Source organism: Bifidobacterium asteroides (assembly GCF_009683175.1).
In the GTDB taxonomy this organism is placed as follows: Bacteria; Actinomycetota; Actinomycetes; order Actinomycetales; family Bifidobacteriaceae; genus Bombiscardovia; species Bombiscardovia asteroides_H.
The window spans coordinates 748979-973652 of sequence record NZ_WKKW01000001.1 but is presented as its reverse complement, the minus strand read 5'-3'; the positions used below and the strand labels follow the sequence as shown (position 1 = coordinate 973652).

Annotated in this window: 163 protein-coding genes, 2 tRNA genes, 1 other RNA gene, 4 pseudogenes and 1 riboswitch (1 of these 171 only partly in view); of the genes and pseudogenes, 95 read left to right on the top strand and 75 right to left on the bottom strand. The window is 58.9% G+C overall.

Translation table 11 applies throughout. The features are described from left to right. Nucleotides 1-376: 376 nt before the first annotated feature. On the bottom strand, nt 377-1273 hold the full coding sequence (locus GKC41_RS04100) for an alpha/beta fold hydrolase (RefSeq protein WP_195760139.1): 897 nt from the start codon (nt 1271-1273) through the stop codon (nt 377-379). Nucleotides 1274-1492: 219 nt separating this feature from the next. After that, nucleotides 1493-4570 (bottom strand): glycoside hydrolase family 3 N-terminal domain-containing protein, encoded by a 3078-nt coding sequence (locus GKC41_RS04095; protein WP_154313022.1) that lies wholly within the window; start codon nt 4568-4570, stop codon nt 1493-1495. Between the two features lie 422 nt (nt 4571-4992). Between GKC41_RS04095 and GKC41_RS04090 the strand changes: the two genes are divergently transcribed. From GKC41_RS04090 to GKC41_RS04080, 3 genes are all read left to right on the top strand, one after another. Further along, nucleotides 4993-7422: a glycoside hydrolase family 3 C-terminal domain-containing protein gene (locus GKC41_RS04090; protein WP_154313021.1), complete on the top strand. Its 2430-nt coding sequence runs from the start codon at nt 4993-4995 to the stop codon at nt 7420-7422. After that, nucleotides 7415-8086, top strand: coding sequence for a GtrA family protein (locus tag GKC41_RS04085; protein WP_229281580.1), 672 nt, complete (start codon nt 7415-7417; stop codon nt 8084-8086). The genes GKC41_RS04090 and GKC41_RS04085 overlap by 8 nt, the downstream gene beginning before the upstream one ends. A 171-nt stretch (nt 8087-8257) precedes the next feature. Next, the gene (locus GKC41_RS04080; protein WP_154313020.1) at nt 8258-9307 is read left to right on the top strand and encodes a glycosyltransferase family 2 protein; all 1050 of its coding nucleotides are present in this window, start codon (nt 8258-8260) and stop codon (nt 9305-9307) included. On the opposite strand, the gene GKC41_RS04075 is transcribed toward GKC41_RS04080, so the two are convergent. Continuing rightward, nucleotides 9271-10638 (bottom strand): sensor histidine kinase, encoded by a 1368-nt coding sequence (locus GKC41_RS04075; protein ID WP_154313019.1) that lies wholly within the window; start codon nt 10636-10638, stop codon nt 9271-9273. The genes GKC41_RS04080 and GKC41_RS04075 overlap by 37 nt on opposite strands. After that, a complete protein-coding gene (locus GKC41_RS04070) occupies nt 10635-11345 on the bottom strand; it encodes a LytR/AlgR family response regulator transcription factor (protein WP_154313018.1) in 711 nt (236 codons plus the stop codon). Before GKC41_RS04070 ends, GKC41_RS04075 begins: the two co-directional genes overlap by 4 nt. Nucleotides 11346-11518: 173 nt before the next feature. Between GKC41_RS04070 and GKC41_RS04065 the strand changes: the two genes are divergently transcribed. Beyond that, on the top strand, nt 11519-12472 hold the full coding sequence (locus GKC41_RS04065; protein WP_154313017.1) for a DMT family transporter: 954 nt from the start codon (nt 11519-11521) through the stop codon (nt 12470-12472). Here GKC41_RS04065 and GKC41_RS04060 read toward each other — a convergent pair. The 8 genes from GKC41_RS04060 to dnaA form a co-directional block, all read right to left on the bottom strand. Continuing rightward, nucleotides 12418-13533 carry a VanZ family protein gene (locus tag GKC41_RS04060; protein WP_154313016.1) on the bottom strand — a complete coding sequence of 372 codons (1116 nt, stop codon included), beginning with the start codon at nt 13531-13533 and terminating at the stop codon, nt 12418-12420. The genes GKC41_RS04065 and GKC41_RS04060 overlap by 55 nt on opposite strands. A 58-nt stretch (nt 13534-13591) precedes the next feature. Then, a complete protein-coding gene (locus GKC41_RS04055) occupies nt 13592-14218 on the bottom strand; it encodes a DUF3566 domain-containing protein (protein ID WP_154313015.1) in 627 nt (208 codons plus the stop codon). A gap of 104 nt (nt 14219-14322) precedes the next feature. Further along, entirely contained in the window at nt 14323-16950 is a 2628-nt protein-coding gene (gene gyrA, locus GKC41_RS04050) for a DNA gyrase subunit A (RefSeq protein ID WP_229281616.1), read from the bottom strand. A 134-nt stretch (nt 16951-17084) separates the two neighbouring features. Next, on the bottom strand, nt 17085-19133 hold the full coding sequence (gene gyrB / locus GKC41_RS04045; RefSeq protein ID WP_154313095.1) for a DNA topoisomerase (ATP-hydrolyzing) subunit B: 2049 nt from the start codon (nt 19131-19133) through the stop codon (nt 17085-17087). Between the two features lie 292 nt (nt 19134-19425). After that, entirely contained in the window at nt 19426-19923 is a 498-nt protein-coding gene (locus GKC41_RS04040; RefSeq protein ID WP_154313013.1) for a DUF721 domain-containing protein, read from the bottom strand. Next, nucleotides 19920-21173, bottom strand: a complete 1254-nt coding sequence (gene recF / locus GKC41_RS04035; RefSeq protein ID WP_324612023.1) for a DNA replication/repair protein RecF — start codon at nt 21171-21173, stop codon at nt 19920-19922. The genes GKC41_RS04040 and recF overlap by 4 nt, the downstream gene beginning before the upstream one ends. A gap of 28 nt (nt 21174-21201) precedes the next feature. Beyond that, nucleotides 21202-22326, bottom strand: coding sequence for a DNA polymerase III subunit beta (dnaN, locus tag GKC41_RS04030; protein ID WP_154313012.1), 1125 nt, complete (start codon nt 22324-22326; stop codon nt 21202-21204). 414 nt (nt 22327-22740) lie between these two features. Then, entirely contained in the window at nt 22741-24483 is a 1743-nt protein-coding gene (gene dnaA, locus GKC41_RS04025) for a chromosomal replication initiator protein DnaA (RefSeq protein ID WP_154313011.1), read from the bottom strand. Nucleotides 24484-24814: 331 nt separating this feature from the next. Between dnaA and rpmH the strand changes: the two genes are divergently transcribed. From rpmH to GKC41_RS03985, 8 genes and pseudogenes are all read left to right on the top strand, one after another. Further along, nucleotides 24815-24949 carry a 50S ribosomal protein L34 gene (rpmH, locus tag GKC41_RS04020; protein WP_015022700.1) on the top strand — a complete coding sequence of 45 codons (135 nt, stop codon included), beginning with the start codon at nt 24815-24817 and terminating at the stop codon, nt 24947-24949. 26 nt (nt 24950-24975) lie between these two features. Next, nucleotides 24976-25368 (top strand): annotated as a pseudogene (gene rnpA, locus GKC41_RS04015) (ribonuclease P protein component); the annotation flags it as partial. A gap of 110 nt (nt 25369-25478) precedes the next feature. Further along, complete coding sequence (yidD, locus tag GKC41_RS04010; protein WP_154313009.1) at nt 25479-25790, top strand: membrane protein insertion efficiency factor YidD; 312 nt, start codon at nt 25479-25481, stop codon at nt 25788-25790. Nucleotides 25791-25792: 2 nt separating this feature from the next. Then, nucleotides 25793-26815: a membrane protein insertase YidC gene (yidC, locus tag GKC41_RS04005; protein WP_029678379.1), complete on the top strand. Its 1023-nt coding sequence runs from the start codon at nt 25793-25795 to the stop codon at nt 26813-26815. A gap of 189 nt (nt 26816-27004) precedes the next feature. Next, nucleotides 27005-27607, top strand: a complete 603-nt coding sequence (locus GKC41_RS04000; RefSeq protein WP_154313008.1) for a protein jag — start codon at nt 27005-27007, stop codon at nt 27605-27607. A gap of 490 nt (nt 27608-28097) precedes the next feature. After that, entirely contained in the window at nt 28098-28982 is an 885-nt protein-coding gene (locus GKC41_RS03995) for a 16S rRNA (guanine(527)-N(7))-methyltransferase RsmG (protein ID WP_154313007.1), read from the top strand. A 2036-nt stretch (nt 28983-31018) separates the two neighbouring features. Beyond that, on the top strand, nt 31019-31966 hold the full coding sequence (locus GKC41_RS03990) for a ParA family protein (RefSeq protein ID WP_154313093.1): 948 nt from the start codon (nt 31019-31021) through the stop codon (nt 31964-31966). Nucleotides 31967-31970: 4 nt separating this feature from the next. After that, nucleotides 31971-33566, top strand: coding sequence for a ParB/RepB/Spo0J family partition protein (locus GKC41_RS03985; RefSeq protein ID WP_154313006.1), 1596 nt, complete (start codon nt 31971-31973; stop codon nt 33564-33566). Nucleotides 33567-33728: 162 nt separating this feature from the next. Here the strand turns inward: GKC41_RS03985 and trxB are convergent, their stop codons facing one another. After that, nucleotides 33729-34673, bottom strand: coding sequence for a thioredoxin-disulfide reductase (trxB, locus tag GKC41_RS03980; protein ID WP_154313005.1), 945 nt, complete (start codon nt 34671-34673; stop codon nt 33729-33731). 109 nt (nt 34674-34782) lie between these two features. Here trxB and GKC41_RS03975 point away from each other — a divergent pair, with 109 nt between their 5' ends. Further along, nucleotides 34783-35133, top strand: coding sequence for a hypothetical protein (locus GKC41_RS03975; protein WP_154313004.1), 351 nt, complete (start codon nt 34783-34785; stop codon nt 35131-35133). Between the two features lie 1277 nt (nt 35134-36410). Here the strand turns inward: GKC41_RS03975 and GKC41_RS03970 are convergent. The 5 genes from GKC41_RS03970 to GKC41_RS03950 form a co-directional block, all read right to left on the bottom strand. Next, the gene (locus GKC41_RS03970) at nt 36411-37625 is read right to left on the bottom strand and encodes a D-alanine--D-alanine ligase family protein (RefSeq protein ID WP_154313003.1); all 1215 of its coding nucleotides are present in this window, start codon (nt 37623-37625) and stop codon (nt 36411-36413) included. Nucleotides 37626-37628: 3 nt separating this feature from the next. Then, complete coding sequence (locus GKC41_RS03965) at nt 37629-38912, bottom strand: PLP-dependent aminotransferase family protein (protein WP_154313002.1); 1284 nt, start codon at nt 38910-38912, stop codon at nt 37629-37631. Between the two features lie 243 nt (nt 38913-39155). Then, entirely contained in the window at nt 39156-43385 is a 4230-nt protein-coding gene (locus GKC41_RS03960; protein WP_154313001.1) for a lipid II flippase MurJ, read from the bottom strand. Next, nucleotides 43382-45586, bottom strand: a complete 2205-nt coding sequence (locus GKC41_RS03955; RefSeq protein WP_154313000.1) for a DUF6049 family protein — start codon at nt 45584-45586, stop codon at nt 43382-43384. The genes GKC41_RS03960 and GKC41_RS03955 overlap by 4 nt, the downstream gene beginning before the upstream one ends. After that, the gene (locus tag GKC41_RS03950; RefSeq protein ID WP_418904375.1) at nt 45583-46224 is read right to left on the bottom strand and encodes an NUDIX hydrolase; all 642 of its coding nucleotides are present in this window, start codon (nt 46222-46224) and stop codon (nt 45583-45585) included. Before GKC41_RS03950 ends, GKC41_RS03955 begins: the two co-directional genes overlap by 4 nt. Before the next feature lie 108 nt (nt 46225-46332). On the opposite strand from GKC41_RS03950, the gene GKC41_RS03945 reads away from it, so the two are divergent. Further along, complete coding sequence (locus GKC41_RS03945; protein ID WP_324612022.1) at nt 46333-47757, top strand: CCA tRNA nucleotidyltransferase; 1425 nt, start codon at nt 46333-46335, stop codon at nt 47755-47757. Between the two features lie 112 nt (nt 47758-47869). Here GKC41_RS03945 and GKC41_RS03940 read toward each other — a convergent pair whose 3' ends face one another. The 7 genes from GKC41_RS03940 to GKC41_RS03910 form a co-directional block, all read right to left on the bottom strand. Continuing rightward, nucleotides 47870-48481, bottom strand: a complete 612-nt coding sequence (locus GKC41_RS03940) for a LytR C-terminal domain-containing protein (RefSeq protein ID WP_195760138.1) — start codon at nt 48479-48481, stop codon at nt 47870-47872. Nucleotides 48482-48491: 10 nt separating this feature from the next. Further along, complete coding sequence (locus GKC41_RS03935; RefSeq protein WP_324612021.1) at nt 48492-49412, bottom strand: 4-(cytidine 5'-diphospho)-2-C-methyl-D-erythritol kinase; 921 nt, start codon at nt 49410-49412, stop codon at nt 48492-48494. Continuing rightward, nucleotides 49409-50290: a 16S rRNA (adenine(1518)-N(6)/adenine(1519)-N(6))-dimethyltransferase RsmA gene (gene rsmA / locus GKC41_RS03930; protein WP_154312997.1), complete on the bottom strand. Its 882-nt coding sequence runs from the start codon at nt 50288-50290 to the stop codon at nt 49409-49411. The genes GKC41_RS03935 and rsmA overlap by 4 nt, the downstream gene beginning before the upstream one ends. 33 nt (nt 50291-50323) lie before the next feature. Beyond that, nucleotides 50324-51748 (bottom strand): G5 domain-containing protein, encoded by a 1425-nt coding sequence (locus GKC41_RS03925; RefSeq protein WP_154312996.1) that lies wholly within the window; start codon nt 51746-51748, stop codon nt 50324-50326. A gap of 403 nt (nt 51749-52151) precedes the next feature. Continuing rightward, nucleotides 52152-52225, bottom strand: a tRNA-Thr gene (locus GKC41_RS03920). A 110-nt stretch (nt 52226-52335) separates the two neighbouring features. Then, nucleotides 52336-53259 (bottom strand): DsbA family protein, encoded by a 924-nt coding sequence (locus GKC41_RS03915; RefSeq protein WP_154312995.1) that lies wholly within the window; start codon nt 53257-53259, stop codon nt 52336-52338. Between the two features lie 62 nt (nt 53260-53321). Further along, nucleotides 53322-55310 (bottom strand): serine/threonine-protein kinase, encoded by a 1989-nt coding sequence (locus tag GKC41_RS03910; protein WP_154312994.1) that lies wholly within the window; start codon nt 55308-55310, stop codon nt 53322-53324. A gap of 171 nt (nt 55311-55481) precedes the next feature. Between GKC41_RS03910 and GKC41_RS03905 the strand changes: the two genes are divergently transcribed. From GKC41_RS03905 to GKC41_RS03895, 3 genes are all read left to right on the top strand, one after another. After that, nucleotides 55482-55880: a carboxymuconolactone decarboxylase family protein gene (locus tag GKC41_RS03905; RefSeq protein ID WP_154312993.1), complete on the top strand. Its 399-nt coding sequence runs from the start codon at nt 55482-55484 to the stop codon at nt 55878-55880. A gap of 202 nt (nt 55881-56082) precedes the next feature. Then, nucleotides 56083-57210 carry an ABC transporter ATP-binding protein gene (locus GKC41_RS03900; RefSeq protein ID WP_154312992.1) on the top strand — a complete coding sequence of 376 codons (1128 nt, stop codon included), beginning with the start codon at nt 56083-56085 and terminating at the stop codon, nt 57208-57210. Nucleotides 57211-57381: 171 nt separating this feature from the next. Further along, nucleotides 57382-59031 (top strand): DUF4032 domain-containing protein, encoded by a 1650-nt coding sequence (locus GKC41_RS03895; RefSeq protein WP_154312991.1) that lies wholly within the window; start codon nt 57382-57384, stop codon nt 59029-59031. Nucleotides 59032-59136: 105 nt separating this feature from the next. Here GKC41_RS03895 and rlmB read toward each other — a convergent pair whose 3' ends face one another. The 8 genes from rlmB to GKC41_RS03855 all read right to left on the bottom strand — a co-directional run bounded on the left by rlmB (nt 59137) and on the right by GKC41_RS03855 (nt 71704). Continuing rightward, the gene (rlmB, locus tag GKC41_RS03890; RefSeq protein WP_154312990.1) at nt 59137-60129 is read right to left on the bottom strand and encodes a 23S rRNA (guanosine(2251)-2'-O)-methyltransferase RlmB; all 993 of its coding nucleotides are present in this window, start codon (nt 60127-60129) and stop codon (nt 59137-59139) included. Nucleotides 60130-60243: 114 nt separating this feature from the next. Further along, a complete protein-coding gene (locus GKC41_RS03885; RefSeq protein ID WP_154312989.1) occupies nt 60244-60996 on the bottom strand; it encodes a carboxymuconolactone decarboxylase family protein in 753 nt (250 codons plus the stop codon). 50 nt (nt 60997-61046) lie between these two features. Further along, entirely contained in the window at nt 61047-62096 is a 1050-nt protein-coding gene (locus GKC41_RS03880) for a LacI family DNA-binding transcriptional regulator (protein ID WP_229281615.1), read from the bottom strand. Further along, complete coding sequence (locus GKC41_RS03875; protein WP_195760136.1) at nt 62093-63541, bottom strand: MFS transporter; 1449 nt, start codon at nt 63539-63541, stop codon at nt 62093-62095. The genes GKC41_RS03880 and GKC41_RS03875 overlap by 4 nt, the downstream gene beginning before the upstream one ends. After that, nucleotides 63531-67589, bottom strand: coding sequence for a fibronectin type III domain-containing protein (locus GKC41_RS03870; RefSeq protein ID WP_154312986.1), 4059 nt, complete (start codon nt 67587-67589; stop codon nt 63531-63533). The genes GKC41_RS03875 and GKC41_RS03870 overlap by 11 nt, the downstream gene beginning before the upstream one ends. A gap of 250 nt (nt 67590-67839) precedes the next feature. Further along, nucleotides 67840-68421, bottom strand: a complete 582-nt coding sequence (gene dcd / locus GKC41_RS03865; RefSeq protein WP_154312985.1) for a dCTP deaminase — start codon at nt 68419-68421, stop codon at nt 67840-67842. A gap of 873 nt (nt 68422-69294) precedes the next feature. Continuing rightward, the gene (locus tag GKC41_RS03860; RefSeq protein ID WP_154312984.1) at nt 69295-70698 is read right to left on the bottom strand and encodes an MFS transporter; all 1404 of its coding nucleotides are present in this window, start codon (nt 70696-70698) and stop codon (nt 69295-69297) included. Between the two features lie 13 nt (nt 70699-70711). Beyond that, on the bottom strand, nt 70712-71704 hold the full coding sequence (locus tag GKC41_RS03855) for a nucleoside hydrolase (RefSeq protein ID WP_324612020.1): 993 nt from the start codon (nt 71702-71704) through the stop codon (nt 70712-70714). A gap of 273 nt (nt 71705-71977) precedes the next feature. Here GKC41_RS03855 and fbaA point away from each other — a divergent pair, with 273 nt between their 5' ends. The 9 genes from fbaA to GKC41_RS03810 all read left to right on the top strand — a co-directional run bounded on the left by fbaA (nt 71978) and on the right by GKC41_RS03810 (nt 88548). Next, the gene (gene fbaA, locus GKC41_RS03850) at nt 71978-73042 is read left to right on the top strand and encodes a class II fructose-bisphosphate aldolase (RefSeq protein ID WP_154312983.1); all 1065 of its coding nucleotides are present in this window, start codon (nt 71978-71980) and stop codon (nt 73040-73042) included. Between the two features lie 194 nt (nt 73043-73236). Beyond that, complete coding sequence (locus GKC41_RS03845; RefSeq protein ID WP_029678349.1) at nt 73237-74538, top strand: adenylosuccinate synthase; 1302 nt, start codon at nt 73237-73239, stop codon at nt 74536-74538. Nucleotides 74539-74547: 9 nt separating this feature from the next. After that, entirely contained in the window at nt 74548-75516 is a 969-nt protein-coding gene (locus tag GKC41_RS03840) for an FAD:protein FMN transferase (protein WP_154312982.1), read from the top strand. Between the two features lie 399 nt (nt 75517-75915). Then, a complete protein-coding gene (locus GKC41_RS03835; RefSeq protein WP_195760154.1) occupies nt 75916-77172 on the top strand; it encodes an MFS transporter in 1257 nt (418 codons plus the stop codon). Nucleotides 77173-77436: 264 nt separating this feature from the next. Then, nucleotides 77437-78486 (top strand): ketol-acid reductoisomerase, encoded by a 1050-nt coding sequence (ilvC, locus tag GKC41_RS03830; RefSeq protein ID WP_015022635.1) that lies wholly within the window; start codon nt 77437-77439, stop codon nt 78484-78486. A gap of 167 nt (nt 78487-78653) precedes the next feature. Then, complete coding sequence (locus GKC41_RS03825; protein WP_154312981.1) at nt 78654-80000, top strand: gluconate:H+ symporter; 1347 nt, start codon at nt 78654-78656, stop codon at nt 79998-80000. A 55-nt stretch (nt 80001-80055) separates the two neighbouring features. Further along, nucleotides 80056-81405: a D-serine ammonia-lyase gene (locus tag GKC41_RS03820; protein ID WP_154312980.1), complete on the top strand. Its 1350-nt coding sequence runs from the start codon at nt 80056-80058 to the stop codon at nt 81403-81405. A gap of 111 nt (nt 81406-81516) precedes the next feature. Then, nucleotides 81517-82209 carry a helix-turn-helix transcriptional regulator gene (locus GKC41_RS03815; protein WP_154312979.1) on the top strand — a complete coding sequence of 231 codons (693 nt, stop codon included), beginning with the start codon at nt 81517-81519 and terminating at the stop codon, nt 82207-82209. A gap of 537 nt (nt 82210-82746) precedes the next feature. Then, nucleotides 82747-88548, top strand: coding sequence for an Ig-like domain-containing protein (locus GKC41_RS03810; protein ID WP_195760135.1), 5802 nt, complete (start codon nt 82747-82749; stop codon nt 88546-88548). 203 nt (nt 88549-88751) lie between these two features. Here the strand turns inward: GKC41_RS03810 and GKC41_RS03805 are convergent, their stop codons facing one another. Further along, the gene (locus GKC41_RS03805; protein WP_154312977.1) at nt 88752-90257 is read right to left on the bottom strand and encodes an amino acid permease; all 1506 of its coding nucleotides are present in this window, start codon (nt 90255-90257) and stop codon (nt 88752-88754) included. A 204-nt stretch (nt 90258-90461) separates the two neighbouring features. Continuing rightward, entirely contained in the window at nt 90462-91937 is a 1476-nt protein-coding gene (locus tag GKC41_RS03800; RefSeq protein ID WP_154312976.1) for an amino acid permease, read from the bottom strand. Nucleotides 91938-92033: 96 nt separating this feature from the next. Continuing rightward, nucleotides 92034-92212: riboswitch (Lysine riboswitch) on the bottom strand. A 174-nt stretch (nt 92213-92386) separates the two neighbouring features. Between GKC41_RS03800 and GKC41_RS03795 the strand changes: the two genes are divergently transcribed. Further along, nucleotides 92387-93343, top strand: coding sequence for a 3-hydroxyacyl-CoA dehydrogenase family protein (locus GKC41_RS03795; protein WP_154312975.1), 957 nt, complete (start codon nt 92387-92389; stop codon nt 93341-93343). Between the two features lie 18 nt (nt 93344-93361). On the opposite strand, the gene GKC41_RS03790 is transcribed toward GKC41_RS03795, so the two are convergent. Beyond that, nucleotides 93362-94822: an amino acid permease gene (locus GKC41_RS03790; RefSeq protein WP_154312974.1), complete on the bottom strand. Its 1461-nt coding sequence runs from the start codon at nt 94820-94822 to the stop codon at nt 93362-93364. 328 nt (nt 94823-95150) lie between these two features. On the opposite strand from GKC41_RS03790, the gene GKC41_RS03785 reads away from it, so the two are divergent. The 8 genes from GKC41_RS03785 (at nt 95151) to GKC41_RS03750 (ending at nt 104433) form a co-directional block, all read left to right on the top strand. After that, nucleotides 95151-96617 carry an amino acid permease gene (locus GKC41_RS03785; protein ID WP_418904388.1) on the top strand — a complete coding sequence of 489 codons (1467 nt, stop codon included), beginning with the start codon at nt 95151-95153 and terminating at the stop codon, nt 96615-96617. 159 nt (nt 96618-96776) lie between these two features. Continuing rightward, on the top strand, nt 96777-98591 hold the full coding sequence (locus GKC41_RS03780) for an FTR1 family iron permease (protein ID WP_154312972.1): 1815 nt from the start codon (nt 96777-96779) through the stop codon (nt 98589-98591). After that, the gene (locus GKC41_RS03775; RefSeq protein ID WP_045925021.1) at nt 98588-99211 is read left to right on the top strand and encodes an iron transporter; all 624 of its coding nucleotides are present in this window, start codon (nt 98588-98590) and stop codon (nt 99209-99211) included. The genes GKC41_RS03780 and GKC41_RS03775 overlap by 4 nt, the downstream gene beginning before the upstream one ends. Nucleotides 99212-99224: 13 nt before the next feature. Further along, nucleotides 99225-100499: a DUF2318 domain-containing protein gene (locus GKC41_RS03770; RefSeq protein ID WP_154312971.1), complete on the top strand. Its 1275-nt coding sequence runs from the start codon at nt 99225-99227 to the stop codon at nt 100497-100499. 21 nt (nt 100500-100520) lie between these two features. Continuing rightward, the gene (locus GKC41_RS03765) at nt 100521-101831 is read left to right on the top strand and encodes an ABC transporter permease (RefSeq protein WP_154312970.1); all 1311 of its coding nucleotides are present in this window, start codon (nt 100521-100523) and stop codon (nt 101829-101831) included. A gap of 16 nt (nt 101832-101847) precedes the next feature. Then, nucleotides 101848-103014, top strand: a complete 1167-nt coding sequence (locus tag GKC41_RS03760; protein ID WP_195760153.1) for an ABC transporter permease — start codon at nt 101848-101850, stop codon at nt 103012-103014. A gap of 44 nt (nt 103015-103058) precedes the next feature. Further along, on the top strand, nt 103059-103886 hold the full coding sequence (locus tag GKC41_RS03755; protein WP_045936245.1) for an ABC transporter ATP-binding protein: 828 nt from the start codon (nt 103059-103061) through the stop codon (nt 103884-103886). 1 nt (nt 103887) lies between these two features. Then, nucleotides 103888-104433, top strand: coding sequence for an FMN-binding protein (locus GKC41_RS03750; RefSeq protein WP_154312968.1), 546 nt, complete (start codon nt 103888-103890; stop codon nt 104431-104433). Between the two features lie 113 nt (nt 104434-104546). Here GKC41_RS03750 and GKC41_RS03745 read toward each other — a convergent pair whose 3' ends face one another. After that, nucleotides 104547-105836, bottom strand: a complete 1290-nt coding sequence (locus GKC41_RS03745) for a class I SAM-dependent methyltransferase (RefSeq protein WP_154312967.1) — start codon at nt 105834-105836, stop codon at nt 104547-104549. 189 nt (nt 105837-106025) lie between these two features. Between GKC41_RS03745 and GKC41_RS03740 the strand changes: the two genes are divergently transcribed. Beyond that, nucleotides 106026-106445 carry a DUF4186 domain-containing protein gene (locus tag GKC41_RS03740; protein ID WP_154312966.1) on the top strand — a complete coding sequence of 140 codons (420 nt, stop codon included), beginning with the start codon at nt 106026-106028 and terminating at the stop codon, nt 106443-106445. Between the two features lie 115 nt (nt 106446-106560). On the opposite strand, the gene GKC41_RS03735 is transcribed toward GKC41_RS03740, so the two are convergent. Then, nucleotides 106561-107607 carry a LacI family DNA-binding transcriptional regulator gene (locus GKC41_RS03735; protein WP_154312965.1) on the bottom strand — a complete coding sequence of 349 codons (1047 nt, stop codon included), beginning with the start codon at nt 107605-107607 and terminating at the stop codon, nt 106561-106563. 260 nt (nt 107608-107867) lie between these two features. Here GKC41_RS03735 and GKC41_RS03730 point away from each other — a divergent pair, with 260 nt between their 5' ends. From GKC41_RS03730 to GKC41_RS03715, 4 genes and pseudogenes are all read left to right on the top strand, one after another. Further along, nucleotides 107868-109271, top strand: a complete 1404-nt coding sequence (locus GKC41_RS03730; RefSeq protein WP_154312964.1) for an extracellular solute-binding protein — start codon at nt 107868-107870, stop codon at nt 109269-109271. Nucleotides 109272-109300: 29 nt separating this feature from the next. Further along, complete coding sequence (locus GKC41_RS03725) at nt 109301-110224, top strand: carbohydrate ABC transporter permease (protein WP_154312963.1); 924 nt, start codon at nt 109301-109303, stop codon at nt 110222-110224. Continuing rightward, nucleotides 110221-111042, top strand: coding sequence for a carbohydrate ABC transporter permease (locus tag GKC41_RS03720; protein WP_045935920.1), 822 nt, complete (start codon nt 110221-110223; stop codon nt 111040-111042). Before GKC41_RS03725 ends, GKC41_RS03720 begins: the two co-directional genes overlap by 4 nt. Nucleotides 111043-111148: 106 nt before the next feature. Next, nucleotides 111149-113218: pseudogene (locus GKC41_RS03715) on the top strand (TIM-barrel domain-containing protein); the annotation flags it as partial. 637 nt (nt 113219-113855) lie between these two features. Here GKC41_RS03715 and GKC41_RS03710 read toward each other — a convergent pair. From GKC41_RS03710 to GKC41_RS03665, 10 genes are all read right to left on the bottom strand, one after another. Further along, complete coding sequence (locus GKC41_RS03710; protein WP_154312962.1) at nt 113856-115511, bottom strand: MFS transporter; 1656 nt, start codon at nt 115509-115511, stop codon at nt 113856-113858. A gap of 179 nt (nt 115512-115690) precedes the next feature. After that, a complete protein-coding gene (locus GKC41_RS03705; RefSeq protein WP_154312961.1) occupies nt 115691-116584 on the bottom strand; it encodes a 3-hydroxyacyl-CoA dehydrogenase in 894 nt (297 codons plus the stop codon). Nucleotides 116585-116799: 215 nt separating this feature from the next. Beyond that, nucleotides 116800-117693: a 3-hydroxyacyl-CoA dehydrogenase gene (locus GKC41_RS03700; RefSeq protein ID WP_154312960.1), complete on the bottom strand. Its 894-nt coding sequence runs from the start codon at nt 117691-117693 to the stop codon at nt 116800-116802. Between the two features lie 302 nt (nt 117694-117995). Further along, nucleotides 117996-118391 (bottom strand): VOC family protein, encoded by a 396-nt coding sequence (locus GKC41_RS03695; protein WP_154312959.1) that lies wholly within the window; start codon nt 118389-118391, stop codon nt 117996-117998. A gap of 241 nt (nt 118392-118632) precedes the next feature. Continuing rightward, nucleotides 118633-120705, bottom strand: coding sequence for a TIM-barrel domain-containing protein (locus tag GKC41_RS03690; RefSeq protein WP_154312958.1), 2073 nt, complete (start codon nt 120703-120705; stop codon nt 118633-118635). Nucleotides 120706-120745: 40 nt separating this feature from the next. Beyond that, nucleotides 120746-121561: a carbohydrate ABC transporter permease gene (locus tag GKC41_RS03685; protein WP_154312957.1), complete on the bottom strand. Its 816-nt coding sequence runs from the start codon at nt 121559-121561 to the stop codon at nt 120746-120748. Beyond that, on the bottom strand, nt 121561-122511 hold the full coding sequence (locus tag GKC41_RS03680) for a carbohydrate ABC transporter permease (protein WP_154312956.1): 951 nt from the start codon (nt 122509-122511) through the stop codon (nt 121561-121563). The genes GKC41_RS03685 and GKC41_RS03680 overlap by 1 nt, the downstream gene beginning before the upstream one ends. 97 nt (nt 122512-122608) lie before the next feature. Further along, on the bottom strand, nt 122609-123778 hold the full coding sequence (locus GKC41_RS03675) for an ABC transporter substrate-binding protein (RefSeq protein ID WP_154312955.1): 1170 nt from the start codon (nt 123776-123778) through the stop codon (nt 122609-122611). Nucleotides 123779-123997: 219 nt separating this feature from the next. Beyond that, nucleotides 123998-125002 carry a LacI family DNA-binding transcriptional regulator gene (locus GKC41_RS03670; RefSeq protein ID WP_324612019.1) on the bottom strand — a complete coding sequence of 335 codons (1005 nt, stop codon included), beginning with the start codon at nt 125000-125002 and terminating at the stop codon, nt 123998-124000. A gap of 357 nt (nt 125003-125359) precedes the next feature. Then, nucleotides 125360-127231, bottom strand: a complete 1872-nt coding sequence (locus tag GKC41_RS03665; RefSeq protein ID WP_154312954.1) for a PfkB family carbohydrate kinase — start codon at nt 127229-127231, stop codon at nt 125360-125362. A gap of 251 nt (nt 127232-127482) precedes the next feature. On the opposite strand from GKC41_RS03665, the pseudogene GKC41_RS03660 reads away from it, so the two are divergent. From GKC41_RS03660 to GKC41_RS03635, 6 genes and pseudogenes are all read left to right on the top strand, one after another. Further along, nucleotides 127483-128133 (top strand): annotated as a pseudogene (locus tag GKC41_RS03660) (ECF transporter S component); the annotation flags it as partial. A 146-nt stretch (nt 128134-128279) separates the two neighbouring features. Next, entirely contained in the window at nt 128280-129098 is an 819-nt protein-coding gene (locus tag GKC41_RS03655; RefSeq protein WP_154312952.1) for an energy-coupling factor transporter transmembrane component T, read from the top strand. Beyond that, nucleotides 129095-129943: an energy-coupling factor ABC transporter ATP-binding protein gene (locus tag GKC41_RS03650; protein ID WP_154312951.1), complete on the top strand. Its 849-nt coding sequence runs from the start codon at nt 129095-129097 to the stop codon at nt 129941-129943. Before GKC41_RS03655 ends, GKC41_RS03650 begins: the two co-directional genes overlap by 4 nt. Next, nucleotides 129940-130758, top strand: a complete 819-nt coding sequence (locus tag GKC41_RS03645) for an energy-coupling factor ABC transporter ATP-binding protein (protein WP_154312950.1) — start codon at nt 129940-129942, stop codon at nt 130756-130758. Before GKC41_RS03650 ends, GKC41_RS03645 begins: the two co-directional genes overlap by 4 nt. A gap of 34 nt (nt 130759-130792) precedes the next feature. After that, entirely contained in the window at nt 130793-131716 is a 924-nt protein-coding gene (locus GKC41_RS03640) for a nucleoside hydrolase (protein ID WP_154312949.1), read from the top strand. A gap of 40 nt (nt 131717-131756) precedes the next feature. After that, entirely contained in the window at nt 131757-133205 is a 1449-nt protein-coding gene (locus tag GKC41_RS03635) for an MFS transporter (protein ID WP_154312948.1), read from the top strand. Nucleotides 133206-133360: 155 nt separating this feature from the next. Here the strand turns inward: GKC41_RS03635 and GKC41_RS03630 are convergent, their stop codons facing one another. From GKC41_RS03630 to GKC41_RS03610, 5 genes are all read right to left on the bottom strand, one after another. Next, nucleotides 133361-134335 carry a siderophore-interacting protein gene (locus tag GKC41_RS03630; RefSeq protein WP_154312947.1) on the bottom strand — a complete coding sequence of 325 codons (975 nt, stop codon included), beginning with the start codon at nt 134333-134335 and terminating at the stop codon, nt 133361-133363. 185 nt (nt 134336-134520) lie between these two features. Continuing rightward, on the bottom strand, nt 134521-135402 hold the full coding sequence (locus GKC41_RS03625; RefSeq protein WP_154312946.1) for an ABC transporter ATP-binding protein: 882 nt from the start codon (nt 135400-135402) through the stop codon (nt 134521-134523). 5 nt (nt 135403-135407) lie between these two features. Continuing rightward, on the bottom strand, nt 135408-136424 hold the full coding sequence (locus GKC41_RS03620; protein WP_195760134.1) for a FecCD family ABC transporter permease: 1017 nt from the start codon (nt 136422-136424) through the stop codon (nt 135408-135410). A 44-nt stretch (nt 136425-136468) separates the two neighbouring features. Beyond that, on the bottom strand, nt 136469-137518 hold the full coding sequence (locus GKC41_RS03615; protein WP_154312944.1) for a FecCD family ABC transporter permease: 1050 nt from the start codon (nt 137516-137518) through the stop codon (nt 136469-136471). A gap of 19 nt (nt 137519-137537) precedes the next feature. Beyond that, entirely contained in the window at nt 137538-138608 is a 1071-nt protein-coding gene (locus GKC41_RS03610; protein ID WP_195760132.1) for an iron-siderophore ABC transporter substrate-binding protein, read from the bottom strand. 428 nt (nt 138609-139036) lie between these two features. Here GKC41_RS03610 and GKC41_RS03605 point away from each other — a divergent pair, with 428 nt between their 5' ends. The 6 genes from GKC41_RS03605 (at nt 139037) to GKC41_RS03580 (ending at nt 145515) form a co-directional block, all read left to right on the top strand. After that, complete coding sequence (locus GKC41_RS03605) at nt 139037-139732, top strand: lantibiotic protection ABC transporter ATP-binding protein (protein WP_154312942.1); 696 nt, start codon at nt 139037-139039, stop codon at nt 139730-139732. Then, the gene (locus GKC41_RS03600; protein WP_154312941.1) at nt 139729-140565 is read left to right on the top strand and encodes a hypothetical protein; all 837 of its coding nucleotides are present in this window, start codon (nt 139729-139731) and stop codon (nt 140563-140565) included. Before GKC41_RS03605 ends, GKC41_RS03600 begins: the two co-directional genes overlap by 4 nt. Before the next feature lies 1 nt (nt 140566). Next, entirely contained in the window at nt 140567-141391 is an 825-nt protein-coding gene (locus GKC41_RS03595) for an ABC transporter permease (RefSeq protein WP_110413571.1), read from the top strand. Nucleotides 141392-141541: 150 nt separating this feature from the next. Further along, nucleotides 141542-142273 carry a response regulator transcription factor gene (locus tag GKC41_RS03590; RefSeq protein ID WP_110413570.1) on the top strand — a complete coding sequence of 244 codons (732 nt, stop codon included), beginning with the start codon at nt 141542-141544 and terminating at the stop codon, nt 142271-142273. Beyond that, complete coding sequence (locus tag GKC41_RS03585; RefSeq protein ID WP_110413569.1) at nt 142261-143769, top strand: sensor histidine kinase; 1509 nt, start codon at nt 142261-142263, stop codon at nt 143767-143769. Before GKC41_RS03590 ends, GKC41_RS03585 begins: the two co-directional genes overlap by 13 nt. Nucleotides 143770-143982: 213 nt before the next feature. Further along, the gene (locus tag GKC41_RS03580; RefSeq protein WP_110413568.1) at nt 143983-145515 is read left to right on the top strand and encodes an ATP-binding protein; all 1533 of its coding nucleotides are present in this window, start codon (nt 143983-143985) and stop codon (nt 145513-145515) included. Nucleotides 145516-145596: 81 nt separating this feature from the next. On the opposite strand, the gene GKC41_RS03575 is transcribed toward GKC41_RS03580, so the two are convergent. After that, complete coding sequence (locus tag GKC41_RS03575; RefSeq protein ID WP_045924975.1) at nt 145597-146649, bottom strand: LacI family DNA-binding transcriptional regulator; 1053 nt, start codon at nt 146647-146649, stop codon at nt 145597-145599. 243 nt (nt 146650-146892) lie between these two features. On the opposite strand from GKC41_RS03575, the gene GKC41_RS03570 reads away from it, so the two are divergent. The 3 genes from GKC41_RS03570 to GKC41_RS03560 all read left to right on the top strand — a co-directional run bounded on the left by GKC41_RS03570 (nt 146893) and on the right by GKC41_RS03560 (nt 152400). Beyond that, entirely contained in the window at nt 146893-148191 is a 1299-nt protein-coding gene (locus GKC41_RS03570; protein WP_045924974.1) for an MFS transporter, read from the top strand. A gap of 32 nt (nt 148192-148223) precedes the next feature. Further along, on the top strand, nt 148224-150890 hold the full coding sequence (locus GKC41_RS03565) for an alpha-L-rhamnosidase (RefSeq protein WP_045924973.1): 2667 nt from the start codon (nt 148224-148226) through the stop codon (nt 150888-150890). Nucleotides 150891-151074: 184 nt separating this feature from the next. Next, nucleotides 151075-152400, top strand: coding sequence for an MFS transporter (locus GKC41_RS03560; protein WP_045924972.1), 1326 nt, complete (start codon nt 151075-151077; stop codon nt 152398-152400). A 946-nt stretch (nt 152401-153346) separates the two neighbouring features. Here GKC41_RS03560 and GKC41_RS03550 read toward each other — a convergent pair. From GKC41_RS03550 to GKC41_RS03530, 4 genes are all read right to left on the bottom strand, one after another. Further along, a complete protein-coding gene (locus GKC41_RS03550) occupies nt 153347-153658 on the bottom strand; it encodes an ATP-binding cassette domain-containing protein (RefSeq protein WP_144177823.1) in 312 nt (103 codons plus the stop codon). Between the two features lie 382 nt (nt 153659-154040). After that, nucleotides 154041-154334 carry an ABC transporter transmembrane domain-containing protein gene (locus GKC41_RS03545; RefSeq protein ID WP_045924970.1) on the bottom strand — a complete coding sequence of 98 codons (294 nt, stop codon included), beginning with the start codon at nt 154332-154334 and terminating at the stop codon, nt 154041-154043. A 433-nt stretch (nt 154335-154767) separates the two neighbouring features. Next, nucleotides 154768-156198, bottom strand: coding sequence for an ABC transporter permease (locus tag GKC41_RS03535; protein WP_024627010.1), 1431 nt, complete (start codon nt 156196-156198; stop codon nt 154768-154770). After that, the gene (locus GKC41_RS03530) at nt 156195-156860 is read right to left on the bottom strand and encodes an ABC transporter ATP-binding protein (RefSeq protein ID WP_229281577.1); all 666 of its coding nucleotides are present in this window, start codon (nt 156858-156860) and stop codon (nt 156195-156197) included. Before GKC41_RS03530 ends, GKC41_RS03535 begins: the two co-directional genes overlap by 4 nt. 111 nt (nt 156861-156971) lie before the next feature. Between GKC41_RS03530 and GKC41_RS03525 the strand changes: the two genes are divergently transcribed. From GKC41_RS03525 to GKC41_RS03510, 4 genes are all read left to right on the top strand, one after another. After that, nucleotides 156972-157358, top strand: a complete 387-nt coding sequence (locus GKC41_RS03525; protein ID WP_146210942.1) for a hypothetical protein — start codon at nt 156972-156974, stop codon at nt 157356-157358. 454 nt (nt 157359-157812) lie between these two features. Further along, nucleotides 157813-160851, top strand: a complete 3039-nt coding sequence (locus tag GKC41_RS03520; RefSeq protein WP_418904387.1) for a cation-translocating P-type ATPase — start codon at nt 157813-157815, stop codon at nt 160849-160851. A gap of 121 nt (nt 160852-160972) precedes the next feature. Next, nucleotides 160973-164809 (top strand): AAA domain-containing protein, encoded by a 3837-nt coding sequence (locus GKC41_RS03515; protein WP_154312938.1) that lies wholly within the window; start codon nt 160973-160975, stop codon nt 164807-164809. A 537-nt stretch (nt 164810-165346) separates the two neighbouring features. Next, nucleotides 165347-165637, top strand: a complete 291-nt coding sequence (locus tag GKC41_RS03510; protein WP_154312937.1) for a type II toxin-antitoxin system RelB/DinJ family antitoxin — start codon at nt 165347-165349, stop codon at nt 165635-165637. A 759-nt stretch (nt 165638-166396) separates the two neighbouring features. On the opposite strand, the gene GKC41_RS03505 is transcribed toward GKC41_RS03510, so the two are convergent. The 3 genes from GKC41_RS03505 to GKC41_RS03495 all read right to left on the bottom strand — a co-directional run bounded on the left by GKC41_RS03505 (nt 166397) and on the right by GKC41_RS03495 (nt 169079). Next, a complete protein-coding gene (locus GKC41_RS03505) occupies nt 166397-167389 on the bottom strand; it encodes a hypothetical protein (RefSeq protein WP_154312936.1) in 993 nt (330 codons plus the stop codon). Further along, nucleotides 167389-167946 (bottom strand): DUF6932 family protein, encoded by a 558-nt coding sequence (locus GKC41_RS03500; protein WP_154312935.1) that lies wholly within the window; start codon nt 167944-167946, stop codon nt 167389-167391. Before GKC41_RS03500 ends, GKC41_RS03505 begins: the two co-directional genes overlap by 1 nt. A 1057-nt stretch (nt 167947-169003) precedes the next feature. Continuing rightward, a tRNA-Lys gene (locus GKC41_RS03495) sits at nt 169004-169079 on the bottom strand. A 297-nt stretch (nt 169080-169376) separates the two neighbouring features. Here GKC41_RS03495 and GKC41_RS03490 point away from each other — a divergent pair. The 3 genes from GKC41_RS03490 (at nt 169377) to GKC41_RS03480 (ending at nt 171969) form a co-directional block, all read left to right on the top strand. Next, nucleotides 169377-169625 (top strand): hypothetical protein, encoded by a 249-nt coding sequence (locus GKC41_RS03490; RefSeq protein WP_154312934.1) that lies wholly within the window; start codon nt 169377-169379, stop codon nt 169623-169625. A gap of 112 nt (nt 169626-169737) precedes the next feature. Further along, entirely contained in the window at nt 169738-170163 is a 426-nt protein-coding gene (locus GKC41_RS03485; protein ID WP_154312933.1) for a hypothetical protein, read from the top strand. Between the two features lie 372 nt (nt 170164-170535). Then, complete coding sequence (locus tag GKC41_RS03480) at nt 170536-171969, top strand: alpha-L-fucosidase (RefSeq protein ID WP_154312932.1); 1434 nt, start codon at nt 170536-170538, stop codon at nt 171967-171969. Nucleotides 171970-172338: 369 nt separating this feature from the next. On the opposite strand, the gene GKC41_RS03475 is transcribed toward GKC41_RS03480, so the two are convergent. Then, nucleotides 172339-172662: a hypothetical protein gene (locus tag GKC41_RS03475; protein WP_154312931.1), complete on the bottom strand. Its 324-nt coding sequence runs from the start codon at nt 172660-172662 to the stop codon at nt 172339-172341. Between the two features lie 515 nt (nt 172663-173177). Between GKC41_RS03475 and GKC41_RS03470 the strand changes: the two genes are divergently transcribed. The 9 genes from GKC41_RS03470 (at nt 173178) to GKC41_RS03435 (ending at nt 180970) form a co-directional block, all read left to right on the top strand. Continuing rightward, complete coding sequence (locus tag GKC41_RS03470) at nt 173178-173519, top strand: response regulator transcription factor (RefSeq protein WP_229281576.1); 342 nt, start codon at nt 173178-173180, stop codon at nt 173517-173519. A gap of 299 nt (nt 173520-173818) precedes the next feature. Further along, nucleotides 173819-174382 (top strand): GNAT family N-acetyltransferase, encoded by a 564-nt coding sequence (locus GKC41_RS03465; RefSeq protein WP_154312930.1) that lies wholly within the window; start codon nt 173819-173821, stop codon nt 174380-174382. A 1061-nt stretch (nt 174383-175443) separates the two neighbouring features. Further along, nucleotides 175444-176352, top strand: a complete 909-nt coding sequence (locus tag GKC41_RS03460; RefSeq protein WP_154312929.1) for an ABC transporter ATP-binding protein — start codon at nt 175444-175446, stop codon at nt 176350-176352. Continuing rightward, complete coding sequence (locus tag GKC41_RS08790) at nt 176349-176720, top strand: ABC transporter permease (protein ID WP_229281575.1); 372 nt, start codon at nt 176349-176351, stop codon at nt 176718-176720. Before GKC41_RS03460 ends, GKC41_RS08790 begins: the two co-directional genes overlap by 4 nt. Continuing rightward, nucleotides 176717-177079 (top strand): ABC transporter permease, encoded by a 363-nt coding sequence (locus GKC41_RS08785; protein WP_229281574.1) that lies wholly within the window; start codon nt 176717-176719, stop codon nt 177077-177079. The genes GKC41_RS08790 and GKC41_RS08785 overlap by 4 nt, the downstream gene beginning before the upstream one ends. 248 nt (nt 177080-177327) lie before the next feature. Then, nucleotides 177328-177891, top strand: coding sequence for a hypothetical protein (locus GKC41_RS03450; RefSeq protein WP_154312928.1), 564 nt, complete (start codon nt 177328-177330; stop codon nt 177889-177891). A gap of 49 nt (nt 177892-177940) precedes the next feature. After that, on the top strand, nt 177941-179158 hold the full coding sequence (gene ftsY, locus GKC41_RS03445) for a signal recognition particle-docking protein FtsY (RefSeq protein ID WP_154312927.1): 1218 nt from the start codon (nt 177941-177943) through the stop codon (nt 179156-179158). Between the two features lie 190 nt (nt 179159-179348). Then, entirely contained in the window at nt 179349-180614 is a 1266-nt protein-coding gene (locus GKC41_RS03440; RefSeq protein ID WP_154312926.1) for an ammonium transporter, read from the top strand. A gap of 17 nt (nt 180615-180631) precedes the next feature. Next, the gene (locus tag GKC41_RS03435; RefSeq protein WP_015022571.1) at nt 180632-180970 is read left to right on the top strand and encodes a P-II family nitrogen regulator; all 339 of its coding nucleotides are present in this window, start codon (nt 180632-180634) and stop codon (nt 180968-180970) included. 90 nt (nt 180971-181060) lie between these two features. On the opposite strand, the gene GKC41_RS03430 is transcribed toward GKC41_RS03435, so the two are convergent. After that, on the bottom strand, nt 181061-182452 hold the full coding sequence (locus GKC41_RS03430; RefSeq protein ID WP_418904386.1) for an MATE family efflux transporter: 1392 nt from the start codon (nt 182450-182452) through the stop codon (nt 181061-181063). Nucleotides 182453-182867: 415 nt separating this feature from the next. Between GKC41_RS03430 and dnaB the strand changes: the two genes are divergently transcribed. The 5 genes and pseudogenes from dnaB to GKC41_RS03405 all read left to right on the top strand — a co-directional run bounded on the left by dnaB (nt 182868) and on the right by GKC41_RS03405 (nt 188828). After that, on the top strand, nt 182868-184208 hold the full coding sequence (gene dnaB / locus GKC41_RS03425) for a replicative DNA helicase (RefSeq protein ID WP_033510868.1): 1341 nt from the start codon (nt 182868-182870) through the stop codon (nt 184206-184208). Then, nucleotides 184208-185602 carry a MurT ligase domain-containing protein gene (locus GKC41_RS03420; RefSeq protein WP_418904385.1) on the top strand — a complete coding sequence of 465 codons (1395 nt, stop codon included), beginning with the start codon at nt 184208-184210 and terminating at the stop codon, nt 185600-185602. The genes dnaB and GKC41_RS03420 overlap by 1 nt, the downstream gene beginning before the upstream one ends. A 26-nt stretch (nt 185603-185628) precedes the next feature. Then, nucleotides 185629-186429, top strand: a complete 801-nt coding sequence (locus tag GKC41_RS03415; protein WP_154312923.1) for a type 1 glutamine amidotransferase — start codon at nt 185629-185631, stop codon at nt 186427-186429. A 225-nt stretch (nt 186430-186654) separates the two neighbouring features. Next, nucleotides 186655-186906 (top strand): annotated as a pseudogene (locus GKC41_RS03410) (hypothetical protein); the annotation flags it as partial. Between the two features lie 212 nt (nt 186907-187118). Continuing rightward, entirely contained in the window at nt 187119-188828 is a 1710-nt protein-coding gene (locus tag GKC41_RS03405) for an ABC1 kinase family protein (RefSeq protein ID WP_154313088.1), read from the top strand. 50 nt (nt 188829-188878) lie between these two features. Here the strand turns inward: GKC41_RS03405 and GKC41_RS03400 are convergent, their stop codons facing one another. Then, on the bottom strand, nt 188879-189739 hold the full coding sequence (locus GKC41_RS03400) for an aldo/keto reductase (RefSeq protein WP_154312921.1): 861 nt from the start codon (nt 189737-189739) through the stop codon (nt 188879-188881). 181 nt (nt 189740-189920) lie between these two features. Here GKC41_RS03400 and GKC41_RS03395 point away from each other — a divergent pair, with 181 nt between their 5' ends. After that, nucleotides 189921-191003, top strand: coding sequence for a glycerophosphodiester phosphodiesterase family protein (locus tag GKC41_RS03395; protein WP_195760131.1), 1083 nt, complete (start codon nt 189921-189923; stop codon nt 191001-191003). Here the strand turns inward: GKC41_RS03395 and GKC41_RS03390 are convergent. The 5 genes from GKC41_RS03390 to GKC41_RS03370 all read right to left on the bottom strand — a co-directional run bounded on the left by GKC41_RS03390 (nt 190972) and on the right by GKC41_RS03370 (nt 198291). Next, nucleotides 190972-193047 (bottom strand): ABC transporter permease, encoded by a 2076-nt coding sequence (locus GKC41_RS03390; RefSeq protein ID WP_154312919.1) that lies wholly within the window; start codon nt 193045-193047, stop codon nt 190972-190974. The genes GKC41_RS03395 and GKC41_RS03390 overlap by 32 nt on opposite strands. Before the next feature lie 260 nt (nt 193048-193307). After that, a complete protein-coding gene (upp, locus tag GKC41_RS03385) occupies nt 193308-193946 on the bottom strand; it encodes a uracil phosphoribosyltransferase (RefSeq protein ID WP_015022561.1) in 639 nt (212 codons plus the stop codon). A gap of 248 nt (nt 193947-194194) precedes the next feature. Then, the gene (locus GKC41_RS03380; RefSeq protein WP_324612031.1) at nt 194195-194890 is read right to left on the bottom strand and encodes a thymidine phosphorylase; all 696 of its coding nucleotides are present in this window, start codon (nt 194888-194890) and stop codon (nt 194195-194197) included. A gap of 13 nt (nt 194891-194903) precedes the next feature. Next, entirely contained in the window at nt 194904-195983 is a 1080-nt protein-coding gene (locus GKC41_RS03375; RefSeq protein ID WP_154312917.1) for an NUDIX hydrolase, read from the bottom strand. Between the two features lie 61 nt (nt 195984-196044). Further along, on the bottom strand, nt 196045-198291 hold the full coding sequence (locus GKC41_RS03370; protein ID WP_154312916.1) for an RNA degradosome polyphosphate kinase: 2247 nt from the start codon (nt 198289-198291) through the stop codon (nt 196045-196047). A gap of 794 nt (nt 198292-199085) precedes the next feature. Here GKC41_RS03370 and GKC41_RS03365 point away from each other — a divergent pair. The 14 genes from GKC41_RS03365 (at nt 199086) to leuA (ending at nt 212512) form a co-directional block, all read left to right on the top strand. After that, nucleotides 199086-199844: an ATPase gene (locus tag GKC41_RS03365; RefSeq protein WP_229281573.1), complete on the top strand. Its 759-nt coding sequence runs from the start codon at nt 199086-199088 to the stop codon at nt 199842-199844. Further along, nucleotides 199841-200929: a CpaF family protein gene (locus GKC41_RS03360; protein ID WP_154312914.1), complete on the top strand. Its 1089-nt coding sequence runs from the start codon at nt 199841-199843 to the stop codon at nt 200927-200929. The genes GKC41_RS03365 and GKC41_RS03360 overlap by 4 nt, the downstream gene beginning before the upstream one ends. A gap of 114 nt (nt 200930-201043) precedes the next feature. Continuing rightward, nucleotides 201044-201604 carry a hypothetical protein gene (locus GKC41_RS03355; protein WP_229281572.1) on the top strand — a complete coding sequence of 187 codons (561 nt, stop codon included), beginning with the start codon at nt 201044-201046 and terminating at the stop codon, nt 201602-201604. Then, nucleotides 201595-202137 carry a type II secretion system F family protein gene (locus GKC41_RS03350; RefSeq protein WP_154312912.1) on the top strand — a complete coding sequence of 181 codons (543 nt, stop codon included), beginning with the start codon at nt 201595-201597 and terminating at the stop codon, nt 202135-202137. The genes GKC41_RS03355 and GKC41_RS03350 overlap by 10 nt, the downstream gene beginning before the upstream one ends. A gap of 186 nt (nt 202138-202323) precedes the next feature. Next, entirely contained in the window at nt 202324-202704 is a 381-nt protein-coding gene (locus GKC41_RS08780; RefSeq protein ID WP_229281611.1) for a DUF4244 domain-containing protein, read from the top strand. Next, nucleotides 202691-203068, top strand: a complete 378-nt coding sequence (locus tag GKC41_RS03340; protein ID WP_154312911.1) for a TadE/TadG family type IV pilus assembly protein — start codon at nt 202691-202693, stop codon at nt 203066-203068. The genes GKC41_RS08780 and GKC41_RS03340 overlap by 14 nt, the downstream gene beginning before the upstream one ends. A gap of 3 nt (nt 203069-203071) precedes the next feature. Continuing rightward, complete coding sequence (locus tag GKC41_RS03335; protein WP_154312910.1) at nt 203072-203467, top strand: Rv3654c family TadE-like protein; 396 nt, start codon at nt 203072-203074, stop codon at nt 203465-203467. Nucleotides 203468-203537: 70 nt separating this feature from the next. Further along, the gene (gene dnaX, locus GKC41_RS03330) at nt 203538-206447 is read left to right on the top strand and encodes a DNA polymerase III subunit gamma/tau (protein WP_154312909.1); all 2910 of its coding nucleotides are present in this window, start codon (nt 203538-203540) and stop codon (nt 206445-206447) included. Beyond that, nucleotides 206447-207049, top strand: coding sequence for a recombination mediator RecR (recR, locus tag GKC41_RS03325; protein WP_015022549.1), 603 nt, complete (start codon nt 206447-206449; stop codon nt 207047-207049). The genes dnaX and recR overlap by 1 nt, the downstream gene beginning before the upstream one ends. Before the next feature lie 128 nt (nt 207050-207177). Beyond that, entirely contained in the window at nt 207178-207993 is an 816-nt protein-coding gene (locus GKC41_RS03320) for an aspartate kinase (protein ID WP_324612018.1), read from the top strand. A gap of 13 nt (nt 207994-208006) precedes the next feature. Continuing rightward, nucleotides 208007-208570, top strand: coding sequence for an ACT domain-containing protein (locus GKC41_RS03315; protein ID WP_015022547.1), 564 nt, complete (start codon nt 208007-208009; stop codon nt 208568-208570). Between the two features lie 17 nt (nt 208571-208587). After that, nucleotides 208588-209676 carry an aspartate-semialdehyde dehydrogenase gene (locus GKC41_RS03310; RefSeq protein WP_154312908.1) on the top strand — a complete coding sequence of 363 codons (1089 nt, stop codon included), beginning with the start codon at nt 208588-208590 and terminating at the stop codon, nt 209674-209676. Between the two features lie 42 nt (nt 209677-209718). Further along, entirely contained in the window at nt 209719-210339 is a 621-nt protein-coding gene (locus tag GKC41_RS03305) for a DUF5701 family protein (RefSeq protein ID WP_024626962.1), read from the top strand. A gap of 262 nt (nt 210340-210601) precedes the next feature. After that, a complete protein-coding gene (gene leuA / locus GKC41_RS03300) occupies nt 210602-212512 on the top strand; it encodes a 2-isopropylmalate synthase (protein ID WP_154312907.1) in 1911 nt (636 codons plus the stop codon). A gap of 99 nt (nt 212513-212611) precedes the next feature. Here the strand turns inward: leuA and GKC41_RS03295 are convergent, their stop codons facing one another. Then, nucleotides 212612-214864: a transglycosylase domain-containing protein gene (locus GKC41_RS03295; protein ID WP_154312906.1), complete on the bottom strand. Its 2253-nt coding sequence runs from the start codon at nt 214862-214864 to the stop codon at nt 212612-212614. Between the two features lie 171 nt (nt 214865-215035). Here GKC41_RS03295 and GKC41_RS03290 point away from each other — a divergent pair, with 171 nt between their 5' ends. Next, nucleotides 215036-216178, top strand: a complete 1143-nt coding sequence (locus GKC41_RS03290) for an inositol-3-phosphate synthase (protein ID WP_154312905.1) — start codon at nt 215036-215038, stop codon at nt 216176-216178. A gap of 172 nt (nt 216179-216350) precedes the next feature. On the opposite strand, the gene GKC41_RS03285 is transcribed toward GKC41_RS03290, so the two are convergent. Together GKC41_RS03285 and GKC41_RS03280 are read right to left on the bottom strand one after the other, a co-directional pair. Continuing rightward, nucleotides 216351-217874, bottom strand: coding sequence for an alpha-N-arabinofuranosidase (locus tag GKC41_RS03285; RefSeq protein WP_324612017.1), 1524 nt, complete (start codon nt 217872-217874; stop codon nt 216351-216353). Between the two features lie 12 nt (nt 217875-217886). Beyond that, nucleotides 217887-219137, bottom strand: a complete 1251-nt coding sequence (locus GKC41_RS03280; RefSeq protein WP_154312904.1) for an MFS transporter — start codon at nt 219135-219137, stop codon at nt 217887-217889. A gap of 194 nt (nt 219138-219331) precedes the next feature. On the opposite strand from GKC41_RS03280, the gene GKC41_RS03275 reads away from it, so the two are divergent. Continuing rightward, nucleotides 219332-220042, top strand: a complete 711-nt coding sequence (locus GKC41_RS03275) for a TetR/AcrR family transcriptional regulator (protein WP_154312903.1) — start codon at nt 219332-219334, stop codon at nt 220040-220042. A 26-nt stretch (nt 220043-220068) separates the two neighbouring features. On the opposite strand, the gene glf is transcribed toward GKC41_RS03275, so the two are convergent. Further along, entirely contained in the window at nt 220069-221247 is a 1179-nt protein-coding gene (glf, locus tag GKC41_RS03270; RefSeq protein WP_154312902.1) for a UDP-galactopyranose mutase, read from the bottom strand. 236 nt (nt 221248-221483) lie between these two features. On the opposite strand from glf, the gene ffs reads away from it, so the two are divergent. Both ffs and GKC41_RS03260 read left to right on the top strand, forming a co-directional pair. Beyond that, nucleotides 221484-221574, top strand: an RNA gene (gene ffs / locus GKC41_RS03265) — signal recognition particle sRNA small type. An 85-nt stretch (nt 221575-221659) separates the two neighbouring features. Then, nucleotides 221660-222955 carry a glycoside hydrolase family 125 protein gene (locus GKC41_RS03260; protein WP_154312901.1) on the top strand — a complete coding sequence of 432 codons (1296 nt, stop codon included), beginning with the start codon at nt 221660-221662 and terminating at the stop codon, nt 222953-222955. 18 nt (nt 222956-222973) lie between these two features. Here the strand turns inward: GKC41_RS03260 and GKC41_RS03255 are convergent, their stop codons facing one another. Both GKC41_RS03255 and GKC41_RS03250 read right to left on the bottom strand, forming a co-directional pair. Next, on the bottom strand, nt 222974-224233 hold the full coding sequence (locus tag GKC41_RS03255; protein WP_154312900.1) for a glycoside hydrolase 5 family protein: 1260 nt from the start codon (nt 224231-224233) through the stop codon (nt 222974-222976). Nucleotides 224234-224239: 6 nt separating this feature from the next. Next, a protein-coding gene (locus GKC41_RS03250; RefSeq protein ID WP_154312899.1) for a carbohydrate ABC transporter permease crosses the window boundary here: on the bottom strand, nt 224240-224674 show its 3' portion. It continues 399 nt past the right edge of the window; 435 of the gene's 834 nt are visible here — the last part of the coding sequence; its start codon lies off the right edge, out of view — the gene reads right to left on this strand; it ends in the stop codon at nt 224240-224242.

Below are 224674 nucleotides of genomic sequence, written 5' to 3'. Positions count from 1 at the left end.
AGCTATAAGTAGCACAAACACGCTCTTGAGTTCTCAAACCACCACCACACCAACAGCTCCAAGCCCTCCGAAGAGTTCTCATCACTGCCGGGCAGCAAGATGTAAACTTACACGAAGTTGGGTTATCCCGCAAATCGGCATAGAAGAATATCGAAGGAACCCAATGATTCCGGGGATTCTACGGCGTGTCGATTTTCATCGACATAGTCCCCGTTTCATCGACCTTCGTCAATCCAGGAACCCCGCGCACTCTTCAGCGAGGCTCAAACCAATATCTTCAATGACTCATATTAGTAGATTTCGTCGTGTGCAGCATGTATTTACACCAAGCGAATGGGCCCGAGCGGCAAGGCAGCCTTTGCTTATCAATAGAGCGCTACAGGCAGAGGGATTTAACCGTCGCCGCGAACCGTTCTGGCTCATCCCACTGCGGACAGTGTCCAGAACAATCAAAGCGGATGAACCGATGTGGGCTCTTCAACCTATCTGCAAACCGCTCAACCAGGATACCTGGCAGATGACGGTCGTACCTGCCGCTGATGAAATATACCGGCGCCCCAAAAGAAGTCTGCCCGCTGAAATCGACCTGCTCCAGCTCTGCATTCAAGCGAGCGCGGGATTGAGCCACCCCTTTGGCATGGTTGAGCAGACGCGACCAGTTGTAGTAGGGCGAGCGTAGATAGGTCATGATCCGTTTCCAGGATCTGAACAGCATGGCAACCCCGCCACGAGACAGCAGCTCATTGATCAGCAGCACCATATCAGCAGTGCCACTCTCCCTGCTGACGATCGAAGCAAGCCGAGGACCCAGATTCTTTTGCGCCCAATGTCGTCTTAGCTGAAGGGCGGCGCGCATGCTGACAACCTGTCCAAGGCCGATGTAGCAGCGGACAAGCGACGGATAGCGCTTCACCATCTCCAAACCTAGGACGCTGCCCCAGGAATGACCGATAAGAATCAGGGAATCCTGCCCGTAGGCTCGAAGCAGTTTTAGCACGAACTGGTGAACATCTTCGACCATCGAATCGATGGTCACCACCTCGCCAGGGGCAAAGGGATGGTAGGACAGCCCGCTGCCCCGCTGGTCCAGGTTGATGAAGCGGAAATCGCGCTCCAAGGCCGCGTTGTAGCGCATGGTCAGCGGAATGCAGGCATCGCCTGGACCCCCATGCAGATAGAGCACTATGGGAGCACCCGGCGATGCTGGGTTCATGGAGAAGATCATGCGGGCACCGTTGATATGCACGGCGTAGAGCCGAGAATGTGTGGACACCTTTGACGACCCTTCTGAACGGGATGACATCTGATTATTCTCATCCCCACTGCTCATAGCCTACCGACGCCATGGCCGCTTGTCATGCACAGCGCATGAAATTCGATTCGAGGGCAGATAACCGAGGAACAGAGCGGCGATGACACTCCGCGCGATATGGCCGTTTAAGGAAACGGCTAGGCATTAGTGCCTAGACTCTGAATGCCCAGCCGTACCCGGTCAGATGGCTTTGTCTGACTTCTGTGCCTGGCGCTTCTGCATCCTGGCAGTCCGTTTGGCCTCTTTGCGGGCAATCACTGTTTTGCTGTGCCTGCGGAAAGTGAACCAGGCCAACAGCAGGATAATGACTGCGACAGCTACATTAAGGCTGTACCGGACCACGTTCATGACGTTGAAGTAGCGGAATCGACTTCCTGGCATAGCCCCATTCATGGCTTTGGAGTTGGCCACGGCATAGAGCATGTGGTGAGCTGCCTGGCGCGCGTACTGGTAGGTGGCAGGATCCTTGAAGTCCAACTTCTCACCAGTCGGATCCTTATCCACATTCAGTAGCTTTGCATCCGCACCGGCCTCAATCATCTGATAAGGACTCATAAACACACCGGTGTTGGCATTGTCCGTGATAACCAATCCGTTGAAGCCCCACTCTTGACGCAGAAGCTTGGTCATCAACTGGTAGGATCCACCGGTCCAGGTTGCTCCGATGCGGTTAAAGGAGCTCATGACCCCCATAGCCGCGGGAACTTTGGCAACAGCCGGCTTATATGAACCATCAGGCAGTTTTTTCATATACTTCATGGGGAGTTCCGGTGCTTTGATGCAGGCTTCGAATGGCGACAGGTAAATCTGCCGGATGGACTGCTCGTTGGCCCAAGTGGCCACGCTGAAGTTGCCTGGCCGGTCCCCGCGATGATCCTCCTGATCATTGAGCGCAAAGTGCTTGATATAGGAGTAGACGCCCTTGGATGCGGCTCCGCTAACTTCCGCTGAAGCGGTACTACCTGACAGGAATGGATCCTCTGAATAGTACTCGCCGTTACGGCCGCTGAAAGGTGTACGGTGGATGTCCATTGATGGGGCATACCATCCACTGGCACCACCCAGCAGGGCCTCGTTGCCGATCATTTTGCCGAACTGCTCAGCCAAATCATGATTGAAGGACTGGGCCAGCATCATTACATTGGGGAAGGTCTTGCCGGTCCCGCCATAGAATAAGCCGTTGGCGGCATCAGCATCCATGGTATAAGGCTTTCCGACTGACTTAATGAAGTCCAAACCGTAGCCAGCGTCAATAGTGACTTTCCAATAGTCATCCTCAGTCATCTGATCAAGCAAGGAATCCCACTCCTTGCTCTCATATGGAAGGCCGCGCATCTCAATCAGACTGCGCTTGTTGTCCTTGCCGAAAACCGGACGGGTGTGTATGGACCGTCGTGCAACTGGTGTGCCTGAGTCATGACCATCTAGCTTGGCGATCAAACTATCATCAGCGGTCTTCTTCCACGTGTAAGCCTTGGGATGACCGTCTTTCTCACCGTTAATCTCACCGCCCCAAGTGCTGATCTGGTCGGACGGAACGCCATCATGCTTAGGGAAAGTTCCTGTCCAATCGGCACGGCTCAGATAAGTGGTGTCAGCCCGGGCAAAATCGAATAGATTCGTGATTTTTTTACCCGTCTTGGCATCTTTGGAGAAGGTCGTGACATCCACCTGAGCGTTGGTCGGAGTATACGAGGCAACTAGCGAAGGATTGCCGGGAGCTGTCATGCCATTATTAATGGTGCGGCCTTTCTGGGCCAGGATGTTGTTAACTGCATCATGAGCATCATGGGCCGCAGTGAAGCGGTATTCGCCTGCGTCAAATATAAAAGTCTTCGCCGTTTTAGCATCATAAGCTTTAAGTTGGCTTCGGTCGAAAGTGACCTTAACGCTTGTATGGGCTCCAGGCTGCAGCTGCGGGGTCTTTGCATATCCGACAAGGTCGACTGCAGACTTTTCCACGCCGTTGGCTTTGTCATATTCGGTATAGGGACTCTGTGCATAAAGTTCTACCACGTCACGTCCTGGACGATTACCGGTATTCTCGACCACCAGAGAAGCCACGAACCGATCACCCTCCTGGTTGATGTGAAAGTCTCGCCAGTCAAAGGTGGTGTAGCTCAGACCGTAACCAAAGGGATAGATGACTTCGCGAGCATGGTCGAAGTCACCGGCATTCCCTTGACCGAGGACCTTGTCCTCATAACGTGTTTCATAGTAGCGGTAGCCAACGTAAATGCCTTCCGCATAGGTCAGATAGTTGTACTTCGTAGGCTTGCCCTGCTTGTTGTAATACTGGTAATCTCCGAAATTGTGCGCAGCAGGGGAGTCGAGCGCATGCCGTGCGAAAGTGTCGACCGTTCTGCCTGATGGATTCAGTCGGCCAGAAAGAACGCCTGCCAGTTGGCGGGTGATGTTCTCTGAGTAGACTACCGATCTGATGTGAGGGAACTGATCCAGCCAGCCTAGGTCTAGGGCTGCATTGGACTTGATGACTAGGACGACATTGTCAAAATTCTGGTTCAGATAGTTTAGAACAGAAAGCTCGTTGGAATCTGGCTCTAGATACGTCTTTCGCTTGTCCTGGTCCGAGCTTGCATGGTTATACATCGAGCGAGGCATATCACGGCCTTCGCCGGCTACACGGCTCAGTAAATAGACCGGAACTGTGCCCTTAACTGAATCCAGCAATCCAGGCTCACGCTTGAGGACATCAATAGAAGCCTCGTTGATGCGGAAGTCTTCACCATCGCCAAAGTTGACGGATCCCGCAGCCAATCCGTATTTCTTGCCTGCACCTTTGCTATAAAACTGCCAAAGTTTGTCATTGACCCTGAACCCTTCCTGCTCAAGTACATCTTTGGCAGTAACACCCTTAGACTTAGTCAGCATGTTGGCACCGTCTGCCTTCACACTATTGGCGCTGAAAAGACTCAAATGGGCACCTGACTTGAGGGGCAGGGCCTCGTCCTGATTTTTCAGCAGAATTGTACCTTGTTCAGCGATATTCGAAGCCAGCCTGTTTTCGGCAGCTTTGATGGTATCGACATTGTAATCGGCTTTGTAATAATTCAGGTCGAGATTTTTATCCTTGATTTGGGAATTATCGATACTCTGCCTGTTGTAGTTCATAATGTTTGACAGAATCTTGTTGGTTTTTAGCTGGGGGTTTGCAAGCATTAAACCAACAATGAGTGCCACAGCGAATATAATGGAGACAATCGTTTTGATTATCCTCACTATTCTTGCCTTCTTCATTGAATTCCTTTCTCTGGCATTGACGCGGTAATCCCTGCATCACCTCCGAGAACCGGGTATTCCGATCGCCAATTCAAATGAATGATAAAAAACTACAGAATCCGATGGTCCATAAAATGACTGAATTGTTCTTTCTCCCACTTAAATTGTCGGAATTGCTTTGTCTACGCCGCAAAAAGCACAGCGAATATTCATGATTGCCGTTCAGCTTTTCAACCATTTATGCCAGGAAAATGACAATTTATGGAGTTCTTCCTTGGCGCCACTGGTTTTCACTGAATAATGAACAGCGGAATGCGGCAAAACAATTGATGCGAAATCATCGTTGCCGCAACCGGAATACGTCTGACGATATTCATATCCAAACAGAGCAAGATTGAAATTGCGGCGTACCGGCGGAAGTTGTTTGGAGAAGGAACACTATGGAAGTCAAGGATCTGACAGTTCTGGAACGGGCATCGCTGCTCTCCGGAAAATCCACCTGGGCAACCCGTGCCTTGAAGAGGGCGGGCATCCCGAGCATGGTCCTAAGCGACGGCCCGCACGGCCTGCGCCGCCAGACCGGATCAGGGGACAACCTGGGTATGGGCAAGTCCAAGCCCGCCACCTGCTTCCCCACAGCGGGCACCGTGGCCTGCTCATGGGACCCGGAACTGGCCAAGACCATGGGCCAGGCGCTGGGTAGCGAGGCCAGAAGCCTGGGCGTCAACATGGTTCTGGGTCCGGGCATGAACATCAAGCGCAACCCACTGTGCGGCAGAAACTTTGAATACTATTCCGAAGACCCCCAGGTGGCCGGTCGTATGGCTGCAGGCCTGATCGAAGGCATCCAGTCCCAGGGCGTGGCCGCCACCCCCAAACACTTCGCCATGAACAACCAGGAGCTGCGGCGCCAGGCATCCGATTCCGTGGTGGACGAGCGCACCATGCGCGAGCTCTATCTGACCGGATTCGAGATCGCCGTGCGCCAGGCCCATCCCTGGGCCATCATGACCTCATACAACATGGTCAACGGCACCTATGCCAACGAGAATGCCCACCTGCTCAAGGACATCCTGCGCAAGGAGTGGGGCTTCGACGGAATGGTGGTCTCGGATTGGGGTGGCTCCAACAGTGCGGTCGCCGCAGCCGCCAATGGCTCCTCCCTGGAGATGCCCCAGGCAGGGTATGACTCCGTGCGACAGGTTGCCAAGGCCGTGCAGGAGGGTCGCCTGGACGAAGCCGACCTGAACGCACGGGCCGAAGAGGTGGCGCGGCTGGCCAAACTGACCTACCACTCTGGCATGGATCCTGATGGGAACCTGACCGCGGACCAGATACGGGACCATCATCAGGTGGCACGGAGCATCGCCGAGGGATCCGCTGTCCTCCTGGTCAATCGGGAGGGACGTCTGCCACTGGCCGCCGGCACCCGGGTCGCCCTGGTCGGGGATATGGCCGAAACCCCACGGTTCCAGGGGTCCGGGTCCTCAAAGGTCAACGCAGCCAAGCAGGAGAGCATGCTGGACCTGCTCAGGCAGGGCAACGGCGACGGCCTGGAGCTGGCCTCCTACAGCCAGGGTTACGAACGCCATGGCGAGAAGAACCAGTCTTTGATCGACCAGGCCGTGGCTGCGGCTGGGCAGGCAGACGTGATTGTCGCCTGCGTGGGCCTGGATGAACGCAGCGAATCCGAGGGCCTGGATCGCTCCCACATGGACATTCCCAGCAACCAGGTCGACCTGATAAAAGCCCTTGGCGCGACAGACAAGCCCCTGGTGGTCGTCCTGGTGGCGGGCTCCCCCGTCACCACCGATTGGATTGACCAGTGCGATGCCGTCCTCTACATAGGGCTGTCCGGGCAGGCTGGAGCCTCAGCCACCCTGGACATCCTGACCGGCCGGGTCAACCCCTCCGGCCACCTGGCGGAAACCTGGCCCAAGTCCTATGCCGACTGCCCCAGCGCCGATTGGTACCCCGACCCCGCACACGAATCCATCTACCGGGAGGGCCCCTTCGTCGGCTACCGCTACTACCTGACTGCCGACGTGGAGGAACGCTTCCCCTTCGGCTACGGCCTGTCTTATGCACACTTCACCTACGCCAATCTGTCCGTGGACGACAAGGGAGCCACCTTCACCCTGACCAACGATTCGGACAGACAGGGGGCCACCGTTCCCCAGCTCTACGTCCAGGCGCCCAAGGGTGGCGTTCTCAGGCCGCTCCGCGAACTGAAGGGCTTCAAGAAGGTCAGTCTGGAGGCCGGCCAGTCAACCCAGGTCCGTATCGACTTCGACCAGATGACCTTCCGGCACTTCGATACGGCCAGCAATTCCTGGCAGGTTGAGTCCGGCGACTGGACCATCATGATCGGTTCCGACGCCCGCAAGATGGAGCTGAGTGGACGTCTGTCCGTCCAGGGCACCGTCGACCCGCAGAGTCCCGACCCTGCTCTGGGTGCCTACCTGACCGGCCGGGTCAAGGAGGTCGACGATGCCGCTGTGACAGAGCTCTTCGGCCACCCGGTGGTCCGACAGGGCGCCGTCAGCACCTTCGGTGTCAACGATCCGCTCTCATCCTGGAAGGACTCCAGAAGCGCCCTGGCCAGGTTCGTGGCCAACTTCCTGGCAAAGAGCGAGAGCCGCCACGAGACCAAGACCGGCAACCCCGACCTGAACACCCTCTTCCTGCTCAACATGCCCCCCCGGGCCATGGCCAAGATGACCAACGGACTGATTGACACGGCCATGGTCGAGGCCATCGTGCGCATCCCCAATGGCCACCTATGGCGGGGACTGGGCGGATTCATCGCCGGATTCTTCAGAAACATGTCCGCCAACCGCAGAACCGGAAAGGAGCTCAATCATGAGTGATCAGCACAGCCAGCAGGCCGAACAGCCGGCCCAGGGGAAGGCGACGACGGCCTCACAGTGGGCGATTGTCCGCTGGTGGCGGCGGTTCAGCGACCGGCACACCACTCTGGCCCAGTTCATCGTCTTCTTCATCCTGTCCAACGGGGTCACCGTCCTGCAGCTGGTGCTCATGCCCGTGCTCAAGGCCATCTTCAACGGCACCTCCCTGGTGGGCACCAACTTCCAAGTCTGGCGCATGGGAACCGTCGGCGGCAAGCCCTACTACCTGTTCGACTACGCGGCCGGATCAATCGGCCACGGCGGCGGGGGCGGCTTGGCCTACTTCCTCGCGGTGGAGATCACCCTGCTGATCGCCCAGGTCATCAACTTCTTCCTCCAGCGCAACATCACCTTCAAATCCAACTCCTCGGTCTGGAAGGCGGCCTTCTGGTACCTGGTGGCCTATGTGATCATCACCATCATCGCGGCGGCGCTGCAGGGCTGGTACAAGGACCCCATCTACGGCTTCTTCCAGCACACCCTGAACTGGGGCGGCCTGGGGACCACCATTGCTGATCTGGTCACCATGATCATCAACTCGGCCATCTCCTTCTGGGTCTTCTTCCCCATCTTCAAGGTCATCTTCCGTCAGGAGCCCACCGAATCCGAGGCGAGCGCCCAGTAAAATTCCGGCCCCACTCCCCCGGCCGTCAATGAACCGGCATGCATCGGCGGCCAGAGGGGTGGGGCCTTTCCCTCAAACCCATCATGTACAGTGGTCGCAACGGCCGCCGGCGGGATTACGGCAACCCCGCCGACATACCCGCCGACCCATTCTTTTGCGAAGTGATCGTTCATGACAGCTGACCGCCCGGCCTCCACGAGCCCGCTCGTTCTCACTTTCATCGTCCCTGCCTATAACATGGCCCAGCATCTGCCGACCTGCCTGGATTCGCTTCTGAGCCGGGAGGGGGACGATCTGGAGGTCATCGTGGTCGATGACGGTTCCACCGATGACACAGCGCAGGTGGTGCGGTCATACCGGGAACGCCACCCGCACACTCTCCGTCTGATCAGCCAGACCAACAAGGGCCACGGCGGCGCAGTCAACACGGGTCTGGCAGCTGCCAGGGGCCGCTATGTCAAGGTGGTCGATGCCGACGACTGGGTGGACCCGACTTCCCTGGGCCTGGTTCTAGATCAGCTGCGCGACCAGTCGCGACGTACGAATCCGGTGGACATGGTGGTCACCAACTACGTCTACGAGAAGGAAGGCCGCAAGCATAAGCGGGTCATCAACTTCCGCAGCGTCATGGATCCGGGGCGGGTGCTGGGCTGGAACCACCTGCGACGGTTCGGACTGGCCCAGTACATGATCATGCACGCCCTGATCCTGCGCACCGAGGTGCTCCGACAGGCCCACACCCGCCTGCCCGAACACACCTACTACGTGGACTTCATCTACTCCTATCAGCCCCTGCCCTGGGTACACACCCTGCTCTACCTGGACACGAATTTCTACCGCTATCACACCGGTCGACAGGGCCAGTCGGTGCAGACCTCGATCATGATCGCCCGTGTTTCACAACTGCTGCTGGTCAACGGGCTCATGGCGGATTCAACTCCTGACCCGGGGACGGTTCCCCGTGGACTCTATCGTTATATGATCCACTATTTGTCCATCAACTGCGTAGTGACCTCGGTCTTCCTGATCCTCTCTCGCAAACCCAGCAACTACCGGAACAAGGACATGCTCTGGCGAAGGCTGGAGCACCGCTCCCCCGTCATCGCCTCCGACGTGCGCTCCACCCTGCTCTGTCGGATAATCAACATGCCGGGCCGGCCGGGCCGCCTGGCCATCCGTCTGGGCTATAAGGTCGCCGATGCCGCCATGGGCTTCAACTGATCGCCCTCCCTCGGCAGGAGCACACAGAGGCTGAACCAGTGATGCTCGGTACGTAGGGTTATCTCGCCCTGGTAGCGATGGGCTATGTGCCGGATGGACTTGACCCCGTATCCATGCAGGCCACCGTCGGTCCTGGTCTTGGTGGTGGCCAATTCGCCGTTGCCCTTCCAATTCAGAGGCGAGGCGAAATAATTTTCAATGCGAATCACCACGAATTGTCCCCGGGCGTACAGGGCCACCTTGATTAGACGGCGGTCGGGTTCCTTGACCTTCCTCAAAGCCTCAATGGCATTGTCCAAGGCGTTGCCGAAGAGGGTGGAGACATCCATGGGCGCCATCCCCTCCAAGAGCGAACCGTCAGCCACCATGGTCAGGGTGATCCCCTCTTCGGAACAAATGCGCTCCTTGGTCGACATGACCACGTCAAGGATGGGATTGCCGGTGTGCTGCTGCGCTCCATACCGTCCGACCGCAGCCTCCAGCTCCTCGAAGTCCTGGGACTTGCGCTCAGGGTCCATCTGCGAGCGCAGGGCCGCAATCTGATGCTTGAGGTCGTGGGCAAGCCTTCCCATGGCCTCCAGATTCTCCTTGGAGCGCATGTACTCCCGATGCTGGCTGTAAGCCCGGGCGTTGATGGAGGCCAGCTCGGCGCTGGTATGGCTCTCCCGCAGCTGCTCCTGCTGGGCATAGAGCATTGCGAACCCGCACAGGTCCACCAGGGTGCGGATGTAGAAGATCTCCAGACCGACCCGACCGGAGAATGGGGTGTTCGTGGAGACGAAGCTCAGGTTGGACATGGCGAAGGTGACCACCGCAATGACCGCAGCCATGAAGACGCTGCGTCCAGGCACGGAGGGCTGGGCGTCGGCGAAGTTGCGCCGCTCCGCCACCCAGGCCAACAGCCCGACACCGCCATAGATCAGGACCAGCAGGATCAGGGAGGCCGGGTCGTACAGGCCGTGGCCGGCAGGCCGCATGAAGGAGTCCAACTGCCAGTGCAGGGAGGCAACCAGTTCAGCCAGGACGAAGGCACGGGCCAGCAGATAGGCCCCATCCAACGCCCCCAACCCTGAAGCCAGCATGATGATGGCGTACATGCAGGCCACGGCCAGACACATACTGATGATCCAGAAGGCGATAGGCAGGGTGCCGGCCCAGTATTGGACCACAACCAGCACGGCCAGACCAGGCAGAAGGACTGCCGCCATCCGCAGGCGGGAGGTCCTCGAACCGATGGCCAACAGGTAGACCAGGCAACCCAGCCATTCGCTGATGGCCGTATAGAGCCGGGGGATGTCGGGCAGGGCGTTGAGGATGTGGGTGGTGGTCATGGCCGACCTGCCACGTAGGCGGTAAGAGCCGTCATAAAAGACTTCTTACGGGGTCGACTGACCCGCAGCCGCTGACCGGTGGACATAATGCAGTCCTGGTCCTCCATGCCTGTCACGTGGGCAAGATTGACCAGGTAACAGGAGTTGGAGCGGAAGAATCCCCGCTGGTCCAACTGGCCCTCCAGACTCTTCAGCGTGCTGTTCGTGGTCAGCGAGGAGTCCAAGGTGTGGATGACGCTGCTGTGGCGGACGGACTCGATGAAGACGATGTCCTTGAGGGGAATCCGGGTGAATCGTGCACCCTCGGTAATCAGGATGGACAGGTCCACGCGGCCACGCACCTGGGCGATGGACCGGTCCAGCTCCTGGGAGAAGGCGAACCAGGGCAGGGGCTTGAGCAGGTAGGAGAGTGCACCAACCTCATAGCCGTTGATGGCGTACTGGGGGGCGGAAGTGATGAAGACGATGACCACCGACTCATCACGAGCGCGCACCCTGCGGGCCACCTCGATTCCGTCCATGGGGGTCATCTGAATGTCCAGAAGAAGGATGTCATACACGGGTCGATAGCCGTCTGCAAAGGCCTTGCCATCGGTGAAGACGCTGACCGACAGTTCTTCATGACGTTCCTTGCGGTAGCGGCTCAGGTAATTGACCATAGTCCGGCAGCTGATGGAATCATCATCCACCACTGCGATTCTGATCATCCTGGCGCACACTCCTTACCCCGGCGGCCGAGGACCCATGGCCGCCGTTATCACCGTTCTTCCATGATATCGGAGATGTCCGCATGGCAGACCTCGCTTGTCTGAAGCCGAACTCGGGCAAACATGGTGCGAATCAATTCTCACTTGTGGACGGGCACGGTTAGAGTCGAAACATGTCTACCTTCGCACCCTCTTCGTCCTGGAAACCCTCCACCTGGCTGGCCCGCCTGATGCTGCTGATGGCCGCGGCCGCCTGGGGAGCCGGATACACCTTCGAAAAGGTTGCCATGGAGACCCTGACCGTGCGCTGGTTGATGGGCATTCGGATCCTGTGCGCCATCGTCATCATGACGCCCTTTTTGCTTCCACGGTTGCGCAGGACCGGGGCCATACACACCCTGGTGCCGGGGCTGATTCTGGGAGTCAGCTACTGGGCGGCCTTCAGCCTGCAGATGATGGGACTGACCACCATCGCTCCGGGCCGCAACTCCTTCCTGACGGCCACCTACTGCATCTTTGTGCCCTTCCTGGTCTGGATCATGGCCCGTCGACGGCCGGCCCTACGCCACTTCGTCGCGGCTGCCATCTGCATCCTGGGCGTGGCTCTGATCTCGCTGCCTGCCCAGGGCGGGGGACAGGGGCTGGCCTTGAGCACCGGTGACCTGCTGACCCTGGCCGGCGCGCTACTCTATGGAGTCAACCTGGTGATCACCGGTTTCCTGACCAAGAAGTTCGATGCCCCCACGCTGACCTACCTGGAGCTGCTCTTCGGCGGCATCCTCTTCCTGATCTGCGCGCTGATCTTCGATCCCTTTCCCACTGTGGCCGACTTCACGCCCTCGACCCTGGGCTCCATGATTTATCTGACGCTGATCTCGACCCTGATGGCCCAGAACTTCCAGAACATCGCCTTTTCCAGGGTCCCCGCCGCCCAGGGTTCGCTGATCCTGTGCTCGGAGAGCCTGTTCGGCATGCTGGTCTCGGTCCTGGTCCTGCACGAGGAGCTGACGGCCACCCATCTGCTGGGCTTCGCCATCATCTTCGCCGCCATCATCCTGTCCGAGGTCAGGCTTCACCCCCGCCGGTCGTCGGGGGATTCCTCCGCACCTGTGTCCTCCTCCCGGTAGGCTGTCCCGGGCAAGAGGTCGTAGGGCATCTGCCGCTTGATCAGATAGAAGATCAGCAGGAGCAGGGCCAGGATGCGCGTTGCAATCTGAACGTTGCCGGTCCAGGGGCCGAAAACGGCCAGGATGATTGCGGTCCGGAACAGATAGAAGAGGAAGCGGGACCAGCCATGCCGTTGCTTGGTCTCGATAGTCATGTGGGTGAAGGTGGCACCCAGCGTCCGTCCCCGGCGGGGCAGGGGGATAAGCAATTCGAAGATCAGCAGCATAGCCAGATCCACCACAGTCCCGAACACATCCAGAGCGGATGGGGCGATCAGCAGCCCGCCAAAGCGGTAGTGGCCGTCCAGCTGATAGGTGCCCAGGCGATGGACCGCATAGGTCATGCCCATCCCCAGGGACATGGACAGGATAGTGGCCAGAAGCAGATCCAGAGCCAGGGAGACGGCACGGTGTATGAACCCGGGGTTGGTGACCAGCTGGGCGGCGTCAGCCTGACGGGTGGGAACGAGTTTGTTGGCTGCCAGGGCCACCAGGTAGCCGATTATGGCGCCCGAGGTATTCCAGATCAGGTCGTCCACGTCGAAGAGGCGGTAGGCGCAGCCCACGATGCCGAAGACCCCGGTAAGCTGGGCCGTCTCGATGAAGAGGGAGACCAGGATGGCGACCGGCAAAGCCAGGATGAAGCGCCAACGGAAGACCCGCCCCATGATGAAGCCCAGGGGCAGGAAGAAGGCCACATTGAGCAGGATCTGCAGCACGGCCATCCGCCCGCCCGTGCTCAGGTCGGTCAGGAACTGCAGGGGGTTGAGCTGGGGGGTCAGATGATGGGTGGCGCAGAAGGCGGCCCGGTCGTCGGGCATGGGCCAGAGGGTGAAGAAGACCAAGGCCAGCAGGTACAGGACGGTCAGATAGGCCGCCATGGCTGCGGTCAGCCGGAGCCGGTGGTAGCGGTTGTAGATCAGGGCAAGAATGGGCAGGGTCAGGATCAGCGAGGCCAGGGGCCAAAAGACCAGAGATATGCCGAAGGAGCCGCTGAAGTAGTCCAAGTACGTCGAGAGCATAATCCCAGTCTAAATCGCTCCCGGCCCTATCGGCCGATTGACTGCGCCGACCAGGGGCTCAGTCGTCGCCCAAGGTCACGTGGATGCCCCCCACCAGGGAACTGACCAGGTTGTAGAGGAAGGCGAAAATGGTGACCAGAACCACTACGATGACAATCTCGAAAATGGAGAAGATGGTCACCGAACTCAGGACCGTCCCCAGGCTCAGCACCTGGCCCAGGTCGAAACCGCCCGCGTCCAGGCCCGTCTTGGAAATGACCTGGGTCAGGTTGTCGAAGAGCCCCATGGCGTTGAGCAGGAACCAGAGCAGGGCAGCGGCCACCACCTGAATGATGCCCCCGGCGATGGCCAGCAGGAAGGTGACCTTGGCCACCGACCAGGGCTCCAGCCGGGTCAGGGACAGCTGCATGCGCCGGGCCCGAGGCACGTGGGGACGCGCCGCCGAAGCCGAAGCTGCAGGCCGGACAGGACGGGATGAGGATACCTTGACCGGACCGGCAGCCGAGGCTGTGGTTCTTGCGGAACGTCCCGATGCCGTCCTGCCAGCTGCAGGAGCCGGGGGAGTGACCGACGATGACCGACGGGACTCGCCCTGTGCGGATTCATCAGTCTTGGTCTTCCCCTTTTGGGGCTTATCAGCACCCTGCTTGCCGGCCTTGACCTGCTCCCGATCATCCTGGCTCATCGGCACTCCTTGATCCTTGCTTTCAATGGCCCGCGCATACCGCCACTGGGCCTGCATGACTTCTTATGAGGCTACCAGTCTTATCAGACTGGTAGCGGACCAACTCAGTCCTCCTGGGTCAGGCTCTGGCCGTCGCCGGTTCCGGTGGTGGCAATGGGCTGATCCTTGGCTGCCAGGGGAGCGGCAGGAGCCAAGTCACTCTGACCGGCGTCCTCTTCCTGGTCATCACGCTCGGCATTGCGGGCAATGGAGAGAATCTCGTCACCCTTGTCGGGCTTGGCCAGGGTGACCCCCTGGGTGTTGCGACCGGTCCGCTTGACCTCAGCCACATCGGAGCGGATGACCTTGCCGGACTTCATGATGGCCATGATCTGGTCGTCCTCGTTCACCACCAGGGCGCCGACCAGGGATCCCCGGCCCTCCACCATGGCGATGGCCTTGACGCCGTATCCGTTGCGGCCCTGCAGGCGGTACTCACTCAACGCAGTTCGCTTGGCAAAGCCCTCGTCGGTGACCACCAGCAGGTCATCGCTGGACTCACTGGCGATCACGTCCATGCTCAGCAATTCGTCGTCGGGGCGGAACCGCATGCCCTGGACACCGGCGGTCTGCCGACCCATGGGCCGCAGGGTGGAGTCGTCGGCAGGGAAGCGCACGCTCATGCCCTTGCGGGAGACCAGGATGATTTCGTCATCGGCATTGCATAGGGCAGCACCCACCAGCTCATCGCTCTGGGGCACCTCCTGTCCCTCCTCGTTGGTGACGGTGCCCAGCTCCATCAGCCGCACGGCGATCAGACCGCCCTGGCGGGGCGAATCATACTCAGCCAGGCGGGTCTTCTTGACCCGTCCGGTCCGGGTGGCCAGAACCAGATAGTCGGCATCGTCGTAGCCGTGCAGTGAAAGCACCTGTTCAATCCGCTCGCCTTGACCCAGCTGGAGCAGATTGGCCACATGCTGTCCCTTGGAGTCGCGGGATCCCTCGGGCAGCTCATAGGCCTTGAGCCGGTACACCCGACCCTTGTTGGTGAAGAAGAGCAGCCAGTTATGGGTGCTGGTCAGGAAGAAGTGGTCCACCACGTCGTCCTCGCGCAGCCTGGCCCCGCGGATGCCCTTGCCGCCGCGGTGCTGGGCACGGTACTCGTCAGCCTTGGTCCGCTTGACGAAACCGGAATGGGTGACGGTGACCACCACCTGCTCATCGGCAATCAGGTCCTCCACGTTCATCTCGCCCGAGTAGGGAACGATCCGGGTACGCCGCTCGTCGCCGTACTTGTCGACGATCTCGTCCAACTCGTCGCCCACGATGGTGCGCTGGCGTTCGGGGTGGGCCAGGATGTCGTTGTAGTCGGCGATCTTGCGCATGAGATCCTCGTGCTCGTCCAGGATCTTCTGCCGTTCCAGAGCAGCCAGACGGCGCAGCTGCATGGCCAGGATGGCATCAGCCTGGACCTCGTCCACGTCCAGCAGCTCCATCAGGCCGGTGCGGGCCGTCTCCACGTCCTTGGAGGCTCGAATCAGTGCGATGACCTGGTCGATCATGTCCAGGGCCTTCAGATACCCCTGCAGGATATGGTCGCGATCCTCGGCCTCACGCTTCAGATAGCGGGTGCGACGCTCGACCACGTCCAGCTGGTGGTCCACCCAGTGACGGATGAAGGCATCCAGGCTCAGGGTCCTGGGGACACCATCCACCAGGGCCAGCATGTTGGCCCCGAAGGTCTGCTGAAGCTGGGTGTGCTTGTAAAGGTTGTTGAGGACCACCTTGGGCACGGCATCGCGTTTGAGTACCAGAACCAGGCGCTGGCCGGTGCGGCCCGAGGTCTCGTCGCGCATGTCGGCGATGCCCTGAATCTTGCCGTCGCGCACGGCCTCGCGGATGGAGGAGGCCAGGCGGTCGGGGTTGACCTGGTAGGGCAGCTCGGTGACCACCAGGCACATCCTTCCGCGGATTTCCTCGGTGTTGACCACGGCCCGCATGGTAATCAGGCCGCGTCCGGTCCGGTAGGCCTGCTCGATGCCCTTGTGCCCCAGAATGGTGGCGCCGGTGGGGAAGTCAGGCCCCTTGATGATGGCGATCAGGGCGTTGAGCAGCTCCTCCTTGGAGGCCTCGGGATGCTCCAGGGCCCAGTGCACGCCCTTGGATACCTCGCGCAGGTTGTGCGGAGGAATGTTGGTGGCCATGCCCACGGCGATGCCGGCTGATCCGTTGACCAGCAGGTTGGGGAAGCGGGAGGGCAGAACCGTGGGTTCCTGGGTCTTGCCGTCGTAGTTGGGGATGAAGTCGACCGTGTCCTTGTCGATGTCGCGCACCATCTCCATGGCCAGGGGGGCCATGCGGCACTCGGTGTACCTCATGGCGGCCGCCGGGTCGTCGCCGGGGGAGCCGAAGTTGCCCTGGCCGTCCACCAGCGGATAACGCATGGACCAGGACTGGGCCAGGCGCACGATGGTGTCGTAGATGGCCGCATCGCCGTGGGGGTGGTACTTGCCCATGACGTCGCCCACCACGCGCGAGCACTTGTTGTAGCCGCGGTCGGGCCGGTATCCACCGTCGTACATGGCATAGATGACCCTGCGGTGGACTGGCTTCATGCCGTCGCGGACGTCGGGCAGGGCTCGCTCTACGATCACGGACAGGGCATAGGACAGGTAGGATTCCCGCATCTCCTGCTGGAGGTCAATGGGCTGAATCCGCTCACCCTTAAGGAGGCCGTAATCGGTGTTGTCCATCTCCTGGGGGCTGAGCGGCTCTCGAGACCCGTCGGGCAGGTTGAGGCCGTCCTGATCCGGGCTGTTGTCGTTGTTGTTATCGTCTGCCAAAATCGATCCTTAGCTCAAATGGTGAAAAGGGAAGTGCGTCCGTCTCAGGCGTCGATGAAGCGGGCGTCGTGGGCGTTGCGCTGGATGAACAGACGCCGGGGTTCGACCTCGTCGCCCATGAGCATGGTGAAGGTCTCGTCGGCCTGCTCGGCGTCATCGATGCGGATCTTCTTGAGGATGCGGTGTTCCGGGTCCATGGTGGTCTCCCAGAGCTCCTGGTAGCTCATCTCGCCCAGACCCTTGTAGCGCTGGATGCCTTCGCCCTTGGGCAGCTGCCGGCCAGCGGCCTTGCCCTCGGCCAGGACCCTGTCGCGCTCGGCATCGGTGTAGACGAAGCTGTGGGGCCCCTTGGTCCACTTGAGCCGGTAGAGCGGGGGCATGGCCACGTAGACGTAGCCCGCCTCGATCATGGGTCGCATGTAGCGGAAGAAGAGGGTCAGATTCAGGGTGGCGATGTGGGCGCCGTCCACATCAGCGTCGGCCATGATGATGACCTTGTGGTAGCGCACCTTGTCGATGTTGAAGTCCTCGCCGTATCCACCGCCCACGGCCGTGATCAGGGATTCGATGGTGTCGGACTTCATCATGCGGTCCAGGCTGGCCCGCTCCGTGTTGAGGATCTTGCCGCGCAGAGGCAGGATGGCCTGGGTCATGGGGTTGCGCCCCTGGATGGCCGAGCCGCCTGCGGAGTCGCCCTCCACGATGAACAGCTCGCACTCCTCGGGGTCGCTGGACTGGCAGTCCTTGAGCTTGTCGGGCATGCCGGCGGTCTCGAAGATGGACTTGCGACGGGTGTTCTCGCGGGCCTTCTTGGCTGCGATCCGGGCCCGGGAGGCCTCCATGGCCTTCTGGATGATGGCCTTGGCCTCGCCTGGGTGGGCATCGAACCAGTCACTCAGTCTCTCGGTCATGACCCGCTGGACGAAGGTCTTGGCCTCGGAGTTGCCCAACTTGGTCTTGGTCTGGCCCTCGAACTGGGGGTTGGTCAGCTTTACGGAGACCACAGCGGTCAGCCCCTCGCGCACGTCGTCGCCAGATAGGTTATCGTCCTTGTCCTTGAGGATGTTCTTGTCCCTGGCGTAGCGGTTGATCATGCTGGTCAGAGCCGCGCGGAACCCCTCTTCGTGGGTGCCGCCCTCGGTGGTCGCGATGGTGTTGGCGAAGGTGTGGACCGACTCCGAGTAGGCGGTGGTCCACTGCATGGCCACCTCGGCGGAGATGCCCAGCTTCAGGTCCTCTGCCTCGAAGTCGATGACCTCGGCTTCCACTGGCGTGGCCTTCCTGACCTTGACCAGGTAGTCCACATAGTCCTTGATGCCGTTGGCGTACTGGTAGCTGACGGACTGGCCCTTCTGCTCCGGGGTCTGCTCCTCGCCCGCCACCTCGTCGCCGGCCTGGTCATTGGGACGCAGGTCGGTCAGGGTGATCCGCAGGCCCTTGTTGAGGAAGGCCATCTGCTGGAAACGGCTGCGCAGGGTCTCGAAGTCGTAGACCGTGGTCTCGAAGATTTTGGGATCGGCCCAGAAGGTCACCGAGGTCCCGGTGCTCTCGTCCGGCCCCATGGCCTGGTCCCTGGACAGTGGAGCGGTGGGCTTCTGGTTGCGGAAGTTCTGATGCCAGTGGTAGCCCTGACGGCGCACCTGGACGTCGATTCTGGTGGACAGGGCGTTGACCACGGAGATGCCCACGCCGTGCAGACCGCCCGAGACCGCGTAACCGCCGCCTCCGAACTTGCCGCCGGCATGCAGCTTGGTCATCACCACCTCGACGCCGCTCTTGCCCTCGCCCGGCACCTCGTCGACAGGAATGCCACGGCCGTTGTCGTCCACGCGGATGCCGTTGTCGGGCAGGATGGTGACTTCAATATGGTCGGCGTACCCGGCCAGGGCCTCGTCGACCGAGTTGTCGACGATCTCGTAGACCAGGTGATGCAGGCCCCTGGGACCCGTCGAGCCGATGTACATGCCGGGACGGACGCGGACTGCCTCCAGCCCCTCCAGCACCTTCAGATCGCTGGCGTCATAATGCTCAGGGGAGAGCGAGTCATCCAGCTGTGCGTCGTCCAGCTGATCCAGCTGATCCTGGCCCGTCATGCCGTCATCCTGAGGCTTGTCCTCCTCATGCTCCCGGCCCTCTTGCGGGGTCCGGGACGGGTCAGTGTTGAGATCTGCCACGGATAGTCCTTTCTGCACCCCCATCGTCGGCCACTGACGACAAAGCAGCTTCCGTTCGTGGTCGAGCGGGGGATCGAGTCATGGTCACCAGGTTCCAAATCGTCCATAAAGGGGCCTTGGAAGCGTTTGACCCTATAACCTATAGATTACCAGCGCTAGGGGACTTTAGGCTTACAGAAAGCTGGCAAGACGGTATTCGCAGATTATGGGTTCACCCATAGGTGTCACGCACGCCTCGGCCCGGCGGATCGAACCGTGAACGGCGGAAGCTGTAGTTGTGGGGGCCGGTCACCCGGATCTGCTTGACCGGCATGCCCAGTCGCTTGACAATGGTCGCCTTGAGCTGGGGGACCAGGTAGGTCAGCTGGGTGGCCCAGACAGTGGTCTGCGCCTGGATAATCAGTACGCCCTCCTGGTAGGAGACCACTCTCGAATGGGCGGCGATGCCGGGTCCCACCACACTGTCCCACTGGTTGCGCAGCCGGGCCACCTTGAGATGACTGGTCCACCCGCTTCCGGCAGCAAGGCTGGTCATCACGCCCCCTAGCTTTGCTGGGTCGCGGCCTGGCTTGCCGAATGCATACCAGGCCTTGCGGGAGTTGTCCTCCCGCTGCCGACGAGTGGCTGCCCGTCGGGTGCAACCCTCGAAGACCAGGGCCGGCAGTCGACGCTGGTCCAGGTGCAGGGTCTCAACAATGGGCGCCTTCATGACTGGTCGTTCCCCTCCGGCCCATCCGAGTCGTCATGCGCTGTCCCTCTGGTTCGACGCAGGTCCTGCATGGCACTGGCTATGGCCGGATCCTGGGCAGCCGGATCAGATGGCTGCACAGGCCTCAGTCCGGACACATCCACCAATCTGGCGCCCTGCAGGGATGGGATATCGCTGTCGGCGGCCACGGTGATCAGCACCTGATCCTGCTGACGGGCGAAGTCCAGAATCTGATCCCTGCGGCCCCGATCCAACTGGGCGAAGACATCATCCAGAATGACGATGGGCTCCAGGCAGCGACGATCCTTGACCACCTGCAGCAGAGCCAGCCTCAGAGCCAGGGCCAGGGTCCACATCTCACCATTGGAGGCGAACTCCCTGGCAGGCATGCCATTGAGGGTGAAGGCCAGATCGTCACGCTGGGGACCGATCAGATTGGTGCCCCGGGCCACTTCTCCCGGGTATATCCGCTGAAAGTGGCGGCTGACGGCCTCGGCGACCTCGGGACCGGTCTGCCTGTCAGGTCCGATCTCCTCCAGGGAGGGCCGGTAGGTCAATCTAGCATCCTGATCAGGGCCTGCCAACCGGCCATATAAATCACTGAAGGGCTGGCCCAGGGCCTCTACCAGAGCCGCTCGTCGTCGGCTCAGATCCAGTCCGGTTTGAATAAACTGCCCGGTCCAGACCTCAAGGCCGGACAGGGCGGCGTCACGCCCGTCACCGGAGATGTCGTGGCCCGCCTGGGAGAGCTGCTTAAGTAGGGCGGCGCGCTGCCTGGCCACATGGCGAAAATCCTGCCGGACCTGGAAGTAGTCGTCATCGAGCTGGCTGCCGGCCTGGTCCAGCACGGCCCGCCTGGCTGCCGGCTCTCCGGAGACCATCAGCTGATCCTCGGGGCTGAAGGTCACGCTGGGCACCCGGCCTACCAGGTCACGCTGATAGAGGGAAGGCCCGCCGTTGATTCTTCCCCGGTTGGCTCCCTTGGCGGCAATGGTCAGCTCATAGTCGGTGGTGGTCCCGTCCTGCTCCAGCCTGGCCCTGATGGTGGCCTTGGACTGCCCACGCTCTACCAGGGGCAGTGAGGACGAGGTCCTATGGCTGCCGCCCGTGGACAGGACCTCGATGGCCTCGACCAGGTTGGTCTTACCCAGGCCATTGCGCCCCTCTAGAATGGTCACCCCGGGCTCCAGATCGAGGACACAGTGCTCCCAGGAACGGAAGTGATCCAGAACCAGACGGGAGATGTGCACGGCGATTGTTCCTCGAACCTGCCCGGCGTCAGTTGTTGAAACGCATGGGCACCAGCAGGTAGCGGTAGTCCATGGACTCCTCGGAATCCTGCTCCTGCTGACCGTTGAACTCCACAGCCTTGACTGCCGAGGTCATCTTGATGCGGACAAAGGGCTCAGCGATGGCGCCCAACCCGTCGATCAGATAGCTGGGGTTGAAGGCCACCGTGATGTCCTCACCGTCCAGATCCGCCTGCAGAACCTCGTGGGCCTGTGCCTCGTCGGCCGTGCCTGCGCTCAGGGTCACCTCGTTGCCGGAGAAGACCATACGGATAGGGGCGTTGCGCTCGGCTACCAGGGCCACACGCTTGATGGCATCAATCAGATCCTGCCGGGCGATGACCGCCTGGATGGGGTATTCGTCCGAAAAGAGACGATCCACGGCCGGGAATTCCCCGTCAATCAGCTGGGTGGTGGATATCTTGCCAGCGTTTTCCACGCCCATGATGGTGGGGTTGTCGGCCTCGTAATCCATGGTCACATTCTGGTGCTCGTCAAGGGAACGGGCGATGTCCCGTAACAAAGAGCCACGGATCAGCATGGAGGTGGAAAAGTCGGCGTCGCGAGGAGTCCAGGTGAAGCTCGAACGGGACAACCTGAAACGGTCGGTGGCGGTCATGACCACCTTGTCCCCGGTGATCTCGGTCTTGACGCTGGTCAGGACCGGACGGCTCTCTTCCCTGGAAACAGCGACGATGGACTGGGAGATGGACTGGATAAAGGTCTCAGCATCCACCTGGCCCATGGACTCGGGAACGGCAGGGAGGTCGGGATATTCACTGTCAGGCATCAGTTGCAGGGAAAAAGTCGATTTGCCCGAGGTTATGGTCATCTTGGATCCTTCGGTTGACAGGTAGGTCTTCTCCGATGGCAGGGATTTGGTGATATCCGCCAGCAGTTTGCCCAGCACCAATGCCGTTCCGGATTCATCGATCCCTGCCTCGATGTGGTTTCTTGCCGAAACCTCGTAATCGAAAGCAGAAAGCTTCAAAGTTCCGTCAGAGGCTTCCATCCTGATGCCCGCCAGAATCGGCGAAGCCGGTCGGGAGGGAATGATGCGGGTGGTCCAGGCCACTGCATCCGAGAGTGCGGATGAATTCACTTCTACTTTCATGGGAGCCTTCTTGTCGATGAATGAACTGGACTCATTCTATCGAATAGGTGGGGTGATGTGGTTGGAGCGAGCAGATGTGCTTGAATATGACGACGATTATTGCATAAATATACATAGAGTCATCGTAATAAGCCCGGTGGATGGTGTGGATAAGTTTTCAAATCCCTGCAATGCGGTGGATAGACTTCATTCAAGAGGTGTGGATAAGTGGTGAAATCGATGTGACTAAAAAGGCAAGTTATCCACAAGAGCGGATTTTCACCGAGTTATCCACAAAAGTCTGGTGGTTATTCGCTACAAATTCACCACTTATCCCCGAAGAATCGGTGGGTTATTCCCAGGGTTTGCCCACATCCGAGGATAAGTAAGTGGATAACTTTTTCTGTAGGTTCACACCTCTATCTGCGTGTCGTATCAATTCTGAGGTTGCTTAAGACGGACGGTCAGCTCCATGACGTAGTTATAAATCTCCCGCTTCTCCTGCATCTCATTGGAGATACGCGTGTAGGCGTGCATGACTGTGGTGTGATCACGGCCGCCGAAGACCTCGCCGATGTCCACCAGGGACATGCTGGTCATTTCCCGGGCCAGGTACATGGCGATCTGCCGGGCCAGGGCGATGTTCTTGGTGCGTGTGCGACCGACGATATCATCGAAGGTCAGATGGAAGTACTTGGCCACCTGGGAGATGATGTCAGTGGGCTTGATCTCCACATCCGTAGAGAAGAAGTCCTGCAGTGTCTGTTCGGCCAGGGCCGTGGTGACCGGCTGATTGTTGAGGCTGGCCACGGCGGTGACACGGGTCAGGGCCCCCTCAAGCTCTCGGATGTTCTCGGTGAAGCGTTCCGCAATCAGATCCAGAACCTCGTTGGGAATGCTGACTCCGTTCATGGAAGCCATCATTCTGAGGATGGCCACCCGAGTCTCCCGGTCTGGTGGCTTGACATCCACGGTCAGACCTGAATCGAAGCGTGAGATCAGTCGGGATTCGAAGCCCTTCAGATTCTTGGGGGCCACGTCCGAGGCAATGACGATGCGCTTGTTGGCATCATGCAGGGCATTAAAGGTGTGGAAGAACTGGTCCAGGGTGGCTTCCTTGCCCCCCAGAAACTGGATGTCATCGATAAGGAGCACATCCACCTGCCGGTAGCGGCGATTGAATTCCGCGATCTGGCCCGACCCTTGGGTGGAGTTCTGCAGGGCATCGATGAATTCGTTGGTGAATTCCTCCGAGTTGACGTATCGGACCTTGAGCGAGGGATCCTTGACCAGAGCATAGTTGCCGATGGCGTTGAGCAGATGGGTCTTGCCCAGGCCCGAGCTGCCGTAGATGCACAAGGGATTGAAGTCCTGGCCTGATCCTTCGGCCACGGCCAGGGCCACGGTCCGCGCAAAGCGGTTGGAGTCACCCGGGACGAAAGTATCGAAAGTGGCGTTCTTGTTCAGATGGGTCTGCGGGTCGCGCTCCACCCGGTTCTGGCTCATGGGGAAGCGAGGCACGGTGAAGGCGGGCCGGGATGCGGTCCTCTCTGTCTCACTCTGTTGGTCGGCATCAGCGCCTGCCCTTGGCCCCATAGCGGGGGAGGGCTCGGACAGCTCGGCCTGCATATCCAGGGTCATGGGCACATAGGTGCCTTCGTGGAAGTCATTGACGGAAACAATCGGGGACTTGGAAGTTCCAGCATTCTCGGCCCGCCAGTTTGAGCGGACCTCTGAACTGGGTGATCGATCGGCACCGACCCGGCGCTGGTAGTCGCCATAGGGATCCTGAGCAGGACCGGGAACCTGACGGAACTCCCCGCTGCCCGGGGTGGAGCCAGTCATGGCGGATGCGCGTTGGTCGCTCTGCTGATCGGCAGCCTTCTGCTTGGCCATCTGTTCTGGGTAGACGATTTTGATGGCCGGGAACATTTCCTGGTTGGTGACCAGCTGCAGTGCATTGAGGAGGGGTTGGCTGAGCGGTCCCTGCACAGCCTCCTGGGTGGCCTTGGAAGAGACCCGAAGAACGATGGTGGTGCCGAAAACCGCCTCGGGGGTGATGTCCTCCAGCCAGCCCTTGTCCCTGGAGGTCAGTGAGCTGCTGTAGCGGAGCACCTGCAGGACCGAATCCCAGATTCTCTTGGCCTGGGCAGCGGCATCCAGCGGATCCTGCGCCATCAGTGTGCTCCTCTCTTCTCGACGACGGATTTCCCGGTCTTCCTGCTTCTCTCAAAGTAGACAGTAGCCCATTGTTACACCGACTTTGCGCGGTTATCCACAGGATAGCGTGTTGTATCTGCGCCGAATGTGAATAACAGTGATGTAATTTGTGGATAAGTAAAGATGCTCTTTCTCCCTCTATGACAGGGTTTGCACAGGGTATGGAGCGGTTCTCGCCAGCTGGATGGCGGGGGCTCGTTTGACTCCGTCCCGGCTCATGTGTACCGTGATATAGCTTGACTCATAACGAGCCGTACTCGAGTATGTCTACACACGGGAGCAACGAATTATGAAGAGGACATTCCAGCCCAACAATCGCCGTCGTCACATGAAGCACGGATTCCGCGCTCGCATGCGCACCCGCTCCGGTCGCGCCCTGATCAACCGCCGCCGGGCCAAGGGCCGTCGGACCCTTTCTGCCTGAGTCGGATCCCAATCCCTTTTCAGAAGGTGGAACGGCTGAGGAGCCACCGGGAGTTCACGGCGGTGCTCAGGCGACGCCATCGGGTCAGCAGCAGGGATCTGGTCATACATTATTCGATACCCGGATCTGACCGGACGGCGACCCCGCTGCCGGTGACATCGGCTGTGCGCGAAGGGCGGCATGACATCCTGCCTGCAGGCAGACGCCGCATGGGGCTCGCTGTATCCAAAAATGTGGGCAAGGCCGTGACCAGGAACAAGGTCAAGCGCAGATTCAGGCAACTTGCCGGATTCAAGGAGGACTTGCTGCCATCTTCCTGTGATTTGGTCATGCGCGCCAAACCCAGCGCCGCCACAGCCACCTACAAGCAGTTGGAGGAGCAAGTGGACAGGCTCTTCCGTGACCTCATGCGCAAGACCGGGAAGACTGCCGGCGGTCTCGATGCACAGGGACAGTCAGGGTTACAGCTTGCCGCCGGGTCCAAACGTCAACCCGTTCAACGGTTGGAAACCAGTGAAGGATGCAGGGCATGAGCGGCCTGGCCTCCCGGGCTCTGCAGGGTGCAGTCCGCTGGTATCAGCGCCACATCTCACCCCTTTCGCCGCCGGGGTGCCGTTACTATCCGACCTGTTCCCAGTATGCTTTGACCGCTCTGAGGCGGTTCGGGGCCTTGCGTGGAACCATCCTGGCCGTTCTTCGGCTATTGCGTTGCACGCCCTTCAACAACGGCGGAATCGATGACGTGCCCCAAAGATTTTCCATCTTCTATCGATTCTCGTGGTCCAAGGCCCATGAGGAGGCCCGGCTGACCCCCATGGCCCCAGACAAGGAGACGGCCTGACAATGTTCCAGAATAACGACACTTTCACTTTCGATACGGGCATATACGGCTTCTTCTACAAGATCCTGTACCCGATCGAGTGGCTCATGACCTACATCATGACTTACTGCCACAAGTTCCTGACTCTAATCGGGTTCCATAAGGGTCCCGGTGTGGCCTGGGCGCTCTCGGTAGTGATGCTGGTGCTGGTCGTCAACCTGTGCGTCCTGCCGCTCTTCATCAAGCAGTTGCGATCCATGCAAAAGATGCAGGCCCTGCAGCCCAAGCTGATGAAGATCCAGAACAAGTACCGTAACAAGAAGGATCCGGCTAGCCGAGAGGCCATGAGCCGGGAGACCATGAAGGTCTATCAGGACAACCACGCCAACCCCATGGGATCCTGTCTGCCCGCGCTGGTCCAGGGCCCGGTCTTCATGACCATGTTCTACGTGCTTTCGGCTGTGCCCTTCATTGCCCGGGGCAAGCGTGCACCCCTGGGAGCCTTCAATCGACAGGTGGCGCGAGAATTCGAGGAGACCACCTTCTTCGGGCTGCGGATTTCTGACAACTTCATGTCCGCCCAGGGTGCGGGCCGCATAGTCATTGTGGTCTTCATCGTGCTCATGTGCCTGGCCATGTTCTACTCGCAGTTCCACAACGTCCGGCGGAACATGCCCAGGTCGGCCATGCAGGGGCAGCAGTACAAGATGCAGCAGATGATGGCCTTCATCTTCCCGGTCATGTACATCTTCTCGGGCATCTACTTCCCCTTCGCTGTGCTGATTTACTGGCTGACCAATAACCTTTGGAATCTGGGCCGAACCCTCTTCCAGGTCCGCCATATGCCCACTCCTGGCTCGCCGGCTGCAGAGAGCAAGGAGGAGCGGGATCACCGCCGCGAGAATGCCCGCCGCAAGCGCCAGGGACTGCCCTCTCTGGAGGAGGAGCAGTTGATGGAGGCCAAGCGGCTGGAGGAGGAAGCCCGCAACAATAAGAACGTCTCCCATCAGCGTTCTCAGCCTCACCGCAAGCGTCGGGGTCGTTGATGCGGCTAGGGACAGTGGTGACCGGCGCGGTGGCCCAGCTTTCGGTCGGACGAATACTGGAGTAGTCTGCAATCATCACGTCCGTGTATCCTCAATACTGGACACTCGATTGGTGACCAGGGATCCGACCAGGAATCCAGTGGACATGAGGTTATGAATCGGATGTAAACGCGTGTAAGGAGAGCATAGATGTCTCAGTCTCTGGACCAGGGAAAGACCATCGAGCAACTCAATGAGGAGGCGGATGTCGCCGCCGACTATCTGGAGGGGTTGCTGGACATCGTCGATTACGAGGGCGATATCGAGATGGGGGTGCGCAACCACCGTCCGACCGTGCAGATTGTGGCTGACGACGACACGGATATCAAGCATCTGATCGGCAAGGATGGCGAGGTGGTCGATGCTCTTCAACAGCTGACGCGGCTGGCCGTGCAGCAGAAGATAGGGGAGCGCTCCCATCTGATCGTGGATGTGGACGGTTTCCTGCGGCGTAAGCGCGAACATCTTCGTGAGCAGGCCCTGGACGTGATTGACGAGGTCCGTGAGACTGGCGACCCCGTCAATATGAAGCCTATGAACTCTTTCGAGCGCAAGATTGTCCATGACATGGTTCGTGAGGAGGGGTTGAAGTCACGCTCCCACGGCGAGGAACCCCACCGTTACGTCACCGTCTATCTGAAGGCCAAGAGCGAAGACGAGGACCTGCCTGACGATGTTGAGGTGGAGCCAATCGGGTATGATGCCCCGCTGGACGCGGATGAGACCGATCAGGTCGATGATTCGGCTGACTAGGCGGCTGATGACCACCCTGAGGATGTCAGCAGAGAGTGACTGCAGAGCGATGTAGGGCTATGGGCCGATGATGTACTTCATGACGTCGGCCTTTTCCGCCTTTTAGATTCGTCCATTGTTTGGCGCGGTCGTACTGCTCTAAGTCTGTTTTGCTATCTGCCAATGCTGTGCTACTTGCCAGCTGTGTAGCGCTATCTTGCTCATGATGGTAGTTAATTCGACATGATGCTTAATCCGTGATGCTTAATTAGAAACATTCTTGGTTGATGGTCATCTATCAGAGACCGTACCTATGCTGTTTCCGATAGGATATTGATATGTGATTCTCGATGCTCTTTTGCGGTTGAAGACCATACGTTGGTAGCGGTCGTAGGGATCCGACGGTTTCGGTTCTGACGGTGAATTCCTGCTGGATACGAAACAGTAGGACACTGTCGCAATCTGTGGCTGTGATCAGCTGGGCGTCGAATGTAAATGTAAGGAGTTTGAAATGGCTGTTGTGGATGATGAGCTGAACGATAGCCCTCTCTTGAGGCAGGTCCTCGGCGAGGCTCTGATGCCCATGCAGCGTTTTCATGACAAGCTCTTGCGCGAGGGTGTAGAGAGGGGCATCATCGGTCCACGCGATGAAGATATTATTTGGGAGCGGCACATACTCAATTCAGCAGCCATTGTCCCTTTCGTGCGAAGACGATTGACCACTGACAGTCCCACGGCAACGGTGGCGGATATAGGTTCAGGTGGAGGTTTTCCTGGTATTGTACTGGCAGCTTGCCTTCCACAGTGCAAGGTTGTCCTGGTCGAGCCAATGGAGCGGCGGGTAATCTGGCTGCAGGAGGTCGTTGATGAATTGCACCTTGCTAATGCGGTCGTGCTGCGCAAACGTGCAGAGGAGCTTGTTCCGCAATTCTCTAAGGCTTCGATGCGGCACAACAAAAAAGGTTCACAGAGCCGCCGCCATGGTCGTCGTCGAAGCGAGGAACAGTCTGTTTCGGCATACGGCCGTGGTAATTCTTCAACCTTGGCTGCAGTCAGCAATGATGACAGTCAACCAGATGTAAATGGCCATGACTCCTTGGGGGTAACGGGGAGAGCAGGTCTAGCAAACGTCGACTCCAATCCCCCAGTTCCTCAGACTTTCGATGTTGTGACATGCAGAGCTGTAGCACCCATGACTAAGCTCGCCGGATGGACTCTACCTCTTTTGAGATCGGGAGGTGAGCTTGTTGCTCTTAAGGGTCGTTCGGCCCAGGCTGAGCTTGATAAGGCTGCTAAAGAGATAAGAAAATGCCATGGAGAGAATCCACGGGTTTGCCAAGCTCCAGTTGCTCCTGGTCTTGAGGATACCCACGTGGTTCTCGTGGACAAGCGCTAAAGCACGATACTGATATGAAATTATTGCATGATTTTGTGTATGAGACCTGGCCTAGAAGCGAGTTAAGAATTGGCTAGATTCGGTAATGGATTATCAATCTTTAATATTGGGCCTCATAAAGTGGCTGATCGGCGATTGACTAACTATGTTATATTACGGTTAGTTGGTTTTTCCTAGACAGCGGCATAACTGATGCTCGAACGAGATGAACGGAAGTATTCAGTTAAAAAGTTAGCACGCTATATATCTATATTGTCTGCCTCGAATCTGCTTTCTGTCAGAATCGTCCTAATCGTTTGAACATTTGTTTTAAAAATGGTCAAACGGACAGTAGACAATGTACTAACCGTCGATTGATAGCATTTGAAATAGATATATCCTGTTTCTAGGATGCTCTGTACAGCGCAGTCATTCTTTTAGTTTAGTATGAACAATATTTATTCTGATCTTGTCTTCAGAATATTATTCATTCGTTTGTACAAAGACCTATCTCGGATTTCAATTTAATACTATCTCGTGATTTGGCATTAAGAGTTTTAGAGAAGTAGTTTTTTCGTTCCTTCGTGCCTTATGAATTCATCTGTTTCATGGATTAGACAGCTTTAGTTATACTCATCTTTCTATACTCTACAGATTTGCATGATTCCTTTACGTCAGGGGGAGTCTATTGTAGCTAATATCTGTTGATTTTAGGGTCCTTCATCGATCTTCATAGAGTTGCGTTTGCTCTTACATACGCATGGGGATTGTGCGAGTTATCGACTAACTGGATTAGAAGCGGTCTCTGAATTATTTTATCACGTCGAAAATTCTTGTGATATCCGGGATAGCGGAACAACTGGACTGAGCAATACGAGGCCTATCCAGTGGTATAAAATTGGTTCACTCAGCTATGTTTCACGTGAAACATTATAAAATCGACACAGATTTTGACCTGCTCCAGTAACAATGCTCTGTTGATTCCGAGCTTTGTTGATCTAAAAGACCTACCGGGCTTTCGAGGGTAGATATATGAGTGTAACAATGTTGTACGAGAAAGTGTATTTGTATTTGCTAGATCCGGTTGTATCTATGGCTCAACTTTATACAGCCGGAGACACCGCTGGTAGATGACTTATAGGTAAAGATTGGCTGTAGAGTTTCACGTGAAACAATCAACCCAAATCACAACAATCGCGATCAGTGTTATTGGAGCCCGGTCGAAAGAAAGTCGCGGTCCCTTTTATATTCAAATAGGAGAAGTCGTTCGTAGCTCTTTTCTTCGAGATCTTTTTTCAACAGTAAGCGAGCTATTTCGAATGAAATGCTGATCGTTATATTGGAGTCAGTTGCTTGACTATACAAAATTCACACTTTGGTTTACATTGTTATTGCTGTTCGCCAATCCAGTATGGTTAATTTTCGTATGCGATAGACTTTGAAATTGAAACAGGCAAAGCTTGGCTGCTTGACTGTGTAAAACCGATAATTAGCGGGGCAGCTATATTTTCCGGGCAGAAAAGCTGTTTCACGTGAAACACCGGCCTGTTGTTTTGTATTGGATTTACCGCCCAAAATTCAATCTGATAGTCTAATCTGAGAGTCGCGCCGGCATTTATAACAGCCGTCCAACAGATGGATGTAATCATTGATTATAACCATGAATGTTGCTGTTTAAATTAAATGGGTAGCAAATTTATCTATTCGCTGTCATTAAGTTATGCACAATTCAGACCTCGCGATTGAATTATCCACATTTTTGTCTGCGAACTATAACCGGAGACTTCAAGTGTCAGAATTGTCAATAATTGCAAGGCAAGATTAACGATCTAGTAGAGGTGTAGTTCACATAGGAGTGGAAGAAGCTATCCACACTTGTCCACAGTTATGAACAGTGATGGTGTATAACTTGCAGCCGCTCTTACATGTCCAACGAGGACGGGAAAATTGAATGGTTATCAAAAGGAGGAAGGTTCGTGACCGCATCGAAGAAGGTGAAACCCGTTTCGAGAAATACTCCGGAAGTCGGTGAGCAGTCTACGCCGAACACATCAGGTATGGAGACGGCAACGGATATTCTGAATCGAATATTCGCTGACGGGACCGGTTCGGTGTCCGGAGCGGAGATGGCAGATCTATCTGCACGCTATCAGGCCTTACATCAGGCTCATTTCCCTAACCCGTCAAAGACTCGCTTCATCGCCGTTGCGAATCAAAAAGGCGGGGTAGGGAAAACCACGACCACTGTTAATCTGGCATGCGCGTTTGCAGAATTTGACCAACGTGTGCTGGTCATCGATATGGATCCACAAGGCAATGCTTCCACTGCACTGGGTGTGGCTCACGAGTCCGGGACACCATCAACATATGATGTACTTGAGGGTCGTCTTGGGATCGACGACGTTAAGGTGGTTTCTCCTGAATTCCCCAACCTTGAGGTTGTCCCATCGTCTATTGATCTGAGTGGCGCTGAGCTCGAAGTTGCGGATATGCCCAACCGCAATCAACTCATGAAGAAAGCTGTCGCCGACTATCTAAAAGTCTGCCGCCAGCATTATGACTATGTTCTTGTTGATTGCCCACCTAGTCTGGGGCTGTTGGTTCTGAATGCCATGTGTTCCGTCAATGAGGTATTGATTCCGGTGCAAGCTGAATACTATGCTCTTGAGGGACTGCAACAATTGCTGCATACCATAGGACTTGTTCAGCAGAGCTATAACCCCTATCTGGTAATCTCGACTATGTTGTTAACTATGTACGACAGGCGGACACTGCTCAGCAAAGAAGTGTTTGATCAGGTCAAGGAACATTATCCAGAGATAGTACTGAATACAACTATCCCGCGTTCAGTCAAAATCTCTGAAGCTCCCAGCTTCCGACAAAGCGTTGTCACCTATGACCCCAAAGGAGCCGGCGCTATCGCTTATGAAGAGGCAGCGTTAGAAATCGCCCAGAGATCCGAGCAAGTACTGGAACATATCGCCAGCAGAAGACAGGGGGAGTGAGGACATGACAAGCCGTTCACGGTTGGGCAAGGGCTTGGGGGCTCTGTTCCCCGCCCTGCCGGGTGAAGATGACGAAACCAATGCTGATAAAAGTCGGCAACAAGATAACGAAGCATTGAATTCTCGCAACAGGCAGCCTACTCTTCAAGGCTTGCCTGCGGAATCGGATGGACAACAGCTCCCAGTGACGGACGCCTCAGAAAAAGACGGAGACAAAGGAGGACAGAGTACCACGCATCCGGGTCGTGCAGGCTCTCAACTAATGGCTACGACAACTTCTTCTAAGAGCAGTCGCAAACGTACTAATTCGAGGCAAAGGCGTGCCCGCATTCCTGATTCTCTCGACAAGGATGTTTCACGTGAAACATCCACTTCGAAGAGGACTACCAAGCGTCGGTCTGTCCCGTCCATCAGCAGCCTTGAACATCCAAGTGATCTATTCTTTGGACCTACAACGACAAATGTTTCACGTGAAACATCGTCCATGATGGAATCGAGTGAGGGTGTCGACCGTCAGGTAAATGAGACTCGGCAAAGCTCTACCCGCACAGGCGCTGTTCGCAGTGAAAGCGAGCCAAACAAGGCGGAGGACAACAGCCAGGAGGAGTTGAAACCCGTCCAAGGTGGGTACTTGGCCGAGGTGCGTGTCGATGATATTAGGCCCAACGCTCAGCAACCACGGCAAATCTTCGATGAAGACGAACTGCTGGAGCTGTCCCGCTCCATTAAGGAAGTTGGTGTATTACAGCCCATAGTGGTGCGTAGATCAACTCTTGCAGACCGTCCAAGAACAATTGAGGATAAAACCACCTCAGTTGACAGCGCCGAAAACAAAATCAAGGCAATTGGCAGCACCACGCCCGAAGAAAAACAATCGGGTCAGCTTGTAAACCAGAGAGTGGCTAATCTACGTCAGACAACACATTATGAAATCATAATGGGTGAGCGTCGTTGGCGAGCTACTCGATTGGCTGGCCTGGACACAATACCGGCAATTGTGAAAACAACGAGCGATGACACCATGCTGCGGGATGCTCTGCTCGAGAATCTACATAGAGTGGCTCTTAATCCGTTGGAAGAAGCAGCCGCTTATCAGCAGATGATTGACGAGTTCGGCTTGACTCAGGACGGTTTGTCCAAGTCGATTTCTAAGTCCAGACCTCAGATCACCAACACACTTCGACTGTTGAAGTTGCCCCCAAGTGTACAGAAAAAAGTAAGCTCAGGTGTGTTGTCAGCTGGACATGCTCGTGCCCTGCTTACTTTGCCGGATGAAAAGTCCATGGCTGCTCTGGCAGACAAAATTATTGCTGAAGGTTTGTCGGTACGATCTACCGAGGAACTCGTCGCGTTGCAGACCGGGCAGACGAAGAAGAAAGCAAAAAAGCCTAGGGTTAATGCTTGGGCGGATAGTCCTGTACGCCAGGATTTGGAAAGTCGCTTTGATACCAAGGTGGCTATCAAGGGCTCTAAAAAGCACGGGAAGATAGAAATCGTATTTTCTTCACCTGAAGACATGGACCGCATCGTCGCCATTCTCTTGGAGAAGAATCAATTCGCAAATAATGACAGTCGTTCGGGCGATAAAGGCTGGGTTTAATCACATGATTTGTCGTTTTCCTGTTAAGTAGAGTGTCCGATCGCGGTCGATGGATAACTAAAGGAAATTTGATAGGCAGCTGTGCATAATCGATAAACAAGGTGCCTGGCAGTCGTAAACTGCCAGGCACCTAAACTCTTGTTTAGCGGGGCGTGTCAGGCCTTATCGGTTATCCAAACTCGTAAGATATTCCTGAGCATCTAGGGCAGCACGGCAACCCATACCAGCAGCGGAAATGGCCTGACGATAAATCTTGTCTGTGACATCACCAGCGGCAAAGACTCCAGGTACTGAGGTCTTCGTCGACCCACCTTCGACCAGAATGTAGCCGTCCTGATCCAGATCGACTTGGCCATTAAGGAACGCAGTCTGAGGGGTGAATCCGATGGCGACGAATACTCCATTAGCTGGAATGGTGGACTGCTGGCCTGTGGCTGTATTGCGGACGTCTAAAGAAGTTACGCCGCTATCGTCACCGTTGATCTGCGTGACGACCGAATCGAGCTGGAAGCTGATCTTGTCGTTGGCCTTGGCGCGGTCCACCATGATTTTTGAAGCGCGGAAGCCTTGGCGACGATGGATCAGTGTGACAGAAGAGCCGAAACGGGTCAGGAAGTCCGCGTCACCCATGGCAGAGTCACCGCCACCAACGACTACAATCGGCTTATCTTTGAAGAAGAAGCCATCGCATGTTGCGCAGTAGGATACCCCTCGCCCAGAGAACTCGCGCTCGCCAGGAATATCCAATTTACGATATTGCGAACCAGTGGTGATGACGATGGATCGAGCTTGGTATTCTTGGCCTCCATCGGTGGTAATCCGCTTGACGTCTCCGCTCAAGTCAATTGAGACGACATCGTCGTATTCAATCTGAGCGCCAAAATGTTCGGCCTGGTCGCGCATCTGATCCATTAGATCGGGACCGAGCACTGCCTTAGGGAATCCTGGGAAGTTCTCTACTTCCGTCGTGTTCATAAGCTGACCGCCGGGCGTTAGTGCTCCAGCGATAACGAGTGGAGCATATCCAGCTCTGCCAAGATAAATGGCGGCGGTGTATCCTGCGGGTCCGGACCCTATAACAATGGCATCATGAACAGTTTGCTTCATAACGCTACTGTATCCATTTAGGATGACTGGGTCACACGCGGTGGGCGAAAAGGGCGCTTGTTGTCTCACGGTCAGCTGGGTTCTGACAGGAGCAGGCTATCCTTGAACCATGGAGAAAACCGTGATAGTAGCCATCGTAACCAATATTGGGACAATTCTGGTGTTGATCTGGTTTATGCTCCGAGTTGATCGATTGCTGCGGGAACACCCCAGCCACCAAACAGAGGATAAGAGCGGGGATGACAGCTGGCATAGCTGGCGTTTTTGGAATCCTCCCAGCTCTGACGACAATGAAGACGAGTTGGACGCAGATTCCCAGGTGATAGACAACAGTTCTGAGGCTGATGAAGATGTGACTTCTGGGACTGCCGACCGGTATACATTCTCAACTCGGGAAGGACCTGGTAAAAATTCTTCGCAGGCAACAGAAACGGGCGAGGAAAGCAGCAGGGACGAGTAAAGCAAATTCAGCCAAGCCGTAGACAGTTCAGGCACGTTGGGGCGCAGTTTCAATCGTAAGTTCGACATTACGGAAGCATGGTCCTTAAAGTATGGTCTTTCAACAAGGACGGATGAGCTTGGATCTGTGCTTATGCCTACCCTCTAATTTGCAGGGTATCTATGGGCGTTTATCTATGAGCTTTGCAGCGGGCACGGGGAGTAAACCCGTGGTGCAAACCCCGTAAGCAATAGGACCTGCTGAATTAAATCCTGATAGGAAGATCGTGCTCTCAAGGATGAGCATGAAAGAATCGGGGCCAACGAACTGGTTCTGCATCGCCAGTGGCAAATGACAATTGACTGGTGCGGACTCAGCTCCCGCTCGAAGTTCTTGATGGCTAAGTAGAGATGGTTCGATTCTCGAAGACACAAAAGCCGTGCTGTCTATATATTTATATATATGTAGTCACGTCCGCTTGGCAAACTTCTAGGTAAAACATCCTGTGCTGATTGATGCAGGAACTCCGGATGGTGGCGAACCTATGAAAGCTGCATTCATTTTCGTGCGACCCATGTCTTTATTTGACTTGCACTTTTAACGGGCAGGATTCGCTGTCAGTCATAGGGGCCGTACGGTGTGGGATCCTCGCTGGAGTCGGCCAAGCACGTTGTGCAACCCAGAATGTTTCACGTGAAACATTCGATACCGGTCAAGAGAACATGCATAGGTATGGAGCGGGACAGCTGTCTATTGTGGGTTGAGTCCTAGAGAGTGGCCAGCCATTCCAGCATTGCAATTTATTAAACTGCATTGCTTCTGCACGTCAGCCTTGTCGACAATTCAAAAACTAGGACTTGACTGAACATAACCGTGGCTCGATGTTGGCATTGGCTGAGCAGCAAAGGGAAGGCGGGGAGTGGAGGTGAAGTGGAGCGTAAAGGGGGAGCGGAGAGTCGATCTTAACGCATAGACGGAGGGGAAATAACCAACGTTGGGGTGGTGAATGGGGAACAATTGACATTTGGTATCAAAGAAGCGCTCTGATGAGAATAATGAACGCACAATAGAGTGTCGGGTTTGATGATTACAAACGGTTAGTCCATACTGTTCGAAACTGTTAATCAGTACTGTGTGCAGGGCGCCCAGCCTTGCGTACTATCTGCTCCGCCTGTATTTGCAAGCTACGTATATTGCAGGTCCGCCTGATGCATATCGCGCAAATTGCAGACTATGCATCAGGCGGACCCCACTCATGAAAACCGAACGGTAGACAGAACCAGGCGGGCTTTTAAGTCTCAGTCGGTCCGCTTTTGGTTCAAAACGGATTGAACCAATGCAGTGTATAGCTCTGGCAGGTTGTAGCCGGCAGCCAAGGCTGATTGCGGCAGAAGCGAGGTGTCCGTCATGCCGGGTGCTACGTTGGACTCCAGGAATTGCGGCTGTCCTTGGGCATCAACGATGAAGTCGGTACGTGAGATGTCGCGGAGTCCCAAAGCCCGGTGGGCGGTCAGCGCGGCATCGCTCACAGCCTGTGTGGTCTTGGCATCCAGTCGGGCTGGAACATAGAACTCCGTCGGGCCGGGTGTGGAACGAGCCTCAAAATCGTAGGTGCCTGAGGGGGTCCAGATTTCAAGCGGAGGCAGAACCAGGGGGTGCCCGTCAAACTCGAGGATGGACACGGAGACCTCGGTGCCCGTGACGGCCTGTTCGATCAGGGCCACATCACCGTAGGCGAAGCAGTTGATCAACGCCTGAGTGAGCTGGCTCTGTTCAGTCACCATAGTGCACCCCATGGCTGAGCCGCCCATAGTGGGCTTGATGAAAAGAGGAAGCCCCAGCGAACCTAGGAGCATATCGATAACGGGTTCGACTCCCAGCTCTCGGAACATGGACTCGGGTAAGGTCACAGAATGCGGAGTGTGTAATCCAGCCATGCGGACAACGTTCTTGGCGATGGGCTTGCTCCAGGCGGTACGAGAGGCCTTGGCCCGAGATCCGATGTAAGGCAGTTCCGCCATCTCCAAGACATCGCGAATGGAGCCGTCTTCGCCATTGGCACCGTGCAATAGAGGCCAGACCAAATCAGGACGGGTCGACTCGTCGGTCAGGTAAGGCAGAAGCGAGCCATCCATGTCGTGGACATGGACCGTCCATCCGGCCTCCTCTAGGAATCCCTGGACTCGATGCCCTGAGCTGATGGAGACATCGCGCTCATGGCTGAGGCCGCCACAAATAACCAGGAGGGACTTGTCAGCACGCTTGGTAGCCTTGCTCGCCAGGGAGAGGACATCGTCCTTGGTGAACGGCGTGGCCTCACGAGTGGAGCGATGCGAGGTCCGCCTGGCTCTTTTGGCCGGTTCGCCAGTAGACATGGACGCATTGTTGGCCGCGGTAGTGTCCGGGCTGGCGGCTGTGGTCGTCGTCGCGCTCGCGGTTGTTTTGGCTTTGCCGACTGCCGGGGTTTTGCCACCGGTCTGCTGCCGTGGTGTCTTGCTGTGCTTGGCCGCCATGATTCAGCCCCTTTCCTTGCCGCTGTCGGGCTCGAACAGCCGGACGGTGGCGAGTTCGTTCTCGATGACCGTGGACAGTCTGCGTATCCCCTCTTGGATCCGATCTGGGGTGGGGTAGCAGAAGGACAGACGCATATGGTCCGCCCCCTCCCCATTATCGTAGAAGGCTGTGCCGGACACGTAAGCCACCTTGGCGGTGATCGCCCTGGGCAGCATATCCTTGGCGTTGAGCCCCTGGGGTATCTTCAGCCAGATGTAGAAGCCACCCTTGGGCTTGAGCCACGAACAGTAGGGCAGGTATTCCTTCAAGGCCTCATCCATGGCATCGCAGCGTTCCTTGTACATCCCCCGGTAATCGTTGATCTGCGATTTCCAATCGAAGTTGTCAAGATAGGTGGTGATGGTCATCTGGCTCATGTTGGAGGGACACAGGATGGCTGACTCGTTGGCCAGAACCAGCTTCTGTCGGATGCCGGGAGGCGCAACCATCCAGGCCACGCGCATACCCGGGGCGATGATTTTGGAGAAGCTGCTCAGGTAGACAATGCCCTCGGAGTCGTAGGAGCGCAGGGCCGGATAGGTCTGGCCGTCGAAGGCCAGTAGTCCATAGGGATTGTCCTCCACAATGAGCACGTGGTACTTTTTGGCGATCTCGATGATTCGCGGCCGCCGTTCGACGCGCATGGTGGCGCCGGCGGGATTGTGGAAGTTGGGCACGGTGTAGAGGAACTTGACCGCCTTGCCCTGGCGGCGCTGCTCCAGAATGGTCTCCTCCAGAGCCTCGGGGATCAGCCCGTCTCTGTCCATGGCCACGTTGACCACATCGACCTGGAAGGATTGGAAGACGCCCAAGGCACCCACATAGTTGGGCGCCTCAGCCAGCACCACATCGCCGGGGTCGCACATGATCCTGGTGATCAGGTCCAGTCCCGACTGGGAACCGTTGACGATGACCACATCATCCGGCTGGACATCCTTGATGCCTTCCAGCTCCATAATGGGAAGCACGTCTTCGCGCAGGTGGGGATCGCCCTGTGCCGACCCATACTGCCAGGCCACCTGGCCCTTGCTCCGCAGCATGTCACCAAGCTGGTCGGCCAACTTATCGAAGGGCATCCGGCCCAGGTAGGGCATGCCGCCGGCCAGGGAGACCACCTCGGGCCGGTTGGCCACGGCGAAGAGGGCGCGAATCTCGGATGCACGCATCTGCTCGGCTCGTGTTGCATAGGAGCTGTACCAAGGATCGTTCTTGATGACCTTGGACGCAATATTGGGATCATCCGCCATAACTGACTTCCGCCTTCCTGCCGCCGTTGTCTAAGGAAACTGTATTACCTGCAGGCGCTATGTAGGAGGAAAAATCCAACACATTACCATTTCGGTACACCCATGGTATCGGCATATGGATGGGTAGCCAGTCATGCCTGGCTGACGGGTTCCATGGAGCTTGCAGGCCATTGCGGTCGACAGATGGTTTCCGGGTCGACGTCGGGATGATTTGCCTTTGTTGTCGTCGACCCATAGTCATGCTCAGAAGGCCTGAACGGAAGTGAAGCGCAGGCTGTTTCCCGGCATGCCGTCCATGGGCACCCAGATGACCAGGTCCTGAGTCGTCACCGGCTCGCGCAGGGTGACCTGGGTGGTGCCCGAGGCATCGAAGCTGAAGTCCGCCAGCGGCTGTCCCTGGTTGGGCTGAGCCGCTGTGGAATTCGCATAGACCTGAGCGTGGCCACCGCTCTGAGGCGCGACGATGGTCAGGCGGGAGACCTCTTCCGGTTGGGTCAGGTGCATATACCATCCATAGCCCTGCAGGCCGGCAGGCTTGTTGAGGAAAAGTTGGCGACTCGTCTTATAGGCCGTGGTGTTCTTGGGCTTGGGCGGGTCGGGAACCTTCCCTGACTCCTTGTCAGCGTGGCTGACCTTGTCGTTCCCAGTATCGGCGCCGGTCTGAGCCTGATCATCGCCATCGCCGTTGCTGGAGGGAGATGCTTCCTCGCTTTCATTGGTCTTGCCGGGGAAGGGCACGTTGGACATGACCGGCCAGCCCCCCTCACTTTTACCGACCTTGGATCGGGACCCGGTAATGGTCGAGAGGGCCCAGACCAGGGCCACCACAACGATTACGGCCGCTATGGCGATGACCACCGAGCGAGTTGTGAAGCGGCCGAACAGACGGGTGTCAGCCATATCGGCCTCATCGTCCAGATCCTTATCCTGCTCATCGTCGGGAAGAACCGAGTAAGTCACCGGAACGGGCATGGAATGGATTTCAGGCGTGAAGCTGGGCGGCAGCGGCTCCATGACTGTGGTCTCCTGCTCCTCCTCGTCGAAATCGTGGCTCTTGGAGGATTGGGTCGCTTGGCTGGATGCCTTGGTCCTGTCAGTAGCAGCGGCAGAAGAAGAGTGTCCACTCCGGGCTGCAGATTCTGCATTGCCTCCGACATGAGATTTGGTGGCCGCAGCGTCTGTTTGGCGCGTCTGCGAACCTCTGCCGTCCTGCGAGACGCTCATGTTGGATGTTGCCCTGGTGGCCTGGCTGCTGCCGTCCGCCGCACTGTTCTCCTCGCCGCTGGACTTGTGGAAGTCCCATTGGGAGAAGCCTCGCTCCACGGGATTGTTGGCAGTCACGCCGTTGCCGCTGAGAGCCTCGGACGGTTTACGCTGATCGTCTTTGACGGTCGGCATCCGTCCGGTCACAGCCTTGGACTCTTCCTCATCCACGGCTACGGGTCTGGCCGCCGTCGCCCTGAGTGCGCTCACGTCCATGGCTGCGGTCTTGCGGGAGGAGCTGTTCAGCGAGCGCAGCCGCTGGCGTTCGTCAAAGAGCGAGAAGAGGTCTGTATCCGTATCCTCCGGATTGAGCATTTCGATTTCGCTGCGGCCGGGGAAGAGCAGTTGGTTGGTCTTCCAGTGCGGCTCATGGTGGGATACGGTCTGCGTGGCAGGCAGGGCCGAGGAGGTCAGCCCCGCGGGAAGAGGGAGTACGTTCTTGGGGTCCACTGGACGCAGGGCGACGGACTCGATGGAGGCGCGGCCGTCCAGCTCGGGCCAGATCAGATCGCTGTCGGTCAGTTCCTCGGGCGGGACCCAGGGGCTGAGCAGGGCCGAGAGCTCCGCCAAAGTGACCAGTGGAACCGGCACGGCTCCCTGCTCATTCGCCAGGCCCAGCCCACGCATGCAGATGATTTTGAACTCTTCCGGGGCCTGCTTGGGCAGCTCCTGCAGACTGGGCTGCCGTCCGTCCTGGTCGGGTCGGCGCGTCAGCATGGCATAGAGCACGCCTGCCAGCTCTCGTATGGCACACTCCTCGTCCGCCAATCCCGTCTCAGTCGAGGCCGACGGGTGCTCGAGCATGGGCGATATGGGGGCATCAGCCAGGGTGATCGAGGCGGGTGCCAGCCTGATAGTGCTTGTGGAGACCGCATAGTCGACCATGCCTGCGGCATGCAGGGTGCGCATGGCCTCGGTGACCTCTCCCATGATGGTTCCGACGGCCCGATTGCTGAGCGTTCCTCCGGCGGGTCCGTGCATGTAGTCCCTCAGGGACATGCCGGCATCGGGGGCGGTGACGATCAGGGAGACCTTGTCACGGGTGTGCAGCTGATAGACCGGGGTGAAGCGGCGATCCTTGCTCAGCGCCAGACTTGAGGCGTTGACGTTGATCCGGTCCATGCAGGTGGAATCCCCGGCGATGAAGAGCTGGCAGTCCCTATCCAGGACCTTGTCCTTGGCCCGCCAGGCGCTCAGACCGTTCGCGCGGCGGAGCAGGGTGACCAGGGTGTATCTGCCGAGGATGGTGTCTCCGATATGCGCGTTCATGGTTGCCGAGCTCTCATCAGAAGTGGGGCGTCGCCTGTAGTCGGCGACACCGTGGTGGACCTTGCTGTTCCTAGGTACAATCCTAACGGGTTGCGGAGTCGGGGGAGCCGGTGGAGGTCCGGCTATCGCGGATTCTCCATCAGCGTCGGACTCACGGGCCTCCTCGAAGTTCTCCAGTGCTGCGTCCATGCCGGGCAGAGCGGAGTCGGGGGAGGAGGAGTGCACCACCCTGACCGAGCGGTCGGCCAGCCGGGAGGGTCGCTCCTGCAGTGCGTCCAGGCTGCGGACGGGGTGCCGGGCTGTCCTGCCCAGCCGACGGGCCAGATCGACCAGGAGCTGGATGAATTCCTCAGTGCGCAGGGCTACCAGGGTCACGACATAGATGACCGCCGTCAGCAGGGTGATGACCACGCAGATGAAGAGCGCCTGCACCCAGCTCATGTGACCCTGCCGGCCCTGAATCCAGGCGCCGACCAGGTGGGTCACCGGGGTTTTGACCGTCAGGGCGGCCGCCAGGGCCAATCCCGCAGCCAGGAAGGCCTTGGCGTAGGTGATAAGAATCCGCCGCTCGTCCAGGTTCCCTTGGAAGGGGCTGCGCAGCATGTGAGCCAGGACGGGGAAGCTGAGGAGGCTGCTCAGGGACAGGCTCAGCCCTACCATCGCCGCCCAGTAACGGGGAGGCAACAGGCGTATGGATACCAGAACCAGTGCCACCTGAATGGTGTTGGAGACGGCCGCGAAGATGAAGGGATGTCGGCCATCCTCGAAGGCGTAGAAGGTGCGCTGAATGAGCAGGAAGGCGCTCGTGGGAACCAGCCCCAGGGACAGGGTTATCAGCGGTCCTGAGATAAGGACGGACTCATGGACGCTTACCGAAGGCAGCAGGGCTCGGGTGATGGGCACTGGAATCGCCAGCAGGACTGCGGCGAAGAAGAACATGACCAGTCCCACATTGCGCAGGGCCTGGCTCAGATCATTGCGGGCATCCCCGATGCGGCCGTCCGAAACCGCCTTGGACAACTTGGGGAAGAGGGCCGTGCTGACCGAGACGGCCACCAGCGAGTAGGGCAGGATGAAGATGGTGTAGGCGTTCTGATAGGAGCCGTTGCCGGCGATGTCAAACGGGTTGCCCTCCAGGGGGGCGCCGTTGTTGATGCGGGCATTGACCACGTTGGCCAGCTGGTTGATGATGACCACGCACATGCTCCAGGCCGCCACCGAGCCCATGGATCGCAGGCCGATTCCGCGCAGGCCCCAGCGAGGACGATAGCGGAAGCCGCTCATGATCAGGGGAATGAAGAGGACAAGCGCTTGGAAGGCCACTCCCAGGGTCCAGGCCCCGGCGGTCAGGGCCACCTTGCCGTTGTCCCAGAAGCCGACCGGCTGATTGCGGGCGTTGCCGAACAGGAGGATGAAGGCCAGGAAGCCCAGGCAGCTGATGACGTTGGCGCCCACCGAGCTCCAGGCGTATGCGGTGAACCGGCCCTTGGCTGCCAGGATCTGCCCCAGGACCGTGTAGAGCCCGTAGAAGAAGACCTGTGGCATGCACCAGAGGGTAAAGGAGTTGGCCAGGGCCCGCTGGGCCGGGTTCCACTTGGAGTTCAGATAGATGGTGGTCAGCACCGGGGTGCCCAGCATCAGCAGCAGGGTCAGCAGGGCCAGGAGGACCATGGCGACCGTGATCAGCTTGTTCAGCCGGTCTGCCGCGTCCCGCTCCTTGAGGGTGCGCACGATCTGTGGGACCAGGACGGCGTTGAAGATGCCGCCCGAGATCAGGGTGAACATGACCTGAGGGATCATGGCGCCGGTCTGGTAGGCGTCGGCCGCGATACCGGTGGTGCCTATGGCGGCTGCCAGCAGGATGGTGCGGATCTGCCCGGTTACGCGGGAGGCCGCGGTGCCCGTGGCCATGATGGCGGAATTGCGCCCTACGGAACTCATTCGTCCGGGTCCTTCGTACGGTGGAACTGCCGCCAGAGCCCCAGGAGTCCCAGGAGCACGGCGATGACAATGATGAGCATGCCACTCATGTCGCTCAGTCGCAGATTGCTGGTGATCTGGGCCCGACGTACTTGGCCGAATGGACGGCCCTGACTGTCCAGCAGGCCGATGTCCACGTTGGCTCTGCCGGCTGCCGCTACCCTGACCTTGAAAGTCACCTGGGCCTCGGAGCGGGCGGGAATGACCGCCTCCGCCATGCGCGAGGTGACGATTTCCATGGAGTCGGTGCGAGCGCTGATGCGGGCGTGGACAGGGTAGGGGTGGCTGTTGCTGACGGTGACGGGCATGGAGGCCGTCTCGCTGACTACGTTCAATGACTCGCTGGGTGTGATGCTGATCCCGTCCAGGAGCCGGTGGGATATGGCCTCAGCCTGATCGGCCAGGTCAGCGGCGGTTGCGGTTCCCCCCAGGGACTTCAGGGCCAGATCGTCGTGGGCAGCGGTCAGCTGGTTCAGCCACTGATGCGGATCCTTGGGCTGGCGGGCGGTGGCGTCGGCATCCTGGCGGGCCAGGGCCTGGCTGTCGGTTTTGCCTGCCGAGGCGCTGGCGGTGGGTTGGGAATCCTGCTTGTCGTCAGCCAGGATGGAGGTGGCGAATCGGTCGATGTCAGCCCGGCTGGCGATCAGGGAGTCCAGGGTGCCTGTCGGGCCATCGCCATGTTTGGCGCCGCTCTTGGCGCTTCCGAGCTCCAGGGCCTTGAGCAGGCCCGACGACCCGCCGGTGAAGTCGGGCGCCTGCATCAGGTCGTCCATGGACTTGAGGCTGATCCAAGGGGCATGCTCCAGCTCGGTCATGATCCGGTCCACCTGCTGGGTGTCCTCATCGGTATCGAAGCAGACCAGAAGGGAGCGTTCTGCGTAGGGTTGTTCCATCTGATAGAAGGCGCTCTGGGCTATGAAGCGGGCCGTCTGCCCGGCCTGAGTCTGCTCACCGGTGGCGCGTGTGGAGCTGGGGTGGCCCCTGGCCAGGTTGCTGAGCTCGCGCTGGGCCGACAGGACGGTTACCTTTCCGGCCTTGGTTTCGATGGTGTACTTGCCGGTATGGGCGGAGGTGCCGGCACCGACCTCGAAGCCCTGGGGGGCGATGACCGTCTGATAGCCGGCACGGCGGGCCGCAGCGATGGATTCCATGGTCCACTCCTGTCGACCCTGCCAGGCGTACGCGCCAGGCGCCGCGTCCCCATAGAGCTTGGCCGCGGTCTGGGCACTCCAGGCCTCCGGGGTGACACCGGCCTGGGTATAGCGGTCCTGACTCTGGGGCGCATACCCGGTGATGTCGAAATCTGCTGGCTGAATCAGCCCTTGTATCTGGGGACGGTTGGCGAAGGCGGACAGGTAGACCGGGTCGCCCATGGCTTGCAGGGACCCATGTTTGGACAGCAGCTGGCTCTGGTCCTCCTGGCGGCGGGTCCCCTGGCGGGTCAGTGTCACACTCCGGTTTTTATCGTTGCCCGAGCCTGACTCGGATTCGGCACTGGACTGGGTCATCAGCGCTGTCATGGCCTTGTCGTCAATGTTCCAGTCCGAGGAGGTCAGTGGCAGGACCATGGTCAGGGACAGGGCGGGGGTGCCTGCGGTGGGCAGGCCATCCCAGGTCCGGGTCAGAAAGGTGAACACATCGCCTAGGATCCGACCCTGATCGTCGCTCAAGGAGAGTCGGACGGGCTTGGGCCCCCAGCTGGTCATCTTCTTGATCGCGTCTTGATCAGCCGGTACGTTGACGGCAACCTCGGTGCTCTGCCCGGTCGGGATTGTCGGTACTGCCTGTGTACCCAGCACATCCGGGGTGGGGATGCGGGCGTGGCCTTCGGACCAGGCCTGCATGTCGGCCCGGGAGCTGAAGGAGTAGAGGGCGCTGGTGGATACGCTCAGATGGGCATTCTCCATGGGCTGGTTCGCGGTGTTGGTCACCGCAGCGCGCAGGGCGTAGCCGGACTTGTCGGTCACCACTGGCGTGGACCAGCGCAGGGCCACCTCGGCTGAGCTCTGATGACTGGTGGCAGCCAGGGCTGGTGTCGGATGCCAGGGAGTCATCACCAGCGCGGCCAGAAGGACGATCGCCAGCAGGATTCGGGTCCATCGGTTGAAGGCATAAGTGCGCTGGCTGGTGCGCCCGCTCGGGCGCAGGGGGGTCTGGATCATAGCTGTTTTTTGTACTTCCTCGCGTAGAGCCAGGCTATTTTACGCTCATTGGGGTAACTGAGCACCGAGGTCAGGTCAGAGAAGTCCACCCAGATGGCGTCCTCGGCCTCATGATCGGGGTCGCCCTCCACGCTCAGGGATCCACCGATCATCCGCAGGACGAAATGATGAACCAGCTTGTGGACCCGCTGATTGGTCCCGGTGAACCAGTAGTCGATGGTAGCGATGGAGTCGGTCACCCTACCCAGTATCCCCGTCTCCTCATGGACCTCGCGCACCGCCGTCTGCTCGGGTGTTTCCCCCTTCTCGATATGCCCCTTGGGCAGACACCATTCCAGATGGCCCGAGCGGGAGTGCCGGGCGATGATGGCCACCCGGTCATGCCGGTCGAAGATCAGCCCGCCCGCCGAATATTCGCGCACCACAGGCAGCTCCTGGGCATCCAGGGAGGCGAACGTGGAAGGACCGGAAGCATGTTTGTGCCGGGGCATGAGGGCAGGCGTGGGAGCGTCATCCTCGGTCTGTATGCGCTCGCGAACCTGCGGATCCAGGCGTTCGCTTACAGTCTCCACCAGGTGGTTCCGCCCCTGCTGTCCGTGGGCATGGGTGTCCGCAGAGTCGGCGCTATGTGCAAGCATGCGCGCCATGTCCGCGGGCGTAATCATACTCCAACTTTACGTAAGGTAATGTGCAGGTGGGGTAACGGTATGCTAGTAGGCGCATCAACTCCGTAGGAAAGGGTGAGCGTGGATTTCCAAGTCTGGCCGGAGGCCATCGAGCTCGGGCGCCTCTTCGCCGAGCAGGGATTTGAACTGGCGTTGGTAGGGGGTCCTGTACGCGATCTGCTCCTGCACCGGCACTCCCACGACCTGGACTTCTGCACCTCGGCCCGGCCCGAGCAGTTCGAGCCCATCCTGCGTCACTGGGGGTCGGGTTTCTGGGACATGGGACGCAAATTCGGTACCCTGGGCGCGCTGCGGCGGCGTCCTGATGGCACCGAGGTCAAGGTGGAGGTGACCACCTACCGGCGAGACACTTATGATCCCGACTCCCGCAAGCCCGAGGTGGACTATGGGGACAGCCTTGAGGGCGATCTTTCTCGGCGCGACTTCACCGTCAATGCCATGGCCCTGCGGGTGCCCGACCTGGTCTTCGTGGACCCTTACCGGGGGGCCAACGACCTGGCCAAGCAGGTGTTGCGGACCCCGGTGGATCCCCGCCAGTCCTTTGATGACGACCCCCTGCGGATGATGAGGGCTGTGCGGTTCGTGGCCCAGCTGGGATTCACCATTGCTCCGGAGACCGCAGAGGCCATCACCCGCATGACCGATCGAATCAGTATCGTCTCGGCCGAGCGGATTCGCGACGAGCTGACCAAGCTCATGCTGGCCGACCACCCCGTCCAGGGCATCGAGGCCCTGGTGCAGTCCGGCCTGGCTGACATCGTTCTGCCCGAGGTGCCGGCTCTGCAGCTGGAGATAGACGAGCATCACCGGCACAAGGACGTCTTTGAGCACACCCTGATGGTGGTGGATCGGGCCATAGCCCTGGAGACCGGACCTGACGGACCTGTGCCCGCCCCGGATCTGACCCTGCGCCTGGCCGCCCTGCTGCACGACATCGGCAAGCCCGCCACCAGACGCTTTGAGCCCGGCGGCAAGGTCAGCTTCCATCATCACGATGTGGTTGGAGCCCGGTTGGCCCGCAAGCGCCTCAAGGCCCTGCGCTTCGACCACCACCTGATCGCCGACGTCTGTGACCTGATCTCCATGCACCTGCGTTTCCACGGCTATGTGGACGAGCGGTGGACCGATGCGGCTGTCCGCCGTTATGCCCGAGAGACCGGTCCGCTTTATGAGCGGCTCAATCGTCTGACTCGTGCCGATGCGACCACCCGCAACAAGCGCAAGGCTCAGGTTTTCTCTTCCGCCATGGACGAGCTGGAGGACAGGGTGGCTCAACTGCGTCAGCAGGAGGATCTGAATGCCATCCGGCCTGACCTGGACGGACGACAGATCATGCAGATTCTGGGCCTCAAACCCGGGCCGCAGGTGGGACGCGCCTATCGGCACATGCTGGACTATCGCCTGGATCAGGGCCCGGTCGACCAGCAGACAGCCGAGCAGGAGTTGAGGGACTGGTGGCAAAGAGAGGGCGCCGACCAAGCCTGACCCTAAGTCACACCTTTCCGGGCGGGCGCCCTTGGTCAGGAGACTGCGAAAATTGGCGGCGAATATTGTGGCTACGTGATGTTGAATCCGACAGTACGCCGGATCTGCATCGTCAGGCCTTGGGGGCCTTGGGCAGGTTCTTCATGGAGGAGGGGTCGGTCTGGCAGCCCTTGATGGGTTCGATCTTGCGGCCTACGACGGAGTTGCTGTCCTCGTCGTCCAGATCGGTAAAGGTGGCCCCTATGACCACGTCGATCAGATCGTCGTTACGGTCGTCCATGATCAAAACCGCATCGTTGAATTGGGACCCCACAGTGTAGCCACGGTCAATGGCCGAAGCCCCGAAACGTATCTCGGTGCGGGCTGTCTCGGTCTTGCCCGGATAGTCCGCCACATCCTGCATGTTGAATCCCCGATTGCGCAGTGCTGCGGCCAGGGCGGTGGCCAGACCGGACTTGTTGGTTCCGTTGAGCACCCGCACGCGGATGTCGGGATGGTTGACCAGCTTGGCATTGTCGGGCGGGCAGGGCACGGCGACACCATAGTTGGGCTTGGCGATGCTGGCGTGTTTGGCGGTATGCCCGATGGACCCGAAGATGATCAGTCCGCAGATGATCAGGATGGCAACCAGGGCGCTGACGACTATGGTGAAGACCATTTTCTGGCGCCGTCGCACGAACTGCCTGCGGGCCTCGCGTTCGTCGAGTGGTTCGGGATTCGTCATGTTGCCTACTCTACTGTTCATGGGTGACTCGCAGTGGGACCATCCTGGGCAGGACTGGCGAGTCAGCCTCGATGATCCTGTCCACTGCATTCTGCTCCCGCCAGAGCCTTTTCAGTGCGATTGCCTGCTCGGGTCGAGGGGCCATGACCACCACCGAGGGGCCCGACCCAGAGACGAAGGCCGGTCCGATGCCTGCCCGCCGGGCAAGGTCCAGGGCCTTGCGCGAGCGCGGGTGCAGGGTGCAGGCGGTCTCCTGCAGGTCGTTCAGGTCGTGGGGATCGGGTCCGATCAGGTCGAAGGCCTTGTAGACCTGGGCTGTGCTCAGTTGGTCATCGTAGGCCCCGATAAGGAGGTGCCCGGTCAGCCCAGCTCGGGATAGTCTCTGGGCCTGTGGGCCATCCGGATCCAGGGGTTCCAGAATCTGGCCGAAACCTGTCCCCCTGCTGAGCCCTCCATGCAGGCAGAAGGGCAGGTCCGCGCCCAGACCGGCAGCGATGCGATCCAGCTTGGCGGCAGGCATCCTTAGATTCCAGAGCCGGTTCAGGCCCAGCATGGTTCCGGCGGCATCCGCGGATCCGCCGGCCAGGCCGGCACCCACAGGTATCCGCTTGACGATGTGGATGGACATATCAGGCTGATGTCCGGCGGCCTGGGCCATGGCCAGGAGGGCCTTGACGGCCAGGTTGGCGCATGGATCGGCATCCCGGCGGTTCAGGTCGCCCAGGTGCTCGCCCTCCAGGGTCAAGCGGAAGCCACTGCCAGGTTCTCTCTGGCGCAGTTCCACCCGATCCCAGATTCCCACGGCGCTGTAAATGGTGTCCAGGCGGTGTTGACCTCCAAGGTCGGCTCGGGTCGGGCCAACGTGGAGCCTCAGATTGATTTTGGCGGGACAGTAGAGAGCAATGCCATCCCTTCCGGCTGCCGGGCTCACTCGGTCACCTCGCGGCGGGCTTGCTCCAGGGCGACGAACTCTTCGATGGTCATGGTTTCCCCCCGGCGTGCAGGGTCAATGCCTGCAGCCTGGAAGGTTTCGGCGTTCGCCAGACCTTTCAGGGCGGCATGCAGGGTCTTGCGGCGCTGTCCGAAGGCGGCATCGATCAGGGAGAAGACCTCGGTTCTTGTCCCCTCATCCCCGCGTCCGCGTCCATCTTTGTCCCGGGTGAAAGAGACCAGGGCTGAGTCCACGTTGGGGGCTGGCCAGAAGACATGGCGCCCAATCCTGCCAGCCTGGGCGGCATGGCCGTACCAGGCCAGCTTCAGACTGGGAGCGCCGTAGACCTTGGAGCCCGGGGTGGCCGTGAGCCGGTCCGCCACCTCCTTCTGGACCATGACCAGAAATCGGCTCAGATTGGCGAACCGGGCCAGGAGGGTCAGAATGATCGGAGTGGCTACGTTGTAGGGCAGATTGGCCACCATGACCAGGTCGGTGGCCGTGCCCGCGTCGCCTGCCAGCTGAGGGGTCAGGGTCAGAGCGTCCCGGTGGATCACGGTCAGCCGTTCCAGGCTCTCCGGCATGCGCTCGCGGACGGTCTGCGGCAGCTGCCGGGCCAGGACGGGATCGATCTCGTCGGCGGTCACCAGACAGCCCGCCTCCAACAAACCGAGAGTCAGGGAACCCAGACCAGGACCCACTTCCAGAACGGTCTGGCCAGATTCCACCCTGGCCAGACGGACGATTCTGCGGACAGTCCCTGGATCGATGACGAAGTTCTGCCCCAGTCGCTTGGTGGGGTGGATGCCGATCTGGTCGGCGAGGCGTCGGATGTCGGCTGCTCCCAGGAGGCGGTCACTCTCGGTTTTAGTGTTCATGTCGGTTCGTTGCTCGTGGATGTGGTTAGGGAATCAGTAGTTATGATGTACGTTCCAGTAGCTCATGGCCGCACTAGGACTGCCGTACCGTTGTGCGATGTAGTAGAGGCCCCAATCAATCTGGACAGCAGCATCGTCACGCCAATTGGCTCCGAATAGCGCCATCTTGGAGCCAGGGTTAGACTGGGGAATGCCGTAGGCAGGGGAACTGGGGTTCTGGGCATACCAGAGCCAGCTTGATTCCTTGTTCCACAGTGTCACCAGGTCATTGAATTGCGAACCCGTCCATCCGCGCTGGGCGGCGGCGCCCCCGGCGTAGACCTGGGCTACATCAGGTTTCGCATGCCAAAGACCGTCACGAGATGGACTCGGCGCTGGCGCTGGCGACGGAGCTGGTTTGTTCTCGGGCTGAGTTGGAGCTGGTGTGCTCGGCTGTGTCGGCTGCGTGGTCTGCGGAGGCTTGGTCTGTGTTGGCGTAGGGGCCGGTGTCGTTGCCGACTGTGAATCCTTGCTGGGCGAGGGGCTCGGAGAGGGGGTCTCCTGCGCCTGCTGGGAGTCCTTGCCTGTGTTCTTGGACTGCTGCCCGCTGTTCTGTTCCTCCTTCGGCTTGTCGGGACCGACGGCCACCACCTGATCCACTGGCATGGCTACGGTCTCTTCCTTGATCACCTGCTCCGATTCGGCCTGTCCGTCCACGTAGGTGACCTGTATGGTCTGCAGGCGTTGACCGGCTACGCCCGCCTGCCGCACCAGGGTCTGACCGGGCGCCAGGCTCGGGTCGACCACGGTCCTCGTGGCGAAGGGTATGGGGATTGTTTTTTGAGTGTTTCCGTGGGTGACCCGTTGGACCCGCAACACGGTGGTGCCCTGGTCATGCTCCACGCTGACCCGGTCCTCCTTGCCTAGCACGATGCCCTTGGAGTCCAGTATGGATGCGGCTGGAAGTTTGCCGTCAGGGGCCACCGAGGTCTTCCCGTCAGCTATGACAGTGACCGGCCCTGCCTGGTTGATGACCAGACCGCCGGTCAGCTGGTTATAGACGTTGCCTACATCCACGGTGACCTTCATGGCCTGCTTGCGGTTTTCCTCGAAGAATCCCAGCAGTTGGTCCATGCTGGTGGCCGTGGTCCAGAAGGGCACCCGCTGGCCCTGGATGACGATGGTGGTCTGATAGGCGGAGCGCACAGTGACCGCCGCATGGTTGCGCAGCTGGCCTCCGGAGGTGGAATCGACCAGGTCGTGGGTCTTGACCTTGATTCCCTGCTCGCGCAGCAGACCGTCCACGCTGTAGGCGTAGGTGGTCACCATTCTGGTCTGCCCGTTGACGCTCAACGCCACGCTCTTGCGTGCGGCAATGCCGAAGGTCAGGACCGTGGCCAGAACGACCAGGAGAGCGCAGGAGACCACGCGAATCCTTCTGAGCACGACGAAACGCCGCGGTGTCCAGCGTCTGGCCATGTGCTCGCCTCCCTGTTCCTGCCTTGTCCGTACCCGGCAATTCTAACGGCGCGGGCATGGAGCGGAACCGCACAATCCGCAAGGTCGGGCAAACATCCACATTTGTTGCAGACGGGTGGCAATAAAAAAGCCGACCTGACCGTCATCGGTCAGTCGGCTTTTCAAGACCCGGGCCCTGGGCCGGCGGATCAACGTCAAGAGGACGGGAATGAAGGGGAATGATCCCGTCCTCGAATACGAACGGAGATGGTTGGGGAAAAGCTCCGTTCGTACTTCGGAGAACGAGCCTCCGAAATGACTTACTCGAGGGAAGTATTTGTAATTATCCAGGTAATGTCCATTATTATAGCCTGCCCGGAGACAAAGCTGAATAATCGGATTTTATGGTTCGTTCCTGGCGTAGAGCCTCCTGTCAGAGTCGAACTGACGACCTGCCGCTTACAAGGCGGCTGCTCTGGCCAACTGAGCTAAGGAGGCGGTCCCGGTGGTCCATTACAGCATTCCGGGCCGCGGTACGGAATGATATCGTACCATCACCGTGTCCCCAAGGGGACGCTGGGCGCGAAATTCCTCCCGACCTGGCCGGTTCAGCTCAGCGAGCGCGGTTGGCCGGAGGCGCCGATGGCCGGCATGGCGCCCTTGACGCCCACCTTGGACTGGTCCAGACCCAGGGCCTTGAGCAGGCCCGAACTGTAGTCCAAGCCCGCCCGGGACAGGTTGCCCAGTTCCCAGTAATTGCCGTTGATGCGGACCGTGGGCGTGGTCATCTGCCCCTTGTTGGACCCGCTGGGATTCCAGAGTTCCTTGCGCAGGGGGGTGTAGGCGTCCATGGCCTTGATCCAGGCCCGGTAGCGGCCCTTGACCGCCTGGTCGGCAACCTTGGGATCGACGCCGGCTTTTATGGCCTGCTGGCGGATCTTGTCGTTGCTGATGGGGTGGTAGTCGGACTCGTCCGGTTGGAAGTCCTTGGCGTAGAGATTGGCGATAAAGGGCAGCAGGTGGTCGGGGTCGTGCTGGGCCACATAGATGGTGGCCGTGCCCGTCCTGCTCGAGTAGTTGTCGGTGGAGAGCCGGTCCATGAAGCTCATGGGATAGATGACCAGGTTGATCTGCCCGGCATCCACCAGATCGGTCAGGGTGGAGTCCAGGCCGCGATGCAGGGCGCCGCAGCCTGGGCACATGAAGTCCATGTAGATCTCCACGGTCGGAGCCTTGGCCACCGGCTTGTTGAGCCCCTGGGAGCTGATCAGGAAGCCGCCCTGGTCATTGGCGGCCGAAGGCTTTTCCTTGACCTTTGCGACGGCCTGACGGGCCTGCTCCAGGTCCTGGGTCTTGACCGGGCGATGGCTGCGCCAGTAGAGGAATCCGCCCAGAGCGATCAGAGCGATGAGCACCACGGTGACGATGACGCCGATCATGGTCTGCTGGCGGCGCTCTTTGGCCTCCTGGAGCCGCCGGGCCTCTTCCTGGGCCTTGAGCGCGGCCTTGCGGTTCTGCTTGCCCTTGGACATGACCTTGGATCCTTTCCTTGGCGTACTGAGCATAGTGTAGCCGCCAGGGGTGGAGCACGACCTTAGGCACGCAGGAGGTGGATGGGGGCCCAATCCATGGAGGGCTGGGCAATCAACCCGGCCAGGAGGACGGCAATGATCAGCAGCCAGATCAGGAGCAGAATCCACCTGCGGTGGGGGCTGCCCGGCGCCTCGGGATCTTGACGGCCCATGGGGATTCGGCCCGCCGCCAGACGCAGGACCACGTTGCCGCTGTTGGCCTTGGGGGCTGAACGGTCCTGCGTAGGCAGGGTCGTCAACAACCAACCGACCAGCGTCGCCAGGGCCATGGCCAGTCCGCCTGCGGACAGGGGTCGGGCAGCTGGCAGGGGAAAGGTCAGCAGGTGATCGCCCAGGGTCAGGCCTGCGCGAACGGTGGTGAAGGCGCCCGCCCAGGTCAGTGGCAGAGCAACCAAGGCTTGGACGAGGACCATGCCCGGCAGGCGGAGTAGGGCGGCCGCCAGGCCCTTGAGCAGGTGCCAGGGGAGGGCGGCTGCGTTCAACAGACGGTCGGTGCTCCGTCGAGGGCCTTCGCGGCGCAGCTCCCGTTCGATCTGGGCTTTTATGCTCCATCCTGCGGTGCTCAGGGCCCAGAGGAGGATTCCGGCGGCGGCCAGAGCCGATACCGGGGCAAGAGCTGTCAGTAGGGCGGGAAGGATTCCCAACATGACCAGGCAGGGGGTTCCCGCCCTCAGGTAGCGCAGACGTCGCATCTGGGCGGGGGGCTGGTCTCCCAGCCAGTGGGCGTCCGCCTCGTTGCGGTATCCGCTGGGTAGGGGCTGTGCCGGCGGCAGCGGATCCTGAACGGTGGTGGCCTGAAGATCTCGGCGATCTGCTAAGGGTTGCTGGTCCTGCCAGGTCTGCGTCTGTTCCTGCTGCTCCTGGGCTGCGGGAAGGGGATTCAAGAATCTGGTGGGCTGTCCCGAGTCGGGCAGGAGGGTCGTCTGCTCATCGGTTCTGTTGTCTGTCGGAGGTTGTGACCAGGCCGTCCGCGGACTGTCTGGATCAGCCTGGGTGATAGGCGGCATGGGCATGGTGGCCGGCTCAACGACCATGGTGGGGGAGTCGGCCCGCCCCTCAGCCTCCGAAGAGCCGCCGCCAAAAGGGCGCATCGTCTCCTGACTGCCCTTGCCGTCTTGTTCTCCTTGCCAGGCCTGCGGATCCATGGCGTCCCGGCTGATGGCCTCCAGGAGTTCCTGGGGGGTGCAGCGTGCGCTTCGGTCGGGGGAGAGGGCCGAGCGCAGGGCTCTCATGGTACCCACGGGCAGTCCGGACAGGTCGGCATTGCCCGAGGCCTCCCGCTCCAGGACCGCCATCATGGGCTTGTCGCCGAAAACCGCTCGTCCGGTGGCTGCATAGGCCAGAACAGCTGCTGTGCTCCACCAGTCGGTTTCCTGGTCGGCCTCGGCTCCGTCGATGATTTCCGGGGCGATGAAGCCGGGGGTTCCCATGACCAGTCCGGTCCGGGTCACGTGGCTCTGCCCCTGGCCCATGGCGATGCCAAAGTCCACCAGCACCGGCCCCGAGACCGAGATCATGACATTGGTGGGCTTGATGTCTCGGTGGACGATGCCCGCCTGGTGGACGGCTGCGACGGCATCGGTCAGTTTGCGTGCCAGCCGCTCCAGGTCGTCGCCACGATAGGGGCCGTTGACCGCTACATCGTCGCGAAGGTTGCGCCCCTCGATCAGCTCAGTCACAATGAAGGCCAGGGCATCATCAAGTTCCATATCCACGATCCTGCAGACACCTGGATGGCGAATCCGTTGCAGGGCCAGAGCCTCGCGTCGCAGGCGCTCGCGGGCCGAGGCGCGCTCCTGAACGTCGGGGCTGTCTGACGAGACCGGGTCCTCCTCCAGGGATTCACGCAGGATTTTCATGGCGTAGTCCTGGCCACCGCCATCCCGTGCGCGCCAGACGGACCCCATGGCACCGCCGCCCAGGGGCTCAATCAGGGTGTAGCCCCCGACCAGCCGTCCCGGCCTCAGGTCCAAACCCTCAAGATCGCTCATATCTCCATTGTGCCCCGACTGGTTGAAAAGCACCTGATTGCGGTTCCTGCTGTTTCGCCGCGTCCGAGATCGCCGCAAATGGCTAGACAGTCGACGGCATAATCCGTAAACAGGCGCTGATACAGTATTCTCGGCTGGGCAATATGCAAAACAACAGAAAGAAGGGGCTTCATGGAAGCTTCGCGCTTTGAAAAGGGATCCGAGGCCTTGGCAGCTATTGACGGCAAGGGAGGCCAGGCTGTCATCGACTCCCTTCAGGACATAGCGCCGGACCTGGGTCGCTGGATTGTCGAATTCGCCTTTGGCGACATATACACCCGGAAAGGACTCGATCTTCAGCAGCGCGAGTTGGTCACCATAGGCAGTCTGGTGACGCAGGGAGACACGGCTCCACAGCTGGCCGTTCACATCCAGGGAGCCCTGAATGTGGGGCTGAGCAAGCAGGCCGTGGTCGAAGCCATACTCCAATGTGCTCCCTACGTGGGATTCCCCAGGGTCATCAACGCGATCAACGTGGCCAGGACGGTCTTTGAGCGCGATGCCGAAGATTCCGACAAGCCCAAGGACTGAGTCGGCAAGGGTTCGCACGTCGAATTCAGACCCTGGTGTATAGTGGACACTGGCTCAAGGGAGAGTTTCTCTTAACCACAAAATAGAAAACCGTCGCATGGCCATGCCGATGTCGGTGTTGACCCCGGGACGGAAACCACAGTGAAAATCAACCCTTCACTACGGATCGTTCGGCACGTACCTGCCGATGAAAGGATGAACAATGGCAGAAGTGGTATTCGACCACGTCACTCGTATCTACCCGGGCAACGATGAGCCCTCGGTCAGTGACCTCAGTCTGGACATCAAAGACGGTGAATTCCTTGTTCTGGTAGGGCCTTCCGGCTGCGGAAAGTCCACCACCCTGCGCATGTTGGCCGGCCTGGAGGAGGTCAACAAGGGCCGCATCATGATTGGCGACAAGGATGTGACGACCATGCAGCCCAAGGACCGCGACATCGCCATGGTCTTCCAGAACTACGCCCTTTACCCCCACATGACCGTTGCCGACAACATGGGCTTCGCCCTGAAGATCGCCGGCACCCCCAAGGATCAGATTCGCCAGCGGGTGGAAAAGGCCGCTGAGGTGCTGGATCTGACCGAGTACCTGGACCGCAAGCCCAAGGCTCTGTCCGGTGGTCAGCGTCAGCGTGTGGCAATGGGCCGCGCTATTGTGCGTCAGCCCAAGGTCTTCCTGATGGATGAGCCTCTGTCCAACCTGGACGCCAAGCTGCGTGTCCAGACGCGTACGCAGATTGCTGCTCTGCAGCGTCAGCTGAACGTCACCACCCTGTACGTGACCCACGATCAGACCGAGGCTCTGACCATGGGCGACAGGATCGCCGTCATCAAGCTGGGTGTCCTGCAGCAGGTGGGTGCGCCCACCGAGCTTTACGACCGGCCCGAGAACGTGTTCGTGGCCGGCTTCATCGGCTCGCCCTCCATGAACATCAACATTCACCCCGTGGTCAACGGCCAGGCCAAGATTGGCGAGGACACCATCAGCCTGCCGCGCGAGGCCGTCGACAAGCTGACCCCCGAGGACCAGGGCAAGATCGTCGTGGGCTTCCGTCCCGAGAATGCTTCTCTGGCCGGTGCCGACGAGCCGGATGCCTTCTCCCTGAAGGTGGCCAACGTGGAGGATCTGGGCTCCGATGGCTACATCTACGGCAACATTCTGACCGACAACAGCGCGGCTGAGCAGGCCATCGTCATGTCCGACCAGAACAAGCTGACCACCATCCGTGTCAACCCGCGCGACCTGCCCAAGGTGGGTGACGTGGTCAAGATCCACATCGATCCTGAAAAGATGCATCTGTTCTCCCCGGCCAGTGAGCTGCGGCTGAACTGAGTATTCCTGTGACCCTGTGGTTCGGCCACGGTTTCCCGCCGAGCCGCAGGGCCCATATCGATCATTGATATCATCTCCTTTCCTTGTTGACCGGGTGACCAGGAGCCCCGCGCGGCGCATCCGTGCGGGGCTCTTCCCGTATAGGATGGGCGGCGATGGGATGGATGAAGCATGACTAGCGTGAACATCAACCGGGCGACGGCCTCCTCTCTGGACCCTCGCGCCATGAAAGCCACCTCGATAAAGACCACAGCCGACCCCTCCTCCGAGCAGGAACCGGCTGCCCTGCACATCACGGCCACCAGTTCCAACCCCAGGATGTTTACCCTGCCCTGGGAGCGGCCACTGGCCACCTGGCCCAAGGATCTGCTGGCCAACCTGCCCAGGGGCATCTCCCGGCACGTGGTGCGCTTCGTCCACGTGGGCGACGATGTCTATGCCATGAAGGAGATAACCCAGCGGGTTGCCGAGCGTGAGTACGAGCTCCTGCGCAAGCTGCAAAAACTGGAGCTGCCCACGGTCAACCCCATCGCCGTGGTCACTGGTCGGCACACCCGCGAGGGCGAGCCTCTTGAGGCCATGCTGGTCACCCAGCACCTGAAGTTCTCACTGCCCTACCGTGCCCTCTTCGCCCGCAATCTGCGTCCGGATACGGCCGAACGTCTGATCGATGCCCTGGCGGTCCTTCTGGTGCGGCTCCATCTGGCCGGCTTCTACTGGGGAGATGTCTCCCTATCCAACGTGCTCTTCCTGCGTGATGCCGATGCCTTCTCGGCCTTCCTGGTCGATGCCGAGACCGGTGACCTGCATCCCAGCCTGACCGATGGCCAGCGCGAGTATGACATCGACCTGGCCAGGACCAACATCATCGGCGAGCTCATGGATCTGGATTCCGGCAACCTGCTGGCCGGCGAGGTGGACGAGGTCGGCGTGGGCAACCGGCTGGTGGACCGCTATCACTCCCTCTGGAGCGCCCTGACGGACGTGGACAGCTTCGACCCGGATGAGATGTGGAAGATCGAGCGCCGCGTCAACCGGCTCAACGATCTGGGATTCGACGTGGACGAGCTGGAGATGAAGACCGAGGAGGACGGCAACCGGGTGCTGGTGCGCCCCAGGGTTGTCGATGCCGGCTACGCCTCCCGCAAGCTGTTGCGGCTGACAGGTCTGGATGTGCAGGAGAATCAGGCCCGGCGGCTGCTCAACGATCTGGATGCCTACCGGGCATCCACCTGGCGGCAGGGCGAGGATCTGGAGATTGTGGCCACCGACTGGATGCGGGAGGTCTTCGAGCCCACCGTACGCATGATCCCGCCGGAATACCGCTCGCAGATCGAACCGGCCCAGTTCTTCCATGAGGTGCTGACCCACCGCTGGCTGATGGCCGAGAAGGCCGGTCACGATGTGCCCATGGCCGAGGCCGTGCAGAGCTACATCAGCGAATCGCTGCCCGAGTACCGGCTGGACTCCGAGGACATGAAGACCATCAACGAAGAGGCCGATGCCGGTGTGGTCGATGACGAAATGAACTGGCAAGGCGCCCATGCCCAGGCCGGTCAGGGTGAGCAAGTCACCAGTGATCGGACCGACAAGGACGCCAATGGCCATGATAGGGTGGCTTGCCAAACCAATGCTGAAGACCAGACCGGAGCGGGAACCCAGACGGATCATGACCGGGCTAGCGAAGAGGTGCAGTCACAGCCAGCCTTTGAGGATGCGAATGGAGGCCGAAGCTCGCTGAGGTCGGTCTACGCCCCTGGCAGCCTGGATGCGGCTGCCGACCAGGACGACCAGGATGACGCGGTCTGGGCCTCCAGCTGACTGATTGGTTCGTGCGGCAAGGGTCTGTCTGCATGCTGGATGCTGCGGGCAGACTCTTGCCGTTTGGCTTGCCTGTCTTCAGATTACCGGTATCTGACTGGTGGGCTATTTGGCCTGGCTGGCGGACCGTCGGCGTGCCATGGCTACGGCGTAGAGGCTGATGCCAGCTGCCACCGAGGCGTTCAGGGATTCCACCGAGCTGGAGATGGGGATGGAGGCCAGGGCATCGCAGTTCTCGCGGACCAGGCGGCTCAGCCCCTTGTCTTCGGAGCCCAGGACCACCACCAGCGGATCGGTCTCGAAGCCTGTCTCGCCTACTGTGGTGGTGCCTGCGCCGTCCAGGCCAACCGCGTAGTAACCGCGTTCCTTGAGCCCTTGGATGGCTTTGGTCAGATTGACCACGCGGGCCACGCGCAGATGGGCGGCGGCTCCGGCGGAGACCTTCCAGGCTGCGGCTGTCACCGAGGCGCTGCGTCGCTCGGGCAGAATTACACCAGAGGCCCCGAAGGCCGCTGCTGAACGGATCACTGCCCCGAGATTCTGCGGGTCGGTGACCCCATCCAGGGCGATGAACAGCGGGCGGGCGGCAACCTTGGTCGCCTGGTCGGCCCCTTCCAGGGCGGCCGCGTGCTTCTCGGCCCTATCGACCAGGCTCTGCAGGGAGGCGTACTGGTAGGGCTGTACCTTGAGGACCACGCCCTGGTGGTTGCTGGACCGGGCGATGCGGTTCATCTCCAGGCGGTCGGCTTCCAGCAGGTTGAGCCCTTCCTGTCCGGCCAGCCTTACGATTTCCCTGGTCCTGTCGTCGTGTTCCATCCGGGCGGCCAGATAGAGCTGGCTGGCCGGGACTCCTACGCGCAGGGCTTCCAGGACGGCGTTGCGGCCGATGACCAGGTCGTCGGAATCGGAAGTGAACCGGTCGGCCCGGCGGCGGGCCGCCAGGCGTGGGTCGGCCGTCTGCCTGCGCTGGGCCGCCTGCCGGGCCTTGTAGGCCTTGTGGTAGACGCGATCCTCGGCCTTGGGCGTGGGCCCTCTGCCGCGCAGTTTGTTGCGGTGCTTGCCGCCCGAACCCTTGGTCGGGCCTTTCTTGTTAGCCATGTCTTCAGTGTAAAGGCAGGCGGGAACCGGTCAGATGTCGGTCGGCCTCAATATCTGCAGGGCGAAGAAACGCTCTACCTTTATCGTTCAGGCCGGGCGGATCGGCCGTGTGAGTCATCCCAGAGCGGCTACTTGGTCAGGATTCGGGAACTCCATCCACTCGACCGGGGACTGTCCCTTCGATGCCGGGGTGACGGCGATGTGGGCCATGGATGACCGGCCCGAGGCCCCGTGCCAGTGTCTGACGCCTGCCGGGCAGAAGACCACATCGCCGGGTTCCAGTCTGCGGGGCTGACGGCCCTCCTCCTGCTCCCACCCCAGCCCGGCGGTGACGATGAGCAGTTGGCCATGCGGGTGGGTGTGCCAACGGTTGATGCATCCGGGTGCGAAGGTCACATTGCTGGCTGAGCATTCCGCGTCCGGATCGGTCAGGCGGTGCAGCCAGACATGACCGGTGAAGTTGGGACCGTCAGCCGAATCCCCCAAGGGATAGGGCCCTGAATCCGGCTCGGTCCCGGCTTTGGATGGGGTTGCAGCACTGTCCCGGCCCTCACCGTAGACCTCCTTTGCCAGGTCGAAGGCCGACCATGCCTTGGGCCAGCCTGCGTAGAAGGCCAGGTGGGTGATCAGCGCCACCATTTCTGTGCGGGTGACGCCATTGCCCTTGGCCATGGCCATGTGGCTCTTCAACTGGGGGAAGAGTCCCATGCTCATCAGACCGGCGCAGGTGATCATGCTGCGGTCCCGAGCCGAAAGTTCGTCCTCGCGGGACCAGACCTGGCCGAAGAGCACATCGTCGTTCAGGTGGGCGAATTGTGGTGCGAACCGACCGAGCTGGTCGTGGCCCGCCGTCTGTTTGATTGCCATGGGTTAGTCTCCTTGCCATCATCTTGGCCGGGTCATTCCGGCAGGTTCAGCTATACCCCTTCGAGTGCGCTTGAAGTCAAGGTGCCCAGACTGTCCCGGATGATCAGCGAGGTAGGCAGGGTCAGGGCTCCGCGGTCCTCGGTAACAGGCGGGATGCCGGCTTTGCGCAGCCGCGCAATCAGGGTGGACTGTTGGCGGGACTGCCTGGTCTCGGGCTTCCGACCCAGCAGAATATCAGCCGCGGCATGTCCTATGGCTCTGCGGGGTATGCGAATCGTAGCTACGGCCGGCTTGACGACAGGGGCGACCATGGTGTTGTCAAATCCGATGACGCAGACCCTGGCGGGCACGGTGATTCCTTTGGATTGCAGTCCCAGAATGACCCCGGCGGCGATCAGATCATTGTAGGCGACCACAGCATCGGGAGGTTCCTGCTCCAGAGCGATGGCAGCCTGCCTGCCGCCTTGGACAGTAGGATTCACTGGACCCATTCGTCGGCATTCCAGCCCCATAGTCCGACTGAGTGCTTGCAGGCTCTCCCAGCGGGATCGGTCGGACCAGGCCCCCACCCGGCTGGCTATGTAGACTATAGACCGTCGTCCCTGCCGCCGTAGCAGTTCCAGGGCTTGGGCCAGGCCGGTGGAGGCGTCGGGTAGGACGGAGGGAAGACCCTCCATGGGGCGGTTGAGAACCACAAGAGGCAGGTGTCGTCCCAGACGCCGGGCCGTCGGTGCTCGGACCTGATCAGTGGCCAGAATGATGCCGTGGGTACGGCCGACCAGTTGTTCCAACAGGTCTTCCGTACGCCCCAGCTCGGCTCCGGCTTCGATGATGCCGACTGCACCTTGTTCAGGAAGTGCCTCCTGAGCGCCGGCAAGGATCTGGGAGGAGATTCCGTTGGAGGTGTCCTGGACCAGAAAGGTGATCATGACTGGACCGGTCGCATCCCTACTGGGAGGACGGTCGGGTAGGGGGTATCCCATGGATCGGGCCAGGGAGCGGATATGGTCGGCGGTCTGCGAGTTCAGCCGACCGGGATTGTTGAGTGCGCGGGAGACCGTGGACGGGGACACTCCGGCCCTTGCGGCCACGTCAATCATGCGCACGCGTCGGTGCCTTTCCCGCCCCTGTGCGGGCTCCGGGGATCTTCTGGACAAGCCTGATGCTCCGTTCCTTGCCTGATATGGCTGCACTGGCATTGTAGACGGCCTGCCTGCAGGTCGGCACTGATGCGTCCGAAGACCTCCTCGGTCAGTGGATAGCAGCGGATCAGCAGGACCGAGATGGTGAACATGGCAGCCGGTACCAGGCCCACAGCCAGCCGCATGTTGGCGCCCAGGGCCGGATCTTGGGCAACATTCATGCCCGGCCTGTAACCCAGGAAAGACAGGATGGCCGGCCCCGCCCATCCATTGATGGCCGCTCCGACCTGGCGGGTGATGCTGAGGGCGGCCATGGAGGCTCCGGCAGTGTTTCCGTTGCCGGTCCGCCACTGCTCGTACTGGACCGAATCCGCCTGCATGGCCCAGATGCAGGGGGTGATGACCTGCACTCCGATGCCGTTCAAGGCTATGCAGGCGACGGCAGGCCAGGCGGATCGGACCAGGATGAAGGCCAGCGAGGATCCGATGACCATCAGCCCGCCCAAGGTCCAGGTGCCTCGCTTGCCCAGACGCTGCACCAGCCAGGGCGAGCAGGGGGCTACAACCACCCCGGCAAGGACGCCCACCAGGGTCAGGGCGAAAGTGATTCGTCCGGTCAGACCAGGGTTGCCGACGGTCAGCACCTCCTTGGCGACAATCGGGGCCAGCGAGGCCACCGGGTTGGTCATGAACAGGGTGGCTAGACAGACCACCAGTAGGGGGCGATTGTCGACCAGGAGCCGCAGGTCCTCTTTCAGGGAGGTGCGAGGGGCTGCCGGGGGCAGGTACCTCTCCCTGGTGGTCCGGGCCATGATCAGATAGCCCAGGGAGCCCAGCAGACAGCAGGCGGCGACCACCGGAAGAAAGAGGCGGGAGGGGTCCATGTCGTTGACCCGCGGAGCCAGGGTAAAGGTCAGGATTACCCCTGCCGCCGCTCCGCCGAAGGTGCGGGAGGCCGCCAGGCGCTGGCGGTCATCGGGGTCCCGGGTCATAGCTCCCAGCAGGGCCCCGTAGGGCACGCCGCCCAAGGCTCCAAGGAGCTGATAAAGCAGATAGGTGGCGATGGCCCAGCCGATGCGCACCGGCATGGGGGCGCTCGCCGGAATGGTGTACATCAGGGTGACGGAGATCATCATTGGCAGGCCGAAGACGACCACCAGCCGCCGCAGACCGCCCTCCCGGTCTTTGTCGCGTCCGTCGGTGATTCTTCCGGCGACCAGGTAGACCAGGGCCTGGAAGAGGTGGGCTCCCAGGAAGATGTCGGCCACCAGCATGGGGTCCATGCCCAAGTAGAGGTAGTAGGTGGTCAGAAAGAGGTTGGTCATCTGCCAGCCGACGTTGTTGGCGGCATCGCCCAGTCCGTAGCCCAGGATGGCGGACCGGGGCAGGGACTCAGCACTCATGGTCGCCCTCGGCGATAAGGCAGGGAAGGGAGGCGGGGGATCCCGGTCCGGCTCCTGCCGCGTTGATGGCGCTGACGCTGACCGTGTACTTGCCGGGTGCCAGATCATCGAGGGTCAGGGTGGTCTGTTTTGCAGTCAATCGCAGTCTCGTATTCTGCCCACTGCCCATTTCGCGCATGGTGACCAGATAGGCCTGTAGAGGGAGGCCGCCATCGTTCGGGGGGGACCAGGATGCCTGCATGGTTTTACCGGAAGAGGTCAGCCCGGGTTTGGCCGGACGCCCGGGCGCATGCCCCAGGATCAAGGGATCGCCTTGGGAAGAGGTGGGCGAGACGCGGCCATCCTCGGTGGTGAAGGCTGCCATGACCCGGTAGATGCCTGGCGGAACCTGCCGGAAACTATGGGTCTGTTGGTCGGCGGGCAGCCAGACGGTTGGGGCGGGACCATGATTGTCAGCCGGTTTCAAGGTCAGTTCGCACCCTGAAAACCCGCGTGGGACATGGTCAACAGTCAGACGGACGGTCATGTCTGCCGGGTCTATGCTGACCTGGGGGTCGCTGGGCCGGGGCAACGTCGGATCGGTCCTTCCGGCTTTGGGGGGTCCCATATGCAGCTCAAGCGGGTCCGCAGGTTCGCCGATTCCCGTGGAGTTGCCCTCCTGCAGGATCATCCGCCAGGAGCCGAAGGGGATTTCATCCAGGTCGGCCCGTCCTTGAGGCCGGTCCAGATGGAAGGTCATGGACCGGCCTTTTCGGTCATGCAGAAGGACCTGGGTGGTGCGGGGCGCGTCGGCCAGGTGTCGGATCGGTCCGTGCTGCCAAGCCAGGCGCAGGCGGTGTCCGTGAGGCTGGGCGTCGATGCTCTTGGGAGCTGCAGGTATGGCCGGCAGACGATGGCGAGAGAAGGCCATGATCTGGCTCAGCTGCAAGGCGTACCGTCCTCCCTGATAGGGGTTGGCTCGCAGCCGGGTTGCCTCGATTCTGATGAACCTGATATTGCTCATTGGGGCGAAATCGAAGGCCTGCGGTCTACCGTCCGCCGGCAGCGGATAGTCGTGGCGGCTGCAGACCCGAGTCCAGCTGCGACCGTCCGATGAAAGGCTGATGGAGAAGTCCAGCGGAAAGCCCTGACCTTGGTTGGGGTCGGTCGATCTGCTGCCGGTTGCGTACTCCACCACGCCGAAGGAACCGGTGCCTGACTGCTGGCTGGATTGGCTGGCATCTCCAGACGGATTGCGGCCCCGGGGCGCTAGGACCACCTGGGACAGGGTGGCAGCCTGCCGCATCTCCAGGAGAATCCACTCCGGGCGGTTCCGGTTGCCGACGGAGCTGGACCAGCCGAATCGGTCGTAGGCGACTCCGAGACGGCCGTCGACCAAGGCGGCCCTTGTCCACCCTGGCAGATCAGTCTGGGAGGAGACCTGGACCCGGGCCCCTGCGGCAAGATTGGCCCGGGCCTGTCGGGGAGGCCGCCGTCCGGCGGTGAAGGTGACCGTCACCGTGGCAGTCTCCTGCAGCTCCCCTTGGAAGCGCACGCGGGCCCGGTAGAGATGCCCGGGTTCCAGGCCGGAGGGATTGATGGTGTAGTAGATATCCTGCTCGTGGCGCAGGTTCCCGTTCATGCTTTCCAGGCTGAAGGCGCCTTCGGCATCCTCCAGGACCTGGGCGCTCCAGCGCTCGCTCATTGCGCCGCCCTCCTGACGCAGATGGATGCAGTGCTTGACCTCCCTTGATACCCATTCCACCCGGCCCAGGTCGATGCGGGGGCGCGCGGTTCCCAGCCGTGGCGGAGCAGCTCGGTCAATCCACCCCAGGAAGTTCTCCTCCCGGAAGACCTGTCGCCCCTGCTTGCGCACGCACAGGACCAGAAGGAGTCGGGCCCCCTGGCTGGCCCGATCCCTGGGCACGGTGATGGTCACGGGTACGGTCCGCCAAGCGGCGTATGGGACCTGCACCTGTTGGCACCCTCGGTCGACAACTACCGGTCTGCCCCCTGGGCCACGCTGCCAGGCCACTTGCCAGACCAGCTCAAGGTCGGTTCCCCCACGCTCCTCGTCATTGTGGACGATGATGGTGCGTTGGCTGGTCACTGCGCGCGGGTAGATCCTGTGAGGTTGCCCCAGGCGCGGTTCACGGTCGAACTCCTTGTCGTAGGCTGCGACATCAGCGAAAGATGCGGCTATATATCCAAAGGCCGGCCCCTCCTGCCAGGGTTCATCCTTGCTGCGCCAGGGATCGAACTGGGGACGCAGCAGCCTTTTAGGGTTAAGCCCCCTGCGGATTCTGCGCCGGTCCGGTTCCAGGCAGGCCTCGATGTTGTCGTAGATGAAGGCGGAAATGCAGAAAGGCTTCCAGTCGACCACTCGCGTGGTCCGTATGCCCCTGGTCACTCGTCCGACCTCCCGGCCGAAGTCCGCCCGGGAGATGGTGTCCGGATCGCCGTTGAGTCGGCCGTGGTAGATGTCGGTAATCCGTCCCTGCCCATCGTAGCGGGGGATGCCTGCGGTGGAGACCGAGAATTCCTCACCTGCGGCCAGGGGCAGGGGCGAATCGATGTCGTAGAGGGCATAGATGTCTGGGGCCGAGGTCATGCCGGAGGGATACCCCCCGTAATAGTGGCGGGAATCCTCGTCGGTAATGGGGGCATTGAAGCCGTCATTGACCACTGGCCGGGTGCCGTCCTGCTCATGCACGGCCGCTTGCAGGGCTGGGATGAGCAGGTCGCCATCCTTGGGGTTCCATGCCTCGTTGGTGGTGGACCAGAGGACGATGCTGGGGTGGTTCCGGTAGGCCCGCACCCACCGCCGCGTCCACTCGACATAGTGGCCGATGGCTTCAGGGTCGTAGCTCATGTGGAAGGGCGGATTCAGTTGCACGTTGGCTGGAGAGCCTGGATTCCAGAAGGCCGTCTCCTCCTCAAGGAGCATGCCGGTCTCGTCGGCGCGGTCGGCCAGGGCTTGCGAGGGGACTGAGCGGATGTGGTTGCGCAGGATGTTGAAGTTGGCATGTCGATAGGCGTCAACCCAGGCCTTGGTCATGTCCTGACCGGATTGGTTGTCGTCAAGAATCAGCCCATAGGCGTCGCCGGCCTCGTTGATCAGGTCGCGGTTGCCCTGGTTGAGCAGGCAGAGAGAGTCGCCGCGCAACCGGATGGGGATGCCGTTGAGCAGGTACCGATCTCCCTGGCGCTGGAATTGTCGGAAGCCGAATCGCTCCTGGGAACGGTCGACCACATGGCCATCGATGTCGAGAACAGCCTGCATGACGTACAGGAAGGGATCGGTCCGGGACCAGTAGTGGGCGTCCGGCCAGGCCATCTGCAGGCGGACGACCTTGGAGGAGCGGGGATCCAGGGAGCAGGACACGGGGTTGAAGGCCAGCACGGTCCGGCCCTTGGACATCGAAGCCTTCCAGGGGCGTACCTCGGCCCTGAATCGCAGATTACATGGGCGCTCGCTGGTGTTGATCAGCGTCGCATTGAGCTCCAGCCGGTCGTTGGAGGGGTCGGCGTCGCCGCCCAGATCGGGGATGATTTGCAGGTCTTCGATGCGGTTCTTGGGCTTGCTGCTGAGCCAGACATCGCCGCCCAGCCCCAGCCGCCCGACCAGGTTCTCAGTGCCGAAGGGGAAGAGCAGCCGATCGGGGCCCTCTGTAGAAGTCAGGGCATCGGCGGGAAGGGATTTGACACTCCAGATTTCAATCCTTATTTGGTTGCGTCCGGCATGAACCGCCTTGGTGACGTCCAGATCATAGGGGAGCAGCGTCATCAGATAGCCCTTGGTGGATGACGGCCCCACCGGGATTGTGTTGATCGACACCTTGCCCAGGGTGGCCAGGGCATCCAGATGCAGGATCATGTCCTCATTCGGGTCAAGGACACCCAGGAAGAACTCCCTGAGGTAGACACCATGGTGCAGATTCCGGCTCCAGGAGGCCGGATAACCGGTGGTCTCCGGCAGGCTGTCCCACCAGGTGGGCACCATGACGGGATATCCCCGGTCTCCATCGTCGGGGTGGAAGTCCCAGATGCCGTTGAGATTGAGTTTCACGCCGCCTCGCCTCGCTGCCCGCTGATGTCAGTTCCCGACCGGCCATCATGGCCGGTCAACAGGCAGGGTACATCGTATTAAGGTATTGCCATTTATTGCCAATCTGGTCCCGAGAAGTGGGGGTAGCCAGAGCTTGCTTCAAGCATGACGGCTGAAGGCAGACTTCCAGCCTGGGCATTTGGGGATTGTCGACGAATATGCAGACACAGGCATGCAGGTGCCAGGCCTTTATGGTCCTGGCCTAGGGTGATTAGTCTGAGACGTCGGCCTTGTAGAAGTTGATGTAGGAGCGGGAGGGGGTCGGACCGCGCTGGCCCTGGTAATGGGAGCCGTTGTGCTTGGAGCCGTAAGGGTACTGGGCGGGCGAGGAGAGCTGGAAGAAGCACATCTGACCGATCTTCATACCAGGCCAGAGTTTGACCGGCAGGGTGCTCACGTTGGACAGCTCCAGGGTGATGTGCCCTTCAAAGCCGGGGTCGACGAACCCGGCGGTGGAGTGGGTCAGAATGCCCAAGCGTCCCAGGGAGCTCTTACCCTCCAGACGGGCGGCCAGGGTGGAGTCCAGCTTGACGTACTCCCAAGTGGATCCCAGCACGAACTCGCCGGGGTGCAGGATCCAGGGCTCGTCCTTGGGCACCTCGAACTGCTCGGTCAGTGCACCCTGGTCCTCTGCGGGATCCACGTAGGTGTACTGATGGTTGTTGAAGACCCGGAAGTAGCGGTCCAGGCGCACGTCCACGCTGGAGGGCTGAACCATGGCGGGCGTCCACGGGTCCAGATTCAAGTGCCCTGCCTCGTGGGCGTCCAGGATGTCATGGTCGCTGAGCAGCATGCCTAGGTATCTCCTTTAGGTTTAATGGTCGATGGTCTCTCCTCGGGCGGGAAACCATCCGAAATCCAGTCTAACCGGCACTATGCCCGCTTGCTGGTCTGGCAGGATTCACAGAGAATTTTCAGATAACACTATCGTCACCATAAGGTAGCGGTTCTTTACTATAAATGTCGGTACAAAAAACCGAACGGGCGGTTTGACCTCCGTCCGACAACTGATTTCCCTTTCTTCTCTCTCGCCCGGCGGTGTTCACGCATCGCCGGGTTCTCTTCATCTTGGGGCAAGTATCAGTGCACCGACGTTTCACGTGAAACCACATACCCAATGGCTCGATTGAGTTCGTTGAGGCTTATTGCAGGACGGTAGGGCGTTTGCAAATCCCTGAGTGTTCGCAAACCCTTGAGACGTCTAGTGTTCGGTCGGGCCGGGCTTCTGTTCCTTGAGCTTCCATCTCCTTTGGATCCGAGGCTCAAGGTCGGCGAATCCCCAAGATGGGCTCGAAAGTTCCGGGCACTCGCATTCTCTGGTTCAGATTCCTCTTCTCTGACGTCTATATAAATTATGTTTCGGTGCACGGCCCGAGTCGTAGGCACAGAATTGAAGACGGGAGCGAAGATATGAAGATATGGAAGAGCCCCCGTCAGTTATGGCTATGACGGGGGCTCTCCGCCGGGGGGAGGGGCGGCGATCTTCTTGCCTTCGGCGGCTGAGGGAAGAGGGGGACTATCACATTGCCGAAAGCAGTCCGAACTCCGCTCCCTCCCCGGTTCGAGCGGCCGGGTGCCGGTGCCGGGCCCGACTCATTCCCGAGGCCAGGAAGAGTGGACCAAGCAGCGCGGCTATCCGACCAAGTATGTGTGGGTCACACCGGCCTTACTCCTGGGGAGCCTTGGCTGACATGGCCTTGTGGAAGATGGCCACGATGATCAGGGCCAGCAGGGCGGCCAGCGCCATGACCCAGAACATGTTGGCCGCTTGGGCCTGGATGCCGGTCTTGACGCCCGCAAGTGCATGCGACCCGAATTGGGGATTGGCCATGAGTCCGCTGTAGACAGCCATGCCGATGGAGGCCGAGGTGTTCATCATCAGATCCCCGATGCCGATGCCGCGTCCATTCTGGTCCACAGGCAGGGTGGCCGAGAAGGAGTCGTAGAGGGGCGTGTAGGACATGGTGATGCCGGCGATGAAGACCGAGGCCAGCACGGTCAGGACCCAGAAGCCCGAGGTGAGCATCAGGGCCGAACCGGCGGCTCCGGCGATCATGAGCAGGGCGGACAGGATCAGCATGGGCAGGCGTCCCATGGCGTTCATGATGACTCCGGACAGGCAGCCCACCAGGGTGGCCACGATGTAGACGATGGTCAGGCAGAGGGAGACCTGGCTCAGGGAGATCCCGTAGATGCGGTCGCCGATCACGTTGTAGATGGGCACGCAGGCGAAGTTGAAGAAGTAGAAGACGAAGAGGGCCAGCAGGACAGCCATATAGGCGCCGTTGGTCACGAACCCGCGGCTCAGGAAGGGGTTGGCGCCCTTCCAGACGTAGCCGGCGAAGATCAGGATCAGGACGGCCAGCACCCCCAGCATCCAGATGGCCGGGAAGGAGAAGTAGACGGCCACGAATCCGGCAATCAGCGCGAACAGGGCGATGCCGAAGACATCGATGCGCTCGCCTTTGATGCCGGTATCAGGCGTGTACTTGAGCACCGGGGGGATCAGCAGGACGGAGACCAGCGGCACCAGGAAGAGGTAGCGCCAGTCGATGGAGGTGATCAGCCCGCCGGCGAAAATGCCTACAGCAGATGATGCGTAGTAGACGGCATTGAAGATGCCCAGGTAGAAGGCGCGCTCCTTGTCGCTTAGATACTTCATCGCCATGACCAGGAAGACCGAGCCGGCCACCTGGCCGCCCGCGGTCTGGATCATGCGGGCCAGGACCACGGCCCAGAAGTTCGATGCGCCGAAGAAGCCCAGGAGGCTGCCGATGATCAGGGCGCCCACACCGAACAGGGTCATCTTCCGGGGGGAGATGTAGTCGCAGAGGGTGCCGTAGAGCATGCAGACCACGCCCAGAACAATGCCGGGCAGGGTGCTGATCAGCGAGGCGTTGGCGGACATCCCCAGGGAGTCGCCCACGTTCTGGAAGACCAGGTTGAAGGCCTGGATCATCAGTGTGCCCAGCAGGAAGATGGTCAGCAGGGCCGGCAGGGCCCGCTTGGTGCTGCGGCGGTTTTCGTCCACGGTCGCTTCGGTAGCCCTTGTGGTGATGGTTTCGCTCATGACTGCCGTCCTTCTATTGTTCGCTCTCGGTCTTGCGTACCAGGGTCAGGAGCCTGTCCATGAAGCGCCGGGTGAATCGCTCGGTGTCGACCGACAGGGCCACCTTGGTGTTCTTGACCGGGTCCAGGAGCCTGCTGGGGTCGCCGATGGTACGGGCCCGCTGCGGTCCCTCGGTCTCGACCATCAGGTTGGTGGCGAAGGTGGTGACCAGGCTGGGGTCGATGGCCACGGCGGCGGCCAGGGGGTCGTGCAGGTTGCAGCCTCCCAGGTAGACCCCGCTCTCCTTTTCGCTGATGTCGATGTAGTAGTCGGTCATGTCCGCCAGGAAGCGTCCGGCTTTGGTGCCCGTGGCGCGCAGGGCCTCGGTGTCCTCGCGGCTCATCAGAGCCTGGGTCGTCACGTCCAGGCCAACCATGGTGATGTCTGCGGTGGTGGCGAAGACCCGGTTGGCGGCCTCGGGATCCTGGTTGATGTTGGCTTCTGCGAAGGGTCCCACGTTGCCCGGCTGGGTCAGGGTGCCGCCCATCATGACGATGCTGATGCGGTCGACGATGTCGGGGGCCTTTTCCAGGGCTGCGGCGATGGTGGTCAGGGCGCCGGTGGGCACCACGGTCAGCTCGCCCTTGGGATAACGGCGGACCGCGTCGATGATGAAGTCCACCGAGCTCTGCTGGCTGGCCCGCCGGTCGGTGCGTGCGGGGATTGCGATGTTGCCGGTGCCGTTGGCCCCGTGGAAGATCTCGGAGTCCGGCGGAACGCTGAAGGAGTCGGCCGTGCTGGGGTGATCGATCCCCTTGAAGACCGGGATGTCCTCCCTGCCGTACATGGCCAGCAGCCGCAGATTGTTGTCGACGCCTTGGTCGAGCACCACGTTGCCGTAGGTGCCTGTGATCCCGATCAGTTCGGCGTCCGGGGAGCCCAGAACGTAGGACAGGGCCAGCGTGTCATCGATGCCAGTGTCCAGATCCAGGATGATCTTGCGGACGGTTCCCTTGCTTGCTGACACGTTGGTCTCCTTCCCAGAAGGATGGGCGGCCCCAACCTTCTGTTACCTATGTCGTGCCTTCCCTAGGCTGATTCGTTACTGCCGTGAAACAAACAACCTGTTTGATGTAACGTTTCATCAAACTGTACGGAGCTAAACTACCTGCGGCTTGGAGGCTTGTCAAAGTGCGTCGTGGGGTGTTCGCCATAAGGGCAGAGACCTGCAAATCCATCGGTGATGTCCGCAGCTGCGGGTGGTCGGCCGCTTTTCCTCGCAACCGACGATAATGAGGGTATGACTTTAGCGACTCCTGAACGGTATGTGGCGATGCTCGATGCGGCCAGACGGGGGTCCTACGCCTTTCCCGCCATTAATGTGACCAGCACGCAGACTCTGAACGCTGCCCTGCAGGGATTGGATGAAGCCCAGTCCGATGGGATCATCCAGGTCTCAGTGGGAGGTACCGCCTACCTGTCCGGACAGCGCCTGGCCGACCGGGTGGCTGGCTCCATCGCTTTTGCCAAGTTCGCCCACGAAGTGATCGCCCGCTATCCAAGCATCACTGTGGCCCTGCATACGGACCACTGCGCCCCGCAATATCTTGACGAGTGGGTACGGCCCCTGCTGGCCTACGAGAAGGAGCAGGTGGCCCACGGTCAGGAACCGCTCTTCCAGTCGCACATGTGGGACGGTTCCGGCCTGCCCCTGCGGGAGAATCTGGCCACGGCGGCGGAGCTGTTGGAACTGTCCCAGGCCGCCCACACCATTCTCGAGATTGAGGTGGGCACAGTAGGCGGCGAGGAGGACGGTCATTCGGCTGCCATCGATCAGCGGCTCTATTCCTCGCCCGAGGACGGCCCCAGGGTGGTCGATGCCCTGGGTCTGGGCGAGCGCGGCCGCTACATGGTGGCCTTCACCTTCGGCAACGTGCATGGGGCCTACAAGCCCGGTGTGGTCAAGTTGCGGCCCGACCTGCTGGGGCAGATCCAGGCCAGGACCGCCAGAGCCATATCCGATGGACAGGTCGGCAGCTTCCCCGCCCCGGGCGCCCCTGCCGACAAGCCCTTCCTCCTGGTCTTCCACGGGGGCTCTGGCTCGCAGCCGGGGGAGATTGTCTCGGCCGTCGCTCATGGCGTGGTCAAGATGAATGTGGACACCGACACCCAGTACGCCTTCACCAGGGCCGTGGCCGGGCACATGTTCGCCAACTACGACAAGGTCCTCAAGGTGGACGGGGAGGTCGGCGAAAAGAGCGAGTACGACCCCCGTTCCTGGGGACGTCAGGCCGAGGACGCGATGGCGGCGCGTGTAGTCCAGGCCTGCCAGCAGCTGGGTAGTGCGGGAAGAGCCATGAGGTGATTGGCAACTTCCTGTCTTGAGAGGTACATCCTGGCGGGGAAGCTGCGGTCGACTGCTGAACCTGTTCGGGCCTTCTGACGCCAGGGTTGGTGCCTGGGTCGGTCGGTCTTCCGCTCCATACGTAGGGTTAGGCTCATCTATGGATGGTCTGCCGTTGTTTCCTTGGATGGCGACCAGTGGATAAGGAGCATCGTATGCCTGGAATCGTGATCGTCGGGGCCCAGTGGGGCGACGAGGGCAAGGGCAAGGCAACGGATCTGATCGGCGAGCACATGGACTACGTCGCCAGGTTCAACGGGGGCAACAATGCCGGCCATACCGTGGTCGTGGGTGATCAGGAGTACGCCCTCCATCTTCTGCCCTCGGGGATCATTCACCCGGCCATCACCCCGGTCATCGGCAACGGCGTCGTGGTCGACCCGGCCGCCCTCTTCGAGGAGATCGATGGGCTCCAGTCCCGCGGCGTGGATTGCAGCCGGCTGAGGATCAGCGAGTCAGCGCACATCATCGCCCCCTACCACCGGACGCTGGATAAGGTGACCGAGCGCTTCCTGGGCAAGCATAAGATCGGCACGACCGGCCGCGGGATCGGCCCCGCCTACGCCGACAAGATCAACCGTGTGGGCATTCGTGTGCACGACCTGTTCAATGTCGACCACCTGCGTGACAAGGTGGAGGCCAGCCTGCACCAGAAGAACCAGATGCTGGTCAAACTCTACAACCGCCGGGCCATCGAGGTGGAAGCCACCGTTGAAGAGCTGGCGGGATACGCCGAGCGGCTCAAGCCCTATGTGGCCAACACGTCGCTGATGCTCAACCAGGCCCTGGAACAGGGCAAGAACGTGCTTTTCGAGGGCGGACAGGCCACCATGCTGGACGTGGACCATGGCACCTACCCCTTTGTCACCTCATCCAACTGCACAGCCGGGGGCGCCTGCACCGGCACCGGCGTGGGCCCGACCAAGATCGACCGGGTGGTCGGCGTTGCCAAGGCCTATGTGACCCGCGTGGGCGAGGGACCCTTCCCCACGGAACTGGACAACGAGCAGGGCGAATGGCTGCGCCGTCAGGGACACGAGTACGGGGTGACCACCGGCCGCTCCCGTCGCTGCGGCTGGTTCGATGCGCTGGTCAGCAGGTATGCAGTGCAGATCAACGGCCTGACCGACATCGTGCTGACCAAGCTGGATGTCCTCTCCGGTCTGGAGACCATCCCGGTCTGTGTGGGTTACGACATCACCCGGTCCGACGGCTCCCGGGTCAGGGTGGACCAGATGCCCGTGGACCAGGCTGAGTTCCAATCCGCCCAGCCGGTGTACGAGGAGCTGCCGGGCTGGCGCGAGGACATCTCCGGCGCCAAGAGCTTCGAGGAGTTCCCGACCAAGGCCAAGGACTACATCCACCGACTGGAAGACCTGTCCGGCTGCCGCATCTCGGCTGTGGGTTCGGGTCCGGGCCGCGATCAGATCGTGCAGATCCACTCGCTGATCGACTGAGGGATCTCCATGGGTCTGCCCTGCCTGACCGCCTTCCCCGGGGCGGTGGGTACGGGAATCATTATCTCCACGAATCGGCCTTTGGGAGACTGGCTTCAGGGCGCCATCGCCAATCTGATCGAGAATTACGAGCGGGCCCTGTCACGGTTCAGGCAGGATGCCATACCTGCGCAGATGGCCCAGGCTATTCATGGGGGCAGGTTCGTCTTTCCAGACTACTGTCAAGGGCTCTTTGACCTATATGACAGGCTGTATTCCGCCACCGACGGGGCCTTGGACCCCATGGTGGGCGAGGACCTGACCCGTCTGGGCTACGGCAGGCAGCCCACCTTCCGGCTGCAGGCCGATGCTGCCGGTCATCTGGGGCGGATCCATGGGCGACCGACCTGGGGCGATGACCTCAGGCGTCAGGGTGCTGTCCTTGTGACTACCGGTCCGGTCAGCCTTGATTTCGGGGCAGTTGGCAAGGGCTATCTGGTAGACCTCATTGCCGATCTGCTCGAGCCCCGGGTCGAAGAGTACCTGATCGATGCCGGTGGCGACATGCGTATGCGGACCTCTCACCCGGTCTCTATCGCCATGGAGGATCCCGGTGATCTATCTGCAGGCGTGGGCCAGGTTGAGCTGTCCCGTGGCTCCTTGTGTGCCTCTGCACCCAGCCGCCGCCATTGGACCGACCGCTCCGAAGATGCCGCAGCGGCCGGGCTGACAGCGCTTCACCACATCCTGGATGCCATCGACGGCCGTCCGGTTGACCGTGTGCTGGCCTCCTGGGTGGTGGCCGGCGAAAAGGACAACGAACACCCCACGGGTCTGGCTGACGGACTGGCCACTGCCCTCTTCCTGGTGCCGCCGGATGCGTTGGCCGCCCGGTTTTCCTTCTCCTGTGCCCTGATGTATGCCGACCGACAGGCCGTAATCTCAGATGAATTTCCTGGTCTGTTCTTTACTGACTCCAATAACCATCCGTCCACATAGTGGACGTGTTTCGTTGAACAAGCCGGTGCCAGGCCTATGGTCAGCACCAATGCGGATGCACAGAGAACGCATCCGGTTCGTGAATGATGAAGGGAGGTTCGCCGTGATGACCAGCTTGACAGACACCCGCCGATTCGGCAACGTGTCTGCACGAATTATTAGCCCGTCCTCACCGGCGGACTGACTCGACAATCTTCATTGTTCGACCCCGTCGGAAGGCGGGGCTGGACGCATAGGCTTCATCGCATCAGACCCTGCCAACAGCGGGGTTTTTCTATAAGGAGATGAGATGAAGTGACGGCAAACGACGTCAGTGTTGCTTCCCCGGCCTCGGCAGCCACCGCGTCCGGCAGCACCCGTGTGACCCGCAGCTCGGTTCGCACGGTCATCGGGGCCTCCATGGTCGGCACGGCCATCGAGTTCTACGATTTCTACGCTTACGGGACGGCTTCGGCCAACTATTTCCCCAAGCTCTTCTTCCCTAAGACCGATCCGACCGTGGCCCTGCTGGCCTCCCTGCTGACCTTCGCCATCGCTTTCATCGCGCGGCCCTTGGGATCCTTGATCTTCGGACACTTCGGGGACCGTCAGGGGCGCAAGACCACGTTGGTGGTCTCCCTGCTGACCATGGGCTGCTCCACGGTTCTGATCGGCGTCCTGCCCACTTATGCCACCTGGGGGCTCTGGGCCGTAGTGGTCCTCTGTCTCTGCCGGTTCGTGCAAGGCATCGGCCTGGGTGGCGAGTGGTCTGGCGCGGCCCTGGTGGCCACCGAGAACGCCCCGGAAGGCAAGAGGGCCCTTTACGGCTCCTTCCCTGAGCTGGGTGCCCCAATCGGCTTCTTCCTGGCCAACGGAACCTACTTCCTGCTGGAGATGTTCTGCACTCCCGAGCAGATGCTGAGCTGGGGATGGCGTGTGCCCTTCCTGCTCTCCGCCATTCTGGTGGTCGTGGGGCTGGCCGTGCGCGTCTCCATGCAGGAGACCCCCATCTTCCAGATGGCCCTGGATCAGCAGAAGGTCGTCAAGACCCCGCTTCTGGAGGTCTTCCGCAAGAGCTGGCGCCAGGTGCTTCAGGCCACCTTCCTGGTCGCGGTCACCTACACCCTCTTCTACACCTTGGCCACCTGGTCACTGGCTTACGGCACCAAGCCCAAGTCCCAGGGCGGCGGCGGACTGGGCTTCACCAACCAGGAGTACCTGCTCATGCTTATGGTCTCCATCCTGGTCTTCGCCCTCTTCATCGTGCTGGCCTGTGTCTATGCGGACCGCATCGGCCGTCGCCGGGTGCTGATCGGCAGCTCCGTCATGCTGGTGGTCTTTAGCCTGGTCTTCCCCTACCTGCTCATGGCCCATCACAACACCTTCCAGGTCATGGTCTTCCTCTGCGTCGGGTTCGCCCTGATGGGCATCGCCTTCGGGCCTATCGGCGCCTTTCTGCCAGAGCTCTTCGACGCCAACGTGCGCTACTCGGGTTCCGGCATCGGTTACAACTTGGCGGCCATTGTGGGCGCGGCCTTCGTGCCCACCATCGCCACCTGGCTCTCCTCCCACTGGGGAGTGCGCTCGGTCGGGCTCTACCTGGCCGTTATGGCGGTCTGCTGCCTGGTGGCAGTGCTGACCTGCCACGAAACCAAGGATGTGGACTTCACCAAGTAAGCCCTGGATGCATCCCGCCGGCCGATTCTTTGAATCGCGCCGGTGTCCGAACAACGAATTGCGGACAGTCCATCTGGCCATATCACGAGTATGGTTGGAGGCATACCGTATCCATAGGGTACGGATCGGGGTCAAGGACAAAATCCGTCGCCCCGGTCGAAAGAGCATCGTCCGCCTGGAACAACGACAGGAATTCACAGTATTTAGCGTTCCCCGGCCTGGAAGAGCCGGTCCGGTTGGACCGCACATAAAGGAGTGTAGATAATGGCAGCACAGATCTGGTATGAGAAGGATGGGGACCTTTCGGTTCTGGATGGCAAGAAGGTGGCCATCATCGGCTACGGTTCCCAGGGACATGCTCATGCGCTGAACCTGCGTGATTCCGGTGTGGACGTTGTGGTCGGCCTGCGTGCCAACTCCAAGTCGGTGCCCTTCGCCAAGGAGCAGGGCCTGGAGGTCAAGACCGTGCCTGAGGCCACCAAAGAGGCCGACATCGTCATGATCCTGGCCCCGGACCAGTATCAGCGCAACATCTGGCGGGACGACATCGAGCCCAACATCAAGGAGGGTGCGGCAGTCGCCTTTGCCCACGGGTTCAACATCCATTACGGTTACATCAAGCCCAGCGCCGACCATCCGGTCTTCATGGTGGCCCCCAAGGGCCCGGGCCATATCGTCCGCCGTGAGTATGTCGCTGGCCGTGGCGTGCCCGTGGTCGTGGCCGTGGAGCAGGATCCGCGCGGCGACGCCTGGGACATCACCCTGGCCTATGCCAAGGCTCTGGGCGCCCTGCGCGCCGGCGCCATCAAGACCACCTTCAAGGAAGAGACCGAGACCGACCTCTTCGGCGAGCAGGATGTGCTCATGGGCGGCGTCAACCACCTGGTCGAGGCTGGCTTCGAGGTGCTGACCGAGGCTGGCTACCAGCCGGAGATCGCCTACTTCGAGGTCTGCCACGAGCTTAAGATGCTGGTCGACCTGATGAACGAGGGCGGTCTGAACAAGGCTCGCTGGTCCTGCTCCGACACCGCTCAGTACGGTGATTTCACCTCCACCGTGGTTGACGAGTCCACCAAGGACAGGATGCGTCACCAGCTGCAGCGCATTCAGGACGGCTCCTTTGCCAAGGAGTTCATTGACGACCAGGATGCCGGCGCCCCCAAGTTCAAGGAGCTCCAGGAGAAGTACTCCCACGAGAAGATCGAGGAGGTCGGCCCCAAGCTGCGCGCCATGTTCTCTTGGAACAAGGACGTCAAGGATGCCGACGAGGCCCAGTCCTTCACCGGCAAGATCGCCCGTTCCCAGGTGCAGTGACCTCTAGGAGGTCCATGGCCTCTTGCCAATCGCCGTCCATGTGGCGGCGATTTTTTTTTGACTTGATACCGACAAATTCCCGGAGTGATTTGTCGCTGTGTTTGACAATAAATAGTTACGACGGTAAAATTTTCTTTACTTGGTGTTCTGAAAACAAAGGAGTTGTCATGGATACTGGTCCGCTTTTGGTGGTCTTATTGATTGCCATAGCTCTGATTGTGTTGCTGATCGTCACGGTCCGAATGCATCCATCACTCGCTCTGTTGATTGCGGCCTTCTTTGTAGCGTTTGTGACCCAGGTGCCTCTGGATAAAATCACCGATACTATAGAAAAGGGTGTTGGGGATACCCTGGGATTTCTTACATTGATCATTGGATTCGGGGCTGTTCTGGGCAAATTGCTGGAGGTCTCGGGCGGGGCTCAACGGTTGGCTCAGACCATGCTGCGGGTGTTCGGCAAACAGCATGCAACAATCATCATGGCCCTGCTTGGCTTAATTTGCGGGATACCGGTTTTCGTCGAGGTCGGTTTTGTTCTTCTGGTGCCTTTGGTCTTTGTGGTGGCTAAGGAGGCGGGCATATCACGGCTCAAAATTGGCATCCCCTTGGCTACTTCTTTGATGGTGGTGCACTGCATTCTTCCGCCGCATCCGGCCGCTACGGCAATCGCAGGGACCTTGCATGCCGATATTGGGACAGTGATTTTACTGGGTTTGTGCGTTGCGGTCCCCTCCGTTCTCGTCGGCGGAGTCTTGTTTGCGCATTTTGCCATACCGGCACACGATCCAGCTCTGATGAAGGACGAAGAAGGCGGTATGGGCTCTTTTGATGAAAAGGACCAGAAGGAGCTTCCTGGTTTTGGCATCACCTTGCTTACCATTCTTCTGCCTCTGTTGATTATGGTGACCAGAACCATATGCGAACGGGTGCTGCCGAGTGAGACTCTGGCGATGAAGTGGATCAATGTCATCGGAAACCCGATCTCGGCTTTGACCATTGCTCTTCTGTTTGCTTATTGGTCCCTCGGGCTAAGCAAAGGGTTCGGGTTGAAGCAGTTGCAGGAAATAACCGACGGTTCCTTCGGCCCGATCGGTGGAATCCTGCTGATCATCGGCGCTGGAGGAGCATTCAATGCGGTGCTGACGGCTTCGGGTGTCGCGCCTGGTCTGGCCAAGGCCTTCTCCCATTTGCCGGTCAGCCCTATCATTCTGGCCTGGCTCATAGCTTTGATACTGCATTTCGCTGTCGGTTCTGCCACTGTGGCCATGATCAGCGCTGCCGGGATCGTGCTGCCCATGCTGACGGCGAATCCCGGCCTTTCGCCTGCGATTCTGGCTCTGGCCATTGGATCCGGTGCCATTGGGCTGACGCATGTGACTGATTCTCTGTTCTGGATGGTCAAGGAATATTTGCATATAAGCGTTCCACAGGCTTACAAGACGCTGACTGTCGGCACATCGATCACATCCGTTATAGCTCTAGGGGTTACTTTGCTGCTGAGTCTGGTCGTTTGACTTGATCGGCCGATAAACGACAACTGCTTGGCAAGAATAAAAAAGGAGTCGAATCATGAATGAATTGATACACGGGAAAACGGCTGCGCAATGGACCAGTGATCTGCCGCTCTTGAAGGAGCTGATGCAGGAGCAAGAAACGACCTGGTTCAATGATCAGGTTTTGCCTGCAAAGGATGGAATTGAGCGCGTAGGCCTGACGGTCACAGATGTTGACGACGCTGCAGATCGATTGAAGAGGTTCGCACCGCTGATTATGGAGCTGTTCCCGGCCACAGCGAGTTCTATGGGCATCATAGAATCGCCGCTTGTCGCGGTTCCGGGCTTGGCTTCAGCGCTGGGCAATCGATATGGTCAACAGTTGCCGGGGCAGCTTTGGGCTAAGTTGGACAGCGAATTGCCTATCAGCGGATCCATCAAGGCGCGAGGCGGCATTTACGAGGTACTTAAGCATGCTGAGGACCTGGCCATTGATGCCGGACTGTTGACTATCGATGATGATTATCGCAAGCTTGCGACGCCAGCTATGAAGAAATTCTTCAGCCAATATAAGATCGCAGTCGGTTCGACCGGCAACCTGGGACTGTCCATCGGCATCATGAGTGCAGCTCTGGGCTTTGATGCCAGCGTGCATATGTCGGCGGATGCACGACAGTGGAAAAAAGACAAGCTTCGCGCCAATGGTGTTCATGTCTATGAGTATCAATCGGACTATTCGGTCGCAGTTGCGTCTGGCAGGAAAGAGGCCCAGTCCGATCCCATGGCCTACTTCATCGACGATGAAAATTCCACCACCCTCTTCCTGGGCTATGCCGTAGCCGGAAGGCGTCTGGCTGGCCAGTTGCGTACCTATGATGTTCGAGTGGACCAGGATAATCCCCTCTTTGTCTACTTGCCCTGCGGCGTCGGTGGCTCTCCTGGCGGTGTGGCTTTCGGGCTCAAGACGGTCTTCGGTGATGCTGTGCATTGCATCTTTGCTGAGCCAACCCATTGCCCATCCATGTTCCTGGGCACCTACACTGGTCTGCACGATGAGGTAAGCGTTCAGGACTTCGGAATCGATAATGTGACTGCAGCCGACGGCTTGGCCTGTGGGCGCCCATCTCGATTCGTGGGCAAGGCCATGCAAGGTCTGGTGGACGGATTCCTCACCATAGATGATGATGAGCTCTTCCGTATAGAGGCCAGTCTTCATGATGCATCAGGCATAGATATCGAGCCTTCGGCTGCTGCCGGATTTGTGGGACCATGGCGAGTCTTGAGCGACAAGGAGTACATCAGAAAGATCGGATTGGATGATGCTTCTATGGCCAGGGCGACTCATATAGCTTGGTGCACCGGCGGGTCTATGGTGCCCCGGGATGAGATGTCCGCCTATATCTCCAAAGGAGAGAGCCTACTTTAGAACTACTGCCGTAACAGGTCGGAGTGTGTCAGTGTTTTGGGAGGGCACCCTCCGACCTTGGTAGGTATGCGTGAAATACGTTTGTGTACAGATGCGATGGGGTGAACGCGTATGGTGCATAATGCCAGGACAGTCGATCAGGAGTCTGATTCGGCAGATGACGCTCAATATCTGAAACAGTATATTCCTTTGGTCAATTTCCTTGGTGAGGTTTTAGGGCCGAGAACTGAGGTAGTGTTGCATGATGTTGCCAATACGGAGAACTCGATCATTGCCATAGCCAATGGTCAGGTGTCTTCGCGGGAAGTCGGTTCTCCGGCGACTGATTTTTTGCTTCGTCTTGTGCGCGATGGGATACCAGATGGCAGTGATTACGTGGTTGGATACCGGGGAAGGTCTTCCACCAACAAGAACCTGCTTGTCTCTTCTACGTATCTGATAAGACACCGAGGAAGAATTGTCGGAGCACTCTGCATTAACAGCGATCAAGCGCCATTACTGGCTATCGAGCATATGGTCGAACAGTTGAAGGATATGTACTTCCCCGTGTCTGACCGTGATGACTCCGAGCAGCAGGAAGAGAACCTGGTAGCTTCAGCGGACGATGTCATAGAACAGGTAATCGATCAAACCTGCGTCGGAGCAGGAGCGAGGGCCGATCAATTGAGTCCTGAACAGCGACTTGATGCGATACGGCGGTTGAATGACCAGGGTTGTTTCAACATCAAGGGATCTGTGGCGAAGGTTGCCAGACTGCTGTCCATCTCGGAGTCCACGGCCTATAGATACCTTCGGATGGTGTAATCGCCCGTCTATGCGTCTCGATTGACCTTATTTGAATCTTGAGATATGTGGTCAGCGGCTTATGCGTTGGCAGCATGGGTGTGGCAGCGCTGTGCGCCTATTGTTAGGGGATAACCCGGCCTTGTATCGTTTGTGTGGAAAATTGCAAACGAGGCTGTAGCAACGATTCGGTCTATCCCCTCTCCACCGTTGGAGGGCCGAATAAGGCCTGATTGTTTTAGTGCCTGCGGCCTACCACCGTCGGTGATACCAATTATCAGTCGGAACAATGAGTATTAGCATGTTGACGGTTCAAGCGTCGCTCGCAAGGCGACGATACAAAGAAAATACAAAGCGAAAACGCGAAAATAGAGTTAGAAAATACAACATTTGATTTGCGAAAGCGCATTCTCTGATTTACACTGAATTCGATGCTTCAAAATCAATGCCATTCGCTGTTCCGTGCTTGGTAAATTGCTGGGCATTGGGCTGTGCCGTTTCACAGTGATGTGGATAGTTGCATGGCTTGACTGCAAATGCGTCCGAAAGGAACGTGGTATGTACAAATTATCTAAAGGCTTGACCTCTCTGGTGGTCGCCTTTGCCGCGGTGGCGACGCTTGCCACTGGAGGGGTGCTGCCTGCGGCTGCTACTGAGCATTCCAGTGCGAATGCAGAGATCGGATATCCCCATTTCGGCGGTGTGGATAATCCGATTCCAGCTAGCGGACAGGCCTATGATCCCTCTGCCGGCTATCTTTCGAAGGTCTTCGATAAGGATCTTTCTCAGGGGGCGGGGACAGATACTGATCATGATTTTTGGATTGATCGTATTCTCACCAGAAAAGGCGACCAGCCGACCGGCAAGGGGACCAACGATGCCGGAACCTATACCTACGAGGGCGCAGATACGAACCAGTATCTATTTTCGCGTGGCCGGGCTGCATATATGCGTACTCATGAACCATCAGTATTCGGGTTTGGAGGCGAGGTAGCCTACAAGGACACGATCAGCAGCAAGGGCGCTTTTACCGTTGATTTTTACAAGGGGCAACAAAAGCTGACTGTTCATGAGGTTGCTGACAAGCGAAAGCAGACCCCCAGTTATTGGCGGGGAAGTTTTGAGACGAACGATCCGTCCTTATCCATGGAATTGGTCAAGTACATCACTAATGACAATGTTCTTGTAGCCCAGTACCGAATTATCAACAAGGGCGGAGCGAACGATGTGACTTTACGCGCCACTTCGCCGCTGGCCAGCGTTGAAAACGGGGATGAGCTGACCGGAGTAGTTAAGACAAACCGCGATTTGACCACTGTCTATCCGCGCTTTTCGGGCAGTGGCATGCGTCCTGAGGACGGCTATCTTACCGCTGACCTGCACTTGTCCTCCAACAGTGAGCAGACTGGGAAAATCCAGCTTGGGCTGCTTGCCGAGGAGCTTCCTTCCTCCAAGCAACAGTATGACCGTGTTCGCTCTCAAACGCCTGAAGAGTCCTATAAGGCTCACGTCACCGCGTATAACAAATGGTGGGCAGATAATATCCCTTATATTCAAACGCCTGAGCCGAACATTGACAAGACGGTTTTCTACCGGTGGTGGCTCAGCCGTTTCAATTTCATCGATGCCAACATGCCGGGGAATACCTACCAGTTCCCTGCAGCCATTGAAGGAGTGCTCGGATACAACAATTCCATTGTGCTCACCACCTGCATGTTCATCAATGATTTGAAGTATCTTCGTGATCCCACATATGCTTATGGCTCCTGGGTAGCGGCTGGTGAGACATCCAAAAGCCGGCAATATGTCGATAACCCGGGCGGAACGAGCTGGAACAACAGCTACACGCAATATATAACCGATGCAGCCTGGGAATCTTTCAAGGTGCATGGAGGTCCCGCCGACATTGCCGCGGCAATAGGAACCTATGGGCGCAATGATGTCAATGCGCTGATAGGGGCCAAGAATTCATCCTTCAATCGCAACGGCAATAAGCTTATCGACTGGGACTGGGCTTCCATGACCGGCAATGATTCTGACGCGGTCTCTTTCTTTGAGCACGAACGCGAACCCATGGACAGGGCTGAAAGCGCCTGGGTCTGGGCGAACGCCAAGGCCGCTTCGGAGGCATTTGCCACGGCGGGCAACAGTGAAGGTGCGGAGGCGATGTCGCGTACCGCAGATGAGATCCGCTCGCAGATCCTCGGGCAGCTTTGGAACCCGGATACCAAACTCATCCAGCATAAGTTCATCGGGGAACACAAGGGACAATTCGCCAAGTGGAAAGAGAACAACAACTATTATCCATACGCAGCTGGTCTGATGCCGGCTCAGGGGGATGCTGACTACAAGGATGATTATGAAAGCGCTCTGAGACTGTTCGCCGATGCTGATGAGTTCCCCGTCTTTCCTTTCTATACCGCCAACCAGAAGGACGTGAAGGCCAGAGCTGAAGCCAACCTGGGGAAAACTTACTCCAACAATTTCTCCGTTATTAATTCTGTACCTCTGTTCCGTATTTATGCCCAAGGCATTCGTCGGTATCATGCTTCTGACAAAGGTTATATCAGCAAGGAAATGTTCAAGAAGCTGCTGTATTGGAATGCCTTCGCGCACTATCAAGGTGGCGATAACCGGTACCCTGATCAAAATGAATTCTGGAACACGGCAACCGCTGAACATGGCGGGCGAATCGACTATAGGTCGTGGATTCATCACACCCAGCTTGGAACCACGAACTGGACTTTGATCGAGGATGTTGCAGGTCTGGTGCCTAGGCAGGATTCCACAATCGAACTGAACCCTATAGCCATACCAGGCTGGAACTATTTCACGATCAACAATCTGAGCTACCATGGGCAGGATATGACAATCGTCTGGGATCGGGACGGCAGCCATTATCACGGGCCGGCAGGATTCTCCCTCTATCTTTCAGGGCGGAGAGTCATGACTTCGGACAAATTGACTCATGTTCTTTATGATGCGCATACAGGAAAGGCCCGGTTGGGGGATCAGGCAGATCCATCCGCGACCTTGGTCGTTCTCGACCGCGAATCCTTGGCGGAGGCCAAAAATGTCACCTATTCCGCTGATTCGCGTGTGACAGACATCTTCGCCAAGGCGGGTCGCAACATCGATCCTAGGGCAATTGACCGTAACGATCTGGCTCGTGGGGCTCAGGTTAAAGCCAGTTTCGAGGCTCCTAACCAACCAGCGGGTGCCGCCGTGGACGGCAGCACCATCAACGAGCCCTTCTGGGGGACCGCTGGTTCGCCGAACGCTACCGATTCCCTAGAGGTGAGCTTGGCGGGGCAATCGACTGTCGATGAAATCCGTCTCTATTTTTATAAGACAGCGGCGAACTTCACCATTCAGGGATATGCGGAACCCACTATGTACCGGCTGGAGTATCAGGATGCAGCCGGCCAGTGGAAGCAAATCGGGCAACAATATCGATCGCCTAATGTGCCCGAGGCCAATTACAACCTGATCAGGTTCCCTGCAATACAGACAGGAAAACTGAGGGTCACATTCACCCACGCGCCTGGTGCACGTACTGGTTTGAAAGAGATTGAGGCTTACCATACGGGCATCCCTGCACCTACTGCGGAGAATCAGCCGCCCTCTGTGCAGGCCTATGTGTCAAAAATCAGCTCACAAGGTGCACAACTATCTGGGGTCGTCAAGGACGATGGTATGCCCTTCGGTCGGCTTACGACAAATTGGACCCAGGTTTCCGGCCCAGGAAAGGCGACGTTCGCCGATCCCTCCTCGCCGACCACCACGGTCAAGTTCAATTTGGAAGGGGACTATGTCCTACGATTGACCGCATCGGATGGGCAGAAGGAGAGCCACGCAGATGTACGGGTCCATGGAGTTCCGTCAGACGGTCTGTTCAATACAGCTCCTCAGGCCAAGGCTACAGCCAGTTACACCAATGGCTACCTCCCCAGCGGGAATGTCAAGGTAGTCAATGATGGGAATACCTCCAACGATAGCGGCACGCCTAATCTCAGCTGGAACAATTGGGGGGATCCTCATACGGGAGAGGAGCCGTGGTTGCAGTTGCAGTGGCCTGGGCAAGTTCCTCTCAGCAAGGCCTCACTGTATTTCTGGACCGACAATGGCGGGGTGCCCATGGCTCGTTCGTGGAAGCTGCAATACCATGACACGGCTTCCGGGAACTGGAGGGATGTCCAGCTGCGGTCCGGTTCGGTTTATGGTGTCGATAGGGATGGACCAAATACCGTGCTTTTTGATCAGGTCGATACCGATGGGATTCGAGCTGTATTCCCCAAGGGCGCCGTTGTCGGAGTCAGTGAGTTCGAAGCCTATGCTGAGGATCCGCTGACTGTGCCTGACCTGGATTTGCCTACTGAAGTCGGTCATGTGCCGCAGTTGCCGTCAAAGGTAGAAGTGGCCTATGGCGGAGGCTGGCGCAGGAATCTGACCGTGCTCTGGCCTCAGATAACGAAGGATATGGTGTCTTCAGAAGGAGAGTTCAAACTGACTGGCACCGTGATTGGTGCCTCCCAGAAATCGACAGCGACCGTATGGGTCCGATCTGACCTGCACAGTCCCTTTATCAACGGTATCGAACCAAGTGAGCAGACCGTGTATACGGGAAGCGATAGGACCCTTCTGCGTCTGCCTTCCACAGTTACGGGCATTTACAACAACGGCGTCCACAAAAGCGGACTGCCGGTGACTTGGGATGCTCAACAGGTGGCGGCTATTGATCTGCAGCGTCCTGGCGACTACTCGGTTGAAGGCACGGTGCCTGATGTTGCCGCAGGAACGCGAGCCAAGTTGACCGTTCATGTTGCAGATCGGTATCACAAGGAAGTGGGATGGGTCGAAAAGTCCGCGACTTCATCGGTCAGCGCCGAAGCATCCTGGTCACCTGCACAAGGCAAGCTCAATGATGGCATAGTCGTCGATGACACTTGGCCATCAGAGGATGATGCTGACGTCAATGCCAAAGTATGGGGATCCTGGGGAGCGGCGGTCGATGGAATGTACGCTGAATACGACTGGCCGCATAAAATCACCATCGACTCCAGTAGAGTACAGTTCTGGGCAAATTTCCGTACTGTCAATGACAGCAAGGGTGGATTGGAAATTCCCAGGAATTGGAAGATCCAATATCTGGATGAGAATGGAAAATTCCGGGATGTGGAGCATGCCCGCTATGCCACCGTGCGCAATGATCCTGCGCATCACGCCACCGACCATGGCGGTTGGAGCACTGCCGAATTCACCCCTGTATACACCGATAAGTTGCGCCTGGTTCTAGATCCTCATCAAGGCACCGGAACCTTTGGCGTTGCCGTAGCGGAATGGCAGGTGCACGCTCCGGACCAGGCAGAGAAAGTCGACAAGACCAATCTTGCAAATCTGGTCAAGGAAGCAGCTGCCATCCAGGAGGAAGAATACACGCCAGGGACCTGGGGTGACTTTAGCTCGGCTTTGAAAGGTGCTCAAACAGTGCTGGACGATGCAAAGGCGACGCAGAAAGATGTCGATAATGCGTTCAATAAGCTTGCAGCGACACAGCAGGCTTTGACGAAACGTGCAAATAAAGAGCATCTGACCGAGGCAATCAATCAGGCTGGCTCAATCAAACAGAGTGATTATACGGAGGACACAGTAGCTGCTCTTCGCACTGCTCTTGACAAGGCACGGGGTGTTCAGCTTGATCCGGAAGCAGGACAGGCTGCGGTCGATGCTGCCACGGCGACTTTGCAACAAGCCATCAAAGGTTTGAAGAGCAAAGCCTCGGTGCGGCCTGCCGCTGATAAACGAACGCTGCAAAAAGCCGTCAATGAGGCTGATACCTTGCAGGAGAAGGCTTATACCGCTCAGTCCTGGCAGGGATTTTCCAAAGCGCTGAGTCGGGCCAAGGGTGTTTTGAACGATGAAAGCGCGACCCAGGAGCAGGTGGACCGAGCTGTGTCTGATTTGGTGCAGGCACAGGCATCATTGCAAGCTCTGAATGCAGATGATCACGGTTCTGCGAAGGTTGATAAGAGCCGTCTTAAGGCGGTCCTCGACCAGGCAGGAAAGTTGCAGCCTATAGCAGGCTCTCCCGGACTGTCTGAGCGTCTTGCACGGGCTGTGGCAGGGGCACGAAAGGTGATGGCGGATCCTCATGCTACGCAGGCGCAGGTTGATGCAGCGATCAGCGAACTCGAAGGCTTGCTCCATGAGGTAGCTGATTTTCAGAAGCAGACCGACAGGAAAACCGGAACGCTGACTTCGACAGGTGTCGCCGTCCGTGTGCTTGTGCTGTCTGCAGCCGCCTTGCTATTGGCGGGAGCCGTGGCGATTCTGTGGAATCGAAGGAGGACGGAGCGGTGAACCGCCGGTTGCCGGTATATCAATCCCATACTCCACGGATGGATCATCTTGCATGTTCCAGTGAGATGAAGCATCCGGACTAGGGATCTGTGTCCCCGGCATAGCGGTGCCCCCATCCAGATGGTCAATTCCATCTGGATGGGGGCACCGTTTGTTATAGAGTACTGACCCTTCTACAAGTGCGCCCCCCTGTACCTGCTGCTTCAGCGGGCGGATTCGGCGCCGGACACGTCCATGTCCTTGAGACGCACGATCTTGGTGTGGTTGACGAACTTGAAGCCCAGGTAGAGGACCAGGACCAGGACCACGCTGAAGTAGGTCATGGCCATGTGTGACCAGTTCAGGCTGAGCAGGGAGGGGATGTCCTGCCCGGCAATGACGATGACGCAGAGCACTATGGCCAGGACCGGGCCGAACGGATAGAGCTTGGAGTGGTACTTGAGCTCGCTCAGGTCGTGCCCCTGGAGTTTGAAGGCCCTCCGGAAGCGGAAGTGGCTCAGGGCGATGCCGATCCAGGCGATGAACCCGGTCAGTCCGGTGGCGGTCACCAGCCACATGTAGAAGGACTGGCCGAAGATGCTGGAGGCGAAGGTGGCCAGGGACATGCAGACCGTGGCTACCAGGGCCGCCAGGGGGATGCCCCTCTTGGTGGTCCTGGCGAAGATGGCCGGAGCATAGTGATCCTTGGCCAGTCCGTAGAGCATGCGGCTGGAGGCGTAGGCTCCGGTGTTGACGGCCGAGAGGATGGATGTCAGCACCACTGCGTTCATGACGCTGGCCGCCGAGGCCAGACCGGCCCGCTGGAAGACAAGGGTGAAGGGCGACATGGCGATGTTCCCGTCGGAGGCTCCCAAAAGGTTGGGGCTGGTGTAGGGGATCAGGGCGGCGATGACGAAGATGGACAGCACATAGAAGAGCAGGATCCGCCAGAAGACGTCATTGATGGCCTTGGGAACCGCCTTGCCGGGGTTCTCGGACTCGCCGGCGGTCACGCCCACCACCTCGGTGCCTTGGAAGGAGTAGCCGGCGATCAGAAAGACGCTCATGATGGCCGGGAATCCTCCCACGAAGGGGGCGTCCTTGTAGGTGAAGTTCTTCAGGCCGACCGCTGGCTGGAACATGATTCCGCAGATCATGGCCATGCCGATGACCAGGAAGACAATGATGGTGGCCACCTTGATCAGGGAGAGCCAGAACTCGGTCTCGCCGAATGCGGAGACCGTCAGGGCGTTGATCAGGAAGACGATGACCAGGACCAGCAGGCTCCAGATCCATCCTGGGGTATGGGGCAGCCAGTACTGGATCAGCAGTGCGGCGGTGGAGATGTCCACGGCACCCGAGATGGTCCAGTTCAGCCAGTAGTCCCAGCCCATGGCGAATCCCAGGGCCGGATCCACGTAGCGGGCGCTGTAGGCGGCGAAGGATCCCGACACCGGAAGATGGGTGGCCAGCTCGCCCAGGCTGGTCATCAGGAAGTAGACCATGACGCCCATGGCTATGTAGGCCAGGAGTCCGCCGCCGGGGCCGGCTGTGGAGATGGTGGAGCCTGAGGTCATGAACAGTCCGGTGCCGATGCAGCCGCCCAGGGCGATCATGGAGATGTGGCGGGTCTTGAGGTTGCGCTTGACGCTGCCGTAGCCATGATGCTCTTGCCCGGCCCGGTCGGATTGATTGGTGTTCGACGCTGCATTGCTGGTGTTCCGCGTCATGATCCTCCTCCTTTTGGCTGGGCGACGCACCGGGGAATCCGGGGTCGTACTGATATTGCGATTCCTGATATGCCGGCTGGATGCCGGAATAGATTCATATGGCCGGGTCCTTGAGCCGGTCCTCGAACGCTTAGGGAGTCTATGCCATTGATATGGCCTTTCGGCTCCCGTGGTCACAATGTGTCATGTTAGCTGGCAAATCTTTCATGGCGATTCCGGGTCTCCGCTCAAATCCATGGCCTCCAAGGGCACGATCCGGGTATGGTAGTGGATCTTGTAGCCCAGATAGAGCGCAAGTACCAGGGGCACGCTGATGTAGGTGACGCCGATCTCCTGCCAGTTCCAGTTGACGAAGGCCTCGAAGTTCTGCCCGCCGATGACGATGACGCATAGGACCAGAGCCAGGATGGGCCCCAGGGGGAAGAGCTTGGCATGGTAGCGCAGCTCCTCAACCCGGTGGCCCTGGACCACCCAGGCGCGGCGGAAACGATAGTGGCTCAGGGCGATGCCGATCCAGACGATGAATCCGGTCAGTCCCGAGGCGGCCACCAGCCACATGTAGATGCGCTGGCCGAAGATGCTGGCGGCGAAGGTGGCCAGGGAGACCACCAGAGTGGCGACCAGCGAAGCCATGGGGATGCCGTGACGGGTGGTGTGTCCGAAGAAGGCCGGGGCGTAATGGTCCTTGGCAAGGGCGTAGAGCATCCGGGTTGAGGCGTAGACCCCCGAGTTGGCGGACGAGAGAACCGAGGTCAGGATGATGGCGTTCATGACGCTGGCCGCCGAGGCCAGACCCGCCCGTTGGAACACCAGGGTGAAGGGCGACATGGCTATGTCCCCCTGGGCGGAGCTGAGCAGGTTGGGGCTGGTGTAGGGAATCAGGGCTGCGATGACGAAAATGGACAGAATATAGAAGAGCAGGATCCTCCAGAAGACATCATTGATGGCCTTGGGGACCGCCTTGCCGGGGTTTTCGGACTCGCCTGCCGTGACCCCGATCAGCTCGGTGCCCTGGAAGGAGAAGCCGGCAATCAAAAAGACGTTGAGAATGGCGGGGAATCCGCCCACTAAAGGCGCATCCTTGTAGGTGAAGTTGCCCAGGCCCACGGCCGGACGGAACATGATTCCGCAGATCATGGCCAGACCGATGACCAGGAAGACGATCACCGTCACCACCTTGATCAGGGAGAGCCAGAACTCGGTCTCGCCAAAGGTGGACACGGTCAGGGCGTTGATCAGGAAGATGACCACCAGGACCAGGAGGCTCCAGACCCAGCCTGGGGTGTGGGGCAGCCAGTACTGGATCAGCAGGGCTGCGGTGGAGATGTCCACAGCCACGGTGATGGCCCAGTTCAGCCAGTAGTTCCAGCCCATGGCGAATCCCAGGGCCGGATCCACATAGCGGGCGTTGTAGGCGGCGAAGGAGCCGGAGGTGGGCAGGTGGGTGGCCAGCTCGCCCAAGCTGGTCATCAGGAAGTAGACCATGAGGCCCATGGCCGCGTAGGCCACCAGCGCGCCTCCCGGTCCGGCCTTGGCGATGGTGGAGCCGGAGGTCATGAACAGTCCGGTGCCGATGCAGCCGCCCAGGGCAATCATGGTGACGTGGCGGGTCTTGAGGTTGCGTTGAACCCGGTCGGTGGATGCGGAGGGACTGGCCTTTCCGCCCTGCCTGGTCGCCATGACTGCTCTTCTCCTCGAACTGACCTGAGAGCCCTATGACAACGGTTCCGGCCGGTTCCGCTCAGGCGGAATCCAGACGTATTGCCTGTCCGTGACACTGCACATAGCGCTCCGCAACATGGGGTTGCGACAGTCCCGGACCTGTTCGACCCGGGCCCAACGGGACGGATGGGCGGATCCGCACCGTTTCGGCCGGACCTCCTTTCGCCGGGAGTGGGCGACACCGCACTGTCTGCTCCCGGTTACTGATAGGTTCGGCGACCTCTTCAGTGGCTTTGCAATTATGGGCCAGCATAGAGGGATTCTCAGACAAGGCTCAAACCGCTCACTTGTCCTCGATGATCGATAGGCAAATCCGCAATGTCTCTGGCTGCGCTGGGCGGTCCTGGTTGCGCCGCTTGACTGCCTTAGGATAAGTATGAATTCGTTAGGAAAGAAGGCAACCACTGATGAAGGTCGACGACATCAAGGTAATCGGCAATATCGGAGCGGGAACCATGGGGCATGCCACGGCGCTCCAGTTCGCCATGCGAGGGTATCCTGTCCGGCTGGTGGACTCCAGCCGCCAGGCCCTGGACCGTGGGAGGGGATTGATCGAGCATGATCTGGATACCTTCATCGGTGCCGGGCTGATTCCCCAGGATCAGAGGGAGAGCGTGCTGGATCGGATTCAGGAGGACACTGATTACGGCATTCTGGCTGATGCCGACTTTGTCATCGAATCCGTCTTGGAAGACATGAATGTCAAGCACCAGGTTTGGCAGCAGGTGGAGACCATAGTTGGCGAGCAGACCATTCTGGCTACCAATACCTCGGGACTAGGGCCCACTGAGATCGCCTCGGTGCTGCAACATCCCCAGCGGTTCCTGGTGGCCCACTTCTGGAATCCCGCCCAGCTCATGCCCCTGGTCGAGGTGGTGCCTGCTGCGGGCACCGACCAGGGCGTGGTGGACACCACGGTCGAGCTCATGAACCGCGTCGGCAAGCATGCCGTGGCGCTGTCCACGGAATCGCTTGGATTCGTGGGCAATCGCATCCAGGCGGCTGTTATTCGGGAGTGCCTGAATATCGTGGAACAGGGCATCGCCACTCCGCAGGCCGTCGACGAGATCGTCACCTACAGCCTTGGGCGGCGGTGGAGCATCCTTGGACCCATCGCCAGTGCTGACCTGGGAGGATTGGATGTCTTCGACAATATCTCCAAGTACCTCTACGACGATTTGGACAACCGTCCCGGTGAGGACCCGATCTTGAAGGCCAAGGTTCAAGCGGGAGAGCTAGGCGCCAAGAGCGGCCAGGGGTTCTATTCCTGGCAGGGGGCCGAGAGCCAGGCCATGATCGCCGACCGCGACCGGCGGCTGCTGGAGGCGCTGGTCGCGGACCGCAAGAAGGAGGAGGGCCGCTGAGTTCTTCCGCTTGTATCGCTACTGCGCTCGCCGCTGGGTCAGTTGGTAGGCCACCAGGAGGACGATCAGCCAGATGGGCCCGGCGATGACGGCCACCCGATAGCTGGACGAGAAGCACATGAGCACGACGATCATGGCCAGGAATGCCAGGACCGCCCAGGGGGTCACCCGGGCAAAGGGCAGCTTGAAGTGCAGGGTGTCCAGGGCGCTTTCGCCGGTCTTGCCCGCCAGGTCGCCGGGGCCTTTACCGCGGGCAACGGCTCGCCGGAAGAGCATCTCGGTCACCATGATCATGGACCAGTTGATGATGGCCGAGATCGTGGCGATGCTCATCAGGTAGTTGAAGGCGAACTGCGGCCAGAGGAAGACCACGACCACGGCCAGGGCGATGATGCAGGCCGAGGTCAGCACTCCTGCGTAGGGCACCCCGCCCTTGGAAAGCCTCCCCAGATACTTGGGGGCATTGCCCTGCCGGGCCAGGGAGAAGAGCATGCGGGAGTTGGAGTAGAGGGCCGAGTTGTAGACGCTCATGACTGCGGTCAGGCAGACGAAGTTGAGGATGCCTGCGGCCGCGTGGACCCCCACCGAGTCGAAGATCTGGACAAAGGGGCTGACGACCATGCCCTGGGCGTTGGGCTTGCCGATGGCATTCCAGGGGACTACGGCCATGATCACCCCAAGCGTCAGGATGTAGAAGACCAGGATCCTCCAGATGATGGCGTTGGTGGCCTTGGGGATGGTCCGACGGGGATCGGAGGCCTCCCCGGCGGTGATGCCGATGAGTTCCGTGCCGCCGAAGCTGAACATGACCACCGCCAGCGACATAAGCAGACCGGTCCACTGGCCATTGGCCCCGTGACGCATGAGTCCGTTGGGCAGGAACCCGCCGCCTACGGTGAACCAGTTGGCGAAGGAGGCCCGCAGTCCGTTGGCCGTGGGCAGGGCCATGACCACGACGGCCAAGCCGCCGATGATCATGGCGACGATGGCTGCGATCTTGATGATGGCGAACCAGAACTCGAACTCGCCGAACTTGCTGACTCCCATCAGATTGGCTGCCGTGATGACCACCAGGAAGAAGGTCGCGGAGACCCAGGCGGGGATTGCCGGGAACCAGAAGTTGACGAAGGTGCCCACCACGGACAGTTCGACCATGGATACCAGCACATAGTTCATCCAGTAGTTCCACCCCGAAACGAACCCTGCCCGCTTGGACCAGTAGCGGGTGGCGTAGTAGCTGAAAGCGCCGGACTTGGGGTCTTCCACGCTCATTTCGCTCATGGCCCTGACGATCATGAAGATGGCCAGACCGCCTATCAGATAGGCGATGATGATGGCCGGCCCAGCCAATGAGATGGATTCCCCGGACCCGTAGAAGAGTCCCGTTCCGATGGCGCCGCCCAGCGAGATGAGCTGGATATGCCTGTTCTTCAGGGTCTTGCGCAGGTTCTTGCCCTGCGACTCCTTGGGTTGATCCATGGGGATGTCATTCCTTAGGTGGTGGTAGTGGCCAGCTGAATGTTGCCGGCTGACAGGGCCAACACTATAGGAGCCGACCCGAGCCGAATGACCATGCTTTTACATTGTGAAATAAAGGCGTCCGCCATGTGAGACGGTAAATTCACCGAATGATGACCGCCAGGCCCTACCATGGGCGTCGGTGCCTGCCGTCCGCCCCCGGTTATCGACACCTCTGTGGTATTGCTGACCTACCGGCCTTGATGGGCATCCCTTCCTGGGCGGCGATGATTAATGGGTTGTGAAGACAAGGAGGTGCAGTCGCATGAACCGTATGGGCAATGGCCCTTTGGCGCAGCAGAATCAAGGTGACGGCACCTCGGCAGGCGACGGCATGGAACGCGGTCTGAGCAATCGTCATGTACAGTTCATCGCCATCGGCGGCACCATCGGCACCGGGCTTTTCCTGGGGTCGGGCAAGTCCATTGCCCTGACCGGGCCCTCCATAATCCTGGTCTACATCGGCGTCGGCGTGATCATGTACCTGCTCATGCGGGCCATTGGCGAGCTCATGTATCGCAGCCCCGTCCAGCACACCTTCATCGCTTTCATCAGCCGCTACCTGGGCCAGGGTTGGGGATCCTTCGCCGGTTGGTCCTATTGGATCGTGCTCATCCTGATCGGCATGTCAGAGCTGACTGCTGTGGGCACCTACTTCGTCACCTTCTTCGGCACCTTCGGCATTGATCTGAGCGCCTGGCGGGGTCTGATCGAGCTCTGCTTCCTGGCGGCCATGGTGTGCATCAACCTGATTGCCGTGCGGGTCTTCGGGGAGACCGAGTTCTGGTTCTCTATGATCAAGATCACCCTGATCCTGGCCATGATCGCCACGGCCGTGGTCATGGTCATCACGGGCTTCCACTATCCGGCCGTCCATATGCCGGGACAGGACCGGATCAGCCCGGCCGGCCATGCGGGTCTGGACAACATCACCACCGGCCTGAGCCTGGCGCCCAACGGGTGGATGGCCTTCTTCATGAGCTTCCAGATGGTCTTCTTCGCCTACGAGATGATCGAGTTCGTGGGGGTGACCGTCTCCGAGACCCAGAATCCCCGCAAGGTCCTGCCCAAGGCCATCAACCAGATCATCCTGAGGGTGCTGATCTTCTATGTGGGAGCCCTGGTCGCCATCATGCTGATCGTGCCCTGGCGCTCCTTCCGGCCCAACGCCGACGGCAGCTTCACCTCGCCCTTCGTCATGGTCTTCCGTTACGCCGGGGTGGATTGGGCGGCTGCGCTGGTCTTCTTCGTGGTCATCACGGCAGCCAGCTCCTCGCTGAACTCCCTGCTCTACTCCGCTGGCCGCAACCTCTTCCAACTGGCCGCCCCCGGCCACTCTCCGGTGATGCGCAGCCTGCATACGATTTCGCGCCGCGGCAAGGTGCCCGCCCGGGCCATCGTCCTGTCCGGGGTGCTGATCCTCCTATCTCCGGTGTTACATCTGCTGCCAGGCTTCGAAGACACCTTCGTCCTGTTCACCTCCTGCTCCAGCGCGGTCATCATCTTCATCTACATCCTGACCCTGCTCGCCCACCGCCGCTACAGGACCAGCAAGGATTTCATGCCCGATGGGTTCATCATGCCTGCCTACCGGGTGACCGGGGCCGTTGCCATCGCCTTCTTCGTCCTGATCTACCTCTCGCTCTTCCTGGCTCCTGACACCCGTTATCCAGCCATACTGGGATTGGTCTGGCTCCTGGTATTCGGGGGCATCTGCCTGTGGAAGCATAAGGGTGAGCCGTTGCCGGTCGACTGACCGTCTGCGAGCGCGGGCGCATTATATGGCCTCAAAACGCTAGAAACAAGTCTGTTTTTCCACTTGTGCTTGGGCTAGATTGATTTTCTGTAGTTGTCAAATCGGCCTTCGTTTCTTGCAGGTTCGATTACGAGGGACTGACGAAGGAGATCATCGCCCATGGTTGCACAGGTCGGCAGGACACGAGTGGCCAGGACCGCTGGCTCTCTGCTCTCATGCCTGTTCTTGGCCCTGATACTCCTGGTCCTGCAGATTCCGCAGTCGGCCATGGCGGCGAGCGGAGCCACGGATTATGACAGCTGGACCCAGGTGGCTGGTTCCGTATCCCATCAGCTGGATCGAGGGTGTAAGGACTATGCCCGGGGGGATCGTGCCGGGGCGGCCTCGGAATTCATGGGGGCCTACAACGTGGGTTACGTGGGCTCCGGATTCGTCTCGGTGGTGGAGTCGACCCTGGGGCAGGACAGGCGCAACGCACTGGACGGGCAGTTCCAGGCCCTGCAGGGCCAGGCCTATGCCCCGGATGCCGGGCAGGCCCTGACCCAGGGCAGCGAAAAGCTCAAGGCCGATCTGTCCGCTGCGGCCACGCAACTGGATGCCGCCCAGGGGCTGGCCAATCCCCGTGCCTACGCCAAGGCCCAGCAGGAGCAGATCAAGGCGGACCGTCGAAGGCTGGACGCGGCCAAGAAGCATCGGAACAAGGGCAAGGGCGACCGGACCTGGACCCAGGTGGCCCACGAGATGACGCCCATCCTGGATCAGGCATTCGCCCAGGCATCCAAGGGACAGGGCCAGGCGGGATCCGACCTGGTCAACAAGGCCTATTACCAGTATTACGAGAAGCTGGGCTTCGAGAAGAACGTCATGAACGCCATCAGCGGCAACAGGGTCTCCCAGGTCGAGTACCAGTTCAAGGAGACCCGGATGGCCATGGTGGCGGGCAAGCCGGCAAAGACCCTGGTGAACGACCTGAAGAGCATGCTGGTCGAGGACGCAGCAATTCTGGACGGAGGCGCCGCGGACCAGGTCAATGGGTGGACGTCCTTCCTGACATCCGCCTTCGGCCAGGCCTTCGTAGTCCTGCTGCGTGAGGGACTGGAGGCCATCCTGGTGGTGGCGGCCATCATCGCCTACCTGGTCAAGTCCGGCCATAAGGACAAGGTCCGGCACATCTACTGGGGCATTGCAGCGGGCCTGGTGGCCAGCGGGTTGGTGGCCCTGCTCTTCACCCTGCTCTTCAACGGGAATGGTCCCCAGCAGGAGATCCTGGAGGGCGTGGTGGCCCTGGTGGCTATGCTCATGCTGCTCTACACCAGCAACTGGATGCTGTCCAAGTCCTCTGTGGAATCCTGGAACCACTACATTCAAAGCCGGACGGTGGCTGCTATTTCGAAGGGCAGCGTAATCTCCCTGGCCCTGCTCTCCTTCCTGGCGGTCTTCCGGGAGGGTGCCGAGACGGTCATGTTCTACCAGGCCATCTTCGCCATGGCCCCTGGTGGTTCACGGGAGATCTGGGCCGGTTTTGCGGCTGCCGCCGTGGTCCTGGTCATCGTTTTCGTGCTCATCCGCTTCACCTCGGTCAAGATCCCCATCCGGCCCTTCTTCATCATCACCAGCCTGCTCATGGCGGTCATGGTGGTCATCTTCGCCGGGGGTGGCGTCCATGCCCTGATCGAGGGCGACCTGGTGCCGGCCACCTATCTGCCCGGTGTGCCCACCAGCGACTGGATCGGGCTGTATCCCTACACGCAGACCATCGGCGCCCAGATCCTGGCGGCCCTGGTCGTGGTCGTGCTGGCAATTGTGTCGACCCGCCGCCTGCACAAGCAGGAGCGGTCGCGGTCGGATCAGGACTCCGGCAGGTCCCCGTCGGCAGCCGTCCATCAGGCGGAAGCCGATCAGGCCGCCGAAAGGGCTGTGCCCTCTGAGGTCACGGCATCCATGCAAACACCAAAGAGCGAAGGACAATCATGAAGAAGAGACAATTGACCGCCCTGGTCGCGCTGGTGCTCTCGGGCACTCTGGCCCTGGCGGGGTGCGGCTCCGGCGGGTCAGGCACCCGTGAGGCCCCCGCGCCTGAGGCTTCCGGCGCCTCCCAGTCCTCGGCGGGCAAGGGAGCCGGGTTCGAGGAGATTCCCATCCCGCCCGACGACCAGCAGAAGGGTCCCCTGAACATCGGCACGGTCTTCTTCCAGCCCATCGATATGGAGCCCGCATCCATGGGGTTGAAGGCAGCGGACGCCAGCCTGCACCTGGAGGCCGATATCCACGCCCTGCCCAACAACAACCTGGGCTATGCCAAGGGTGAGTTCGTTCCGGATCTGACCGTCAACTACACCATCCAGAACAAGGATGACCCCAATGACAAGCAGTCCGGCACCTTCATGCAGATGAACGCTTCGGATGGTCCGCATTACGGAGCCAACATCAAGATGGAGAAGGCCGGATCCTACAAGCTGACCTATTCCATCGACTCCCCGGAGAAGAAGGGTTGGATGCTGCACGTCGACCCGGAGACCGGCGTCAAGGGACACTTCTGGACCGAGCCCATCGTGGTCAGCTGGGACTGGGACTACACGCCCCACCAGTGGTAAGCTGCTATGCACCATGCTTGAGCAATTTGTCACGGTCTTGCCGGGGACGCTGGCCCCGGCCCTCCTGGTCATGGTTTTCAGCGTGCTTCTGGGGGTTGGCGAGGGCCGCGATCGGCCCCGTTCCTCCTCCTGGCGACTGATTGGCCTGGGGGTCGGCGTGCTGGGGGCGCTGGTCTTCGCCCTCCTGCGCGCCACCGTGATCATCAACCGCCGGACCATGGTCAACTACCCGACCCTGGTAGCCTGCGTTCTGACCGATCTGGCGGCCATCGTGGTGGTGCTGGCCGCCGACCGGCTGGTCTCGGACTGGCATCGGCACCCATGGGTCATGGATCTGGCCAACGCCCTGGCGGCCCTGGCCATAGCCCTGACGACCTTCCGTGCCCTGCCTGATGTCATCCTGCAGCTTACGGCCTTTGTGGAGCCGGGGGAGCCTGTGCTGACCTCGGCCATGCTCCTTCGGGCCCTGGGCTTCCTGCTCGGTCTGGCCGCCGCTGTGACGGTGGCCGCCATTCTGAGGACCATGCATACCTCCTGTCCTCGGATAGCCTTCCGCCTGGCCGCCCTGCTCATGGTGGTCCTGCTGCTGATCCGGCACGTCGTAGCCTTGGTGGCCCTGATGCAGACCACCGGCCTGGTACTTCTGCACGGCTGGGCCTTCAGGGTCATGGCCCTGGGCTACAACGCCGACCTGACCTTGGTCCTTGCCCAGGTGCTGGTCTTCATCATTCCAGTCTTTGCCTGCCTGGTTGCAGGCTGGCGCATGCCGGTGACCGGAGCCTCCACAGCCGACGACCGCAGCCACCGGGCCTTCCGCCGAAGGGCCCTGGCATCGGCGGTCTGGAGCCTGGTGGCTATGATCGGCGTCACCCTGGCCCTGACAGTGGGAACGGCCCAGGCCCACAAGGTCCCCGTGCTCTCGCCTCCAGAGCGGTATTCCTTGACCTCCGATACGGCTACCATTCGTTTCTCCCAGGTGGAGGATGGCCATCTGCATCGATTCAGCTACCGGGCCAAGGACGGCACCGAGATGCGCTTTATCATCATCCGCAAGAATGGCGCGGCCTATGGTGTCGGGCTGGACGCCTGCGATAATTGCGGGGATGCGGGCTATTACGAAAAAGACGGCAAGATCATCTGCAAGAAGTGCGACGTAGCCATCAACCTGGCCACCATAGGGTTCAAGGGCGGCTGCAATCCCGTCCCTCTGCCCTATAAGACCGGTCGGGGCGCGATACTGATCAGCACCGCCGATCTGGATGCTCTGTCTTCGCACTTCAAGAGCTAAGAGAGGGAAGGAGCGGTTGGTATGTTCTTCATGCGAATGATGCTGCGGTCATTCAGCCGCCAGTTCGGGCGAAGAATGCTCATCGCCGTCACTGTCTGCCTGTCGGCCTGCGTGGCTACGGCCATGCTGGGGGTGGTCTTCGACGTCGGCGACAAGCTCAATGCGGAACTGTCCACCTACGGATCCAACATCACGGTCCAGGCCAAGGCTGATGCCGTGGTCTCCGACCTCTACGGCGACCAGGAGGGCGGCCCCTCAGGCGATGAGTCAACGCCGACAGCCTTCCTCAAGGAGTCCCAGGTGCCCAAGATCAAGACCATCTTCTGGGCCTACAACATCACCGACTTCGCTCCCCGCCTGGATCTTCGTGGCACTGTGGACCAGGTCGGCGCCCCCCTGGTGGGCACCTGGTTCGGCCGGACCGTCAAGGTAGACAGCGGCGAAAGCAGCACCGCAGGTCTGAAAGGTCTTAGGCCCTGGTGGAAGGTTCAAGGCCGCTGGCCCAAGGACGAGGCCGGGTCCGGCGGCAGGACCGAGGCCATGATGGGCAAGGAGCTGGCTGCACGACTGGGCGGCCGTCAGGTTGGCGACCAGGTCAAGGTCGGTCTGGGTGATCAACAGCGGACCGTCACCATCGTGGGCATCTTCGACTCCGGTGATGCCGATGCCTCCTCCCTCTACCTGCCCACCCGGCCGCTGCAGGAGATGTCCGGCCTGACCGATCAGATCGACCAGGTGGAGGTCAAGGCTCTGACCACGCCCGAGAACGACCTGGCCCGCAAGGCCGCACGAAACCCTGCCGCTCTCTCCCAGGACGAGTGGGAGACCTGGTACTGCACGGCCTACCCCTCATCCATTGCCTACCAGATCGAGGAGGCCATCCCCGGGTCCATGGCCAAGCAGGTCAGACAGGTGGCAGCCCTGCAGGGCGATGTTCTGCAGAAGACCCAGGCGGTCATGATCCTGATGACCGTGCTCAGCCTGCTGGCGGCAGCCATCGCCGTGGCCAACCTGATGGCATCCTCCATATCCGAGCGGTCCTCGGAGTTCGCCCTGCTCAAGGCCTTGGGCGCCACCGACGGGGCCGTGTCCCGACTGGTGCTGGCCGAGACGGCCCTGATCGCCCTGGCCGGGGCTCTGGTCGGCGTTTTGCTGGGTTCCGGGGTGGCTCAGATTGTGGGCAGGGTGGTCTTCGGCTCGGGCATCACCATGCGACCCATGGTCTTCGTGCTGGTCTTCGTGCTGCTGGCCATTACTGTGCTGCTGGCGTCCATCTCGTCCATCAGATCGATTCTGCGGCTTCGGCCGGCGGAGGTGCTTCATGGCCGCTGATCGCCATAAGAGCCATATGACCAATACCCGCATGTTCCTGACCATGCTCTTCGGGGCCGTCTTCCGTCGTCGGGGACGGGCCCTGATGGCCGTGGTGGCATCCCTGGTGGGCGCGGCTACCCTCTTCTGCCTGGCGGCGGTCTGCATCGAGGCCCCTAGACAGATCAACCAGGAGATGCGCTCCTACGGGGCCAACCTGGTCGTCTCGCCCATCCAAGGCGGCAATAGGTCCGGCTCCGGCATCGAACAGGGCATGGTGGACCATACTACCCACATGGTGACCGCCAAGGCCCCGGCCCGGTACGCCACCTATCGATATGAAACGGTGCAGGTCAATGCCGGGGCTCGCGAGATGGCCGGCATCCACCCAGACCAGGTGCGTCAGCTCAACCGTCACTGGAGTGTGGAGGGATCCTGGCCGCAGTCGGGTTCAGTCATGGTAGGGCGGGATCTGGCAGATTCACTGGGGCTTACCACTGGCAAGCAGATAACCATCGGCTACCCGGCCAGCCAGGTCACCGGCACGGGCAAGGCCGGCGGTCAGGGGCGAGACTTTCGTGTGGGGGGCATCGTCGATACCGGTGGTCCCGAGGATCGCATTATCTACGCCGACCTGACTGACCTGGAGCTCCTGACCGGGACCAAGCGGGGCACCGATGTCATCGAATACTCGGTCAACACCATGACCTCGGGGCTGAAGACCATCGCCGCAGGCATCAACGACATGACCTCCATGGGGGTCAAGGCCCGGCCGGTCACGAGGATCACAGCGGGCGACAGCCACACCATCGCCATGCTCCAGTCGCTCTTCTGGCTGGTTTCGGTGGTGGTACTGGTCCTGACCTTCGTGGGCGTGGGGACCACCATGGCCTCCATCGTCTCCCAGCGACGCAGCGAGATCGGTCTGCGCAAGGCCCTGGGCGCTTCCTCGCGGGGAATAGCCATGGAGTTTCTGGCGGAGTCGGCCTGCTATGGATTGGCTGGCGGCCTGATTGGCACGGTCCTGGGCTATGGCTTCGCCCGGCTGCTCTGCCTGTCCGTCTTCCAGCGTCCGCTGGGCTTCAACTGGTGGCTGGCCCTGGGCACGGTCCTGCTGAGCGTGGCCATATCCATGATCGCATCCATCCGGCCGGTCCTCCGGGCTTCGCGTATCGACCCGGCCCTGGTTTTGAGGGAGGAATGACAATGACGCAGGCAAAGGCGAGCGAGTCCCAGTCGGGCGGCGGCATGCTGCTGGATCTGGACCACGTTTCCAAGATCTACGGCGATCTGCATGCCCTGGACGATCTGAATCTGAGCGTCCCGCAGGGCCAGTGGCTGGCCGTGGTGGGGTCCTCCGGCTCGGGCAAGACCACGCTGATGAACATTCTGGGTTGCATGGACACCCCCAGCCGGGGTTCGGTCCGCCTGCAGGGGCGGCCGCTGGAGGATCTGAGCCAGTCCCAGCTGGCCGATGTGCGCAAGAATGTGATCGGCCTGGTCTTCCAAAAGTTCTACCTGGTCCCGCATCTGACCGCCTTGGAGAACGTCATGGTGGCCCAGTACTACCACTCGGTGGTGGACGAGGATCAGGCCATGAAGGCCCTGGACCGGGTGGGTCTGGCGGATCGGGCCCGCCACCTGCCCAGCCAGCTTTCGGGCGGTGAGCAGCAGCGGGTCTGTGTGGCCCGGGCGCTGATCAACGAACCCAAGCTGATTCTGGCTGATGAACCAACTGGCAACCTGGACGAGGCCAATGAGCGGATTGTGCTGGACCTCTTTAGGCAGTTGCATGACCAGGGGACCTCCCTGATCGTGGTCACCCACGATGCCTTGGTGGCCTCATGCGCCCAGCGGGAGATCATGCTCAACCACGGTGTACTGGCCGGTGAGCAGTGGAACGATGAGGAGGCCAAGCAGGCCTACCTGGCAGCCGGGGGTCGGCCGGCCTTCAGTGGGGCTCCTGGCGATACCGGGGGCCAGGATATTCCGGTGGGCTTCCATGACCCCACCAAGACGGCCAAGACCGGCGGCTCCCTGCCGGGATCGGCTGCTGATGCAGAAGGAGGGCGTTGAAATGGCCACAAGCAAGTCTCGGGGACTGGCCACGGCCTCGGCAACCCTGGCGACCCTGGTGGCGGTCGGCTCCCTCCTGGGCGGCTGCGGAAGCCAGCAGGCCAAGCCCATGGACGACGAATTCGCCGGATCGGGCGCCGAGTCCAGCTCTGCTCCAGAGTCGGGAGCCGGCTCTGCGGGCGAGGGCACGCCCACGGCTGTCTCCCGTGATGGGCTGCCGACCGCTCCGGCTGATACGGGCAACTATCACGATGGCACTTACGCTCTGACGGGCAAGTATGGCCATGACGGGGCTGACAGCATCGATGTGGATCTGGACCTGTCGGGAGGTCAGGTGACCCGGGTCCAGGTCCAGGGGCATTCGGATTCGCCCATATCACGCGGCCACATGGAACGCTTCGCTCGGGCTGTGCCTGGAGTAGTCCAGGGGCGCCCTCTTAAGGACCTCAAGGTGGACAAGGTGGCCGGGGCCAGCTGGACTTCGGATGCCTTCAATAAGGCTCTGGACCTGGCCCGGCTGGAGGCTTCGGCGGACAGGTCGTCCTGAGGACCTGGCTGTAAGGGTTGCGGAAACGAAAAGGGGCGAGGATTTGGCTCCCCGCCCCTTTTCAGGCCTTTATGGTTTTACCGGTCGCGTAGTTATCGGTCGCCTCGGACCAACTACCGGTCCCACCAGGGCCGTAGCGGATAGGTGTCCGTTCCGGTCTCGGGATCGGGCTTGATGCACTGGAACTGGTGTATCTGAATGTTGTCGAGCTCGAAGTTGAGCCGCGCGCCGGCCATGTACAGGCCCCAGAGACGCGCCTTGGGCTCGCCCACCATGGGCTTGGCCTGGCCCCAATGCTCCTGGAGGTTCTCGGTCCAGTGCTTGAGGGTCAGCGCATAGTGCTGACGCAGGTTCTCCTGGGTGATGACCTCGAAGCCGGTGTCCTGGATGGCCAGTTCGATCTCGGCCGGGCTGGCCAGCTCGCCATCGGGGAAGATGTAGCGGTCGATGAATCCGCCGGCCCGCTTGTGGTCGTGGGAATTGGTGCGGGTGATCTGATGGTTGAGCAGGATGCCACCCGGACGCAGCTTGTCCATCATCTCCTTGAAGTAGGAGGGGTACTGCTTGTAGCCCACATGCTCCATCATGCCGATGGAGCAGATCCCGTCGAAGCCGGACTCGGGCACGTCACGGTAATCCATCAGCCTGACCTCGGCCAGATCCTGCAGGCCCTCCTGACGGATCCAGTTCTGGGCCCACTCGACCTGCTCCTCGGCCAGGGTCACGCCGATGACATGGATGCCGCGGCGTGCGGCCGCGATCTCCATGGAGCCCCAGCCGCAGCCCACGTCCAGCAGGCGGTCGCCCTTGTTCAGGTGCATCTTGTCCAGGACCATGTTGAGCTTATGCCATTGGGCGTCCTCCAGGCTGTCGTCCTCCTTCTCGAAGACGGCGCAGGTGTAGGTCATGGAGGACCCAAGGAAGAGCCGGTAGAAGTCGTTGGACTGGTCGTAGTGGTAGCTGACGGTGGCCGCGTCGCCCCGGCGAGTGTGGGGGCGGATGCCCTCGGTCAGTCGCTTGGCCAGGGAAGGCCCTTCGATGGCCGGCGGTTCGGGCACGCGCACCCCGTGGGAGAAGACGGCTCCGGCCGCCCGCGCCAGCTCCATCTTGCCGGGGTGCTTGACGAAGTGCTTGAGGCCCATCAGTTCCTTGAGAACCTGGTAGGGGTTGCCTGGCAGCAGCTCGGGAGAATCCAGGTCGCCCTGCAGGTAGGCGCGGGCCAGACCCAGGTCGTTGGGATTTTCCGTGATGTAGTACATGGCACGGGAATTCTTGACTTCCAGATGCAGCGGCGCTTGGTCCTGTCCGAAGACCGACCCATCGAAGGCGGTCACCTGTACAGGCGCGTCGGGGGTGAGGAAGAGCCCGATCATCTCGGCTACAGTCATCTTGCTTTTGGCCATGAAGCCCCCTTGTGTGACCCGGACATGACCGAACATGGCGGGTCTGGTAGTTAGTGGATACAAGTACTGTCTTCACCCTACCCCTGACACTGGTCCCCGTTGGGTCCATGTTTGGTGAATTATTCCGCATGGGAAACCTTGCCTGGGTACAGACTCTTTGGTAAGGCTGAACATGGAGGCGAGCAGGGAATGACCAGCAGCGGATCAGCGGCGGCCGGGGCGGATGAGGCCTGGACCCAGGACACTCTTGCCAGATTGGGGCATTCGCGCTTCCGGGCCGGCTTCTCCCTGTCGGCCAAGGATCGCGCCTACGCCCGTGCCAAGGGCAAGGAAACCATCGACCGCCACGCTCATGAGATGCTGGCCAAGCGTGTGGGGCCTGCTCATCCTTTGAAGGACGGTAAACAGACCCCCTATCGTGGGCATCCGGTCTTCACGGCCCAGCATGCCACGGCCACCTGCTGCCGGGGGTGCATCGAGCGCTGGCATCACATCCCGCGTGGCCGGGCTCTGACCGATGCGGAGGTGGATGCCCTGGCCAGGCTGGTCATGGCCTGGATCGAGCGGGATTTGGTGAACCACCCGGTATCTGCCCCAGCATTGCTTTAAACTGATTTTGGTTGCATGATCCGGTCCGATAAATATTTGGTGACCTGCCCACTAATGTCGTGTTTCTGGTGTTTCCAAGGAAATATTTTCGTATCACACTTACGACGGTGTGAAATCATGAATTGCAGGCCCATTTATCCAAGGGGCGGGTGTCTTCAATCGGGGCAGTCGTATTACGAATCATGATCTGGGTGTCCAAGGTTATGTATGGGTTCTTTGGTGGGGTTTTCTTCAGAAATTCCAATGCGAGCGAACCAGCCTTGGCGCCCAGATCAAAAGGATCCTGACGAATTGTTGTCAGCCCAATTTTATCTGCGTAAGTGCTGTCATCGAAACCAACCAGGGAAAGGTTACCTGGGACGGTGAGCCTAAAACGATTGAGTTTGAAAAGTAACGGGATAGCGACCGAATCATCCTGGCAGCAGAGAGCAGTAGGGCGGCTTTCCATGCTTTGTAGCTGAGAAATAAAGGAGCTGAATACGTCTTGTCCGGGCTGCAGCTTTATTAATTCGGTTTTCACTGGTTCCGGCCACTGTCTGCAAGCTTCCAGGAAACCTTGCAAACGGTTCAAGGAACTGAAGTGCAGGGACGATTTTGGCGAGATGTGCATATACGCGATGTTCCGGTGACCAAGTGTAAGTAAATGATTGACCGCCAGCTGGATACCCTTTGCGTCATCGATTTTCACTGAACCGTCCAGGTCATGGTTCGATTCCACGTTGATGCCGATAATCGGTACATTGATACTACTCAAGCGGCTGGTTTCCTTGGAAGTGATGTCGAAAGAGGACACGAAAACCAGATCAACGTTTCTCCTGATAGGCAGTTCGGCAAAGAAATGCTCTTGTTCTTCGGAGTCGCCGATGGGATAGATGGAGGTGTCGTAGCCAGCCGGATGGAGGATGGAATCCAGCCCTTCGCGTACCAAGGAGCCGAACCAATCCAAGCGTTCGTTGCCAACCAGCAGTGCGGCGCGGAATGTCCGGCCGGTTTTAAGGCTTGCTGCCGTGTGCGTAACGGTAAAATTCATGGCCTCAGCGGCCTTCATCACCTTCGCCCGTGTTTTCGCTGACACCTTTTCTGGACTGGTGAAAGATCTCGATACTGTCGAAATCGACACCCCTGCTTCGCGAGCAACGTCGTAAACGCTGGCTTTGGACACTTGCCACCTCAATGCGGAGAAAATGCAACCAACTCTGTAAGTATAACAATCGCTCACTTTATCCTCGCTTGCAGATGGATTAGATCGACACGCCGCATATTGGGATGTAGCGAGCGGTAATTGACTCAGGAAGAATAGCTAAATAATGCTAAGGGTCGCATAATCTGATAATTTGTTATGAATGATTGAATATAAAGCCTGATTCTTTGATATACAATAGGTTTCGCAAGTGAGTATCTTACAAGGAGGTAGGAAAAGCAATGCGAATAAGACGCGTATTGGCTACATTTGTTGCGACCGTTAGCATAATAGCTTTATCAGCATGTGGTGCCAATGGAGGCCAAGGGGAGGGCCAGACGGACACTAAAGCCGACAAGGGATTGAAAACTCTTGGAGTGAATGTCAAGTACGACCCGAATCATCTTGTGAATAAAGGCAAGCCTATTCAGCTCGAGTACTGGTCTTGGGTCGACAAGGAACAGGACCCTATCAGTGCTATGACTCGTGATTATCAAAAGATTCACCCCAATGTCACCTTTAAAATTGTGAATGTTGCTTGGGCCGATTACTGGACGAAGGTTCCACTAGCCTTGAAAGGCAAGAATGGACCTGCTCTATTTGCTGTCCATAATTCACAAGATGCCCTCTTGAAGCCCTATATGGCCCCGATTGACATACCAGCAGACCAGCTCAAAGCCGATTACACCGGGGTCCCCGCCCACCTTGAGAATGGCAAGGCTTATTACATCGATACGGTCATCAATACGGGGAACATCTATTACAACAAGAAGCTTTGGAAAGAAGCCAATTTGACGGATTCCGACATTCCGAAGACTTGGGATCAGTTGGTTACAGTCGCCCAGAAGCTCACCAAATGGGATGGTTCCAAGATGGTGCAATCCGGTTTTAACCTCAATGGGGACGAAGCAAGCGCGGGCTATCCCGGTCTTTGGCAAGGGCTCAATTATCAAAAAGGTGAGCTCATGTTTGATTCCTCAGGGACGAAACCCAATTATAAAAATGAAACGACCAAAGAGAACATGCAGTTCATCAAGGACCTGTATGACAAATATAAAGTGGCTTCAACAGCGTTCGGTGTAGATATGGGGCAGAGTTTCGGTAACGGACAGACAGCCATGGTCTACCAGTGGGGAGGCTTTGCCGGCACACTGAAGCTGAAGTATCCGGATATCGATTACGGCGTCTTCGCAACCCCGACCTTCTCTGAGCAGACGCCTTTTGCCTACGATCGTTACAACGGAGAATCAACCCCCGGCGTCAACAAGAACCAGTCCAAAGATCAGCAAGAGGCGGCACAGGACTTCCTCAAATACATCCTCGCCAATGACAAGTTCATCAAGGATGATGCAAAGGCCTTTAATTCGTTCCCGGCTAAGAAATCCCTGCAGAATGATCCAGAGATTCTTTCCATGCCGATCATGGCTGCTATCAAGCCGAGAATCGACCGTTTGATTTGGCCCGGACCCACGCCATCAACTATGGAATCGAGCGCCAAGAAGTCTTTCCAGGACGTTTTCCAGAACCATAAATCGATTGATAGCGCCCTGGACTCGACCCAGGCTCTGATGGAGAAAGACATCAAAGGCACCGGATTCAAATCACTTGAGCCTGCCTATGCCTTCTATAAGGAGGCAAGGCGATAGACCATGGATGGACGTCGGAAGGCACAGCTATGAAGGCAGTGACGAAAACAGGTCACACAGGCAGCAAGACCATCCAGACTGGTAAGGGCCTCGGTCGTGTATTCACGATGAGGAACGTATCTCTTGCGGCCCTGGTCATATATTTCAGCGTGTTCATGATCTACCCGATATTCAAGGCATTCGCAGGTAGCATGCATGATTGGAATCCCCTGATAGGGACCTATAAATGGGTCGGTTTTGATAATTTCCGTCTGGTGCTTTCCGACGGTCTGTTTTGGAAGTCCATAGGGAACACGGCTGTCTTTTGCCTGGTATCGGTTGTGTTTCGTATCGTTCTCGGTTTGGGCTTGGCGCTCTTGCTCAGTTCGAAGTTGGTCAAGGCCAAGGATACGCTACGTGGTCTCTTCTATATGCCGACCATCACTCCCATGGTGGCGGTGGCCTTTGTATGGGTTTGGATGTTTGACCCGCAGTTCGGCATGATCGACCGGGTTCTTGGGCTGGACATCAACTGGCTCAAGGATCCTAACTGGGCCTTGCCGGCTGTGATCATCATGACAATATGGAAGGATTTCGGGTACGCAGTCGTGCTCTATCTGGGAGCACTGATGAGTTTGCCGAGAAGCGTTTACGAAGCCGCTGCTATCGACGGAGCCAATGCCTGGCAGACTTTCTGGAAGATCACGCTTCCGCTGCTTAAGCCGATGACTCTCTTTATCGTTATCACTTCCCTGATCAGTTATCTTCAGGCTTATGTGCAGATCATGATCATGACTGGCGGTGGACCTGGAACGCAGACATACACAATTAGCTATCTCATCTTTGATGAGGCCTTCCAGAAATACAAGTTCGGCACGGCTTCGGCCATGAGTGTTCTTCTCTTCCTCATGACAGGAATACTCACGATTCTGATGTTCAAGGCCTCGGGTGATATGAATATGGAGGAATCATGAGAGCAAGGAAAATGTGGTCCTGGATCCTGACTGGGATGCTTTTCATCCTTGCTCTGATCACAATCATTCCATTTGTCTGGATGTTCATTTCGTCATTTGCGCCTAACAGCGAGATCGTGAAAGTGTCAGGCGGTATCTTCCCCAAACCTACAACTCTGAGCAATTACCGGGGCATACAGGAGAAGTTCGATTTTCTCCGTCTCTTTCTGAATTCTTTGTTCGTGTCATCGTTCAAAACCGTCGTGATCATATACACAAGCGCAGCCTTGGGATATGTGTTTTCGAAGATGAGGTTCAGAGGGCGCAATTTGATATTCGGTATTGTGCTTAGCACCATGATGGTACCGTGGGCAGTCACCATCATCCCTCAATATGAGATGATGACCAAGTTTGGTTGGCTGGATACCTACAAGGCTCTGCTGGCACCAGGCCTCGTCAACGCTTTCGGCGTCTTTCTTTTCCGCCAGTCGATTGGAGGAATACCGGACGAGATCGTGGAAGCGGCCAAATTGGATGGTGCCGGGGACGCAGTAATCTTCCACCGCATCATTCTGCCCATGAGCAGGAACTCCATATCCGCCTTGGCCATATTTACCTTCCTGTGGAATTGGGAGGATTACCTCTGGCCATTCTTGATGATTACCGATGAGAAGAAACAGCTGCTCTCCGTAGGTTTGAAGATGTTCAGTGGGCGATACGGGACCGATTACGGTGGCTTGTTCGCTGCAACCTCTATCGCCATTATCCCGGTGCTGGTGGTGTATGTGGTTTTCCAGAAGCAATTCATAGCTGGAGTAGCCAGCGGGAGCGGCAAGTAAGCAATGGTCAAGATGATCTCCGAAATGGGACAGTTTTCTGGTTCCTTCCATGGAGGCTTTCTTGATGCGGGTCTGGATATGACAAAACAGAGAAAGGAATTATTCTATGCGGGGGAAAGATGACTCATATCGAGGCTTCTCTACGTTTAATAACAGGCTTAGGCCAACCATGAATGCAAGGTGGACTATCTGTGGAGATCGCTGGAGGATAGGGATCCTGAGCGATTCCCTGATCAGGCTGGAGTGGTCTGCGAACGGGATCTTTGAAGACCAGGCCACTCAAGCCGTAATCAACAGAGACTTCATCGATCCGGACCAAATTCATGCACGTGTAATAAAAGGAGATGAACAGCTTGTCATTGATACGCCAGCACTAAGGCTGGAATATGATTACAACTCCTTTGCCAAGGAGGGGCTCAGTGCCATGGTGAAAGGGGTTTCCAATCAGTTCAACACTTGGCATTTCGGTGATGATTCCCTGCATAACCTGCGTGGGACAGCGAGAACTCTTGACGAGGCTGATGGATCAATCGAATTGGGAGACGGTGTCATTTCCCGCGATGGGTGGGCCATTCTGGACGATTCATCTTCGAACCTTATTGTTCGTACTGACCAGGCTGGGGGGGAGAAAGATCCGTATGGTCATTGGATCACCCCCAGGGAAAACAAGGAGATAGATATCTATCTGTTTGCCTATGGCCATCGTTATCGGGAGGCCCTGGCGGATTTTTACCAGTTAACCGGACCTGTTCCGCTTCTTCCACGGTGGGCTCTTGGAAACTGGTGGAGCCGTTTCCACCCCTATACTTCAGCGGAGTATCTAGGTCTTATGGATCGTTTCCGAGCATCTAGGTTACCATTCACCGTCGCCGTCATGGACATGGATTGGCATTTGACGGATTCAGTTGATCCCAAGTACGGGTCCGGATGGACTGGATATACCTGGAATCGACAGCTGATTCCGGACCCTGAGAGTTTCCTCCATTCTCTTCATAAGCGGGATTTGCGCGTTTCTCTCAATGTTCATCCTAGAGATGGGATTAGAGCATTCGAGAAGCCATATGCTGATATGGCACGGACATTGGGGGTGGACGCAGACAAGGGAGATCCGATTATGTTCGATCTCACGAATATCCGCTTCCTCAAGGCTTACCTGCAAATGCATCATCAGCTGGAGTCCCAGGGGGTAGATTTTTGGTGGCTGGACTGGCAGCAGGGGGGTGTGACTCGGGTGCCAGGGCTGGACCCCTTGTGGATGCTTAATCACTTCCATTACTTAGACAGCGCGCGTTCCGGTCATTGGCCCCTGATTCTTTCCAGGTATGCCGGCCCTGGGTCGCATCGGTACCCTATAGGATTCTCTGGCGACACCATTGTCACTTGGAATTCACTGAAGTTCCAGCCTTACTTCACTGCGACTGCCAGCAACATCGGTTTTGGCTGGTGGAGTCATGATATTGGCGGCCATATGAAAGGGTGTCGGGATGACGAGCTGGAGGCCAGATGGTATCAGTTGGGTACCTTTAGTCCCATCAACCGTCTGCACTCATCAGCTTCGCCCTTTGAGGGGAAGGAGCCCTGGGAATATCCTCAGCCCTACCGAGGCGCTATGGAGAGTGCCTTGCGCTTACGACAGGCGCTGATACCCTATCTCTATACAATGAACTGGCGGGCGGCATATGAAGGGCTCCCCTTGGTCCAGCCTCTTTACTGGGAAGATCCAGAATGCGAAGATGCTTATGCGTTTCCCGGCGAATATTGGTTTGGCAGCCAGATTCTGGTTTCTCCGATCTTGCAGCCTGTTGATGCCATTACCAGAATGGGGGAGAGCCTAACCTGGCTGCCTTCTGGGGACTGGTTTGATTGCATGGACGGTCGTCATTACCAAGCTGGTGATCCGCAAGGTCGCAGGTTGAGCCTGTGGCGGACAATCGACAGGGTACCGGTCTTGGCAAAAGCCGGAGGAATTATTCCTTTAGGGCCTGCCTATGAAGCCCCGGGTGGAGAGAGTGTTTCCTCTCCTGACAGCTATTCTGTTGGACGTTGCAAACCTAGGGCGGAAACTAGGAAGGAACTATCGGTCGGTTGCCATCCTCTGTCTGGCAACCCCGAACAGATGGTCCTGATGGTTTTCCCTGGTGCAGACGGTTGCTTCACCTTGATCGAGGATGCTGGACGTTTCCCTGTTTCTCCCAATCTTGACAAAGCTGAGCGGGAGGCGGGTGCTGCAAGGACCGCCATCCGCCTTAATTGGTCTTCCGGCGGCGTAGTCACGATAGATGCTGTTAATGGATGCGTTGAAGCCTTGCCATCTCACAGGCATTGGAAAGTAGCTTTGCGCGGTTGGGCACCTACGGATTGCAAGGTGCGGATTGATGGGAGCGAAAGGAAAGTCGCAACAAATTATGACGAATCCACACTGACCATCTGGCTTGACCTGGGTAAGGTACCAGTGGGCTCCAAGGTTGAAATACTACCTGACCGGGCTGAACTGGCCAGCAACCCGGTGATGAATGACTCAGGCGAAGTCTTAAAGAGAGCTCAGATCTCTTTTGAAGTTAAAGATCGGCTGGCGGATATGGTGTCTAGGCAAGGAGTGGATGCGCTTGCGGGTTTGGATACCTTGCAAGCTGGATTCCCCGGCGGCGAACAGGGGACGCCGTCATCAGCAGTGCCACGGTCGGTTCAATCAGCTTTGACTGAGATACTGTTGCGTTCTTGAGCTTATTGAGGCTAATGGATTGTCGGCTCCAGGGTTGTCTCCGGAGCCGACAATCCATTTTGTATCAGGATAGAGAAGCTTTCGCGTCCTTCTATCTGGTTCCTTTAGTCGATTTGTTGCCGCCCAGTTTTTTCATAATTTCAGCAGCCAGCTTTTTCGGCGTCTTGCGCACGCCACTCTCTTCGGCATCCTTGATGATGGTCTTCACGTCCAGGTCGGGATTGCGGTCCTGGGTGGCCACCAGGTCGCGTGCCTCCTGTCGGTTGAGCACTGTGGGCAGGGTACCCGGCATGGGGCGCCGGGCGGTCTCCGCCAGGAAGAGCACGGTAACAAGACCGCAGGTCGAAGTGAACATGATCCAGTAGGCGGGTGCCAGGGACTTGCCGGTCGCGGTCACCAGCCCTTCCATGATGACAGGCGCTGTCCCGCCGAAGACGGCTACTGCCAGGTTGTATGACAGTCCCATGCCGCCGTAACGGGAAGCGGTGGGGAAGAGGGCCGGCAGGGTGGATGCCAGGTTGGCTACGAAGAAGATGACCGGGATGGCCAGCAGAACCAATCCGCCGAAGACGGCACCCGTGGTCTCGTGCTCCAGCAGTCGGAAGGCCGGCAGGGACAGGCACAGCCCGGTGAGCGCTCCCATGAACAAGACCTTCTTGCGGCCGAAGCGGTCGGAAAGGGCTCCGGTGATGGGGATGCAGCAGGCCACCATAAGCAGGACCGGCAGGGAGAGCAGGTTGGCCTGGGCCGTGTTGTAATGCAGGGTGCCCGATAGGTAGGTGGGCATATAGGCGGTCAGCGTGTAGCTCAGGGTGTTGGCCGCAGCCACCAGGATGAAGGCCATGAGCAGTTCCCGCCAATAGCCACGGATCAGGTCCAGTAGGCTCTTGTGCTGGCTCTTGGTCTTCTCGTCGCTGGCATCCTGGGCCTGACGGAAGGCAGGTGTGTCCTGGACCTTGGCCCGGAAGTAGACCGCGATGGCAGCCAGCGGCAGGGCGATGATGAAGGGGATGCGCCAGCCCCAGGCCAGCATGGCTTCCGGGGAAATGGAAAACTCCAGCAGGGAGACCAAGGCTGCTCCGAAGGCGTAGCCCAGGTAGGATCCCACGTCCAGCAGAGAGGCGAAGAAGCCGCGATGCCGGTCCGGAGAATATTCCGTGACCATGGTCGAGGCTCCCGCGTACTCGCCTCCAGTGGAGAAGCCCTGGATCAGCTTGAGCAGGATAAGCAGAATAGGTGCCAGCGGGCCGACGGCCGCATAGCTGGGCAGAAGGCCGATCAGCAGGGTGGCTGCGGACATGCTCAGCAGGGTGAAGGCCAGAATGCGTTGGCGGCCGATCTTGTCGCCCAGCTGGCCCAGGACCACTCCACCCAGGGGGCGGGCGACGAAGGTGACGGCGAAGACGCCCAAGGAGAAGAGCCGCTGTACGGCATCGGATGCGTCGGACAGGAAGACGCGGCCGATGGTCACCGCCAGGTAGCCGTAGACCCCCACGTCATACCATTCCATGAAGTTGCCGACCACGGTGCCGGCAATGGCCCGCTTCAGGGTGGACCTGTCCACCACGTTGATGTCGGTCAGATGCAGGCGCTCGCTCCAGCCCCTATGCGGTCTGGGATTCTGCTTGCGGGCCTTGCGTTTTTCCGCGGCCTGCTGCTTCTTCAGCTGCTTGGCTGTCTGTCGATCACGCTGTTTCTGCTCGTGCTGGCCGCTAGCTGCAGCCGAAATTTTATCGTCCTCTGCCATTATTCCTTCTCCGGCCACTAGGCCGTTGTTCGTCTTTTCCGCCTTTGTGATTTCCCTGTCTGCCTCTTCCTTTAGCGGTTTTCACAAAAATGCCATAAATACACAGCTTACCACGCCTCATGATGAGGGCTGTGGCGGACCCTTATCTGGCCCTCCACAGCCCTCTTGGTCGGATTTAATTAGGCCTTGAGGAATCCGGGATCTCGGTAGTCGGGATCAGGATACTGGTAGAAGCCCTGACCGGTCTCTTCGCCCAGCTTGCCTTGCTCGATCATGGCATTGAGCTTGTCCAGGAGGGGCTTGGCTTGAGGATTGTCACCCTGACGCTGGCTGAGGATGTTGTAGGCGGTCCGAAGGCCGACCATGTCGTAGAAACCGAAGGGTCCCTTGGGCGCGCCAGTGGCGATCATCCAGGTTTTGTCGATAGTCTGTGGATCGGCCACATCGTGCGCCCATAGCATGCCGGCAGCGCCCATGAGCGGCATCAGCAACGTGTTGAGCACATAGCCGGGCTGTTCCTTGTGCAGCTGGATGGGGACCATACCAATCTCCCGGGCAAAGGAAACGATTTGGTTGTAGATGTCTGGGTCGGTTTGATCGGTTCCCATGATTTCAGCGGTATTCATCAGCCAGATCTGGTTGGCGAAGTGCAAGTTCAGGAATTTGTCTGGCCTGCCTGTGTCGGATGCGAAAGTGCTGGGCACGTAGGTGGAGGAGTTACTGGCGAAGATGGTGTTCTCGGGCGCCAGCTTGGCCAGGCTCTGATAGAAGTCGTGCTTGATGGAGGGCTTCTCGGGGATTGCCTCGATGACCAGATTCGCGTTCTTGACTGCCTCGCTCAGGTCGGTGGTGAAGCTCATTCGGCCTAATCCGGCATCGAACTGTTCGTCTGTTGCTTTTATGTCGCGCTTATAGGCGGTGCGAAGCGCCTTGACTCGCTCTCTGGCCGCTGCTACGGCATCGTCTCCGATGTCGTAGACCGTGACATTTTTGCCCTTGAATGCACATTGATAGGCGATCTGACTGCCCAAAACACCGCCACCGGCGACGGTGACCTGTTCAATATTTGTCATGAATGACCTCTTTCATTGTGTCGGCATCCTTCCTTGGATGCCTGATTCAATGGTAGTAAAGAGGCGCAGCCGGCGATTTGCAAAGGTTGACGAGCAGCTTGACGTTTAGATCCGCTTGAAAGTTAACAATGAAAATGGACCCGCCTATTGCGGGGAGGCGATTTGCGTTGTGGTCCCCCGCAACGGACGGGTCCTGTCTGGTGGAAACGGTTCTCTCAGGCCTTCAGGAAGTCAGGATCAGCAAAGGCGGGGTTGGGATAGGTGTAGAACCCTTCTCCTGAATCCTTGCCGGTCTTGCCCTCGTCCATCATCTTTTGGATCTTCTCCAGGAAGGGCTTGAAGTCAGGGTTGTCTCCCCGCTGCTCCTTGGTGATGTTGTAAGCGGTCCGCAGTCCCACAACGTCAAAGATGGCAAAGGGTCCCATGGGTGCGCCTGTCGCGATCATCCAGGTCTTGTCCACGGTCTCCGGATCCGCGATGCCCTGACCCCAAAGATAGGAGGCGGCTTCGAGCAGGGGGATGAGGAGGGTGTTCAGGACGTATCCAGGCTGTTCCTTCTTCAGGACGATGGGAACCATGCCGATCTCCCTGGCATAGTCCACGATTTCATCGAAGACCTTAGGGTCGGTCTGATCGGTACCCATGATCTCAGCCGTGTTGTACAGCCAAACCTGGTTGGCGAAGTGCATGTTCAGGAACTTGTCCGGCCTGCCCGTGTCAGCTGCGAAGGTGCTGGGCACGTAGGTGGAGGAGTTGCTGGTGAAGATGGTGTCCTTGGGAGCCAGCTTGGCCAGATTCTGATAAAGGTCATGCTTGATCGAGGGCTTCTCAGGGACTGCTTCGATGACCAAGTCAGCGTTCTTGACGGCTTCGGCCATGTCGGCGGTAAAGGACATGTTGTTTAGTCCGGCGTCGAATTGCTCATCAGTAGCATTGATGTCGTGCTTGTAGGAATCGCGCAGGTTCCTGACGCGCTCCTCGGCGGCCGCCACAGCCTGGTCGTTGATATCGTAGATTGTTACCTTCTTACCCTTGAAGGCTGATTGATAGGCGATCTGGCTGCCAAGCACCCCACCGCCGGCAACCGTGACATTATGAATGTTCGTCATAGAAACCTCTTTTCGTCGCAATGCATCCATCTTTGGATACTTATTCCATACTACTGGCAGTGTCTGGGATTATTCTGGGTGTTCCATGATTGTTGGAAGCCTGAAATAACGCCCGAAATCACGGTTTATTCGTCTGGTTAATTAATTTTGTGGGGCACTGAGAATTTTGTCGCTTTGCTCACATGAGTGGTAAGCAGCAGTCGTCGTTGGGGCGGGGTTGCGAGCTGCTATATTACGCGATTGGTCATCTCCATTCCTCGGTATACACGAGAGGGAAGAGTCGCCGGACTCTGAGAGGACAATCAGAGAATCTGGCAGAACTCGATGGTCTCCTGGTTGGGGCCAATGACGTTGAAATAGCGGATTCCGTGCTGCCAGAAAGTGGGAATGGACTGGATGGACTTCTCTCTGATCTTCAATCCCATCTCCAGGGCGTGCTCATAAGCGGCATCGATGTCTGGCGTGTCCAACGCCCAGTGGTTGATGGCTCCGGTGCGCATGGGCGCAGGTTCGCCCTCCCAGGTCTCGATGGTCAGATGGCCCAGGCGCAGGAAGGCGCAGCGGTTCGCTCCGTTGGGGTAGATGCCGACCAGCTCGAACCCGAGTTTGTTGGTGTAGAAGTCGATGGTCTCGTCCAGATCGCGGGCGATCATGCCCGAGTGCTGCAGGTCCTTGGCATAGTCCGACATTGGTCTCATGATGGCTGCTCCTTTGGTACCTTGATGCTGCGATGCTTCCTGTTGTCCACTCTAGGCTGTGGTGCACCTGAAGATGGAGTGAGATAAAAAGAGCAACCAACTTCGTAGTTTGAATTTTCAGAAGCCTACATCGCTCTGCTTGGAGGTTCAACGGAACTGGGAACCGGTTGAATCATGTCTTGATTGACTAAGAAGTCGGGCCAGGACGAGCGGTCCTGACCCGATGCGAATGACGGATGTATCAGAGTATGCCCAGCAGCTCGTGGTTTCTGCTGTCCCTGGCGAATACCGGCAGGGTATCCAGCGGGGCCTCTGCGGTGATCGTCTGACCTCCGTCGTACATGGCTCCGTCGCGAAGATCCTGCCACTGTGTAGTCGCATCCCCAGGCAAGTAGACCTGTCGAGATCTGGCTCCTTCCTCTACCACAGGGGCTACCAGCAGATCAGGTCCGAGCATATACTCGTCGGCGATATCGGAGGCAGCGTCGTCATGGGGGAATTCGTAGAACAGCCCCCTGATGAGCGGCTGCCCATCCTCATGCGCTTGTGCAAATAGCTCACGCAGATAAGGGCGAAGATGCTCTCGGATCTTGATGAACTTGACATAGATGTCTTCGACGGACTTTCCATAGCTCCACGGTTCATTGTTCGCTCCGGACGGTAATCGCCGTTCTCCTTGCGCTGTAGTGATGGCGATCTTGGTGGTCCCATCGGGGTGATGCTGGCTACGGTCACCGTGGTTGCGCATGACGGGCGAGAAGCAGGAGAATTGCGCCCATCGCAACAGCAGTTCACGGAAGGTGGGATTGTCGATATCGCCATCGTGGAATCCTCCCAGATCAGTGGTGAACCAAGGAATGCCGGCCATGCCCATATGGATGGCGCAGGTAATTTGTGCTCTGAACGCCTCGAAGGTGGATGCGACATCGCCCGACCATACAAGAGCCGCATATTGTTGGGATCCGGCCCATGCGCATCTGGTGAGGTTGACGATTTGCCCCTGGCGTCCGTAGGCCAGCTGCCCCTCGTAGAATCCCTTGTTGTATTCCCGCGGATACAGATTGGCTGTCTGCTGAGCGGGTCCGGCCCAGTAGCGGTAATTGCTGAAATCGTAAGTGCCATACTCTGGTTCGGCTTCATCCAGCCAGAAGGCATCGACACCGACATCGGCGTAGTGCTCACGGCATTTCTCCCATACATATTGGCGGGCTCGAGGGTTGGTGGCATCAAAGAACTGGCTGGGTCCCTCGAACATCATGCCGATGTCTTCGCCGTGGTCTGCTCGTACCAGCAGATTCTTGGCTTTCATCTCTGGATAGTTTTCAGAAGTCAGCGCTATCTGCGGCCAGACTGACACCATGAGCCGGATCCCCATCTTGTGCAATTCGTTGCTCATGCTGGCTGGATCTGGCCAGAATTCGTCTTCGAATCTGAAATCACCCATGTGAGGCCAATGGAAGAAGTCGATGACAATGAGGTCCAGAGGGATGTTGCGCTTTTTGAACTCTCTGGCAACTTCCATCAATTGATTCTGGTTCCAGTAGCGAAGCTTGCTCTGCCAAAATCCAAGACCCCATTCAGGCATCTGAGGGGCATGACCGGTAGCGTCTGCGTAATGGGCCATAATCGAGCGATAATCGGCACCGACTGTAATCCAATAATCAATCTGCCGAGTGCTGTCCGCCGACCATTGGGTTTTATTTTTTCCGAAACTGACGGATCCAACAGCTGGATTGTTCCATAGGAATCCGTATCCGCAGCTGGAGACGACGAAGGGTATGGAGATTTGTGAGTTCCTGTGGGCCAGTTCGAGCGTGCAGCCTTTCAGATTCATGATGTTCTGTTGATATTCGCCCATGCCATACAGGCGTTCGTTTTCCGGAGGCACGAATGTTACCTTGACCTGGTGGTCGCCTCCCACGATGGGGGCGAAAGAACGCGCCCTTAAATTCAGGGAGCCGCCATCGTTCATCTCGCTGAAGAGCAGCGTACCATCGGTGCGCCAAAAGCTGAGGAGACATTTTGGCTCGGTATAGCCGCTACCTCCGTAAACGCCATCTGAGGCCTGTGCTTTGACCATCAGGGTTCCATTGATTACGGTTGCCTGGCCCTGCTGGTCATCGATGCTTATATGCACTCCTGCTGCAGGCTCGTGGTGATCACGTAAAAGTGCCCAGTCTGGGTCTTCGGGCTCGTGCATCTGCGAGGATCGGACGCGTATCGAATCCGTTCCCCAGGGCTCGATGCGAAGGTATTCGCCGTCACCTGTCCACTTCAGTGCCTGGCCGTCGGTGGTAAATGTTGAATGTTGCATTGATCCAGTACCCTTTCAATTGGTTGATTCACTTTTGGCTTCAGTCCTTTATCGCGCCTGCTGTAACTCCTGCGGCGACATATTTCTGTGCGACGATCAGCAGTATTGCGGTTGGCACTGAAGCCAGGACGGCGGTAGCCATCAATGGTCCCCATTCCTGATTCTGTGCCCCTATAAAATCATAAAGGCCCATCGTGATGGGACGCATACGACCTCCACCGGAATCCAACGTTGACGCAAACATGAAGTCAGACCATGCCCAGAGGAATGAGAATAGCGAAGTCGTCACGATGGAGTTTCGGCTTAACGGAACCACAATGGTTGTGAATACGCGCCAACGTGAAGCGCCATCGATTTCTGCTGCTTCAATAATTGAATGCGGCATGCCGGTCATGAAGCTCGATAGAAGCATGACGGCGAATGGCACAGCTACTGTGGAATCCGCAATGATAAGGCCAGGGATGCTGTCCAAAAGGCCGATACGATTGTAGATCTGATAAAAGCCCAGGGCCATGACTACAGCGGGGATCATTTGAGCCACAATTAGAAGGAAATTGATTGTTCTACGGCCTTTGAGTTCAAGAAAAGCGATGGCATAAGAAGACGGAAGTGCGATGACGAGTGTCAGCAGAACTACACCGACGGCGATAAGCAGGGATGTGCCCAGGTATGTCATTTCGGTGTGGAAGGCTGAAGAGAAGTTCGTCAGCGTGAAATCGCGTGGGTATAGATCTCCTGATCGAATCGACCGCCTTTTGGTCAGAGAGATGTTGATCATCCAATAAATTGGGAAAAGCATGATCAGCGTTAGTACAACGGCGATCAGCGTTTTCCACCAGGTCGAACGATGCCTCATTATTGCTTGCTCCTCTCTGAACCCTGTGCTCGTAGATAGGCAAAAGCGAATATCAGGGCGATGGCGATCAGGATGGTGCCCACGACGGATGCCTCTGAGTATCGGATGGTTGCGGATGTTCCCTTGCCGAATGCCATCTCATAAGCCCATGTGGCAAGGGTGCGCGAAGTGCCTGTCCCTTTGGTCATTATCCAAATAATGTCTACGGTTTTGAGTGTGTACACGAATCCGAGCAGAAGAGTGATCATAGTAACGGGTTTCAGCAAGGGAAAAGTGATTTTCCAGAATCGCTGCCAATAGTTGCATCCATCCAAGGACGCAGCTTCGTATAGGTCTTGGTTAATGTTTTGCAATCCTGAATACAGAATGACCATATTGAATGGAATACCTAACCAGATGTTTGCAATGATAACTGACCATAGGGAGTGATCAGCCTGTAGCCACCAGATAGGGGAGCCTCCGAAAAAGCCGATGACTTTGTTGATGACACCAGTATCTGCATCCATCATCCATTGCCAGATAGTGCCCGAAATCATTGGAGGCAAGAGCCAAGGGACCAGGAAAGCGCCACGGAGTACAGCCGATAGTCGAAAATTCTGGTTGAAGAATACTGCCAGTGCCAGCCCCAGGCTGTATTGAAAAATGATTGAGAGCACCACAAATAATAAGGTCTGCACGAGTATCGTCCAGAACTTCGGATTTCCTAGAACCTCCTGGTATACCTGAATGCCGGACCATGGTGCGTCACCGGTGACGAAAGTCCGGCGAGTGAAACGGTGTAGACTCATGAAAATATTTTGGATAAGTGGTGTTACGTAGAAGACGGCCAGATACACGATGAGAGGCATAGCAAAGCCCCAGGCCGCCAGTGTCGTCGAATGAATGCCGCGTTTTTTTGAGTTCCGGATACTCCCGTCGGAGTCCTGTAGTGGATGAATATTGAATGACATCGTTCACCTGATCAACGCAAGAAATATGATTATTGGAAATTGCCTTGAGGCAAGAGGTGCTGAGAAGTCGAGCATCTCTGCCGACTTCTCAGCTGGTTCAGCGCTGGTTCAGCGCTTCTTGCAAATCTTCGGAGAGCTGCGCTGAAACATCCTCATATTTGAGGCCAATGTCAGAAGTTCTGCCCTTGGCCTGCTCTATCGGCTTTACCCACGGGGCCCAGATCTGGTTCTCTTGGACCTGTTGGTTTCTTACGGAGCGTTTCGCTGCTAAATAGACCATCTCATCATTGGTCTTTTTTAGATTATCCCCGTCAACCAGACAGTTAATGACTTTAGCCGTTGCTTTGCTGAGATCCTTGTCAGCCTTTTTCTGGGTAGGTATAGTGATGAATTCGCCTCCGGTCGGCACGGGGGCGACTCCACCGGATTTACCAGGAATCGGTATCATTCCGTATCCCTTTTCCTTGGCGGATTCGGCCTGCCATGAGCCATTTTCGGAGAATCCGTACTGATCAGTCAGGAAAGCATCCCAGGCTGCAGATTGGTTGTCGGTGGATACGGATTTTGGCGCCCAACCTTTTCGGACCCAATCAGAGACCAGGTTCAAAGCATCGGTTTCGGCTTGTGATTTTGGATGCTTCAGATCTCCCTCTGCTCCCCAAAACCAAGGCAGGAACTGGAATGTACCCTCCTCGCCGGAGATGCCTGCGAAGGTAATGCCTTTGCTCCCTGATGCCACCACTTGTTCTATAGCCTTGTTCAGGCTCGCCCAATCTTTTATGGACGCAGGATCGACGCCTGCTTTTTCCAGTATTTTCGGGTTATAGTAAAGCCCCAGTGCATTGGATCCGTAAGAGATGCCGTATTGGACGTGGTCGATGATTCCAGGTGCCTCGATGTTGCTGTCGTATCCCTTGGTGTTGATGCCGGCAGCTTTGATGTCGGTAACGAGGCCAGCATCAACTGCGGTAGGCATTTTTGGATTATCTATCAAGGCGATTTGTGGGGCGTTTCCGGCCTTTACGGCGGTGGTGAGATTATTCAGCAGATCAGACTGGGGATACCCGGTACGCTTTATTTTGTAACCCTCGGGAGCACAGCGCTTGACGAATGCCTCCCATGTGCTGGAGGCATTTTTCTGTGGATAGGGATCCCAAAAACCAATGGTATTCGCACTCTGATTCGAGCTTCCGCATGCAGCGAGACTTGCCACAATGGCGACAGCTGAACAGATGGTCGCGAAGCGTTTGATGAATAGGTTGTGCATGATTTCCTTTCTGCGATGCCGCTACAGTGTGGCATCTTCATCCAAGCTGGTATGACTCGAGCCCCGGATTCGAATCATTAGTTATTGAACCGGTTCACCAACATTATATAATATCCGAGCAGTAGGTCAAATCAATTAATTATTGGCCATGTGGAACTATGTATACGGGATTGCAGGTAGAACTCTACTGGAGATGGCCAAGCGATTGTATTAGGGCTATTAGCTGACTGGCTGCTGTAAGGTAAAATCCAATAATGATTTTGTGATGGGGGCATCCGGGTCCTGAATGCGAGCTACCAATGTACTCACGATTTTCTGAGCCAACTGGTCTATATCGGTTTGTATGAAGGCGAATGAGGCTAGAACTGACCACTGCATTTGTTTGGGGAAAACGGAGATCACGTACAGGTCGTCTGGTATCTGAATGCCTCTTGCAGAAAAGGCCTGCGGGGCTATAATCGACGCACTTTCATTGTGGATGATCATCGCTGTGGCATGAGGATACAGATGTAATGCGTGCAACAGTTCTCCGGCTGGATCCGATTCGTCGTTGTCGGGTGAATAGATATGCAGAATAATTCCTAGATCTTTGGCGCTTTGTACGATTTGGTCTCTGAATCGTAAGGCGAAGCCCATTCGCTTCTCAAAAACACTCTTAGACCAGGAGTACAAGATCACCTCCTTATGATTATTGGTAGCCATGCACTGCATGCACCGTGTGGCCTCTGAGCGAAAGTCTGAGTCCACTGTGTCCAAACCAAAAGATGAAGTCGGCGATCCGAAGACGACAGTGGGGATTCCAATCTCGTTGGCAGTAGTCATGCGCGAATCGTTGTCGCATACATCCATAAGTATGAAGCCATCCACTTTATGCGAGGCAGCGGCTTTCCTCATGGCGTCGCAGCCGTCATCAGAACCGATGAACATGCTGTCGTAGCCGGATTGTGCTGCATACTCAGACAATAGATAAATGTGCAGCCCGAAAAAGGACGATAAGTAGACACCATGGTGAGTAGGAGACACAATTCCCAGTACGTTGCTTTTCTTAGTTGACAGGGCTCTGGCCGCGTGATTGACGGTATACCCCAGATCGTCTATTGTGCGCCGTACCTTCTCTGCTGTCTGTTTGCTTATTCTTTTGTCATTGGAGAGTACGTAAGAAACAGTGGCTTTGGAGACTCCAGCCGCTTGGGCTACGTCAGAAATCGTCACTACTTTATCCACCTTTTACCCTCCTTTTGGTCTGCGTAGTCCCTGGCGGGTATAACACGCAAGGCATCAGGGCAAAAATGTCCACCCCTCATTAGCTATTTATATGGTACTCAGAGATTGAATAAGTTAAGTCGCTTCACTTTGCTGCCATCAGTATTATCGGATAAACAATCGCTCGCTGAGGAAGAGCCGGGTTACGAAAGGATCCGGTCATAGCTGTATCCATGGGCAACTGTCTGCAAAGTTCGTAAGGCGTGCAGCCCTTAATCACTGTGTCGGGTTGACGCGCATATCTTCAGAAGCTATAGACCTTGATGATAGGCACGGCAGACAATCATAGCCCTCCGTCCGTACTTGCGCCTGGGCCGCTCAGTCGATCAGGCCCTCCAGCTGACGGCGGTTGATTAGGGAGGGGATGACGCCTTCGTGGGCGACGCTGAAGCCGGCGGCCAGATTGGCGATATGAGCGGCTTTGTCCAGGGAGCATCCGCTGCACAGATAGGAGGCCAGGGCGCTGATGAAGGCATCGCTGGCGCCGGTGTCGTCGATCGTTCGGGTTTCGTGGGCTGGGAAGTCCTTGTGCCCGCTGGCAGTGACCAGGGTGCAGCCGCGCTCGCCCAGGGTGATGATGACCTTGTCCACCCCGCCGTCGATGAACTGCTTCGCCTTGTCCACCACGGATCCTGGCCCTGGTATCAGGGTGTTCAGCTCGTTGAGATTCGGGATCAGGATGTCGATCGAAGCCAGCAGGTCTTCAGGCAGGTGGCCACAGGATGACGGTTTGACGATGGTGGTGGCATGGTGGCGCTTGGCTGTTCTACAGGCCTCAATGACGGTGTCCATGGGGATCTCTGTCTGAATCAGGCAGTAGCCGGTGTCCCGGAAGATCTGGTCGCGCTCGGTGATGTCGTCCGGGGTCAGGGATTCGTTGGCACCCGCCACCAGGGAGATCATCGACTCGCCCTTGCTGTCGACGAAGATGTAGGCTTTGCCCGTGTCCGCCCCGCTGACTCTGTGCACACCAGTGGCATCCACATGGGCTTGCCTCATGGTTTTGTAGATGTAGTCAGCGGCCGGATCACTGCCGACATTGCCGATCAGGGAAACCTGATGCTGTAGCCTGGCCACGCCTACGGCCTGGTTGGTGGCCTTGCCCCCCGGTGTGGAGGCGAAGTTCCTGGTCGTGGTGGTCATACCCGCCTTGGGCAGGCTGGGGGCGGTCAGGTAGGTGTCCACGTTGATGCTGCCGACCACCACGATTTTCTTGCATTGTTGGTCCGGGGGCCGACCGATGGTCTTCTCGCCGTCCAGGGTGAAGACGTGCTCGAAGGTCTCGCTTGGATCGGACTCATGCTCGATGGAGCGGATGATTCGTCGGCACAGGTAGGCGCCGAAATCGGCATTGCGCATCACGTAGGACGATATCTCCGGGCTGCCCGGGTAGCGCAGATGCACGTTGGTGTCGTTCATCAGGGAGACCAGGGAGAGGTCCTGGGGCAGGCGGTAATGCATGGATTCGGCGAATTGGAGGAATTCCAGGGCGTGGTGGTAGTGGGATGCCACGACTCCGGTGACCTGCCGGTTCTCCAGGACCCGGGTCAGGTCCTCACCGATGGTTTCCAGGACCATGTCGGTGTGGTACTGGAGGTTGTGGTCGAACAAGCAGCGTCGATAGCCATGCAGGAAGCTCTGGGTCCGTCTGCCCGGCGAGAGCAGGCAGGCGATGCTGGTGTGGTGGCGCTTGATCAGCTCTTCGGTGAGACTGTAAGCAGCCTCCTCGTAGGGCATGAGCGCGGTCCGGTCGTCTCCAAGGGGTCCAATGGTGAGTTCGGGGATCCCTCCTGCCTCGATCCTGCTTTTCAAAGCCAGGCTTGTCTGGTCGATCGGCTCCCAGACCATGCCATCCACCCGATGCTCCAGAGCGGACAGAATGTTGCGCTCCTCCTGGTCATGATTGCCGTAACTGTTGAAGACCAGGGTGCCGTACCCCGACTTCTGTGCCTGCTGGATGATCCCATCCAAGGTGGAGTCCATGGAGATGGAAGACCTCAACAGGACTCCGATTCTCCAGGTGGTGGTGTTGGGCTTGGAGGATCCGTAGGGCGTGTAGTGGTACTTCCTGACCAGTTCTAGGACCCTGTCGCGCGTGGCGGCTGTGATGCTCGCGTCCTTGTGATTCACAATCTTGGAGACCGTCGATGTGGATACGCCGGCAAGCTGAGCAATGTCCTTGATGTTCATGGGGTTTCCTGTCCTCCTCATCTCTGAAGCTCCGGCGAACGGCTTTGTCGACCTGCTGGATCTAGCGAATCAAGCTTACCTGAGGGATCGTCGTCGGAGGTTTCGCATTTGACACCCCATGCGGCTGTTGATAGTCTCTGTCAATGAAAGTTGTTTACTAAAGTGGTTTCTCAAAGCGGTGATGCGGATCTGTCTGTGAGCGACGGCCATCCGCAGAAATCGACATTCAAGGACCAAAGGCGGTACGGATTATGAGCGCGCGATCGTTGTGGAGAGGGATCACTGCGCAGTTCTCGACAAAATCCTTGGTGCTGATACCCATCGCGGTGGGCATCAACCTCATCGGCGGGACCCTGAGCTCTACCCTCAAACTGCCGCTCTTCCTGGATATGATCGGCACCACGGTCATCGCCTGTCTGTCCGGCCCCTGGGTGGCCGCCCTGTGCGGGCTGCTGACCAACGTCTTCCTCGCCCTGGTGGCCAATCCGGTCTATCTGCCCTATGCGCTCTCCAGTGTTCTGTGTGGCCTGGTGATTGGGTACATGGTCAAGGCCGGGCTCTTCAAACGGATATGGGGAGTGGTCCTGGTCTGGCTGGCCTGCGCCCTGGTCAACACGGTCACCGCCTCTCTGATCACCGTGTTCGTCTATGGAGGTGCCACCGGAGTCAACGGCACCTCGGTCCTCACGGCTGCACTGGTGGTGGCTGTCAAGAACATCGTCATCTCGGTGCTGTCCTCCTCCATGCTGGAGAATCTGATTGACAAGGGAATCACCGTCCTGATCGCTTATGTGATCGTGCGACGAATCCCCAAACGCTTCCTGAGCCAGTACGCTCTGGATGGCAGCGAGGACCAGGCCGATCTGGACGATTTGGATGACCTGGATGAGGACGAAGACGAGGACGAACGCGAAGCGACTGGGGCGTCCAGTCGGGAGAGTTCGGCACGGCCGGGGAAGATCGACGGCGCGATGGAATCTGAGCGGGACCCATCGACAGGCGACCCAGCGGACTTGGCCTGTGAACGTACCCAAAGGTCTGAACGCTGATGCCTGGCCCTGCTTCGAACCGGATTCCTGATTCTCCACTGGCCCGCATGCATCCCATGGCCAAGATCGCCGGCGTGTGCTCCTTGGGCCTGGCGACCTTGGTCTGGCCGGACTTCACTCTGGGCCTGGGGATTATCGTCGCGCTTTTTATCGCAGCGGCTCTGGCTCGGGTGCTCAGGCCCTTTTCCGGGGTCATGCTTGGGTTTGGCATTCCCGTCACGCTCATGCTGCTGTTCATCCAGGGGTGCTACAGCCCAAGGAATACCAGGGTCATTCTTGACCTGGGATTCGCGCAACTGGGCCTCGAAGGCAGCCTCTATGCGGCCAAAATCGTAGTGACACTTTTGGTCTTCCTGGGGTCTTTCTACCTGACCAATAAAACCACCTACATGGGTCGCCTGGTTGCGGCTCTGACACAGATTGGCGTTCCATCGAAGGTAGGCTACCTGATTCTGGCCAGCCTCAATGTGGTCCCGCAGATGCAGCGCAGGATTGCGGTCATTGAGCAGTCACAGCACGCGCGTGGCCTGGAGACCGGCGGCAGCCTGATTTCCCGGGTGCGGGCCTTCCTGCCCCTGCTTGGGCCGGTTGTCCTTTCTTCCCTGACGGATTCGCAGGAGCGCGGGATGACCCTGGAGACCCGGGGATTCGGCATCCGGGGGGTGCGGCAGACCAGCTACCTTGAGGTGGTCTGGCGGCGCAGTGACACCGTGGTGACCATCCTGTTCACCGTGTTTTTGGTGTTGGCCCTGGTGCTCAGCTGCCTCTCGCGCGCAGGTCTGATCACCTTCGCAATCCAGTGGGGAGGCCGGGCATGACCGAGGTCATACGAGTGGACGACTTCTCCTTCAGATACCGTGACGCCGATCGGACCACCTTGAAGCGGGTGAGTTTCAGCGTTGAGCAGGGCAGCTTCTTCTGTATCGTCGGAGCCAACGGGTCGGGCAAATCGACCCTGTGCAATGCCCTGGTCGGTCTGATTCCGCACTATTTTGTAGGCAAATCCAGGGGAAGCGTCAGGATCGAGGACAGGGACGTAGCCGCTTCGACCATTGCCGATCTGTCCAGACAGGTGGGCCTGGTCTTTCAGAATCCCTTCAATCAGCTTTCCTATACGGCCGGGACCGTGGCCGAGGAACTGGCCTTCGGGCTGGGCAATCATGGGGTTTCACGTGAAACCATGCATGCCAAGGTGGCCCGGGTGGCTGCTCTTATGCATATCGAGGACCTGCTCGACAAGAACCCCCTGGAGCTTTCCGGCGGACAGGTGCAGCGGGTGGCCCTTGGCTCGACCTTGATCATGGAGCCGGACATCCTGGTCCTGGACGAATGCACGGCCCAGCTGGACCCGCTTGGCAGCGAGGAGATCTTCGACATTGTCAAGCGGCTCAACCAGGAGGGGATCACCGTAGTCATGGTCGATCACGATATGGAGCGGGTCGCCCGATGCGCCGACCAGGTCATGGTCCTGGGTGCAGGCCGGGTCCGCGCCCTGGGCACACCCGAGGAGGTCTTCACCGATCCCGATGCCGAGAAGTGGGGGATTGACATACCGGACTACGTCAAGCTCGGCAGAGGTCTGGAGGACGCAGGATTCGGCCTGTCGGATCTGCCCGTACGCGAGGACCAGGCGGTAGGCATGATTCGGGAGGCACTGCGATGAGGATCGACCTGGAGCATCTGGAGTACGTCTACCCGCATGGCCATCGTGCCCTGGACGGAGTGAACCTGACCCTCGAAGGTGATCAGCCCGTGGCGCTGATTGGTCAGAACGGCGCTGGCAAGACCACCCTGGCCAAGCATCTGAACGGCATCCTCAGGCCGACCAACGGCCGGATCCTGATCGACGGCGTCGATTTGGCCACGGCGGACACGGCCCAGTGGGCCCGGAAGGTGGGGTACGTCTTCCAGAATCCCGACGATCAGCTCTTTCTGGACAGCGTGCGCAAGGAATTCGAGTTCGGTCCCCGGCAGCTGGGGTTCGATCAGGATCTGATAGGGCGACGTATGGAGCAGGTGGCTGGGTTGGTGGGCCTGGCGGACCGGCTGGACGATCATCCTTTCGACCTGAGCCCCACCGAGAAGAAGTTCTGTGCCATCGGTTCAGTCCTCATGATGGATACGGGTGCCGTGGTCTTCGACGAGCCCACATGCGGGCAGGACAAGGCCGGCAATGATCGGCTGGCTGCCATCATCGCCCGGCTGCGGGACCAAGGCAGGCTCTGCATCACGATTTCCCACGACATGAAGTTCGTCACCCGCAACTTCCCCAGGGTCATGCTCATGCAACATGGCCGGGTCCTGCTGGATGGCAGCCGCGAGGAGGTCTTCGCCCGGGAGGATGTGCTCAAGCAGGCCTATGTGACGCCTCCGCCCATCACCCGGGTGGCCCGGCAGGTCGGCCTGCATGGCCCGGTCTTCACCGTCTCTGCCTTTGTTGATGCAGCCCGGCGGGCCAGAGCAGGGGCAGGAATTTGAGTTTGGATACGACACGAGGAAAAGGAGTGAAGCAATGACCAAACCTCTGATCATCGACACAGACCCCGGCATCGATGATGCTGCGGCCATCACGATGCTGGTCGACGAGCCCGGCTTCGACATCAGGCTGATAGCCTCGGTGTCCGGCAATGTGGGCATCGGCCACACCACCAACAATGCCCTGAAGCTGCTGACCTTCCTGGGCCGGCGCATCCCCGTGGCCCGTGGCGCGGCGGCCCCGCTCATGCGTGACAACAGATTCGCCACCGAAGCCCACGGCAAGTCGGGGATGGGGTCATTCGTCTTTCCTGAGCCGGACACCAGCCTGCTGACCGAGAACAATGCGGTCCTGGAGGAGCGGCGGGTGCTTCTGGAGAGCGATGAGCCAGTCACCATCCTGACCCTGGGTCCTCTGACCAACATCGCCCTGCTGTTGGCCACCTTCCCGGAGGTCAAGGACCACATCGATCGGATCGTCATGATGGGAGGCTCCACCGGACGCGGCAACATCGGGGTTTATGGCGAGTTCAACATTTCCGTCGATCCTGAGGCTGCCAAGATGGTCTTCCGCAGTGGGCTGCCTGTGACCATGGTCGGCTTGGACATCGGCCGCAAGGCCCATCTGGTGGCCGGCGACCTGGACGATCTGGACGCAGCCGGCGAAGTGGGCGGTATGGTCGCCTCCCTCTTCCGGTCCTACGATGGCGGACACATCGAGGAGGGGATCAAGATGTACGATCCCTCTGCCGCCATGGTCCTGCTCCAGCCCGACCTGTTCACCATGCGCGAGGCCTTTGTGGATGTCGAGATCTCCAGTCCGCTCACTCTGGGTGCCACGGTGGTCGATTACGACGGCATCCTGGGCGGCAAGGCCAACGCCAGCGTCTGCGTGGACGTGGATGTGGACGGATTCCGCTCCGCCTTTGTCGACAGGGTCGGCCGGGTCCGCCGCCACTAGCTTCCGCATTGAGAAGAACCGAAAGGAAACTAAGGAAAAAATGAGTGAGTCAACTGTCTCCGAGGAGCAGAAGAACGGCATACCCGTTCCCGAGGAGGGGACTCCCGAGTTCGCGAAAATGAACAAGATGGCCCGCGTGGCCATCCCGGTGGTCCTGATCATCTTCACCCTGGGCGTGCTCCAGCAGCAGGCCTTCGGCATGATCTACGTGAACATCGGCAAGCAGCTCAACCAGGCCAATCTGGCTCCGCTGATCACCTCCCTGCCGGGCATCATCCTGGGAATCGTCTGCGTCATCTACGGCTCCCTGGGCGATTTCGTCTCCCTGAAGAAGATGATGATCCTGGGCACGATCGTCTTCGTGCTGGGGTCGATTCTGGGCTGCTTCGGCACCTTCAGCATCTGGATCGTCATCGCGGCCCGCGTGGTTCAGTCGGCCGGCTGGCAGGTTTCCGGATCCATCTTCCTGGTTCTGGTCTCCAAGTATGTGGAGAAGAAGAAGCGCGTGCTCTGGTATGGCGTCTTCGTCGCGGTCTTCCGCTTCGCCGCCGCCCTGGGCGTCTTCCTGGCCGGCTACATGACCCTGCTTGACTGGCGCTGGCTCTTCGGCGTGGGCATCCTGGCCGTCTTCTTCATTCCCGTCCTGGCCAAGAACCTGCCCGACCAGCATGCCGCTGGCGTCAAGATCGACGGAATCGGCTTCACGCTGATCGGACTGTTCGCCGCTTCGGTGACCATGTTCTTCACCGACATCAACTGGGGCTGGGGCATCGCCTGCATCGTGACCCTGGTGGCCTTCCTGGTCTATGTCAACAAGGCCAGCAACCCCTTCATCACTCCGAAGATGCTGACCAACCCGGCCTTCGCCATGACCATGACCGTCATTTTCGTCGGCTACTTCTTCAGCTACACCCTGAACGCGGGCGTCAACGCCATTGGTCTGAACGTCTACGGCATCGACTCCTCCAAGGTCTCCAACCTGCTGGTCTGGTCCATCATCCTGGCCGGCATCATGGGATTCGCTGCCGGGCCGATCATCCAGAAGATCGGGCGCAAGGCTTCGGTCATCCTAGCTCTGGCCTGCATGGGCGGCGGTCTGATCGCCATCGCCTTCCTGATTCCTGCCGGTAAGATCTGGGCCCTGGCTGTGGCGCCCTGCATCTACTACTTCGGCACCTCCTTCTTCTACCAGCCCATCGTTGACACCGCGACCCTGACCGTGGCTCCTGAGGAGTCCGGGCGCGTGCTCGGCTTCAACGACCTCCTGCAGGCCATCACCGGCTCCATCGGCGTTGCCCTCTTCGGCCAGCTCATGGCCAACGGATCCATGGGTTCGGGCAGCCTGGCCGGCACTGCGCAGGGCCTGGCTTCGACCTACGCCAATGTCTTCATGATCGGCGGCGTGATCATCCTGCTGGGCTTGGTGCTCTTCATCTGCTCCATGAAGATGATCTACAGCCACTCCCGCGTGGCTGAGGATGAGGACTGATCTTCCGAGCTGCTGATTGAGAGAACCGGGTCCCGGGTTTGCCCCTGGCCCGGTTCTTTTGATATGAAAAGCCGGAGCGGAATTGCGGGCAGGCCTTTCGTGACATCGCGAATTAAGCTTCTGCTGCTCCACAGCGACCCCGTCATCGTAGCTGGTCAGGACATCTCGCTGCGTCCCTGACGCCAATATCCCATGAAAGAGACGCTACGCCGGTCCATTCCCCGGTCTCTGACCAGCATGCGCCTTAGCTCGCGGACAGTGGCTGCCTCTCCGGCAATCCAGGCATACAGGTCGTCGGCATGAATGGAGGCATCGGCCTGGGCGGCATCGGCAGTCTCCCAGAGCAGCTCTTTGTCGATATCGATCTCTGTGAATTCCTTGGAAGATTGAGCGGCCGTAGCCGATATAGACGAATGGATTGGCAGGTCCTCCAGGAGATTGCGCATGGCTTCGATAAGGGCATGTCCATGTCCGGATTCGTCGCAGGTCGTCCAAATTACGCGGATTCCTGCGTGCTCGGGCAGCGGAAGACGATCCTCTTCGGTCGGGACTTCGATCATTGCCACCCCGTCGCCCTGCCAGTGGTCTCGGATCAGGCTGTCCATTATGGCGGCGATGGCTGGCACTGCCGTCTCATCGCCAACTAGGAGAAGATGTCTGGATTGACCTGGGTGAAAGTCCATCCCTGCGACTGGTCCTCCGGCCTGTGCGTTGGGACCGATGATGATGGCTTGGTCGCCAGGTCTGGCAGCCTCTGCGAAGGCTCCAGCCGGGCCGGCATGATCGTGGATGACGAAGTCCACATCTATTTGCTCGCTCTCGGGTCTGACCTTGCGAACCGTATAGGTGCGCAGAGGATTGCGGCTCTCTGCGGGCAGGGTCCTCCACTGTTGGTACCAGGCAAGCGGATCTTCAGGGGTCGCCTCGAAGAAGGAAGGGGGCGGCACGGATCCGTCGGGGAGGGGCAAGAGGATTTTGATTCGCTCATCGTAGCCCGCGTCTGCAAAAACCCTCAGATCCGGTCCCTGGAAGACAATCCGCTTGAAGTGGGGCGAGAGCGTTTCCGCTCTGGCTACGGAGACACGGAAGGGAATCAAGGGTACAGGATGACTGGTGGCTTGTTGTTCCATGGCTGGCTCTCTTTCGGTTGGGGTTCATGGGTTGACCGTGGTGTCGGGCTGTAGGCGCTCGGGTTGTGGTGGTTTGAGACTTTGTGGTTTGAGGTTTTGCGGTTCGGGAGGTCGGGGTTGGGAACGTTGGGGTAAGCGATGTGGGGAGCGGGACGAGAGGTTTTACATCATTGGACTATCTGGTGTCATCCTGCCGAGTCATCCCAGTGTACGTGTGCATTACAAGCCTCGCCAGAGTGGGCTTCGAGACTATGGAGGGGCGCCGGGGTCATCAAGGGGGCGCCGGTGGTCCCATCGGTCACCACGGTGGATGCGATGTCGAATACCTCTCTGACCAGGTTCTCGGTCATGACCTCATCGGGGGTGCCCAAGGCGAACCTCCTGCCATCCTTGATGGCCAGAATCCAATCCGAGTATCTGGCGGCCATGTTCAGGTCGTGGAGAACCATGACCACCGTGACGCCCTCCTGCCTGTTCAGGGTGCTCAGCAGGTCAAGTACCTCAAGCTGGTAGGCGATGTCGAGATAAGTGGTCGGTTCGTCAAGAAGGAGTATGTCGGTCTGCTGGGCGAGGGTCAAGGCAATCCAGGCGCGCTGGCGTTGGCCTCCGGACAGGCGGTCGATTGGGCACCCCGCCATATCGGTCAGTCCGGTCAGGGCGAGGGCCCGTTCCACCGCCTTTTCGTCCTTGGTCGTCCACCGCTCGACGAAGTGGTGGTGGGGGTATCGACCGCGAGCGACCAGGTCGGCGATGGTGATGCCTGCGGGTGCTGACGGGTTCTGCGGCAGTAACCCCAGAATCGTTGCAACCTTGCGGGTGGGCATGCTGGTGATGGGCTCTCCGTCCATCATGACGGTCCCCGAGGCTGGTTTCAGTATCCTGGCCATAGCCTTGAGGAAGGTTGATTTTCCGCACCCGTTGGGTCCGATGATGGACCCCATCGTGTGTGGGGGTATATCCAGACTCAGGTCCTCGATGACCGTACGCCCGCCATAGGTGAGGCGAAGGTGCGAGGCAGTCAGCTTATGGGCGCTGCTCCAAGCGTCGTATGCCGGAGATGATGTCATGATGGTCAGAGCTCCTGTCTGCGGGTCATAAGGACCATGATCAGGATGAGGACGGGTCCGCCCACAATGCTGGTGATGATGCCGACCGGCACCTGGGTTGTGGGCAGATGTTGGGCGACGATGTCCGACCCCAGAACCAGGCAACCTCCCACCAGGCCCGACTGGATAAGGGCCGATGTTCCCCGACCAACCAGGACTGCGGCGATGGGACCGGAGAGGAATGAAACAAAGGAGATGGGACCGGTGGTCGCCGTTGCGACAGCCAGGAGCAGCACACCCACGATAATCACCTCGAACTGGACACGGCTTACCCTGACTCCCAGTCCGGCGGCCATCTCCGGTCCCAGCTGCAGTGTGCTGACATTCCTGTCGAGTGCCAGCAGGAGCATGGCGCCGACCAGGGTTGTTGTTGCCAGTATGGGTAGATCGGACCACTGGGCATCGGCCAGGCTGCCCGTCAGCCATCGGGTTGCTGCCTGGATGTCCCATTGGTTGCTGCGAACCATCAGCCAGGAACCCAGAGCATTGAACCCTGCGGCCACTCCGATTCCGATCAGTATCAGCCTGGTCGGATCGAACGAACCGCGCCAGGCCAGGGCCATGACCAGGAGGGCTGTCAGGAGACCGCACATGACCGCCAGGCAGGCCAAGGGCATGCCCGACAGGCCCAATACGACAATGCCGAAGATGGCGGCCGCGTTGGCTCCTGCCGTGATGCCGATGATATCCGGGCTGGCCATCATGTTGCGCAGGAGGTGCTGGAAACCAATTCCGGCCATGCCGAATGCGATGCCGGCGGCGCAGCCGATCAGTGCCCTGGGCATGCGCAGTTGGAGAATCACGAACCTGGTCCCTTCGTCTCCCTGCCCCAGAAGTGCTCCAATCAGGTCGCTCATGGAGTATGTGCGGTGTCCCAGAACCAGGTCGGACAGCGCGAGAGCAACCAGGAGTACCACAAGCAGGATGGTGACTGCCAGTGAACGAACGGTATGGGTCCGTCGTATCCGTTGCAGGTCGGTCATCGCATCGGGTCTATGCGAATCATGAAGGAGGCAAGCATCCATGCCTATACCTCCGCGGTTCTTCTGCGCCCGGCCAGAATCACGAATACGGGAGCCCCAATCAGTGCCGTGACGATGCCGACCTCCACATCGGATGGACGGGTGATTATCCTGCCCACCACGTCGGCGCCAACCACCAGAAGGGGGCCGATGAGGATGCTCAGAGCCATGATTCGCCTGTAGTCGGGTCCTATAAGCAGTCGTGCCACATGGGGGACCACCAACCCGACGAAGCCAATCGGACCCGCCAGTGCCGTACAGGAGGCGCAGAGGAGTATCGCCGCAAGCCAGGCCAGGCTGCGGACACGTCCGACGTGCATACCCAGTCCTTCGGCCATCTGATCACCCAGGGTCAAGGCGTTGATCCCGGGCGTCAGGCAGAAGGCGAGTATCAACCCAAGAGTGAGAAGAGGCAGGACCGGCATCATGAGGTCGAACCGGGCGCCGGAGATTCCGCCCACCTGCCAGAAGCGATAAGAGCTGATGACATTGACGCGCGGCAGAAGGACGGCGGAGGTAAGAGACCCCAGTACCGAACTGATCACGACACCGGCCAGGGTCAGCCGTAGCGGAGATGGACCGGATGGCCCCAGGGAGCCTATGGCCCAGACGACCAGTGCGGTCGTCGCACTGCCCAGCAGTCCCACCCAGACATACTGGGCCGGGGTCGATAGGGAGAAGAAGGCTATGGAGCAGACGATCGCCAGGGCCGCCCCCGTATTGAAACCCAGAATCGACGGGTCCGCCAGTGGATTGCGTGATATGCCCTGCATCAGGGTCCCGGCCACCCCGAGCCCGGCACCGACCAGGAGGCCGAGGACGGTGCGAGGGATTCTCAGGCGGATGGCCGAGACCGCGATGTCATCCGAGGAGGCGGACAGGGCGTGGAGGATGTCGGAAGGGCTGACGGAACGGGATCCGAAAACCAGGGACAGGGCGCAGACCATGACCAGGCAGACCGCCAGAATCAGCCCGGACAGGACCATGGGTCCGTTTCCATTGCGATGCATGGTTGCTCGCCGACCGCATATATGCGCCACCTCCCCCTCTTTCATCCCCTCACCTGCGGCCTGATCAGACCTTGGCGGCAGCCTCGCCCAGAAGTTGGGCGTATGCGTCGGTCGTCTTCTGGACGGACAGGGCCGAGGGGTCAAGGGCATTGGCCATCTCGCCGTCACTGTCGATGACCACGACGGATCCGCGCTCAACTGCGGGAATCTTGGAGAGGAGCGGGTCCCTGCGCATCGCTTCAAGCAGGTCCGGGGTGCCGTAGGTAACGATGATGTCGACATCCTTGTACCTGTCGGCATGCTCGGAGGAGATCTCCTTGTAGAAGTTCTTGGTGCTCTTGGAGTCCTCCTTGATGGACTCCGGAGTCTCCATACCGAGGTCGTTCAGGAACTGAGGCCGGGCGTCGGAGGTGGTGTAGACGCTGAACTTAGAGAGCTTGGAGGCATCGAAATACATAACTGCCGCGGTCTTGCCCTTGATGCCCGGTTGGGTCTCTCCGGCCTTTGAGATGCGCTCCTCCAGGTCGGATATCAGCTGCTTGCCCTTTTCGGGTTCTCCGATGGCCTTGGCCGTGGACGTGATGACCTTGCGCCAGGGGTCGCCCCAGGCAACCTCTTGATAGGCGATTGTCGGCGCGATCTTGCTCAAGGTGTCATACTGTTTCTTGGTCATGCCGGAGAGCAGGCCGATGATCAGATCGGGCTTGGACGCGGCGATGGCCTCGACATCGATGCCGTCCGATTCGTCATGCAGCTTGGGCATATCCGCCTTGGCCACATGCATCTCATCCAGGGCATCCTTGGTCCAGGGCAGATACCCTCCATCCACGGTCTTGCCGAAGGAGTTCTTCTGGATGCTGACCGGCACGACCCCCAAGGCGATGAGGTTGTCGGGAGTGGCCCATCCGACGGTGGCGATGCGCTTGGGCTTGGAAGGGATCGAGGTGGTGCCGTAAACATGATCGATCTTGACGGGGAAGGAGCCTTGCCCTTCCGAGGCCTTTGACTGGCTGGATGGGTTTGTCTGCGGGTCCGATCCGCAGGCGCCCAGGAAGAACAGGGCGCTTGCCAGTACCAGGATTACTGCGATAGCGCGCTTGAATCGGGTGAGGGAAAGGAGTGGTCGAATGTGCATGTGGTTCCTTTGATCGTGCTGTCGAATTGGCATGGTGCACCAGAGCCAGGTACCAGATGTAGCATCGGCGCGATGGGAAGAAAAGAGTTGATTTCCCTGGCCGCATGTGTTAATTAGCGCGCTGCGAAATCGAGGAGATGGCAAGGAAAAGACGAGGGTCGGCTCAGATCGGCACCTTTATAGCCTTTGTCGAAACCATCTAGCAAAACCCTTGCTTTGCTGGCCTCTTGCTCTGCCGGCTTGCCGCGGATCCTGTCGGATGTCAAGGTTCGGCAGACGTAGGGTTCTGACTGTTCCAGGTCTCTCAGACCTTCACCCTTCACAGTGCCTTCCTAGGATTGCAACAGGGCTCTGCTCGCTCCTTTATCTTTCTTTATTTTCGGTCTTTAGTCTGGCTCCTGCCACACGGAAATGAATAGGAGCCGACCATGCGTTACATATTGCGGACCGAGGGGCTGACCAAGGTTTTCGGCCACGGACAGCGGGCCGTCGACCAGGTGTCCCTGCATGTCCCCGAGGGCGGAGTCTACGGGCTCTTGGGGCCAAATGGGGCTGGCAAATCCACTACCTTAAAGATGGTCACAGGCATGCTGCACCCCACTGGCGGATCCATGATTCTGAATGGGCACCCCTGGTCGCGCCGGGATCTTTACGACATCGGCGCCCTGATCGAGCAGCCGCCCGTCTACTCCAACCTGACGGCCCGTCAGAACCTCAAGGTGCGCACAACCCTCTTCGGCCTGCCTGATGAGCGGATCGACCAGGCGCTCTCCATTGCCGGGCTGAGCGATACGGGTTCCAAGAAGGCTGGACAGTTTTCCATGGGCATGAAGCAGCGCCTGGGGATAGCGAACGCCATTCTGACCAAACCTCGTCTGCTGATCCTGGACGAGCCCACCAACGGGTTGGATCCGCTGGGCATCGAGGAGCTGAGGGGGATGATCCGCAGCTTTCCGCAGCAGGGGATGAGCGTGATCGTCTCCAGCCATATCCTCTCCGAGGTGTCAATCCTGGCGGATCATATCGGCATCATCGCTGACGGTCGCCTGGCTTATGAGAATGAACTGCACGCTGGGGAGGACCTGGAAGGGCTGTTCATGGACGTGCTCAGGAGGTCACGATGAGCAGCGGGAATGCCAACGAACTCATCCAGCAGGATACGGCTGAAGAATTCGGAACCAGGGGCAACGGCATCCCCTTTGGCAGGATCCTGGCAGCGGAGATCATGAAGGGTCGGTCGGCCGCGCCCAGACGGATGGCCTTGGCTTTCCCTCTGGTGCTCATTGCCATCGTGGCTTGCTTCGCCTTCAGACTGCATGTCTGGATGCCCTCCTGGATCAACTACTGGTATGTCCTGCTCCTTCCGGCCATGACTGCCCTGATAAGCGTCGCCGTGGCCAACATTGACGGCAAACAGCAGTGGAGAACCACTCTGGCCCTGCCCGCCGCGCCCGCTCTGATCTGGTGGGCCAAGATTGTCTACTGCCTGCTTCTGATCGGCATCGCAACCCTGCTGGCTCTGGGTCTTTCGGCACTCATAGTGGCCGTTTCCGGGGTCGGGGGACCGTCTGTAGTCGACTTCGTAGTCAGTGCTCTGATGCTGGTTCTGGCCTGCTCCTGGATGATACCGGCGGGACTTGCCCTGACCGCCCGGTTCGGCGTTCTGATCGGGTTCGGCCTGCCTTACATGGTGGACCTGCTGGTCTCAATCATCTTCTGGGGAAACCAACGGCTATGGCCCTTCCTGCCACCCGCCGCCATGATCAACCTGCCGGTGCCCTTCATGAAGGTCATGCCTGATGGTGTGCCCCTGGAGACTGAAGACAACAGCCCCATCAAGGCTGCGCTGTCTGTCTTCGGCGGGCAAAGCCTGACGGCCTTGGTGGCCGGTCTGGTCTGGTTCCTGCTTCTGTCCGTCCTGACGGGCATCTGGTTCTCGCGGAAGGAGACCAACTGACATGGCTGGGATGACAGTCGGCCGGGTCGTGGCCTCGGAAGTCGTGAGATTGCACGGATCTGTGCTTATCGCCATCCATGTCGTCTGCGGGTTGGCGGCCGGACTCGTCTGCGGTGCCTACTTCGCCGCAGCCCCCTATGATCCCGGGTTGGAGACCGATGCCTTCTTTCAGGTCCTAGGCGCTTTCATGCCCCTAATGGCTGCCATCGTAGTTGCCATAAACATCGAGACTGAGCGTGAGGCCGGCGACATGGCCAACCTTCTGGGGATTCCCAGCCGCCGTCTGGGTCTGGCAGCCAAGGTCCTGGTGCTCTGGCTTCTGGGTCTGCTGGCCCTGGCCTTGGCGGCTCTGGCATTCTGCCTGCCCATGGCTCTGGCTGGCGGACTGGGCGCACCAATCTCGGCCGTCGCGCTCGCCACCCTGGGCATGGCAGGCGGTTCCCTCTGCCTCTACCTTTTCTCCATCGCCCTGGCCCTGAGCTTCGGCCGGAATGCGACCATCGCCATTGGTGTCCTTGGCACCGGGGTATCCATCAGTTCCCTTGGTGGCCTCTTCAACGGCCTGTACAGCCGTACTTTATCCGGTGTCGCGAGCACGCCCGGGATCAGCCGGTGGATACCCTTTACCTGGCCTACCAGGTTCGGCTCCCTGGGGATCGAGCAGGCCCTGGCCTTGACCATGCCGGGAGGGGAGGGCCTGCGTGCCTCAATCGGCGTGACGGCTGTGGATAATCTGGTTCCCTGTCTGGTCCTCACCCTGACCTTGGGCCTGGCCCTCTTGCTCTGGATCGGCAGGTTCGAGGATCGGCGAAAGGCCAGCGATTAGACTGGATTGCAGGGCATCCGGTCCGTAAGGAATCTGTCCTGCAAGAAAATCGTCCTGCAAGAAATCAGGCTTACAAGAATCCTGGCCTGCAAAAGGTCCATTCTCAAACGTTGCTGGGCCGGGTCGCTAAGCGCAGAAAAGGAGCCAATCGTGGCTGACGTGCACGCCGGAGGTTCCCCCGGGGACGATCGGTATCGGGCCTCCATCCTGGTGGTGGATGACGATCCAAGGATCACCACCCTGCTGATGGCGGCCCTGTCCAAGGACGGCTATGCCGTGACCGTGGTCAACGAGTCGCGGAAAGTTGTAAGCATGGACCTGTCCTCGGTCGACCTGATTCTCTGCGATGTCATGATGCCTCACATGGACGGCTTTGCCCTCCTGGCTGCCATCAGGGAACGGGTGTCCTGCCCGATCATCTTTCTGACGGCCAAGACCGATGAGGACAGTGCGGTCCTGGCCTATGGTCTGGGTGCCGACGACTATATACGCAAGCCCTTCGGCATTGCCGAGCTCCGAGCCAAGGTCAGGGCGAGGCTTTCCCAGGGCAGTCGGCGCGGGCGCCCGCTCTTGCATTTCGGATCCTTGGACATGGACCTTCAGGCGCGGCAGATCAGGGTGGACGGGCACAACGCCAATCTGACGGATGCGGAATACCGCATATGCGCCCTGCTGGCAGAACATCCCGGTCGGGCCTACGCGCCCATGCAGATATGGGAGGCCTGCCTGGCCGCAGAGGATGATCCGGCCGCCGACGATGCGGACAGCGATGCCACGGCTTCGGTAAGAGTGCATCTGAGCAATGCCCGGCGCAAGCTCAAAGCCCTGGGGGTGGACCCCATCAGGACCATCTGGTCAGTGGGGTACCAATGGGTGGCCTGACTGACGGCGCGCCCGAGTCGCCGATGGAGCAGAGCCTCGACGGCAGGGGCCGGCCAAGCCGCAGGGGAATGCCCATCGTTCTGCTGATCATCAGATACTTTCTCTACGTGCTGCTGATTCTGGCTCTGCTGTTCGCCGGCATATATATGGTCTGGATAAACCTGGGGGCCAGGGGCGACTTCTTCTGGGCCAACTATGGCGAGCAGCATCTGGAGAAGGTGGGGCGCTCCATTGGCCGTACGACCACTGTTGTCGAATCCCTGATTCCCGCCGCCTACTGGTACCGAACCTATGACAGTCAAGGGCATCCCGTGGGGGGCGATATGAAGGGCGGCATGGCCAGCGAGGCCGATCAGCTGGCCGCCGACCATCGGGCGCATAGCGTATCTAAGCCATCGGAAGAGCGGAGAGAGAAGACGGGACGGCCCCTTGCCACTCGCGCAAAGCCGGATGCGACCTATGTCGTCTATGCCACAGCCGATGGGCGGCCATGCGTTCTGGCCTATCGGATTCAGCCGCAGTGGGCGTCAAGGCAGACCCGGGACCGCTATCCCAATCCCCAGAACCTGCTGCTCGCGTCTTACGGGATCGCTTTGCTGCTCACCCTCCTGTTGGTCGGGCTGCGGGCGGCCCATGTCATATCGTCCAAGCTCAAGGTCTTCAACCAGGTGGCTGACGACATAGGGCGGCAGGACCTGGACGCCTCACTGCCCTGCAGCAACGTGCTGGAGATCAACCGGGTGCTGGGGTCCTTCGACAGGATGCGCGTCACGTTGAGGGAATCGCTGGAGAAGACCTGGACGGCCCAGGAGTCCCAGCGTCGGCAGGTGGCGGCTCTGGCTCACGACTTGAAGACGCCGCTGACCATCATGCGAGGCAACGCCGACCTGCTGGGGGAGACCGGGCTCAGCCAGGAGCAGCAGTCCTACCTGGACTCCATTGAGGATGCCATCCGTGAGATGGCCGACTATGCCCAGGCCATCAGCCAGGGTTCCATGGGCACCGCTTCAGAGCGATCCGGGGTCACGACAGTTGCCTTGAGGGATATGGTCGACAACCAGGCCCAGGGGTACCTCAATGCTCGGGGTCTGCGACTCGAGAGGGATGACCGCCTGGGTTCAGAGACTGGCCAGGTTTCCGGTAATGCTGTTGACCTTGCCCGGGCGATCATGAACATCGTGGCCAACGCGGCTGACTACTCGCCGGACCATGGTCTGGTGACGCTGACATGGAAGCTGGAGTATGGCCAGGAGGGCGGGCGAGCCTTGGTCGTGACCGTGCATGACCAGGGTCCAGGATTTAGCAGCCGGGCTCTGGCCCACGCCACGGAATGGCTCTATCAGGCTGACAGCAGTCGGCACGGCTCCGGCGGCCACCATGGCATCGGCCTGGCTGCCGCCCGGTCAACTGTCGAGAGTGCAGGAGGCCGCCTGACCCTGGGGAATGCAACCGATGGCAATGGCGCAGTAGTCACGGTATCTTTGCCGGTGCAGTGAATGAGGCGGGGTGAATATCGGCCACGGCCAACTCGGTGTCCGACTAAAAATTGCACAGTGATAAAGATCTGGAAATAGTGTTAATCATGGATTGATAATTATAAAAACATCAATTTTTAGCGATTATTTTAGTAATCAATTACTAAAGTTTGCCATTCTTTAGTAAATCTGTATGATAAAGATAACAGAGATTATCAATTTGTAGGGGCCTGTATGCAACAATCAGATGACGCTGAACAAAACGATCTGTCGCTGGAGGAGGTTGTGCGTTCGATTCAGCGCAAGGGTTGCGAAGGCCAATCGATAGAAGTCAAAGCCGCCAGCCAGGGGACTCCGAAGGTGTATGACTCGCTGTCGTCGTTTTCCAACCAAAACGAGGGCGGCATCATCGTATTCGGGCTGGATGAAAGTCTTGGATTTGAGGTTGTCGGCGTCCATGACGCGCAGGAGCTGGAAAAGGCGGTAACGGCACAGGGCAAAGAGATGTATCCCGAGGTCAGACCGGTCTATAGCGAAAGCCTGATTGACGGCAAGACCGTGGTGTCGGCTTACATCAACGGCAAACCCATGGGCGAGAGGCCTGTCTACCGTAAGACAGCAGGCATCAGCGCAGGCAGCTACACCCGGATCGGGGATGCCGATGCCCGCATGACGCCTACGCAGCTGTATGAGATCGAGACTTTCAAGGACGGTCGGCGCGACGATGTATCGGTAGACCCTCAGGCCGATTCCGATATGTTGAACCCAGGAAAACGTCATGATTTCATTAGTCGCGCACAGCGGGAACGCCCGCTCCTGGCCAGAAGGAATGAGGACGAGATCCTGGAGCTATCAGGTGTCTGCCGTCGTGGATCTCCCACTCTTGCAGGTCTGATGACCCTTGGCGAATACCCGCAGCAGGTGTATCCGAACCTCTGCATTACCGCCGTGGTTGTGCCGGGAACCAAGGCCGGAACTGGTCTTGGGGGAGAGCGGTTCCTTGACAATCAGCGCTTTGAAGGGACCATTGACCGCATGCTTGAGGATGCCATGGCCTTTGTGCGGCGCAACAGCAGAACCAGGACGGTGATCAGGGATGGGGTGCGCACTGATATTCCTGAGTATCCCGAAACCGCAGTCAGGGAAATCCTGACCAACGCATTGATGCATCGTGACTATGGCCCATACTGCAACGGAACGCCGGTCAGATTGACGCTCTTTGCCGATCGTCTTGAATGCTGGAATCCTGGTGGTGTATATGGCGGTCAGAGCATCAACGACTTGGGCTTTGCCAACAGTCAGACCAGGAACCCTACCCTGGTCAGTCTGCTGGAGATTGAGGGTATTGCCGAGAATCGGCACTCAGGGATTCCGGCTATCCGCGAGGAGGCCAAACAGTGTGGATATAAGCCTGTAGAGTTTCAGGATCGGCAGGCTTCCTTCACTGTGCGCTTCTACTCTGTGCCGGAGCGTGCTGGTGCGGCGGAAGCAACCGTTCCTTGGTCCGGAACCGCAGTATCAGATCCTGCGAAGAAGAGCATTGGAATACGAGACAGGATTCTCGATTTCTGCAAGGAGCCCCAATCGCTCGAGAGTGTTGCGCATGCGCTGGGATTAGGCAAGTACTATGTCCGCAGGCGGTACATCGAGCCGCTGCTCGTAGAAAATGCACTCTCCATGACGCTTCCCGATAGACCCCGGAGCAAGTACCAACGATATGTGGCCAATGATTCCTTCTCTGAAGTGTCTTCGGGGAAGCAGCCGTGAATGGCATACCGTAAGGGCAGGCATTGCCGGGCGGCCATGATGAAGCAGGGTCATAACATGGTGAATGTCTTTTTCTCGAGATTATGCCGCCCGGCTTGAATCCCGCTCCACCAGAATCGGTTCAATCAATACAGAGCCGTGTACATGCCGGGAGTTGCTGAACTCGTCCATCAATAGGGCTGCGGCCTTGCGGCCCATGTCGACGCCGGGCGCAGCGACGACTGACAAGGGGACCTTGGGATAGTTGCCCGTGCGGGCACCTTCGGTGCCGATGATTTTGATGTCGTCGGGTACGCGATATCTGTGCTTCTCCTGCAGGGCATTGATGATTCCCACCCCGAGCACATCGGTGCCGGCAATGATGCCGTCAGGGACTGTCGTAGGCGGGAGCTGGCTGATCTCGCAGCCGACCTCATAGCCGTCTTCTATCATGATTCCGTGTGAGTCGATGATTGACAACTTGGCCTGGGACTGCTCTCGCATGGCCCGCTGAACCCCCGTATAGCGGTCGTATATGGACTGATAGTCGAAGGAGTGGGATACGAAGGCGATGTGTTGGCATCCAGCTTCCAGCAAATGCCTGGTCGCCATCTGCCCTACGGCGAGGTTGTTCTCCAGGACGCTGCAGTTTTTGGTTTTGCTGCTGGGCTCCACATGATCGACCAGCACTACGGGCAGCTTGACCGAGGCCGCCCACTCCAAGTCAGCGGTGCAGTCCACTACGCTGCAGAGAATAACCCCCTTGACGCCCAGTGAGTAGAAGAGCTTGAGCAGGCTGGTCTGGCGTTTCGAATCGGAATAAGCATTGGTGCCTATCAGCTGCATGTCCTTGTCTTCGCAGATTTCCTGAGCCCCTTCGAATACGGAGGTGAACAGGGAATGCTCGATATCGGTCATGATGATGCCGATGGTGGACTGTCCGGTCAGGGCCGCGGCTCCACGAGCTGGGCGGGGCACATAGCCGAGTTCGTCTATTGCTGCGCTGATGCGTTCTTTCAGAGTCTGCGAGACGCGGTCGGGATAGTTCAGATAATTAGAGACAGTGCCCAGCGAGACTCCGGCTTTCTGGGCGATGTCTGCAACGCCCACCTTGCCTCTGCCTGACGGGACGGCTGCGTCTTGTGCGGACGACATTGTGTCGGATTCCTTCCTGCTGACCATGATTATCGCGTAAAACCAGCCTAACGCTTAGCTTCCGGCAGTACCGAGTCTTGTTTGGAAACAAGGATTGAAATTTTCAAAAAGTGAGTTAGTATTAATCCATGACAAGGCAGTCTCTCGCCTTATATATGGAATGAAAAATAAAAAATGACCGGTGTCGGGCTTCGATATGCAAGGTCGCGCCCGGCGCTCGCCTCAATGACAGAGGAGAAAAATATGGCAGACAGCACTTCTAATGCGGACAAGGGGCTGGGAGGCTATGGCTCCCTGGCTGTTGCCGCCGGCATCGGGTCCATGCTGGGATCAGGCATCATTGTGGGCCTCTCATCGACCATCACGGTCTGGCAGCAGGGTTTCGGGCTGAGCAATGGCCAGGTGGGGGTCCTGTCGGGTGCCTTGACCTTCGCCATCGCCTTCGGGTCCCTTTTCGGAGGTCGCATCGCTGACGCTGTGGGCAGGGTCCGCTTTTTCAACTGGATCAATCTGCTCTATGCGGTGGGGGCCGCCATCGTCGTATTCTCCGGCTCCTATGCCATGCTTCTGGTCGGAGTGGTCATTGCAGGCGTGGCCTCAGGCGCGGATCTGCCGGTGTCGATGACCGTCGTCTCTCATGATGCTCCCAATGATTCGCTGGCGGCTCGCCTGGTATCCACCACTCAGGTCTACTGGCAGGTCGGCGTGTTCATCTCCTTCATCTGCGCTTTTCTGGTTTCCAGAATGCAAGGGGCGGCAGGAGGCCGTGTGGTCTTCGTGATTCTAGCTGTTTTTGCCGTGATCGCCTGGCTCTGGCGCACATGCTCGCCCACCTTCCGTGCCTTCCACGAGGCCGCTGATCGCCGCGACGCAGCCGAGCCCGGGGTTGAGACCGGGGCAAAGGTCTCGGTGATCAAGGTGATGATGGGCGCGAACAAAAAGATGTATCTGAGTTTCTTTGCTGCCATCCTGATCTTCTATGTGGGATGGAATCTGCTGGCCAACACCTGGGGTCAGTTCCAGACTTTCATGCTGGTCAATGCCCATGCCTCCCAGACCCTGGCCACCGGTATGGGCATCATCCTCAACTTCGTGACTCTGATCCTCAACATCGTCTTCGCTTCGATCGCCGGGGGTAAATACCGCAACAAGGCCTTCGTAGCAGGCATCATCATCACCTTCATCGCCATGGTCGCTCTTTCCCTTGGCGGCACCAACCTGTGGGTAATCGTCGGCGCCACCGCCTTCATGAATCTGGGCAGCCCTCTGGCCGGTGAAGCCCTCTACAAGGTCTGGACTCAGGAATCCTTCCCCATCGAGATACGTGCCTCCATCCAGGGTTTCATCAACGGCTTCTCCCGTCTGTGCTGCGGCCTGTTCGCCCTGGTTACACCTGCCCTGGTCGTGCCTTCTGCCATTCGAACCACCATGTGGGGCTTCGCAGGGGTGGTGATCATCGAGGCCATCGCCGGAACCATCATGATCAGGCTCCAGGCACGGTATGGCACAGATGAGGAACGCAGGGAACGGTCCCAGCGGTAATGCACAGATACAAGACAAGGAGGTCAAATTATATGAATACGGATCAGACAATCGCCATCAGTGCCCCTGAGGTGGAGCATTACCACGGTGACGTACTGGGGATCGGCAGCCACAAGCCGAGGCTTTCCTGGACATACTCGGAACAGCCGCCCCAAGGGACACAGGTAGCGATCAACCTAACCAGGAGGATGCCGGGCAGTGATCCTGTACAGCAGGAAGCCGAAGTCGACGCAGGCGACAATATGTTTCTGGATTGGCCTTTTGAGCCCCTGCGTTCGCGGGAACGGGCGCTTGTGACACTTGCCATGCTCAATGCTGACGGAGCGCCTCTTGGAGCGCCATCGCCGGAGCGCCACTTTGATGTCGGGTTGGATGTGACGGACCGCATCGCCGACTTCGTCGGTCCCTCCTGGCCAGAGGCCGAAACGGACCATCGTCATCTGCCCTTGGTGCGTGCGGAGTTCGAGCTGCCTGCAGCGCCTAGGTCCGCCAGGCTTTATCTGTCTGCTCTGGGCCTGGTCCAGGCTGAAATCAACGGCGCTCGGGTCGGATCAGACGAGCTTACGCCTGGCTGGACTGTTTATGGCCGCCGTCTGGAGTGCTGGACCTACGATGTGACAGAGCAGTTGTCGCAGGGTGCTAATGCCATGGGCTTCTGGCTGGGCGACGGCTGGTATCGTGGCCGATTGGGGTTCGACGGCGGCATGGCTAACTTCTATGGCGACAGGATAGGCATGTTCGCCCAGCTGGAGGTGGAGGGCGAGGACGGCTCGATCACTCACATCTACTCCAACTCCTGGGACCGCACCTGGAAAACCACTCTGGGGCCGATCGTGTGCTCGGACCTGTATGAGGGGGAGACCTACGATGCCAGGTTGGAGGAGCCTGGCTGGTCAAGTCCGGGTTTCGACGACTCGGCATGGCGGCCAGTGGCTGAGGTTTCCTATGATCCGGCGAAGATTGAGAATCCACAGCTCCAGGCCGTACGCATGCAAGGGCGGAACCAGCCGGTGTCCATTACCCGTACCGGAGGCTCGGGGAAGTCCTCCTCCTGGCTGATCGACTTCGGTCAGAACTGCAGTCAGCGGATGCGCCTGCACATGCATGGGTTGGCAGAGGGGGCTCGGATCTCCATCCGCCATGCCGAGGTGCTGGAGAAGGACGGCACCCTGGCTACACGGACCCTGCGCCGGGGGCAGGAGCATGACCAGTACATCTCGAATGGTCAGGATGCTTGGTGGGAGCCACGCTTCGCCATGCATGCCTTCCGCTATGCCAGCATTGAGGGCTGGCCCGGAGAACTGACCGCCGAGGACATCGACTGCCGGGTCTACCACTCCACCATGGAGCGGACCGGCTGGTTCGACAGCTCAAATCCGCTTCTGAACAAGCTCCACGACAACGTCCTGTGGTCCATGCGTTCCAATTTCCTCTCCATTCCCACGGACTGCCCTCAGCGGGACGAGCGCATGGGCTGGACCGGAGATATCGATCTTTTCGCGCCGACGGCCGCTTACCTGTACGATGTGCAGGCTTTCCTCTCCTCTTGGTTGAAGGATGTGCGCATTGAGCAGGAGGCTCATGGAACCATACCGTTCTTCGTACCCTTTGTACCGCTGGGCGTCTGGGCCAAGCCGTCAGCCATTGCTATCTGGGGAGATGCGGCCGTAGCGGTCCCTTGGACCCTCTATATGGAGGGCGGTGATCGGCATATTCTGGATGAATCCTGGGATCTGGTGCGGGGATGGATAGACGAAGTGCGCGCTTACCTATCGCCGGACGGAGTCTGGGATCGTCGGCCGGACTATGTGCTGGGTCAGCTTGGAGACTGGCTGGATCCCACCGCTCCGCCGGATGATCCTGCTCAGGCTATGACACAGAAGGAGCTGGTGGCCACTGCCTACTTCGCCCGTTCGGTTGACTATGCCTCCCGCATTGCCCAGGCTCTGGGGAAGCCGACAGAGGCAGCCGACTACCGCTCCTTGCATGAGCGGATGGTCACCGGCTATCGGAACCGGTTTGTGGTCGGCGATGGCCCAGACATGCGCATGACCTCCGATACTCAGTGCGCCTATGCGATTTCGATTGCTTTCGGGTTGTTCGATGCCGAGCCTGGACTCAAGCAGGCTGCCGGCCAACGGCTGGCGGAACTGGTGCGCGAATCAGGCGGCAAGGTCTCCACTGGTTTCGCCGGCACTCCATTCGTCCTGCCAGCTTTGAGCGAGACCGGGCATGATGCCGAGGCATACTCCCTGCTGCTGTCGACCGAGTGCCCCTCCTGGCTCTACCAAGTGAAGATGGGAGCAACGACCACTTGGGAGCGCTGGGATTCCATGCAGCCCGACGGATCCATCAACCCGGGCGGCATGACCTCCTTCAACCACTATGCCCTGGGGTCTGTGGCCGAGTGGATGCACGAGCGAATCGGCGGTTTAAGAGCTCTCGAACCAGGGTGGAGCCTTTTCGAGGTCGATCCTCGAATCGGTGGCGGGTTGACGAAAGCCTCGACACGCCATCTGACGCCACATGGCATGGCTGAATCGTCCTGGCGGCTCGAAGAAGATGGCCGGGTCAGGCTTCGTCTGGTCGTCCCTGCCGGTTCCGTGGCGCGGGTGCTGATTGGTTCCCCTGCAGCCCCTGGCAAACGATCCAGCAAGGATTACCCTGCAGGAACCTACGATCTGGTGGTTGAACGCTGACTGCTGCTGGGCCGACCAGGTCCTGACTGTTTGGAACTGGTCGGCCCAGAAAGCTATGCATGACGCATTCTGTCGTGGCTGATCCTCGTAGAAGCGGAGCAACAACACAGCTGTACGTCTGCGGAAGAGCAAAGAAGCTCGGATGGAGCATGGTGCTCCCCTGTAAAGGATTGGAGTATGTGAAATGGTTGATACGGTTGAGCAGGTTCAGAAGGCGACATCGTCGTCGGATGCATTGGCGCCGGATACGGGTCGTCCTCTGACACGAGCAGAGAAAATCCGCTTCGGCGTAGGCTTCTGCCTGTTTTCAGTACTGTGGATGACCGCCGGCACCTCCGGCTCCCAGGTCCTCCTGCCGCAGCGGTTCACGGATCTTGGCATCGGCGTTCCCGAGGCCATACTGGGCACGATGAATTCAGTCGGATGCGTATTCGCTTTGGTGTCCAATGTGATATTCGGCGCCCTGTCTGATATGTCGCACTCGCGGCTGGGCAAGCGCACACCCTGGGTTGTGGCCGGCGGAATTGTCACTGCGCTGGGCTATCTCTACACGGCACAGGCAGTGACTATTCCTACCATCGTGGCCGGCTGGTGCCTGGTGCAGGTGGGCGTCAACATGATGATTGCGCCGGCTGTTGCGGTGCTCTCGGACCGGATACCCGAGTCCACTCGCGGCACTTTCTCTGCCTTCTATGGAGGCGGTAGCATCGTAGGGCAGTCCCTAGGCACCCTGATAGGAGCCCGATTCATTGGTCACATGCAGGTGGGCTTCATCCTCGGTATCTGCCTGTTTGCGGTCACCGGCATTCTCACCGTCATCATTTGGCCGCGTGAGCATTCCGCTGTTGAAAGTGCCGCAGCAACGGCTGCGCGTAATGGAAAGGGTAACCAGAAGCAAGGGCTTTGGCACCGGCTGCGGGTCTCCTTCACTCCGCCGACCAAGGGGAGTCGTGACTTCTACCTGGCTCTCGGTGGCAGGCTCTTTATGATGATAGGTTCGTCGATGGTCGCTACTTATCAGCTTTACATTCTGCAAAAGTATTGCGGGCTTTCAGTGGCGGAGTCGGCCAGTACAATTTCTACGATGTCCGTCATTTCGATGGTGGTCACTTTCCTTGCTTCGATAATCTCTGGTCCCATATCGGACAAGCTTCGCCGTCGCAAGGCCATCGTGGCGGTCAGCTCCTGCATCCTGGCCCTGGGCATTGCACTTCCGTGGGTGTTCCCGACGGCAGTGGGCATGATGTGCTACGCGGGCATCGCTGGCTTGGGCAATGGCATCTATACCTCGGTGGACCAGGCCCTGAATGTTGATGTGCTGCCGAACAAGAACGAAGCTGGTAAGGATCTGGGCATCCTGAACCTGGCCAATACCCTAGGACAGGTCATCGCCCCAGTACTGGTCTCGGTCCTGGTGATCCGTGCCGGGTATGTGTTCATCTTCCCCGTGGCCATCGTCATGGTGCTGATCGGCGCGGCGGTCATCATGCTGATCCGCTCGGTCAAGTAGGGTCGTCTGTCTTCGGGCGTATCGGCATGGAAAGTCGGCTGATACGCCCTGAAGCAAAGAACTTGACGAGCATAGCCTGATTTATGTATATTCTTGGTTCAACTTGGTAAACATCCACGCAGCGTTTTGGTTTGGCCGCCTCTGATTTCTTTCAACAGGCCCTCGAAGCGTTGACTACTCCGTCTCGTTTAGGCTATTAACCAGCGGTCTGATGCCCGGTCCGGCTCCTTAAGCCCGTAGGCGATCAACATCGTCGTGATCATATAGTCATCAAAAAACAGATAGCTGATTGACTGTGCGGAACAGCGAGGGTCATGTCTTGACAATGAGCAATTCCAAGATTTATTCCTGCGTGCCCTGTGTAAGGTTCACGTGCTGTACTCCCAGCTAAACTTTACTGCTAGATATCCCGTGGTCAGTCTAGTAATGACTGCATATCATGCTGGAAACCAAGCAGCCAATAAATGTCATTAAAGATATCTTTAGAGGGCAAGACGATAGTTTGAATCGTCTGTTCCTTTGTTGAGGTGAGAACCTTGCTGCCGGTGGATCGTATTTTCCGCGCATATTTATATATAGCCAAATTATTCACATTGGTATCAAGTTTATTAACAGCAATACATATAGGAGAGTAGAATTGGCAGACAATATTTTCCAAAGGAAACCATTGATAGTTCTATTGGCCAAAACCATGATTCTATTTGACGAAGCGATTGATTGTATTCTCTGTGCCGCCATGACTATTGTCTGCTCCGGGGAATTGGCATGAATGACTTGTGCGACGAGCTCCTCGTTTTTAGCGTCTAAATGGTATGTTGTTTCGTCAAGCAGCATGATCGGCCGCCTTATGGACAACAGCCTTGCCAGGGCCAAGCGATAGCGTTCACCGCTACTCAGCAATACACCGCGTTGCCTGCTGGGGTATCCAATCCATCGAAGGTGTCTCTCACTTTGGCGTGAGGTTCACCTTATTTAAGGCATTCCAGCAGCCTTCATCGGATACGCCGTTCTTGTTCATCGCCAGATTCGTTCTGGAAGAACCGGAATATATGGGGGCATCGTGTTCTATATAGCCGATCAGAGAACGTACATAAGAGGAGCTGAGAGTTGAAAGATCAATACCATTAAAGAGAACATGGCCATGATTTGGCTTATAGAATACCCTTATAAGGGCCAGCATGGTTGATTTGCCCGCTTCGGATGGTCCGACTATCGCGTAGACGACACCGCCTTTCATATGCACGCCCGCTTCATTCAATTGGAGCCCGCCACGATTGTTCCGTGCGTCATCATACGGAATATCAGCATGGTCAAGATCGATGTCAATCTGATCGGAGTTGGTGACCTTCCTTTGGACCCTACTGGATACTGCTCATGCTGATGTCGCATCTTCGGTCGGCATTCTCATTATCGCTTGAATGCTGGAGTTCGCGCCCAACGCTCTGAACAGTCTGCTATATGTCGAAGAAAGTGTCGCCATAGGCGTGGGCATCATTTCTAGGTACATAGAGAAGTTACCAGTTGCTGAACAGTCATCACTCCTTTGGCCACTTGGAAAGCGCCGATTCCCGATACAACCATCAGGCACAACTGCATTAAGGCCATTCCTGATGGCCATATCAGTGACTGCTTCTTTGAAATTAGACGACCGGATGTGCACGCTTGCCTGGCTTCTCGCCGATTTTATTGGTCTCACGCTCCGTGGCGTTGAAGGCCCTGATCCTTTTCAAACTCATCAAAGCATCAGTGGCTGCAGACGTCATATCTCCTATGGCCGTTTGAGCCCCTCTGGAGCAGTCTCGTAATTTTCCGGATAAGACTACCAGTAAACCGACAGTAACAAGACAGGTCGAAAGAGAGATAACGAACATGACGGGACTGATTATGACCATTCCCACACACGCGCCTATGAACACCAGTAAAGTGCCAAACACTTCTGGCAATTATCGGTCAGCAATCGCTTCAGTTCATTTGTATCAGATGAAATAATAGAAATTACGTTGCCTGTATGCGACTGGTCCAGATCTTTGAACGGCAAATGCAGAATATGCATTACTAGAGACCGTCTCATATCGTTCAACAGCAGGTAAGCGTCAAAAGAAGTGATTGCTGCGCCGGACAGAAACACTCCTGCCAACGCTATTAGAGGGGCACTGCGGATCGCATGTTATGCTGCACGCGTCCAAGAATGACATTGACAAGCTGTGGCTGAGCCAGATTTAAGAGGGCGCTCGCTATACTTAGCAGACTAACCGTGAATAAAACACCCTTATGGATTTCAAAAGGCGGGGCACGTCTATCAAAGATGCGGTTTTCTCATTACTATTCCGCTTGTGTGGCGACATTTTCGTCCTTTGTTGGGGGTGGTTACTCACCGACTGCACGTGATATGACCCTCACAGAATCCTCGGAACGCGCGCACAGCGCCTGCACGCCTGTGACGAGGGCGCCTACGACAATAGCGAGGAGTGCGATGACCGCCCAATATCCCCATTGAACGCTTATCTTTGCGCTTCCCAGATATCGTTGCAGCATGAAGGCGGTGCCGCAGGTGCTGAGCAGTGTGATGACGAAGGCGAGCAGCACCGAGGTGACCATCGAAATGAGACCATCGAGGGCTCCCAAAATGCGCAACTGTCCGGTACTGGCACCGGATACGTATGTCAGCGCCAGATCCAGGCGTCGCCCTCGTGCGGTGATCATCAGTCCGGAGATTGCGCCCACCAAAGCGATGATGAGCGCAGGGCCGAGCATGGCCATCAGGTTCGTCAGCATGTGTGGGTTCACGTTCATGGAATGGCCGTTACTGGCGAAATTCTTGAGGCTGTCGGTCAGCGTATGCAACACACCAGAGAAAGTCATGAGCAACGACAAGCCGGCCGTCATGGGAATGATGGTCGCGTTCTGTCGTTGGATCCTCCCAACGGCCTGCTGCCTAGCGAGTTTCCAGGTGCTGAATGGCAGGGGGAGAAGATGCGTCCATCCTTTGGTGAACCAGTGCATGACATAGGGAGCCAGAACAGCCAATGCGAAGATCAGGAGGAACATGCCTCCCATGGAGAACCCAATGAATCCTGTCACTCTGGACTCTATGGGATTCCTGCCGGAAATGTGCGTGGCGAGCTCGCCAGAGTCTATCTTGCGTGTAGCTGTCCCCGGGATGATGAGCGCGCATATCGCTCCCACGAGCAACGATGCGCCTAGCAGAACACGGAATGCGTTCACTTGTCTCGGCGGGTTTTGTGACTGCCGAAGCGCCTCTATCGGCCTGATCTTGGATAGTGTGCGCACGGTCAGCACTGTGCCTGCAAGGACGGCGACTCCGGCAATGGCCAACCCAGTGCCGATGGATGCCAGCAGCTGGGTTGCTTGATACGTCAGTTTCAGCTCGAATGCTCTGGCCAGGAGGTCGAACAGATATGGTGCTGCCAGCGGCGTCAGGAGGGATGACGCTACTGCTGCCAAGATGAATAGGACGATGATGATAGCCAGATTCCCGAAGAGCAGCTGCCAGGGCGTGGCGCCTTGAAGGACCAGCAATGCTAGTTGGTGCCTGCGCTGGTTCAGAGCGGCGGTCACGACCCACAGCATCACGAACACGGCTATGACCACGCTGAACAGCATTGCTGGGCCGGAAAGGTTGGCGCCTAACCCGGCATCCGGTCCGTGGTAAGCGGCATCAATAGCCCTGCGCGCGGCGACGATAGTGCACACAGCGGTCTGGGAAACGATTAGTGACAGCCATACGCCGGCCCATACGGCCGGGGCTGCTTTCAGATCAGAGAGTGCGCCCCTCATATGCGGGCCCCGCTCTCCGTATCAGCGTTCAGCACGTGGCCATCACGGACCTCAACGATCTGGTCGCACTGTCCGGCTACCTCTCCACTGTGGGTCACTATTACTACGGTCCTGCCCGCATCCATAGCCAGGCTTTTGAACACCTGCATGACCTTGGCGCCAGATTCCTGATCCAAGGCTCCAGTCGGCTCGTCGGCGAAAATGATATCTGCATCGGAGAGCAGCACTCGTGCAAGCGCGACACGTTGCTGCTCTCCGCCTGAGAGCATCGTCACGCTCCTTTTTTTCTCGTTTGCCAATCCGAAGTACCGCAACATCTCATCCGCTTTTTGCTTGGGGAGTCGACGGCCGCGCAGGGTGAATGGCAGCGCGAGGTTCTCCTCCACCGTCATGCTCGTGATCAGGTTGTAGGATTGAAACACGAATCCCAGATGTCGACGCCGAAACCGAGTGAGCGCGGACGCTCGCATATGTGTGATGTCATGCCCTAGAAGGGAGATGCTTCCGGATGTCGCACGTTCCAACCCCGAAAGGCAGTACAGCAAGGTGGACTTTCCGCTGCCTGAGGGGCCGACAATCCCCGTGATTCTTCCGGGCTCAGCATGGAAGTCGACATGGTCGAGGATGGTGATCGAATCATCCTTCCTCGGAGTCACCGTCATTGTCAATCCATTTGAACTCACTGAAGCACCACTCATCACCGTTCTCCCATCATCGCCGTTCTCGCGACTTATAAATCTTCATCAGAATATTGCTATGGATGCCATACAAGGATGGCGCCCATAGACTTACATGACTGTTGTCCCTGCCGTCATCAGGGCAAAAATGACAGCCCATGCCATTTTGATGAATGCGTCATCGCAGTGGCATATTTTTGTGGATTAGCTGCAGGTCCATCAACTCCAGATATTATCATGCCCACCGCCGTGGCATGCAAATATGCTGACGCCGCTATGATGAGCGGCTTCATCATTCATGGCGATATTACTATTCTGCAGATCGATAATGTTGTGCATTTTGTCCGTCTCTCTCCTCTCTTTCTCGTGTTTAGTGCTATTTCCAATGGTGTCTCCACTGAAAGGATCGTTAGGGCAGACGGCTGGCAAGAACTACCATGGTTGGCCTATAAGACTATTTACTGCTCAGATAACGCCAGCTGAGCCTGTCGAATAATCACAAGAGGGTCTTAAATAGGATTCTCAGGGCAGATAAGGGTTTTTATGCCAGATGAGCCCAAATTGATTAAAGCTTTTCTAATGAAGATCTAGTATTTTTTTTGGGGGGGGGGATTCGGCAACTAGGGCGCTGCCAAGTTAAGTGCAGCAAAGATACCGTCTCTGTCATGAGACAGGCCTGAGAATGCATACTGAAGCAAAGGCCTTGACGACTTCGGCCGTGTTTATGTATATTATTGGTTCAACTTGGCAAGCATCCACGCAGCGTTTTGGTCTGGCCGCCTCTGATTTCTTCCAACGGGCCTCTGAAGCGTTGACTACTCCGTGGCATAAGCAGGAGAGTGGCATGACTGGGTTGACCAGCGATCCCAAGCATGAGAAATCGACAGATACCGGCGTGATCCCGACTGCAGGGCAGGGCCATGAGCAGAGGCGCAGAGTGAATGGCCCCGTCCTCAAGGACCCTTCTATAGTAGGTGTCGATCAGGTTGCCCTTGCTCTGAATGTGGACCCCGACCGGGGCCTGGATGAGGCCGAGGCGGCGCGTCGGCTGGACAGGTTCGGTCCTAATGAGCTGGCTGGAGCGCCTCCCGTTCCTGCATGGAGGGAATTCCTTCAACAGTTCAAGGACCCCTTGGTCTATCTGCTTCTGGCAGCCACGGCCATTTCGTTGGTGCCCTGGGTGGTGGAACGCTCACATCCGGCATCAGGAGGCGGGGAGCCCCTGCCCTTTGATGCCATCGTCATCATGATCATCCTCATCCTTAATGCCGCCCTGGGGTACGCTCAGGAGGCTAAGGCCGAGCGGGCTGTGGATGCTCTGGCGAGCATGACGGCCCCGCACGCCTCGGTGCTGCGATGCGGCCGGGTGGTCAGCCTGGAGACCAGCAGGATCGTGCCTGGTGATGTAGTAGTCCTGGCTGAAGGCGATTCGGTCGGCGCCGACGGAAGACTGTTCCAGGCCGCGGGTCTGCGCGTGGCCGAGGCATCGCTGACCGGCGAGTCGCTGCCGGTGGGCAAGCGGCCCGGTCGGCTTGACCAGCCCAAGGCTCTGGGTGACAGAACCAACATGGTCTTCAACGGCACCGCAGTGACCCAGGGGAACGGGCGCATGATCGTCACCTCTACTGGTATGGACACCCAGGTCGGGAAGATCGCCGACATGCTGGCTGATACCCAGGAGGAACCCACGCCCCTACAGAAGGAGATGGCCCGCGTCTCCAAGCTCCTCGGACTGGCCGTCTGCTTGATTGCCGCCCTGGTTTTGGCTGCTTTGGCCCTGATGGAAGGCTTTCAGACAACCCAGGATCTGATTGATTCCCTGCTCATGGCCGTATCTCTGGCCGTAGCTGCTGTGCCGGAGGGGCTGACGGCCATCCTGACTGTGGTTCTCGCCCTGGGCGTGCAGCGCATGGCCAAGCATCATGCCATCGTCAAGAAGCTCAGCTCGGTGGAGACCCTGGGATCGGCATCAGTCATCTGCTCCGACAAGACAGGAACTCTTACACGCAATGAAATGACCGTTGAACGGGTGGTCGTCCCCTCGGGGCAGGTCAGGCTCACTGGCACCGGGTACGCTCCGGAGGGAACCATGCAGCCGTTCGAGGCCAGTGGGTCAGATGATCAACAACTGACAGATACCATTGGTTCATCTCTGGCTGAGGCAGTGGAAGAGACCCTGATGGTCGGGGCCATCGCCAACGACGGAGACCTGCATTGGCAGCCGGTCGAGGCCGAACCTGATTCCCAGGCCCAGTCTGGATCCGGGCAGGGTCACTGGCAGAGCGTCGGCGATCCCACGGAGGTTTCGCTGATTGTTGCCGCCCGTAAAGTCGGCGCTGATGCCAAGGCTGATAGCTACCGTCGTCTGGCCGAGATTCCTTTCACGTCCGAGCGCAAGCTCATGTCGGTTCTGGCTGCCCCGAATGATGACAACGAAAGGGAATCACGTCTCTTCTGCAAGGGCGCTCCCGACGTGCTGCTTGGCCGATGCGACCGGATTCTCGATGGCGGCCAGGTCAGACCTATGACCAGTGCCGATCGGGAAAGGATACTTGCTCAGGTCAGCAGTCTCTCGGCGGATGCCTACAGGACCTTGGGACAGGCTTTCCGGCCTGTATCCGACCAGGAGCTGTCGGCGCTGGCCGAAGCTGACGCGGGGGAGTGGCCGTCAAGCACGGTCGGGACGGATCAGACGGACCGGTTGCCTGAAAAGTCTCAGCATGCTCCTGCAATTCGCTTGTCTGCCGACAAGGTGATCCAGGAAAGCACCCGACTGGAGAGCAATCTGATCTGGACGGGCATGGTCGGCATCATTGACCCGCCCCGCACTGAGGTCCGCCATGCGGTGGATCAGGCTCACAAGGCCGGCATCAGAACGATCATGATCACCGGCGACCATCCGCTTACTGCAGCCAGAATCGCAGGGGACCTGGGCATCATCAAGCCCGGACAGCCGGCCTGCACTGGCGAGCAGCTGGATGCCATGGACTCGGACCAGCTTCGGGAGACCACCTCCAAGGTCTCCGTCTACGCCCGCGTGGCCCCCGAGCACAAGCTGAAGATCGTCGAATCGCTCCAGGACCAGGGCAAGGTCGTGGCCATGACCGGCGACGGCGTCAATGATGCCCCTGCTGTCAAGACCGCAGACATCGGCGTGGCCATGGGCATCACCGGGGCCGAGGTCACCAAGGAATCGGCCAAGATGATCCTGGCGGACGACAATTTCGCCACCATCGTCCAGGCCGTGCGAGAGGGCCGGGGCATCTTCGACAACATTCGCAAGTTCCTGCGCTACCTGCTCAGCTCCAACATGGGCGAGGTCTTCACGGTCTTCGGCGGCGTGGTCTTCGCTGGTCTTCTGGGCATATCGCAGCCCGGCATGGCGGGCGTGACCGTGCCGCTGCTGGCCACCCAGCTGCTCTGGATCAACCTCCTGACCGACGCGGCGCCCGCGCTGGCCATGGGCGTGGATCCGCAGACCGACGATCTGATGGACCGCCCGCCCCGATCCGTCAGCGACCGGGTCATCGACCGGGACATGTGGGTTGACATCATCTACATAGGCCTGGTCATGGCCCTGGTCACCCTGATCGGCATGGACATGCACCTGAGCGGCGGCCTCTTCACCGACAGGTCCGTCCAGGCGATCGGCCACGAGGCGCAGATCAGGGAGGCGCGGACCATGGGCTTCACCATCCTGGTCTTCGCCCAGCTCTTCAACGCGCTGGCCTCCCGCTCCTCCCGCAAGTCGGCCTTCCAGGGGCTCTTCAGCAACCCATGGCTCTGGGGCGCCATCGGCATCTCCATCCTGCTGCAGCTCCTGGTGATCTACGTGCCCTTCCTGGGCGAGGCCTTCGGCACCGTCCCCCTCCAGCCCCAGGCCTGGCTGGAGTGCATCGCGCTGGCTTCCCTGGTCCTGATCGCTTCGGAGCTGCGAAAACTACTCAACTGGGCGGTCAGACGGATACGGGCATGAATGCTTATTCCGATGCGGTGATTGGACTGGACAATGCCGCATCGGGATTGTCTCCTATGGCCTCATCCGTGGCTCGAACCTGTTCCTGCACCTGTCCCCGCTTATCCGCATACTGGCAAATATGGGGAACGATGAGCAACAGCATGCAATGGATGTTTTGTCATATTGGTGCGCGGTTGAACTGTTCTCGCCACAAAATTGGAGGGATAACCAGCTCATTGCTTTATCCTCCTCCCGCAACGACGACCAAAGGGTAAGCGTTTCTGAGCAGGAGCGACTTCCATGGAATGACATTCATGCTGATCTTCTCATCGGGCCGGTTGACAATGAGCATCGTTCCTATACAAACCTCTATAACGACCTGCAGAGCAGGAAAATATACCGGTTGCAGACAGACATGAACGCCCGGCTGACCAAACCTTTCTCGTTTGCAGAAGATACTGAGAACTGGCTGCGCGTGCAGGCGGTCAGATCAGGACTTGACGAACAGACTATAACCGGTCTGCTTGGGGAGACGAACCAGCTATGGCTAGAGGTGGCTAAGCAGCCCGATCCTCTGCCGGCAGGTACTGAACTGACGGATTCCATGATTTCGCGCCTTCTGCAGGTGTCGGGAAAGCTGTCAGCAACGGCCAATCGGCCTGGCTCAGCCTGTGCTGTTTACCGCAAGGACTATAACCGTCGATTTGCGCGTCGCCCCGTCCACCAGGCGGTAAAACCCGACGAGAGCTCGGAGCAGCAAGAAGGGGTGGGACGACAAAATCGGTGGCTTAAGCATGAACGTTTTCGAATAGCAGTCGGGCTCTCCCAGCGTGTAGTCACGAATGCGCTGTTGAAAGCCGCCAAGCTTGTTCGAGAGCTCTCGCCAGCCGAGGAGACTGCTCAGGACGAGGTGTTGCAGGAGCTAGCCCATCGGCAGAGTAGGCGCGCCGGCGGTCCTTCTACCGTGGCTTCCCTTATGGAGTTCTGCGTAGGGGATGATGGCTGTCTGGTCCCAAGATCATTGACGCTCTCTCAATATGCCAAGGCGGTTTCCTGTCTGTTCAATCATGAAGGCTGGCCTGATTGCCCGGCTGGGTGGCCGCATATCGAAGTATTTGACGATACGGAAAGCAAACTCAAGTCCGAATTCAATCGTCTGGCTGGGGAAGACTCTGAAGATGGAGCAGGCCGACCGATGTACAAGGCAGGTCCGGTCGGCAGATATGAGATCGAAAGCCTCATTGAGCATGTAGCGGATCGGATGGGACTGGATGACCGCGCGGTGAGTAGATCTCCTCTTTTCGCTCGCGCTGACGGCTCACCACTGATCAGGGATTATGTCAATTGCCATCTGGAAGCCAGCTCAGAATCATTGAATGGCGAAATGATGGATTCCTTCTTCCTAGAAGATCTTGAAGACCTTTATCAAAATGGGACTGAAATATTTTCTGAACCGGTCAGGCAATATCTATCGGTTGGTCATCCTCGACGGTTCAATCTGCAGAAGGACCCTGAAGGGCATCTGGTCGGCGACCTCACGGAACCTGCCGACATGCCGTTCGGGCGATGGCCGAGTGCTTCCAATCAATTTCAGTCAACTGGTCAGCAGCTGGCGATCAATCAAATACGGGCGGCCTTGGAAGGATATGGCAGCTCTTCGCTGCTAGGTGTCAATGGTCCTCCTGGAACCGGCAAGACCACCCTGCTCAAGGATGTGGTGGCCGAGATTATTGTGGCCAGGGCTCGTCGGTTGGCAGGATTCTCCCGTCCTCAGGATATTTTCACATCCCGGAGGGTGGCCAGAGCCGCCTCAGACGAGGACAAGGACTATGTCTACTGGACGCTTGATCCGTCGGTGACCGGTTTTGAGATTGTCGTTGCTTCCAGTAACAACAAGGCTGTTGAAAACGTCAGCCAGGATCTGCCCAGTGCCGATGCTATAGACACCGAGTGGGAAACCTATATTGACAGTGAATTCAAACAGGTTCCCTGTGGATTCGCTTTTCGAGACTTTGCCGGGCAAATTGCCGATCGCAAGAGTCAGGATAAGGAGAGCAGTCCTTCAAATACCTCCTCCGCCTGGGCTCTTATATCGGCGGTCTTGGGGAACATGAGCAACAAAAACCGATTCCTGTGGCCCTTCAAAAACGAATTTATCTATAAATCATTGAAATACATGCCAGGTGAAAGAGGCAGTAGGACCAATTGGGCAAAGGCCAGGAACGACTTTAATGCTGCGCTGAAGAAGGAAGAGAGCATCCGCGCCAGGAAAATTGTCCAGTACAATCTTGTGCGTTCTTATTCAGGCCTGTGCAATCAGCGATCCGATCTGTCAGCCGAGCTGAAAACCCTCAATGAACAACTTCGTGGCATGAAGGCAAGCCGCTCAAGGTATGTCGGACAGATTCAATCAATGGAACGGCAGATGTCGGATGCTGGCCAGGCTGCCAATAATGCGCAAGCTGCTTGGGAGCAGGCTGATAGCATTTGTCAGGTTCACTTGTCTTACTGGAAGGCGCATCCACTAAGGTCGTTTTTCCACAGCCGCGAAAGGCAGCAGGACGAGCTTAAGGTACGTACTGATCTGGAGCAGGCGCGTCGTGCAAAGCAGCATTTTGACGAGCAGGCCAGCAGGGTCCATCAGCGGTTGCAATCCTTCTATGGAGGGTTGGAAGTCGGTGATCGTAAGTTAGGGGAATGCCAAACACAGATTGCTACTTTGAACAAGCAACTTGCTGCCCTTGAACAGCAGGTTGCTGAGGCCGAGCAGATTCAGTGGCCCAGGCCCGACATTGGCGATGACCATGTTGCGTGGATGGACCAGGAATGGAGCAAGGCGCGGACGGAGGTCTACATCAAGGCGCTGGCTCTTCATCAGCAGGCCGTCATGGGTGCTGCCCGCCAGTTCATGTGCAATCTGTCCCTGGCTTGCGCTGTAATGCAGTCGAATGGCTTTACGGATGACGAGAGGCTGGTGGCTTGGCAGACTTTCTTCCTGGTGGTCCCGGTTGTCTCCTCATCCTTTGCATCAATATCCAGAATGTTTTCGGGGATAGGCAAGGAGGCGCTCGGCTGGGCGATTGTGGATGAGGCCGGACAGGCCCTGCCCCAGGCCGCTGCTGGTCTATTGCAGCGCGTGAAACATGCGGTTGCAGTTGGCGACCCTATGCAGCTCCAGCCCGTGGATACCATGCCTAAGCCAATGCGAGAACTCCTGGCGAGCACTCATCACCTCCAGCGCCTGGGGCTGGAGTCCGAAAACATGCAGGCCTTGGTTGATTACCAGACGCCTTGCGGTCTGTTGGACGAGACGGATGACCACTGGCTGGGGATGCCTCTGGTGGTTCATCGGCGCTGTGATGAACCCATGTTTTCCATATGCAACGATATAGCCTACTCCGGCAGGATGGTTCGTGTAGGGCCGGAGCATCAGCCCTGTGGCTATCCGTCCGGTCCTCATGCGGGAGATGAGCTGCCGGCCTCCTGTTGGTACGATGTGCCGCCGAATTCCGGCGAAACCGGGAGAACGCAATGGAGGCCGCAGGAGGGCTACGAACTTCACAAGCGTCTGTGCGGGCTCTTCCGGGGCGGGATTGACCCCACCAATATTCTGGTCATCGCTCCGTTCAGGGCTGTGGCCAACCAGGTGCGTGACACCTTCGCGGATGCCTTGCGGCAATGCACTGGTTGCAATGGCAGCGAAGCGAGCCGGCTGGCATCAAGCCAGGCCGGAACTGTCCACACCTCTCAGGGGCGCGAAGCCGACGTGGTCTTCATCGTTCTTGGCAGCAGAGCGGGCAAGCGTGGAGAAGGCTCTCGTTCATGGGTTAATGGTTCGCCCAACCTGCTCAACGTCGCTGTGTCGCGAGCCAAGCGCCGTGTCTACGTGGTTGGCAACCTTGCTGATTGGAAGAATGGAACCTATACGTCCAGGATCGCCAAGGACCTGCCGGTGGAGGCGAGCACGAGAGCCTAAGCGGAGCGGGAAAGCTACGGCCAGAATTCCTTTTAGATACAGCACGTCATCATCCCTGGTCTGTAAGGCCAATACTTTTGCTGCTGATTAAAAAGTAAGGCAGGGTTAGTAACTTTGCCTTACGTTTTAGCTGCTTTTTTGCTCTTGTTCGCAAGTATTCAGGATAGGGCTGAAACGGAAATCGGCCTAAACCTCTGGCGTAGCGTGGCTGTCAACGATCAGCTGTGTGGCTTTAAGGCTGTTGCTGTTAAGATGTGAGCTCAGCTGAGTTCAGTGTCATTTTCGTTCGGGTGATTGGGTTGTAGTAGAAGACCGGTTGGGTATCGCTTTCGTAGAGATCCGCTTCGTCAAAGTTGGCGTGGAAGCATGAGTGGTTGGAATCGCCCAGCGCGTCATGAAGTAATGGACATGTGTTATTGCTGTCAGTTATGCACATTGATGCCTTACCATGCACTGCAATTTTGCATTAAAATAAGAAATTAGCTGTAATTTTGCACTTTAATGCAAAATTACAGACAACGAGGAAGGTGGGTTCCGATGGAGAAGATGTCTCAGGTTACGGTGCGTATATCCGATGCAGACAAGCAACAGGTGGATTATATCGTGAAGGAGCTTGGTCTGGATATGACTACGGTCACCAGAGCCTTTTACAAGCAGATCATTCGGGAGCAGCGGATCCCCTTGGACTTCAGCTTGGATCTACCTGCCGAAACCGAGGAGGCCTTGGAGGAATCGCGCCGTCTGGCCATGAGGGGAAAGACTAAGGGGTACGAAACAGGAAAGGATTTGGTGGATGGCGTGCTAGCAACTGCTGGCGTGGACCAATGAGGCGGGCGCTGGTTCCCACTGGTGCTTTCGCGAGAGATCTGAAGCGCGTGGCTTGCAGGCACGTCCCATTGGAGTCGGTCGAGGAGGTGCTTGATCTGATAGCAGAGAATTCCGAAGCGTTGATTCATATATTGGAGGCGTGTCATTAGATGCATATTCTGCAAGGTTATGCAGCTGTGTATGAAGCCTTTGCATGCAGCACCGAGACTTGTTACTGGAAGCAGTCCTGCAACTTTATCCCCGACTAGTTCCTTGCCAATCAGAGCCTGATAGACACGATACAGCCCTCTTCGATAATAATGTCAATAATGCTGCTTATTGGAATTTATAAGACTGTCTAACTAGCGTGTTCTTTTCCGGCAAAACAGCCATGAAAGTCGGTATATCGTAAGGCCATATTTCCCCGACCCACATATCCAGGGGAGGCTTGAGATATTGCTCCGCGTGAACTGGGGATAATATCTTACGCACGCTTATAGTCCGTTAAGGCATGAAAGGAGTAGGCTCTTTGCCTCATTACAAGGTACAGGCACAACCGATGAGTGATATAGCAAATCTACAGTTATTGTTGAATATATTTTATAGGGTATCACAAATCGTTAAAACGAGAGGTCGAGACAAAAGCGGCATTATGTGTTCATGACGGCCCTAGTAATTGCAAACTCTTTATCTGCCTCAAAATCACGGGAGCCTATGAACTTATAACGCCACTAATCTTAAAATGATATACAGTTACGAGAAAAGTCGGCAAACGAGTCTTTAAAGGGTACCTTGGGTATACACCTTCTCGGGCTTTATGCTCTTTAGTAGTCGCGAAGTTCGTTTGACATCGCCTAATTTGTCGAGTGTCTTGTAAACATCTGTTCTGATCACATATCTTTGTTCGCTATGTGTAGCATAAATCGCAACTTGCTGGATGAGATTCATATCGCTAACCGCTATTTTATATGAGCTTTTTGTGTCACCAGCAGCTGGGTTTACGAACAGTATGCCTTCACTGCGTTTATAACCATCTAAGTATCCGTGCAACTCTTCCTCTTCTGGCTTTTCGGGATTCGCTTCCATTGCTTCTATTATTCGTGTAACGCCATCCTGCGTGAAGCTTAACTGCATCGGTTTCATATTCTTTTGGATGATAATGCCGCTTAAAGTCCAATCTGATTTCTTCACGGTATTTACCAGTGAATTGAGTGTCTTCCTTGCCTTCGGTGATAGTGCTGACAATTGTGCGTCCAGTGTTGAATTATTGTCGTCGCCATCTATGTCCGAGGCCGTTGTAAGAACCATAGACACTTTTTTTAAAGCAGTGCTCTCGACACTTTCAGCGTCTTGCACATTTTCTAATATGTCACGGCTATCAGTAATATCTCTAGGCGCCTCTATCGTCACAGCGAGCGAGCCCGGCGTGAAGGCTGTAACAAGCAGTTGTGGAGACCTCCGTTGTGCGCGTAGCTGAGTTTTTGCTACTTCATTTACCGTTTTTGATATCAATTGCAGGAATTTGCCGACATTAACAGCTGTTGCAGCATGATTCTCGGTTTTTGGTTCATTGATATGAATGACGGCCTTTGCCTGCTCTGGGTCCGTTAAAGAAATTAACAATTGCTCCTCAGATAGACCTTGTACCGCCATATGTAGGTTGTCCAAAGCCAACATGCGCGTCGTATCATTTTCTATCGTTAGAATGCTGTTCACCATGCTTGTAAAGTTCCGCTGGCGATCGTCTTCTCTGGCTGAGGCTATTGATTTCATTACTGCTTCACCTCCAAATAACCTTTATTGGTCTCGTCGGTGTTTAGATAGTGCTTGCTCTTGTTTACTGCGCTCCAAAGCTCGTCCCACGATTTAAGAGCAGGATCATCAAACGTCGCATTGGTGACATCCTTGCATGCTACAGCGAATGCGTCAAGCATTCCGCCGAAAGGTTGAACACGGTATTTACGGTCAAGCATGCGGGGCTGAGTAGTCAATTGAAGTATGGACTGGGGATCACTGTTCTCAAAATTGGTCTTGTTGACCAGAAAAGCTACATCAATATCGTGGGGTTCCTTTTTAGATGTCACAAAACTGCCGTTAACAAGAAATCTACAGTCGCCGAAAGTTGATTGACATTCTTTGCGCCATAATTTAAAAGCTTGCCATAAAACAAAGCGTCTGTCGCTAAATAGAAAAGTTGATTCAACTTCGGTATCGTTGCATTCATACGGTTTTCCAGGGCCGCGATAGGGTAACAATCCTTTTTGAATCAACTCTGATTGTGACGGAAGTGTCATATCATGTATAGTACTCTCGCCGAGGGATAATTTCATTCAAAGCTCGGGTTCCTTAATGCTTGATAGACTTATTGAAGAATTAGAAATTGTCTTTACTTGTCGGCGAGTCGTATAGCTCTATTCGTAACATCAAAGTTCTTAAACGGTATCCTGTTGGCTATAAAAGGGTTTCCCGTTTTGAAGCTTCTACAGTCATAAAGTCTGGATTAATTGCAAAAGAGAAGCATACAAATCTTTAGGAAAGCCGAGTGTAACTCTGAGGCGTGTTCAAGACCGTCTTCAGATTCTGCATCTATCTATACGAATTACCATTCAGGATGGACGGGTGTATTCCTTGCAGAAGTGGAAATGTTGCAGAGGGTCATGTTTATAGAGGCTATATGAGCAAACCGCCGCTCGTAACGGCCATGGATAGATAGTTTCTATCGGCGAGGAAAGCATACTCTCTATTTAGCTATAGCGCGGCATGTCCGTTATCGAGTATAGGGAATATGACTGCCATTGCTTCCCACACGGCGTGCGCTGTGTCTTTTGAGGTATCAATGTAGCCGTTGCTTACGACACCGTGTCATTTTAGGCTAGCTAACACCCGATCTTGGACTCGAGGTAGGGCGCAATGCAGAATTCGGCAATTTGACCTATGTCACCTTGCTTTAAGATGCCGTCCATCCAAACATTTCACTGCAGTTTTAGAACTATATGGATGGGGTTGCGATGTTAAAAGAATAGGCCGATGATATACATTCTGCTTGTTAAGGAGTGTCTAGAGTGTGTTGTCAGTAAGGATGGCGCGTTTTGGATTAGTCTCAAGACTCTTCCGGCTGATTCAAAGAGCAATCCACCTGTGATGTTGGCGAGGCGATTTACTACCGTAGCCCGCGTATCATAAAAGACTTATGGGCCAAGAAGAGTCAGAACGGTGATATAGCGATTATCGGTGAACGAGTAATGGTCCAACTGGTAAATTTTTAGAGACGAGTAGAAAGTCTATTAGTGAAGCGTAGTCTGCACTCGTGAATTTACCTTGGTGCCTCCACTGGGTGCCTCCAATGGCTTGTCCAGTTTACGCATAAAGCACCAGGCTTAATGTAATTGGTGCCCCCCGTGGGACTCGAACCCACAACCCACGACTTAAAAGGACGCTGCTCTAACCATTGAGCCAGAGGGGCAACATGGCACAGTATACCTCATACTCGGCCGACGGCACATCGCGGCGGCCTGTCCACTGGATGGCCACATAGGGCCGGGTACCGCCGGCCGACTCTTCCGATTGCCAGACTCGTCGCTGTCTGATGTTCGGCCCGTCCCTTTGCTAATGTCGTGCAGGAGTACACCGCGTTGAATGAACATCACGGGATTTCGGGGAAAGAGTGAAGCCTCTGCCGACGGAGCGCGAGACAAGAGACAAGAAAGACAAGCACCATGCTTACACATCACCCATCCACATTCACTCCTCTTGAGGGGGCTTGGACCATGACAGCCCCTTGGACCCCTCCGGCACCCAAATACTGGTCCATCAGAAGGCCATCGCTGGCAACATCAAGATCTCCCGGGGCATGCGTTCCCACCTGACTCCGGGTGACTTCTATGACATCAGCTACGGCGGCGTGGTCAACGGCCATCGTTCGGATGGGCCGCATTCCTGGCTGATTCCCAGTGACCGCTGGGAGGGCATTGTGGACTGGCACTGGGCCTGTCAGATGCAGCAGGCATAGGTTATCCGATTCGGGGTGGAGTACCTGCGCTCGCTGGAGCCAGTGAATGCCGGCACCCTGGTCTGGCAGCTCAATGACGACTGGCCGGTGATCTCCTGGGCGGCGGTGGACTATGACGGGCATCGCAAGCCCCTCTGCTTCGCCCTTGCGCGATTTCATCGCTCCTCGTCTAGCCTCCATTCAGCCCGAGGTCTCAGAGGCCTACCGGGCTGAGTACAGTTGGGCTGGCATGCCTGTCATCACCGACCAGCTGGCCTTGGTCATGGTCAACGATATCCGTCGGGCCTGGGAGGGTCAGTGGGGGGTGGAGCGCCGCCGCTTGGATGGAACCGTTCTGGCCACTCAAATCACCCGGGTCACTGATCGGCAGGGGAGCAGGCCCAGGTGGTTCTGGAGGCCGCCGTGGTCACCTTCTGTGGCCCCGCCCAGTAGATTCTGGTGTTCAGCCCCGACCGGCCAGGTTTTGCTAGGGTCATTTACAATCCGGCCAGGGTCGTCGCCGGGTCCTCCAGCAAGACTCTCTCGAAGCCTCTATTGAGGCCGAGGAGTGCGGCTACCGATTGACCCTGACTGCTCGGGCGTATGCCCCCGACGTCTTCTGCATGGTGAGCAAGGCGGACCCTGCCGCCTCAACCGACGGCGGCATGGCCACCATCCTGCCCGAGCCGGGTGGTCGGTGTCTGTCTGCATGGCACTTTCCACCTCCCCTCTGGCTGCCGAACTGACAGCCCTTATTCATGTCTCATGCGTGTCAATTCCTTTCGTGGTAATTGTGAGGTAAGTTAATTAATTAGGTCTCGGCTGCCCGCTGGTGTATGAGCAGATTCGGACAAAGAAGTGCAAAGACCCGCCAGAAGACCGCAGACCCAGGCAAACCCACCGACAAGACGAATTCCAAGGAAGGATTTCGATGAATCTGGATTATCTCGCCAATATCAAGCCATCCCGCCGTCAGCTTGATTGGCAGCGCATGGAGATGTATGCCTTCATGCACTTTGGCATGAACACGATGACCGACCGCGAATGGGGCCTGGGCCACGAGGATCCTGCCCTCTTCAACCCGGCGGACCTGGACTGCGACCAGTGGATGGAGACCTTTAAAGCCGCTGGCATGACAGGGGTGATCCTCACCTGCAAGCATCACGACGGATTCTGCCTCTGGCCCAGTGCCTACACCGATCACAGCGTGGCCAGCTCTCCCTGGAAAGGAGGGAAGGGCGATGTGGTCCGCGAGGTCTCCCAGGCCGCCCACCGTCACGGCCTCAAGTTCGGTGTCTACCTGTCTCCCTGGGACAGGACCGAGGCCACTTACGGGCAGGGCAAGGCCTATGACGACTACTATGTCAACCAGCTGATAGAGCTTCTTACCCACTACGGACCCGTCTTCAGTGTTTGGATGGACGGAGCCAATGGTGAGGGACCCAACGGCAAGATCCAGGCCTATGACTGGCAACGCTATTTCAACGTGATTAGGGCCCTTCAGCCGGAAGCGGTCATCAGTATCTGCGGACCTGATGTCCGTTGGTGTGGCAACGAGGCCGGCAAGGCACGCGAAAACGAGTGGAGCGTGGTTCCAGCAACCCTCAGTCATGCAGAGTGGAAGATGGGCAAGGGGGAACTGGACCACCCCGCCAACCCCGATTGGGTTGTGCGTTCTGAAGATGAGGATCTGGGCAGCCGCAAGATCCTTGAACAGTATGGTGGCCCCCTGGTCTGGTACCCGGCTGAGGTCGACACCTCCATCCGGCCCGGCTGGTTCCACCATGCCAGCGAGGACGACAAGGTGCGCACGGCTGACGAGCTTTTCGACATCTGGTCCACCACTGTCGGCGGGAATGCCAATCTCGTGCTCAACGTGCCGTCGAACGCCCAGGGGAAGATCAGCCAGCCCGATGTGGATTCCCTGACCGGTCTGGGCCGCAGGATCCGTGAATTCTGGCAGGGGGCCGTCACCGAGGGTGCCAAGGTGTCCGTCTCCTCCAACGCCTGCGGGAGTGACCCACAGGCCCTCCTGTCCACTGGTGTGGACTCCGGCTGGTGGCTGGCCGCTGCGGATGATGAGCATCCCACCGTTACCATTGATTTCGACCGTCCCCGACAGGTGGATGGGCTCATCCTTCGTGAGCACATCGAGGTCGGCCAGCGGGTGGAACAGGTCGTCATCAGTGCCGAGCTTGACGGTGAACTCCGCCAGGTGGCAGAGGTGGGGGCCGTTGGGTATCAGCACTTCGCACAGGTCGGTCCACTGACCACTAGCCACCTGGAGGTCAGTGTGACCAGGTTACGTGGCCCCGTGGCCTTGGACACCTGCCTGGTCCGCGAGGGTGGTGCCAGGACCGAGTAAGACAAACACGGGGCTAAGGCAGGCTGCCACCATCGTGTGGCTGGCCGCTGTGACTGGATAGACGGGGTATTGAACAATCTGCCGGGGCTTCTGCGCACGGGCGGCAACATCGGCTATTCGGTTCGCCCGGATTGTCGTCGGCGGGGCTATGCCGGGCTGATGTTGGGTCTCAGGGCAACATTGTTACGTTACCTGGTGGTGGGAAAGCTCAAAGAGCAACCGCTCACTACAACTGCCCCGTCGGTAAAACGTACAAGTATAAAGCATGGGTAGATGTTGATTTATTGCACTACGCAGATCCGGCTGCATGAGGCTGGTCGAAAGAAATCTCCGTAATCTGCAGACGCTAGTCGTATGTTATCGAATCCGCTATTCGGCTTCTTTCACAGCATTGTTAATATCCTGAATGGCGGATTCGATTAAATCTTCTCTTGTGGTTTCCGGAGCGAAAATCTCATTGATCAGTTCGATCAGACGTGCATTGAATTGTTCCATCTTGTGCTTGGGAACTGCAAGCTGCGTTCTTCCTATGGTTGCGTCATGCAAGTAATCCCTGAGGAATACGGGAACGTTCTCGTATTTGACTTCGTAGTCACTGGTATTTTCCTGTCTGGAAAAGCGGGCCGTTACTCCATACTGCAAAGTAACAGAGAAGTCTTCAACGCCGTTCCGTTCGATACTGTTCCCTGACAAAATGCACTCCCTCCAATATTATTCAAAGCTCTATCTCATCATGCGAAGAACCGGAATGTTGCCTAGAACATCCAACGTTGTCTAGCGGTTGACACATTCACAGCGACGACAAGAGCACAGGTATTCATCTGCCAAGTCTACGCAATTATTGGGTTCGGTTGTCCGGCATAAGTGAGTAATTGGACGGACTCGTACGCACATTTACTATGCTTGCTACCTATTTTTGTTCCACACCAAACGTCTATTTTGGGGATAGCAAGCGTAGCTTTGGGGGCAAGACTCACTCCTGTTTCGCCGGACTGTGGGATATCCGAATCCGATAAGATCTGCTATGGCGGCTCTAGAACCATTCGCCGGCTTTCCAGTCGTCGATGATGCTCACACCCCGATAAGCTTCATAGACGCGATCAACAGACTTCTTGAAACTTTGTTTAAAACTTCTCGTAACGTTCGATGAACTGAATTGTTGGTAGAGCAGTTGCCAGGGCACGAGTCTAGGCTCTCAAGTTAAGGATATGTCTACCAGAGATCTGCACCGAGCCATTCACGCAGTGGCCGATGGGGACGCAGTGCTCACCCCCCGCATTACAGCAGAGCTCATCAACCGCGACAGAGCCTATGCCCGGCATGAGGTCAGTGATCCACAGGCCAGACAGCAGCTGGATAAGTTGACCCCCAGGGAGTACGAGATAGCCGGGCTCATCGCTCAAGGGCTCTCCAACCGGGAAATAGCCCAGCGCCTCACTCTCGAAACTACTTCCGTCCGGCGCTACGTAAGTCGCATACTCGACAAGACCGGTCTGCGAGATCGTACGCAAATTGTCATCACATGGTTTCAGGCCGGAATGTCTGACTGACGATCCCTGATCAGTTGTTCCGGGCATCGCGAGGAGAAAAGCAGAAAGAACAATAGATTCCAGAGCTACGCTTTCGTTGACCTGATGAAGCTGAAGCTGGGAACTGAAGAACAGAACTTAAGTTTGGAAGAACCTTGTTGAACATTGTGATTCTTGCTGTATTGAGTTCCGACTATTCACCCATGTGTGCGATGTCCCTGTGGCGCTTGTCCTCTTTGAAAACCCCAGTTCCGTTGAATGCTGCTCAGGTAAGCTGAAACACAAAGTGGTGGTCAAGCACTCGACAGAGGAGGTGGACCATGAGAATCCATCTGGTGAGGTTGGACCGGCCGGGGGCGGTGGATGCCGAAATGATCTGGGAATATCTGCAGGCCTGCCGTTCTCAGCCTCAGGATGAAGCGGCTGGTCTCGGCCCCTTGGAGGGCTGCCACAGCCTGGATGAGGTTCGTCGGTTTGGTCTGCCGGAGGTGGCTCGTCAGGCGCGTGGTGATGATCTGCCGCCGGGGTTTGTGCCAGCTCTGCAGTTCGCCGCCATGGACCCCAGCGGCAAACTGGTGGGGATGATTCAGCTGAGGTTGCAGCTTACGCAGGCGCTTCTGCGAGTGGGCGGCAACATCGGCTATTCAGTTCGTCCGGATTGTCGCCGGCTGGGCTATGCCGGGCTGATGCTGGATGAATGTCTTCGACAAGCTGCCACTCTGGGCATGAGTAGGGTCCTGATTACTTGTTCCCCGTCGAATCTGGCCAGCCGCCGGACCATCCTTTCGCGTGGCGGGCAACTGGAGAATGTGCTCTCCAGCAGATCTGGTCAGCCAGTAGAACGGTATTGGATTGATTTGTCTACGAAACGAACAGATCGGTAAACGCAATCTTGGATGCAAAAGCAGCTTTCATGTAATTGCTTCCTGGCTAGGCTCTCTGCAATGATTTTCTCCGGCTATGACGTATATGCGCATCCAGAACGCGAACTTATTTTAAGCTTATTTTGAGCGAATGCCGGTTAGTGTATATTTTGTTTTTATGCACATTCCGTGCATTATGTACGACGGCAAAGGAACCGCCATGAGACAAACAGCTTCGACACAGAAACCATCCGATAAGCCGCAAGTCATTGCTGTCAGGTTTTTTGCCCTGGCATTTATTCTCGCCCATGTTATATCGTTTGCCACCGGTTCACAGTTCTGGGGTTCATGCACATACCCAGTAGCTTGGCTAATGATGATTGTCTTCATGATGGTAAGAGACTGGCGGCGAAACGGTGAAGGCCAGCATCATTCGAGATAGCCAATACGCGAAAAGGGCGAAATAGTGGGTTCCGTCGATAACTTGCAGAGTTTCGCATCATCGCCGTCGCTGTTCGTTCGCGCGGTCTACTGTTGTCGGCGGTCAACCTCCCCACTGGTGAGCATGAGCCGGGGGAACAAGCATCGCACTTTTCTCAATATCCGCTTTTACTGATACTGGTATGGCTTCTCTTACCAAAGTGCCGATTGGGAACAAAGTAGATGTACCCGTCCGCCCCTTGGTGGCCCGCTTGATAAATGGGAATATGCTGTTCCAGCTGCAGGTAAACCAGTAGTGGAATCAGTGTTTGCCAGTACGTGCTCTTGGATGCCATAATTTGTGGGACGGTGGCGGTTTTATGTCTGATCCAGCTTGTATTTTATTAGAAAATGCCTGAAATTCTGGGCTCATGGGTGAGGAAAGAATATGGATTAATAAGCTATCGTAGTTGAAGCAGATGGTCTCATGGAAAAGACCATCGGAGCCAAAATCACCATACTATGCTGGGCCGGAATTTGGACTGATTCTTTCCTCCACCTGCGCAGACTCAGCAAATTGAAATGGTCATGAATAGACAAGCAGCAATAGACGACACAACCCGCGCTTTACCACATCAGTATTGACGCTGAAAGGCTCTGGAATGGGCAATATCGAAGTAAGCGTATCGAACCTTACTGTTCGAATAAAGAACAAAACGATTCTCTCTCATCTTTCATTGGAGGTTGAAGAAGGGGCCTTCCATGGGGTCATCGGGCCAAATGGCGCTGGGAAGACAACCCTGTTCACCGTCTTGGAAGGACTGCAAAAACCGGCTGAGGGAACGGTCTCCGTTCTGGGCAAGACGCCCTATCCACGCAACTTGGCCCTGCTCCGCCGAATAGGCATCCAGCCTCAAAAGTCGTCCTTCTTCCCTAAAACGACGCTCTTTGAGCACCTTACCGCAGTGGCGGATATCTACCAGGTGCCCCGGTCGCGTGTGGACGATCTTATTGATGCATTGAAACTGGATCATGTGGCATCCAACAAGGTTGAATCATTATCCGGCGGCGAACAGCAGAGATTGGCTATCGCTACGGCCATCGTCCATCATCCTCGGCTGCTCTTTCTAGATGAGCCCACTGCCGCCCTCGATCCGGAGTCACGCCATGATCTTGTGAGCTTGCTCAAATCGAATCAGCAATTGGCCGCCACGGTTCTTTATACGACGCACCATCTGGATGAGGCGGAGCGGTTGTGCAGCATGGTTTCGATCTTGGCGGATAAGCATATTCTCGTGACGGCCAGTCCCAGCAAGCTTATTGCGCAAGCAGAGATGGAATCGACCATTCTTCTTCCAAATGCCTTGGATCACGCTGATCAAGTAGCCCATCTCGTGGGGGACGACTATGTAAAGGTCACGCCCGATGGTCTAACAGTACGCACCCGGGATACCGGAGTTACTTTCGCAAAATTGGTTGATTCAGGGATCAATACAAGCCAGGCGCAAGTCAAGGATGGGCGTCTGGAGGATGTCTACCTTCGCCTTCTCGAAAAGGAGAACGTCAAATGAGCAGCTTCAAAACTCTATTCAAATTGATGTTCCACTACGATATTCGTGACTGGTCCACCCTGGTTTTTACCTTTCTCTTTCCGATAGCTCTGTTATTGGCGCTGGTCCTGTCTTTTAAGAGCTACGTTCCTGGAGTTGATATTGCCAGTCAAATCAGCGCCAATGTCATTGCATTTGGCGCGGCCTATGTGGGTATTTTTGCAGGTGCTTCGCACCTTGCTCTCTGGCGTGAGAATGGCATGCTTCAGACGGTTCGCAATTTTCCTCTATCCTGGAATGTGATTATCCTCTCCCAGGCTGTTGTGGGTATCGTCGTCCTCCTGGCGCAGGCTGTAGTGCTTGTCTCTTGGGAATCATTATGGGAATGAGGCTGAAACCGACATTTTTGTCGGGATTGCTTCCCCTCGTTCTTGGCTATCTTTTGTTCTTTTTCCTGGGTGTCATTATCGCCATGATAATTTACTCCATCGCAGGGGTATCCATCCTTGCGAACATCATTATTCTGCCCCTTGGCTTCATCGGCGGAGCCATGATGCCGCTCAATATGCTACCGTCCTGGGTGCAGACCATTGCCCCGTATACGCCTCTATATCATATGAGGGAGGCCTTGTCGATGATGCTGATCGGATCGGGGACCTGGCCTCATGCCTGGCTCGGGATCCTATACCTGGCTGTGGGCTGCATTACCTTAGGACTTGTTTCCATATACGGTTTTCGCTGGAAATAATACTGGTGGCGGTTATGTACCGTTACCGCCATTGCAAGGGACTTGTCGATTTTTGAATGTCTTGATTTCTTGAATGGTAATTGCAGACCTGGCAGAGCGTGATTCCCGCAGAAGCGTTACTTCTCACTTGCAGCCGCCTCGCGTATAAGAAAGATACTGAGCATCCGCTGACCCATCAGTGTGAAAGAGACCGATAGATTCCTCGTGTCTTAGCGCGTCTGTGGCGTTCTTCTGAGAGAATGGCGTGTATGGTCTGGCTGATTGTCCTGATATGGGTGCTGGTGGTGGCGGCATTCATCGTATTCGTCATGCGTCTGGCGCTTGGCGAGTCCCAGGACCGTGCTTTCTCTCAGTCGCTGAATGAGCGTGTGCACAGGGCCGCCCGCCGTCAGCAGGAGCGAGAGAATCAGCTGCCGCGTGTAGCAGGGGGGCATCTGTCTTTCGCCCCTGGATCGGGCGAGGATGCATCAACCGCTGAAGATTCCGAACATCCCTATCCGGTCTATGTCAATTCCTCCTCCGTGGTGGAAGTTCGAGGTATGCTGGCCTCCGATTCCACGGACGAAATAAATCTGCCCCCGCCACCGAGCAGCGATTCCGCATCGTCGGTCAGCCCGAGACAACAGAAGAATGCCGCGCAGTTGGCTTCTACGGCCTCTGGGCCTCCAGCTCCCAGGAGCTCCACCCTGCGATCACCCAGCCCTGAGCCTTCGCGTTCGCAGCGACGGGAGCCTCAGTCCACCACCTCCGACGTCATGCCTGCAGTCAAGAGCGGTTCGCAGGCGGGAACGAGCTATCCAAGCGGAAAGTGATCGTTGGTGGTGACCGTCTGTGTCCCTTTTCGCCTTTAGGCTGGTACCTATGACAACACAGCAGCTCCTTATTCTTATCGCGGTGCTGATCGTCCTGGTGCTGGCCGTGGTCGGCATTCTGGTGGCGGTCCGTAAACGCCGGTCCCAGGGGGATTCCACTCGCTCCGACAGGGTGCAAGAGTCTGATGCCTCCCCAGCGGATTCGCATGCATCGGGTGCTTCCCCCAATCTGGACGCTTCTACGGGTTCCGGCTCAGTCGATTCAAAGGAGTCCAGTCAGCCGTCCTCGGTTGAGCAAGCGGCATCGTCGGCGCAGGAGGAGCTGGCTCATCCGGAGGCCTCTGCATCCCGTATGACCAGACTCAAGGCCAGGCTGGCCAAGAGCCCCAACCCCTTCGGCAAGGCTCTTTTTGCCATTCTGACCAAGGATCATCTGAGCGAATCCGACTGGGAGGATGTGGAAGACACACTGCTCATGGCGGATGTGGGCGCCGAGGCCAGCGAACAGCTGGTGAAGCAGCTGCGCGACGATGCTCGGATCACAGGGCAGAAGGACCCCGCAGCAGTGCGTCGTGGCCTTCGTCAGCGCCTGATCGATCTGGTCGACCCCAATATGGACCGAACTCTGGCGGCTACCCGACCTCAGGCCAACAGGCCGTCGGTCATCATCATGGTGGGTGTCAACGGCACGGGCAAGACCACCACGGCGGGCAAGCTGGCCCGGCTCTTCGTGGCCGATGGCAAGTCGGTGGTCATGGGGGCCGCCGACACCTTCCGTGCCGCCGCCGCTGACCAGCTGGAAACCTGGGGCGGCAAGGTGGGCGTGCCTGTGGTCCGCAGCGACCGTGACGGTGCCGACCCGGCCTCGGTGGCCTTTGAAGCGGCCGAACGGGCCAAAAATGATCAGGCAGATGTTCTCATTGTGGACACCGCCGGGCGCCTCCAGAACAAGGCCAACCTCATGGATCAGCTGGGCAAGATCCGGCGGGTGATCGAGAAGAACCTGCCCGTGGACGAGGTTCTGCTGGTCCTGGATGCCACTACCGGGCAGAACGGGATGATCCAGGCCAAGGTCTTCGCCCAGGCCATCGGGGTCACAGGCATTGTCCTGACCAAGCTGGACGGCTCGGCCAAGGGCGGCATTGTCATATCTGTCCAGCGGGAGCTGGGCGTGCCCGTCAAGCTGGTCGGGCTGGGCGAGGGGCCCGACGATCTGGCCGTTTTCGATCCCGAGTCCTTTGTCGACGGCATCCTGGGAGACGAGTAGTCCGGCCGGCCGGTTGGTCATAAGGTGGTCATCCAATAGTCACCCACAGGTAATGCGGCGGTGACCTGACCGTCATCCTCTTCCTGTTTGATGAATCGGGAAGTGGAAGAGAATCTGACGTAGGCTGTCCGGAGGGAAGTCCTCGTTATTGGGAACTGCCCGCCCGGATGGGGAAAAGAGAGGTGTAGGCATGGATTCTGGAAATGCTGCCTGGATGCTGGTAGCGGCATCCATGGTTTTCCTGATGACTCCAGCGGTGGCTTTCTTCTATGGGGGTATGGTCCGAGCCAAGGCCGTGCTCAACATGATGATGATGTCCACACTGGCCATTGCCGTGACCGGGATCATTTGGACCCTCTGGGGATGGTCGATTTCCTTTGCAGGCAAGGACATCGGCGGTGTCTTCGGCGACCCCATCACCGGCTTCCTGCTCAAGGACACGGTCACAGCCAAGAATGGGGTCTTCACCTCGCTTGATTCCGCAAACGCTGCCTATCCGCATACGGTGGATATCGCCTTCCAGGCCGCCTTCGCCATGATTTGCGTGGCCCTGATCTCGGGAGCCCTGGCAGAGCGAGTCAAGATCAGCACCTGGATGATCTTCGTGGCCCTCTGGGTCACCTTGGATTATGCACCCATGGCCCACATGGTCTGGAATCACGGACTGCTGGCTGCCGATGGACCCATCTCCAACGCCATCGGGGCCCAGGCGCACGATTTCGCAGGCGGTACGGTCATCCACATCAACGCGGCAGTGGCAGCCCTGGTCATTGTGCTCATCATCGGCAGGCGCATCGGCTTCCCCAAGGAGTCCATACGTCCCCACAATGTGCCCATGGTCATGCTGGGCGCCTTCCTGCTCTGGTTCGGCTGGTTCGGTTTCAATGCCGGTTCCGCCTTCGCCGCCAACGGCACGGCTGGATATGCCTGGGTTTCCACAACCATAGCCGCCAGCGGCGCCACCCTGGGTTGGCTCTTTACTGAACGGGTCCGCACCGGGCATTACACCGCCATGGGTGCTGCATCCGGCATGGTCGCCGGCCTGGTGGCCATCACTCCGGCAGCCGACGTGGTTTCCCCGCTCTGGGCCATGGTCATCGGCCTCTTGGCTGGTTTCGTCTGCTGCCTGGCCTGCGGGCTCAAGTTCCGTTTCGCCTACGACGACTCCCTTGATGTGGTGGGCATCCACGGCGTGGGTGGTTTATTGGGCACACTGTTGATAGGCTTCTTCGGTACGGGTACGGGCTTCCTGGCCGGCGGCAATTTCCGGCAGCTGCTGGTTCAGTTCCTGGTGGCGTTGATTGCGATCATCTACGCAGCTGCAGTAACCGGTGTGATCGCCTTTGCGCTGGAGAAGACCATTGGTTGGCGGGTCAGCAAGGATCAGGAGGTCATCGGCGTCGATCAGAGCGATCAGGGTGAGAGCGCCTATGACTTCGGGTCCATTCTGAACTGATCAGAAAGGAAGGCAGCATGAAACTCATTACCGCCATCGTTCAGCCCGGGCGGCTGGATCAGATTAAGCAGGCCCTGACCGAGGTCGGCGTGCACGGCATGACCGTCTCGTCAGCCCAGGGCTATGGTCGGCAGGGAGGCCATAAGGAGGTCTACCGGGGCAGCACTGTCAAGGTGGACCTGGTTCCCAAGGTGCGCCTGGAGGTGCTGACCGAGGATCGCCGGGTTGACGAGCTGGTCGACACCATCGTCCAGGCCGCCGCCACCAACACCGTGGGCGACGGCAAGGTCTGGGTGCAGACCCTGGACTCGGTGGTCAGGGTCCGTACCGGGGAGACCGGCGTAGACGCCATCTGAGGCAGCCACCTGCTGACCAGTTTCGCAGGATCCCGCCGCTGTGGCCAATTTCATGGTCCGGCGGTCGGGGTCCTGCTTTTCTATGTCTTTTCAGGCTTCCTTGGCTTGGCTTATCGTCCCCATCCAGACATCGGTGTGCGTTCTCAAGCCATTGCAGATGGCCCTGACGCCGATGAAGAGGACATTGAGTACGGCCCAGAGCATGGCTATCCGCCAGGTGGGCGTCCAGTTCATGGCCAGAGCCGTCATACCCAGCAGGCCGATCAGGTAGATCACAGCCGTCAGGGAGCAGGTGGCTGCCAGGTAGCGATAGTCCCCGGCCCCGATCAGGATCCCGTCCAGTGCCCACATCCATCCGGCGACGGGCATGAAGACTCCCTGAACGATCATGCCCACGGTGATCAGCGACCTGATGGCTGGCGTGGGGCTGAACAGGGGAGCGGCGAAGAGTCCCAAGACGATCATGACCAGTCCGACCAGCACTCCCATGGCCATGCCGGCCCTGGCTGACAGGTCGGTCATGACTCGTGCCCGTGACCGCTGTCCGGCGCCCAGTTCGGTGGCTACCAATGACTGACCGGCGATGCCTACGGCATCCAGCATGTTCAGGCCGAAGTTCCAGGCCGAGTTGACCCCCTGATAGGCCGCCAGCACCTGCTCGCCCAGGTGGGCTGCAGCCACCACGGTCATAAAGAGGCAGACCCGCAGGGCCAGGGTCCGCAGGAAGAGCGGGAAACCGTCGCCCATGCTGGCCGCCATACCTGAGAGCCGGGGCCGTAGCTGGGCGCCTTCCCGACGGGCCCAAACCAGGGCGGGAATGGTCAGGAAGAGCCCCATGGCCCACTCGGCGATCAGGGTGGCCACGCCCGAACCCAGAATGTCCATGTGCAGGCCGAAGACCAAAAGGACCTCCAGGACGGTATTGAGGATGGCGCCTGACACGGCGGCCACCAGGGTGATCTTTACCTTTTGAAGTCCGCGGAAAATGCCGTTGGCTGCGTAGACCAGGAGCATAGCCGGGAGGCCGAAGACCAAAGCATTCAGATAGGTCTGCGCCGCCTGCAGGACCGGCCCACGGGCTCCCATCAGGCTGCAGATGGGCCGGCTCAAAGCCAGGAGAACAGCGCAGACGACCAGGCCGATGACGAAGGCCAGCCACATGCCGTCCACACCGGCCTGCATCCCCTCCCGGCGACGACCGGCGCCCATGAGTCGGGCCACCTGGGAGGTGGTCCCGTAGGCCAGAAAGATGCAGAGCCCCACGGTGGTCAACACCACGGTGGATCCGATGGAGAGCCCGGCCAGGGCCGAGTCGCTGATGTGGCCCACGATGGCGGTGTCGATCATGACGAAGAGCGGGGAGGCGATCAGCTGGCCGAAGGTGGGTATGGCCAATCCAGCGATGGTCCGGTAGGTCGCCCGCCGCTCTTCCGGCGTGATTGATCCGGGCTTGGTTTCGGGGATGTTCCTGTGGCTACGCATGGACGCCATGCTAATGCTCTGGACTGAAGACACAACCCCGGAAAGCCAGTCCGTGGACGCCCTGCCGGTAGGTGCAATATCACCAAACAGCTCTGAGCGCAAGCTGGATTGGTGATGTGGAAGACTGTCCCCAAGTTTTGCACAGAGTTGTACCCATGAGGTGGATAAGTTGCGCACATGTCCTCTAGGACACGCCTTGAATGTGGATAACTTATTTTTCTGTACACATACATGGCGACCCTGTGCCCGTCCAGTACGGTCGGCGCGTCCCGGTGAATGCCTTGGGTGAAATCCGTCTCTTGGGGCTGCCAAGGACGGTCCTCTTCGTAGAATCGTGGCTATGGCTTCCGACGACTATACCGACTACACCCATCCCGAACAGCGTCCCACCGATCATGCCCAGACCGGCCGTGACATGCTCTTCGATCGGGTGCCCCCGCATGATGACGATGCGGAGATGGCCGTGCTGGGCGGCATGCTCATGAGCAAGGATGCCATCGGCGAGGTCAGCCAGATGATTGAGATATCCGACTTCTACCAGCCCAAGCACCAGACCATCTACGAGGCCATCGTCACCCTCTTCTCGGCCTCCCAGCCGGTGGATGCGGTCCTGGTGGCCAACGAGCTGCTCAAGTCCGGCGACCTGGAGAAGGTGGGGGGCACCGACTATCTGCACTCCCTGGTGGCCTCGGTCCCGACAGCCGCCAACGCCACCTATTATGCGGAAATCGTCCACCAGCGGGCCATCCTGCGCAATGTGATCGCGGCCGGCACCAAGATCGCCCAGCTGGGCTACTCGGCCGAGGGCTCCCAGGCCGAGGACATCGTCAACCTGGCCCAGGCCGAGGTCTACGAGATGAGTGTGGGCAGGGTCCGTCAGGATTACGAGGCCATCGGTCCGGTCGTCCATGACACCCTGGACCAGTTGGACAAGCTGCAGAACGGCGACATGGAGCGGGGCGTGCCCACAGGCTTCAAGAGCATCGACGACGTGACCCAGGGCCTGCAGCCCGGGCAGATGATTGTGGTGGCCGGCCGCCCTGCCATGGGCAAGTCCACCCTGGGCATCGACTTCGCCCGCGCCGCGGCCCTCCACAACAACATGACCACGGTGGTCTTCTCCCTGGAGATGAGCAAGACCGAGCTGGCCCAGCGCATCATCTCGGCCGAGACCGACATCCCCCTGGTGGCCCTGCGCCGGGCGGACGACATCACCCCCGAGCGCTGGAACACCCTGAACACCTTCTGGAGCAGACTCCAGGATGCTCCGCTCTTCCTGGACGATTCGCCCAACATGAGCCTGATGGAGATCCGCGCCAAGTGCCGCCGGCTCAAACAGACCAACGACCTGAAGCTGGTGGTCATCGACTACCTGCAGCTGATGACCTCGGGCAAGCGGGTCGAATCCCGCCAGCAGGAGGTCTCCGACTTCTCGCGCGCCCTGAAGCTGCTGGCCAAGGAGCTGGAGGTTCCGGTGGTGGCGCTGAGCCAGCTCAACCGCGGTCCCGAGATGCGCAACGACAAGAAGCCCATGCTCTCCGACCTGCGCGAGTCGGGATCCATCGAGCAGGATGCTGACGTGGTCTTCCTGGTCCACCGGCCGGACTTCTACGACAAGGAGGACCGCCCGGGTGAGGCCGACATCATCCTGGCCAAGCACCGCAACGGCCCCACCGACACCTTCAAGCTGGCCTTCCTGGGCGAGAAGTCCAAGTTCAAGGACATGCCCCAGGACTACCAGCAGGGAGGGGTCTGATCATGCGGTCCACGACTTCCAAGACGCAGCCTGCCGATCAGCCCGGTCGTCCCCGTCGGCCTTGGCGTTCGCTCCTGGCCCTTCTGGTCGGCAAGGCGGTGCGCCTCGTTTCGCGTCTGTCCCATCATGGCGGTTCGGCCCTGCCTGGCAAGGTGGTCGAGCGGATCGACCCGGGCTTCCTGGCCAGGACCCTGTCGGGGCTGCCCCGTGGTGTGGTTCTGGTCTCGGGGACCAACGGCAAGACCACTACCACCCGGATGGTGGCCTCTATGCTGGAATCCCTGGGCCTCAAGGTCTTCACCAACCCGACCGGGTCCAACTTCACCCGTGGCGTGGTCTCGGCCTTGGTCTCTACATTGGGGCTGTCCGGCCGGCTGCATGCCGACATTGCCGTCCTGGAGCTGGACGAGGCCTATGCGGTCCACTTTGTGCGACAGGTCAAGCCCCGCTACGCCCTCCTGCTCAACGTCATGCGTGACCAGCTGGACCGGTTTGGGGAAATCGATACTACTGCCCGGCTGCTGGGTCAGGTGGCACAGGCCACCACGGGCACGGTGGTCCTCAACCGTGAGGATCCACGCATCGCCAGGTTGGCCGCCCAGACGCCGGCCCGGACCGGTGTGGCCTACTTCGGTCTGTCAGATGACCTGCTGACCTATTTCCCCACTGATGACGACATGCATGCCTCGGACCGGGACGCCGATGGTGCCGGTGCGATCAGCGCTTCCCGTCCGGTCCGCCCCGGTCACCGGTTGCCAGCCGAGGTGACCCTGGAACGGGTCATGGACCACAGGGCCTCCTTCCGCCTGGACGGTCGGCTTCTGGAGACCGATCTGCGCCTGGAAGGTGTCTACAACCTCTACAATGCGGCCGCTGCCCTGGCGTTGGTGAGGGTCGTTCTGGAGGACAAGGAGCCTGATGATGCAGCGCTCATGGATGCCCTGTCCAAGGTGACGCCCGCCTTCGGCCGTGGCGAGGTCATCACCTACCAGGGCGCGCCGGTTGAGCTGGTCCTGGTCAAGAACCCCATGGGCTTCCGACTGGCCCTGTCCTCCTTCGACCCTGCCGGCCAGGACACCATGATCGCCATCCGCGACGAGTATGCGGACGGGCGTGACATGAGCTGGCTCTGGGATGTGGACTTCACCTCGCTCAGGGATACCGGTGTGGCCATGGTCTCCGGCACCCGGGCCTACGACATGGCCCTGCGCCTGGCCTATGACCAGGTGCCCACGGATGCGATCGAGACCGACCTGGATCGGGCGCTGACGGCCTTCCTTGAGGTGCACCCAGGCCGACCCAAGCGAATCTACTGCACTTACACCTCAATGCTTCGGCTCCGGTCCGCCCTCGGCAGGATCACGAGCGTGGACGATGCCGGGGTGGGCGCATGAGCGAGCGAACCAAAAGGAGCGCAGGAATGCTGCAGCCGCAGGATAAGACCAAGGCCGTGGGAGACCATCCGCCACTGCAGATCCTCTCCCTCTATCACCGTGACATGAACATCTACGGGGATTCGGGCAACATACTCAGCGTGACCCGCAGGGCCGAGCTGTACGGATTCCGTCCCACGGTCCGCTATTACGATCCCGGTGATGCCTGGCCGGAGCGGATCGATATGATTCTGGGCGGCGGCGGCCAGGACCATGGCCAGGAACGGATCATCGACGACCTGCGAGAGCGGGGCGGGCTTCTACATGATCTGGCCGACCAGGATGTGCCCATGCTGATGATCTGCGGGCTCTATCAGCTCTTCGGCCATTATTTCGAGACCTCCGACCATGAGCGCCTGGAGGGGGTCGGCATCCTTGACGTGCATACCGTTGCCAAGCCCGAGCGGATGATTGGCAACCTGGTGGAGCAGGCAGAGGATTTCGGCAGGGTGGTCGGCTACGAGAACCACTCGGGCCTGACCTACCTAGGGGAGGGGGCCCAACCCCTGGGCATGGTGACCGAGGATGGACGCGGCAACAACGGCAAGGACCACACCGAGGGGGCCCGCTGGAAGAAGGTCATCGGCACCTATATGCACGGGTCGCTGCTGCCGAAGAACCCGGCCATCACGGACTTCCTTATCGAGGGGGCAGCCGAAAGGCGGTACGGCCAGGGCACCTTCGCCCAGATGAAGACTGCCATGGACCAGAAGAGCCGGAGCGAGCTGGAGCGCCTGGACTCCCTGGCAGATCAGGCCAGCCGTATCGCAGCCTCCAGGCCCAGATGAAGGGGAGCCTGCGGTTCCGTCTATGGTTCCTTCGGTTGCGGCAGAGATTCTGATCAGGAATCAGAGGGCAGTGCCGGGGAAAGGTGCTGCGGTCCCTCTTGCCATGGTGTCGAATCGGATCGGTCAATGATTACCGGCTAGACTGTAAAGAGAGACGGCCGCTCGTCTCTTGGCGGTCAAAAGAGCCCGTTACTTCAAGGGCGTATGAATGCTGGGAGGCATATCATGTCGGATTTGCATATCGGTGACGGATTGCACAAGGTGCTTCTGGCTGGCATCGGAGCCTTGGCCACAGGCGTGGAGAAGGGCCAGGAGGTCATTGACAACCTGGTCAAGAAGGGTGAGCTGACGGTCGAGCAGGGAAAGATTCTCAACACTGAGCTCAAGCGGAACAGACAGAACCCTCCCGCACCTGCACCTGCATCTGCACCTGCTGACAGCGCTCCTGCACCGGCTGCTGGCGCGCCCAGGCCTGCGACTCATGTTGCTCCTGATCCCCGCCGTCCAGACCATGAGCCCCTGGCACCAATGCCGAATCGTCGGTCAGGGTCCATTCCCATCACATCCAATGATCCCATTGCGGGTCAGCAGGGCTGAAGGCGGTCGATTACTGTCAGCGTCGGTCGTCTGCGCCGGAATGTCTGCCGCTGGTCGGCCATGCGGATAAAGGACGCAGGTGAGTGGTGAGTATGGATGCCATGAACGGGCATGATGCCCCTGTGCAGACCATCGGCCTCTTCGGGGTCGGCACGGGAGAGCGGCAGGGGGCGGCAGTAAGGATCCGGCACAGGCGTGGCAGGGCCCGTCGACTGGCCGAGATGATCCGCATTGCCAACCGGTTCGACATCATCCATGGTCTGACCCCGGTCACCATGCGCCGATTGTTCGAGGCGCTCGGGCCCACTTTCGTCAAGGTGGGCCAGATTCTCTCCATGCGTTCGGAGATCCTGCCGGAGGCCTTTTGCCGTGAGCTCTCCAAGTTGCGCGCCGACGCGGATCCCATTCCGTATTCCGTGGTGATCAGCACACTGGCCACCGAGTACGGCCGTCCGCTTGACCAGATCTTCTCCTCCATAGATCCTGTTCCCCTGGGGTCGGCTTCCCTGGCGCAGGTGCATCGTGCCCGCCTGGTCAGCGGTGAGGACGTGGCCGTCAAGGTCCAACGCCCAGGGATTCAAGAGACCATGGCCCAGGACATCGACATTCTGCGCAGTATGGTCAAGTGGGCCTCCCGGTTCGTTCGCAGTACCCAGGTGATCGACATCCGCGGGGTTGTCGAGGAGCTCTGGGAGACCTTCCAGTCCGAGGTCGACTTCCAGCAGGAGGCCGCCAATCTGGCTGAATTCAAGGATTTCTGCGACTCATACGCTTACATCGACTGCCCGAAGCCCTATCCCGAACTGTGCACCAAGCATGTAGTGGTGATGGAATACATCGACGGGATATCCCTCTCACGGCCTGCCCAACTGGTGGCTCAGGGCTATGACCTGAAGGAGATAGGCACCAAGCTGGTCGACAACTATGCCACTCAGATCATGGACCGGGGCTTCTTCCACGCCGATCCGCACCCCGGCAACATCATCATCCGCGATGGCTGCATAGTGCTGATAGACCTTGGCATGGTCGGACGTCTGGATAAGGTGACCAAATCGGCTTTGAAGGACATGATTTTTGCGGTGGGCCGCGAGGATTCACCGGCCCTTGCCCAGGGACTGCTCCGCTTCGCCGGCACGGGCGAGGCCAGGGCCGAGGACTACCCCTATCTTCTGGCCGACCTGGATGCGGTCGTCCAGCGGTTCGGCAAGCTGGATCTGGCCGATCTGGACATCGCCGAATATGTCAATGCCGTTATGAAGCTGGCCGCCCGGCATGGCATCAAGGTGCCGGGGTCGGTCACCATGGTGGCGCGGTGCCTGGTCACCCTTGAAGGACTCTTGGACGAGTTCCTGCCCGAGGCCAACATCGTGCAGATCATCACCGATCATGTCGCCTACAGCCAGGGCACGGGATCCATCCTCAAGGAGGAGACCCGGAAGCTGGGCGTCCAAGGCGACTTGGCCCTGCATGGCCTTTTGGGCGCCCTGGCTGAGTCCCAGACCGCAACCAAGATGCTGACACGGGGGCAGCTGCGCGCCAATGTGCAGCTTGTAGGCTCCGAGGAACCCCTGCAGCAGCTGTCTGACATGGTCAACAGGCTGACCATGGCCCTCATCGTCGTCGGCCTCTATGTGGGCTCCTCAATCGTCTACTTCGCCCGCATCAAGCCGGTGGTCTTCGGTATCCCGGTGGTCAGCATGCTGGGATACGTGGTGGCCTTCATCCTTTCGGTCTGGATAGTCCTGGACATCCTGATCAAGCATCGGGCCCTCAAGCGTCGGCGACGCAACGGCGAAGCCTAGGCTGAGAGCCCGTCCATCCTGCACAGATACAGATACTGTCTGATGCTGAATCAGCTGGCGAAGTCCTCCACGGTTTCAGGATCCTCGTGGTTCATGAAGGCGGATTTGCCGGTGTCCATGGCCCGCAGGCGGGCCATCTCCTGGTCGCTGAGCTGGAAGTCCCAGATGTCGAGGTTCTCGCGCATGCGCTCGCGGTGGGTGGTCTTGGGGATGACGATGACCCCGTCCTGGACCAGGAAGCGCAGGGCCACCTGGGCTGCGGTCCGGCCGTGCGCTTGCCCGATTTCGGTCAGGGTCGGATTGGTGAACATGCCTTGGCGTCCCTCGGCGAAGGGTCCCCAGGACTCGATCCGGGTGCCGTACTTGTCCATGTAGGTGCGTTCCTGGGGACGCTGGTGGAAGACGTGGGTCTCCAGCTGGTTGACGGCCGGGACGATTCTGTTGAACTTGACCAAGTCCACATACCGGTCGGCATAGAAGTTCGAGACGCCGATGGCCCGCAGGACACCCTGGTCATAGAGGTCCTCGAGGGCATGCCAGGCTGCGTAGTAGTCGTTGAAGGGCTGGTGGAGGAGGACCAGGTCCAGGTGGTCCGTGCCCAGCTTCTTCATGGACTCCTCGACCGAGGCCTTGGTCTTGTCATATCCGTAGTTGGTGATCCAGACCTTGGTGGTCAGGAAGACCTGGTCGCGGTCGAGGCCGCTCTGGGCCAGGGCATCTCCGACGGCTTGCTCGTTTCCATAGGCCTGGGCCGTGTCGATGGCCCGGTACCCGGTCTCCAGAGCATCCAGAACCGAGCGGCGGCACTCGTCCAGGTCGGCGATTTGGTAGACGCCGAAGCCTTCCATGGGCATGAGGACGCCGTTGTTGAGTTTGACGGACGGGACGGACGTGGATGAATCATTCTGCATGGTGTTGTGCTTCTTTCTTGGCAGATTGCTTGACGGAGTTGGTTAAAGGCGGGGCATGCCTCTCAAATCTGCTTGTTCAAGGATAAGGCCTTGAAGCAGCTTGAAGTCAAGCCGGCAAAGCGCGTCCGGGCCCCTGCGATGCTAGCGTGGGTAGTGAAGTAGCTGATGGCTGGAGGCGATGATGGGGTCCAAAGCACGATTGGCCGGCAAGGTCGCACTGGGTCTGGGATTGGGTTTTTTGGGGGCCTGGTGCTGGGCCCTGGCCCCCGGCCTTTCGGTGGTTGCGGGCCGGAGAAAGCCCGTCGGCCTATCCTCGCGTCCCTATGCCCACAGGGGTCTGCACAATGCTGGCTCTGGGATGGAGACGACCAATCCCAATCCTGGTCAGTCCGCCTACCTGCACCGTATTCATGAATGCCTGAAGGTTGCGTCCGGCAGGCCCTTGGGCAGGCATGCCTCGGCTCCGGCCAACCCACGTCGGGTGGTGGCGCCCGAAAATTCGCTGGCTGCCTTCGAAGCGGCCTGCAGGGCCGGCTATGGAATCGAGTTGGACGTCCATCTGAGCCGGGACGGCCAGGTGGTGGTCATCCACGATGGGGACCTGCAGCGGGTGGCTGGCGTCAACCGAGCAGTGGCGGACCTGACCTGCGATCAGCTGCGGAGGATCCCCCTGTGCCCAAGCCCTGCCCAGGCTCTTGAGTCCGGGGAAGGGATTCCCGCCTCTGCCGACCACGATGGCGGTCCCGAAACGGAGGGCGAGGACGGGAGCCTGAACGATCCTGAAGTGCAGCATGTGCCTCTTCTGTCCGAGGTGCTTGATCTGGTGGATGGCCGGGTGCCCCTGGTTGTCGAGATCAAGATGGACAAGGGCTTGAATAGAGAGCTTATGCGTCGGACCGATGCACTTCTGTCCAGGTACCAGGGCCCTTACGTGATTGAATCTTTCAACGTCCTGGCCCTTGCCTGGTATCGGGTCCACCACCCAGGCGTTACCAGGGGACAACTGGTCGCTCCCTATCACGGTCGCGTAGACACCTGTTCCTCGGCTGTGCGCTGGATGGCCGGGTCCCTCCTCTTCAATTGGCTGGGGCGGCCGGACTTTGTGGCCTGCGAGTGGCACAGCGGGCATTCGCTGCCCATGCGTCTCTATCGGTTCCTGGGTGGAACTCCCATCGCCTGGACAGTCCGTTCCGAGCGCGCGCAGGAGGCGGCCAGCCCGGACTTCGACGGGATCATCTTCGAATCGTATCTGCCCGAGAGCTGAACCAGCTATACAGCCCTGAGGCCGCAGCGGCCAGGCCTATCGCCCAGAGGGCCATGGTCAGGAAGTAGCCGTAGGGGAGAGGCACGACGCTCATGTCTATCTGGCCGGACAACTGGTGGAAGATGACGGCAAGCACCCCCGCCATGGCCAGGGCTGAAAGAAGGATGGCCGAAAGGGCATCGATTACTGACTCCCAAATCGAGGAGCAGACCAATGTTCCACGTGAAACACCGGCAGCCTGCATTCTCCGATTCTCCTGGCGGCGTTCATTGACTGCGATGGCGCATGCCTGGATCAGGAATATGGCCGTTAGGACGATGGCCCCGTTCGCTATCTGGGGCATGGCCCGTTGCACCTTCTGTGACCTTTGGATGTTGGAACGAATGTACTCCTTCTTGGTGCAGGCCTTGATACCCTTCCTGTCCCATGAAGCATTGAGTTGACTGATCAGATTGCCTGTCCGAACTCCTGGGGCGGTCCTGGCCAGGGTGGTCGATCCACTGTTGTCGGGCGCCAGTTGCGACAGGTCTGCATCCGTCATCAGGTATTCGCCCGTCTGCCCTGTCGGGGTCATATCGACTACGGCGGTGATGGTCAGCGTATGGCCTTTGTCGTACCTGTCGATCAGAGTCAGCTTGCGACCAATAGGGTTTTTCTCCTGGGTGCGGCCACTTGCAATAACGGCGATCTTGCCCGGCCCCAGGTCAGCAGCGGAGCCCTTGATGAAGATTGGGCTAATTGTATTGACGCTCTTGCCTGCTTTGTTGACGTGCATAGCCATGACGGAAGGTTCGTCATTGCCGCCATTATCTTCCTTGTCCGCAGTTGTCCAGGATCCCTCGCTATAGGTGACTGCGGATTCGATGTCTGCAATGGACCGAAGTCGGCGATCCAGGTCTCTTGGATCATTGGTCTCTGCGTTGATCATGGTTTCGGCAGCGATCGGCTTATACCGGCTTATGGCTTCTTGTGCCCAGCCGGATCGTCCCAGGGCTATAAATCCGGTTACGATGACCAGCATCAGTATGATCGGCACTGCTACGGCGGTGGAGCTCCGGTTTTCCTTCCGCGCCCTTTGCCGCGCCAGGAGACCGGCGCCTCGGAAGGCCAGTTGGAAGGGGATGCCGATCAGGTTGGCACAGGCCGGAACCAGGACAGGGGCCAGGGCGCCGATGATGACGAGCAGACAGCTGGTCGAGGCCATGATCTGGATTTCAATGTCCATGCCCTTGAAGCGATGATAGACCATGGCCAGTCCTCCAGCCAGGCCGGCCAGGGCGATTATCAGGCGAAGAGGACCGATTGACTTGGTCCCTGACCGATTTCCCGAGTCCTGCAGGGCCTCGATGGGAGAGATCGCGGTAATCCTCCTGGCAGCGAACCAGGTTCCCAAGAGGCCTGCCAGGAGTATCCCTACGAAAGTGAAGAAAATTCCCATGGGGTGGGGATGCGCGGTCATTTCCAGCGCTTCAAAGCCTGAGTTGATTAGGGACTTGGCGAATGCGGGCACCAGCAGGCATCCCGCCAAACTGCCCAAGAGGGCGGCCAAACCTACCGGAATCATGAATTCCAGTAGGGAGATGAATCTCACGGTCCTGGGAGAGGCGCCTGAAAGCCGCATCATGGCATACTCGCGACGACGGCGCTCGATCAGGAACCCCACAGAAGTGATGACCAGGAAGATGGAGACGAACCCGCATATGCAGGCGTACCCTATGGATATCTGTGAAGCGCCGTCTTGGAAGGACAGGGTCATAGCGCGGTCGTAGGAATTCATTGCGCGTGTATCCGGCATTCCGTCGCCCTTCCGAGCGGCAATGGCTACCTGGACCCAGGCGCTGGTAAGGACCGAAGCGGCCATGACCGCCAGGACCATGACCGTGTAGGAGGACCGATGCTCATGCAGGAAGGAACGCACCAGGGAGGCTAGGCCAGGAGTGCGTGCCTCGGTTCGACCTGCGGTTTGCGAGCCGCCCCCGCCCATCGGTCCTGAGGTCCCGGTTCCTGTGATTGATTCACCTAGGGAAAGGGAATTGCCCTCCATGGTGTGCTCCTTTCTCGCCCTTGAATGCTGCTGTTCCTATTGCAACACCGCGCGAAGGTCCACTCAGGGTGTTTTCAGGGTCAGACCAGGGGAGAACCAGGGTGCCAATGAGCGATTGTGCGCTTGGCGGGGGGAATGGCCACCCTGCCAAGTGCCATCAGCAGGGGTTTCCATAGAAGGCAATTGAAAAAAGGACCCGAACTGAGCAAAGTTCGGATCCTCGGCAGATTTGGGGTCTGTGCCCCTGTCAATTTATCGGCTTAGTCAATGACGCCGTAAAGGCGATCGCCGGCATCGCCCAGGCCGGGCACGATGTAGGCGTGCTCGTTCAGTTTCTGATCGACTGCGCAGACCACCACCTTGAGGTTGATGGAGGGGTCCATCTCCTCCTTGAGGCGGTTTAGGCCCTCGGGAGCAGCCAGAATGTTGATGGAGGTCACGTCCTTGGCGCCGCGCTCAGCCAGGTATTTGGTGGCGGCGATCAGGGTGCCGCCGGTGGCCAGCATGGGATCCAGCAGGAAGCACTGACGTCCAGAGAGGTCCTCAGGCAGGCGGTTGGCGTAGGTGATGATGTCCAGGGTATTCTCGTCGCGCTTGAGGCCAAGGAATCCGACCTCGGCGGTGGGCAGCAGTCGGGTCATGCCGTCAAGCATGCCCAGTCCGGCGCGCAGAATGGGAACCACCATGGGGCGCGGGGAGCAGAGCTTCTTGCCGACCATGGGAGCGACCGGGGTTTCGATGGGGTGGTCCTCGATGTCCAGATTGCGGGTGGCCTCGTAGGCCTCAAGCATGACCAGTTCGCTGATCAGCTCGCGGAAGGTGTTGGAAGGGGTGTTTTTGTCCCGCAGTACGGTCAGCTTGTGCTCGATCAGCGGGTGTTCCAGTACGTGAAGTTCCATACCTCTCAGCGTAGCTCAGCGGGTCGGCTTCTGGTAGCGACCGGCAAGCCATGCTGCCTGCGATTTGGGAATGAAAATGAAAACGCCGAACCATGCAAGCGCCTGTCGGCGCAAACGCCGCTCGCAGCGGCAACAAACGGAGCCCGGGGCTTAGCCATGGTCCGACGCAGTCCCCATTGTAGGGCATGCCGGAGTCTGATCTGTGCTCACGACGCGCTTACGCTTCCGGCTTGAAAGGGTGGCGGGTTCTACTCCAGCCGTCCCCTCCGCCAGAGTGAGGCGCCACGCATGAAGTCACGGGCCGTCTGATTGAGGGAGTTGACGGTGCGCTGTGCAGCGTCGACCTCCTTGGCTTCCTGACCGTCCAGCTGCCGGCTCTGGGCGTCCCGGATGGTGGTCTTGATGCCACGGGCGATCACATCGCAGAATGCTCCGGCCCGTTCCAAGGCTATGGCGAAGTCGCCGGTGAAGGCTCCGGAAAGGATGGAATCGGCGGTTCGGATGATGTCGTCGGCCTCCGGGGCCTGATCGACGCCAGCGATGGCTGATGCAGCGGTGTCGGTGGGCTCGCCCAGCCGCCATAGACGACTTATTCCATCAGCGTCCTTACGCATCCAGCTGCGAAGCATGTAGAGCCGCCAAAGGATGCCCGGCAGAGAGTCGGGGTCACTGTCGCTCCAGAGCTCGGCCACTATATCCACGCCTTCGCGGTCTACCAGGGTCAGGACTCGTTTGACGATGGCCGGGTCGGCACTGTGGTGGACCCGGTCCAGCAGGGAGGCTGCTGATACATGGCTCATCTCGCTGATCTGCTGCGGATCCATTCCTCCGGAGAGCTGGTCGGCGATGGCCGGGTCCAGCTGGCCGGGGCGTGAGGGTCGGGATGCTCCGGTGCCGGAGGCCACGAATCCCGTGCGGGAGGAGCGGATTGAGGATGAGCCGATTCTGGAGTTGCTGTCAGTAGACAATGGGAGTCACCTTCTGTATGTCGATGATGGTCGGATGGTTGGGATCGCCGGTCAGACTGAGGACGACGGCGTTGCCGGTGGGCATGAAGGGGGAGTCGTCGGGCAGCCGTTTGGACAGCGATCCGCTGGAGCACAACCCGCGCAGCTTTTCAAAGATACCTCCCAGGACCGGGCGATGCATGCAGATCATGGTCGTTTGGTTGCCTGTCAGCAGGTCGGCCATCTGCCTGTCCAGCCAGTTGTGGGCCTGTTCGGGGCGGCGGTGGTAGGAGGACTCCGTCAGGCAGGCCACCATCTCCATGGGCAGACCTACCTCATCGGCGTAGGGTCGCAATGTCTGCACACAGCGAATCCAGGGGGAGGACAGGAGGCGGTCGGGCGCGAAGCAGGCCAGTTCCCGAGCCAGGGCGTAGGAGGTGCCGGCGCCTTTGGGGGTCAGAGGACGATTTGCATCCTTGCCTGTCCACTCCTTCCGGGCCACCGCCTTGCCGTGACGGACGATGATTAGCTGACGAGCCCGGATACCGCCCTGCTCCACACGGTCCACGAAGGCATCCAGTATGGTTCTGTCGCTGGGGTGGGTCAATAATTTGCGGGCTTCAGAGGCTCCGACCCATCGGATCTGGTCGACTTCCCTGGAATCAGGCCGGTGGATGGGTCCCAGCAGTGCGCTCTGACCGGCGGCGTGTTCCGAGTCGGTCGGTGTAGCCATCCAGTAGCAGATATGCTTGAGCCTGCCACCTTTGCCGCCCCGGCGTCGGCCCTCGTTGTTCAGCGGATATTCGGCATCCCCTAGGTAGGGACCAAGGCGGACAAGACAGCCTGTTTCCTCGCCAACCTCGCGCACGGCCGCCCGCATGTGGGTCTCACGGTTCTCCAGCTTGCCCTTTGGCCAGCTCCAGTCGTCGTACTTGGGACGATGTACCAGGCAGAGCTCCAGGTCATCGAGGTCGGAGCGTGGGTCGGCTCCTGGGGCTGCCCGGCCGTCGTCGCTGAATTTCATCCATCCCTGGAAGCTAGTACGCCACCGGTAAAGGATGGCTCCTGCTGCCTCGACCGTCCTGCTCATGGCCGAATGCCATCCTGATCGTCCGCCTCGGCAGCGGACTCGCCGGCCTGGAGGCACATCATTATCGCCTGGCCCTGGGTGTTCGGGTGTGACGGTCGATCAGGTACTCCTGCGAGTCGACCAAAGGTCGGCCCTGATCATCGCGGCTGTGACGAACGTAGGTGCCGTCAGGCTGCATGTGCCAGGAGCTGGTGGTGTCGGCCATCTGCAGATCCACGTAGTCGATCAGTCCCTGCACCTGCTCGGGCGCAGTGATGCGGACCAGCGCCTCCACACGGCGGTCCAGGTTGCGGTGCATCAGGTCAGCAGAACCTATCCAGACCTCCGGCCCGGCCAGGGGGCCCTCGCCGATCTGAGGACCCTGGGAGTTGGCAAAGGCGAAGATGCGGCTGTGTTCCAGGAACCGCCCCAGGATGGAGTGGACTCGGATATTTTCGCTCAGCCCGGGCACACCTGGCTTCAGGGCGCATATGCCGCGCTCCACGATGTCGATGCGGACCCCTGCCTGGCTGGCCCGGTAGAGGGCATCAATGATTTTTTCATCCACCAAGGAGTTGACCTTGATTCGTATCCATGCAGGCTTGCCGTTCAGGGCGGTCTCTTCCTCACGGGCGATCCGCTGCAGAAGCCCGGAGCGAACCGTGCGTGGGGCTACCAGCAGGCGGTGGAAGGAGGACTTGGGCGCATAGCCTGACAGCTGGTTGAAGAGCCGTGTCAGGTCCTGTCCCACCACGGGGTCACAGGTGAGCAGGCCCAGGTCGGTGTACTGGCGGGCGGTCTTGGGGTTGTAGTTGCCGGTGCCCACGTGGCAGTAACGACGCAGGCCGTCCTGCTCCTGACGAACCACCAGAGAGAGTTTGCAGTGGGTTTTCAAGCCCACGATCCCGTAGACCACATGGACACCGGCCCGTTCCAGCTGACGAGCCCAGGCGATGTTGGCCTCCTCATCAAACCGGGCCTTGATCTCGACCAGAGCCAGAACCTGCTTGCCGGCGTGTGCGGCATCCACTAGGGCATTGATGATGGGCGAGTTGCCTGAGGTTCGGTAGAGGGTCTGTTTGATGGCCAGCACTCGCGGATCGGCCGCCGCCTGTTCCAGGAAGGCCTGGACCGAAGTGGAGAAGGAGTCATAGGGGTGGTGAAGGAGGATGTCATGCTCGCGGATGGCGGCGAAGATGTCTTGGGCCTGGCTGGATTCCACCTCGGCTATCTGTCGGTTGGTGGTGGGAATGAAGGGGCGAAACTTGAGGTCGGCCCGGTCGATGGACTGCAGCTCGAACAGGACCGTGCAGTCCAAGGGGGCGGGCAGCCGATAGACCTCTTCCTGGTTGACCCGGAGCTTGCTGGCCAGCAGCTGGGAGAGGAAGGGAGAAGCGGAGTCGGAAATCTCCAGGCGGATGGGCGGTCCGAACCGCCGCTGCAGCAGCTCCTTCTCCATGGCGTTGAGCAGGTTTTCGGCGTCGTCCTCCTCGACGTCAATATCCTCGTTGCGGGTGACGCGGAAGGAGCGGGCCTCCTTGATGATCATGCCTGGGAAGAGGTATTCCAGGTGGGCGATGATCAGGTTCTCCATGGTGATGAACCCATAGCGCTCCTCCCGGCCCTCCTCATCGGTCAGATCGTCAACAGGAACCAGACGGGAGAGATTGTCGGGAATCTTGACGCGGGCGAAGTGGGTCTTGCCCGAGGTCGGATTCTCCACCAGGACCGCCAGATTCAGGGAGTTGCCTGAGATATAGGGGAAGGGGTGTGCCGGGTCGACGGCCAGCGGGGTCAGGACGGGGAAGACCTGGTTGCGGAAGAAGTTGGTGAGCCGTTCCTGCTCCTGGCTGCTCAGTTGTGTCCAGCTCAGCAGGATGATGCTTTCGGCGGCCAGATCCGGCAGGATGTGGTTGATGACGTAGTGGGCATGCTCGTCCTGAAGCTTGTGCGCCTGCTCGGAGATGGCCCTCAGTTGCTGGCGAGGGCTCATCCCGCTGGCAGCTGTCACAGCGATGCCGGTGTCCACGCGACGCTTCAGACCCGCCACGCGGACCATGAAGAACTCATCGAGATTGCTGGCGAAAATTGCGGCGAAGTTGGCGCGCTCCAGCAGGGGTACGCTCTCGTCTTCGGCCAGCTCAAGCACACGCTTGTTGAATTTGAGCCAGCTCAGCTCCCGGTCGAAATAGCGGTCCTCAGGCAAGGGCGAGACCGGGTGATCCGAGTGCCTGGATACATGCCGTGCCTGGCCGTCGGTCTCGGCAATATGCTCCGCGATCTGGCTGCGTAGCAAGGCCTTGGAGGGTGCGTCAAATTTCTGAACCATACCATAGCACTCTATTCGCAGGTGCCGTCCTCTGCAATCGTTGATAAAGCTTGTGGATAAATAGGAACGGCCCCCCGCAGGAGGCCGTTCCCACAAGGTCGGTCCAGATGGAATCTCTGCACAACATCATCGTTGCAACGGTCAAGTCTTATACACCCGTCCAACGTATCGGTCCTAGTGGCCATACACTTTGTGGGCTTCCGTGCTCTCGAACCGTCCTTGTATAAGCTATTATGCCAGGTTCGAGGCCGATGGCAAGCATGTTCATCCCGTTGGAGCGCAGAAGGCTACCGGCTTGGTCTTTTGTGCGATTGCGTGCATTCAGGCAGGTCGAATACGCCGGTTTTGGAGGAATCTGTCGCTTCCATGTGAGCATCTGTGGCCTTTCATGGGTATGGTCTCAAAAATGCTGCAATTCGAGGCGTGTCGCGGTGTTGATGCATTTGTGCACAGAGAGGGTGCAACAATGTGGAAGCATACGGTCGTTCGACCACATCGGCTCCGTGGACTGGTGCTGATGCCAGGAGGCGGGTGTACTGGTAGCCATGACTGGAATGAGCATAGACAGACCGCCGACGATGATAAAAGGCCGCGTGAAAGGGCGGGGGCCTGAATGGACTCCTCGCTCTTTTAATGCAGTCGGGTCGTCTTTGGAACACCGGCCAGAGAGGGCGGCGGGCGGAGATGCCCGCATCGGACGGAGTGGCTCAGAAGCAGAATATGGGTCCGCTGTGACGGGGCTGGTCTTTCTCTCAGCCTCGGGGGGCATTGGGCTGACGGCCATGACAGCCCTGATGGCCAAACAGCTTCGGGACATGGCCCTGTCATGCGCTCTGGTGGATTTGGACCTGGATGGCGGAGGGATGGATGTCCTTGTCGGCATCGAGGGGGCGCCTGGCATGCGGCTGGGACGGATCCGCGCTCCCCTGGGCCGGGTGGATCCTCAGGCCCTTCGTGAAGAGCTGCCAGTCTGGGATGGCATTCCGCTGCTCAGCAACGATCCCTGGAGTGCCCCGCCACAGGGCTGGTGGGACGTGGACGCAGCCGTGAGCGCTATGGCTGGATTTGCTGATCTCCTACTGATCGATGCCGGTCGGGGCCAGGGCCTGGGTAATCTGCGCTCGCTGAAGGGACTTCCTTCGTTGTTGATGGTGGACATGACCGTGCTGGGCCTTGCGCGGGCGAAGGCGCTTCTCCATGCTCTGAACGGCCGCAGAGGTGCTGGTGATCGAAACCAAGACCGTCCGTTGGTCTCCTGTAGACCTCCCATGGCTCTGATTGGGATGATGCCCACCCAGCATCGGGTCAGCCATGGCGTCGACCCGGAACAGGCGGAGGAGTTTCTGGGCCGATCGGTGGACGTGGTCCTCAAGCCACAGCCGAGGCTGTCGGCATCCGTGCTGGATGGTCGTGGCATGGAACGGGTCCCACGTGCTTACGCCCGGGCCCTTCAACCCCTGGCGGAGCGAATCGCAGGGATGGTCGTCGTCGGCGAAAGAAAGGAAGAGCGGGTCTCTTCTGGCGGATTGACTCGGTCTGAGGCTGTCAAATGAGCAGGGGAGGTGGGGAAAGCCTTGAAGGTTCATTTTCCGATGACGAATCGGCTCAGCCGCCCACTTTCGGCTATTTGGATGGGCTGGTGAGCGATCCTGCGGTGACTGACATCGCGGTGACGGGTCGGGGTGATGTCTGGATTGACCGGGGCTCGGGTATGGAGGAGGTTCTGCTTCGGCCTGGGTTCACAGGCCCTCGGGCAGTGAGGGACTTTGCTGTGCAGTTATGCGCTCAGCTGGGGCGTCGCCTCGACGATGCTCGTCCCATGGCCGACGCTTCCAGCAGAGAGGGGATCAGAGTCCACGCTGTACTGGCTCCGCTCGTTCCCGAGGGCGCCGCCATTTCCATCAGGCTGCCCAACAGACACCCGCCCGGTCTGGAGGAGCTGGCTGCTGCCGGGCTGTGTCCCGCCAGCTGGCTCTTCATTCTTCGGGCGCTGGTGGTCAATCGGGCCAGCATTCTGGTTACCGGTGGCACGGGTGCCGGCAAGACCACACTCTTGCGGGCTCTGCTGGGCATGTGTCCGCAGGAGCAACGGCTGGTCGTCGTGGAGGAAGTCCGTGAGCTTGGTCGTATTGCCGGACATAGAAATATAGTTTCCCTGGCTGTCAGAGAGTCCAATGTTGAAGGAGCAGGGGGCGTGGGGCTTGTCGATCTGGTCAAGGCCACACTGCGCATGCGGCCCGATCGAATCATCCTGGGCGAGTGCCGGGGCGAGGAGATAGCTGATCTGCTGCGGGCTTTCAATTCTGGTCATCGGGGTGGTATGGCGACTCTGCATGCCGACAACGTGGAACGTGTTCCAGCGAGACTGGCAACCCTGGGGTTGCTCGCGGGGCTGCAGCCGAAGGCACTGGCGGCTCTGGCCCAAGGGGCGTTTGACGTTGTTATCCATCTGGAACGTTCCGGCGGTCATAGACATATCGCACAGATTGGCCGACTGACAACGGCCGCCGACGGTCGGCTTCTTGGGGAGACTGTCTGCACCTGGACGGGCCGAGGGGCCGCTACTTACGGAACGGCTTGGTCGAAGTTTGCAAGGCGGTGGGGCATTGTGACCAGCAACTCGACGAGCACTCCGTAGCCGAGGTGGATCATGAATGACGAGACTGCAGCCTGGTTGGCTGCGATGATGACGACTTTTGCCTGTCTGGCTCTGCTTCCGCATAGAGGCTGCGCAGCCGCAAGACTGAAGGCCATGTCAATCAGGCCCCCCGCACAGTCAGATCGGCCCGGTCTCGCGGTGCTGATCGCTTCCCTGCTTGCCTATGTCGACAATGGAGGCGGTCTGGTAGAGGCTTTCGAAGAGGCATCCGGGCGGCGGTTCGCCACCCGGGAGGTCACACAGGAACGTGTCATGGCCATGTTGGAGAACCGATGCCTGCCCCAGGAACGGGGGCCGACTCTGACGATTATGGCTCAGGCTCTGATGGCCTGCTATGGGCTCAGCGCCATCCTGGGTTGCCGGGCTTCGGATGGGCTGCGGACCGTGGCAGCCATGCAGAGGCGGCGGGCGGCACTGGATGAGGCCCAGGAGAAAGCCTTTGCTGTGCCCAAGGCCACGATTCGTCTCCTGTCGACCCTGCCAGCGTTGACAATCATCATGGGAGAGTTTATGGGTGCGCGACCACTGGCCTTCCTATGTCGCCCAGGCCCGGGAACCATCTGCCTGATCCTTGGTGTGGCCTTCTATGTTCTTGGTCTGGTTTGGATGCATCTGCTGATGAATGATCTGAACAGGGAGGATCTATGGATCTGAAACCGCTGATTGCCGCTCTGTCGAGCATACTGGCCCTCCTGCTCATAGAGTCCGACGGTTCGGGTGACCGATTAGCCTATGAGCAGGTCTCCCCGCCGCCCTTGAGCCTGGTGCTGGCCTTGCTGGGAGTCGCTGTTCGTCAAGGGGCCTCCCTGCCCAGGGCCCTGGGTGCGGTTGGCGGTCTGCTGCCAGGACCTTATGGGTTTCGAATGGTTCGCGTGGCTCACCTGCTCGCAGGTGGCAACGGATGGGATCTGTCCTGGTCAGGAGCGATTGGCGATCCTGATTACGGGCGGTCCATGCAGGTCCTGGCTGACTGTCTGGAGCCCTCCTGGCGTTTGGGATCATCGCCTCTAACACGTATCGAGACGACCATGCGCCAGCTGGATCACCATGCCCGCAGCGTGCTGGCCCGGGCCACGGCGACGATCACCGTCAGGCTGCTGGTGCCGACAGGGCTGTGCATTCTGCCGGCCTTCGTGCTGATCGGAGTCATTCCCTGTATTGCGGCTTTTGCGGGTGGGATGTCCTGAGGGTATGGAGCTCTTGCGGGCACAGTTATCCACAGGCTGGCGGTTAAGCTCCGCTCGTCCACATGTATCTGACAAGTCGACCGAAGTGGACAGGAACGGGCACAGTGAAAGGTACCGGATGCCGATTCCCTGAGGAACGGCCATTCGCCGGGGCGGGGAAGACAAGGAAAGGCAAGGGTGAAAACGATGACATATTCACAGGAGGTTGCGACGGTCTTCCATCTGCAGAACAGGCAGGCAGGAGGTCAGTTGGTACCGGCTGCGACATGGCCTGCTGCAGGTGCCGGATCCGGGTTGTTGCAAAGAATAAGGCAGCGTTCCAACCGGTACATGACGGCTTTGTACGTTCGCATCAGCCAGTCTATGGATTCTGGAGTGCGCGCCCTGCATGCGCGGCTGAGCGTGGTGCTGGCCAGGCCTGAATCGGGGGCTATCACTGCTGAATATGCCGTGATCATGGTGGTGGCCGCCACGCTGGCCGGTGTACTGTTGGCCATCGTCAAATCCTCTTCCACGCGCACTTTGCTGATGGGACTGGTGAAGAAGGCGCTCAGTGCCGTCGGCTGAGAGACGGTCCGAGCGGAGACGACGGTGGCGATCCGATAACGGTGCAATAACGGCCGAGTTCGCCATCGTTCTTCCCGCTGTCATGGTCCTGGCTCTCATACTGCTGACGCTGACTCAGACAATCAGGGTCGGCATGGTCTGTCAGGATGCGGCCAACGCGGCTGCCAGAGACCTGATCGTCACCCAGGGCAAGGGCGATTCCCAGGAGCTGGTGAACAGGATGGCCGGGCCACATGCCCAGGTGAGGTTGAGTCCATCAGCCGGACAGACGGCAGTCAGGGTGTCATGCCCAGTGGTTTCCGGTCCCATGGGCGTGCTGCCTGCACAGGTTCATGGCGATGCCGTGGCCATATTGGAGGAATGAGTCATGCACGGACATGTCGGAAAGACGCGCGTCGAGCGTGCCGATTCATGGATAAGGGGTTCGGATCCGGGCTCCGGCACGGTTTTGGGCATCATGCTGATGGCTCTGGTTAGCCTGGGTCTGATTCTGGCGGCGCTGCTGGGCAATCTCATGATCTGCCGGACACGCGCACGCACCGGCGCCGATGTTTCCGCTCTTGCCGCAGCTTCTGCCCTGGACGAAGGACAGACGAAGCCCTGTACTCTGGCTTCCCGGGTTGCCCGTCTCAACCGTGGTGTCCTAACGGATTGTCAGGTGGATGGAGGCGACGTGAGGGTATCGGTGGGAGTAGACACCGGAGTCCCGATGATGTCCCGCTTGGTCCAGTCTGCCCGGGCAGGTCCAGAGCCCTGTGGATGAGAGGAGGAAGCGGGGCGAAAGCCTTAGGAAGGAAAGCGAACGTGTCTAAAGAAATGGATAGCCTTGAACCATGGCACTAGCACTCTATCGGCGGTATCGGCCTGACACTTTTGACGGCATCATCGGTCAGAAGCAGGTCACGGTGCCCCTTACCCGAGCTCTGGATGAGAACCGGCTGACCCATGCCTACCTCTTTTCTGGTCCCAGGGGATGCGGCAAGACCAGCAGTGCCAGGATTTTCGCCCGTTGCGTCAACTGCGCCAAAGGACCGACCAGCCATCCCTGTGGCGAATGCGACAGCTGCAAGGATCTGGCCACAGGAGGCCCTGGTTCCATCGATGTGGTGGAGATTGACGCCGCCAGCCACAATGGCGTTGACGATGCAAGGGAACTCAGGGAGCGAGCAGGCTTCGCCCCTGTGCGTGACCGCTACAAGATCTTCATTCTGGACGAGGCTCATATGGTCACCCAGCAAGGATTCAATGCCCTGCTGAAGATCGTTGAGGAGCCGCCGGAACACGTCATGTTCATCTTCGCCACCACAGAGCCGGAGAAGGTGATTGGCACCATCCGCTCCCGTACCCACCATTACCCCTTCCGTCTGGTGCCTCAGGAAGTCATGGGGCCTTACTTGGAAGGCATTTGCGATAAGGAGGGCATTAAGGCCGAGCCCGGTGTACTCAAGCTGGCCATGCGGGCCGGAGGCGGATCGGTGCGTGACACCCTTTCCGTGCTGGATCAGCTCATGGTAGGCGCTGACGAGCACACCATCACCTATGATGCTGCGGTTGCTTTGCTGGGGTTCACTCCTGCCGCACTGATCGGCGAAGCTGTGGATGCACTGATCGCCCACGATGGAGCTGGCCTCTACGGGGTCATTCAAAAAGTGGTCGTCGGCGGGTTCGAGCCCCAGCGCTTCGTCGAGGATCTGCTGGCCCATGTCCGCGACCTGCTGGTTCTCAAACTGGCGGGAGAGCGGGCCGAAAGCGTGCTTAGTGAGGATGCGGACGACGACCAGGTGGCCGATCTGCATCGTCAGGCGAATGCTTTGGATTTGCAGGTCTTGACCAGAATGGCTGACATCATCAATGATGCACTGGCGGGAATGAACGGGGCCACCTCACCCAGGATGCGCTTGGAGCTGCTGGCCGCCAGGCTGCTGGCAATTGGCTGCGAGCCTATGGAGCAGGCACCGGCTGAAGCAGCAGCTTCCACCGCTGGTGCGGCCCCGGTGCCCGCCCGCAGTGGGTTCATTGGCGCTAACAGGTCTCAGCAGAACAGTCGGCCGTCCAGTGCAGCCCAACCTGGTCCTGCTGGCGGGGCTGATCGCCCCGAACAGCCAGGCAAGGCAGGTTCGTTGTCTGCTGCGGCCCCCGCCACCTTTGCTCGGCCGCAGAACATGGCAGGTCCCCATCCCGATTCCTCTGCTGGTGGACAGCAAGAGGGCGAAGGACGACGGCCCACCCATCCCCGTTCAGGCTCTACCCGACCTGAGCGCAAGGAAGCCCTCTCCTCATCGACTCGACAGCCGGCGGGGCAGGCCGGATTACCCAATTCTGACAGGCCCGCCCAATCTGCTGAACCGCCTCGGTCAGTGCAGCAGGAGGCCACGCAGGGGCAGACAAACGAGGTGCCGACTGGTACGGAGCTGGATAAGCGCTGGGATGCCCTGGTGGCCGCCCTGCCTGATGAGGTACGCCAGTATGTGGTGCGGGACCGGGTGCCTACCGTGGCCATGAAAGCAGATCCCTCTGGTCGCAAGCGACTGTCTATGACCTTCGACCGTCCACTCAGCCAGCATGCCTTCGCCATGGCCGTGGCTGCGCAGTCGGTTGACGGGGAGACCAAGGTGCCGCGTATCGTCATGGTCCGCGCTCGCCAGGAGTTTGGACAAGCCACCATGATCGCCCCATCCGGGACGGCTGCCAATGGCGAGACGGTAGAGTCCGTCAACAAGATGTCTCCTCAGCGCCGGGCAGAGGTCAAGAAGGAAGTGGCTTTGGCACGTGCTGGCTTGGCCACCATGAACCTTGGGGCGGCGGTCATGCCTCATGCGGCCACGGAGCAGGGGCATGCCCCTAGGGAGATGACGACTTCGACTGGTCATCAAGGCGAGACCGGAGCATCGGCATCGGAGGGAAGGTCCACCCCTGGGAAAGCTGCAGGCGACGGGAACTCCGACGACGCCCACCACCCGGTCGGCGGTCCGGTCCAATCGTCGCCGGAATCGCTGCCGGCTGCGGGCTTTGGCTCAACTGCATCTACGGTATTGCCGGACGATGATCCCTGGGCCCACCCTATGCCTGCAACGCATGCACCGCAGAAGACCTGGCAGCCTGGTGAGAGCAGCGACGGATCCAATGGCCGGAAAGACCATGAGTCCAAAAAGGTAGCTCTGCCGGACATGAGTGATGACACGGATCCTTGGGCCGTGCCCGATCCCGGGAACAGCGCCGCAACCTCTGCAGAGTCCTCCAGCAGTCAGGGCCATGAAGATTCGGACCAAGGCCTTGCAGTTTCGAAATCGGCTGATTCGCCCGGTCAAGGAAGCGCTACGGGTGCAACCTCGGCTCCGGCATCGGGGACCGAATCGGTTTCCGATGCCGGAGCCCTGGCGACTAGCATATCAATCTCGTCGGACGTGCAGAGCGACGGACACGGTTCCAATGCTGCCGGTGGTTCGGATGGCCCCCAGGCAATGGCCGATGCATCCGGATCTGTTGACAGGAGAATGCCAGCAGGCTTCGCTAGTTCAGCCTCTAGCTCCTCCCAGGCCTCGGGGCCTTCTGTGGATCCTGAGGACGATGTCTATTCCATGGACGATGCCAGGCTCGGGGCGGACAACGCCATGAACCAGGATGAACTGACCAAAATGTTCGATGTGACCAAGGTGGAGGATTTTGCTGCTGACGACCCTCAGAATCCGATCAACGTCCAAAAGCGCCGGCAGGAACAGGCGCAGCGACAGGGAGGTGAATGATGGCTGCTACCTATGATGGAGCCATTCAAGAGCTCATTGATGCTTTTGCTCAACTGCCGGGCATTGGTCCCAAAGGGGCGCAACGCATCGCCTTCTACATTCTGGGAGCCGATCGGCGCAGTGCTCAGGATCTGGCCGACGCCATCGTCGCCGCCAAGGAGAAGGTCCGGTTTTGCGAGATTTGCGGCAATGTTTGCGAGACCAGCCCATGCCCCATTTGTCAGGATCCGAGGCGTGACCGCAGCATCATCTGTGTGGTCGAGGAGCCCAAGGACGTCATGAGTATCGAACGTACTGGAGAATACCGGGGCTTATATCATGTGCTGGGCGGGGCCATCGATCCTATGTCCAACGTTGGGCCCGGCGATCTGCGCATTCCCGAGCTCTTGAAACGGTTGGGCACTGATCAGGTCAAAGAGGTCATGCTGGCCCTGGACCCCAACATCGAAGGCGAGGCCACCACCACCTACTTGGGACGGCTGCTGGGTCCTCTGGATCTTCGGGTCACTAGGCTGGCCAGCGGCCTGCCTGTCGGCAGTGATCTGGAATATGCTGACGAGATCACCCTTGGTCGGGCGATTTCCGGCCGCCGCGATCTGTAAGGCCCGCAGTCATAGTTTCGCATGTTGGTGGAGAGGGTCTGATAAAACGGTGTCGTTCGTATAATCCATATAATCAATATGTTGCAGATGATGGTCTAGTGGCTTAACCGTCGCGGGATGGAACAGCAGTGGCACTTATCGTTCAGAAATATGGCGGGTCTTCAGTGGCGGACTCGGACTCCATCAAGCGTGTGGCCAAGCGCATCATCGATACCAAGCGCGCCGGCAATGACATCGCCGTGGTGGTTTCCGCCATGGGGGACACCACTGACGATCTGATCGATCAGGCCATGGATGTGGACTCCAATCCTCCGGCCCGTGAGATGGACATGCTTATGACGGCGGGGGAACGCATTTCCATGAGCCTACTGGCCATGAGCATCCATGCACAAGGTGAGCATGCCCATTCCTTCACCGGTTCGCAGGCGGGATTCATGACTGATGCACGCTACGGTGCAGCCCACATCCGCCATGTCCGACCCCAGCGAGTCATGAAGGCTCTGGACCGAGGTGAAGTGGGAATCGTAGCAGGCTTCCAGGGGGTCAACGCCGACGGCGATGCCACCACTCTGGGCCGCGGCGGTTCGGACACCTCGGCTGTGGCCTTGGCTGTGGCACTCAAGGCGGATGTCTGCGAGATCTATACCGATGTGGACGGCGTCTTTACCGCTGATCCGCGCATTGTGCCCACCGCCCGAAGAATCGCTCGCATCTCATACGAGGAAATGCTGGAGATGGCGGCCGGCGGATCCAAGGTGCTGGCCCTGCGCTGCGTGGAGTATGCCCAGCGCTTCCGCATGCCCATCCATGTGCGCAGCTCCTTTTCCCATCGTCCGGGCACGCTGATTATGCCCGACGATGTCGATGTCGACAAGATTCCCAATCTGGAGACCGGCCAGTTGCCGGATCCCCCGCTGCACACACCGACAGGCAACGGGATATGACGGAAGGAAGGTCATGACCAACGGCGAATCCATGGGTGACTTGTTCCCGGACCTGAACGGCCCCGAGTCACCTATCATCTCAGGGGTTGCCCACGACCGCAGCGAGACCCAGGTCAGCCTGCGGGCTGTGCCCGACCGACCCGGCGTGGCCGCACAGCTCTTCACCATCCTTGCCGAGGGCGGCATCAACATTGACATGATCGTCCAGGCTGGGGCGGCCACAGGAACCGTGGACATCTCCTTCACGCTGCCGTCCGCTCAGGCTGATCAGGTGGTCCCCATGCTGGATGACTCCCGTGAGCAACTGGGGTTCCGATCGGTCGACATCAATCCAGAGGTGGGCAAGGTGACCCTGGTGGGGGTGGGCATGAAGACCCATTCGGGCATCACCGCCACCTTCTTCCGGGCCTTGAGCGACCGGCATATCAACGTGCTCATGATTTCGACCTCCGAGATCCGCATCTCCGCCTTGGTGCCCATCCAGGACCTGGACGAGGCGGTACGGGCCATCCATACGGCCTTCCATCTGGATGCCGATCAGGTTGAGGCGGTCGTTTATGGCGGCACGGGTCGCTGAGCGGAGAGGAGAGAGCAATGACTGATAAGGGTGATTTGGCGAACAACGGTCGCCGATGCATCAATGTTGCCGTTCTGGGCGCCACTGGCCAGGTAGGCATGGTCATGCGCCGCATGCTGGACGAACGGGACTTCCCGGTGGCCGACCTGCGATTCATGGCCTCCTCCCGGTCTGCCGGAGAGCAGCTGCGCTGGCGTGACAGGACCATCACGGTCGAGGATGTGGAGCAGGCCGACCTGAGCGGGATTGATCTGGCCATCTTCTCCGCCGGCGGTTCGACCTCAGGAACCTGGGCTCCTCGGTTCGCTGAGGCCGGAGCCTACGTGGTCGACAACTCCTCCCATTGGCGGATGGATCCCCAGGTCCCCCTGGTGGTGTCCGAGGTCAACCCCGAGGACCTGGATCTTATCCCCCGGCGGATTGTAGCCAATCCCAATTGCACCACTATGGCCTGCATGCCGGTGCTGAGCCCCCTGGCCAAGGCCTACGGTCTGCGCCGCCTGATCGTCTCCTCCTATCAGGCTGTGTCGGGGGCTGGTCGTGCCGGCGTCCTCCAGCTGCGCGACGAGGCCAAGACAGCCGTGGAGCAGGGCGCTGACCGGCTGGTCTTCGATGGATCGGCCATCGAGTTCCCCCCGCCCACCAAGGTGGTGCGTACCATCGCCTTCAACGCCGTTCCTTTTATAGGCGACTTGGTCGATGACGGCAGCGGGGAGACCGACGAGGAGCAGAAGCTGCGCAATGAAAGCCGCAAGATCCTGCACCTGCCCGATTTGGCCGCCTCCTGCACCTGCGTGCGGGTGGGGGTCTTCACAGCCCATGGCATGAGCATCAATGCCGAGTTCGAGCACGATGTCACCCCCGACCAGGCCCGCGACCTGCTGTCCAAGGCCCCCGGAGTGAGTCTGGCGGAAGTACCCACTCCTCTGGACGCAGCCGGCAAGGACCCCAGCTTCGTGGGCCGCATCCGCCAGGACCAGGCCGTGGACGGCAAGAGGGGATTGTCCATGTTCGTGGCCAATGACAACCTGCGCAAGGGAGCCGCCCTCAACGCCGTGCAGATTGCCGAGCTGATCGCCCGCAAACACTTCGCCGACAGGATCTGAGATGACCGGTTTGCCCGCGGGGCGCCGATTAGACTGGAGACCATGACCAGATCTTCCCAAGAAGTGCAGCGGCAACTGGATCGGATTGTGGCCCTGGGCTATCCGGATGTGGCGGACATCAGCGCCGCCGCGTTCAGAGCCTTGGCCCAGCCCCTGATCTCCGCGCTGGAGTCCACTGAGCTGGGCGAACAGATCCTGCTCATCCCTACCAGGGAGCTGGTCTCACCTGAGTCGCTGATCGCCCGGACCAGCATCAACCGCATGGCCGGCTTTACCACTATGCCGCCGCGCGACATCGCCAGCTTTCTGCCCCAGAACGGGTTCGAGCCGCCCGAGGGGCCTTTCTACATCGTCCTGGAGCCGCACACCGGCACCTGCTACACCAACCGCGAACCCGACGTGGCCCGCAAGCTGATTGACTCCGACGATCGTCTTCCCCTGACCTTGGAGGAGGGGCTGGCCATCGCCACCCAGCATCCTGACTGGCTGGCGGTCAAGAACGGCTTCAATCTGCTGGGTTCCCACAGCGCCGATGGGCGCGTGCCCAGCATCTGGATGAGTCAGAACGCCCCCCGCCTGGGCTCGGTCTGGCCCAACTCGCGCCACACCTGGCTGGGCAACGCCTACTGCGAGGGCCGTCGCGGCGTCTCCCTCTTCCAGTGAATCTCTTCCACCGAATCTTATGAATCCTATGCAGTGAGCACTCTGTTAGTGCTTGCATCGTGCGGTGTTTGTATCCTTGGCAACCCTGCGGATTATGCCAAACCCTGCGCGCTCCCCGTCCCCTGCGTCGGAATGCGGACCCGGACCGCATGTCCCGGCTCTCCTCCGGTAAAATAATGGCACCCCGGTACGATTTCGGCCTGCCCGAACACCTACAGCCGGGTGACATTGTGGTTTCCGACGAACGAAAGAAGGAGGAGAGATGGATCAGGATCGTGCATCCGTGTTTGATCTTGCGGCCCAGGCCGCGGCATCCAATGGAGGGAACAACGACCTGCTGCTGCCTCCCCCCAGGTTCGTGGGTTCGCCGCAGAAGCCCAGCGCGATGCCATACAACAAATATGTGGCCTACAACAAGCAGGTCCCCTTTGACTATCCGCAGCGCACCTGGCCGGGCAAGACCCTGAAGCGGGCGCCCCGCTGGTGCTCGGTGGATCTTCGCGACGGCAACCAGGCCCTGGTCGACCCCATGGATTCCGAGCGCAAGCTGAGATTCTGGAATCTGCTGATCTCCATGGGCTTCAAGGAGATCGAGGTGGGCTTCCCCTCGGCCTCCGAGACCGATTACGATTTCATTCGCCTCCTGATAGAGCGCGAGCTGATTCCCGACGATGTGACCATCGTGGTCCTGACCCAGGCCCGCGAGCACCTGATTCGCCGTACCTATGAGGCCCTGCGTGGGGCCAAGCGGGCTGTGGTCCACTTCTACAACTCGGTCTCGGTCCTGCAGCGGGAGGTTGTCTTCCACAAGGACAAGGCCGGAATCAAGAAGCTGGCCACCGACGCTGCCGAGCTCTGCCGCTCCCTGGAGGCCGATGCCGGGGGCACTGATCTTTCCTATGAGTACTCGCCCGAGTCCTTCTCCGGCGCAGAGCCTGAGTATTCCCTGGAGGTCTGCAACGCGGTCATCGACGTGATCAGGCCCACGCCGGAACACCCCATGATCATCAACCTGCCCAACACCGTGGAGATGACCACCCCCAACGTCTTCGCCGACGAGGTGGAGTACATATCAACCAACCTCAAGGACCGGGATGCGGTGGTGCTCTCCCTGCATCCTCACAACGACGAGGGCATGGCCGTGGCCGCCACCGAGCTCAGCCTGCTGGCTGGGGCCGACCGGGTGGAGGGCTGCCTGCTGGGCAATGGCGAGCGCACAGGCAATGTCGACATCTGCACGGTGGGGCTGAACCTGCTGGTCCAGGGAATCGATCCCCAGCTGGACTTCTCCGACATGCCCGGCATCCGTCGGACGGTGGAGTACTGCAATCAGATCGCCGTCTCCGAACGGCACCCCTATGTGGGCAACTTCGTCTTCACAGCCTTCTCTGGCTCCCACCAGGATGCCATCAAGAAGGGTCTGGATGCCAGGCAGCAGGCGGCTCTGCGCGCCAACGCCAACCCCGACGACTTCCTCTGGCTGGTGCCCTACCTGCCCATTGATCCCAAGGATGTGGGCGGCAACTATGAGGCCATCATCCGGGTCAACTCCCAGTCGGGCAAGGGCGGCATGGCCTACCTGCTCAAGGCCAACCACCATCTGGATCTGCCCAAGCGCCTCCAGGTGGAGTTCGAACGGCTGGTCCAAAGCTATGCCGACAGGACCAAACATGAGGTCAAGGACGCCGATATCTGGCGGCTCTTCAAGGATGAGTACCTGCCTGTGGAGGCCGGCGGAAGCGTGGTCGGCGGTGAGTCCATGGCCGACCAGCGCGACGAGACCCTGCGCCAGTGGGGACGCTTCAAGCTGCTGAATGTGGCGGTCACCTCCGGCGAGGACGGTTCCGACACAGTCCTGGATGCCAACCTGCTGGACCGGGGGCTTACCCCGGGCGATCCCGAAGAGCGTCGTCGTGTTCAGGGACATGGGAATGGTCCTATTGCGGCCTTCCTGGATGCACTCAAGTCCCTGGATCAGACCGTCTCGGTCCTGGATTACGCCGAGCACGCCATGACCGCCGGTACGGATGCTCTGGCGGCTTCCTACGTGGAATGCCAGGTGGGTGAACCGGCCAGGTCCCGGGTGATCTGGGGTGTGGGCATCGACTCGTCCATCTCCACCAGCTCCCTCAAGGCCATCATCTCGGCGCTCAACCGTTTTCAGCGCGGCTGAAGGCCAGAAAATCCAATACCGGTCCTTTAGGCCCGATCCGGACGCACAGTTACGCCCGGATCGTGCCAAATTGTCTGAACAGGTATACCGTTGGCTGGTTTACTGCTGGGATGACTCGGCCCCGGAGTTGCCCTGACCCTGAGTGCTGCCTTCGTTGCCGCCCTCACTGCTGCCGCTGTTGTCTTCGTTCTCCGTTCCGCCTCCAGCACCAGCGCCCGAACCACTGCCGGACCCGGACTGCTCCTGCTCGGAGTTCTGGCGCTGGGAGCGTTGCCTGGGTGCGTATGAGTATTCACGGTTGCGCGTGGACGAGCTGCTCTGCCTGGATCCGGTGCCCCAGTTGCCTTCCGGGCCACCGACCTTTCCGTGGTCTTCGGCATCCGGGAAACGTTCCACCGGACTGTTGCCCAGAGCCGACTTCATATATTGGGTGAAGAGCTGGACCGCATAGAAGTTGTCGTGATAGTGATCCGGCACCTTCAGGGCGCCGCCGTCCTGCCCCTGGTTCCAAACGGCGAAGGTGGTCAGGAGCGAGGGGGTGAATCCGATGAAGGAGATGGCGGTCTGGTCATTGGCCGTGCCGGTCTTGCCCGCGATGGGCCGCCCCAGGGAACGGGCATAGGATGCAGTGCCGCGCTGGACCGTGGTGGTCATGGCCTTCTGCAGCAGGGCCACCTGATCGGCGTTGAAGACCTGATCCGACTGGATTGCAGCCGTGTAGAGCTCCTGATCCTTGGTGTCTTTGACCTGGGCCACCAGGTGCAACTTGGGCCGTTGCCCTCCATTGGCCAGGGTGGCGTAACCCTGGGTCACGTCATAGACCGAGAGAGCGTCCACACCCAGGGTGTCGAAGGTGGTCGTATCGTCGATTTTCCCGGTGATGCCGGCTGTGTGGGCCACTTGGGCAATCTTTTGCGAGGTCACGTGTTCGCCTAGATCCATGAAGACCGTGTTGACCGAGTTGGCGAATGCCGAGTAGAGGTTGATGTACCCGTAGCTGACATTTCCGGCGTTGGCTACGGACTTGCCCACGCTGGAGAAGGTACGCGGTGAATTGCCGTTGAAGACCGTGTTCAGGCTGACCCCGTCCTGGATGGCGCCCAGGAGTGTGTAGGCCTTCATGGTCGAACCCACCTGGAAGGTCGCCTGATCCACGTTGTTGAGCTGGTGGGTCAGGTAGTCGTCACCGGCGTACAGGGAGATGATGGCCCCGGTCTTGGGGTCGACCGAGAGCCCCCCGATCTGCAGGGTGGGCGGCAGATGCTTGTTGCCTGTGGACGGACTGGCCACCTGGAACATCAGATCCTGCTTGTCCTTTTGAATGGTGGTGATGATCCGGTAGCCGCCTGTGTCCAGGTCGTCTGCGGTGAATGGGGCCTTTTTGCCGGAGGACAGCTCGTTGCGGACCATGCGCAGCAGGTAGCCGTTGGGTCCCTGGTAGACGTTCTGCGGCATGTATTTGATGGTCTGCGGCATTTGGGCGCTGGCCCGGTCCTGATGGCTGATGTAGTGGTCCTCCTCCATGATGGCCAGCACGCGGCGGAAGCGCGACTCGGCCTGCTTGGGGTTGACCGCCGGGTCCCAGGAGGCAGGGGCAGGGATAATGCCAGCCAGCATGGCCGACTCAGGCATGGTCAGGTCCTTGGCGTCCTTGCCGAAGTAGTTTTGCGCGGCGGCCTGGATCCCGTAAGCGCCACGTCCGAAGTAGATGGTGTTCAGATAGTTGCAAAGGACGGTGTCCTTATCCTCAGTCCTGGAAATCTTCAAGGAGAGAATGGCCTCGCGTAGCTTGCCCTTGTAGGTGGTGGTCTCGCCCAGATAGTAGCGCTCGGCATACTGCTGGGTGATGGTGGATCCGCCCTGTCGGGTGCCCTTGGTCACGTTGTTGAAGAGCGCTCGGCTGATGCCTTTGAGGTCGATGCCGTTGTCCTTGTAGAAGGTGCGGTTCTCCGAGGCGACTACCGCATTGCCCACATACTTGGGCAGGACCGAGCAGTTGATGATCTCCCGGTTCTGATTGGCGTAGGTTCCGATGGGGGTGGTGCCGTCCGCATAGTAGACCGTGGTCTTTTGTGCCAGGGCCTGCTTCTCAGGCGGGATGATTTCAGTGGTCAGATACAGGTATGCGAAGGTCACCGCCCCGGCGACCAGTACCAGTCCCAGCAGGGCCAGGGTCCACTTAAGTACGCGATGCGATTTGTGGGGCCGTCCGCGACGGGGTCCGCCGCCCCGGGGTTTCCGGTCGGCATGCCGCGAGGTGAGCCTGTCGGCGCGATTCCTGCTGCCGCGCGTTCCGGACTGGGTCCTGCGTGTGGGAGAGGTCGAACTGACTGAACGAGTCTGATTGGCCATGCCAACCACGCTATCCGGCGGGGCTGAAAACTGTTCGACCTAAGGCTGAACGTTCATCATTTTCGTACGTTTGCGCCATCCTTGGAGTTCTGTACTGCTCATTCCACCATGCTATTCATCGGGAGAAGGTATGCTTAGGTTGGAATAACTCAGTAAATCAGAGGAGTTTGTATGAGCATCCGTGTAGCTATAGCGGGCGTGGGCAACTGCGCTTCCTCGCTGGTACAGGGAGTCGAGTATTACAAGGACGCCAAGGATGATGACAAGATCCCCGGCATCATGCACGCCAACTTCGGTGGCTACCGCATTCGTGACGTGGAGTTCGTGACCGCCTTCGATGTGGATTCACTCAAGGTCGGCAAGGACCTGAGCGAGGCCATCTTCGCCTCGCAAAACAACACCTACAAGTTCTGCGACGTCCCCAACAAGGGCGTGGAGGTCCTGCGCGGGCCGACCGGCGACGGACTGGGCGAGTACTACAAGAAGATGATCACCGAGTCGGATGCCGAGCCCGTGGATGTGGCCCAGGTCCTGCGCGACAAGAAGGTCGATGTGCTGGTCTCCTACCTGCCCGTCGGCTCTGAACAGGCTGACAAGGCCTACGCCACCGCCGCCATCGAGGCCGGTTGCGCCTTCGTCAACTGCCTGCCTGTCTTCATCGCCTCAGACCCCGAGTGGGCCCAGAAGTTCCGCGATGCCGGCCTGCCCATCGTGGGTGACGACATCAAGAGCCAGGTGGGCGCCACCATCACCCACAGGGTCATGGCCCGGCTCTTCGAGGATCGCGGCGTGCGTCTGGACCGCACCTACCAGCTGAACGTGGGCGGCAACATGGACTTCATGAACATGCTGCAGCGCACTCGTCTGGAGTCCAAGAAGGTTTCCAAGACCCGTGCAGTCACCTCCATCGTTCCTCACGACATGGATCCCCACAACGTCCACATCGGTCCTTCCGACTATGTGGCCTGGCTGGATGACCGCAAGTTCGCCTTCGTGCGTCTGGAGGGCACCACCTTCGGTGATGTCCCGCTGAATCTGGAGTACAAGCTGGAGGTCTGGGATTCGCCCAACTCGGCCGGTATCGTCATCGATGCCTTGCGCGCCGCCAAGATCGCCCTGGACCGCCACCTGTCCGGCCCGGTGCTGGCACCCAGCTCCTACTTCATGAAGTCGCCCGCTGTCCAGCATGAGGACAACGAGGCCCGCCAGCTGGTCGAGGATTACATCGCCGGCAAGGTGGAGGGTGACGAGAGCGCCCTGGATGCCGATGTCAAGGCCGCAAAGGAGAACGGCAAGGACGTCTGGCACGCCTGAGTAGAACTCCGCCAGTTGCTGTCAGGCATCTGATATGAGCATGTGGCCGGTCCCTCCTTCGGGGATCGGCCACATGCTGTTTATATCTTTGGTTTTTATATAGTTGGATCGTGGATTTGAACCGGCGGGCTGCAGGCATAGTGCCCAGCCCGCCGATCGCTGCTCTTGATTCTCAGACCATGGCCAGGTCAAGCACATTCACTGAGGCCGGTTCCAGACGGACCGTAATTTCACGTCCTTCGGAGATGCCCGAGACATCGACCTGGCGAGCCCTGACCTGGTCCGGGTCGGATCGGGTATTGCAGGCATGTGGATCCTGTGCAGAAAGGCTTTGCATGCCCGCAGGACGCACAGGCTCGGGCAGGGTCAGCGTCGCTTCGGCGGCTGAAGCCATGTCGGTGTTGACCAGGTCCACCATGATGTGTCCGTTCTTGACCGAGGCAAAGACGTGCAGGGCCGGGTTGTCGGCCTCCGGCAGGCTCTGAATTGCGCGGGCCCCCTGGTGGCACCGGTACATCATGAAGACGTCGTAGTTGGGGGTCAGGATGGTGGCGTCGTCCTCGGTCAGGATCAACGAGTTGAGGACGTTCAGGGTCTGGGCATTGCAGGCCATGGACACCTTGTCGCATCTGGACTGAAGGATATCCAGCGTCAGAGCCGATGTGACCGCGTCGCGTATAGTCACCTGCTGCCGGAGCGCCGGACGAGCCGTGAAGGCATCGCCATGCCAGTTGCCCCATTCGCCCATGACCAGGTCGACCCTTGTCAGCCTGGAATCCATGGTGCTCTCAGGGTGGGGCATGGTGGCCAGGCAGGCCTGCATCAGATCCCACTGCTGATCGATGACCTCACCGAGCTCAAGGGCGCCTTGAATCACACGATTCCAGCCGTCCTGATCAAACTGAGTGGAAGTGTCGTCGGGGTGGTCGATATTCCAGTTGTAGAAGTGCAGGTCGTAGGCGGCGATGGGCGGCTGGCGGTACTGGGCCAAAGCCTGGAAGAAGTCCCTGGTCCAGCGCACCCGTTCCATAGGCTTGTTTCCGTCTGGGCCGCAGGCGATGGGCCGGATCATCGGGGGCTGATCCCCGTTCTCGGCGAAGGTGGGCATGGCCGAGGCGAACAACCGATAGCGGTCCGCGTACATGGACGGGGTCATCGTCCCCCCGCCGGCCCAGGGCTCGTTCCCCAGACCCCAGAACTTCACGCCATAGGGGGAGGGGTGGCCGTTGGCGGCCCGCATGGCTGACATGGCCGTGCCCGATGGACGGTTGCAGTACTCCATCCAGTCGCGCATCTCGGCCACGGATCCGCTCAGCATGTTCACGTTGATCCAGGGTTCGGCGCCAATGGCCTGGCACAGGCGGAGGAACTCGTCGGTGCCGAAACCATGCCCGTCAGGTTGGTAGGTACCGAAGTTCTCGTTGTATCCCACCGGACGCTGATTGCGGGGCCCGACCCCCTGACGCCAGTGGTAGGTGTCGGCATAGCAGCCGCCGGGCCAGCGCAACAGGGGAGGCTTCAGTGCTTTCAGGGCCTTGAGGGCGTCCGTACGGATGCCGTCGGTGTTGGGAATGGAGGAATCCGTGCCAACCCATAGTCCCTGATCGATGCACTCGCCGAGGAATTCGATGAACTGGCCGTGCAAGTAGGGGCTGATGGTGCCGGTGGTCAGGCGCGGGTCGATATGGATGCTCACTGTTTGGACTCCTTACTTGATGGTGCGGATGCGGCTGATGAAGATGCAGGCCAGCAGCACCAGGACGATGGCGGTGGGAAAGACCAGCTGGTAGGACTTGGTCACCGAGACGATCAGCGAGGTCACCATGGGCCCCACCATCTGGCCCAGGGTGGTGGCGATGTTGAGGATGCCCAGATCCTTGCCGGCCTCCTCGGCATTGGGCAGAACGTCAACGTTGAGCGCCTGATCGACCGACCCGTACATGCCGTAGCCGAAGCCGCCGATGGCGGTGAACAGAATCATGCCCAGGGGGCTGTGGATGATCCAGGGCATGGCATAGCCCAGGGCCAGAAGCAGGCTGGCGATGACCACGGGCATCTTCCTGCGGCCGATCCTGTCGGAGATCGGGCCTGCTCCCAGGGCGGCGATCATGGAGACCACAATCAACACCAGGGACATGGTCGACATGGTGGCCGCCGAGTCTTTGACGGACTGGCCCATGTAGTCCTGAAGGATGAAGAGCTGGTAGTTGAGGATCATGTAGTAACTGAACAGGAGCAGTGAACGTCCCACGAAGGCCATCCAAAAGTCGGGCGCGTGGCGAGGCGGACGGAAGGATTCCAGGATGGAGCGCAGGCTGCTGCTCAAGGCGGGCATGTCCTTGGAAGAGGGTTCCTTGGGCCAGATGACCACCGTGACCAGGCCGGCCACGCCCATGACCAGGCCGGACATGATCCAGCCGGGAATCTGCATGGTGATAAAGCGGGCGCCGACCAGGGTGCCCAGGGAGTTGCCCACCAGATTGCCTGCCGATATGAATGCCGACATGGTGGCCCGCTGTGATTCAGGAACACGGTCGGACAGGGAGGCGACCACTGGCGAGATCATCATGTTCAGGCCGACCATGGCCAGGCAGTAGAAGATGCCGATGGCCCAGACATTGGCGATGACGCCCATGAGGAAGAGCGAGATGCCGGCTATAAGGCCGCCGGAAACGACCCAGGGGGTTCTGCGGCCAAAGATGGAACGGGTCCTGTCGGACAGGTTGCCCACGATCAGGTTGGACACCAGGGAGGTCAGGGCCGTGGTGGCGTTGAAGACCCCGGATATGGCCACCTTGGACCCCGGAGCGATGTCGGTCAGGCGTTGGGGCAGCAGGACCGAGGCGACGATGGACAGGGCCATCATCCAGAACAGATTGAAAACGAAGAAGGCAATGCAGTATCGGCTTTTAGCTGCGGTGCCGAGCTCCTGCCTGCCTGCTGAATCGGCTTGTGTCATTATCCGACTCCCTCTCTTTCGGTGCGTCTGTGCACAGTGGGGAAGCGCCGTGCTTCCTGTATTGTTTTATATCTTAAATATATGAAATAAGCAAGAGGGCAGGTCCTTGTGGGCGGTTCCGTCAAGGGAGCGTCTAGAGAAAGGGGCTATGTACGGCCTAGGACGGTCTGTCGGCCAACGGTATGATGATTCTGATGAGTGATGCGAATAGGAAGACCACCAGTAGGGCGGGCGGAGATCAGGTCGGACGCCTTCCGGGCCGCCCGATCGGCGCCCGTCAGCGGATGGCCCCTGATGAACGCCGCAGACAGATAGCCCAGGTCGCCGCCCAGATGATCGCCTACTACGGCACTTATGGTGTCTCCATGCAGGCCATTGCGGATGCCGTCGGTCTGACCTTGCCGGGACTGCGTCATTACGTCCGCACGCGCGAGGAGCTGCTCTCCCTGGTCATCCAGGTCTACTACGACCAGGGTTCCTTCACCTTTGGGTCCAAGCCCGGCGAGCGCGATGAGCTGGCCATTGGTCGAGACCGGGAGGGGCATCCCCTCTATTCGCTGCCGGGTTATCTGCGTCGTCTGATCAAGGAGAACGCCGAGCGTATGGTCCTGGTCATGCTCTTCATGCATTTGGCTGTGGAGGCTCACGATCCGGCTCATCCCGCACATGAATACTACCGTGATCGTCATGCCCGGATGATCGACTTTATGGATGGGATCCGTTGGAAGCTGCCTGAGCCCTATCAGGATCGGTCGGCCTTCCATCGGTTGATTAGAACCGTTTATTGCACCATGGATGGAGTGCAGATCCAGGCGCTGACCAATCCCGACGACGACATGATCGCCCTGTGGACAAAGGCGGAACCCATTCTCTTCCCGTCACCCCAGTGGGATCATTGCCGCTAGAGGGTCGGCAGGAATCGGGTTCTGTTTCAGTCCTTGGCGGGGCCTACCAGGGGAGCGATCCGCTTGTCCCAGGCATCCAGGGCTGAGTTGATGACCTGGTGCATGTCGTAGTAAGCGTAGGTGCCCAGGCGGCCGCCGAAGACCACCTTTGGCTGCTGGGCTGCCAGTTGCTTGTACTGGGTGTAGAGGGCCCGGTCGTCGCTGGTGTTGATGGGGTAGTAGGGCTCATCGCCCTTGCCGGCGAAGCGGCTGTATTCCTCCCAGACCACGGTGCGCTCATGGTTCTGCCGGTCGTAGCGTTCGGGGTTGAAGTTCTTGAACTCTATGGCGCGGGTGTAGGGCACGTCAGGATCCGAGAAATTCATGACCGGGCAGCCGAAGTGGTCGTCCTCGTCGTAGCGGCGCTCCTTGAAGTCCACGGTCCGCCATTTGAGCTCGCCCAGACGGTAGTCGAAGTAGCGGTCAACCGGGCCGGTGTAGACCACGGGGACCTGTCCCACCAGAGCATCCCGATTCCAGGGCTGGGAGTTGTCGAAGAAATCGGTCTTCAGGCTCACCTGGATGCGGGGATCGTCGATCATCCGCTCGAACCAGGCGGTGTAGCCGTCCTTGGGCAGGCCCTCCCATGTGTCTTTGAAGTAGTGGTTGTCGTAGTTGAACCGCACCGGGAGCCGCTTGATGATGGAGGCGGGCAGCTGGGAGGGGTCGGTCTGCCATTGCTTGGCCGTGTAATTCTTGATGAAGGCCTCGTATAGGGGGCGACCGATCAGAGAGATGCCTTGGTCGTTCAGGTTGCCCGGGTCGGTCCCGGCCAGCTCGCCGGCTTGCTCCCGGATCAGTTCCCGGGCCTGCTGGGGGGTGTAGTGGGCGTGGAAGAACTGATTGATGGTGCCCAGGTTGATGGGCAGGGGGTAGACCTCGCCCTTGTGGGTGGTGTAGACCCGATGGGTGTAGTCGGTGAATTCGGTGAAGCGATTGACGTACTCCCAGACCTTGCGGTTGGAGGTGTGGAAGAGGTGGGCCCCATACTTGTGGATTTCGGCTCCCGTCTCCTCATCCATGTAGGAGTATGCATTGCCGCCGATGTGGTCGCGCACGTCGATGATCCGTACCCGGGCCCCGCTGTGCTCGACCGCCTGCTGGGCCACGGTCAGACCGAACAGGCCAGCGCCCACAATCACCAAATCAGCATCCATGTCAGCCATTCGTCTTAAGCCATCCATCCCTCGTCGCTGTGATGCCGGGCTGACTATTATCTATTGCCAGGTTCCGGCATGATCCGTGATCAACCGCTGGAGTACGGCGATCCTGTTGCCTACATGCTAGCGGACAGGTCGGGTCAGGGAAGCTGTGGGCGGCAATATCGACCGAATACGCACCTGGCATGGGTGGATCGGCGCTTTCCGGTGGACAAATGGAGCCCGTCTGCTATCATAGTGACTTGCTCTCACGTGGCGTTATGTCACCCAATCCCCCCAGGGCAGGAATGCAGCAAGGGTAAGTGGCCTCTGGCGGGTGCGTGGGAGTTTTCCATGTTTGGCTTTTGGCTAGGGGTTGTCCTGATGCGTGGTTGGCATCGGCGGCATCCACTGCCACGCAAGAGGCAAGGGCGCAACTATGACCGATCAGAATATTCCCGTTTCAGTATCGTCATTCATCGAGCGGGTGACCGATTTATGCGGGGACCGGCATCCGGCTTGGGCCAGGGTTTTCCAGGAGGCTTTCGCCAACACGCTTTCAACCACGGTCAGGAGGGAGGATGACGGCACTACTTTCCTGCTCACTGGAGACATACCGGCCATGTGGCTGCGAGATTCCACGGCGCAGGTACGTCCCTATCTGGTCATCGCACGCGACGATGACGATATGGCTGCCATGATATCGGGCCTGGTCAGAAGGCAATTCGCCTACATCTGCATAGATCCATATGCCAACGCCTTCAATGAGACCCCTTCAGGGGCTGCCTGGGATCCCGATGACCGGTCGGACTTTGCCAGCCCCTGGCTTTGGGAGCGCAAGTATGAGGTGGATTCCCTCTGCTATCCGGTTCAGTTGGCCTGGCTGCTCTATCGCAACACGGGACGGACGGACCAATTTGACGCCAACTTCATCAAGGGGGTCCGCCGAATTCTGGATGTCTTCGAGCTGGAACAGGATCATGCCCGCTCGCCTTATTTCTTCATCAGGAAGACCGATCTTGCCCAGGATACTTCGTCCGAAGAGGGTCGTGGCCATCCGGTGGCTCCGACAGGGATGACCTGGTCGGGTTTTCGCCCCAGCGATGATGCCTGCACCTACAACTATCTTGTTCCCTCCAACATGTTCGCTTCAGTGGCCATGGACCTCCTGAAGCGAATCTTTACTGGCCCCTTGGATGATGCAGGGTTGGCAGACCGTGCAGACAGGCTCGGCCGCGCCATCCGCCTGGGCATAGAACAGCATGGGATCACCAGGAATGCGGCAGGGAAAGCCATCTATGCCTATGAGGTGGATGGACTGGGCGGGGTCAGTGTCATGGACGACGCCAATGTTCCCAACCTGATTTCGGCTCCTTATATAGGGTTCTGTACCTTTGACGATCCGATTTATCTGGAGACGCGTCGTACCTTGCTCAGCCCGGAGAATCCATACTACTACGAAGGATCCTGGGCCAAGGGAATCGGATCCTCCCACACTCCAGCCGACTATGTCTGGCCTATAGCGCTGGCCATGGAGGGACTGACAACCAAGGACCATGACGAACAGGGCAGAATATTAGACATCCTGGTTCAAACCGATGCCGGCACTCATCTGATGCATGAGGGATTCGACGTCAACGATCCGAGCAAGTACACCCGCCCTTGGTTCAGCTGGGCCAATATGATGTTCTGCGAACTTGCCATGGACTATTTCGGCATTCGGGTCGAACAGTAGCTTCGGCTCAGACCGCTGCTAGAGCGATTCAGCTGTGACCAGCCTGGCAATCCCGCGTTCTGCCAGGTAGGCAGCATCGTTCGCGCGATCCTGGTTAGTGAATAGGGGGGATTCGCCTGAGTCTGCGTCATTCATCCAGGCTTCGAAAATACGCCCGCCAGGTGCGCAAGCACTTCGGATTTGCGACATTCCCTCTGGGTCCGAGGGGAGGACGATGGCGACGCGATCCCGATTTGCGTTGCCACCGTCCTGCCGGTCATTCGGGAGGTTGTGGATCTCCTCGGCCAGACTGGCGAAGAGTCGTCCGATCTCCTTGACCTGTCCTTCCTGATCAATCAGCCCCAGGTCATACTCCAGATCCGGGAAGTCGGCCAGGCTACGGTTCACGTCATGGGAACACCACCAGGTGATGCCGAACAGATCCTCGGCCTGCGCCATCCTTCTGACGGATTCCTGCATGAAGGTTGGTGCTTGGGCGGCGGTCATGACGTTGAGCGGGGCACCGATCTCCTGGGCCCAAACTTGCCGATGGGCTTGATCCTCGTAGGCTTTGGCCAGTTCAATCAGGTAGCGGCCGTGGTTCAGACACTCCGGGCTGACGGGCCCGTATTTGCTGGCGACGCCGTTGAATACCCAGGCATGGACCGTAGACAGGCTGCCGATATGCCCCTGCTGAACCGGGGTGAAGGCGTGGCCGGGCAGGTACCAGACCGCATCGTCTTCGCTATGGACCAGAATGCGATGGTCCTGCTCAGCACGGGCAGCCAAAGGGCTGATCAAGGCGTCAATCCAGGCTTCGACCTGCTCGCTGGTCGCCGTCATGCCCAGTGGGTGCGCTGTTCCAAGAAACTGGTTGCACTCGTTGCCCACTGTCAGCCCCCGGAACCCGTCCAGGTCTTCAAGGCTCCTATAGACCTGGAAGATCAGGTCGGCCTCGGCCTGGACGGTCGGTTCGTCAGTGAATATGTTCCTGGCATGCCATGTGGTTACCCAAGAAGGCAGGAAGTCGAAGCTTGACAGGTGCCCCTGGATCACGTCCACGAAGGAGTCAAGACCACGTTGCCCGGCCATGTCGACCATTTGATGCAGGTCGTCCAACCCTTGACGATTGATCATGGTTCGGTTGGGTTGAAGGATTGGCCAGAGGGGGAAGACCCTGATGTGGTCTGCCCCCAGAGAGGCAATCTGGTCCAGGTCCCGGCCGATTGCCTGCCAGTCAGGGTTCAGCCAGGTATGGAACCATCCGTGTGAGGGTGTGTAGTTGACGCCGAATCTCATCCCTGCTTACTCCTTGACTCCGCCGGTCTCCACGCCGTCGAAGAAGTAGCGTTGGAAGGCCACGAAGAAGATGATGATTGGGATTAGGGCAATGACGGCTCCGGCTGCAATCAACCGCGGATCGGTGACGAAGGCGCCCTTGAGCTTGTTCAGTCCGATGGTCAGGGTGTACTTGGACTCGTCTCCGATGACCACCAAAGGCCACATGAAGTCGTTCCATGCTCCCACGAAGGAGAAGATGGCGACTACCATCGCCGTGCCTCTGACTTGGGGCAGGCAGATGTGGATGAACCTCTGCCAGACATTGGCGCCGTCCACCTCGGCCGCCTCTTCCAGTTCGTGAGGGATCGAAGCAAATGCCGTCATCATTAGCAGGATGTTCATGGCTCCGCACAGTCCGGGCAGGACGACTCCCAGCAGGGAGTTGTTCAGGTGTAGTCC

Bases quoted from the DNA above. Each gene is read 5' to 3' on its own strand.
- GKC41_RS04095 (WP_154313022.1), bottom strand. From the start codon at position 4,570: ATGAAGAAGGCAAGAATAGTGAGGATAATCAAAACGATTGTCTCCATT.
- GKC41_RS04090 (WP_154313021.1), top strand. From the start codon at position 4,993: ATGGAAGTCAAGGATCTGACAGTTCTGGAACGGGCATCGCTGCTCTCC.
- GKC41_RS04085 (WP_229281580.1), top strand. From the start codon at position 7,415: ATGAGTGATCAGCACAGCCAGCAGGCCGAACAGCCGGCCCAGGGGAAG.
- GKC41_RS04080 (WP_154313020.1), top strand. From the start codon at position 8,258: ATGACAGCTGACCGCCCGGCCTCCACGAGCCCGCTCGTTCTCACTTTC.
- GKC41_RS04075 (WP_154313019.1), bottom strand. From the start codon at position 10,638: ATGACCACCACCCACATCCTCAACGCCCTGCCCGACATCCCCCGGCTC.
- GKC41_RS04070 (WP_154313018.1), bottom strand. From the start codon at position 11,345: ATGATCAGAATCGCAGTGGTGGATGATGATTCCATCAGCTGCCGGACT.
- GKC41_RS04065 (WP_154313017.1), top strand. From the start codon at position 11,519: ATGTCTACCTTCGCACCCTCTTCGTCCTGGAAACCCTCCACCTGGCTG.
- GKC41_RS04060 (WP_154313016.1), bottom strand. From the start codon at position 13,533: ATGCTCTCGACGTACTTGGACTACTTCAGCGGCTCCTTCGGCATATCT.
- GKC41_RS04055 (WP_154313015.1), bottom strand. From the start codon at position 14,218: ATGAGCCAGGATGATCGGGAGCAGGTCAAGGCCGGCAAGCAGGGTGCT.
- gyrA (WP_229281616.1), bottom strand. From the start codon at position 16,950: ATGGACAACACCGATTACGGCCTCCTTAAGGGTGAGCGGATTCAGCCC.
- gyrB (WP_154313095.1), bottom strand. From the start codon at position 19,133: ATGACGGGCCAGGATCAGCTGGATCAGCTGGACGACGCACAGCTGGAT.
- GKC41_RS04040 (WP_154313013.1), bottom strand. From the start codon at position 19,923: ATGAAGGCGCCCATTGTTGAGACCCTGCACCTGGACCAGCGTCGACTG.
- dnaN (WP_154313012.1), bottom strand. From the start codon at position 22,326: ATGAAAGTAGAAGTGAATTCATCCGCACTCTCGGATGCAGTGGCCTGG.
- dnaA (WP_154313011.1), bottom strand. From the start codon at position 24,483: ATGGCGCAGGATCCGCTGGATGCCGCTGCCCAGGCCAAGAGAATCTGG.
- rpmH (WP_015022700.1), top strand. From the start codon at position 24,815: ATGAAGAGGACATTCCAGCCCAACAATCGCCGTCGTCACATGAAGCAC.
- yidD (WP_154313009.1), top strand. From the start codon at position 25,479: ATGAGCGGCCTGGCCTCCCGGGCTCTGCAGGGTGCAGTCCGCTGGTAT.
- yidC (WP_029678379.1), top strand. From the start codon at position 25,793: ATGTTCCAGAATAACGACACTTTCACTTTCGATACGGGCATATACGGC.
- GKC41_RS04000 (WP_154313008.1), top strand. From the start codon at position 27,005: ATGTCTCAGTCTCTGGACCAGGGAAAGACCATCGAGCAACTCAATGAG.
- GKC41_RS03995 (WP_154313007.1), top strand. From the start codon at position 28,098: ATGGCTGTTGTGGATGATGAGCTGAACGATAGCCCTCTCTTGAGGCAG.
- GKC41_RS03990 (WP_154313093.1), top strand. From the start codon at position 31,019: ATGGAGACGGCAACGGATATTCTGAATCGAATATTCGCTGACGGGACC.
- GKC41_RS03985 (WP_154313006.1), top strand. From the start codon at position 31,971: ATGACAAGCCGTTCACGGTTGGGCAAGGGCTTGGGGGCTCTGTTCCCC.
- trxB (WP_154313005.1), bottom strand. From the start codon at position 34,673: ATGAAGCAAACTGTTCATGATGCCATTGTTATAGGGTCCGGACCCGCA.
- GKC41_RS03975 (WP_154313004.1), top strand. From the start codon at position 34,783: ATGGAGAAAACCGTGATAGTAGCCATCGTAACCAATATTGGGACAATT.
- GKC41_RS03970 (WP_154313003.1), bottom strand. From the start codon at position 37,625: ATGGCGGCCAAGCACAGCAAGACACCACGGCAGCAGACCGGTGGCAAA.
- GKC41_RS03965 (WP_154313002.1), bottom strand. From the start codon at position 38,912: ATGGCGGATGATCCCAATATTGCGTCCAAGGTCATCAAGAACGATCCT.
- GKC41_RS03960 (WP_154313001.1), bottom strand. From the start codon at position 43,385: ATGAGTTCCGTAGGGCGCAATTCCGCCATCATGGCCACGGGCACCGCG.
- GKC41_RS03955 (WP_154313000.1), bottom strand. From the start codon at position 45,586: ATGATCCAGACCCCCCTGCGCCCGAGCGGGCGCACCAGCCAGCGCACT.
- GKC41_RS03950 (WP_418904375.1), bottom strand. From the start codon at position 46,224: ATGCTTGCACATAGCGCCGACTCTGCGGACACCCATGCCCACGGACAG.
- GKC41_RS03940 (WP_195760138.1), bottom strand. From the start codon at position 48,481: ATGACGAATCCCGAACCACTCGACGAACGCGAGGCCCGCAGGCAGTTC.
- rsmA (WP_154312997.1), bottom strand. From the start codon at position 50,290: ATGAACACTAAAACCGAGAGTGACCGCCTCCTGGGAGCAGCCGACATC.
- GKC41_RS03925 (WP_154312996.1), bottom strand. From the start codon at position 51,748: ATGGCCAGACGCTGGACACCGCGGCGTTTCGTCGTGCTCAGAAGGATT.
- GKC41_RS03915 (WP_154312995.1), bottom strand. From the start codon at position 53,259: ATGTCCAAGGGCAAGCAGAACCGCAAGGCCGCGCTCAAGGCCCAGGAA.
- GKC41_RS03910 (WP_154312994.1), bottom strand. From the start codon at position 55,310: ATGAGCGATCTTGAGGGTTTGGACCTGAGGCCGGGACGGCTGGTCGGG.
- GKC41_RS03905 (WP_154312993.1), top strand. From the start codon at position 55,482: ATGGAAGCTTCGCGCTTTGAAAAGGGATCCGAGGCCTTGGCAGCTATT.
- GKC41_RS03900 (WP_154312992.1), top strand. From the start codon at position 56,083: ATGGCAGAAGTGGTATTCGACCACGTCACTCGTATCTACCCGGGCAAC.
- GKC41_RS03895 (WP_154312991.1), top strand. From the start codon at position 57,382: ATGACTAGCGTGAACATCAACCGGGCGACGGCCTCCTCTCTGGACCCT.
- rlmB (WP_154312990.1), bottom strand. From the start codon at position 60,129: ATGGCTAACAAGAAAGGCCCGACCAAGGGTTCGGGCGGCAAGCACCGC.
- GKC41_RS03885 (WP_154312989.1), bottom strand. From the start codon at position 60,996: ATGGCAATCAAACAGACGGCGGGCCACGACCAGCTCGGTCGGTTCGCA.
- GKC41_RS03880 (WP_229281615.1), bottom strand. From the start codon at position 62,096: ATGATTGACGTGGCCGCAAGGGCCGGAGTGTCCCCGTCCACGGTCTCC.
- GKC41_RS03875 (WP_195760136.1), bottom strand. From the start codon at position 63,541: ATGAGTGCTGAGTCCCTGCCCCGGTCCGCCATCCTGGGCTACGGACTG.
- dcd (WP_154312985.1), bottom strand. From the start codon at position 68,421: ATGCTGCTCAGCGACCATGACATCCTGGACGCCCACGAGGCAGGGCAC.
- GKC41_RS03860 (WP_154312984.1), bottom strand. From the start codon at position 70,698: ATGAGCGAAACCATCACCACAAGGGCTACCGAAGCGACCGTGGACGAA.
- fbaA (WP_154312983.1), top strand. From the start codon at position 71,978: ATGACTTTAGCGACTCCTGAACGGTATGTGGCGATGCTCGATGCGGCC.
- GKC41_RS03845 (WP_029678349.1), top strand. From the start codon at position 73,237: ATGCCTGGAATCGTGATCGTCGGGGCCCAGTGGGGCGACGAGGGCAAG.
- GKC41_RS03840 (WP_154312982.1), top strand. From the start codon at position 74,548: ATGGGTCTGCCCTGCCTGACCGCCTTCCCCGGGGCGGTGGGTACGGGA.
- GKC41_RS03835 (WP_195760154.1), top strand. From the start codon at position 75,916: ATGGTCGGCACGGCCATCGAGTTCTACGATTTCTACGCTTACGGGACG.
- ilvC (WP_015022635.1), top strand. From the start codon at position 77,437: ATGGCAGCACAGATCTGGTATGAGAAGGATGGGGACCTTTCGGTTCTG.
- GKC41_RS03825 (WP_154312981.1), top strand. From the start codon at position 78,654: ATGGATACTGGTCCGCTTTTGGTGGTCTTATTGATTGCCATAGCTCTG.
- GKC41_RS03820 (WP_154312980.1), top strand. From the start codon at position 80,056: ATGAATGAATTGATACACGGGAAAACGGCTGCGCAATGGACCAGTGAT.
- GKC41_RS03815 (WP_154312979.1), top strand. From the start codon at position 81,517: ATGGTGCATAATGCCAGGACAGTCGATCAGGAGTCTGATTCGGCAGAT.
- GKC41_RS03810 (WP_195760135.1), top strand. From the start codon at position 82,747: ATGTACAAATTATCTAAAGGCTTGACCTCTCTGGTGGTCGCCTTTGCC.
- GKC41_RS03805 (WP_154312977.1), bottom strand. From the start codon at position 90,257: ATGACGCGGAACACCAGCAATGCAGCGTCGAACACCAATCAATCCGAC.
- GKC41_RS03800 (WP_154312976.1), bottom strand. From the start codon at position 91,937: ATGGCGACCAGGCAGGGCGGAAAGGCCAGTCCCTCCGCATCCACCGAC.
- GKC41_RS03795 (WP_154312975.1), top strand. From the start codon at position 92,387: ATGAAGGTCGACGACATCAAGGTAATCGGCAATATCGGAGCGGGAACC.
- GKC41_RS03790 (WP_154312974.1), bottom strand. From the start codon at position 94,822: ATGGATCAACCCAAGGAGTCGCAGGGCAAGAACCTGCGCAAGACCCTG.
- GKC41_RS03780 (WP_154312972.1), top strand. From the start codon at position 96,777: ATGGTTGCACAGGTCGGCAGGACACGAGTGGCCAGGACCGCTGGCTCT.
- GKC41_RS03775 (WP_045925021.1), top strand. From the start codon at position 98,588: ATGAAGAAGAGACAATTGACCGCCCTGGTCGCGCTGGTGCTCTCGGGC.
- GKC41_RS03770 (WP_154312971.1), top strand. From the start codon at position 99,225: ATGCTTGAGCAATTTGTCACGGTCTTGCCGGGGACGCTGGCCCCGGCC.
- GKC41_RS03765 (WP_154312970.1), top strand. From the start codon at position 100,521: ATGTTCTTCATGCGAATGATGCTGCGGTCATTCAGCCGCCAGTTCGGG.
- GKC41_RS03760 (WP_195760153.1), top strand. From the start codon at position 101,848: ATGACCAATACCCGCATGTTCCTGACCATGCTCTTCGGGGCCGTCTTC.
- GKC41_RS03755 (WP_045936245.1), top strand. From the start codon at position 103,059: ATGCTGCTGGATCTGGACCACGTTTCCAAGATCTACGGCGATCTGCAT.
- GKC41_RS03750 (WP_154312968.1), top strand. From the start codon at position 103,888: ATGGCCACAAGCAAGTCTCGGGGACTGGCCACGGCCTCGGCAACCCTG.
- GKC41_RS03745 (WP_154312967.1), bottom strand. From the start codon at position 105,836: ATGGCCAAAAGCAAGATGACTGTAGCCGAGATGATCGGGCTCTTCCTC.
- GKC41_RS03740 (WP_154312966.1), top strand. From the start codon at position 106,026: ATGACCAGCAGCGGATCAGCGGCGGCCGGGGCGGATGAGGCCTGGACC.
- GKC41_RS03730 (WP_154312964.1), top strand. From the start codon at position 107,868: ATGCGAATAAGACGCGTATTGGCTACATTTGTTGCGACCGTTAGCATA.
- GKC41_RS03725 (WP_154312963.1), top strand. From the start codon at position 109,301: ATGAAGGCAGTGACGAAAACAGGTCACACAGGCAGCAAGACCATCCAG.
- GKC41_RS03720 (WP_045935920.1), top strand. From the start codon at position 110,221: ATGAGAGCAAGGAAAATGTGGTCCTGGATCCTGACTGGGATGCTTTTC.
- GKC41_RS03710 (WP_154312962.1), bottom strand. From the start codon at position 115,511: ATGGCAGAGGACGATAAAATTTCGGCTGCAGCTAGCGGCCAGCACGAG.
- GKC41_RS03705 (WP_154312961.1), bottom strand. From the start codon at position 116,584: ATGACAAATATTGAACAGGTCACCGTCGCCGGTGGCGGTGTTTTGGGC.
- GKC41_RS03700 (WP_154312960.1), bottom strand. From the start codon at position 117,693: ATGACGAACATTCATAATGTCACGGTTGCCGGCGGTGGGGTGCTTGGC.
- GKC41_RS03695 (WP_154312959.1), bottom strand. From the start codon at position 118,391: ATGAGACCAATGTCGGACTATGCCAAGGACCTGCAGCACTCGGGCATG.
- GKC41_RS03690 (WP_154312958.1), bottom strand. From the start codon at position 120,705: ATGCAACATTCAACATTTACCACCGACGGCCAGGCACTGAAGTGGACA.
- GKC41_RS03685 (WP_154312957.1), bottom strand. From the start codon at position 121,561: ATGAGGCATCGTTCGACCTGGTGGAAAACGCTGATCGCCGTTGTACTA.
- GKC41_RS03680 (WP_154312956.1), bottom strand. From the start codon at position 122,511: ATGTCATTCAATATTCATCCACTACAGGACTCCGACGGGAGTATCCGG.
- GKC41_RS03675 (WP_154312955.1), bottom strand. From the start codon at position 123,778: ATGCACAACCTATTCATCAAACGCTTCGCGACCATCTGTTCAGCTGTC.
- GKC41_RS03665 (WP_154312954.1), bottom strand. From the start codon at position 127,231: ATGAACATCAAGGACATTGCTCAGCTTGCCGGCGTATCCACATCGACG.
- GKC41_RS03655 (WP_154312952.1), top strand. From the start codon at position 128,280: ATGCCTGGCCCTGCTTCGAACCGGATTCCTGATTCTCCACTGGCCCGC.
- GKC41_RS03650 (WP_154312951.1), top strand. From the start codon at position 129,095: ATGACCGAGGTCATACGAGTGGACGACTTCTCCTTCAGATACCGTGAC.
- GKC41_RS03645 (WP_154312950.1), top strand. From the start codon at position 129,940: ATGAGGATCGACCTGGAGCATCTGGAGTACGTCTACCCGCATGGCCAT.
- GKC41_RS03640 (WP_154312949.1), top strand. From the start codon at position 130,793: ATGACCAAACCTCTGATCATCGACACAGACCCCGGCATCGATGATGCT.
- GKC41_RS03635 (WP_154312948.1), top strand. From the start codon at position 131,757: ATGAGTGAGTCAACTGTCTCCGAGGAGCAGAAGAACGGCATACCCGTT.
- GKC41_RS03630 (WP_154312947.1), bottom strand. From the start codon at position 134,335: ATGGAACAACAAGCCACCAGTCATCCTGTACCCTTGATTCCCTTCCGT.
- GKC41_RS03625 (WP_154312946.1), bottom strand. From the start codon at position 135,402: ATGACATCATCTCCGGCATACGACGCTTGGAGCAGCGCCCATAAGCTG.
- GKC41_RS03620 (WP_195760134.1), bottom strand. From the start codon at position 136,424: ATGACCGACCTGCAACGGATACGACGGACCCATACCGTTCGTTCACTG.
- GKC41_RS03615 (WP_154312944.1), bottom strand. From the start codon at position 137,518: ATGAAAGAGGGGGAGGTGGCGCATATATGCGGTCGGCGAGCAACCATG.
- GKC41_RS03610 (WP_195760132.1), bottom strand. From the start codon at position 138,608: ATGCACATTCGACCACTCCTTTCCCTCACCCGATTCAAGCGCGCTATC.
- GKC41_RS03605 (WP_154312942.1), top strand. From the start codon at position 139,037: ATGCGTTACATATTGCGGACCGAGGGGCTGACCAAGGTTTTCGGCCAC.
- GKC41_RS03600 (WP_154312941.1), top strand. From the start codon at position 139,729: ATGAGCAGCGGGAATGCCAACGAACTCATCCAGCAGGATACGGCTGAA.
- GKC41_RS03595 (WP_110413571.1), top strand. From the start codon at position 140,567: ATGGCTGGGATGACAGTCGGCCGGGTCGTGGCCTCGGAAGTCGTGAGA.
- GKC41_RS03585 (WP_110413569.1), top strand. From the start codon at position 142,261: ATGGGTGGCCTGACTGACGGCGCGCCCGAGTCGCCGATGGAGCAGAGC.
- GKC41_RS03580 (WP_110413568.1), top strand. From the start codon at position 143,983: ATGCAACAATCAGATGACGCTGAACAAAACGATCTGTCGCTGGAGGAG.
- GKC41_RS03575 (WP_045924975.1), bottom strand. From the start codon at position 146,649: ATGTCGTCCGCACAAGACGCAGCCGTCCCGTCAGGCAGAGGCAAGGTG.
- GKC41_RS03570 (WP_045924974.1), top strand. From the start codon at position 146,893: ATGGCAGACAGCACTTCTAATGCGGACAAGGGGCTGGGAGGCTATGGC.
- GKC41_RS03565 (WP_045924973.1), top strand. From the start codon at position 148,224: ATGAATACGGATCAGACAATCGCCATCAGTGCCCCTGAGGTGGAGCAT.
- GKC41_RS03560 (WP_045924972.1), top strand. From the start codon at position 151,075: ATGGTTGATACGGTTGAGCAGGTTCAGAAGGCGACATCGTCGTCGGAT.
- GKC41_RS03535 (WP_024627010.1), bottom strand. From the start codon at position 156,198: ATGAGGGGCGCACTCTCTGATCTGAAAGCAGCCCCGGCCGTATGGGCC.
- GKC41_RS03530 (WP_229281577.1), bottom strand. From the start codon at position 156,860: ATGACGGTGACTCCGAGGAAGGATGATTCGATCACCATCCTCGACCAT.
- GKC41_RS03525 (WP_146210942.1), top strand. From the start codon at position 156,972: ATGGCGCCCATAGACTTACATGACTGTTGTCCCTGCCGTCATCAGGGC.
- GKC41_RS03515 (WP_154312938.1), top strand. From the start codon at position 160,973: ATGGGGAACGATGAGCAACAGCATGCAATGGATGTTTTGTCATATTGG.
- GKC41_RS03510 (WP_154312937.1), top strand. From the start codon at position 165,347: ATGGAGAAGATGTCTCAGGTTACGGTGCGTATATCCGATGCAGACAAG.
- GKC41_RS03505 (WP_154312936.1), bottom strand. From the start codon at position 167,389: ATGAAATCAATAGCCTCAGCCAGAGAAGACGATCGCCAGCGGAACTTT.
- GKC41_RS03500 (WP_154312935.1), bottom strand. From the start codon at position 167,946: ATGAAATTATCCCTCGGCGAGAGTACTATACATGATATGACACTTCCG.
- GKC41_RS03485 (WP_154312933.1), top strand. From the start codon at position 169,738: ATGACGGGCATCGCAAGCCCCTCTGCTTCGCCCTTGCGCGATTTCATC.
- GKC41_RS03480 (WP_154312932.1), top strand. From the start codon at position 170,536: ATGAATCTGGATTATCTCGCCAATATCAAGCCATCCCGCCGTCAGCTT.
- GKC41_RS03470 (WP_229281576.1), top strand. From the start codon at position 173,178: ATGTCTACCAGAGATCTGCACCGAGCCATTCACGCAGTGGCCGATGGG.
- GKC41_RS03465 (WP_154312930.1), top strand. From the start codon at position 173,819: ATGAGAATCCATCTGGTGAGGTTGGACCGGCCGGGGGCGGTGGATGCC.
- GKC41_RS03460 (WP_154312929.1), top strand. From the start codon at position 175,444: ATGGGCAATATCGAAGTAAGCGTATCGAACCTTACTGTTCGAATAAAG.
- GKC41_RS08790 (WP_229281575.1), top strand. From the start codon at position 176,349: ATGAGCAGCTTCAAAACTCTATTCAAATTGATGTTCCACTACGATATT.
- GKC41_RS08785 (WP_229281574.1), top strand. From the start codon at position 176,717: ATGAGGCTGAAACCGACATTTTTGTCGGGATTGCTTCCCCTCGTTCTT.
- GKC41_RS03450 (WP_154312928.1), top strand. From the start codon at position 177,328: ATGGTCTGGCTGATTGTCCTGATATGGGTGCTGGTGGTGGCGGCATTC.
- ftsY (WP_154312927.1), top strand. From the start codon at position 177,941: ATGACAACACAGCAGCTCCTTATTCTTATCGCGGTGCTGATCGTCCTG.
- GKC41_RS03440 (WP_154312926.1), top strand. From the start codon at position 179,349: ATGGATTCTGGAAATGCTGCCTGGATGCTGGTAGCGGCATCCATGGTT.
- GKC41_RS03435 (WP_015022571.1), top strand. From the start codon at position 180,632: ATGAAACTCATTACCGCCATCGTTCAGCCCGGGCGGCTGGATCAGATT.
- GKC41_RS03430 (WP_418904386.1), bottom strand. From the start codon at position 182,452: ATGCGTAGCCACAGGAACATCCCCGAAACCAAGCCCGGATCAATCACG.
- dnaB (WP_033510868.1), top strand. From the start codon at position 182,868: ATGCTCTTCGATCGGGTGCCCCCGCATGATGACGATGCGGAGATGGCC.
- GKC41_RS03415 (WP_154312923.1), top strand. From the start codon at position 185,629: ATGCTGCAGCCGCAGGATAAGACCAAGGCCGTGGGAGACCATCCGCCA.
- GKC41_RS03405 (WP_154313088.1), top strand. From the start codon at position 187,119: ATGGATGCCATGAACGGGCATGATGCCCCTGTGCAGACCATCGGCCTC.
- GKC41_RS03400 (WP_154312921.1), bottom strand. From the start codon at position 189,739: ATGCAGAATGATTCATCCACGTCCGTCCCGTCCGTCAAACTCAACAAC.
- GKC41_RS03395 (WP_195760131.1), top strand. From the start codon at position 189,921: ATGGGGTCCAAAGCACGATTGGCCGGCAAGGTCGCACTGGGTCTGGGA.
- GKC41_RS03390 (WP_154312919.1), bottom strand. From the start codon at position 193,047: ATGGAGGGCAATTCCCTTTCCCTAGGTGAATCAATCACAGGAACCGGG.
- upp (WP_015022561.1), bottom strand. From the start codon at position 193,946: ATGGAACTTCACGTACTGGAACACCCGCTGATCGAGCACAAGCTGACC.
- GKC41_RS03375 (WP_154312917.1), bottom strand. From the start codon at position 195,983: ATGAGCAGGACGGTCGAGGCAGCAGGAGCCATCCTTTACCGGTGGCGT.
- GKC41_RS03370 (WP_154312916.1), bottom strand. From the start codon at position 198,291: ATGGTTCAGAAATTTGACGCACCCTCCAAGGCCTTGCTACGCAGCCAG.
- GKC41_RS03365 (WP_229281573.1), top strand. From the start codon at position 199,086: ATGGCCAAACAGCTTCGGGACATGGCCCTGTCATGCGCTCTGGTGGAT.
- GKC41_RS03360 (WP_154312914.1), top strand. From the start codon at position 199,841: ATGAGCAGGGGAGGTGGGGAAAGCCTTGAAGGTTCATTTTCCGATGAC.
- GKC41_RS03355 (WP_229281572.1), top strand. From the start codon at position 201,044: ATGTCAATCAGGCCCCCCGCACAGTCAGATCGGCCCGGTCTCGCGGTG.
- GKC41_RS03350 (WP_154312912.1), top strand. From the start codon at position 201,595: ATGGATCTGAAACCGCTGATTGCCGCTCTGTCGAGCATACTGGCCCTC.
- GKC41_RS08780 (WP_229281611.1), top strand. From the start codon at position 202,324: ATGACATATTCACAGGAGGTTGCGACGGTCTTCCATCTGCAGAACAGG.
- GKC41_RS03335 (WP_154312910.1), top strand. From the start codon at position 203,072: ATGCACGGACATGTCGGAAAGACGCGCGTCGAGCGTGCCGATTCATGG.
- dnaX (WP_154312909.1), top strand. From the start codon at position 203,538: ATGGCACTAGCACTCTATCGGCGGTATCGGCCTGACACTTTTGACGGC.
- recR (WP_015022549.1), top strand. From the start codon at position 206,447: ATGGCTGCTACCTATGATGGAGCCATTCAAGAGCTCATTGATGCTTTT.
- GKC41_RS03315 (WP_015022547.1), top strand. From the start codon at position 208,007: ATGACCAACGGCGAATCCATGGGTGACTTGTTCCCGGACCTGAACGGC.
- GKC41_RS03310 (WP_154312908.1), top strand. From the start codon at position 208,588: ATGACTGATAAGGGTGATTTGGCGAACAACGGTCGCCGATGCATCAAT.
- GKC41_RS03305 (WP_024626962.1), top strand. From the start codon at position 209,719: ATGACCAGATCTTCCCAAGAAGTGCAGCGGCAACTGGATCGGATTGTG.
- leuA (WP_154312907.1), top strand. From the start codon at position 210,602: ATGGATCAGGATCGTGCATCCGTGTTTGATCTTGCGGCCCAGGCCGCG.
- GKC41_RS03295 (WP_154312906.1), bottom strand. From the start codon at position 214,864: ATGGCCAATCAGACTCGTTCAGTCAGTTCGACCTCTCCCACACGCAGG.
- GKC41_RS03290 (WP_154312905.1), top strand. From the start codon at position 215,036: ATGAGCATCCGTGTAGCTATAGCGGGCGTGGGCAACTGCGCTTCCTCG.
- GKC41_RS03280 (WP_154312904.1), bottom strand. From the start codon at position 219,137: ATGACACAAGCCGATTCAGCAGGCAGGCAGGAGCTCGGCACCGCAGCT.
- GKC41_RS03275 (WP_154312903.1), top strand. From the start codon at position 219,332: ATGAGTGATGCGAATAGGAAGACCACCAGTAGGGCGGGCGGAGATCAG.
- glf (WP_154312902.1), bottom strand. From the start codon at position 221,247: ATGGCTGACATGGATGCTGATTTGGTGATTGTGGGCGCTGGCCTGTTC.
- GKC41_RS03260 (WP_154312901.1), top strand. From the start codon at position 221,660: ATGACCGATCAGAATATTCCCGTTTCAGTATCGTCATTCATCGAGCGG.
- GKC41_RS03255 (WP_154312900.1), bottom strand. From the start codon at position 224,233: ATGAGATTCGGCGTCAACTACACACCCTCACACGGATGGTTCCATACC.